This window comes from Peribacillus sp. FSL P2-0133 (genome assembly GCF_037975445.1).
GTDB lineage: Bacteria > Bacillota > Bacilli > Bacillales > DSM-1321 > Peribacillus > Peribacillus simplex_E.
Genome location: NZ_CP150254.1, coordinates 3,339,428 through 3,570,113, shown reverse-complemented (window position 1 = coordinate 3,570,113; position 230,686 = coordinate 3,339,428). Strand labels below are relative to the sequence as shown.

Annotated in this window: 221 protein-coding genes, 8 pseudogenes and 4 riboswitches (2 of these 233 cut by a window edge); of the genes and pseudogenes, 187 read left to right on the top strand and 42 right to left on the bottom strand. The window is 37.5% G+C overall.

Annotation, left to right across the window (positions count from 1 at the left end):
* From MKY17_RS17095 to MKY17_RS17070, 6 genes are all read left to right on the top strand, one after another.
* On the top strand, window positions 1-263 hold the end of the coding sequence (locus MKY17_RS17095) for a 6-phospho-beta-glucosidase (protein ID WP_098370659.1). Its footprint begins 1,084 nt before the window's first position; 263 of the gene's 1,347 nt are visible here — the last part of the coding sequence; the start codon falls outside the window, past its left edge; its stop codon occupies window positions 261-263.
* An 80-nt stretch (window positions 264-343) separates the two neighbouring features.
* Window positions 344-673 (top strand): PTS lactose/cellobiose transporter subunit IIA, encoded by a 330-nt coding sequence (locus tag MKY17_RS17090; protein WP_098370658.1) that lies wholly within the window; start codon window positions 344-346, stop codon window positions 671-673.
* A 15-nt stretch (window positions 674-688) separates the two neighbouring features.
* The gene (locus tag MKY17_RS17085) at window positions 689-1,774 is read left to right on the top strand and encodes a MupG family TIM beta-alpha barrel fold protein (RefSeq protein WP_098370657.1); all 1,086 of its coding nucleotides are present in this window, start codon (window positions 689-691) and stop codon (window positions 1,772-1,774) included.
* 59 nt (window positions 1,775-1,833) lie between these two features.
* Entirely contained in the window at window positions 1,834-2,730 is an 897-nt protein-coding gene (locus MKY17_RS17080; RefSeq protein WP_098370656.1) for a BadF/BadG/BcrA/BcrD ATPase family protein, read from the top strand.
* A 25-nt stretch (window positions 2,731-2,755) separates the two neighbouring features.
* Complete coding sequence (locus tag MKY17_RS17075; protein WP_098370655.1) at window positions 2,756-3,622, top strand: MurR/RpiR family transcriptional regulator; 867 nt, start codon at window positions 2,756-2,758, stop codon at window positions 3,620-3,622.
* Between the two features lie 128 nt (window positions 3,623-3,750).
* Entirely contained in the window at window positions 3,751-4,539 is a 789-nt protein-coding gene (locus tag MKY17_RS17070; protein WP_098370654.1) for a GntR family transcriptional regulator, read from the top strand.
* Between the two features lie 124 nt (window positions 4,540-4,663).
* Here the strand turns inward: MKY17_RS17070 and MKY17_RS17065 are convergent, their stop codons facing one another.
* Both MKY17_RS17065 and MKY17_RS17060 read right to left on the bottom strand, forming a co-directional pair.
* Window positions 4,664-5,869: an MFS transporter gene (locus MKY17_RS17065; protein WP_098370653.1), complete on the bottom strand. Its 1,206-nt coding sequence runs from the start codon at window positions 5,867-5,869 to the stop codon at window positions 4,664-4,666.
* Window positions 5,870-5,894: 25 nt separating this feature from the next.
* Window positions 5,895-6,476 (bottom strand): TetR/AcrR family transcriptional regulator, encoded by a 582-nt coding sequence (locus MKY17_RS17060; protein ID WP_098370652.1) that lies wholly within the window; start codon window positions 6,474-6,476, stop codon window positions 5,895-5,897.
* A 428-nt stretch (window positions 6,477-6,904) separates the two neighbouring features.
* Between MKY17_RS17060 and MKY17_RS17055 the strand changes: the two genes are divergently transcribed.
* Window positions 6,905-7,645, top strand: a complete 741-nt coding sequence (locus MKY17_RS17055) for a VCBS repeat-containing protein (RefSeq protein WP_286176978.1) — start codon at window positions 6,905-6,907, stop codon at window positions 7,643-7,645.
* Between the two features lie 186 nt (window positions 7,646-7,831).
* Here the strand turns inward: MKY17_RS17055 and MKY17_RS17050 are convergent, their stop codons facing one another.
* Window positions 7,832-8,452: an SDR family oxidoreductase gene (locus MKY17_RS17050; protein ID WP_098370651.1), complete on the bottom strand. Its 621-nt coding sequence runs from the start codon at window positions 8,450-8,452 to the stop codon at window positions 7,832-7,834.
* Window positions 8,453-8,695: 243 nt separating this feature from the next.
* Window positions 8,696-9,001 (bottom strand): hypothetical protein, encoded by a 306-nt coding sequence (locus MKY17_RS17045; protein WP_098370650.1) that lies wholly within the window; start codon window positions 8,999-9,001, stop codon window positions 8,696-8,698.
* Between the two features lie 148 nt (window positions 9,002-9,149).
* Here MKY17_RS17045 and MKY17_RS17040 point away from each other — a divergent pair, with 148 nt between their 5' ends.
* The gene (locus MKY17_RS17040) at window positions 9,150-10,139 is read left to right on the top strand and encodes an MBL fold metallo-hydrolase (protein ID WP_098370649.1); all 990 of its coding nucleotides are present in this window, start codon (window positions 9,150-9,152) and stop codon (window positions 10,137-10,139) included.
* 430 nt (window positions 10,140-10,569) lie between these two features.
* Here the strand turns inward: MKY17_RS17040 and MKY17_RS17035 are convergent, their stop codons facing one another.
* The gene (locus MKY17_RS17035) at window positions 10,570-11,376 is read right to left on the bottom strand and encodes a histidinol-phosphatase (RefSeq protein ID WP_098370831.1); all 807 of its coding nucleotides are present in this window, start codon (window positions 11,374-11,376) and stop codon (window positions 10,570-10,572) included.
* 251 nt (window positions 11,377-11,627) lie between these two features.
* On the opposite strand from MKY17_RS17035, the gene MKY17_RS17030 reads away from it, so the two are divergent.
* From MKY17_RS17030 to MKY17_RS17000, 7 genes are all read left to right on the top strand, one after another.
* Entirely contained in the window at window positions 11,628-12,263 is a 636-nt protein-coding gene (locus MKY17_RS17030) for an FMN-dependent NADH-azoreductase (RefSeq protein ID WP_098370648.1), read from the top strand.
* Between the two features lie 704 nt (window positions 12,264-12,967).
* Window positions 12,968-14,197 (top strand): NAD(P)/FAD-dependent oxidoreductase, encoded by a 1,230-nt coding sequence (locus MKY17_RS17025; protein ID WP_098371673.1) that lies wholly within the window; start codon window positions 12,968-12,970, stop codon window positions 14,195-14,197.
* An 859-nt stretch (window positions 14,198-15,056) separates the two neighbouring features.
* Window positions 15,057-15,686: a fumarylacetoacetate hydrolase family protein gene (locus tag MKY17_RS17020; RefSeq protein ID WP_098371727.1), complete on the top strand. Its 630-nt coding sequence runs from the start codon at window positions 15,057-15,059 to the stop codon at window positions 15,684-15,686.
* A 195-nt stretch (window positions 15,687-15,881) separates the two neighbouring features.
* On the top strand, window positions 15,882-16,310 hold the full coding sequence (locus MKY17_RS17015) for a MarR family transcriptional regulator (protein ID WP_098371674.1): 429 nt from the start codon (window positions 15,882-15,884) through the stop codon (window positions 16,308-16,310).
* 658 nt (window positions 16,311-16,968) lie between these two features.
* Window positions 16,969-17,913 carry a sporulation protein gene (locus MKY17_RS17010; RefSeq protein ID WP_098371675.1) on the top strand — a complete coding sequence of 315 codons (945 nt, stop codon included), beginning with the start codon at window positions 16,969-16,971 and terminating at the stop codon, window positions 17,911-17,913.
* A 414-nt stretch (window positions 17,914-18,327) separates the two neighbouring features.
* Complete coding sequence (locus tag MKY17_RS17005; RefSeq protein WP_098371676.1) at window positions 18,328-18,555, top strand: hypothetical protein; 228 nt, start codon at window positions 18,328-18,330, stop codon at window positions 18,553-18,555.
* 143 nt (window positions 18,556-18,698) lie between these two features.
* Entirely contained in the window at window positions 18,699-18,818 is a 120-nt protein-coding gene (locus MKY17_RS17000; RefSeq protein ID WP_142323965.1) for a GNAT family N-acetyltransferase, read from the top strand.
* Window positions 18,819-18,930: 112 nt separating this feature from the next.
* Here the strand turns inward: MKY17_RS17000 and fabF are convergent, their stop codons facing one another.
* Entirely contained in the window at window positions 18,931-20,166 is a 1,236-nt protein-coding gene (gene fabF / locus MKY17_RS16995) for a beta-ketoacyl-ACP synthase II (RefSeq protein WP_098371677.1), read from the bottom strand.
* A gap of 121 nt (window positions 20,167-20,287) precedes the next feature.
* On the opposite strand from fabF, the gene MKY17_RS16990 reads away from it, so the two are divergent.
* Both MKY17_RS16990 and MKY17_RS16985 read left to right on the top strand, forming a co-directional pair.
* On the top strand, window positions 20,288-21,142 hold the full coding sequence (locus tag MKY17_RS16990) for a helix-turn-helix transcriptional regulator (protein WP_098371678.1): 855 nt from the start codon (window positions 20,288-20,290) through the stop codon (window positions 21,140-21,142).
* 146 nt (window positions 21,143-21,288) lie between these two features.
* Window positions 21,289-21,877 (top strand): annotated as a pseudogene (locus tag MKY17_RS16985) (transposase); the annotation flags it as partial.
* Window positions 21,878-22,084: 207 nt separating this feature from the next.
* Here the strand turns inward: MKY17_RS16985 and MKY17_RS16980 are convergent.
* Entirely contained in the window at window positions 22,085-23,476 is a 1,392-nt protein-coding gene (locus MKY17_RS16980) for a cytochrome P450 (RefSeq protein ID WP_098371679.1), read from the bottom strand.
* Between the two features lie 368 nt (window positions 23,477-23,844).
* Between MKY17_RS16980 and dfr the strand changes: the two are divergent.
* Window positions 23,845-24,340: pseudogene (gene dfr / locus MKY17_RS16975) on the top strand (DfrD/DfrG/DfrK family trimethoprim-resistant dihydrofolate reductase).
* Between the two features lie 66 nt (window positions 24,341-24,406).
* Here the strand turns inward: dfr and MKY17_RS16970 are convergent.
* Entirely contained in the window at window positions 24,407-24,895 is a 489-nt protein-coding gene (locus MKY17_RS16970) for a GNAT family N-acetyltransferase (protein ID WP_142323966.1), read from the bottom strand.
* A 286-nt stretch (window positions 24,896-25,181) separates the two neighbouring features.
* Here MKY17_RS16970 and MKY17_RS16965 point away from each other — a divergent pair, with 286 nt between their 5' ends.
* The 3 genes from MKY17_RS16965 (at window position 25,182) to MKY17_RS16955 (ending at window position 30,626) form a co-directional block, all read left to right on the top strand.
* Window positions 25,182-25,928 carry a polysaccharide deacetylase family protein gene (locus tag MKY17_RS16965; protein WP_098371681.1) on the top strand — a complete coding sequence of 249 codons (747 nt, stop codon included), beginning with the start codon at window positions 25,182-25,184 and terminating at the stop codon, window positions 25,926-25,928.
* Window positions 25,929-27,334: 1,406 nt separating this feature from the next.
* Window positions 27,335-29,689: an ABC transporter permease gene (locus MKY17_RS16960; RefSeq protein WP_098371682.1), complete on the top strand. Its 2,355-nt coding sequence runs from the start codon at window positions 27,335-27,337 to the stop codon at window positions 29,687-29,689.
* Window positions 29,690-29,858: 169 nt separating this feature from the next.
* Complete coding sequence (locus MKY17_RS16955) at window positions 29,859-30,626, top strand: ABC transporter ATP-binding protein (protein ID WP_098371683.1); 768 nt, start codon at window positions 29,859-29,861, stop codon at window positions 30,624-30,626.
* A gap of 276 nt (window positions 30,627-30,902) precedes the next feature.
* Here MKY17_RS16955 and MKY17_RS16950 read toward each other — a convergent pair whose 3' ends face one another.
* Together MKY17_RS16950 and MKY17_RS16945 are read right to left on the bottom strand one after the other, a co-directional pair.
* Window positions 30,903-31,520, bottom strand: a complete 618-nt coding sequence (locus MKY17_RS16950) for a cell wall hydrolase (protein ID WP_098371684.1) — start codon at window positions 31,518-31,520, stop codon at window positions 30,903-30,905.
* 573 nt (window positions 31,521-32,093) lie between these two features.
* Window positions 32,094-32,252 (bottom strand): hypothetical protein, encoded by a 159-nt coding sequence (locus MKY17_RS16945; RefSeq protein ID WP_179891074.1) that lies wholly within the window; start codon window positions 32,250-32,252, stop codon window positions 32,094-32,096.
* Between the two features lie 478 nt (window positions 32,253-32,730).
* Between MKY17_RS16945 and MKY17_RS16940 the strand changes: the two genes are divergently transcribed.
* The 10 genes from MKY17_RS16940 to MKY17_RS16895 all read left to right on the top strand — a co-directional run bounded on the left by MKY17_RS16940 (window position 32,731) and on the right by MKY17_RS16895 (window position 43,342).
* Entirely contained in the window at window positions 32,731-33,732 is a 1,002-nt protein-coding gene (locus MKY17_RS16940) for an iron-siderophore ABC transporter substrate-binding protein (RefSeq protein ID WP_339200200.1), read from the top strand.
* Between the two features lie 354 nt (window positions 33,733-34,086).
* Window positions 34,087-35,295 carry an MFS transporter gene (locus tag MKY17_RS16935; RefSeq protein ID WP_098371687.1) on the top strand — a complete coding sequence of 403 codons (1,209 nt, stop codon included), beginning with the start codon at window positions 34,087-34,089 and terminating at the stop codon, window positions 35,293-35,295.
* A 90-nt stretch (window positions 35,296-35,385) separates the two neighbouring features.
* A complete protein-coding gene (locus MKY17_RS16930; RefSeq protein WP_098371688.1) occupies window positions 35,386-35,667 on the top strand; it encodes a hypothetical protein in 282 nt (93 codons plus the stop codon).
* Between the two features lie 753 nt (window positions 35,668-36,420).
* Complete coding sequence (nikA, locus tag MKY17_RS16925; RefSeq protein ID WP_098371689.1) at window positions 36,421-38,043, top strand: nickel ABC transporter substrate-binding protein; 1,623 nt, start codon at window positions 36,421-36,423, stop codon at window positions 38,041-38,043.
* Window positions 38,044-38,063: 20 nt separating this feature from the next.
* A complete protein-coding gene (gene nikB, locus MKY17_RS16920; RefSeq protein ID WP_098371690.1) occupies window positions 38,064-39,008 on the top strand; it encodes a nickel ABC transporter permease subunit NikB in 945 nt (314 codons plus the stop codon).
* Entirely contained in the window at window positions 39,005-39,835 is an 831-nt protein-coding gene (nikC, locus tag MKY17_RS16915; protein WP_098371691.1) for a nickel ABC transporter permease subunit NikC, read from the top strand. The genes nikB and nikC overlap by 4 nt, the downstream gene beginning before the upstream one ends.
* A 19-nt stretch (window positions 39,836-39,854) precedes the next feature.
* On the top strand, window positions 39,855-40,682 hold the full coding sequence (gene nikD / locus MKY17_RS16910) for a nickel import ATP-binding protein NikD (protein WP_098371692.1): 828 nt from the start codon (window positions 39,855-39,857) through the stop codon (window positions 40,680-40,682).
* A 33-nt stretch (window positions 40,683-40,715) separates the two neighbouring features.
* Window positions 40,716-41,537: a nickel import ATP-binding protein NikE gene (gene nikE, locus MKY17_RS16905; protein WP_098371693.1), complete on the top strand. Its 822-nt coding sequence runs from the start codon at window positions 40,716-40,718 to the stop codon at window positions 41,535-41,537.
* A gap of 102 nt (window positions 41,538-41,639) precedes the next feature.
* Window positions 41,640-42,029 (top strand): tRNA-dihydrouridine synthase, encoded by a 390-nt coding sequence (locus tag MKY17_RS16900; protein ID WP_142323967.1) that lies wholly within the window; start codon window positions 41,640-41,642, stop codon window positions 42,027-42,029.
* A 284-nt stretch (window positions 42,030-42,313) separates the two neighbouring features.
* Complete coding sequence (locus tag MKY17_RS16895) at window positions 42,314-43,342, top strand: D-alanine--D-alanine ligase (RefSeq protein ID WP_098371695.1); 1,029 nt, start codon at window positions 42,314-42,316, stop codon at window positions 43,340-43,342.
* A 524-nt stretch (window positions 43,343-43,866) separates the two neighbouring features.
* On the opposite strand, the gene MKY17_RS16890 is transcribed toward MKY17_RS16895, so the two are convergent.
* From MKY17_RS16890 to MKY17_RS16875, 4 genes are all read right to left on the bottom strand, one after another.
* Entirely contained in the window at window positions 43,867-44,064 is a 198-nt protein-coding gene (locus tag MKY17_RS16890) for an IDEAL domain-containing protein (protein WP_098371696.1), read from the bottom strand.
* Between the two features lie 498 nt (window positions 44,065-44,562).
* Window positions 44,563-45,189 (bottom strand): FMN-dependent NADH-azoreductase, encoded by a 627-nt coding sequence (locus MKY17_RS16885; RefSeq protein ID WP_098371697.1) that lies wholly within the window; start codon window positions 45,187-45,189, stop codon window positions 44,563-44,565.
* 71 nt (window positions 45,190-45,260) lie between these two features.
* Window positions 45,261-45,845, bottom strand: a complete 585-nt coding sequence (locus MKY17_RS16880) for a DUF3238 domain-containing protein (protein WP_098371698.1) — start codon at window positions 45,843-45,845, stop codon at window positions 45,261-45,263.
* 145 nt (window positions 45,846-45,990) lie between these two features.
* Complete coding sequence (locus tag MKY17_RS16875) at window positions 45,991-46,575, bottom strand: DUF3238 domain-containing protein (protein ID WP_098371699.1); 585 nt, start codon at window positions 46,573-46,575, stop codon at window positions 45,991-45,993.
* A gap of 151 nt (window positions 46,576-46,726) precedes the next feature.
* Here MKY17_RS16875 and MKY17_RS16870 point away from each other — a divergent pair, with 151 nt between their 5' ends.
* From MKY17_RS16870 to MKY17_RS16850, 5 genes are all read left to right on the top strand, one after another.
* Entirely contained in the window at window positions 46,727-47,200 is a 474-nt protein-coding gene (locus MKY17_RS16870; protein WP_098371700.1) for a MarR family transcriptional regulator, read from the top strand.
* Between the two features lie 170 nt (window positions 47,201-47,370).
* Window positions 47,371-48,867 carry a helix-turn-helix domain-containing protein gene (locus MKY17_RS16865; protein WP_098371701.1) on the top strand — a complete coding sequence of 499 codons (1,497 nt, stop codon included), beginning with the start codon at window positions 47,371-47,373 and terminating at the stop codon, window positions 48,865-48,867.
* Window positions 48,868-49,040: 173 nt separating this feature from the next.
* Window positions 49,041-50,411: an MFS transporter gene (locus MKY17_RS16860; RefSeq protein WP_098371702.1), complete on the top strand. Its 1,371-nt coding sequence runs from the start codon at window positions 49,041-49,043 to the stop codon at window positions 50,409-50,411.
* 130 nt (window positions 50,412-50,541) lie between these two features.
* Complete coding sequence (gene hutH / locus MKY17_RS16855; RefSeq protein ID WP_098371703.1) at window positions 50,542-52,077, top strand: histidine ammonia-lyase; 1,536 nt, start codon at window positions 50,542-50,544, stop codon at window positions 52,075-52,077.
* A 308-nt stretch (window positions 52,078-52,385) separates the two neighbouring features.
* Entirely contained in the window at window positions 52,386-52,673 is a 288-nt protein-coding gene (locus MKY17_RS16850) for a hypothetical protein (RefSeq protein ID WP_098371704.1), read from the top strand.
* On the opposite strand, the gene MKY17_RS16845 is transcribed toward MKY17_RS16850, so the two are convergent.
* A complete protein-coding gene (locus MKY17_RS16845; protein ID WP_034304517.1) occupies window positions 52,670-52,873 on the bottom strand; it encodes an alpha/beta-type small acid-soluble spore protein in 204 nt (67 codons plus the stop codon). The genes MKY17_RS16850 and MKY17_RS16845 overlap by 4 nt on opposite strands.
* A 431-nt stretch (window positions 52,874-53,304) precedes the next feature.
* Here MKY17_RS16845 and MKY17_RS16840 point away from each other — a divergent pair, with 431 nt between their 5' ends.
* A complete protein-coding gene (locus MKY17_RS16840) occupies window positions 53,305-53,625 on the top strand; it encodes an NUDIX domain-containing protein (protein WP_311610396.1) in 321 nt (106 codons plus the stop codon).
* Window positions 53,626-53,952: 327 nt separating this feature from the next.
* Here MKY17_RS16840 and MKY17_RS16835 read toward each other — a convergent pair whose 3' ends face one another.
* Entirely contained in the window at window positions 53,953-54,909 is a 957-nt protein-coding gene (locus tag MKY17_RS16835; RefSeq protein WP_098371729.1) for a patatin-like phospholipase family protein, read from the bottom strand.
* 148 nt (window positions 54,910-55,057) lie between these two features.
* Here MKY17_RS16835 and MKY17_RS16830 point away from each other — a divergent pair, with 148 nt between their 5' ends.
* Window positions 55,058-55,243, top strand: coding sequence for a hypothetical protein (locus MKY17_RS16830; RefSeq protein ID WP_098371705.1), 186 nt, complete (start codon window positions 55,058-55,060; stop codon window positions 55,241-55,243).
* 700 nt (window positions 55,244-55,943) lie between these two features.
* On the top strand, window positions 55,944-56,291 hold the full coding sequence (locus tag MKY17_RS16825; protein WP_142323968.1) for a short-chain dehydrogenase: 348 nt from the start codon (window positions 55,944-55,946) through the stop codon (window positions 56,289-56,291).
* A gap of 257 nt (window positions 56,292-56,548) precedes the next feature.
* Here MKY17_RS16825 and MKY17_RS16820 read toward each other — a convergent pair whose 3' ends face one another.
* Together MKY17_RS16820 and MKY17_RS16815 are read right to left on the bottom strand one after the other, a co-directional pair.
* Window positions 56,549-56,767, bottom strand: a complete 219-nt coding sequence (locus MKY17_RS16820; protein ID WP_098371708.1) for a helix-turn-helix transcriptional regulator — start codon at window positions 56,765-56,767, stop codon at window positions 56,549-56,551.
* A 10-nt stretch (window positions 56,768-56,777) separates the two neighbouring features.
* Window positions 56,778-57,266, bottom strand: coding sequence for a DUF2975 domain-containing protein (locus tag MKY17_RS16815; protein ID WP_286177048.1), 489 nt, complete (start codon window positions 57,264-57,266; stop codon window positions 56,778-56,780).
* A 556-nt stretch (window positions 57,267-57,822) separates the two neighbouring features.
* Between MKY17_RS16815 and MKY17_RS16810 the strand changes: the two genes are divergently transcribed.
* From MKY17_RS16810 to MKY17_RS16710, 21 genes are all read left to right on the top strand, one after another.
* The gene (locus MKY17_RS16810; RefSeq protein ID WP_098371710.1) at window positions 57,823-58,005 is read left to right on the top strand and encodes a hypothetical protein; all 183 of its coding nucleotides are present in this window, start codon (window positions 57,823-57,825) and stop codon (window positions 58,003-58,005) included.
* A 210-nt stretch (window positions 58,006-58,215) separates the two neighbouring features.
* Window positions 58,216-59,124 carry a PhzF family isomerase gene (locus tag MKY17_RS16805; RefSeq protein ID WP_098371711.1) on the top strand — a complete coding sequence of 303 codons (909 nt, stop codon included), beginning with the start codon at window positions 58,216-58,218 and terminating at the stop codon, window positions 59,122-59,124.
* A gap of 435 nt (window positions 59,125-59,559) precedes the next feature.
* A complete protein-coding gene (locus MKY17_RS16800) occupies window positions 59,560-59,928 on the top strand; it encodes a MerR family transcriptional regulator (RefSeq protein ID WP_098371712.1) in 369 nt (122 codons plus the stop codon).
* A 229-nt stretch (window positions 59,929-60,157) separates the two neighbouring features.
* Window positions 60,158-61,291, top strand: coding sequence for an NADH-dependent flavin oxidoreductase (locus MKY17_RS16795; protein ID WP_098371713.1), 1,134 nt, complete (start codon window positions 60,158-60,160; stop codon window positions 61,289-61,291).
* Between the two features lie 278 nt (window positions 61,292-61,569).
* Window positions 61,570-61,950, top strand: a complete 381-nt coding sequence (locus MKY17_RS16790) for a hypothetical protein (RefSeq protein WP_098371714.1) — start codon at window positions 61,570-61,572, stop codon at window positions 61,948-61,950.
* Window positions 61,951-62,280: 330 nt separating this feature from the next.
* Window positions 62,281-62,904 carry a class I SAM-dependent methyltransferase gene (locus MKY17_RS16785; RefSeq protein WP_098371715.1) on the top strand — a complete coding sequence of 208 codons (624 nt, stop codon included), beginning with the start codon at window positions 62,281-62,283 and terminating at the stop codon, window positions 62,902-62,904.
* Window positions 62,905-63,665: 761 nt separating this feature from the next.
* The gene (locus MKY17_RS16780) at window positions 63,666-64,643 is read left to right on the top strand and encodes a zinc-binding dehydrogenase (protein WP_098371716.1); all 978 of its coding nucleotides are present in this window, start codon (window positions 63,666-63,668) and stop codon (window positions 64,641-64,643) included.
* A gap of 1,121 nt (window positions 64,644-65,764) precedes the next feature.
* Window positions 65,765-66,181 (top strand): GNAT family N-acetyltransferase, encoded by a 417-nt coding sequence (locus tag MKY17_RS16775; protein WP_098371718.1) that lies wholly within the window; start codon window positions 65,765-65,767, stop codon window positions 66,179-66,181.
* 160 nt (window positions 66,182-66,341) lie between these two features.
* Complete coding sequence (locus tag MKY17_RS16770) at window positions 66,342-66,728, top strand: VOC family protein (protein WP_098371719.1); 387 nt, start codon at window positions 66,342-66,344, stop codon at window positions 66,726-66,728.
* A gap of 191 nt (window positions 66,729-66,919) precedes the next feature.
* On the top strand, window positions 66,920-67,807 hold the full coding sequence (locus tag MKY17_RS16765) for a Virginiamycin B lyase (protein ID WP_098371720.1): 888 nt from the start codon (window positions 66,920-66,922) through the stop codon (window positions 67,805-67,807).
* A 25-nt stretch (window positions 67,808-67,832) separates the two neighbouring features.
* On the top strand, window positions 67,833-68,486 hold the full coding sequence (locus tag MKY17_RS16760; protein ID WP_098371721.1) for a Vat family streptogramin A O-acetyltransferase: 654 nt from the start codon (window positions 67,833-67,835) through the stop codon (window positions 68,484-68,486).
* A 94-nt stretch (window positions 68,487-68,580) separates the two neighbouring features.
* Window positions 68,581-69,126 carry a DUF1697 domain-containing protein gene (locus MKY17_RS16755; RefSeq protein WP_098371722.1) on the top strand — a complete coding sequence of 182 codons (546 nt, stop codon included), beginning with the start codon at window positions 68,581-68,583 and terminating at the stop codon, window positions 69,124-69,126.
* Between the two features lie 447 nt (window positions 69,127-69,573).
* Window positions 69,574-70,098, top strand: coding sequence for a sigma-70 family RNA polymerase sigma factor (locus MKY17_RS16750; protein ID WP_098371730.1), 525 nt, complete (start codon window positions 69,574-69,576; stop codon window positions 70,096-70,098).
* Complete coding sequence (locus MKY17_RS16745; RefSeq protein WP_339200189.1) at window positions 70,095-70,448, top strand: hypothetical protein; 354 nt, start codon at window positions 70,095-70,097, stop codon at window positions 70,446-70,448. The genes MKY17_RS16750 and MKY17_RS16745 overlap by 4 nt, the downstream gene beginning before the upstream one ends.
* A 1,056-nt stretch (window positions 70,449-71,504) precedes the next feature.
* Window positions 71,505-72,014 carry a MepB family protein gene (locus tag MKY17_RS16740; RefSeq protein WP_098371724.1) on the top strand — a complete coding sequence of 170 codons (510 nt, stop codon included), beginning with the start codon at window positions 71,505-71,507 and terminating at the stop codon, window positions 72,012-72,014.
* 1,048 nt (window positions 72,015-73,062) lie between these two features.
* Window positions 73,063-73,141: riboswitch (ZMP/ZTP riboswitch) on the top strand.
* A 52-nt stretch (window positions 73,142-73,193) separates the two neighbouring features.
* Window positions 73,194-74,786, top strand: coding sequence for an APC family permease (locus MKY17_RS16735; protein ID WP_098371725.1), 1,593 nt, complete (start codon window positions 73,194-73,196; stop codon window positions 74,784-74,786).
* Between the two features lie 900 nt (window positions 74,787-75,686).
* Window positions 75,687-75,845, top strand: coding sequence for a hypothetical protein (locus tag MKY17_RS16730; protein WP_157443972.1), 159 nt, complete (start codon window positions 75,687-75,689; stop codon window positions 75,843-75,845).
* A gap of 348 nt (window positions 75,846-76,193) precedes the next feature.
* Window positions 76,194-77,735, top strand: a complete 1,542-nt coding sequence (locus MKY17_RS16725) for a multicopper oxidase domain-containing protein (RefSeq protein ID WP_098371726.1) — start codon at window positions 76,194-76,196, stop codon at window positions 77,733-77,735.
* Window positions 77,736-78,212: 477 nt separating this feature from the next.
* Window positions 78,213-78,386 carry a hypothetical protein gene (locus MKY17_RS16720; protein WP_169803995.1) on the top strand — a complete coding sequence of 58 codons (174 nt, stop codon included), beginning with the start codon at window positions 78,213-78,215 and terminating at the stop codon, window positions 78,384-78,386.
* Window positions 78,387-78,748: 362 nt separating this feature from the next.
* The gene (locus MKY17_RS16715) at window positions 78,749-79,951 is read left to right on the top strand and encodes an IS110 family transposase (protein WP_339200185.1); all 1,203 of its coding nucleotides are present in this window, start codon (window positions 78,749-78,751) and stop codon (window positions 79,949-79,951) included.
* 575 nt (window positions 79,952-80,526) lie between these two features.
* Window positions 80,527-82,062 (top strand): amino acid permease, encoded by a 1,536-nt coding sequence (locus MKY17_RS16710; RefSeq protein WP_057277229.1) that lies wholly within the window; start codon window positions 80,527-80,529, stop codon window positions 82,060-82,062.
* Window positions 82,063-82,313: 251 nt separating this feature from the next.
* On the opposite strand, the gene MKY17_RS16705 is transcribed toward MKY17_RS16710, so the two are convergent.
* Complete coding sequence (locus MKY17_RS16705) at window positions 82,314-82,463, bottom strand: hypothetical protein (protein ID WP_179891139.1); 150 nt, start codon at window positions 82,461-82,463, stop codon at window positions 82,314-82,316.
* A complete protein-coding gene (locus tag MKY17_RS16700) occupies window positions 82,460-82,900 on the bottom strand; it encodes a helix-turn-helix domain-containing protein (RefSeq protein WP_098372695.1) in 441 nt (146 codons plus the stop codon). The genes MKY17_RS16705 and MKY17_RS16700 overlap by 4 nt, the downstream gene beginning before the upstream one ends.
* Before the next feature lie 206 nt (window positions 82,901-83,106).
* Here MKY17_RS16700 and MKY17_RS16695 point away from each other — a divergent pair, with 206 nt between their 5' ends.
* The 19 genes and pseudogenes from MKY17_RS16695 to MKY17_RS16605 all read left to right on the top strand — a co-directional run bounded on the left by MKY17_RS16695 (window position 83,107) and on the right by MKY17_RS16605 (window position 98,235).
* Complete coding sequence (locus MKY17_RS16695; RefSeq protein WP_098372694.1) at window positions 83,107-83,316, top strand: hypothetical protein; 210 nt, start codon at window positions 83,107-83,109, stop codon at window positions 83,314-83,316.
* Window positions 83,317-83,547: 231 nt separating this feature from the next.
* Window positions 83,548-84,009, top strand: coding sequence for a GNAT family N-acetyltransferase (locus MKY17_RS16690; protein ID WP_179891138.1), 462 nt, complete (start codon window positions 83,548-83,550; stop codon window positions 84,007-84,009).
* Between the two features lie 150 nt (window positions 84,010-84,159).
* Complete coding sequence (locus tag MKY17_RS16685; RefSeq protein WP_063591536.1) at window positions 84,160-84,570, top strand: hypothetical protein; 411 nt, start codon at window positions 84,160-84,162, stop codon at window positions 84,568-84,570.
* A gap of 573 nt (window positions 84,571-85,143) precedes the next feature.
* The gene (gene mphM / locus MKY17_RS16680; RefSeq protein WP_098372697.1) at window positions 85,144-86,049 is read left to right on the top strand and encodes a macrolide 2'-phosphotransferase MphM; all 906 of its coding nucleotides are present in this window, start codon (window positions 85,144-85,146) and stop codon (window positions 86,047-86,049) included.
* Window positions 86,050-86,799: 750 nt separating this feature from the next.
* A pseudogene (locus tag MKY17_RS16675) lies at window positions 86,800-87,591 on the top strand (tyrosine-type recombinase/integrase).
* Window positions 87,592-87,687: 96 nt separating this feature from the next.
* Complete coding sequence (locus MKY17_RS16670; RefSeq protein ID WP_286177173.1) at window positions 87,688-88,221, top strand: GNAT family N-acetyltransferase; 534 nt, start codon at window positions 87,688-87,690, stop codon at window positions 88,219-88,221.
* A gap of 285 nt (window positions 88,222-88,506) precedes the next feature.
* Entirely contained in the window at window positions 88,507-88,869 is a 363-nt protein-coding gene (locus MKY17_RS16665) for a YrdB family protein (RefSeq protein WP_002144369.1), read from the top strand.
* A gap of 183 nt (window positions 88,870-89,052) precedes the next feature.
* On the top strand, window positions 89,053-89,844 hold the full coding sequence (locus MKY17_RS16660; protein WP_098372689.1) for a putative protein N(5)-glutamine methyltransferase: 792 nt from the start codon (window positions 89,053-89,055) through the stop codon (window positions 89,842-89,844).
* 281 nt (window positions 89,845-90,125) lie between these two features.
* The gene (locus MKY17_RS16655; RefSeq protein WP_179891137.1) at window positions 90,126-90,293 is read left to right on the top strand and encodes a hypothetical protein; all 168 of its coding nucleotides are present in this window, start codon (window positions 90,126-90,128) and stop codon (window positions 90,291-90,293) included.
* A gap of 294 nt (window positions 90,294-90,587) precedes the next feature.
* Entirely contained in the window at window positions 90,588-91,157 is a 570-nt protein-coding gene (locus MKY17_RS16650) for a class I SAM-dependent methyltransferase (RefSeq protein ID WP_286177172.1), read from the top strand.
* Window positions 91,158-91,621: 464 nt separating this feature from the next.
* A complete protein-coding gene (locus MKY17_RS16645; protein WP_098372687.1) occupies window positions 91,622-91,849 on the top strand; it encodes a hypothetical protein in 228 nt (75 codons plus the stop codon).
* A 47-nt stretch (window positions 91,850-91,896) separates the two neighbouring features.
* Window positions 91,897-92,292: a hypothetical protein gene (locus MKY17_RS16640; RefSeq protein WP_339200178.1), complete on the top strand. Its 396-nt coding sequence runs from the start codon at window positions 91,897-91,899 to the stop codon at window positions 92,290-92,292.
* A 172-nt stretch (window positions 92,293-92,464) separates the two neighbouring features.
* The gene (locus MKY17_RS16635) at window positions 92,465-92,842 is read left to right on the top strand and encodes a hypothetical protein (protein WP_098372685.1); all 378 of its coding nucleotides are present in this window, start codon (window positions 92,465-92,467) and stop codon (window positions 92,840-92,842) included.
* Window positions 92,843-92,957: 115 nt separating this feature from the next.
* Window positions 92,958-93,218 carry a CPCC family cysteine-rich protein gene (locus tag MKY17_RS16630; protein WP_339200175.1) on the top strand — a complete coding sequence of 87 codons (261 nt, stop codon included), beginning with the start codon at window positions 92,958-92,960 and terminating at the stop codon, window positions 93,216-93,218.
* A gap of 1,210 nt (window positions 93,219-94,428) precedes the next feature.
* Window positions 94,429-95,031: pseudogene (locus MKY17_RS16625) on the top strand (toprim domain-containing protein); the annotation flags it as partial.
* Between the two features lie 652 nt (window positions 95,032-95,683).
* Entirely contained in the window at window positions 95,684-96,790 is a 1,107-nt protein-coding gene (locus MKY17_RS16620; RefSeq protein WP_098373708.1) for a YibE/F family protein, read from the top strand.
* Window positions 96,790-97,566: a YibE/F family protein gene (locus tag MKY17_RS16615; protein WP_098373679.1), complete on the top strand. Its 777-nt coding sequence runs from the start codon at window positions 96,790-96,792 to the stop codon at window positions 97,564-97,566. Before MKY17_RS16620 ends, MKY17_RS16615 begins: the two co-directional genes overlap by 1 nt.
* Before the next feature lie 320 nt (window positions 97,567-97,886).
* Window positions 97,887-98,048: pseudogene (locus MKY17_RS16610) on the top strand (IS110 family transposase); the annotation flags it as partial.
* A 22-nt stretch (window positions 98,049-98,070) separates the two neighbouring features.
* Window positions 98,071-98,235, top strand: coding sequence for a hypothetical protein (locus MKY17_RS16605; protein ID WP_179891217.1), 165 nt, complete (start codon window positions 98,071-98,073; stop codon window positions 98,233-98,235).
* A gap of 145 nt (window positions 98,236-98,380) precedes the next feature.
* Here MKY17_RS16605 and MKY17_RS16600 read toward each other — a convergent pair whose 3' ends face one another.
* Entirely contained in the window at window positions 98,381-99,160 is a 780-nt protein-coding gene (locus MKY17_RS16600; protein WP_098373680.1) for a M15 family metallopeptidase, read from the bottom strand.
* 842 nt (window positions 99,161-100,002) lie between these two features.
* Here MKY17_RS16600 and MKY17_RS16595 point away from each other — a divergent pair.
* From MKY17_RS16595 to MKY17_RS16525, 15 genes are all read left to right on the top strand, one after another.
* Window positions 100,003-100,836, top strand: coding sequence for a diaminopimelate epimerase (locus MKY17_RS16595; protein WP_098373681.1), 834 nt, complete (start codon window positions 100,003-100,005; stop codon window positions 100,834-100,836).
* Between the two features lie 27 nt (window positions 100,837-100,863).
* Entirely contained in the window at window positions 100,864-101,658 is a 795-nt protein-coding gene (locus MKY17_RS16590; RefSeq protein WP_098373682.1) for a class I SAM-dependent methyltransferase, read from the top strand.
* 30 nt (window positions 101,659-101,688) lie between these two features.
* Window positions 101,689-102,999, top strand: coding sequence for an opine metallophore biosynthesis dehydrogenase (locus MKY17_RS16585; RefSeq protein WP_098373683.1), 1,311 nt, complete (start codon window positions 101,689-101,691; stop codon window positions 102,997-102,999).
* Between the two features lie 152 nt (window positions 103,000-103,151).
* A complete protein-coding gene (nikA, locus tag MKY17_RS16580; RefSeq protein WP_179891218.1) occupies window positions 103,152-104,774 on the top strand; it encodes a nickel ABC transporter substrate-binding protein in 1,623 nt (540 codons plus the stop codon).
* A gap of 93 nt (window positions 104,775-104,867) precedes the next feature.
* Window positions 104,868-105,800: a nickel/cobalt ABC transporter permease gene (gene opp1B, locus MKY17_RS16575; protein WP_098373684.1), complete on the top strand. Its 933-nt coding sequence runs from the start codon at window positions 104,868-104,870 to the stop codon at window positions 105,798-105,800.
* The gene (gene opp1C / locus MKY17_RS16570) at window positions 105,801-106,700 is read left to right on the top strand and encodes a nickel/cobalt ABC transporter permease (protein WP_098373685.1); all 900 of its coding nucleotides are present in this window, start codon (window positions 105,801-105,803) and stop codon (window positions 106,698-106,700) included.
* Complete coding sequence (locus MKY17_RS16565) at window positions 106,697-107,503, top strand: ABC transporter ATP-binding protein (protein WP_098373686.1); 807 nt, start codon at window positions 106,697-106,699, stop codon at window positions 107,501-107,503. Before opp1C ends, MKY17_RS16565 begins: the two co-directional genes overlap by 4 nt.
* Window positions 107,504-107,505: 2 nt before the next feature.
* Entirely contained in the window at window positions 107,506-108,252 is a 747-nt protein-coding gene (locus MKY17_RS16560) for an ABC transporter ATP-binding protein (RefSeq protein WP_098373687.1), read from the top strand.
* A gap of 30 nt (window positions 108,253-108,282) precedes the next feature.
* Window positions 108,283-109,461 (top strand): MFS transporter, encoded by a 1,179-nt coding sequence (locus MKY17_RS16555; RefSeq protein ID WP_098373688.1) that lies wholly within the window; start codon window positions 108,283-108,285, stop codon window positions 109,459-109,461.
* Window positions 109,462-109,774: 313 nt separating this feature from the next.
* The gene (locus MKY17_RS16550) at window positions 109,775-110,734 is read left to right on the top strand and encodes a metal ABC transporter substrate-binding protein (protein ID WP_286177253.1); all 960 of its coding nucleotides are present in this window, start codon (window positions 109,775-109,777) and stop codon (window positions 110,732-110,734) included.
* 76 nt (window positions 110,735-110,810) lie between these two features.
* Window positions 110,811-111,518, top strand: coding sequence for a metal ABC transporter ATP-binding protein (locus MKY17_RS16545; protein WP_098373689.1), 708 nt, complete (start codon window positions 110,811-110,813; stop codon window positions 111,516-111,518).
* Entirely contained in the window at window positions 111,464-112,285 is an 822-nt protein-coding gene (locus tag MKY17_RS16540) for a metal ABC transporter permease (protein ID WP_098373690.1), read from the top strand. The genes MKY17_RS16545 and MKY17_RS16540 overlap by 55 nt, the downstream gene beginning before the upstream one ends.
* Before the next feature lie 325 nt (window positions 112,286-112,610).
* Window positions 112,611-113,036: a Fur family transcriptional regulator gene (locus tag MKY17_RS16535; protein ID WP_098373691.1), complete on the top strand. Its 426-nt coding sequence runs from the start codon at window positions 112,611-112,613 to the stop codon at window positions 113,034-113,036.
* Between the two features lie 274 nt (window positions 113,037-113,310).
* Window positions 113,311-114,411: an NAD(P)/FAD-dependent oxidoreductase gene (locus MKY17_RS16530; protein WP_098373692.1), complete on the top strand. Its 1,101-nt coding sequence runs from the start codon at window positions 113,311-113,313 to the stop codon at window positions 114,409-114,411.
* Between the two features lie 9 nt (window positions 114,412-114,420).
* The gene (locus tag MKY17_RS16525; protein WP_339200169.1) at window positions 114,421-116,040 is read left to right on the top strand and encodes a nucleoside recognition domain-containing protein; all 1,620 of its coding nucleotides are present in this window, start codon (window positions 114,421-114,423) and stop codon (window positions 116,038-116,040) included.
* Window positions 116,041-116,236: 196 nt separating this feature from the next.
* Here MKY17_RS16525 and MKY17_RS16520 read toward each other — a convergent pair whose 3' ends face one another.
* Window positions 116,237-117,004: a TIGR03943 family protein gene (locus tag MKY17_RS16520; RefSeq protein ID WP_098373694.1), complete on the bottom strand. Its 768-nt coding sequence runs from the start codon at window positions 117,002-117,004 to the stop codon at window positions 116,237-116,239.
* Window positions 117,004-118,023 carry a permease gene (locus MKY17_RS16515; protein ID WP_098373695.1) on the bottom strand — a complete coding sequence of 340 codons (1,020 nt, stop codon included), beginning with the start codon at window positions 118,021-118,023 and terminating at the stop codon, window positions 117,004-117,006. Before MKY17_RS16515 ends, MKY17_RS16520 begins: the two co-directional genes overlap by 1 nt.
* Before the next feature lie 483 nt (window positions 118,024-118,506).
* On the opposite strand from MKY17_RS16515, the gene folE2 reads away from it, so the two are divergent.
* From folE2 to MKY17_RS16450, 13 genes are all read left to right on the top strand, one after another.
* Window positions 118,507-119,418 (top strand): GTP cyclohydrolase FolE2, encoded by a 912-nt coding sequence (gene folE2, locus MKY17_RS16510; protein WP_098373696.1) that lies wholly within the window; start codon window positions 118,507-118,509, stop codon window positions 119,416-119,418.
* Between the two features lie 566 nt (window positions 119,419-119,984).
* Window positions 119,985-121,163: a GTP-binding protein gene (locus tag MKY17_RS16505; RefSeq protein ID WP_098373697.1), complete on the top strand. Its 1,179-nt coding sequence runs from the start codon at window positions 119,985-119,987 to the stop codon at window positions 121,161-121,163.
* 40 nt (window positions 121,164-121,203) lie between these two features.
* Window positions 121,204-121,353: a 50S ribosomal protein L33 gene (rpmG, locus tag MKY17_RS16500; protein WP_098373698.1), complete on the top strand. Its 150-nt coding sequence runs from the start codon at window positions 121,204-121,206 to the stop codon at window positions 121,351-121,353.
* Window positions 121,354-121,433: 80 nt separating this feature from the next.
* The gene (gene rpsN, locus MKY17_RS16495) at window positions 121,434-121,703 is read left to right on the top strand and encodes a 30S ribosomal protein S14 (RefSeq protein ID WP_098373699.1); all 270 of its coding nucleotides are present in this window, start codon (window positions 121,434-121,436) and stop codon (window positions 121,701-121,703) included.
* A gap of 76 nt (window positions 121,704-121,779) precedes the next feature.
* Window positions 121,780-122,136, top strand: coding sequence for a hypothetical protein (locus MKY17_RS16490; RefSeq protein WP_098373700.1), 357 nt, complete (start codon window positions 121,780-121,782; stop codon window positions 122,134-122,136).
* A 288-nt stretch (window positions 122,137-122,424) separates the two neighbouring features.
* Window positions 122,425-123,603, top strand: coding sequence for an FAD/NAD(P)-binding protein (locus MKY17_RS16485; RefSeq protein ID WP_098373701.1), 1,179 nt, complete (start codon window positions 122,425-122,427; stop codon window positions 123,601-123,603).
* Window positions 123,604-123,658: 55 nt separating this feature from the next.
* A complete protein-coding gene (locus MKY17_RS16480) occupies window positions 123,659-124,846 on the top strand; it encodes a GTP-binding protein (RefSeq protein WP_098373702.1) in 1,188 nt (395 codons plus the stop codon).
* Between the two features lie 177 nt (window positions 124,847-125,023).
* A complete protein-coding gene (locus tag MKY17_RS16475) occupies window positions 125,024-125,947 on the top strand; it encodes a GTP-binding protein (protein ID WP_098373703.1) in 924 nt (307 codons plus the stop codon).
* A 319-nt stretch (window positions 125,948-126,266) separates the two neighbouring features.
* On the top strand, window positions 126,267-126,917 hold the full coding sequence (locus MKY17_RS16470) for a zinc ABC transporter substrate-binding protein (RefSeq protein WP_098373704.1): 651 nt from the start codon (window positions 126,267-126,269) through the stop codon (window positions 126,915-126,917).
* Between the two features lie 222 nt (window positions 126,918-127,139).
* Complete coding sequence (locus MKY17_RS16465; RefSeq protein WP_098373705.1) at window positions 127,140-128,132, top strand: permease; 993 nt, start codon at window positions 127,140-127,142, stop codon at window positions 128,130-128,132.
* Window positions 128,133-128,145: 13 nt separating this feature from the next.
* The gene (locus MKY17_RS16460) at window positions 128,146-129,108 is read left to right on the top strand and encodes a TIGR03943 family protein (protein ID WP_098373706.1); all 963 of its coding nucleotides are present in this window, start codon (window positions 128,146-128,148) and stop codon (window positions 129,106-129,108) included.
* A 782-nt stretch (window positions 129,109-129,890) separates the two neighbouring features.
* Window positions 129,891-130,193, top strand: a complete 303-nt coding sequence (locus MKY17_RS16455) for a hypothetical protein (protein ID WP_286177256.1) — start codon at window positions 129,891-129,893, stop codon at window positions 130,191-130,193.
* Window positions 130,194-130,242: 49 nt separating this feature from the next.
* A complete protein-coding gene (locus MKY17_RS16450; protein WP_286177257.1) occupies window positions 130,243-130,464 on the top strand; it encodes a restriction endonuclease in 222 nt (73 codons plus the stop codon).
* Between the two features lie 464 nt (window positions 130,465-130,928).
* Here the strand turns inward: MKY17_RS16450 and MKY17_RS16445 are convergent, their stop codons facing one another.
* On the bottom strand, window positions 130,929-131,189 hold the full coding sequence (locus MKY17_RS16445; protein WP_142324019.1) for a hypothetical protein: 261 nt from the start codon (window positions 131,187-131,189) through the stop codon (window positions 130,929-130,931).
* 598 nt (window positions 131,190-131,787) lie between these two features.
* Here MKY17_RS16445 and MKY17_RS16440 point away from each other — a divergent pair.
* The 4 genes from MKY17_RS16440 to MKY17_RS16425 all read left to right on the top strand — a co-directional run bounded on the left by MKY17_RS16440 (window position 131,788) and on the right by MKY17_RS16425 (window position 136,065).
* Entirely contained in the window at window positions 131,788-133,962 is a 2,175-nt protein-coding gene (locus MKY17_RS16440; RefSeq protein ID WP_339200162.1) for a DNA topoisomerase III, read from the top strand.
* Between the two features lie 102 nt (window positions 133,963-134,064).
* Complete coding sequence (gene mntR / locus MKY17_RS16435; RefSeq protein WP_063234342.1) at window positions 134,065-134,493, top strand: transcriptional regulator MntR; 429 nt, start codon at window positions 134,065-134,067, stop codon at window positions 134,491-134,493.
* A 181-nt stretch (window positions 134,494-134,674) separates the two neighbouring features.
* Window positions 134,675-135,370, top strand: a complete 696-nt coding sequence (locus tag MKY17_RS16430) for a class I SAM-dependent methyltransferase (RefSeq protein WP_098369305.1) — start codon at window positions 134,675-134,677, stop codon at window positions 135,368-135,370.
* A complete protein-coding gene (locus tag MKY17_RS16425) occupies window positions 135,370-136,065 on the top strand; it encodes an AIM24 family protein (protein WP_098369306.1) in 696 nt (231 codons plus the stop codon). Before MKY17_RS16430 ends, MKY17_RS16425 begins: the two co-directional genes overlap by 1 nt.
* Window positions 136,066-136,171: 106 nt before the next feature.
* On the opposite strand, the gene metA is transcribed toward MKY17_RS16425, so the two are convergent.
* Entirely contained in the window at window positions 136,172-137,080 is a 909-nt protein-coding gene (metA, locus tag MKY17_RS16420) for a homoserine O-succinyltransferase (RefSeq protein WP_098369307.1), read from the bottom strand.
* A gap of 168 nt (window positions 137,081-137,248) precedes the next feature.
* On the opposite strand from metA, the gene MKY17_RS16415 reads away from it, so the two are divergent.
* From MKY17_RS16415 to MKY17_RS16375, 9 genes are all read left to right on the top strand, one after another.
* Window positions 137,249-137,782, top strand: a complete 534-nt coding sequence (locus MKY17_RS16415) for a hypothetical protein (protein ID WP_098369308.1) — start codon at window positions 137,249-137,251, stop codon at window positions 137,780-137,782.
* A gap of 77 nt (window positions 137,783-137,859) precedes the next feature.
* Window positions 137,860-138,336 (top strand): glutathione peroxidase, encoded by a 477-nt coding sequence (locus MKY17_RS16410; RefSeq protein WP_098369309.1) that lies wholly within the window; start codon window positions 137,860-137,862, stop codon window positions 138,334-138,336.
* Window positions 138,337-138,473: 137 nt separating this feature from the next.
* Window positions 138,474-139,319: a DegV family protein gene (locus MKY17_RS16405; protein WP_098369310.1), complete on the top strand. Its 846-nt coding sequence runs from the start codon at window positions 138,474-138,476 to the stop codon at window positions 139,317-139,319.
* Between the two features lie 53 nt (window positions 139,320-139,372).
* On the top strand, window positions 139,373-140,017 hold the full coding sequence (locus MKY17_RS16400) for an HD domain-containing protein (protein ID WP_098369311.1): 645 nt from the start codon (window positions 139,373-139,375) through the stop codon (window positions 140,015-140,017).
* A complete protein-coding gene (locus MKY17_RS16395) occupies window positions 140,014-141,891 on the top strand; it encodes an ABC-F family ATP-binding cassette domain-containing protein (RefSeq protein ID WP_098369312.1) in 1,878 nt (625 codons plus the stop codon). Before MKY17_RS16400 ends, MKY17_RS16395 begins: the two co-directional genes overlap by 4 nt.
* Before the next feature lie 130 nt (window positions 141,892-142,021).
* Window positions 142,022-143,158 (top strand): conserved virulence factor C family protein, encoded by a 1,137-nt coding sequence (locus MKY17_RS16390; protein ID WP_098369313.1) that lies wholly within the window; start codon window positions 142,022-142,024, stop codon window positions 143,156-143,158.
* 341 nt (window positions 143,159-143,499) lie between these two features.
* Window positions 143,500-145,185: a dihydroxy-acid dehydratase gene (gene ilvD / locus MKY17_RS16385; protein ID WP_185150912.1), complete on the top strand. Its 1,686-nt coding sequence runs from the start codon at window positions 143,500-143,502 to the stop codon at window positions 145,183-145,185.
* 170 nt (window positions 145,186-145,355) lie between these two features.
* Window positions 145,356-145,793: a BrxA/BrxB family bacilliredoxin gene (locus MKY17_RS16380; RefSeq protein WP_098369314.1), complete on the top strand. Its 438-nt coding sequence runs from the start codon at window positions 145,356-145,358 to the stop codon at window positions 145,791-145,793.
* 67 nt (window positions 145,794-145,860) lie between these two features.
* The gene (locus MKY17_RS16375; protein ID WP_098369315.1) at window positions 145,861-146,652 is read left to right on the top strand and encodes a class I SAM-dependent methyltransferase; all 792 of its coding nucleotides are present in this window, start codon (window positions 145,861-145,863) and stop codon (window positions 146,650-146,652) included.
* Here the strand turns inward: MKY17_RS16375 and ggt are convergent.
* Complete coding sequence (gene ggt, locus MKY17_RS16370; RefSeq protein WP_286176841.1) at window positions 146,640-148,328, bottom strand: gamma-glutamyltransferase; 1,689 nt, start codon at window positions 148,326-148,328, stop codon at window positions 146,640-146,642. The genes MKY17_RS16375 and ggt overlap by 13 nt on opposite strands.
* 436 nt (window positions 148,329-148,764) lie before the next feature.
* On the opposite strand from ggt, the gene MKY17_RS16365 reads away from it, so the two are divergent.
* Entirely contained in the window at window positions 148,765-149,382 is a 618-nt protein-coding gene (locus MKY17_RS16365) for a YpjP family protein (protein ID WP_098369316.1), read from the top strand.
* Window positions 149,383-149,583: 201 nt separating this feature from the next.
* Window positions 149,584-150,354, top strand: coding sequence for a TerC family protein (locus MKY17_RS16360; protein ID WP_098369317.1), 771 nt, complete (start codon window positions 149,584-149,586; stop codon window positions 150,352-150,354).
* A 34-nt stretch (window positions 150,355-150,388) separates the two neighbouring features.
* On the opposite strand, the gene MKY17_RS16355 is transcribed toward MKY17_RS16360, so the two are convergent.
* The gene (locus tag MKY17_RS16355) at window positions 150,389-150,631 is read right to left on the bottom strand and encodes a hypothetical protein (protein ID WP_098369318.1); all 243 of its coding nucleotides are present in this window, start codon (window positions 150,629-150,631) and stop codon (window positions 150,389-150,391) included.
* 223 nt (window positions 150,632-150,854) lie between these two features.
* Between MKY17_RS16355 and MKY17_RS16350 the strand changes: the two genes are divergently transcribed.
* The 12 genes and pseudogenes from MKY17_RS16350 to MKY17_RS16295 all read left to right on the top strand — a co-directional run bounded on the left by MKY17_RS16350 (window position 150,855) and on the right by MKY17_RS16295 (window position 160,807).
* A complete protein-coding gene (locus tag MKY17_RS16350; RefSeq protein ID WP_098369319.1) occupies window positions 150,855-151,565 on the top strand; it encodes a toxin in 711 nt (236 codons plus the stop codon).
* Between the two features lie 57 nt (window positions 151,566-151,622).
* Window positions 151,623-152,417 carry a thymidylate synthase gene (locus MKY17_RS16345; RefSeq protein WP_098369320.1) on the top strand — a complete coding sequence of 265 codons (795 nt, stop codon included), beginning with the start codon at window positions 151,623-151,625 and terminating at the stop codon, window positions 152,415-152,417.
* Window positions 152,414-152,899 carry a dihydrofolate reductase gene (locus MKY17_RS16340; protein ID WP_098369321.1) on the top strand — a complete coding sequence of 162 codons (486 nt, stop codon included), beginning with the start codon at window positions 152,414-152,416 and terminating at the stop codon, window positions 152,897-152,899. Before MKY17_RS16345 ends, MKY17_RS16340 begins: the two co-directional genes overlap by 4 nt.
* 152 nt (window positions 152,900-153,051) lie before the next feature.
* On the top strand, window positions 153,052-154,320 hold the full coding sequence (ilvA, locus tag MKY17_RS16335; RefSeq protein ID WP_098369322.1) for a threonine ammonia-lyase IlvA: 1,269 nt from the start codon (window positions 153,052-153,054) through the stop codon (window positions 154,318-154,320).
* 193 nt (window positions 154,321-154,513) lie between these two features.
* The gene (tatA, locus tag MKY17_RS16330) at window positions 154,514-154,705 is read left to right on the top strand and encodes a twin-arginine translocase TatA/TatE family subunit (protein WP_034307557.1); all 192 of its coding nucleotides are present in this window, start codon (window positions 154,514-154,516) and stop codon (window positions 154,703-154,705) included.
* Between the two features lie 85 nt (window positions 154,706-154,790).
* Window positions 154,791-155,537: a twin-arginine translocase subunit TatC gene (gene tatC, locus MKY17_RS16325; RefSeq protein ID WP_098369323.1), complete on the top strand. Its 747-nt coding sequence runs from the start codon at window positions 154,791-154,793 to the stop codon at window positions 155,535-155,537.
* A gap of 136 nt (window positions 155,538-155,673) precedes the next feature.
* Window positions 155,674-155,937, top strand: a complete 264-nt coding sequence (locus MKY17_RS16320) for a DUF2535 family protein (RefSeq protein WP_306804680.1) — start codon at window positions 155,674-155,676, stop codon at window positions 155,935-155,937.
* 226 nt (window positions 155,938-156,163) lie between these two features.
* The gene (locus tag MKY17_RS16315) at window positions 156,164-157,006 is read left to right on the top strand and encodes a DegV family protein (RefSeq protein ID WP_098369324.1); all 843 of its coding nucleotides are present in this window, start codon (window positions 156,164-156,166) and stop codon (window positions 157,004-157,006) included.
* A gap of 153 nt (window positions 157,007-157,159) precedes the next feature.
* Complete coding sequence (locus tag MKY17_RS16310) at window positions 157,160-157,750, top strand: SCO family protein (protein ID WP_098369325.1); 591 nt, start codon at window positions 157,160-157,162, stop codon at window positions 157,748-157,750.
* 294 nt (window positions 157,751-158,044) lie between these two features.
* Window positions 158,045-158,887, top strand: a complete 843-nt coding sequence (locus MKY17_RS16305; protein WP_179890957.1) for an SGNH/GDSL hydrolase family protein — start codon at window positions 158,045-158,047, stop codon at window positions 158,885-158,887.
* Window positions 158,884-159,468, top strand: a complete 585-nt coding sequence (locus MKY17_RS16300) for a YpmS family protein (protein WP_339200161.1) — start codon at window positions 158,884-158,886, stop codon at window positions 159,466-159,468. The genes MKY17_RS16305 and MKY17_RS16300 overlap by 4 nt, the downstream gene beginning before the upstream one ends.
* 230 nt (window positions 159,469-159,698) lie before the next feature.
* Window positions 159,699-160,807, top strand: a pseudogene (locus tag MKY17_RS16295) (AraC family transcriptional regulator).
* A gap of 192 nt (window positions 160,808-160,999) precedes the next feature.
* Here MKY17_RS16295 and MKY17_RS16290 read toward each other — a convergent pair.
* Entirely contained in the window at window positions 161,000-161,749 is a 750-nt protein-coding gene (locus MKY17_RS16290) for a DUF4397 domain-containing protein (protein ID WP_098369328.1), read from the bottom strand.
* 187 nt (window positions 161,750-161,936) lie between these two features.
* On the opposite strand from MKY17_RS16290, the gene msrA reads away from it, so the two are divergent.
* Together msrA and msrB are read left to right on the top strand one after the other, a co-directional pair.
* Window positions 161,937-162,479: a peptide-methionine (S)-S-oxide reductase MsrA gene (msrA, locus tag MKY17_RS16285; RefSeq protein WP_098369329.1), complete on the top strand. Its 543-nt coding sequence runs from the start codon at window positions 161,937-161,939 to the stop codon at window positions 162,477-162,479.
* Complete coding sequence (msrB, locus tag MKY17_RS16280) at window positions 162,469-162,897, top strand: peptide-methionine (R)-S-oxide reductase MsrB (RefSeq protein ID WP_098369330.1); 429 nt, start codon at window positions 162,469-162,471, stop codon at window positions 162,895-162,897. The genes msrA and msrB overlap by 11 nt, the downstream gene beginning before the upstream one ends.
* A 55-nt stretch (window positions 162,898-162,952) precedes the next feature.
* Here the strand turns inward: msrB and MKY17_RS16275 are convergent, their stop codons facing one another.
* On the bottom strand, window positions 162,953-164,041 hold the full coding sequence (locus MKY17_RS16275) for an SGNH/GDSL hydrolase family protein (protein ID WP_098369331.1): 1,089 nt from the start codon (window positions 164,039-164,041) through the stop codon (window positions 162,953-162,955).
* Between the two features lie 306 nt (window positions 164,042-164,347).
* On the opposite strand from MKY17_RS16275, the gene MKY17_RS16270 reads away from it, so the two are divergent.
* From MKY17_RS16270 to MKY17_RS16220, 11 genes are all read left to right on the top strand, one after another.
* A complete protein-coding gene (locus MKY17_RS16270; RefSeq protein ID WP_098369332.1) occupies window positions 164,348-164,506 on the top strand; it encodes a YjcZ family sporulation protein in 159 nt (52 codons plus the stop codon).
* A 322-nt stretch (window positions 164,507-164,828) separates the two neighbouring features.
* A complete protein-coding gene (locus tag MKY17_RS16265) occupies window positions 164,829-165,803 on the top strand; it encodes a S66 peptidase family protein (RefSeq protein WP_098369333.1) in 975 nt (324 codons plus the stop codon).
* Window positions 165,804-166,024: 221 nt separating this feature from the next.
* Complete coding sequence (locus MKY17_RS16260; RefSeq protein WP_076366028.1) at window positions 166,025-166,354, top strand: hypothetical protein; 330 nt, start codon at window positions 166,025-166,027, stop codon at window positions 166,352-166,354.
* A 181-nt stretch (window positions 166,355-166,535) separates the two neighbouring features.
* On the top strand, window positions 166,536-167,900 hold the full coding sequence (locus MKY17_RS16255) for an aspartate aminotransferase family protein (protein ID WP_098369334.1): 1,365 nt from the start codon (window positions 166,536-166,538) through the stop codon (window positions 167,898-167,900).
* A gap of 23 nt (window positions 167,901-167,923) precedes the next feature.
* Window positions 167,924-168,613 (top strand): CoA transferase subunit A, encoded by a 690-nt coding sequence (locus MKY17_RS16250; RefSeq protein WP_286176866.1) that lies wholly within the window; start codon window positions 167,924-167,926, stop codon window positions 168,611-168,613.
* On the top strand, window positions 168,580-169,245 hold the full coding sequence (locus MKY17_RS16245; protein ID WP_098369617.1) for a 3-oxoacid CoA-transferase subunit B: 666 nt from the start codon (window positions 168,580-168,582) through the stop codon (window positions 169,243-169,245). The genes MKY17_RS16250 and MKY17_RS16245 overlap by 34 nt, the downstream gene beginning before the upstream one ends.
* A 9-nt stretch (window positions 169,246-169,254) precedes the next feature.
* Window positions 169,255-170,523: a peptidase gene (locus MKY17_RS16240; RefSeq protein WP_098369335.1), complete on the top strand. Its 1,269-nt coding sequence runs from the start codon at window positions 169,255-169,257 to the stop codon at window positions 170,521-170,523.
* Window positions 170,524-170,605: 82 nt separating this feature from the next.
* Window positions 170,606-171,454 carry a putative beta-lysine N-acetyltransferase gene (ablB, locus tag MKY17_RS16235; protein ID WP_098369336.1) on the top strand — a complete coding sequence of 283 codons (849 nt, stop codon included), beginning with the start codon at window positions 170,606-170,608 and terminating at the stop codon, window positions 171,452-171,454.
* A gap of 82 nt (window positions 171,455-171,536) precedes the next feature.
* Window positions 171,537-172,916 carry a sigma 54-interacting transcriptional regulator gene (locus tag MKY17_RS16230; RefSeq protein ID WP_098369337.1) on the top strand — a complete coding sequence of 460 codons (1,380 nt, stop codon included), beginning with the start codon at window positions 171,537-171,539 and terminating at the stop codon, window positions 172,914-172,916.
* Window positions 172,917-173,034: 118 nt separating this feature from the next.
* A complete protein-coding gene (gene ablA / locus MKY17_RS16225) occupies window positions 173,035-174,438 on the top strand; it encodes a lysine 2,3-aminomutase (RefSeq protein ID WP_098369338.1) in 1,404 nt (467 codons plus the stop codon).
* Window position 174,439: 1 nt separating this feature from the next.
* Window positions 174,440-174,721, top strand: coding sequence for a YokU family protein (locus MKY17_RS16220; protein ID WP_098369339.1), 282 nt, complete (start codon window positions 174,440-174,442; stop codon window positions 174,719-174,721).
* A 257-nt stretch (window positions 174,722-174,978) separates the two neighbouring features.
* Here MKY17_RS16220 and MKY17_RS16215 read toward each other — a convergent pair.
* Window positions 174,979-175,793: pseudogene (locus MKY17_RS16215) on the bottom strand (amino acid permease); the annotation flags it as partial.
* A gap of 77 nt (window positions 175,794-175,870) precedes the next feature.
* Between MKY17_RS16215 and MKY17_RS16210 the strand changes: the two are divergent.
* From MKY17_RS16210 to MKY17_RS16155, 12 genes and pseudogenes are all read left to right on the top strand, one after another.
* Window positions 175,871-176,120 (top strand): annotated as a pseudogene (locus MKY17_RS16210) (amino acid permease); the annotation flags it as partial.
* A gap of 139 nt (window positions 176,121-176,259) precedes the next feature.
* A complete protein-coding gene (qoxA, locus tag MKY17_RS16205; RefSeq protein ID WP_098369340.1) occupies window positions 176,260-177,198 on the top strand; it encodes a cytochrome aa3 quinol oxidase subunit II in 939 nt (312 codons plus the stop codon).
* Window positions 177,199-177,248: 50 nt separating this feature from the next.
* Complete coding sequence (qoxB, locus tag MKY17_RS16200) at window positions 177,249-179,207, top strand: cytochrome aa3 quinol oxidase subunit I (RefSeq protein WP_098369341.1); 1,959 nt, start codon at window positions 177,249-177,251, stop codon at window positions 179,205-179,207.
* A complete protein-coding gene (gene qoxC / locus MKY17_RS16195; protein ID WP_098369342.1) occupies window positions 179,198-179,794 on the top strand; it encodes a cytochrome aa3 quinol oxidase subunit III in 597 nt (198 codons plus the stop codon). Before qoxB ends, qoxC begins: the two co-directional genes overlap by 10 nt.
* A 2-nt stretch (window positions 179,795-179,796) precedes the next feature.
* On the top strand, window positions 179,797-180,084 hold the full coding sequence (gene qoxD, locus MKY17_RS16190; protein ID WP_098369343.1) for a cytochrome aa3 quinol oxidase subunit IV: 288 nt from the start codon (window positions 179,797-179,799) through the stop codon (window positions 180,082-180,084).
* 579 nt (window positions 180,085-180,663) lie between these two features.
* Window positions 180,664-180,906: a YozE family protein gene (locus MKY17_RS16185; protein WP_098369618.1), complete on the top strand. Its 243-nt coding sequence runs from the start codon at window positions 180,664-180,666 to the stop codon at window positions 180,904-180,906.
* Between the two features lie 14 nt (window positions 180,907-180,920).
* Window positions 180,921-182,687 carry an ATP-binding protein gene (locus tag MKY17_RS16180; RefSeq protein ID WP_098369344.1) on the top strand — a complete coding sequence of 589 codons (1,767 nt, stop codon included), beginning with the start codon at window positions 180,921-180,923 and terminating at the stop codon, window positions 182,685-182,687.
* Window positions 182,688-182,841: 154 nt separating this feature from the next.
* Window positions 182,842-183,549, top strand: coding sequence for a hypothetical protein (locus tag MKY17_RS16175; RefSeq protein WP_098369345.1), 708 nt, complete (start codon window positions 182,842-182,844; stop codon window positions 183,547-183,549).
* A gap of 179 nt (window positions 183,550-183,728) precedes the next feature.
* Window positions 183,729-183,899, top strand: coding sequence for a YozD family protein (locus tag MKY17_RS16170; RefSeq protein ID WP_064505166.1), 171 nt, complete (start codon window positions 183,729-183,731; stop codon window positions 183,897-183,899).
* Between the two features lie 234 nt (window positions 183,900-184,133).
* Window positions 184,134-184,838, top strand: coding sequence for a purine-nucleoside phosphorylase (gene deoD / locus MKY17_RS16165; RefSeq protein WP_098369346.1), 705 nt, complete (start codon window positions 184,134-184,136; stop codon window positions 184,836-184,838).
* A gap of 287 nt (window positions 184,839-185,125) precedes the next feature.
* Entirely contained in the window at window positions 185,126-186,586 is a 1,461-nt protein-coding gene (locus MKY17_RS16160) for a S41 family peptidase (protein WP_339200160.1), read from the top strand.
* A 117-nt stretch (window positions 186,587-186,703) separates the two neighbouring features.
* The gene (locus MKY17_RS16155; protein ID WP_098369348.1) at window positions 186,704-187,591 is read left to right on the top strand and encodes an LCP family protein; all 888 of its coding nucleotides are present in this window, start codon (window positions 186,704-186,706) and stop codon (window positions 187,589-187,591) included.
* 160 nt (window positions 187,592-187,751) lie between these two features.
* On the opposite strand, the gene mtnA is transcribed toward MKY17_RS16155, so the two are convergent.
* From mtnA to MKY17_RS16140, 3 genes are all read right to left on the bottom strand, one after another.
* Window positions 187,752-188,798 (bottom strand): S-methyl-5-thioribose-1-phosphate isomerase, encoded by a 1,047-nt coding sequence (gene mtnA / locus MKY17_RS16150; protein WP_098369349.1) that lies wholly within the window; start codon window positions 188,796-188,798, stop codon window positions 187,752-187,754.
* A gap of 14 nt (window positions 188,799-188,812) precedes the next feature.
* The gene (mtnK, locus tag MKY17_RS16145) at window positions 188,813-190,015 is read right to left on the bottom strand and encodes an S-methyl-5-thioribose kinase (RefSeq protein ID WP_098369350.1); all 1,203 of its coding nucleotides are present in this window, start codon (window positions 190,013-190,015) and stop codon (window positions 188,813-188,815) included.
* 78 nt (window positions 190,016-190,093) lie between these two features.
* Window positions 190,094-190,247: riboswitch (SAM riboswitch) on the bottom strand.
* A gap of 71 nt (window positions 190,248-190,318) precedes the next feature.
* The gene (locus tag MKY17_RS16140; RefSeq protein ID WP_098369351.1) at window positions 190,319-191,101 is read right to left on the bottom strand and encodes a carbon-nitrogen family hydrolase; all 783 of its coding nucleotides are present in this window, start codon (window positions 191,099-191,101) and stop codon (window positions 190,319-190,321) included.
* Window positions 191,102-191,200: 99 nt separating this feature from the next.
* On the opposite strand from MKY17_RS16140, the gene MKY17_RS16135 reads away from it, so the two are divergent.
* The 7 genes from MKY17_RS16135 (at window position 191,201) to MKY17_RS16105 (ending at window position 197,132) form a co-directional block, all read left to right on the top strand.
* Complete coding sequence (locus MKY17_RS16135; protein ID WP_098369352.1) at window positions 191,201-192,373, top strand: pyridoxal phosphate-dependent aminotransferase; 1,173 nt, start codon at window positions 191,201-191,203, stop codon at window positions 192,371-192,373.
* A 132-nt stretch (window positions 192,374-192,505) separates the two neighbouring features.
* A riboswitch (SAM riboswitch) is annotated at window positions 192,506-192,658 on the top strand.
* Window positions 192,659-192,764: 106 nt separating this feature from the next.
* Entirely contained in the window at window positions 192,765-193,997 is a 1,233-nt protein-coding gene (gene mtnW, locus MKY17_RS16130) for a 2,3-diketo-5-methylthiopentyl-1-phosphate enolase (protein WP_076366072.1), read from the top strand.
* A gap of 6 nt (window positions 193,998-194,003) precedes the next feature.
* Entirely contained in the window at window positions 194,004-194,663 is a 660-nt protein-coding gene (locus tag MKY17_RS16125; protein ID WP_098369353.1) for a 2-hydroxy-3-keto-5-methylthiopentenyl-1-phosphate phosphatase, read from the top strand.
* The gene (locus MKY17_RS16120; RefSeq protein WP_098369354.1) at window positions 194,660-195,289 is read left to right on the top strand and encodes a methylthioribulose 1-phosphate dehydratase; all 630 of its coding nucleotides are present in this window, start codon (window positions 194,660-194,662) and stop codon (window positions 195,287-195,289) included. The genes MKY17_RS16125 and MKY17_RS16120 overlap by 4 nt, the downstream gene beginning before the upstream one ends.
* Window positions 195,290-195,313: 24 nt before the next feature.
* A complete protein-coding gene (locus MKY17_RS16115) occupies window positions 195,314-195,847 on the top strand; it encodes a cupin domain-containing protein (protein WP_098369355.1) in 534 nt (177 codons plus the stop codon).
* Between the two features lie 124 nt (window positions 195,848-195,971).
* A complete protein-coding gene (locus MKY17_RS16110; protein WP_098369356.1) occupies window positions 195,972-196,898 on the top strand; it encodes a CobW family GTP-binding protein in 927 nt (308 codons plus the stop codon).
* A gap of 66 nt (window positions 196,899-196,964) precedes the next feature.
* Window positions 196,965-197,132 carry a hypothetical protein gene (locus MKY17_RS16105; RefSeq protein ID WP_157831134.1) on the top strand — a complete coding sequence of 56 codons (168 nt, stop codon included), beginning with the start codon at window positions 196,965-196,967 and terminating at the stop codon, window positions 197,130-197,132.
* A gap of 36 nt (window positions 197,133-197,168) precedes the next feature.
* Here the strand turns inward: MKY17_RS16105 and MKY17_RS16100 are convergent, their stop codons facing one another.
* Window positions 197,169-197,411 (bottom strand): DNA alkylation repair protein, encoded by a 243-nt coding sequence (locus MKY17_RS16100; RefSeq protein WP_076366082.1) that lies wholly within the window; start codon window positions 197,409-197,411, stop codon window positions 197,169-197,171.
* A gap of 109 nt (window positions 197,412-197,520) precedes the next feature.
* Between MKY17_RS16100 and MKY17_RS16095 the strand changes: the two genes are divergently transcribed.
* The 6 genes from MKY17_RS16095 (at window position 197,521) to MKY17_RS16070 (ending at window position 202,659) form a co-directional block, all read left to right on the top strand.
* On the top strand, window positions 197,521-197,787 hold the full coding sequence (locus MKY17_RS16095; protein ID WP_098369357.1) for a hypothetical protein: 267 nt from the start codon (window positions 197,521-197,523) through the stop codon (window positions 197,785-197,787).
* 117 nt (window positions 197,788-197,904) lie between these two features.
* On the top strand, window positions 197,905-198,867 hold the full coding sequence (locus MKY17_RS16090) for a hypothetical protein (protein WP_098369358.1): 963 nt from the start codon (window positions 197,905-197,907) through the stop codon (window positions 198,865-198,867).
* A 5-nt stretch (window positions 198,868-198,872) separates the two neighbouring features.
* On the top strand, window positions 198,873-199,559 hold the full coding sequence (locus MKY17_RS16085) for a response regulator transcription factor (RefSeq protein WP_098369359.1): 687 nt from the start codon (window positions 198,873-198,875) through the stop codon (window positions 199,557-199,559).
* Entirely contained in the window at window positions 199,556-200,971 is a 1,416-nt protein-coding gene (locus MKY17_RS16080; protein WP_098369360.1) for a HAMP domain-containing sensor histidine kinase, read from the top strand. Before MKY17_RS16085 ends, MKY17_RS16080 begins: the two co-directional genes overlap by 4 nt.
* A gap of 19 nt (window positions 200,972-200,990) precedes the next feature.
* Window positions 200,991-201,428, top strand: coding sequence for a FixH family protein (locus tag MKY17_RS16075; protein WP_098369361.1), 438 nt, complete (start codon window positions 200,991-200,993; stop codon window positions 201,426-201,428).
* Window positions 201,429-201,876: 448 nt separating this feature from the next.
* A complete protein-coding gene (locus MKY17_RS16070) occupies window positions 201,877-202,659 on the top strand; it encodes a CAP domain-containing protein (RefSeq protein WP_098369362.1) in 783 nt (260 codons plus the stop codon).
* 166 nt (window positions 202,660-202,825) lie between these two features.
* On the opposite strand, the gene MKY17_RS16065 is transcribed toward MKY17_RS16070, so the two are convergent.
* Window positions 202,826-203,236 (bottom strand): Hsp20/alpha crystallin family protein, encoded by a 411-nt coding sequence (locus MKY17_RS16065; protein ID WP_260398121.1) that lies wholly within the window; start codon window positions 203,234-203,236, stop codon window positions 202,826-202,828.
* A gap of 216 nt (window positions 203,237-203,452) precedes the next feature.
* On the opposite strand from MKY17_RS16065, the gene MKY17_RS16060 reads away from it, so the two are divergent.
* Entirely contained in the window at window positions 203,453-204,226 is a 774-nt protein-coding gene (locus MKY17_RS16060; RefSeq protein WP_098369364.1) for an SDR family oxidoreductase, read from the top strand.
* A 65-nt stretch (window positions 204,227-204,291) separates the two neighbouring features.
* On the opposite strand, the gene MKY17_RS16055 is transcribed toward MKY17_RS16060, so the two are convergent.
* Window positions 204,292-205,647, bottom strand: coding sequence for an MATE family efflux transporter (locus MKY17_RS16055; protein ID WP_098369365.1), 1,356 nt, complete (start codon window positions 205,645-205,647; stop codon window positions 204,292-204,294).
* A 129-nt stretch (window positions 205,648-205,776) separates the two neighbouring features.
* Window positions 205,777-206,889 (bottom strand): mechanosensitive ion channel family protein, encoded by a 1,113-nt coding sequence (locus MKY17_RS16050; RefSeq protein WP_286176844.1) that lies wholly within the window; start codon window positions 206,887-206,889, stop codon window positions 205,777-205,779.
* A gap of 202 nt (window positions 206,890-207,091) precedes the next feature.
* Here MKY17_RS16050 and MKY17_RS16045 point away from each other — a divergent pair, with 202 nt between their 5' ends.
* Together MKY17_RS16045 and MKY17_RS16040 are read left to right on the top strand one after the other, a co-directional pair.
* Complete coding sequence (locus MKY17_RS16045; protein ID WP_098369366.1) at window positions 207,092-208,171, top strand: undecaprenyldiphospho-muramoylpentapeptide beta-N-acetylglucosaminyltransferase; 1,080 nt, start codon at window positions 207,092-207,094, stop codon at window positions 208,169-208,171.
* 52 nt (window positions 208,172-208,223) lie between these two features.
* Window positions 208,224-208,370, top strand: coding sequence for a DUF2639 domain-containing protein (locus MKY17_RS16040; protein ID WP_098369367.1), 147 nt, complete (start codon window positions 208,224-208,226; stop codon window positions 208,368-208,370).
* A gap of 36 nt (window positions 208,371-208,406) precedes the next feature.
* Here MKY17_RS16040 and MKY17_RS16035 read toward each other — a convergent pair whose 3' ends face one another.
* From MKY17_RS16035 to MKY17_RS16020, 4 genes are all read right to left on the bottom strand, one after another.
* Window positions 208,407-209,090, bottom strand: coding sequence for an LrgB family protein (locus tag MKY17_RS16035; protein ID WP_069981733.1), 684 nt, complete (start codon window positions 209,088-209,090; stop codon window positions 208,407-208,409).
* Window positions 209,065-209,457, bottom strand: a complete 393-nt coding sequence (locus MKY17_RS16030) for a CidA/LrgA family protein (RefSeq protein WP_098369368.1) — start codon at window positions 209,455-209,457, stop codon at window positions 209,065-209,067. The genes MKY17_RS16035 and MKY17_RS16030 overlap by 26 nt, the downstream gene beginning before the upstream one ends.
* 205 nt (window positions 209,458-209,662) lie before the next feature.
* Complete coding sequence (locus MKY17_RS16025) at window positions 209,663-210,217, bottom strand: GNAT family N-acetyltransferase (RefSeq protein WP_098369369.1); 555 nt, start codon at window positions 210,215-210,217, stop codon at window positions 209,663-209,665.
* Window positions 210,218-210,537: 320 nt separating this feature from the next.
* Window positions 210,538-211,359 (bottom strand): undecaprenyl-diphosphate phosphatase, encoded by an 822-nt coding sequence (locus MKY17_RS16020; protein WP_098369370.1) that lies wholly within the window; start codon window positions 211,357-211,359, stop codon window positions 210,538-210,540.
* Between the two features lie 183 nt (window positions 211,360-211,542).
* On the opposite strand from MKY17_RS16020, the gene MKY17_RS16015 reads away from it, so the two are divergent.
* From MKY17_RS16015 to dapF, 5 genes are all read left to right on the top strand, one after another.
* Window positions 211,543-211,863, top strand: a complete 321-nt coding sequence (locus tag MKY17_RS16015) for a DUF4870 domain-containing protein (protein ID WP_034311189.1) — start codon at window positions 211,543-211,545, stop codon at window positions 211,861-211,863.
* A gap of 228 nt (window positions 211,864-212,091) precedes the next feature.
* Window positions 212,092-212,886 carry a hypothetical protein gene (locus MKY17_RS16010; protein WP_141994673.1) on the top strand — a complete coding sequence of 265 codons (795 nt, stop codon included), beginning with the start codon at window positions 212,092-212,094 and terminating at the stop codon, window positions 212,884-212,886.
* An 89-nt stretch (window positions 212,887-212,975) separates the two neighbouring features.
* Window positions 212,976-213,548: a carbonic anhydrase gene (locus MKY17_RS16005; protein ID WP_098369372.1), complete on the top strand. Its 573-nt coding sequence runs from the start codon at window positions 212,976-212,978 to the stop codon at window positions 213,546-213,548.
* A 156-nt stretch (window positions 213,549-213,704) separates the two neighbouring features.
* Window positions 213,705-215,006 carry an NCS2 family permease gene (locus tag MKY17_RS16000; protein WP_098369373.1) on the top strand — a complete coding sequence of 434 codons (1,302 nt, stop codon included), beginning with the start codon at window positions 213,705-213,707 and terminating at the stop codon, window positions 215,004-215,006.
* A 178-nt stretch (window positions 215,007-215,184) separates the two neighbouring features.
* The gene (gene dapF / locus MKY17_RS15995; RefSeq protein ID WP_098369374.1) at window positions 215,185-216,171 is read left to right on the top strand and encodes a diaminopimelate epimerase; all 987 of its coding nucleotides are present in this window, start codon (window positions 215,185-215,187) and stop codon (window positions 216,169-216,171) included.
* Window positions 216,172-216,636: 465 nt separating this feature from the next.
* Here dapF and MKY17_RS15990 read toward each other — a convergent pair whose 3' ends face one another.
* Complete coding sequence (locus MKY17_RS15990; RefSeq protein WP_098369375.1) at window positions 216,637-218,481, bottom strand: DNA ligase D; 1,845 nt, start codon at window positions 218,479-218,481, stop codon at window positions 216,637-216,639.
* Between the two features lie 151 nt (window positions 218,482-218,632).
* Here MKY17_RS15990 and MKY17_RS15985 point away from each other — a divergent pair, with 151 nt between their 5' ends.
* The 7 genes from MKY17_RS15985 to MKY17_RS15955 form a co-directional block, all read left to right on the top strand.
* Window positions 218,633-219,475 (top strand): Ku protein, encoded by an 843-nt coding sequence (locus tag MKY17_RS15985; RefSeq protein WP_098369620.1) that lies wholly within the window; start codon window positions 218,633-218,635, stop codon window positions 219,473-219,475.
* A 507-nt stretch (window positions 219,476-219,982) separates the two neighbouring features.
* Complete coding sequence (locus MKY17_RS15980) at window positions 219,983-220,633, top strand: MOSC domain-containing protein (RefSeq protein WP_179890958.1); 651 nt, start codon at window positions 219,983-219,985, stop codon at window positions 220,631-220,633.
* Between the two features lie 110 nt (window positions 220,634-220,743).
* A riboswitch (SAM riboswitch) is annotated at window positions 220,744-220,842 on the top strand.
* Between the two features lie 103 nt (window positions 220,843-220,945).
* Complete coding sequence (locus MKY17_RS15975; RefSeq protein ID WP_098369377.1) at window positions 220,946-222,793, top strand: bifunctional homocysteine S-methyltransferase/methylenetetrahydrofolate reductase; 1,848 nt, start codon at window positions 220,946-220,948, stop codon at window positions 222,791-222,793.
* A complete protein-coding gene (metH, locus tag MKY17_RS15970) occupies window positions 222,786-226,235 on the top strand; it encodes a methionine synthase (protein ID WP_098369378.1) in 3,450 nt (1,149 codons plus the stop codon). The genes MKY17_RS15975 and metH overlap by 8 nt, the downstream gene beginning before the upstream one ends.
* 103 nt (window positions 226,236-226,338) lie before the next feature.
* A complete protein-coding gene (locus MKY17_RS15965; protein ID WP_098369379.1) occupies window positions 226,339-227,106 on the top strand; it encodes a polysaccharide deacetylase family protein in 768 nt (255 codons plus the stop codon).
* A 75-nt stretch (window positions 227,107-227,181) separates the two neighbouring features.
* The gene (locus tag MKY17_RS15960) at window positions 227,182-227,952 is read left to right on the top strand and encodes a class III extradiol ring-cleavage dioxygenase (RefSeq protein ID WP_098369380.1); all 771 of its coding nucleotides are present in this window, start codon (window positions 227,182-227,184) and stop codon (window positions 227,950-227,952) included.
* Window positions 227,953-228,328: 376 nt separating this feature from the next.
* Window positions 228,329-230,686, top strand: the 5' portion of a protein-coding gene (locus tag MKY17_RS15955; protein ID WP_098369381.1) for a 2-oxoglutarate dehydrogenase E1 component. 495 nt of this gene lie beyond the right edge of the window; only the first 2,358 of its 2,853 coding nucleotides appear in the window; the start codon lies at window positions 228,329-228,331; its stop codon lies off the right edge, out of view.

The following is a 230,686-nucleotide window of genomic DNA, read 5'->3' as shown; positions in this document are numbered from 1 at the left end:
CCAAAAATGGACCAATTCCTTTGTCTATGGGTAAATTACCCATACAAGTGCTTGGCTTAATTCAACAAATCAAATCATTTGAAAGAATTGGTGCTGAGGCAGCCGTTACAGGTTCTTATGATAAAGCGTTATTAGCTTTAACGATTAACCCGCTTATTCCAAGTGATGACTTGGCGGAAATTGTTTTACAAAAACTTTTAAAAGCGCATCAAGAATACTTACCACGATTCTTCAGTGAAAATGCTGTACCAAACATCAAGTGAATCGTGTTTTAAACAGTAAATATGGATTACAGGAATCCAATGAACCTTCAAAATCTAACATAAAATAGGAGTGTAATGATATGTCAACTGAAATGAACAATAACGAAATGGAGATTTTTGAAATAATATCACATAGTGGAAATGCGAGAAGTTTAGCATTCGACGCACTGAAAGAAGCGGAAGAATTCAATTTTGAAAAGGCAGAGGATCTAATTAAACAAGGTCAGGAAGAATTGAACTTGGCCCATAAAACACAAACCAAACTGATTCAAGCAGAATTGAATGGAGTTCCAAGTGAGAAAACTCTATTAATGATTCATGCTCAGGATCACTTGATGACGGCAATGAGTGAACAAAAGCTAATTGAACATATGATTCGCATTGTAAAAAAGCTAGCTCCACAACAGTAAAGAGGTGATTAAATAATGGGTAAACTCGGTATTTCTATCTATCCAGAGCATTCAACCGTTGAAAAAGACATGGAATACATTGCACTTGCACACAAATATGGATTCAAAAAGATCTTTACTTGCTTGCTATCAGTCGAAGGTGACAAAGAGAAGATTTTAAAAGAATTTAAAGAAACAATTCGTTATGCCAATCAATTGAATATGGAAGTGATGGTCGATATTGCTCCCCGAGTATTCGGTTCGCTAGGCATTTCTTATAATGACTTATCGTTTTTTGCAGAATTAGGTGCGTATGGGATCAGGCTGGACATGGGCTTTACAGGTAACGAAGAGTCGATTATGACACATAATCCATATGGTCTCAAAATTGAAATAAATATGAGCAATGCAACAAAATATTTAGAAAATATTATCGATTACAAACCAATTAAAGAGAATTTAGTCGGATCGCATAACTTCTATCCTCATCGCTATGCAGGATTGAGCTATCCTCATTTTATAAAATGCTGTGAGTCATTCAAAAAGCATAATATCCGCACGGCAGCTTTCATAAGCTCGCATGCAGCAACGTACGGACCTTGGCCAATAATGGAAGGTTTATGTACATTAGAAATGCACCGGGAATTGCCCATTACAACACAAGCAAAACACTTGTATGCGACAGGGTTGATTGATGATGTAATTATTGCAAATGCCTACGCATCCGAAGATGAATTGAAGCAGCTTAGCCTGTTAAATAGCGCTCTGTTAACATTTAATGTTAACCTTCACGAAACCATAACAGCTTTAGAGAAAAAAATAGTATTGGAAGAATTCCATTTTTACCGTGGAGATGTTTCCGATTATCTTATTCGCTCGACTCAATCACGCGTGAAATATAAGGGCAAAGAATTTAAACCAACATATACGCCTGACATTAGACGCGGTGATATTTTAATTGAAAATGAGCTCTATGGACAATATAAAGGGGAATTGCAGATTGCATTGAAGGAAATGAATAATTCGGGGAAAACAAATGTAGTTGGCCGAATAGCGGAAGAGGAAATTTTTCTCCTCGATTATTTGGAACCATGGGGTAAATTCCAATTCAATGTTAATTGAGAATCTACAGGGAAGGAAAGGTGATATTCCTTCCCTTTTTTACTGAATAGGAGAATGATATGAATTATATTATCGGTGTTGACGGCGGTGGCACCAAAACTGAAGCAGTGGCCTATGATTTAGAGGGAAATAAAATAAGTGAAGGCAAAGCGGGGTATGGTAACCTGCTAATAAATGAAAAACAAGCCATCGCTAACATTATACAGGCAATTGAACAATGCATAACGCCTATTGATAAGGGAAGCTGCGGTTACATTTGCTTAGGTTTAGCCGGGTATGGAGGAGTTGAAAATCCGCAGGGTATAAAAAGTGCATTAAGCAGGGCATTTAATGCCCCGTTCACGATCGTAAATGATGGAATTATCGCTCATGCTGCTTTACTAAAAGGAAATGATGGCATTTTGACCATATCCGGAACTGGATCTGTAAGTATCGGCATTCATAAAGGTATCGAGAAATCGGCTGGTGGCTGGGGACACATTCTTGGGGATGAAGGAAGTGGCTATTGGATTGCCATGCAGGCTTTTATAAAAATGACGAAAGAAGAGGATGAGGGATATGAATATAGCCATTTAACCGAGACAATACTTAAAAAACTTGGGCTTCATAGTGTAATGGAACTGAAGAAATTCATTTATTCCGCCACGAAATCCGAGATTGCCGCGTTTGTTCCCCTAATTGTCCAACATGCGGAGAAGGGCGATGGTTTCTCGCAAAAAGTGCTGAATCAGGCCGGGTACCACCTTTCAAAACAAACGCTTGAGGTTATCAAGAAGTTAAAGTTAAGTAAGAATGTTACAATTGCAATAAAAGGTAGCATATTGACAAATATACGATTGGTGCAAAGCTCTTTCATCAATCATATTAAACTTGAAAAACCAAATGTGAAATTTGTTTTGGATGACGTATCAGCTACCTTGGGTTGTTACTACATAGCAATGAAGCAGTTAAAGTAAGTAAAGATCAAGGAGAGTAAACCATATGCACGTTGAAAATATTTTATTGAGAATTGAAAGCTTATTGAACCAGTTGCCTAATTCAGAAAGGAAAATTGCCCAATATATCTTAGAAAATCCACAAGATATTATTAGAATGACGATACATGAATTAGCTGAACATGCCAATGCCAGCAGTTCTGCAGTAACGAGATTCTGTCATTCTATAAAAGTTAACAGTTTTTCAGAACTGAAGGTATCCCTATCATCACTGATTTCCCAACCGGAGAAAAAAGGTTTCCATGACATAGAGCCTAATGAAACAATAGCGTCCATTAAAAATAAAATAGTGTCCAACTCTGTCCAAGCTATACAAGAAACGGCACATTATTTGGATGAGACCGTACTTGACAAAATCATTGAAACCATGAGGAGTGCAGATGTGATTTATGTCTATGGATTAGGGGCGTCATGGCTTGTTGCTGAAGATATTACACAGAAGTGGTTACGGTTAGGAAAGATTGTAAGTGCTAATCAAGACCCGCATATTACGGCCACTGCACTCGCTGCATCATCAAAGAATACCGTTTTTTTCTGTATTTCCAATAGTGGCGAAACTGAAGAAGTTCTGGAACTCGTTGATATTGCTAAAGCATATGGAATTAAAACAATTGGTTTATCACGATTGGGGAACAATGGGCTAACTAAAAAAGTTGATATGTCCCTAAATCATGTACGTGCACCGGAGGCAAAATTCCGAAGTGCTGCAACAAGTTCGCTTTTTGCACAATTTCTAACGGTCAGCATTATTTTCTATGCGTACGTTTCAAAATTCTATGATGAAAATAAAAATGAAATTGAACGTTCAAGGGAATCGGTATTGAAATTCACAAAAAGGAATTTGGATACTTAAATGTGAGTCTTATACTTATCGTGTTTATTAGCATGGATAGGGTCAACGAACGGAATTTTAGCTTGAGATGTTTCCGAACAGGATGCCTTGTGAAATTTACATCACGATGAAAGGAAGATGTACGCTAAATGATCCAAAAGAATTCTCCGAGTCCCATTTATCATCAACTTGAAGAGGAGATTAAAGGAGCGATTCAAAGTCTTGAATTGGTGCCAGGAGAGATGATTCCTTCAGAAAAAGAATACACTGAAAAATATGGAATAAGCAGGATGACGGTGAGACAGGCCATTTCTAACCTCGTAAATGGCGGTTATTTATACAGGAAGCGGGGAAAAGGAACATTCGTTGCTCAACAAAAATTAGAGCAACCCTTGCAAGGATTAACAAACTTTTCAGAGGATATGATTTCAAGAGGACTTAAACCAAGTACAGGAGTCATCAGTTTTACAGAGGTCAATGCTGATCATGAACTTGCTGCAAAGCTTGAGGTTGAAGAAGGAACTTCTATTTTCGAACTGGAACGTGTGAGGCTTGCTGATCAGTTGCCGATGGCATATGAAAGGCTATACATCTCAAAAGATCTTGCCCCGGATCTAACGGAAGAAATAGCCGTGAGTTCCATTCATGACTATGTTGATAAAAACTTTGGCTTACAAATCGAGCATGGCAGACAGGTAATTGAAGCCGCCATTGCTCAAAAAAAAGAGGCGGAAATGCTCGAGGTAGCCGAAGGTTCCCCTTTATTGCTGATAGAACGAAGATTTATCCTAGATACCAATCGACCCCTTGGGGTTGTCAGATCTGTCTACCGTGCAGATCGATATAAATGCAGGATTAATTTGGAGCGTATATCATCAGCAATGAAAAACAGAATCCCACTCTTAAATAATAATAGCGAAAATAACTTATCTGGATAAGTTAAAACCCCTTGCCAATATGGACAAGGGGTTTTTTAGTAGAATATCACTTTTCAAGTTTGAGAGTTTTCTAGCTCGAAAAGGAAGGGTACTTTGAAAAATTAAGGAATTACAATCCGGGACATTAATATTTTGCTAAGCTTTCTGTCAATCGGTTTTCTTTCCAAATGACTGTAATGCCCAGGCCAATGACGATAATGACAGCAGCAAAAAGATAAGGGTAGTGGATGTTTACGTCAAACAGCAATCCCCCAATAGATGGCCCGGCGATATTCCCTAAGCTCGTATAGGTGGAGTTCATTCCAGCAACGAATCCTTGTTCTTTCCCGGCAGCTTTTGATAAAAATGTCGTCAATGCCGGACGAAGCAGGTCAAATGCAAGGAAGATGAAGCAAGTTACCACTAGAACTGCCAAAAAGCTAGAAATCATAGTGGACGCTACCGCAAAAATGGCACCGACGATTAAACATAATTGGATAAGCTTCTTTTCGCCGAGAATATCCACCAGTTTTCCAAACATAAATACTTGCACAACAACTCCGAAAATAGAGCTTATTGTAATGATAATTGCAATATCCTTCGGTGTGAAGCCGAATTTATGATCAGAAAATAGGCTAAACACAGTTTCATAGGCTGATAAACCAAAAGCGAGTACAAATACGATGATGAACGCAATAAAGTAAAGCGGATTAAGTGATCTTTTTAAATCGCCTATAAAGTTTGTTTGCTTTGTACTGGCAGAAACTTTTGCAAGCTGTTCCTTTGTAAGCGGCTCTTTTAAAATGAATATTGATGAAAGGCAAGCTACAAAAGCAATGGCCGCCGCAAGGAAGAAGGGCAATCGTATACCATATTCTGCAATAAAGCCACCGATACCGGGACCTATTATAAAACCTAAGCTAATGGCAGCTGAAATATAGCCCATTGCTTTTGGTCTTTCCTGGACGGATGTAATATCTGCAACATATGCAGTAACACCTGGCATGATAAAGGCGGCACTGATTCCCCCTAGGATCCTTGATAAATAAAACACCGATACGTTTGTCCCTACACCGAAGATAAGTTCAGAAACACCAAAAAGGAATAAGCCGATGATGATGATTTTCTTTCTGCCGTAACGGTCAACCCAACGACCTGCGAATGGTGACATAACAAGCTGTGATACCGCAAATACGGCAACCAGATAGCCCATCGTACTTCCTGATAAATGCATGATATTCATAAATGACGGCATAACGGGGATGATGAGTCCAATTCCCAGAAAAGCAATGAATATATTGCTTAGAAGAATAATCAATACCGCCTTTTGTTCTTTAATTGGTTTATTCATGTTTTAACACCACTTTCTTTGTGAATCATTCTTGTGAAATACCTCTCCAAAACACTTTCCAAGAGGCTGCCAATTTATCCTTCAGCCGTTTCTCATCATTGCCGTACACAAGCTCAAGCAAAATGGAATCCACTACTCCTAAGAAAGCATAGGTCGGAGTTATGGCTGCATCTTCGACAATTAATTTGGCATTGATCCAATCCTGGAATTTACATTCCAGAATTGCCTGCACCTTTTCCTCGATATCTATGACCTCCTGCCCGATCTCTTTTTCAAGATGCGCTGGCGGAAAAAAGGACATACGCAGCCAAAACTTTATATGCTCATTTTTTTGGAAAAGATCGATGACCAATTGCAGGAATCCATATAAATCTTTTTCAGGATTTTTTGAATCGACTTTACTGAAATATTGGAGTTTCGAAGATAGCTCCGTCTCTTTCGCATCACGTAAAACTTGCAGAAAAAGATCATCCTTGCCTTTAAAATGGGCGTAAATGGATTGCTTTTTCATGCCCACTTCTTCAGCTATTAGAGAAAGGGACGCTCCTTCATAACCATGAATCGTGAAAAATTTTAGAGCGGCTTCCTTAATTTCATTACTTTTCAATAATATCACCTCATAATTTAACGAACGTTCGTCAGTTATAATAGCAAATTAAATAAATATATGCAAGCAAAAAAAGTTCATAAAGAGGTATTAGGCAACAGAAATCATTCATAATAAGGGCGCTATATTTGAAAAGGACATTATTGTTGTTTCCAGCAATAGATATGTACTCAAGATTATTCACTAAATTCCCGCATATAATTCATATGGATAATAAAGAGACAGGGGGGATTAAGGTGGATACGTATGACATCAGAAAAGTGATCCATTACTATTACACAAAAATACAAGAAACGAATGACCCCTATTATTGGTACTGTTTGGCTGAGACTCAAAGTAGGGCCGGTTTAACAAGTGAAGCGATGCAAACGATTGATAACGCTTTGTCGCTTCCAAATCCTTATCCTTCAAAGCAGGAACTGCTAGATATGCAATTGAGCTTTCAATCTGCTCTTTCAAGGGAAATGAACTTGTACAGAACAGTCACAGTGACCTCAAAGCAAGGCGATATTGATGGGGACGGGACAAAGGACAATGTTTTTCTTACCGCAAACAAAACCCCTGATAGCCCCTTTTGGAGGAATGTAACTTTGGTTATCCAAAATGGGAGGACTAATCAATATGAACAAGTTCCCATGAAAAATAACGCAGGATATAATCCGACCCTTTTTCTGGGTGATTTTACAGGTAACAAAGGGGATGACATTTTAGTGGTCATTGATACAGGAGGAAGCGGTGGTTCCATTTATGCGTATGTTTTTTCATATCTTAACGGTCAACTGATGCCCATTTTTAATTCAGACGCATTCAATGAAACCTATAAATACGATGTTAATTATGAAAACCAATACAAAGCAAAGGTGAATAGTTATTACCTAAAAGAAAGGTACATTCTTGACCTTACTTATAAGGATAAGGAATATTTATCTGAAATTTATGACAAGGATGGTGTATTGAAGGCGCCGATAGAAGGATGGGTCAATCCTTTATCTGGTTTATATCCGGTTGATTACAATAGGGATGGCATATATGAGCTCGAAGCGTATCAGAGGATCGCAGGGAGATATAATGCCGACTCACTGGGATTTGTACAGACTGTATTGAAATGGAACGGGCTAGCGTTTGCTTCTGACAGGCAGAATGTGGCTATTTTTGGAGGGGAAATATAGCACATTGGAATAGAAAGTTCATGAACAAGGTAAGGGCGAAATCTTCGCCCAAAAGAAACCGGTAAATATTCTTGGCAATTGTTCAGCGATTGTGTACTTATCGAAGATAATTGAACCGGCTAAGCGGACGTGATGGTTTCCTCACCTCATCTACGATTTCAAGGGGAGTAATGCTAGTAGGAATGGTTAGTAGGCAATACCTACTCGTGATTTTAAATAATCGCTACTTTTTATTTGGCTAAATGCAAATTCTGCTGTATCCGGCACGGATATTTCAGCCCCATTCTCCGGTAAAAAGTCACCTTCTACACGATATGTACCAATACTTTCTCCATCCGGCAAATACGTAGGACAGACAATAGTCCATTGAAGTGTTGATTGTTTAAGCATTTCGTAAACTTTATGATGTTCTTTCGCTGCACGGGTAGACCTACGCTTTGAATCACTGGACTGATAACGCAGAGTATTTGGGGTTGTTCTACTTTGCAGGATTCCTGCTGTTCCAATGGTAATAATTCGTTGGATACCTTCGTTTTCCATTGCTTCGATAATTAGTGGCATACTTGCTGATAAAGTGGTAGTCCCATCGGTATTCAGTGCACTAATAACTACATCAACCCCATGCATGGCACGTCCGATATCATCTTTAATTAGTACATTACCTTGAATAATGGTTAAATTGGCATCGTTCATTCCAATCTTTTCAGGAGTGCGAGCCAAAACTGTAACATGATGTCTGTCTTGAAGACCATAAGTAACTAAGTGCCCCCCAACTCGACCAGTTGCACCCAATATTAAAATGTTCATAGAAACGAACCTCCTTTTGCTAATACAATCATTCCACTAACATTATATCGTCATTTTCAATTAATGGGAGCTTTAGTGCACTAGGACATCATAATTCAGCACTTACTGGCCGGTATCTCAAGAAGAAAAATGTTCGTAGATAAAGATACAAAATGGGCCGCTCAAAAGCTTCTTGAGGGCCCATTGAAATGGAAAAATATAAAAACGTTTTAAAAAAGGACAATGGTGACCACAATTCCTACTCTAATATCCCTGTCCTTCTTTCGATTTTAGAAAAGAATCAACTGATTCATCTAATAATTTTTCCCGATTAGGATCTTCATTGACATCAGTATCCACTTCCATTCCGTTGTAATTTAATTTACTAACCTGACTTTTATGTTGAGCTGGATAATGGTTATTATTTTTTTTGTTTGTCATATAAACTCCTTTTTTAACAGATATTTTCTCTTTAGTATGAACAATCGATCCAATATGAAATCCAATATTCTGTAAGATTATTTCAGCTTGAGTCTTGTTGTCTTGATGGAAGGTTGAATTAGTATACATGATTTTACTCTGGATATTATTGACTGAATATTATAAATATTGTAACATTCAGTTTGTGGACCTATTTACGAAACTGTGTTTTACATTCAAAACAGGAATTTGTTCTTCTTTGAGTAAAGAAAAAATAATCTGACAGGAGGTTTTTGTTATGAAGAAAAGAATAAGGAATACTTCTTTTGTTTTTTTGTTGGGAGTTTCAATAATTCTATCATTATCATTATTTCTTCCTTCTTTTGGCCAAACAGCTGAACAGCAAACGGACTTTAAAGTAACTCTACTAGGAACAGGTTCTCCTCTTTTAAGTACCACCCGCTCCGGTCCATCTACACTTGTAGAAGTTGGTGATGAAAAACTCCTCTTTGATGCTGGACGTGGTACTGCTTTACAATTATATAAAGCGAATATGTTACCGGGCAGTATTGACAAGTTATTTCTTACTCATTTGCATTCGGATCATACAATCGGCATACCAGACGTATGGCTTACAGGTTCTTTACCAACAGGAGGGAAAAGAGAGCAAGCATTTAAGATTTGGGGACCTAAGGGAACCGAGAAAATGATGTTACATATGAATAAAGCATTTAAAGCCGATTTGGATGCAAGAGATGATTCTGGAAATGGAAACGTTGAAGGAGCAAGTATCGTCGCAAATGATATCAAGGAGGGGGTTGTCTATAAAAAAAAGGGAATTGAAGTAATAGCCTTCAAGGTTGACCATAAATCAATTGAGCCTGCTTTCGGTTATCGGGTTAATTACAAAGGACATTCTGTAGTCATCTCAGGTGACACCCGCTATAATGAAAATCTAATTAAATTTGCTAAAGGCGCTGACGTAGTTATTCATGAGGTTGCAGCTGCAAGACCTGATAATGAATCAGAATCAATAGCCAATATACTTGATCTTCACACTACACCGGAGGAAGCAGGTAAAGTCTTTAGCCAAATACAACCAAAACTTGCTGTGTACTCACATATTGTATTATTGGGTGGATTAACAGAAGAAAAAGCTAATTTGCTCGAAAGAACAAAAAAAACATATGATGGAACAGTTATAGTAGGTGAGGATTTGTTGTCCATTGAAATAGGGGACAAGGTACAAGTAGAACAGCCGGGAAACGAGGCGAACTCGGGGAACTAAAACAGACCAGCTTCAGCTATATAATGAAAGCGAGGAACTCTTCCTAAAAGAAATAAACGTTTCTATTCTACCTCGGCTAGGGGGATAAATCATAGCTCCTTTCTAGCTATTTAACAAAAGGACAGATTGCTTGAAGAAGCCGACCATTAAAAGGTCGGCTTTTTCATATACTATTTTTAGCAGAAACCGCAATAGCCTTTAATGGGGGGAGGAACGCCACCGTAAACTCCAAAATCACAAAAAATATGACCTTGAGCAGTCGGTGCGAATGGAAAAATCTCGTACAGACCTGATCAACTTTTTAGCTAGGTAAGTAGGTATAGAAATTTATGGTAAATAGGGAAACAGGATTATGTTTGTGATGACACACGAGACCTGGTTAGAATGGAAGATGGCTACCGGACCAGTTCTAATCCTATTGACTGGAAGGTCAAAGTGGAGTGAGAATCCTTTGCTTGTTAACAAAGTAAGCCCACTCAGAAAAGCCGATTTCCTTTAGTCTTTTTTTAACTTGTTCAAATTCATCGCCAATACGTTCAGGTGTATGCGAATCTGATCCAAATGTTACCTTCACATTATAGAAAAGAGCTCGTTCTAAAATGCCATCTGCTGGATACCACCCACCACACTCTTTTGTTTTACCAGAGGTATTAATCTCAATGGCGATATCTTCTTGACTAATGATTTTTAAAGTTTTTTCAATACTGTCTGTTTCAATGGATGAAAAGGCAGGATAAAACCCTTTCATTGCATCAATATGGCCTAAGATTTGAAACACTCCGCTTTTTGCAGATTTCTGTATTAATTCATAGTATTCATCTTTTAATCTTGCCTGTTCATTAGAAGTCAAACCATTCCAACGCCCTTTTTTAAAAATGCTAATGTCTTGAACATAATGAACAGATCCAATTATGTAGTCAAAAGGGTGTAAAAGATATTGATCACGGTAGACTTCAATGTGGTCAGGGAAGAAATCACTTTCCATTCCTAATAACACGTGAATTTTACCTTTATATTCCTCTTTTAAGCGAAGTACTTCCTCAATATAAGGGACAAGTTCACTTTTTGCCATTGCAATAGTTGGGTAGAGATGGTCGTCCTCACTATAAAAATATGGAGAATGATCAGAAATCCCAATATACTGCAAGCCGTATTCAATGGCTTGCTTTACATAATCCTCAATTGTGCCGATAGCATGTCCACATCGTTCATGGTGAGTGTGCAGATCAAATTTTATTGAATTCGTCAATTCCTTAAGCCTCCTAAAATAACCGGGTTGTCTTGTTATATCATATCCAAAATTCACACTCTTTCTCACAACTTGAAAGAAGATTTATACCTGCATTAAATCTGCCGTTTTATGGGCGGGTAACGGATAATTTTATACATATCAATTAAAGATATTTTAGTTCGAGCAATTGTATAAATGTTGAATTTCCAAGACAAAATAGAATGTTCAAATATGTAAAAAGAAAGGAAAGATACAGAATGACTAAAGTATTGTACATTACAGCTCATCCTCATGATGATAAACAATCTTACAGTATGGCCGTTGGAAAAGCATTTATTGACACTTATAAAGAAGTAAATCCTAGCCATGAAATTGTGAATATTGACCTTTATAAAGAAAATATTCCTGAAATTGATGTAGATGTTTTCAGTGGTTGGGGGAAACTTCAATCTGGAAAGGGCTTTGAAGAACTTTCGGCAGAAGAGAAAGCAAAAGTTAGTCGACTCTCAGAGTTATGTGAGCAATTTATAGCTGCCGATAAATATATATTTGTAACACCTTTATGGAATTTTTCATTCCCGCCAGTAATGAAAGCTTATATAGATTCCGTAGCTGTTGCAGGTAAATCATTTAAATACACCGAACAAGGCCCAGTTGGTCTTTTAACTGATAAAAAAGCCATGCATATACAAGCTCGTGGTGGTATTTATTCAGAAGGACCAGCAGCAGAAATGGAAATGGGTCACCGGTATCTAAATATCATTATGCAATTCTTCGGAGTGCCTTCCTTTGAAGGTGTATTCGTTGAAGGACATGCAGCAATGCCTGATAAAGCACAAGAAATAAAAGAAAATGCTATAGCACGTTCAAAAGATTTAGCTTCTACTTTTTAAGCTAAGAGTCAAAACTGTAGACAAAACTCGAGGAAAAGTAAGTTTGCCTACAGTTTTAATTTAAAAAAGTTGTTGATTTCAGAAATCCGCTCCCTTTCCGCCGACTGTCTGCCAAGCCTCATCAAAGCAAGCGTCTGTGGGGGCTTGGCTAGCCAGTTAATCGGCAGGAGTGTCACAAATTTCTTCAACACAGGAAGTTCATTACAATTAGGTAAAAATTCATGAATGATAACCAAGTTTTCTAATATAAAATCATGGTTCGGGGTGAGACCACTCCGAACCTCTTTTTGTTTGTCAAAATAAAAAATAATATGTGGAATTTTTCTTGCCTCACCAATCAAGGGCATCTCTAATAAAGGATTATGGTTTTTTATTTTGTGCGGCTATTCATTATTGTTGCTTTTGTATTCTGGATTGGTTTAAAGATGCAAACGATATTCCAATGCTTTTCTGTATATGCTAGTGGGGTAGAGGGGGGCCTTTGTAATTACTCTATCCAGTGGGATGAAATCCTTAATTAATTGAGGGAGCTCCTATAAGTAGAAGTAAAAAAATCGATTCCTTAACATAGCGGAGATCGACTTTGGAATTCTCTGTACTTTTTTTGTTTTAACTTCCATACTTTTATGTATGTAGTATATTTTTATCAAACTCTGCTAATGGATAAGCAAGTCAATAATTGTACTTGAAAACGGAGTGATACGATGAATAAGATGTATGACGTCATCATTACCGGTGCTGGATGTGCCGGCTCTGCACTGGCAATTTATCTTGCTAAGGCAGGTTTCCATGTGTTGTTAGTGGACCGATCGACTTTTCCAAGGGACACATTATCAACCCATACCTTTTTCAATAATACTGTCGCTCTTCTTCGAGAAATAGGTGTCCTGGACAAGCTGCTGGAAACAAAAGCACCACCGGTACGGGATATTAAATTTCAATTTGAGGATACCGTGATAGATGGTCTCATCCCTGTGGTTTACGGAGAGGACAGCTGTTATTGTATTAGGAGGACTTATCTCGATCATATCCTACTTGAACAGGCCAAATCTCAAATGAATGTAACCGTTTTAGAAGGTTTTCGTGTGACGGATGTCATCCGTGATGACGAAACAGTAATAGGCGTGAAAGGCTTAGACGGCAACTACGAGAAACAAGAATTTTTAGCTCGCCTGGTAGTGGGGGCAGACGGCCGATCCTCTATTATTCGCAAGCTGGTAAAAAGTGAACTCAAAATAAGTATTCCGGCAACAGTCGGTATTTATTTTGGGTATTTTTCTGGATTTCGCCACGATGATGTCCCTAAATTTGAAGTATACAAGATAAAAGATAACACAGCCATTCTCTTTCCAACGAATGATGATTTATATGTTATTGTCGGCATTTTCCCATTAGAAAATAAGGAATTGATAGAACGGTTGAAATTAAATCCGGAAAACGGTCTACGCAATCTCTTGACAGATAACTTTCCTAATACAACAATTGGTGCTCGCTTGAAAAATGCTGAAATCGCAGGACCGGTCAAAGGCATACTAGGATATGATAATTACTGGTATAAAGGAATGGGAAAAGGATGGGCGTTGGTTGGTGATGCGGTTTGTTTTAAAGATCCTGGCATGGCGCAGGGGATCCATGATGCTATATGTGGAGCACGTATTTTATCCAATATTCTATTAAAATATAAGGGACAATCCGATCAATCGAATCAAATGTCTGAAGAATATCAAAAGGCAATAGAAGATGAGTTTATGGTCCGGTTTCACATGGGATGCCAAATTTCGAAGAATGAACGCATATCTGAACAGCAGGATGCTGTCAATAAGCTAATCAGTTCCCATCCAGAGGCTATAGAGAAGTTTTTAGGGATTTACAATTACGCAAACGAGCCCGCTGTTTTAGAAAATGAACTCGCACGAATTATGCAGTCTATCTAGCAATGATTTAATGATCCAAGTACAAAAATAATTCACTATAAACATAGAGCAACAATATGCTGTTAATTTTAAGGTAGGACAACTAATTCAAAAAAATATAAATCAGTTCAATCTCATTTTGGATAGCGTTTCCTCTTTGGTGAAGTTGCCCGGGTTACACAATACAGCTTACTCTTGAGCTTAGACTTAGTATAGGGGTAGCGCGTCAGTGGAGCTGCCCTTAATATGGGGTTTACGAGGAACATTTAATCAATCTTTGCTTCAAAGCTGTAGTGGGTACTTTTTTTAACAGATCTATAACCCAATAAGTGAATAAAAAAATCATTTCCTAACGGCAGGAAACCGCTTTTTCGCTGGGATTTGCTAGCGGACAAAATACAAAAGTTTGGCGGTCCCCCTTCTATATCGATGGAAAAAAGCGACAAAACAAATGAATGGGACGATGTTATTTGTGTAAATAAAGAACTGATTTTGAAGGTTGTTTATACACTTTATTAAGGCAAAAGAAGAGAAAGCAATAAATCTGGTTTATGTTCCACCAAAGAATGTGAAAAATTTCATTATAGTTATTCTTCTAATCCGTTATAATTATTTTTGCAAATTGTACGAACATGAAATTATGTTATCTAAATGGATTTTCTTTTAACAGGTATAACGGTTGTATAAAAAGTCAGAAAAATATAAAATATACTTAAATCGGAGGATTTTTTCTTATTTACTGTAACAATTTGTGATTACTAATCTGGCTGACTATTAAACCACGATTGTCATGACTAGAGAAAGTTGCAATCATTTCTTAATATTTACCTTTTGCTATTCATTAATTTTTATTTCTAAAAAGAAAAGAGTGAGTTTTATGATGAAAGACATTAAAAATATCTATTGTGTAGGTCGAAACTATGCTTTGCATGCAAAAGAGTTGAATAATGAAATACCAACTTCCCCTTTTTTATTTTCAAAACCAACTCATTCGCTTGTGGAAGCAAAAGGTCAGTCAATTACTTTGCCGAGTAATCAGGGTTCCGTTCATTTTGAAACTGAACTTGTCATACATATCGCAAAGCAGTACGAATCAGGAATGAAAGTAGATGAAATGGTTGATGCGATGGCCATTGGGTTGGATTTAACACTTAGAGATGTTCAATCACAGTTAAAACAAAAACAGCACCCTTGGCTTTTGGCTAAAGGATTCAAAAATTCAGCTGTTGTTAGTGATTTTATTCCGTTTCCAGGTGTCGAAGCATGTGAACAATTAGATTTTTCCCTGTTAAAGAATGGAGAGCGTGTACAAGTCGGAAATATTAAAGACTTACTATTTGATTTGCAAACCATTATAGAATTTACAGAAGAGCATTTTGGGCTTGGGAAAGGAGATATTATTTTTACCGGTACTCCAAGCGGCGTAGGACCACTATCAGATCAAGACAAGCTTTCACTAAACTGGGGTGGAAATGAAATAGGATCCTGTTCAGTTACACTGAATTCATGAAAAAAGAGCAGTCATTTTGACTGTTTTTTTTATGGAATAATTCAATCTTAGACAAAAGGTAGAAACTCGTCTAAAATGAAGAGAACAATATATCATCTTTAGAACAAAGTCCCGAGCACTAAAATTAAATCCATGACGATGATCATTTAAAGTGCCATATATTAATTATAAAGGATAGAACAGGGTGGAATGGGCATGACAAACAACCAAGAAAAGAAGTATTTAGATAATTGGCTATCTCTTACTAATATTCAAATGAGCATTACCAATGAGCTGGAAAGTGCTTTGCAAAAAAATCATAACCTGTCGTTAAAAGAATTTTACGTTCTATACTTTTTATCCAAAACAGGCGATAAACAATTGAGGCTACAACAATTACAGGAGATGGTTGGATTAAGTCAAAGTGCTATTTCAAGGCTGGTAGGCAGGCTGGAAGCAAAAAGCTGCGGAGCATTACAAAGGCATATATGTGAAGATGATCGAAGAGGTATCTACACACGATTAACTACATTAGGTGAAGAAAAACTACAAATTTCCTTAAATACTTTTCATGAAATTCTGCACGCTGCTTTTTCAAAAGGAAATCTTCAGGATGAATTACAATCTTTAATCCAGAAATTGTAATATGGTTCTTACATCTATTAAGCTGTAATTGAAGTCTGTTATTTCTATATATATTAGCTAGGAATATTCATTTGCACAGAGAACTGATATTATTTAAAGCTGAGTGTTGCCTTTCGCTTTTGTTGACAAAAGGGGAAGTGTAAATGCGGAATTGAATGTAAGCGCATGCATATAAAGAAGATGGAATGGCCAATAAAGTTATGGGAAATGGAGAATTTGACCATTATAAATAGCTTAATAAAGATGAGCTTCTTGTTATTAAAGTACTTTCAAAAAAATGCCAGGGGCAGAAGTGTTAGCCCCTGGCATTCTCTTTTTCATTTATTGTGTTTTAACTCTCTTTAGAAGGTGAGACGTGCGATTCAAATTGCTGCTGCCTTTGATCCGCCACTTTATATCCTTGCTTCCTCAAATAAGCATCTTCGCCAATAGTCCATCACCAGCATCGGAAAAAAGATGACGTACCCCATTATCTTATAAAGATCACCTACTGCAGTAAAATCATTTGAAACTATTTTCATTTTTCGACGTATTACTATCAAGGGTAATTTAGAAATTTCCTGAAATACGAATAGATTTCTTGTCATTTCTTATTACGCCCAATTTTACTTACATATTCTTAAGGCGGATTGAGATAATTTCGAAAGGAAGAGGAAGCATGTTCAAAAAAATTTTAGCAAGTTTAGGAAAAGGAGCCGCAACTGTAGATTTACAATGTGGTAATCGTAATTATAAAGCTGGAGAAAGCATTCAAGGGGAGGTTGTCATTCAAGGTGGTGAGGTGGAACAGAAAATTAATCAATTGACTGTCCGCTTTATGATGAATGTGGTATTAAAACAAGGAAGCGTTTCAAGGGAAGTTGCCCATATACCATTAATTAATCGAGATCGTATTCACCCTAAAGAAAGTAAGGTCATTCCTTTTCATTACGTCCTACCTACGAATATACCTATTTCTAGTGGAACTGTTTCATACTATTTGGATACACATCTTGATATTGAGGGTGGGGTTGACCGCAAAGATGTAGACCGGCTAGGCATCCAATCCCAAAAATCTATCCAATCCATTTTTAATGCAATGGCTCAATTAGGTTTTCGCGAGGCAGCCGACTCGGGTAAACTTGACCAATATGGACAGGAATTTGCTTTTTTTCCCACTCAACAATTCATGGGACAAGTAAATGAAGTTGAAATGCGGTTTGCCAATGAAGAATCAGGTATCCGGGTCTGGATGGAAGTTGACTGTAAAAGCGGCTACAAGGAAATTGAAGCAAAACGTGAGTTTCATTTAAATCAAAATGTTCTTGAGCATGAAGCCGGACTTGAAAAACTATTAGGAAAATTTATATCGGAAGCTATTGATCAGCCTTATGCTTTTAATCAGCCTTTCTCTTATTCCGCAAACCAGCATCATGGTCGCGCTTCCCAAATGGGAAACGCTATACCTGGAATGGTTGGTGGATTAGCAGTGGGTGTTTTAGGGACGATGTTATTTACTGAGATGATGGAAGGTTTTGATATTGAGGAAATGTTTGAAGAGGCAACAGAGGATTTTGATGGGGGATTTGATTCTTTTTTTGATAATGGAGATGGGGAATCCTAATAAAGCCATTAGAGAGTCCTGTGTCAACCAATATTATTAGTTTGTTTTTTTGTAGAAAAGAAAAAGTACCCACTAATCATTGCTTAGGTAAGGATTGGTAGACAAGCGTTACTTACTTTGATCAGTAAGTAACGCTTGTTTTAATGTTGTTTTGCCAGGAGGGCACATTTAATAGTGCAACTTGCTTCTTTTGCATATGCTCCGATTTTCCCCTGATCCGTAGCTTTTTTGCCTATTAATACTCCTATATTAAGACAGGTTTTATCAACAGCCTGAAATCTCCATTCTTCACCGTAGTAAAGCGTTCATCTCCTGGATATAACCCTTCAGTTTTTGATTTAGGGTGAAAAAAATGAATAAACAATCATATAAAGCCAATTCTATATACAAGAATGATAAAAAGGAGATTACATCGTGAAGCCATATGAAATAAAAAATATGATTATTGATGACGAGTTTGATGGTGAAGAATCGGTTACAGCTGATTTTACTCACAATGATAAAGAATATAGCATTACTTTTAAAAAAGAAGATCTTGAAATAATTAATACATGGGTTTTTGAGGATGGTTCATCTCTTCCAGCAAATTTATCAGGTACTATCATTGAATCGATAAGGGAAGATATTAAAAAGAAAATCTAGTCATTTGCACTAGATTTTTTTTGTGGTCATTTTCTTAATCGAAGAAAAATTTAGCCTTGTTTATATTGATGAAAAAAGATAATGAAGAATTATTGCTTGTGGTGCAATGCCAATAAGAGTGGAATAAGCATTAAATAACTAAAATGTTTACTTCAGAAAACTATCGTGGACAAGGAATCTTAACTATTTTGTTAACTAAATTAGTCGATGTAGCTAAAGGTATAAGAAAAATATGGCTTTATGAACAAGAGACAAGCCCTTAATTGATGAAAAAAGGGCTTTTTCGTAGTTAATTACCTAAAAGATCCATTAAGGTAACTAACTAAAGTTTCTCTTGAGTATCTTTAATTTTAAAAATACGATGCGAGAGTTAATTTACTCGTATTTTTTAAAAACGATTGCTGCATTATGTCCTCCAAAACCAAATGAATTGGATAGACCAGTACTTATTTCCACCTTACGGGCAATACCCGGTACATAATCTAAATCACATAATGAATCAGGCTTTTCTAAGTTGATGGTTGGAGGGATAATTCCTTCCTGTAAACTTTTTGCCAAAGCAATTGCTTCCACGCCTCCAGCTGCTCCTAACATGTGACCAAGCATAGATTTATTAGCTGTTATTGGGATTTGATAAGCTTTTGATTCAAATAGTTTTTTAATTGCCAGTGTCTCAGAACGATCTCCAACTTCTGTACTTGTTGCATGAGCGCTAATGACATCAATCTCTTCAGGGGGAATTTTTGCGTTTTTCAAAGCCATTTTCATTGCAAGATAGGCTCCTTTACCTTCTGGGTGTGTAGCTACCATATGATAGGCATCAGAACTTGCACCATACCCAATGACTTCTGCATAAATTTTTGCATCTCTACGTAAAGCGTGGGACAAAGATTCCAAGATTAAAATTCCTGCTCCTTCTGACATGACAAATCCATCTCGATTTACATCAAAAGGGCGGCTAGCTTTAGTTGGATTATCGTTTCTCGTTGATAATGCTGTAGCATTGCCAAAACTAGCTAAAGATAAATCTGTTATAGCTGCCTCTGCTCCTCCTGCAAAAACGGCATCAGCTTCTCCAAAGCGAATAAGTCTGAATGCTTCACCGATAGCTGTATTACCGATCGCACAAGCAGAAACAGGTGACATAGTAGGCCCCATTGCGTTCCACTTGATACTAATTTGAGCTGCGGCAGCATTTGAAATCATGGCTGGTACCAGTGTTGGACTAACTCTTCTTGGACCTTTCTCTCGAAGAGTATCCACATTATCAATCAATGTTTCAATTCCTCCTATCCCCGAACCAACATATACGCCAAGTCTTTCCAGATTGATATCATCAATATCTAAATTAGAATCAGTCCAAGCTTGTTCAGCAGCAGCCAAAGCAAATTGAGTAAAGCGATCTAGACGTCGTGCTTCATTTTTTCCTAAGATATCATCTGCATTAAAATCACGAATAATTCCTGCAATTTTTGCTTTATGATTGCTTACATCAAATGTATCAATAGAGGAAATGCCCGACTTCCCATCAGTCAGATTTCTCCAAAATTTTTCTACGCTGTTTCCAATAGGAGAGACTACTCCCATTCCTGTAATAACGACTCTTTCCATTTTTCATCACTCCAAATGAATAGTATACTTGTATTATACTTCGGAGTTATCCTATTACAAGTGAGTGTTTATCCTGGTATAATAACTACTAGGTTAAATTGTTATGAAGGGGGTTTTAGAAATGAATGATAAAACCAGACTTGAAGCATTGTCTTCATTTTTGAAAACGAAGCGATCCCAAATAAAGCCTGAATCTATAGGTATACCTGCTGGTACACGGAGAAGAACACCTGGCTTACGAAGAGAAGAAGTTGCACATTTGGCGGGAGTCAGTACTACTTGGTATACGTGGCTAGAGCAAGGTCGGGATATAAAGGTCTCTACAAGCGTATTGGATTGCATATCTACAGCCCTACAGTTAAAAAATGATGAACGGGAGTATCTATATGATTTAGCTTTAGAAGTGAAATCATCCATTATTCATCGAAAGAAGGATCAGCCAAAACTTAGTCCTTCTTTGGAAAGAATTTTAGCTGAGTTAACGTATTGCCCTACTATCATTACAGATCGACATTGTCATATTGTAGGGTGGAATAATGCTGCTGCTCATGTATTTTTAGATTTTGAACAACTCCCGGATGACCAAAGAAATTTGATCCATCTAATATTTACAAGAAAAGAATTAAAAGCATTAGCTGTGAATTGGGAACATTTTGTTAAAGGATTTCTTGCCATTTTTCGTGCCTATTATGGTCACTACTTAGGGGATGAATGGTATAGCTTATTTATTAATGAAATGAGTAGTTCTCACCCGGAATTTCAATCTTTATGGCAAGAAAGTCAAGTGAGCAAAGCTCCAGAAATGATGATTGAATTTAGACATGCTAAAGCCGGAAAGATGCTGTTTAATTTAACTTCTCTCCAAGTCCAGGGGGACATGGACTTAAGGTGCAGCATCTATACACCAGTAGAGGGAACAGCTACAGAAGATAAATTAAAACGATTAATGAAGAAAATCTCCATTGAAAGTTCATAAACCAGCATATTCACTGTCTTTTATAGATTGATTATCATGTTCAAACCTTACTTAAACTGATCAACAATTAGTAAAGCTCTTTTTGCCTATTAATCTTTAGGACAAGTTTTATAATCGGCCTGATATTCCGCGAGAGTGTTATGTAGTTCTGTCCTAGCCGATCGGTTCAAGGGGCATGGGAAAAGGCAAAAAAAATAATGGACTCCGCATCTCGAAATCCATTCCAAAAAAACGTGTATGAAAGTCACGTAAGCAATCTTCGTATGTATATTGAGTTGCTTTTTCATTACCAGGGACACCTCTCTGATTTGGAAGGTCGTATAGTGGCCCTGGCAAATGAACTGGAAGAATATAAGATCATCCAATCGCTTCCCGGTATAGGAGAAAAAATCGCAGCCACGATTATCTCTGAAATTGGTGAAATCGATCGGTTTAATCATCCGAAAAAACTGGTTGCCTTCGCTGGAGTAGATCTAAGTGTTCACGCATCGGGGAAGTTTATGGAAACCATTAATCGTACAACTAAAAGAGGTTTGAGCAGGCTAAGTCATTCTCTGTATCTTGCCGTACTATCGGCATAAGAAGTTCATGGAACAAAAAGCTTAAAGCAACCTATGATAAGAAAAAATCAGAAGGAAAACCTGCCAAAGTACAATCGTTGTCTGTATTAATAATTTGTTTCATTGGATTTACGCTCTATTAAAGAGCAAAGAAACGTTCCTAGATTTAGCCTAATTAACGGTTTTGTGAAACAGAGAAAAATCCTTCCAAAAATAGTATATCATAAGGGGAATGAAATTTTTAGAGAAAGATATTGACATCCTATTAGCTGGTTTACTTCAAAAAATTGGGGTGATGCTGCAGTCTTTTTTATGGAACTAAGGGGGGATCTTCCCTAGGTGTAGAGTGACAATTTTGTTCATTAATACAACTTATATTCCTTTAAATTTCAGAAGCTTCTGGTTGGATACCTTCTATATTTCTTTCTTCGACTACCATGCGCAATCCACGTTTCGGTCTGAGTGTAATAGACGGAAGTGGTTTTACTTCATGATGGTCCGGCGCAAGCCTTATCCGATATCGTTGAGCAATGCACGCTAGGACAAGCACAGCTTCCATCATTGCGAAATGATTACCGATACAAACTCTCGCACCTCCGCCAAACGGAAAGTAAGCGAACTGAGGTAGAGTTTTCACAAAGTTGTTTTCAAATCGCTCAGGATTAAAAGAATCTGGAATATCAAAATACTCAGGCTTGTGGTGCATAACATACTGACTTATCAAGATCATATCGCCTTTTTTAAAATGATATCCTCCTATTACTACATCCTCCTCCGCTTTCCGTGATACGATATAGCCAGGCGGGTATATACGCATTGATTCCATGATAATATTTTGTGTGTACGTTAATTTCATATAATCGCCAGGTGTAGGGTTACGATTACCGATTACGCTATCTATTTCATTGAAAAGTTTAGTTTCCACATCAGGGTGTTGTGAAAGCAAGTATAAGGTCCAGGAAAGTACGTTTGCAGTTGTTTCGTGACCGGCAAGGAAAATGGTCATTAGCTCATCACGTACCTGCTGGTTTGTCATAGCTAAACCATCCTCATCATCTCGAGCATCCATTAGAATCCCAAGCATATCCTCATGTCTCTCTGCATCTGCCCTACGTTTTTCAATAAAGCTATAAATCACTGTATCAAGTCTTTGTATCGAATTTTTAAATTCACGGTTATTTTTAGTTGGAACCCATAGTGGCAATTGAAGAAGTGTTCTCATCCTTTTAACAGCAATTCTCATAGATGATTCTATAGGTTCCCCGAGCTCGTCATATCCTTCTTTGAGGTTCATACTGAACATGGTCTTGCTGATAATACCGAGAGCAAGGCTCATCATATCCTCCGTCATAATCCGTTCTTCCCTGTTTTTCCAAGTGGAAATATAGTTCATTGTTATATCAATCATATCCTGTGCATAATTGCTAATATGAGACTTTTTGAAAGCAGGTTGAATAAGCCTTCTTTGGCGCATGTGAATTTCTTTTTCACTTGTAAGAAGGCCTTCTCCAAGTAATGGTTTTAAAGCATGGAAGTCCTTAGATTTCAAGAAGGATTTTTGTTTTGTTACAAGTACCTGCTTAATTAAATCTGGATTTGAAATGAAGTAAACATTTTGGAAAGGTCCAAAACGAATTTTAGCAACATCTCCATATTCTTTTGCTAAGTGGGTAAGAAAGCCAAGTGTATCTGAAATAAACTCCTTTGAATGGCCAGTAATTAGTCTTCCTTTTGGGCCCTTGGGAGAATCATGTGAAAAATCTGTGTCACTCAATGGTTTGTTTCCTCCATTTCGATATAAGTACTTTTAATCATTCTATGAGGAAAGTATTAATTGGTTTGGACAGGTTGTTAAAAAGAAGACCAATAAATACAATATTTTTTAAAGATAGTTAATCAATTTGAATTCAAAGTGTTTATGAAATTGTAAAGACACCCATCCCTTGGTTGTCACTTTTTTTTGATGAAAGCAGGTATGTATGGAACTAACTTACAAAAGTTAATCTTGTTGAACTAACAAATATGGGGTTGGAAACAGCTCCATTTTCCTATGCAACTTCCGGGGCAGGATAGTGGAACAAGGAATTTCAATAGATATCAGAAATTACATGGTAAAATAGTTAAAAAAAGGCTGTGTTATATATGAAAGTATCTTTAATTGCTGCGATGATAAGGATAGAGTCATTGGCAAGGAGAATGACATCCCTTGGAGAATCCCGAAGAATTGGGGTATGTTAAAAATACTACAAAGGGACATCCAATCGTATTAGGCAGAAAGAACCTTGAGTCAATCGGAAGGGCTTTACCTGACCGAAGGAATATTATTTTGACGAGAGATAAGAGTTTTACCTTTACCGGTTGTGATATTGTCCATTCAATTGAAGATGTTTTTGAGTTATGTAAAAATCAAGAAGAGATTTTTATTTTCGGGGGAGAAAAGATTTATAATTTGTTTTTGCCTTATGTTGAGAAAATGTACATTACAAAGATTCATCATGAATTTGTAGGAGATACTTTTTTTCCAGAAGTTAATTTCGATGAATGGAAAGAAATATCAGTTGAAAAAGGGATTATGAATGACAAAAACCCTTATAACTATTATTTTTATGTCTGCGAAAAAGAAACTTTTTTCAGCTAGATGCAGAAGAATATAAAAGTTTAATGGCACTCATATACATTAAATTCAATATACTTTTCATTAGTGCTATTGATAACCAGTCAATTGATATTCGATCCATAAATTAGGGTCATAATAAATACCAAAATCGTTTTCTCTATCAATTTGAATAGGCTGTAAAGCACCTTGAATAACATATCTGCCACTCTCACGAAAATGCATACTTGTCCATTCTTCGCAATCCTTTATGGTCCCAGTAACAGTAAAAGCTTTATAAATTGGTCTTACAATCTTTGCCCCCAGCTTCCAATGAGTTCGAATCCAAGGGTCAAATGGTGTATTATCCTCTCGTTTCCAATGGACGTAGTTATCAAAAGGTGTAAGTGGATAATCCACTTTAAAACTAGGCCGAACGGGTACAATTTTTTCTACCCCTTTTTTATTTGCTAACTTTTTAAATTCCGATAAGAGTCTTTGGCTTAATCCAGATTTCTGATAGTCGGCATGGATAGCGATATTCATGGCAAACAAAGTATTTACTGAATCTGGCTCTTTGTTCTCAACTCCTTGAATCAATGTATCTGTCCATTTAACAGGAGAATGAGATTTTATTCTTAATGAACTTACGGGTGCTTTACTTCATTAAGGGAGTTGCTTTGGCAGCTCTTTTTCTTATAGAGCTAATGTGGCAGTTAGTCTGATTCCTTAGTGTTTTAAGAAATTAGTTTTTCATTTGGGATTATCAAAGTCACCATTGATCAATGGGAGATAGAATCAAATATGGGAGAAATCATAATAGAACTATGCTTTTGAGGCACAATAAATTGAAAAGATATAAAAAGGATGCAAAGCGAGGGATTTTATGAAAAAGGTTGTAATGTTTTTCCTATGTCTTCTTATCTTAATTCTTCCATCACAAGTTTTTGCTCAACGAAAAGTACCTATTTTAATTTATCATTCGATTGACGAGTTTACTGGGCAGGGCTCTAAGGAGCTATATGTAACTCCTGATAATTTCCAGAAACAAATGATTTATTTAAAAGATCATGGTTACACATTATTAAATTTTGATCGTTGGCAAGACATTTATAAAGTAAATAAACCCATTTTCATTACCTTTGACGACGGATACAAAAACAATCTGAATGCATTTGCTATCTTTCAAAAACTTAAAAACGAACGTTTTAAACCAAGTGGTACCATTTTTGTTATTTCTGACTTTATCGGTCGTTCAAACCGATTATCTAAATCGGATTTAAAAATGATGGCTGATTCGGGTATAATCTCAATCCAGTCTCATACTGCTACACATCCTGATTTGACGGAAATAAAAAATTATGAATATGAACTGAAAGAGTCCAAAGAAAAAATTCAAAAAATAACAGGCAAACCAGTTATTGCTCTTGCGTATCCATACGGAAATTTCAATGACAAAGTCGTAGAAGAAACGAAGAAATATTATTTATTTGGAATTACGACAACTCCTGAACTATTTTCTGAGAAGGGCATAAAAGACGAACTTTATCTTTTACCACGAATTTATATCAAGTATTCAACTACTATTGATGACTTTGCAAAGATAGTTGAAGGCGGTTCCTATAACAGGTAATCGCTTTTTCTTTTGGAACCAAGGGAAAAGTACTTAATATTTTTTATAAGCAAATGGGTACGGAAAATAGGAAAACATCAAATATAATTCAAAAGTTTAAGGAGATAGATATTGAACTAATTGGGTGATTTATGATTGAAGTTCTTTAAAAACAATGGAGTTGATAATTTGATGTCGAGAGTCGCCAAACTCATTTAATATCTTTACTGTATTAGTAATTAGCGATAAGTTTTGCTTTTCATATAATGTTTTGACCAATTTGAAAGTTGCAGAACTAGGATTTCTATCCGTGAATTATTTGGGTGTAATTACAATTCCGTTGATACATATAACTTGTACGAAATTCACCTGTTTTCTATTGGGTGAATATAATAGTATATTATGATATTTGGAAGTTTTTGGTCGTAAGGGTCCTCATATTTTAATTTATTAGTGACAAGTGTTCAATTGTCTCTTTTGCTGCTTGATAACTATTTGATTCCTGAAGAATTTTCTGGTGTTATAAAGATAATACTTAAGAGTTTCCTCAGCACAAGCAGAAAGGTACTCGCCTTGAGGAGTAAAACGGACACCGCTTGAAACACGCTCTTTTTCTGTTATTTTTTTTTTAGAGAGTTAATATCGATTTTGATCAAAGCTATCATACTGAGGAAGTTCAAAAGGTTCAATGGTCATAATTAAGTATGTAGTCTTACTCAAAGATTGGCTACTCGGATATTCACTAAAAGGCATAAAATAAAAAGAAACATAGGCGATGGTTAATAGGCCTATTGGGTGAGCAGTTAGGAATAAAGAATTAAATAGATCTCGACTGGGGAATAGTTAAACCTTGGGTAGATATGAGAAGTGGTCAGTCGGAGATTCATATTTCCTTTTAATAAAATGCTAGGTGAATATTTTTTTGAGCCTTGTTCAACTAAAAGGTGCAAGAGTTGAAGATCCAGCTGCCAAAGATTCTTGGTGGCTTTTTCTTATTAAGCTAACGTGGCAGGTTAGCTTAATAAGAAAATAATAAATGTCGAAATCTACATCTAAAGTTGTATGGAAAATTCAGCCTTAAGATGTATCAAATATTTCCATTAAATTGTTATATTTAAATAAGTGGAAAGCGTTTTCTTTAATGAGTTTGTATCGATCGTCAGTTCTTTTTTATTATGCTAACGGTGCAGTTTAGTTGAAGTAGGAATGTAAATGAATATCTAATTTTTGTAAACCATAAAGGATTTTAGTATCCCCAATTGAAGTAGTAAAAGATACTGGGTTTAGCAGAGGAAAGAGTGAGTATTAATAAATATCTTTTTATATGTTTAACGTTGATTTTGTCATTCTTGCTTAGTACTTGTTTTGGAAATGAAAAGGTTATAGAAATAGAAAAAATATTATCTATGTAGGAAGGAGGAAAAATTTTGTTTTTAAAAATTGTAAAGAATGATTTCATCAGGAATAAAATTGTAAATATATCAGTATTTGTATTTATAACTATGGCAGTTATTTTGGCAGCTAGTGCAACAAATATCATTGCCAATCTGATTCAGTCGATGTCGGAACTTCAGGAAAGTGCAGTCCCAGCTGATATTACGCAGATGCATTCCGGGGAATATGACCAGGAAGAAATCGATCAATTTACGGAAGAACACCGTGAGAATATAGCGATGCAGGAGACGATGGTTCTTTTGACTTTTGATGGAAGTAATATTCATTTTGACCAAAATCAAACGATGGCTGGAACTATACAGGATATTTCATTTGTCGTACAGAATAAAAATTTTGATTTTATATTGGATATGGATAATGAAAAGCTGGATGTAACAGAAGGGGAAGTGGCGGTTCCCATCTATTTCATGCAGCAATATGACTTAAAAATAGGTGATACGATTACGGTGAAAAGCGGAGAGTATGAGAAAGAGTTTGTCATTTCAGATTATGCAAGAGATTTTGAGATGAACTCTTCCCTTACTTCTTCGAAACGGTTTGTGATTAATCAGGCAGACTATAATGAAATGCTTTTAAGGCAGGCAGGGGAACTGGAATATCTGATCGAATTCAAACTGCATGAAAACGGGGATTCTCAAGGACTTCAGACGGCATATATCGAAGAAGGCCTTCCAGCAAACGGTCCTACAGTCGGAGGAAAGGTATTTCTGTTGTTTAATGCCATGTCAGATGCGGCAGTTGCAATGATTATTATACTTATCAGTATTCTGCTGATTATTATCGCTTCGCTCTGTATCAGACTTACGTTTCTGGCAACGATTGATGAAGATTTAAGAGAAATCGGTGTGATGAAAGCAATCGGAATATCCAAAAAGGCTATAAAGAAGGTTTATCTTAATAAATACAGAGTCATGTCAGTAGCAACAGGTATCATAGGCTATCTGCTTTCCTTTGCAGCAGTAAATCTGTTTAACGGTAATATGAGACTTTACCTTTCTTCGGATTTATCAGGAAACTTTAAATATGTACTATCTTTTATCGCTCCATTATTTGTATATTTCATGATTGTGATGTACTGCAAGAATGTACTGAAAAGAATCGATAAGATTTCTGCGGTGGAAGCATTGCGTTCAGGTATCATGGACCGTGGAAAGAACCGAAAATACAGTTTTCCACTGCTTAAGAACAAATTCTTCAGCACCAATATTTACATGGGACTAAGGGATGTATGGAAACGATTCAAATTATACAGGTTACTGTTCTTTATTTTTATCGTATGTACGTTTATTGTCATACTTCCCATAAATATTTATAACACCATGAATTCACCTGAATTTTCCACATACATGGGAATAGGAAAATCCGACATGAGAATCGATCTTCGAAGGACAGATACGATTACAGAAGATTTTAAAAAGCTGCAGGAAGAGCTGAAAAATGATTATGATATTGAAAAGTATGCGGCCTACATCACATGTTCCTACCAGGTCAAAAATGCAGCAGGTTCCTGGGACTATATTAATATTGAAACCGGAGATTTTTCAGTATTTCCATTAAAATATCTGGAAGGAAGAGCACCGCAGGGTGAAGGGGAAATCTCACTTTCCTATGCCAATTCGTCAAAAGATGGATTAATCAAGAAAGTGGGAGATGAGGTAGTCGTAAAGGTTGCCGGGACAGAAAAGACTTTGAAAGTAACGGGAATTTATCAAGATATTACAAATGGCGGGAAAACAGCAAAGGCGCATACCAGTCTTGGTTTAAATGAAGAGACCGTTCTTTGGTATATTGTGAGCATGGATGTGGCTCCAGGCGTTGATGTTCGTGAGAAAATGGACTACTACCAGAATACCTATGATTCTGCGCAGGTAAATGATATCAAGGAATATACCCAACAGACTCTGGGAAATCTTATTGATCAGATGAGCACAATTGTTATAGGCGGAATCGCAATTGCAGTAATCATTGCAGTATTGATAACTGCATTATTCCTTAAGATGATATTGTCAAAGGATATGTCTCAGATTGCAATCATGCGAAGTGTGGGATTAACTTCTAAAAATGTTAGTCATCAATATATGTCAGGTACTTTGATGGTACTGATATTGGGAATCATATTTGGAGTGTTGGCTTCTAATTATTTAGGGGAGTTTCTTGTAAGTATGGCCATGTCCTCTATGGGAGCTGCAAAAATTGAATTGGTTCATGTTGCATGGCAGACTTGGCTGCTATGTCCGTTAGCGCTGATTGTAGTAGTTGGATTTACTATATCTGTGTGCTGTAAGGTAACAGTAGAAGATGATTTATCAGCAGTTTTAAGAAGTTAGAACGGCTGAAAAAGGTCCGGGCAGGAGGCGTAACTGCGAAGGTAGAAGAAGTCTCCTGCGTGAAGGCACCGATGCAGAAAAGAATGCAGATTCCTGAAAAATAAGGCGATTCCGGGGTGCCTCTGTGGATATAGACTGTGATTAAATGTTTGACATTGGAGGAATATTTATGAGCACTATATTAGAAGCAAGAAGTATGAACAAAAAAGTAGAATTAGGAAAAGATAATGAGCTTGATATCTTAAAAGATGTAAGCTTGGAGATAGAAGAAGGTGAATTCGTATCGGTCATGGGGCCATCCGGAAGCGGGAAATCAACACTGCTATATAATGTAAGCGGTATGGATAGAATGACTTCTGGTAGTGTGAAATTTAAAGGCCGTGAAATCGGCAGACTAAAAGAAGAAGAACTGGCAAAGATTCGAATGAATAACATGGGATTTATCTTTCAGGATATTAATCTTTTAAAAAATCTGTCAGTGATCGACAATGTTATGTTTCCTGCTCTTGTATCAAAAGATGCGGATAAAAATGCGATACATCAAAAAGCAAAAAAACTGTTAGAAATGACAGGAATTGAAAAGCTTGCAGATAATACGATCACTCAAGGCTCTGGTGGACAGCTGCAGAGAGTCGGCATCTGCAGAGCATTGATAAATGATCCGGATATCATATTTGGAGACGAACCGACCGGATCATTAGATTCCAAATCGACAGAAGAGATTATGTCAATTCTTGCAGAGATTAATAAAAAAGGGACAACCATAATGCTCGTTACGCATGATGGAAAGGTGGCAGCAAAAACCGAAAGAGTATTGTTTATGGTAGATGGAAATATTGTGGCACAGAAGAAAATGCGTAAATACGATGCGCAGCATGACGATATTAAGGGAAGAGAAGAAAGTATTATGAAATGGTTAGTGGAAAATGGATTCTAATTTTTCATTTTTTATCAATATCCCAGGCTTTTTTCAAGATGAAGGTCGTCTTTTTTATTCCACAAGATAGTTTGTGAAATATTGTCCTTAAACTATCGGGTGCGTTAGCTGAAGATAGGGGCTGTCTTTAAGGCAGTTTTTTCTTATGGGGGTGTCACCAAAAAGGTCGGGCAAATACTGCCCGACCTTTCAACTATACCACACGACATAGTTAATGGGATATTTATAATACGAAACTATAAAAATATCATTCCTCAATATGTATGTAGATTAGTTTTACTTTGCAAATAAGTGGTTGCCTATTCTAATGACTGTTTTCCTTGTGAAAATCCATTCATCTGTTGCCGAGGACGGATTATAATAATAAACAGAACCATGAGTAGGATCCCAACCTTGTAATGCATCAATAACAGCTCGATAAGAATAGCTATTTGGGGTCAAATAATATTGCCCATCATGTACAGCTGTAAAAGCATTTGTCTGGAAAATAACATCGTAAGTATTTTTAGGAAAACCTGGCGTTGACATTCGGTTCAAAATTACTGCAGCGACAGCTACTTTTCCTTCATAAGTTTCTCCTCGAGCTTCTCCATAAACAACCCTGGCCATCATTTCAATACTATTTAATTTTTGTTGTGTTTGGAATCCAAAAACTCCATCTGGTAATATTCCAGAATCTAGTTGAAGTTGTTTCACTGCATGATCAGTAATTGAACCATAATACCCTGTTGGTTGACTGTTAAAGTAACCCATTTTCTTTAAATTTTCTTGTAAGTCATAAACTGCTTGTCCTTGACTTCCATTGTGTAAAATTTCTTGAGCATAGATTGAATTTGGTATAAAAAACATGAAACAAATAAAAACAACAAACGACATTTTTTTTACATTTAACATAAAATAATACCACATCCTTCGATTCATTTTCCTACTATTCTACTTTATCATACAAATAAAATAGATTTATCTTACATTATTCCTATTTTAAACCAAAAACCGAAGAAATTTTCAGACGAATTTGTCTGTTTAGTGGGGTACCGCCTATCGCCATCAAGCTAAGAAAAAGGATTATATCCATAACGAAAAAATAAGCTATTCTTTCTGTAAATGTTGCTGAAGATAGCTTTTTTTGTTTTAGGGTATAAAGAAATTTTAACTTGATGGGCATGCGGCAAGATCCCTTATGCAACTAACGGGGCAGCATTCCTGTAATTAAAGAAATGTGAAAAAGGACAAGTTTGTGAAGAAGTGTACTTAAACTAAAGGGTGCGTTAGCTGAAGATCAGAGCTGTCTTTAAGGCAGCTTTTTCTTTATGGAACTATCAGGGCAAGATAGTTGGAGAAGGTCTTTATTGTTCAGATAGAGAATAGTATTAGGTAAAGGTTGATTAAAGAAATTTAATATTAGGAGGATAAAATGGTTGATAATAGTTATGAGAAACAACAACTGAAAAAAGTCAGAACTTATATTTACATCACGATAGCATTACTTTTTTCAATGATATTTATATTTGTTAGCATTTTATTTTTGTATTTTCCTATGATAGGCATTTTAGACATTGTGTATTTTCCATCAAAACTCGCAATTTTCTCATTCTTATTTTCAATTGTATTTTCTGTTTTAGCCATAAAAAATCTCTTTGGTAAGATATTGTTAGTATTAAACATATTTCTAATGCTATTTATGATTTTTTATGGGCCATAAATAGATACAAGAAGACTATCTTAGGGTGTAATAGTCAGGCTGTAGTTTAGACAGTCTTTTCTTGTGTAACAACGAAAGCAGTGTAAATAGTTCATTATTGTGAAGTAATTCACTTAAACTAAAGGGTGCGTTTGCTGAAGATCGGAGCTGTCTTTAAGGCAGCTTTTTCTTTAAACAATTAAAGGACTAAGAAAACTAGTGCAATTTATTAGACGGTAAAACCGTCTTTTTTTATGTCACAGTATGTATCAACTCAAAAATATTAAGTTATATACACTCATAATTGTCTTAGAGTACAAGAAACGTCATTATATCAATATTTAATTGACAAAATGTATGTTTGTACATTAACATAAATGATTATGATAATCATTATCGATTAATTGAACATGGAGGTTTACAATGAGGTTTACCATTAGTACATATTCAAAAACTATTTTTCTATTGTTATCAGTCTTTTGCTTAGTTTGTTTAGCAGGTTGTGGTAACAATGAAGCTGGAACAAAGAGCACAAAGTCTTCTGAAAAAGATGAACAATCGTATACTGTTAAACATGTTATGGGAGAAACAACTATTCCTGAAAATCCAAAGCGTGTTGTCGTTTTAACAAATGAAGGAACAGAAGCACTTTTAGCAATGGGCGTAAAACCTGTAGGTGCTGTGAAATCTTGGCTTGGTAATCCATGGTACGATCATATTAAAGATGACATGGATGGTGTGGAAATTGTAGGGACTGAGCTTGAGGTTAATTTGGAAAAAATAGCTGCTTTAAAACCAGACTTAATTATCGGAAATAAGGTACGTCAAGAAGCCGTTTACGATAAATTAAGTGCAATTGCTCCAACTGTTTTTTCTGAAACTCTTACAGGGAATTGGAAAGAAAATTTTAGTCTATATGCAAAAGCAATCAATAATGAGGACAAAGGCAATGAAGTATTACAGCAATTCGATCAACACATTGCAGATGTAAAAGAAAAGCTAGGTGATAAGGTAAACCAAGAAGTATCTGTTGTGCGTTTCCTAGCAGGCACGTCATATATTTATTACACAGATTCATTTTCAGGCGTGATTTTTGACCAATTAGGATTTAAACGTGCTGAGCAACAAAAAGACTTATTTAACGCTGACAATAAGCTGGGTAATTTTTCCTTGCAAGTCGGAAAAGAGGCTATTCCTAAAATGGATGGAGATATTCTATTCTACTTCACATATGCCCCAAATGGAGATAAAGAAGCAACAGATACTGCAAAAGAATGGACAAGTGAAGCTCTTTGGAATAATTTAAATGCAGTAAAAAAAGGAAATGCATATGAGGTGAGTGACGCCGTTTGGAATACTGCTGGCGGTGTAATTGCAGCTAACAAAATGTTAGATGAACTTGAAGAGATCATGACTAGTAAGTAAAATTTCAAAGGTTCTATCACTTTAGGGGAAAACCGGAAAGTATATTCATACTTTCTGGTTTTTTCTCTTTTTTCGCAAACTATTAGTTAACAGAAGTGTTGTTTCAATGTGGGTGACATAGATATCCTTAGATTGATGCTAGACCTTATTTAAGCATTCAATTACAGTATTTCAAATGAATTGTGAAGTCACAGTGGATTCACCATCTGGAACATCACTATGTATTCCCCATGGAAGAAGATGAAAGGTAATTCAAATGACAGGAAAAGTTTATAAGTCTGCTATTTCGTTTGACAACTAAATTTAAGATTCTGTATGGTAAATGAGATAGTAAGGATAAGGGAGGAAATACATGTGAAATATACACCGTTATCATTTCAGATGATTCAAGTGTATATACTTTCTATGCTTTTTTTTACAGCTAGTTCTGTTTTAACAGTCATCTTCCCTTTACAGGCCTCCACTAGTGGTATGTTAGAAGGCGAAATCGGCATCATAATGGGTGTATATATGCTTGTATGTATGATTTTAAGACCATGGGCAGGGCAAATGGTCGCTAAGTATAGTGTATTTACAATTATGAAATGGCTTTTAATAGGGCACGTAGCTACATTGTTCATTTATATTAGTTTTGGTATTGATAGCTTATATGTTGTTCGCGTGCTACAAGGCGTAGTAACGGCCTTTTTCTCAATGGCTATTCAAATGGGAATTTCAGAAACACTTCGAGAGGAAGAACGTGGACAAGGAATGTCGATGTATTCTTTATCATCGGTTATGCCGAGTTTATATGGACCGGCTCTTGCATTACTGTTATGGTCGCAGGCAGATAAAATATATTTACAACTATTTATCGTAGCTTTAGCAATTTTTCCACTATTCATTTTTATTCGTTCACCTTTGCCAAAAACAAAACAACCGAATGCGTCATTTACGTTATTTGAAATCATGAGTGCTCTCAAGGAAGCAAGACATCACAAGGGATTGATTATTTCTTCAATTACCATGCTGGTAGGTGCTTGTATATTTGGAGCGATTTCAACATTTTTACCCTTGTACATGGTTAATGAAAATGTAGGGAATGCAGTACTTTATTTATTCTTACAATCAATTGTTGTGGTTGGAAGTCGTTTTATCCTACGAAAACGTATTCCATCAGATGGTAAGTGGCATCCGAAATTTATTGTGCTTGTCTTACTTTCTTCTTTTGTGGGAACAACAATTCTTGCTGGTGGTTTCATGATTGGACCTTTCATATATGTTGCAGCTTTATTTAATGGATTGTCATCTGCAATGCTATATCCCTCTTTAACCACTTATATTTCATTTGTAGTACCAACAAAGTCTAAACATATTCTACTCGGTGTCTTTCTCGCTTCATATGACTTAGGCTTTTCTTTAGGGAGTCTTGTGATGGGATTCATCGTTCAATTTGGATCATTCTCAATCATGTATGCGACATGTTCTGTACTCGCTTTGTTTGTAATGGGAATAATAGCTTTTCAACGAACCCAAAAGAATAACCCTAAAAGTTTCGAGCAACAGTTATTTTATAAACAATAGGAAATACCTAATTTTGAAAAAAATTCTTTTGATATTAATAACCTTTTGCCTGCTGACAAATTTTGTATTTAATGAGGAGGAGATCCTTATATGAATCTAGTCTTAGGTCTGGATGCTTCAAAAGAGAAAAGTCAGGATCAAGCATTTCTAAATAAGGGAGAGCCATATTGTAAGAGTTTTAGTGTTCAGTATACTCTAGATGGTTTTTTAAAAAGTAGGAAGGCAAATTCAAATGATTCTTTAACTTTTTATTGGGCTTTAATTGGCAGGCAAATCAAAATACGAGGAACTTCATTTTGCATGGGGAAAGATCAAAGTTCAAAAGATTTTTTAGAAAGAGGGGAAGTTGCCCGTGCAATTGCTCTTCAATAAGAACAGAGTGATGTTTTGTCTGACAGAAAAGTTCTAGAGGAAGCATTACTAAAGCAATTTGAGCACATAAAAAATGAACCGAGCAGAGTTGACCCCCATTGTTGTTTATATAAAGTTACAGCATAGGAGGTAGAATTTTGGCAAGGTGATAGAGAAAGGAATCATATTCGTTTATTATATCGAATTGAAAATAGTAAGTGGATCATAGAACTTCTATGGCCATAGTTTATAACTATCTTTTGAGACCTAAATTGAAATAGCTTTGTTGTTCAATTAAAAGGCGCGATTCTTTAATAAGAATCGATTTTCTAAATGCACTAACGGGTGCGTTCGTTGAACAAGAACCCCAGAAAAAGGACCTCCCAAGGGTCCTATATTTTTTTACTGATTGTCAACATTTCCGTTTAACAGAGCCTTTCAAAAACCCGAATAAACGAAGTGCTGATTTCTATTAAAGAGAAATTGGTACTATTTTCAAAGAATACAGTCGTCCTCCATGTAAAGTGTCTAACTTTTTGCTATATCTGGTTTCACACGTAATTGTATATCCGAATCTCGCTTTGTAAGACTACCTGGTACAGCTGTATTCCCAATTTTCTTTAAGGAAATAGAAGGAACCTGATCCTGGTGCAAATAAGATTTGTTATAAACATATTTATATTTTTTGTGAGTTTCGACATTATATTGACAATAATATAGTTACTCATTAGAATTGAAAAAGATTCTCAATATGGTACAGGAGGCACCAATGTTATGTCAAAACGAAGAAACAGCAAACAAGTGTTATTTATATCTACCATCGTTTTAATTTTATCAACGTTTTTACTTGGATGTACAAATGAATCAAAAGAAAATTCAACTTCAAATAAGGACAGCAAAGACATGCTTACTTTTGCTTGGCCTAGGGATATAGGTGAAATGAATCCGCATGTCTATAATCCTTCTCAATTATTCGCTCAATCGATGATATATGAACCTTTGGTTAGCTACCAAGAGGGAGGCGAACTGAAACCACAATTAGCTGAATCTTGGGAAATTTCTAAGGATGGGAAGGAATATACGTTCAACCTGCGTCAAGATGTGAAATTTTCTGACGGTACAAGCTTTAATGCTGAAAATGTGAAAAAGAACTTTGATGCTATATTGAAAAATGTTGATTTACATAGTTGGTTGGGCTTTATTCCGAAAGTGGATCAAACGGAAGTAATTGACCAAAACACGTTTAAACTAACATTAAAGGAGCCTTATTATCCTACTATTCAAGAGTTAGCCGTCGTTCGTCCAGTCCGTTTCTTAGGTGATGCTGGATTTCCTAAAGATGGTGACACTTCAAAAGGTGTTACAAAACCAGTCGGTACCGGTCCATGGGTTTTGGAAGAATATAAAGCAGATGAATATGCTATTTTCAAACGCAATGAAGATTATTGGGGTGAACTTCCTAAAGTAAAGAAAATCAAAATCAAGATCATTCCTGATGCTGAAACCCGAGTTCTTGCTTTTGAAAAAGGTGACCTAGACCTTATTTATGGTGAAGGTGTTATCAGTTTAGATGCGTTCAAACAATTAGAAACAACAGGTAACTATGAGACTAGTATTTCTGAACCGGTTGCAACAAGACAACTAGTTATGAATACGAAGAAAGAACAGCTTTCAGATTTACGTGTTCGTCAAGCGTTACAATATGGATTTAATAAAAAAGCAATGGTTGACGGAGTTACTTCTGGGCTGGAAGAGAAGGCAGATTTTATTTTACCGACAAACTTCCCTTATACTTCAGACCTTGATATAAAGCCGATTAATTATAATGTTGAAAAAGCAAAAGCTTTATTAGATGAAGCAGGATGGAAGCTGCCAAAAGGAAAAAACGTTCGTGAAAAAGACGGAAAACCACTTGAAATCGAGTTAATGTACGACTCTGCAGAATCGATTCAAAAAGCAATGGCTGAAACATTACAATCTGAGTGGGCGGCACTAGGTGTTAAATTAAATATCGTTGGTGTTGAGCTTACGGTACAAATTCAAAGATTTAAAGCTAATGATTTTGAATTGAATTTCTTTAGTAACTATGGCGCACCCTATGATCCTCATACTTTCGTAAACATCGTTGGTTCAGAAGGGTTTGGATTTAGCGAAGCCATTTCATCTTATCCGAACAGAGATAAGTTGTTAAAACAAATTGCAGATGTTCCTCGAACAACAGATGAAAAAGAACGTCAAGAACTTTACTCAACTATTTTGGAATCACTACAAGAACAAGGAGCGATTGCACCTATTTCTTATATTAAGAAAATAGCTGTTTATCAAAAAGATGTATCTAATTTTACATTCCCTGCTAACCGGGATGAACATCCATTCACAGGAATTAGCATCGAGTAGTAAGTTACAGGAGGGTTTTCATGGGCACTTATATCTTGAAACGAATTATGGCCATTATTCCCATCTTTCTTTTGGCCAACCTTCTAACGTTTGGAATGATTCACCTTTCACCCGTGGACCCAGCTGAGGCATATTTATCGGCAGCACATATCCAACCCACAGATGAGATGTTGGCTCAGAAAAGACATGAGTTTGGCTTAGATCAACCTCTCCATGTTCAATATGTAAACTCTATCATTAAGATATGCCAATTTGATTTTGGCATATCTTATGTTTCGAATAAACCTGTTTGGGACGAGGTTACATATCGAATGCCAGCGACCATTCAGTTAGCTTTAGGTAGCATCATATTAGCGATCCTGGTCAGTGTCCCTCTTGGTTTTTGGGCAGGCATTAAGAAAAACAGTGGAATTGACCATTTTAGTCGACTTCTCTCTTTTTTCGGGGCATCGATCCCCTCTTTTTGGCTTGGTTATTTATTGATTTTTTTCTTTTCTGTTAAACTCGACCTATTCCCTGTTGAAGGAATCGGGACTTGGCAACATCTGGTTCTCCCTTCCATTACTTTGGCTTTGCCATTAATAGCTTTGTATACTCGACTATTACGTGCTAGCGTTCTTGAAAATTTACAGGAACCTTATATCCTTTTTGCTCGCACAAGAGGGATTCATGAAAAAGTGATTATGGGAAAACATGTATTGAGAATAGCCATATCTCCTATGATTACTGGACTAGGGATGAATTTAGGAAAGCTACTGACTGGAACCATTATCGTCGAAGCGGTCTTTTCCTGGCCAGGATTTGGTCGTTATTTTATTGAAGCTATTTTTAATCGGGATGTTCCTGTCATTCAATGCTATGTGCTTTTAGCAGCGGGCCTATTCATTATTAGCAACTTGATTGTTGACCTTATTCAAATGTGTATCGATCCACGCATCTCCAGAAAAGGAGGGCAACGTCAATGATAACAAGTCTTCGCATTATGATGAGAGGTCAGAAAGTGATTGTCCTTTGTTCGATAATATTGAGCTTCCTATTTATAATCACCATCTTGGCTCCTTGGATTGCACCTAATGATCCTATTGCTGTCAATTTAGCTAATAAACTACAGCCCTCTTCCTTTGAGTATCCATTGGGAACTGATCATTTAGGAAGATGCACGTTATCACGCCTCTTATATGGAGCTCGCATTTCGTTAGGATTTGCCACATTAATCTTTATTTCATCTTTAGGCATCGGTTTGATTGTTGGAACCATTGCTGGTTATAAAGGCGGATGGGTGGACCAAGTGCTAATGAGACTTTGTGATGGTGTTATGGCATTTCCGAATCTTTTGCTCATTCTTGGACTTGTTGGTATATTGGGACCTGGCCTTAAACAAGTCATCTTGGCATTGATGCTTGTGCAATGGGTGTATTATGCGAGAATATTCCGAGGAATGGTACTTAGTCTGAAAGAACAAAACTATATAGCGGCAGCTAAAATAAGCGGTTCTTCTCAATGGAAGATAATAAAGAAACATATTGTTCCAAATGTTCTCCCTCCGCTCGCTGTTATGGGTACATTAGAAATGGGCTGGGCCATCATGGATATATCCGCCATGTCGTTTCTAGGTTTAGGTGTGCAACCCCCTACACCAGAATGGGGAGCAATGATTCATGAAGGGAAATCGTATATTCGGACGAATCCAGAATTAATGCTATATCCAGGTTTGATGATTATGCTCGTTGTAGTCACCTTCAATTTATTAGGCGAAGCGCTATCAGAACGTTTTGGAGTCAAACGTCGTTAATAAAAAAGGAATGAGAAGATTGAGAACAGAACAATCGAATGTATTAAAAGTGAGCGATCTACATGTACAAGTACAAACAAAAGATGGTGCTTCCACCCTAGTTCAATATATTAATTTTGAACTAAAAAAAGGGAAGGTACTAGGTCTTGTAGGGGAAAGTGGGAGTGGTAAAACTGTTACGAGTATGTCCATTCTACAGCTTCTTGATCGGAATACAACGACGATTGAAGGTAGCATTACCCTCCAAGGACGAGAATTGAATGGTTTAGACGATAAAGAAATACGTGAAATTCGTGGCAAGGATATTGCCTTTATTATGCAAAATCCGATGAATTCATTTACGCCTGTTTTTACAATTGGAAATCAATTTATCGAAACGATTAGGTCTCATACCTCATTGAATAAAAAGCAAGCAAAAGAGCTTGCCGTCGATGCGATGCAAAATGTAAACCTGCCAGATCCCGCGAAACTATTAAAAAGCTATCCATTTCAATTGAGTGGAGGTATGCTTCAACGCGTGATGATTGCGATGGCCGCATGTTTAAATCCTTCTGTTATTATTGCTGATGAGCCGACAACTGCACTCGACGTTCATAACCAATTACAAGTACTTCGCCACTTGGATAAAATTCGTTCTGAATATGGAACATCCATTTTACTCATTACTCATGATCTGGGTGTCATTTCTGAAATGGCAGATGATGTAGTCGTTATGCAACATGGCAGAATTGTAGAATCTGCAAATGTATTTGAATTATTTGATAATCCGCAGCATGAGTATACAAAGAAACTGCTAAATGCCCGCCTTATCTTAGATCATGAGGAACCTATCACCCATATGTTGTGATATATAGATTGCATTCTTTTGAGGGGTGAATAAATGAGTTTATTACAAGTAAAAGCAGTAACTCATAGCTATAATTCTCATACGTTTTTTAAATGGAAAGACCATTCAAAAAAAGTACTCACTGACATTTCCCTCTCTATTGACGAAGGAACATGTTTAGGACTACTTGGGACGAGTGGAGCTGGAAAAAGCACATTAGGAAAAGTGATTCTTGGCTTAGAACGTCCACAGCAAGGACAAGTTCTGTTTCAAGGGCATGATATCTATACTGCTGATAAGCTTATTCGGCAAAAGATACGCCGAGATCTACAAGTCGTCTTTCAAGATTCGTATTCATCTGTCAATCCACGAATGACAGCCGAGCATATTATAGGCGAGCCATTAGAAAACTATGAAAAACTAACCGTAGCCGAACAAAAAAGAACCGTTATTGAGTTATTGGAAAGAGTAGGCCTAAGTGAGAAGGATTTAAAAAAATACCCACACCAATTTAGCGGTGGACAATTGCAAAGAATTAATATTGCTAGAGCAATCTCTCTTAAGCCGATGCTAATCGTCTTAGACGAATCCGTAAGTAGTCTGGATATGGTTAATCAAACACTAATTTTAGAATTATTAAGCGAGTTAAAAAAAGACTTCGGCTTATCTTATCTTTTTATTACACATGATATTAAAGCGGCCTATTCAATCGCTGATACTCTGGGTGTACTAGAAAAAGGAGAATTAATCGAGCTTTACGATTCTAAAAATCAGTTTTTTTCATCAGAACATCCTGTCGTCAAACAGATGAGAGGTTCTATCCTTGCTGAGCATCCACGTTTTCGTTCTCTTCCAACGAGGATTAACAAGACCTAATCTAGAATTTATATTTATTGATTGGAAGGCCTCGATTTCAACTTGAAAATCGAGGCTCTTGTTTATATTTTTTCTGAAGAACATATTGGAGGGAAAAGATGAATCGGTGGCACTACAGAAAATAGGGTTAGGTTATTAGTAGAAATAATTCAGGAAGTTAGGAAAGCGGTAGGAGAGGACTTTACTACTGGTATTAGAATTCCACAATCAAAAGTGAATGATTACCCCTATAAGTGGTCAGGAATAGATTCACTTGTAGCACTTGCAAAAGTGAATAGTCTATTACCTATTATCGCAAACGGACAGTTAGCGAAGCCAGAAAGAGCTTCTGAAATTATTAATAATGGTCATGCTGATATTGTAACTTTAGGTAAAGGAGCATTGGCTAATCACGACTGGGTAAAGAAAGTTCAAAATGAAGAACCTTTAGAAGAGTTCGATTCGGAAAAGGTATTACGACCAACTGCTGTTATTAAAGATTTCGAATTGTAGGATGAAAAAAATGGACAAGCTAATTCTTTTTATCGAATTAGCTTGTTTATAAATGTGTTCTAATTGAGCTAACGGGTGCGTTAGCTGAAGATCAGAGCTGTCTTTAAGGCAGCTTTTTCTTTATGGAACTATCGGGGCAGTTTAGTACAAGAAGGACTGGTGCAAAGTTTATCCGAAATAAGACATAATTGTTTATGAAACTTTTTCCATTTCCATTCTTAATATATAATGAATGAGGTGAAACTATTTAATTAATAGAAAATAATCGTCATAGGAGGTAAAAAATGAGAATAGTTGTATTAGCTGGCGGATTAAGTGATGAAAGGGATGTTTCTCTTGCTTCTGGTGCTCAAATTTCTAATGCTTTAGTTTCAAAAAATCATGATGTATTATTACTAGATATTTATAAAGGTTTACAAGATGTTTCTGATTTTGAATCAGCTTATAAAAAATATAGAAAAGAAACATATACTTATAATGTGCCTAAAGAAAAACCTAATTTGGAAGTATTACGAAAACAGCAAAATAATCAAAAGTCTTTAATTGGTTCTAATGTGTTAGAAATTTGTCAAGATGCCGATATTTGCTTCCTTGCTCTTCATGGTGGAATTGGTGAAAATGGACAATTACAGGCCTTATTCGATATATACGGTATTCAATATACTGGTAGTTCCTATGAGGGCAGTCTATTAGCGATGAATAAAGTAATTTCAAAAGAATTAATGGCTTTTAATGGGATAAAAACGCCAAAATGGGATATTTATGATTTCGATAAAGAATTACCAGAAATTAATTATCCAGTAGTTTTCAAGCCAAATGACAACGGTTCTAGTATAGGAGTGATAATTCTTAATAATTCTGATGAACTTCATAAAGCATTAGAAGAAATAAAGGACATTTCAAATACTATTCTAATTGAAGAAAAAATAGATGGTAGAGAGTTTTCTGTTGGCATAATTGGAAATGCTGCTTTACCTGTTATAGAAATTATTCCTAAGAAAGGTTTCTTCGATTACCAAAGTAAGTATCAAGTAGGTGCAAGTGAAGAAATATCTCCTGCAAATATTCCAAATAGTCTAGCTGAAGAATTGCAAAACACGGCGTTAAAAGTACATAATTTATTAGGATTAAAAGTCTATTCTAGAATTGACTTTATTGTTGATCAGGATAATGTAATTTATTGTATTGAAGCGAATTCTCTTCCTGGTATGACGCAAACTAGTTTATTACCTAAAGAAGCCCATGCTAATCAAATAAGTTATGAAGATTTATGCGAATTACTAATAATAGAATCTTTCAAGAAATACTCATAAGAACAAGAGATATCATACGTAAACAAAAGCAGTGTGTAGTCAGTGCTTTTGTTTTTAGAGTCTTACAGTTTAATATCGTATTATTAGTAGGTACGAATCTGTAGTAAGAATTAAGTGATTTTATAAGTGAGGTCAGATTTTAGTTATTCAATTAAAGGGCGCGATTCTTGAATAAGGTTCGCTTTTCTTATCGAACTAAAGGGTGCGTTAGTTGATTAAGGCACACAAAAATAATCAATTATACTCAAATCACTCTTTCTTATTTTTATAAAAAGAGATAGGTTATTAAACATAGAATAATGAACAGAGTTTTGTTAAGAGAAAGGCAATAAAAAACGTCCTTTTCAAAACGAACAGTGGTGTGTTCAGAAAAGGACGAGTTTTGGAACAAATAATAACATATTTATAATATCGTGCTTAATCGATAAAAATCAAATAAACGCCAATCCCTTATAGATATGGGATTGGCGTTTTGGCGTACTTCTTAAAGTTACAAATATGTTAAGTTCATTTTAAACAACATTTTAAGAAATGTTTTTCAATTCCTCTGTTAATCGTAGGAATTCTTCTTTGTTTTGATCCTGTAATGACTGGTCAATCTCTTTTCGGATTTGCTCTTTTCGGAAATTAAGAAGGGATTTGTTTAACACCATTTCAGCAAATTCAGAATCCATGACGTTTATTTCAGGTTGTGGTGTTGTATTAGCCAAATTCTTTTCCATAGGAAACCAACTCCTTTACCTTTTTTCTATTATACCAATAGTTTTCAGACTATTCAAATATTTCGCTCAGTAGTTCCAATGAAATAATTATCGTGTAAATACATTTAATTATCACCAAACAGAAAAATACTAGTTTTAGAAAAAATAATAACTTATTTATGAAATGTTTGCTTTTTTACTTTTGTTCAGCAATCGGGCCAGATTGTGGAAGATCATTTTAAAAGAAAATTCGATATTTGTTGGTGAGATTTTGAAGGATTGTACTTAAGCTAAAGGACAGAATAGTTTAAGAAGGAAATCAATTTTATATATATTTTGTCCATCAAGTTTTCATTGTAATGTAATCCTTCTTTCTATCGTTTTATAAGATTAAAATGGAATTATTACATCAATTGGGTTCTAACTCCTCCAAAAGTAGCAAGATAAGCGAATAAAAAAGCAGTACCACCGCTATAAAAGTGTTGGTACTGCTATATTGAGTGACAAGTTTTGTATTAATTAGAACGTACTTGCTACTTTAACAGCTTTTTCAAGCCCTGCAGCAATAATTTCTTCTGCTTTATCTGAGAATTGATTGTGACCTTCAATCACTACTTTCTCTATATTTTTTACACCGAAGAAGCTCATCATACTTGCTACATATTTAACAGCCATTTCTACTTCAGCTTTTGGTCCTTCAGAATATACACCGCCACTTGCGTTTAATAATACAATTTTCTTATCTCCAATCAGACCTACTGGACCTTCTGGCGTATATTTAAATGTTTTGCCTGCGCGGTTTAAATAATCAATATATGTGTGTAGTACAGCCGGAATTGTTAAGTTCCATAATGGGAATCCAAACACAACTTTATCAGCTGCAAGGAATTGTTCTAAATATTTATCAGCAACAGTTACTGCTTTTGCTTCTTCTGCTGTTAAATCAAGTCCTCTACTAGCCTTAAATGTACCGTTAATCATATCTGCTCCTACATATGGCAACTCTTCCTTGTATAAATCAAGTTCTACCACTGTATCATTTGGATGTGATTCTTTATAGCTTGCTAAAAAAGCCTCATATAATTTCACACTCACCGCTTGGTTTGCGGGGCGATTGTTTGCTTTTACAAATAAAACTGTTGTCATTCTCTTTTCCTCCTGTTACTCGCTCTTATGTTGTTATATATTTATTCACTAAAAAGGGAATCCTATTGTCTTTACAATATCTTTTTAAAACTATATTCCATGTCTCCACCTAGAGCTTCAGCTGTATCACCAGTTTCTCTGAAGTCATGTGTATGAATCTTTTCAAACAGACCAAAGTTTACTTGCTTATAAAATTCATAACAAGGGAATCCGTCATGTGCACCTTGAATATCGATAGTACCATCTTTTTTGACATGTATAGTTAATAGATAATCAACGGGAGGTGCATATACATTTAATGGGTTGCTAGCACTAGCACTCATTTGAAATTTGACGTCATCTGACCTCCATACAACATCAGTGCACAAAATACCTTCTGTACTAGCTTTTCCTGTTTTTTTATTAACGGAACCAGCAGGAGTTGTGATTCTTTCTGTTGTTATGCCAGTATTCGCATATGTGAAGATTTCTTTTTTATAAAAATCTACAACTACTTCTTGTTCAATTCTGGAACGCATAGCGTTTACAGCATATGGTGTAAATTCACGTGAGTCACCTTCGAATTGAATCACGTTTCCTGTTTGAGTATCCTTCTTAGGTTCAGTCCAAGACATTGGAATAAATACACTTGCTCTAACTTTAACAATGTTAGTCATAAGAACCACCTCTGTAATTCAAATTTTATTTTGGGTAATTCATAACTTTGAGCCATTCAGCAAAACAGGCCGCAATTTCTTTCGTATAAATTATTGCTTTTCCTTTAATATTTGCTGCTTGTAAACTTCTACTTAGTATTTATATCTAGATTGTCGTTTTAAAACTGTATTCCATTTCCCCAGCTAGCGCTGCTGGAGTGTCACCAGTTTTTCTGAAATCATGTGCATATATTAATTCAAATGGACCAAAATCTATTTGTTTATAAAATTCATAGCAGGGGAACCCATCATGTGCACCTTCAATTTGTGCAACACCACTCTTGTTAACATGTATAGTTAATAAATAATCAGCCGCAGGTGCTGCTGCATTTAAAGGATTGCTTGCACTTGCCCTCATTTCAAAAGAAACTTCATCAGTGCCCCACACAACATTAGTACATACAATATTTTCTGTACTTGTTTTTCCTTTTTTATAATCAATAGAACCATCTGGATTTGTAACTTTTACAGTTACGATACAAGCATTTGTATATGTGAAAATTTCTTTTTTATAAAAATCAATAATCACTTCTTGCTCTAATCTTGACCGCATAGTGTTTACAGCGTTTGGTGTAAATTCACGTGCATCACCAGTGTATTCGAATATCTTTTCTTTTGCAGGATCTTTAATAGGTTCCAACCAAGCATACGGTGCAAATACACTTGCTCTAATTTTAACGATTTTAGCCATGAGAACCCTCCATAATGTATTAATATTGTTTCGGTGAATCCTATTTCTTTTATAATTAAACTATAGTCAACTTGATTGACTACATTGCGTATAGTACAATGAATTTTAAATAAAGTCAACCTGATTGACTTTATTTAAGGAGGTTTTATGTATGAAGCATGAAGTATTTAGTGAATTGGATCTTACATCACTTTTATCATTATCCTTTAGTACATCAATTAATGAATTACATGACAGATTGAGTGAATTTGGATTTGGAGATATTAGACCTGCACATGGTTTTATGTTTAAATGCATCACTCCCAATGGAGCAACAGGTATAGAACTAGCCGAATATCTAGGAATTACAAAGCAAGCTGTGAGTAAAATGGTGGATTATCTTGAGAAAAGTGGCTATGTAATGCGCAAAGCTCATCCCACTGATAAGAGAGGAAAAATTATTGTTTTGACCGAACGAGGTTGGTTAGTAGTGAAAGCAAAAGAGAAGATACTAACTGAGATTGAGCAACGTTGGATTGAAATCATAGGTGCTGAACGCCTGCAAATGCTCAAAGAAGATTTAACAAAATTAGTTTATGAAGAAAATGAAGATAAACTATCATCGAGGTTAAGACCTGTCTGGTAATTATAGAGTATGAAGGGAACTTTTAATCGTGCTTAAATTCGTACTAACAGTACAGCATTCCTGTAATGATAGCACCAGAACCCTTAATCTGTTAGACACTGTAGTGATGAAAATAAGCTTGGTTTGGCGATAATTAATAAGAAGAAATCTATCATTAAGGGAGTACCTGTATGGTTAAATTGTTAATTGCTGATCGCGATCAAAATGAACGAACAGGGATTGGCTGGCTAGTTTCTTCGTTTTCGATTCCATTTGATCACATTCTATTAGCAGGCTCAGTATCTGAGGTATTTCATCTAATAGAGGCCGAAGTACCAGATGTTGTTTGCATTGAACTCGATATGATTCCAAAGGATACGTGGGACAGCTTTAAGGAGCTGACCAAACGGTACATACAAAAGGTCATCGTCATGACGGCTGAAGCCACATTTGAACGTGCGCTTCAAGGCATCGAGCTTCATGCCTATGATCTATGGGTAAAACCTCAGTCGCCTGACCATATCAAACGAGTATTAACCCAGTGCTGCAAGGCCGTTTCAAAAACTGAGGAGAAACGAGAGCCATCGGCTCAAATTGAGGTTCCTTCCGTATCTTACAGTTCTCTATTCGTGCATCAAGAAACGTTAGGCGCCAATTTCCGATTAATGCTGATGCAGTTGGAAAATTCGAAGAAACAACCTATACTGCTATCTTTTTTACAAGAATATCCATTTAAGAACCGACCGGTTGTATTGCCGCTAAGCGACATGATCGTTTCTGTTTTTTCATTCGATAACCAGCAGCCACAGCCACTCAAACAATTAAAGCACATAGGCAATCGGATTCTAACCGAATGGGAAGAGCAGTTTTCGGAGCCCATGTCACTAGTTTTATATGATACTAATGACCCGTTGCTTTCGTTAAATGAAAAATATCTTCATGCGAAGCAAGCGCTAGAAATTCGTTTTTTCAAAGGATATCGGCAGCTTTCGGTCATTGAGGATAAGGTGAACTGGGTTATGATCGATCCGTTTTTAACCCCGTCTGAACAGCGCGAATGGATTGACATGCTGAACGAAGGTGACAGGGACAAAATTAAGCAGTGGATGTATAAAGAATTTTTGAATAAGGAAGATCCCTATCCCGAGCCAGGTTTATTGCGAACCCGGTTAACAAGCTTATTAGCCCAAGTCCGACGCTTCATGAAGTCATTTTACCTTGACGAAGGGATGCTTGAGAGACGTTATCATCAAGTATTTGAATCCATCCTATACAATCCGATTCTATATCGGATCGTCCAGGAGTTATTGCTGTTCTTATATGAAGTTCTTGATCGGGCAAATAACAATCAAGAAAACGCTCGTACAAATGTGATTGAGCAGGCTATCCGGTACATTGAGGAGAATTTTACTAACCCTGAGCTAAGGCTTGAGGACGTTGCGAACCAAGTAAACAGAAGCGCAGCGTATTTTAGCTCGCTCTTAACAAAAAAACAAGGAAGCTCGTTCCGACAGCTATTAACAAAGACACGGATAAACGAAGCGCAGCGTCTATTGATAGATACAAAACTCTCGATTCAAGATGTAGCAGATAAAACAGGATTTATAAATGCAAATTACTTTAGCAAAATTTTTAAGGAAAAAACCGGTACAACCCCCCGTTCATTTAGAGATCGTAAAAAAGTATAGAAATCTAAAATAATTATAGTTTTCAAATGTAAGCGTTTTACATTACATTTTAAATTCGAAAAAAATTAGAAAAATTCAAAAAATAGACGTCTGTTTTCAATCGCTTTCCTTCTCTAAACTAGAGAAGTAGGAAGTGTCCCAAAAATCAAATATTGAAAAGGGGAAAGACGCTTATGACCGAACAAAAATTTAAGATGGATGACGCTCCACTTAACAAGTTCCATATGAAAATTACAGCGCTTACTTTTGGCTCGAATTTCTCTGATGGGTATGCTCTTGGGATTATAGGAGTGGCTCTTACTCTCCTTAGCCCACAAATGGAACTCAATTCGATGTGGGTAGGACTAATTGGAAGTTCTGCTTTGATCGGACTCTTTTTCGGTAGTCTAGTACTTGGAGGGTTATCTGACCGCATAGGCAGACAGAAAATATTCCTGCTTAACTTTTTATTGGTCACTATAGCTTCGTTGCTGCAACTATTTGTGGATGGTCCCGTAGAGTTGTTAATTTTGCGGTTACTGATAGGTTTTGCTCTCGGAGGCGATTATGCAGTCGGATCGACTTTACTTGCCGAGTTCGCGCCTAGAAAGTATAGGGGGTTCTTACTGGCTTCTCTAAATGTGCTCTGGACGGTTGGTTACGTCTCTGCAACCATTGTCGGATATTATTTAGGACAAGCTGGTCCGGAATCATGGCGTTGGATGCTTGCTAGTGCTGCAATCCCTGCATTCATTGTGCTGCTACTGCGAATCGGAACGCCTGAATCACCACAATGGCTCATCAGCATGGGACGTATTGATGAAGCACGCCATATCGTAAAGAAGTATATCGGGCCTAATGCGGAAATCGACGAAACTATTATTGAGACTCAAAATAAAAATGGCTTTCGTGCTCTTTTTAACAAAAAATTTCGGAAGCGAACAGCTTTTGGAAGTCTATTTTATGTCTGTATTGTCATTCCGTACTTTGCCATCTACACATTCCTACCGTCTATCTTAAAAAGTATGGGTTTAGCAGAAAACTTCACTGTAGACTTGTGGTTAAACATATTCCTAATCTTGGGTTCGGTTGCTGGTCTTTGGCTTATGGAGAAATTTTCTCGAAGAGGTTTCACGATTAGTACGTTTGCAATCCTGACTGTCTGCTTGCTTATGCTTAGCATTTTTCACGAACCTAAACTTTTAGTAATTCCGATTTTTCTGGCTTTTACTTTTATATTATCAGCAAATTCAAATCTTACGCTAACATATCCGGCCGAACTTTTCCCAACCGAAATTCGCGCATCTGGGGTTGGTTTTGTGACAGCGTTCAGCCGAATTGGTTCTGCTATCGGGACATTCCTCCTGCCCCTTAGTATGAACACTATAGGGTTGGATGCCTCGATGATTGGAATGACAGCTATTCTGTTAATTGGTACTATCATTTCGATTGCCTGGGCACCGGAGACAAAGTCACTCTCTTTAAGCGAGGCAAGTAATCCTTTTAATGAAGCAAGTAATTCAAATTCAAACTTAAACCCCTTGAACCATAAGAAGATTAATTGACATGAAAAAAGGAGTACCTCTCCAATTCTCGAAAGAGAGGTCTCGTTGCGAAATTTTACTAATCCAAAGGCTTAAACATTATAAAAGTTAATGTTTTGTCAAGCTGCACAATATAGGAGATGAGTTTATTATGAAAACACAAGAAAAAGTAATGATAACTGAAGATGATTTTAGTATCGGGGATTTGATTTCAGTAGCAAGGCATCATGCCCCTTTGGAGCTGTCTATGAGTGTAAAGAAAAGAATTAGCCAAGGAAGGGATATAGTCGAGCGTTTTGTCGAGGAAGAGCGAGTCATATACGGAATTACGACCGGAGTAGGAGAGAATTCAAAAATAAAAATTTCAGCCTCTGATTCGAGAGAATTGCAAAAAAATATAATTATGAGTCATGCTTGCGGTATGGGCGATCCGTTGGAGAAGGAAATAGTAAGGGCAATTATGGTGATGATGATCAAAAATTTATCCCTTGGTTATTCTGGTGTAAGACTTGAAACGGTAGAGAGATTAGCAGAGATGGTGAATAAAGATGTCATACCATTCGTCCCTCGAGAAGGTTCCCTAGGTTACTTAAATCATCAGGCACATATCAGTTTGGTCCTTTTGGGTATGGGTGAGGCCTATAATCAGGGCGTACTAACAGATGGCGAGACGGCTTTGAAGAAGGCCGGAATCAAGCCAATCGAACTGCATGAAAAGGAAGGGCTTTCTTTGATTAATGGCACGGTAGATATGACTGCAATTGGCGCTCTGGCCGTTTATGATGCCATTAATGTTCTTAAGGCGGCAGACATTGTTTCGATAATCAGTTTTGAGGCGCTGAAAGGTACATACTATGCCTTTGATCCCAAAATTAGTAAAGTAAAACGTCATCCTGGACAAAAAAAGACAACTGATAATATTCATAAGCTGATAGAAAACAGTGAGATCACGGAAAAATTTAAAGATTACCGCACACAAGATGCTCTTAGTATTAGATCCATTCCACAAGTGCATGGAGCTTGTAAAGACGCTGTTGATTACGTTCGGACGATTGTGGAGAGAGAAATGAATTCAGCCTCAGATAATCCGTTGGTGTTTGATGATCAAGAGGGTGCAAGAGCGATATCCTCTTCCAATTGTCATGGAGAAGCGATAGCCTTAGCCATGGACTTTCTGGCAATCTCTCTATCTGAATTGGCCAATATTTCTGAACGAAGGATTTTTAGACTCGTCTCGCCTCAGCATAGCGAGCTGCCCCCGTATTTGATCGAGCAAAGTGGGCTTAACTCGGGCTATATGATTCCTCAATATGTCGCGGCGTCATTGGTTTCTAACAATAAGGTTTATTCACATCCGTCGTCTGTGGATTCCATTCCGACAACCGGGGGTCAGGAAGATCATGTAAGCATGGGGACATCTGCAGCTTTAAAGGCACTGAAAGTAATCGCCAATACTGAAAAAGTGATTGGGATCGAATGGATGTGCAGCTGCCAAGGGATTGAATTCCATCAGCCGTTACAGCCTGGAACAGGAACGACTGCAGCCTGCGATTTGTTTAGAAAATATGTGCCTCGCCTTGAGCAGGACAGAATTTTATACAAAGACATGCGTACAGCTGCGGAACTGGTTCATTCAGCAGAAATTGTAAAGCATGTAGAAGCAAAAATCGGTCCTTTGCAATTTTAAAGATATGATTCATAGCTGAAGTTGCAGTTTGAATCAATAAAAGAATATGAAGGACAAGATATTCGTTTAGAAATAAAAAAATTTAACAATATATGATGACCACGAGACTCGTAAAGTAAAAACAATATGGCCATTCGGTTTCATGCTTGATCAAACGGCAATCCTAGAAAGAGTAACAGTAAAAATAAATAAGGAATTCAATTTCGGAAAATAAAACATACAAGATTAAAAGGGTAGAGTTTTCACCATTAGAAACAAGAATTGTCGTTACTAAATCTGACACGAAACTCCTAACAGATGCGAGTGGGTTGAAATACAAAGTATTAAGCAAACTGGAACATAAACTCCTTAATGCAAGGAAACATGATAAAGAACACGGTTATAGTGTTGAGTATAAAAAATCTGGTGTATTTTTAAAATCAGCTGGTGAAAAAGTTGAACCCATTTTTAGTAAGTCTGAAGTAGCAGGTGAAGATGACGAATATGTAATGATTTTTGCTCCGGTTAAAGTTTCTATTTCTTTTTTTGAAATTTGTAAAATTATAAATAGGGATAGTCCAATCACTATCCCTAACATTACATATGATTTCGATTAACGAGTTCTTCCGCCTAATTGTTGTTCAGCCATTTGCACTAAACGTTTTGTAATTTCTCCACCAACAGATCCGTTTGCACGAGATGTTGTATCAGCGCCAAGTGTAACACCGAATTCACTAGCGATTTCGTATTTCATTTGTTCTAGAGCTTGCTCTGCACCATTAACTACTAATTGATTACTGTTGTTATTTCTAGCCATGTTGTCAGCTCCTATGAATGTAATGTGTTGCTAGTCATAGGTTTTGATATTGTTAAGAGTTATATACATAGAATTTAAAATAAATTAAGGCAGTGATTAAGTGAAATCAAAACTCACCTATAGCTCTAGAAGGGAAGAGCACAGGAAAACATTGAAGCCACCGGGTCGCAAGGCAAGGGTTTCAGAAGCTCCGAAAAGCAAATAATCTGAGGCAGGTGAATATCCGTAGGGAAGCGTGTTCATCCATAGCCTATGCTTACCGAATCCCGTCAGAGGCTTTCTCCTCCTATTGCACAGTTTGTGTCAACTATACACTAAGCCTTATATAACTAACGGTTGCGTTAGCTGAAGATCGGAGCTGTCTTTAAGGCAGTTTTTTTTTTTGGGGCAGGTTAATTCAATAAAGTGCATGCAATAAGGGAGGGTAATGTGTGAGAGATAGAGGTTCGGTTGTGCTTGTAGAAAATAACATGGTTGGACTGATTAAAAGAATTAGGAACGGTTCTGTTTACTATGTTTTTCCTGGTGGTGGAATTGAAGAAGGTGAAAATCCTGAAACAGGGGCAAAAAGAGAAGCCTTTGAGGAATTAGGTGTAAAAGTCAACGTTAATGAGTGCTTTGCAAAGGTTGAGTTTAACGGCACACATTACTTTTTCTTAGCTGAAATTATCGAAGGAACTTTTGGTACTGGACAAGGTAAGAATACACCAATGAAAATAGAGATAGAGGTACATATTTGCCAATATGGGTAGATATAGAAAAACTATCACTCCTTGACGTTAAACCGAAAGAAGTTGCTTTAAAAGTACAATCCATTTTCACCTAACAGGTTCTCAATAAGGAAGGTTGCGTTTGCAGCCTTTTTCTTATAGAACTAACGGGTGCTTTAGTTGAAGATCAATCGGAGTTGTCTTTAAGGCAGCTTTTTCTTTATGCAACTATCGGGGCAGTATAGTTGAAGAAGAACTGAATAAATAAATAAATAAATAAAAACAGCCAGGTTCTGGCTGTTTTTTTATAAAAAATCCAAATGCTTGCAATAAAAACAAAAATTCAATCAGATTTATGGGATAATTTTATTAATTCCAGTTTTTCTCTATAAATTGAACTGCAGGTTGTAAATTTGTTTTGTTAGCAATTGAAATGACAGTGGGAACTACAGAAGGGTCCGTTTTGGATAAATTAGGGATCCGTGGATTTAACCGAAAAAAACGATTTCCTAGAAGCTGAGAACTGACCATGGATTCATAGTAACCGGATCCACTAGCGACTATCTGAAGAAATGGCAGTAAGGGTTCATTGGGCGATCGGTCCCAAAGAACTCCCCAATTTGGGGGAAGGTTCTTCATATTTTCGGGGCGTATGTTATCTGCACTCACCATCCCCCACCCCTTCGTATCTCTTCTTAATTGAGTCGGCTCTTCACCTGTTCCAATGGATAATACCGCAATTTGATCCAACGGCTGTTTGGCTTTCCCCACTGCAAACGCGATACTGGCTGTACTGGGGTTAGTTGCTACTGTATACCCATCCACGTAGTTTTGATAGGCTCGTTGCGTCGCGGGAGCACCACTGCTCCGTAGTATTACATCACTCGCTTTCTCATTTAAATAGGGAGAGCCAGGAAAGTTGTGGAATAACACAGGAGTCCAACGATTCAGCTCAGGTGAGAATAAATGAAATGCAGGGACAACAATTCGTCTTTTTAAGTCTTTGAGGAGAAGATCTGGTGGAAAAAATGTTTGTACCGCTTTAATGAAACCGGAATATGGTAATTGTTGGTTAAAAACAGGTCCGCCTGGTCGGGAAACGCTGAATGCCGGCAGGATTTTATCCTTAAAAAACTGGAGTGTCTCCTTCGGCGATCTTCCACTTGCTAACGCAAGGGCAGTGAATGAACCGATTGAATTTCCCGAAAAAACATTGGTTCGACTAATTAATTTTGGGTTTTGCTGAACCAGTCTGTTCAAAAGTTGTAAACTTAAAGCACCTAAGGTGCCGCCTCCATCAAAGGACATGATTCGATATTTTGTCAAAGCTGATTTCTCCTTTCTAATCTGGTCAAAAGTATCATTCAGTATATGTTTATTTTTCAGGAGCCGGATTATGTAGCTAAACATCCAAGGAAAGACTCCATCGAGTATATAAAAAATACTACGACGAGGATAAGGAGACTACGTTTGAGTGGCAGTACGGGCAAGCCAAACGGGAATTTATTATGCACGTACTTTGTTTGTAATGGGTGATGAGAAAGGCAGAAAGTACAGCCAAAAAAACTTGAAAGAAAAAAAAGCCATAGCGGTGGGCTACGGCTGCCTGTTCCGTCCTCAAACAGGTTATTTTGCAACCCTGTGCACAAAAGGTTATTGATTATTATTAAATATCTTGCAATCCTTCAAGATGGAGATCGCTTTTTCCAACAACAATATTGTGAAGAATTACACTTAAACTAAAGGGTGCATTAGTTCTAGAAATCGACTTTTAATATTGGAATTTTTCTTAGCATATATTCCGTAATGGGCGGTATAGCATTCTTGCTACCATACGTAAAAGAACACTTTCTCGAAGGTGGAGTTTCTTCTCAAAACAACCATTATTCGCATTCGTTAAATCGTAACACCAAGATAAGGAGGGTTTGTATGTCTTCTGCACAACAATTTTTTTTAATAATCATGATAATATTAACCATATTTTTCTTAAATGCTAAAAGTGCTCCAAAGAGGTCTAAGTATAGTATTGCAATATTCTTATTAGTAACTTTTATATTAGTATCTAGTATAACTTTTATCATACTTTGAGAGATTAATTTAAAATGAAAAATCAATACAACCCCAGTCGACATAACACCTAATTAACGGAAGTTACCAAACGAACAAAACCCTAAATTTGGCCAAGATCGGTCATATTCAGGTTTTTTTTGTTGGAAAATATGGGTTAAAGAGTTCCTGTAATCTAAAATTACGATTCTTAACAAAATCATACATACAAATTAAAGTAAAAAAGTACCCTTTATTAACTAACGGGGCAGTTTAGTGCAATAAGCATTATACTATGTATCAGGAGGTCGATAATAATGCCTGTTCATGATTTTGGAATAATTGATAATATCGAAAATCTGAAAAGAAATATTGCTTATGAACCACAAAAATATAAATGTATTTCTGTTGATGATGAAATTATTAATCACTTAAATGAGCATTTATCTATTATGAGAACCTACTTTCATTCGCTTGAACGCACAGAGTTTGGGTTAGCTTACTGGGGAATTACAATTATTCCACCTGATTCTTTATCAATGTTTTATGATGTGATTACATCTTCAACGATGTATAAAAAATCTGCTGAACTTAATGAGTTAGCTTCTAAAATATTTCAGGCTAAAGAGGAAAATAAATACATGATACACTTTGGAATATAAGCCTTTTTGTTTTTATCTTATCTAAATTAACGGGTGCTTATATTAAAGAAGGGATGGCTGCGGCTAACGGCTTCCCTTTTGAGGTGCAAACAATGCAAATCACATCACATTTTTTGTCACTAATATCAATGCAATTCTCAATGGAATTCTCTAATTAAATATCAATAATAAACGCAGAGAAGGGATAGCTTAATAGCTATCCCTTCATCTTAATTTCACTATCTAATCCCGTTGGTTGAAGAAAGTTGTTGTCTGTTTTATTGAGTGTCTTCGTTGCCCTTGTACTCCAAAATATCACCTGGCTGACAATCCAAAGTCTTACATATCGCTTCTAATGTAGAAAAACGAACCGCTTTTGCTTTTCCATTTTTCAGAATGGAGAGATTCGCCATAGTAATTCCAACCCTCTCCGAAAGTACTGTTACGCTCATTTTCCTTTTTGCCAACATCACATCAATATTGATGATAATCGCCATGATATTCACCTCAGATCGTTAAATCATTTTCTGATTTTATATTAATAGCTTCTTGTAAAAGTCTTTGGAGAACAGCAGCAAAAACGGCGATCACCATTGAGGCGAAAATAATGACCAATCCGATTGGTATGAAACTTGGAGGGTCAACTCTTTTCGCCATGAGATAGTAGAGTGGCATACCTAACAGGTACAAGGTACTGATCGTGATGGCACAGTGCTTTATATTCTTTAAAGACTTTACCGATAATTCCGAGAACGCTTGGTTCTTATCAATATAGCTTAAAAGTTTAAAAGCTTGATAAAGAGCGAAATAAAAAGGAATCGCTGCCACGTACATATCGATTAAAACGAGAGATTTCATATAAGCAATATCTGGATACAATTCCCCAGCAAAATTCCCGATCTTAGGCACCAAAAATATGCACAATGCAAGAACTGCAATTCCAACCAGAAAAATAATTACCTTTAAGAAAGTGGTTGAACCTTGTTTAACATTCATTTTAAATACCTCACTTATTAAATGACAAAATGATTTTATCATATGTTTTATCGTTTTACAATAAATTTATATTGTTTTTTATTGTATTATTATTGTTACATGAAGTCCTTCGATATACTTGTTTCTTTGATCAAATTCATGAAGGGCATTCAAATATTCCGAGTAAGACTCCGTATCATTCTTTGTTGGTGGTTGAGGAGAGAAAGAGAAGCGATGTCTTGCATTCTTTTGAGTGAAATCATCAAGATATATATAAGCTGGAGCAAGAGAATAAACAGAATTTGTGGAAGAGTCATCTCTTGCTCTCATATAGACGGGCAGCATTCATGTAATAAATGAAGTGATAATTGAGTAGGTTTGTGAAACATTGTACTTAAACTAACGGGTGCGTTAGCGCCATGAGAAGGCCGCCAATTGACGGCCTTCTTAATGTATGATAATTCCCATTATCGTACATTCGAAAAATGAAGTTAAACCCCCTTAATTAACTATAGGCACAGGTTAGTTCAACAATTTATTTGCTTTTTTTGTAATATCATAAAGGTGGTGAGTAATTATGAAAAAGAATTATACGATTTTCTTTTTACTTTTGTTTATTGTAGCTATTTCTAGTGGTATGGCACTTGAAAATTATTTCGACTATTCTATGATTATTGGAGTTGGTTTAGCGACAGTATCTTTATTATCTGCTGGGTTTTCGCTTGGAAAAAGGTACAAGGTAAATAATTCACATCATTAAATTGTTTGTTAAGCTAAGGCGTGCTTTACATCAATAAGGGAGGTTGCTGAAGCAACCTTTTCATTAGGGAACTAACAGGTGCAATAGTTCTTTAAAGAGCTGTGACGATCACTCTTTTTTTTTGGAGCTAATGGGGTAATTATTAATATAATAAGAATTATAGATAGTATAAAGGACCAGAAATTCACTATATTAAAGGTGGGAAATGGCATGGCAAGAAAGTACCGATTATATCAAATTGATTCATTTACGAAAGAAAAATTATCAGGTAATCCTGCTGGTGTAATTACAAATGCAGATGGTTTATCTTCAGGTGAGATGCAGAGGATTGCTAGAGAGCTTAACAATTCGGAAACGGCATTTATATTTAAATCAGACAATAGCGAATCTGATGTACATATTCGTTTTTTTACGCCTACTCATGAGGTTCCCATCTGTGGACATGCGACGATTGCTGCTCACTATGCTCGTGCAGTTGAAAATAGTTTAAATACAGGTAAAGTTTTTCATAAAACTGGTGCCGGCATTTTACCAGTCGATGTGATTAATGAAGATAATGATTACAAAATTATAATGACGCAGGGTAGTATAAGTTTTGATGCGGTGATTGATGGTCTAGCTTTAGAAAACATATTTACAGCTTTCAATATTAGTGAAAATGATTTATTAGAAGATTGTCCCGTACAAATCGTTTCTACCGGGCATTCCAAGGTGATGATTGGAATTAAAAATTCGGAACTTCTTCACCGATTAAACCCTAATATGGATTTACTAACAAAAGTCAGTGGATTAATTAATTGCAATGGTTTTTATGTGTTTACGATGAATGCTCCCAACTCTGAAATCTTAATTCATGGAAGAATGTTTGCTCCAGCAATTGGTATTAACGAAGACCCTGTTACAGGTAATGCGAACGGCCCTTTAGGCGCATACTTAATACACCATGGACTTGTCAAACATGATAATACTTTATTTAGTTTTAAAGCAGTGCAGGGCGAAGCTATAAACCGGGCGGGTGTCATTGATGTTCAAGTGAAAATTTGTAATCAGGAACCAGAGGAAGTAAGGATTGCGGGAAATGCTGTAATCGTATTTAAGTCCGAGTTATTACTTGAATAGCCATTCAACGTGCGTTAGCTTAAGATCGAAGCTGTCTTGTCTTAAGGCAGCTTTATCTTATGGAACTAAAGGGGCAGTTTAGTTCCATAAAGAACCGGATAGCTATAAAAAAGCAAACTCACCAAAACTGCGGTGAGTTTGCTTTTTTAAAATGCCAATAACGAAGTCAAAACATCTGTCATTTTTGTTTATAAATTCGAAAAACCACTTCAAAACGGAACCCTTAATAAATAAGTGGCTTTTTTTTATTCTACTCTTTATGCCTCCTTTTTAAAATTTTTTAACGAAGTAAATCTAAAAGATCGTTAATCGTCATATGCAGAAGAATTACAATTTTTTGACTTAGAGTAAGCTCTAAGTATTATTCTTTCTTTATGTCACAAATTAAAAAAGAAAGAAGAAATAGACATATCAGATTTAATGGAGGCGGTTATATTGACATATTCTATTGGGGAATTTTCTAAAATAGTTGGGTTAAGCGAACATACATTGAGGTTTTATGAAAAAGAAGGGTTAATAAAAGTAAATAGAGACGATAACAATGTCAGAATCTACTCGGATGAAAATAAATTATGGATTGAATCCTTGCTCCACCTAAAAAATACAGGGATGTCACTAAAAGACATGAAACGATTTGCCATGTGGGGGCATATGGGGGATAAAACAATGGAGGAAAGGTTAGCTCTGCTTAAAAAGCATCGCAAAAAAGTAGTGGAAGAATTGGAGAAGATTCGTCAAAGTTTAGAGCATTTGGATAATAAAATAAATTTTTATGAAAATGAAGTAGGAGACTGTTTCTCTTAGAAATTAAGGAGCCAGGTGTTTTTTCATTTGCATCTTTTGGATAAACCTCGTACAGACAACTTTCTACATCGTGTTTTTATCGAAAGTAAAAATAAAAAAAAACTTGCGTTAGAGTGCTCTCTAGGGATTAACCTATTCTTGCACCATTTAAAATACATGAAGGGTTAATCACCCTTTACAAAATACGACAAACTAACAATGTTTGATCAATTCAGAAAGAGGTTAAAAAATGAACGAAAAATATAGCAACTTATTTAAATCTTTTACATTTAAAAACGGGATTACCCTTAATAATAGAGTGGTTATGGCACCAATGACAACTTGGTCCAGTAATGATGATTACACGGTTTCAAATGAGGAATTAACCTATTACAAAAAAAGAGTAAACGGAGTAGGACTTGTGATTACAGGTTGTACACATGTGACTCCAAACGGGATCGGTTTTAAAAATGAATTCGCAGCTTATGACGATAAATTTATGCCGGGCTTACGTAAATTAGCTGAGGCCGCGAAAAGTGGCGGAGCTCCTGCGGTCCTTCAAATTTTCCATGCAGGTAACAAAGCCCTACCAGATCTTGTTCCAAATGGTGAGGTTGTTAGTTCCAGCGCTTTAGAGACTGAAGCTACTGGATTTGCTCCTTCAGTTTTGCCTAGAGAACTTTCACACGAGGAAATTTTAGATATCATCCATGCATTTGGAGAAACAACAAGAAGAGCAATTGAAGCAGGTTTTGATGGCGTTGAACTTCATGGTGCTCATGGGTTTTTAATGCAAAACTTCTTCTCACCTTACTTCAACAGACGAGAAGACCAATGGGGAGGATCATTAGAAAATCGCATGCGTTTCCCACTGGCAATCGTTCAAGAAGTGAAAAAGGTGATTGAAAAGCGTGCAACAAAACCGTTTATTTTAGGATACAGAATATCTCCTGACGAACACCAAGAAGGCGGTTTGAAAATGAAGGATACCTATGAATTAATTAATCGTCTTATTGAAGCAGATGTTGATTATGTACATGCTTCGTTGGCTAATGCCTTATCCTCAAAGCCCGTAAATAGTAAAGATGAAAAAACATATCTTGAATTAATTGTTGAACATGTAAACGGCAGAGTTCCTGTAATGGCTGCTGGTTCTATGGTAACTCCGGAAGTCGTTTCAACAGCATTAGATAAGGGTCTATCCCTAGCAGCGATTGGTCATACGTTAATCATGAATCCAGACTGGGTAGAAAAGGTTCAGACTGGAAAAGTAGCTGAAATTGAGACAGCCATTAAGACGTCAAAAGTAAGCGAGCTTGAGCTTCCTGAAAAACTTTGGAATATAATTCAAGCTTCAGGTCCTTGGTTTAAGATTGAGGAATAACATCGTAATAGAAAAGTTTACTGTTTTTTATCACGTTTCTATTTAGAGAGGATGTTTTTTATTTGTTCGTTTAATGTGTTAGTGGGCAATTAAGACATTAATATAATTTAGATAGAGATTAAATTTTTTAATATGTGAAGTATCATACTTAAACTAACAGGTGCGTTAGCGCCATAAAAAGGCCGCCAATTGGCGGCCTTTTTAATGTACGATCATTACAATAATCATACTTTCAAACTAGAAAAAATATAAATATAATTGAAAGGAGTGAGATAATAATGGAAGTAAGTTCCTTTTTAGGGCTGTTTTGGGGATGGATGACGGTTGTCGTATCGGGAATACTTTTCGTACGTCCCTCAGTACTACGTGAACTGAAAAAATTAGTGGTCGAGGACAGAGGATTTGGGATTATGTATGGCTTTCTATCGATTTTCCTAGGATTAGGCACTATTATCCTGCATAATGTATGGGCATTAAACTGGCAGGGATTCACCACAGTCATTGCATGGCTCGCACTATTAAAGGGAATTTACGTAATTGCATATCCTGAACCATCCAAGAAAACCGACTTTGAAGTACGGATACTATCTACGCGTATAGCACTTGCTATCGTTGGTGCTTTGGCTTTATGGATGCTTGTAGTAATCTATATGAAATAATCAGTATTTCGAATGAATGAATAATTGGCAACGGGTGCGTAGCGTCATAAGAAGGCCGCCAATTGGCGGCAATCTGAATGTCCGATATATATATAATCATACATTCAAATTCAAGTGAAAAACTACCCTTAATTAACAAACAGGTGCGTTAGCTGAAGATCGGAGCTGTCTTTAAGGCAGCTTTTTCTGTATGCAACTATCGGGGCAGGTTAGTTCAACAAGAATTCACCCAAGATTACAAATCGGATGGTGAAATATGGAAAAAATATTAAATTGGTATAATAATAGATGATGCGAAATAATTTATAGTATCAGGAAGTGAATTGGCTTATGAAGAAAGAGCAATTAATCCAAAAGTTTAATAACCAAGCTGCCAAATATTCAAAAGAGCTTAAAAAACAAGAGCAAAATAAATGGAGAAAGCAAATTTTCCAATCGGTTAAAGGAAAGACTTTAGAAGTGGCTGTTGGGGCTGGAATGAATTTTTCCTTCTATCCAAAAGGTATAGAATATTTAGGAGTAGATTTCAGCCCCAAAATGATTGAACATGCTAAAGAATCTGCAAAAAAATATGGGGTAAAAGCCAAATTTATTTTATCTGATGTTGAATGCCTTGATTTTCCTGATAATTCCTTTGATACAATTGTTTCATCCGGTTCTTTTTGCGGTTATGAAAATCCAGTACATGTTTTAAACCTTTTTAATAAATGGTGTAAAGAAGATGGACAGATATTACTTTTGGAACATGGGCTCTTTTCCGTCCCAACCCTGGCTTGGATTCAAAAGAAACTTGATAAGGCTGCAGTTAATGCTATTGGATGCCATCAAAATCGAGATATCTTAGAAATAGTTAAGCAATCCAATTTGATAATTAAGAAGCATGAACGTGGGATTTTAGGATATCTTTATTTAATCTGGGCAAAACCACAAAAGTTAGAACAATTTAATAATTAGACACTAATAAAAATACGAATAGACTAAGTTTATCTTTTATTCTTTTTGAAATAAAAGGAGGCGATGCCTTAAATAAAGCATTGCTTTTTCCTAGTTCGACTATCGAAGAAGATTGTGAAGAATTGTACTTAAAGTAACAGGTGCGTTAGCTGAAGATCGGAGCTGTCTTTAAGGCAGCTTTTTCTTATGGAATTAACGGGGCAGGATAGTTCCATAAGGGATATGTTTTTTAACAGAATTAGCGTAAAATGGTAAATGTAAATTTATTGAATTAAGGGTTGGGGAATATGAGGCATCTTAAAATAACACTTAAAATAAGCGCAAATTACCTCTTAAAGTGACAATAAAGGCATGATAGTACGTAAAAAAATTCGAACTAACATAGGTGTAAGAATGTTAGTCCGTTGCAGAATCATTAAAAACATTTTAGGTGTAGGCAGCCAACAATCATATTTAGGGCCAGTTAGGAGAAATTCAGCTCTGGTTTATAATGCTTCTATTTAAAAAATTCGTTTTCTCATTCCAGTCGAAACATGTAGCCCATCAGGAGAAATCTTTGCTCGTCGTGACTTTAAAAACTCCCCAAGCACTTTTATATTTCTGTTTTCCATCCAGATTTCTCTCCTTAAGGTGTTACTGAAATACTAGTATAACGAAAAACTCGTAATAATATTGGTAGCTATTAGAATAAAATCATAGATAAGAAAATAAACAAAAAATGCCTAGTAATTATCAGGCAAGCGAAAGGGGAAAGAGAAAAAATGAAGGCTATTATCATTCCACAATTTGGAGAAGCATCCGTACTTACACAGAAAGAAGTAGCAACTCCACAACCTGGGATTGGAGAAGTAACAATTGATGTTGCTTATGCAGGTGTTAACTATGCGGAGGTATTATTTCGCAAAGGTGTTGTAGAGGATTTAGCGCTTCCATTTGTTCCGGGAATTGAGGTATCTGGAACTATTCGAGAAATCGGTGAAGGAGTAACGGGAGTAAGAGTAGGTCAACCTGTTGCAGCACTAACAATTGTAAATGGAGGTGGATATGCAGAGGTAGTGAAAGTGAGTGAGGATTTGGTTATCCCGTTGGATCAAGAAACAAAAACTGTAGATATGCGAGTAGCAGCAACATATCCATCCAATGTAACGACCGCGATGATGATTTTATCCAGTGTGGCACATTTACAAAAAGGCGAAACGGTACTGGTACATGCTGCCGCTGGTGGAGTAGGAAGTGCGATCGGGCAAATGGCCCGTGCCCTTGGAGCAGGTAGGGTGATTGGAGTAGTAGGAAGCAAACAAAAAGTAGCATATGCCAAAAGTTTAGGCTATGACGAAGTTTATTTACGAGATGAATACGCACAAACTATTGCAGGTAGTGGTATAGATATTGTCATTGATCAAGTAGGAGGAGAAGCCAGAACAACAGGATTATCTCTCTTGTCCCCATTAGGACGATTGGTTGTCATGGGCAATGCAAGTGAAGCAGCAGACGTTACCCCATCTGCGAATGAACTTTGGTTTGGTAGCAAAGCAGTCCTTGGATTTAATCTACAGTTACTAAGTGTGTACCATCCAAAAATCGTTGCACAAGCAGCACGAAAAGCCCTTTCTTATGTGGCAAGTGGCGAAGTGAAGGTCGATGTAACAGAAGTACTGGATTTATCTGAAGTAGCAAAAGCTCATGAGAGTATCGAAAATCGGACATCCAAGGGAAAAATAGTGCTTCGGGTGAAATAAACAATACCTGTTTTGAATAGGTGAACTACCCACCGCCTAAGAGGCGGAAGTTTCCTGCTTCATCGACCAACTGTCAACCATTTAGTAGGTCTTACATGATCCCCACAAACGTAACTTTGACGTGAACCATACTTAGAATACGATAGCAATTTCAATGCAAGAGATTTCCTAAAAATATGTCAGACATTCGAGGTGGTTAATGACCACAGAAACCCGCATGCCACCGTTTTTTCAAACAACTATATTTCCTAAATGAGCATCATGCAGTCTTGTTGACAGTGCAAAATGAAACAACTTTATGGTAATAATCGAGACCATTACTTACGTAAGAATATGCCTTGAACAGCTTATTTTTAAACGACTTTATTGTCACTGCTCAACGTTGTTAAATCAATCAAGTAGCCTTTCCATATACTAAAGGGTGCTTTACTTCATTACCAGGAGCTGATCAGCAGCTCCTTTTCTTATGCAACTATAGGGGCAGGATAGTTCAACAAGGAGTTATAATATATTAGATTCAGAAGCTTTTAAAAGTGGTGGTAACGAGATCCATCTAAAATAGGAGAGGAAAATTAAATTGAACATAGATATAGGGTTTCTCTTCCTTGTTCTTTTATCTCTAACAGGATTAATATTGTCCATTCTATATACTAAAGAGCAAGATAAAGAGCAGAGTGAAGTAGTAAGTGGAGCAGGAATCTTCGGTATTTTTGTTTATCTTTTGATAACTTCACTACCATTTAGGGTTAGAAAGGCGATATATATTATAGTGTGCTTTCTTATGGTCCTTTTGTTTTCTATTGGCTTATGGGAAGTATCAAAGGTTTAGTTATTGAACTTACAGGTACTTTACTTCAATTAGGGAGGTTGCTGCGGCAACCTTTTTCTTACGGAACTAAAGGGTCAGGATAGTTGAAGAGTGCTGTTTGATCTTTATTCAACAAATGGGCCATTTAATTGAGTAAGAGGATGCATTAACCCCCACTTTTTTATGCAGCATCAAGCACAATTGAGAGAGCGTAATAGTTATTTAGTAAAACATCGCAAAAAAAGGACTTGTACACCTTAAAATTGAATTATATAAATAAATATATATATGTTTTGAAGGGAATGAAGCATACATGAATTACAAAATCATCTCAACACTAGATGAACAACAAATCATAGAACTCTACGAATTATACCAACAAGAATGGTGGACAGATAACCGAAAGTTTGAAGACGTGTTGGTAATGCTCGAAAACACAGACATCCTCATTGGAATATGTGAAAATAAAACTAATAGACTCATTGGTTTTATACGTGTTCTTTCAGATTTTGTCTATAAAGCCTTAATATTCGATGTTATTATCCATGAAGAGTATCAAGGAAAAGGTTTGGGACGAATATTGTTAGATCAAGTAACGACACACCCTAAACTTCAATCTGTGCAACACTTTGAATTGTATTGTAAATCTGACAAAATATCTTTTTATGAAAAATGGGGATTCACTAAAGAAATTGATGATATTAACTTCATGAGAAAAACCGTCAAATAGCATGGGGCTGTCATTATGGCAGCTTTTTCTTATGCAACTAAAGGGGCAGGATAGTTGAAGAGTGCTGTTTGATCTTTATTCAACAATTGGACCATTTTCTTGAATAAGAGAAGGGTTTTTTTGTAAATGAAGAGAATTATATTATTAGGAGGAGATTGAATTGAAGTTATTTCAAATCAGACTGTTGGTTAATGATTTTAAAAAAATCTCCAATTTTTACAAAGATCTATTAGGACTTTCAATAAGTTGGTACGAGGAAGAAATGGAATATGCACTTTTCAATAACGGAGAAACGAAAATCGAGCTTTTATCCCGAAAAGCCATGGCAGAAGTGGTCGGAGAGGAAAATGAATTTTTAGAAGGGGAATCTCAATCAAAATTTTTACTTCAATTTGAAGTAGAAGACGTTGATAAGACTTATAACCGTTTAAGAGAAAATGGGATTGAATTTATTACTAAACCACACGATCGTAAAGAATGGAGATCACGTATTGCACATTTTCTAGACCCAGATAGGAACCTTATTGAAATATATATAATGCTGTAATTGATTAGAAATTTTTCAACACAAATAACTTCGTTCGAATAAATTGAAGCGGAGTTATTTGTGTTGCTACCGATAACAACGAATTATGTTAACTGAAAATGCCCCGTATACAAAACTTTTTTTCGTAAGAATTAAATTATTTTATAACGAATTACTAGAATAATTTTATACAAGAAAAAGGAGGAATTAACGTGAGAATAAAAATTGAAGAATTTGAGCTTCCTCATATAGATTCAGGTCCTTATGGAATTACTAGGGGGAAAGATGGTGCCCTATGGTTTACACAACATAAAGCGAATCAAATAGGTCGAATGACTGTTGATGGTAAAGTGACTTATATTGATCTTCCTACTGTCAATGCAGGTGTGCTATCTATCACTTCTACAGATCAGGGTGATATATGGTTTACTGAAAATAGGACAAATAAAATTGGAAAACTAACAGTAACAGGTGAAATTACTGAATATACGCTACCGAACAGCGATTCGGGACCTTTTGGTATCACGCAAGGACATAATGGAGACATTTGGTTTACAGAAATGAACGGAAATAGAATAGGGAGAATCTTATCATCAGGTGAAATTATTGAGTATAGTTTGCCAGTTCCTGATTCTTATCCCTCTTTTATTGTGGCTGGATCTGATCATGCTCTATGGTTTACTCAGAATCAGAGTAATCAAATAGGTCGGATTACGATAGGCGGGGAAGTGACTACATATAAGTTACCCACAAAACAGGCTGGTCCTGTGGGTATTACAAATGGACCGGATGGTGCACTTTGGTTTGTAGAAATTAACGGAAATAAAATTGGCAGAATTACTACTTCTGGAATAATAAGTGAGTTTACCATTCCTACTCCGAATGCTCGTCCACACGCAATTGTAACCGGCCCTGATTGTGCTTTATGGTTCACTGAATGGGGAAGTAATCAAATAGGTCGAATTACAATAAACGGTGAAATTACGGAATATCCTATTCCTACGAAAAATGCGGAGCCACATGGTATGGTAGTAGGACCTGACAAGGCCTTGTGGTTCGCTGAGGAATGCAATAAGTTAGGCCGGTTAAGCTTTGAATAAAAACCTTGAAAGGTAGTGAATATCTATGGAATCAAATAAGCAGCATGGACCGAATCCTACAGATAAATATCCGATTAAAGGAAATAATATTTTACAATTTATTAAAAATACAATTACTAGACCAAATATTATTGCAGGTGAATATTCTTATTACGATGCAAAAAATGGAGAATCCTTTGAAGATCAAGTCTTGTATCATTACGAATTTTTTGGTGATCGACTTGTTATAGGGAAATTTTGTGCCATAGCACCCGGTGTGACGTTTATTATGAATGGAGCTAATCATAGGATGGATGGCTTCTCCACTTATCCGTTCAATATTTTTGGACAAGGTTGGGAGAAATACACACCAACGCTAGATCAATTGCCGTTTAAAGGGGATACGATAATTGGAAATGACGTCTGGATTGGGATGGATACGGTCATTATGCCTGGAATCAACATAGGTGATGGTGCTATTATAGCAGCCAAATCAGTTATTACTAAAGATGTGGAACCATTTACAATTGTCGGAGGAAATCCTGCAAAGAAAATTAAAACCCGTTTCTCAGAAGAAATCATTAGCAAATTGCTAGAAATAAAATGGTGGGATTTAGATATTGAAGTTATTTCAGATCATATTGGTTTGATAGTAAATGGAGATATAGACAATCTAGAAAACCTGAAAAATAAAATATGACAAAATAAAAACTGTCTATAAGGCCCAGTGACAGGGTTCTTGCTCTAATCCGTCAAATGTTTAATATAAAATGCAAACTAATAGGAGGATTATCATGGTCTATGTCGCACTGCTTAGGGGAATCAATGTTGGTGGGAAAAATAAAATTAACATGAAGTTGCTTAAACAAGCTTTTGAACGAGTGGGTATGAGCTCTGTAGCTACATATATCAATTCAGGTAATATTATTTTCACAGTGAATGGCCAATCAAAAACAACAATATCCCATATTTTAGAAGAGGCTATACATACAAACTTCGGATTACAAATCAAAGTTTTAGTCCGTAGTTTTGATGATTTTAAAAAAGTCATACACTCCCTTCCAGAGTCATGGACGAACGACCAACAGATGAGAAGCGATGTGCTGTTTTTATGGGACGAAATTGATGATGAGTCAGTGCTCAATAAGCTGGTCATCAAACCAGAAATTGATACGGTGAAATACGTTCCTGGAGCCATTCTATGGTCGGTTGAAAAAAAAAATATTACCAAATCCGGTATGACTAAACTCGTTGGTTCAAAGCCATACCAACAAATAACAATCAGAAATGTAAATACAACTCGCAAAATATACGAACTTATGCAAGCTGCACAGGTGTGAATTACATGATACTAGCAAGAATTATTTTCTAGTAATTGGAAACTATCTGACGGATAACTATCAGAACCCTGTCAATGGGCCTATAACACTCGTTATGGTAACAAAAAAGGTTAGGTACTTTTTTAGATATCCAACCTTTTTTTGCTGATAAGAGACTTTATGAAAGTTCATGAAAGTTCTGCAATAAACACCAGTTGAATTAAATTAATCGATCTTCAACTATAGGGCGCGATTCTTTAATAAGGTTCGCTTTTCTTAATGAACTAACGGGTGCGTTAGCTGAATAAGAAGGCCGCCAATTGGCGGCCTTTTTCACGTATGAATCTTAGCATTATCATACATTCGAATTAAAGTGAAAAAATGGAAAATGTTTAAATGAAATAAAAAAAGTAAAGCCAAATACTCTAGGTTTTCGTCTAATATTTGTAATAAGAGAAAAAGAAGGTGATGAAAATTGAAAGGTTAGTTAGAAAAGCACAAAAGGGTGACAAAAACGCTTTTGAAATATTATTTCAAAACTATAAAGAGGAAATATATCGAACTGCTTTTATTTATATGAGAACTCAAGAAGATTCATTAGATATTGTACAAGAAGTAGCTTATAAAGCTTTTAAATCGATTAAATTCTTAAAAGAACCAAAGTACTTTAAAACATGGTTAATAAAGATTGTTATAACTTGCTCTATTGATATGTTAAGACAGCATAATAAAGTTTTTTCCATTAAACCCGAACACATGGAACTAATAACTATTGGTGAAGAAGAAGATAACGCATTATCTTTGTATTTACAAACTTTGATTGAAGAGATTAGTGAAACTGAAAAAAGTGTTATTCTTTTGAAATATTTCCATGATTACACTTTAAATGATATCGCAATAACATTGGATATGCCTTTAGGTACAATAAAAACCACCTTGTATAGAGCATTAGAAAAGTTAAGAAAAAGATTAAGTAAGGAGGATATCCTATGAAAAATAAAATAAAACAAGAACTTGAAAATATTGAAATACCCAAAGAGTTCGAACTGATGAGTCAAAAAGGAATTAACAAAGCCTATAGTGAAATGAATAACAATAGAAAAAGATCAAAATGGTTAATTGGGTTTATTGCAAGTGCTGCAATTCTATTGCTTAGTATTGGATCATTGTCAACACCCGTTGTAAAGGCATCCATTCAAAACGCTCTAAATGAAATACTGGCTGATAAATTTCAAAAAATGGAAAATGGAAGCGAAATACTACCCGAAGAAGTACTAGTAAGTGTTGAAGAAAACAGCAATGGAGAATTAATCACAACATATATTTCTGGTAGTCAAGAATGAACTGAAAATGAAAACGGGGATTTTTCAGTATCGGATGGTAAAACTATCGCTACTTACACAAAAAAAGATAATAAATTTTTAATTGAAGCAAATGATAATCCTGGACCACCTATTGAATCAAAGATATTTTCTGAATTTGAAAAAGAAAAAATTCAGTCGTTAGGGACGAAAAAAATATTAGGTAGAGATGCAGAAGTCTACAAAATAACAATATCAAATGAAGAAACACTTGAGCTTTGGTTTGATAAAACTATTGATGTTTTAGTAAGAGAGGTACAGATTATTAAGGGTAAAACTTATGAAGAAGGTAAACTAATTTCACTTAAAACAATAGATAAGAAAACTAATTTGGACCTGTTTAAAATCAAAGCGCCTAAAGAGGCAAATATAATTGATCATACAAAAAAGTAAGCTAGGATTTTTCCTAGCTTACCTTTTAATTTAATATGCTGCAAACGATAGATAATGATAAGTCTTTTTACCAACTTGTCCATCAACCGTTAATCCTCTTCTCTTTTGAAAAGCTTTAACGGCTCCTTTAGATCCATCACCATATTATACCATCAGCTGTACCTGTAATGAGGAGGTACATGATCTCACCGAGGTCCATAGCCATATTAAAAAGGCCCCAAATTGTTGGCCTTTTTAATATGCGATTCTTTATATTATCATACATTCGTTCTCGAGTGAAAAACTGTCCTTAATTAACTAACGGGGCAGGATAGTTGCATAAGAACTGGTATAATTTAGAGAAAAGTAGAGTGTAGAGGTGAATTATGGCTTTCCTTATATTAGCAATCTTATTAATATTTTTATTTGATTTCACAAAAATGAGAAATCAAAATCAAACAATAATTAAACAGAATGAAAAGGTTATCTCTCTGTTGGAAGAGATTAAAAATAAAAAAGCGTAGTTCTTAACCTAACAGGAGCAATAAAGAAGTTGCTTTGGCACATCTTTGTCTTATGGAACTAACGGGGCAGGATAGTTGAAGAGTACTGTTTGATCTTTATTCAACAATTGGGCCATTTTGTTTGAAATTTAGGAGTGAAGAAATGAATAATTTTTTTACAGCATTAACTTATGTAAATAAAATGATTTATGAGTCGAATCACTTAACTGTAAAGTCAGTTCAAGAAGAGAAGCAAAATTCTAAGTATGGTGCTGGTACATTTCAATTATCTTCTAAGACAGTTCGATTCAGAATTGCGAATATAACCCCTACCAAAGTAGGGCAGTTTGTTGCATTTTGGGAAAAAGACGAAAATAATAAAAATCAACCCTACTTATATGAGGAAGCCCCTGATTTATTAGTTATAACTACCTTTAAAAATGAAAATGAGTTTGGTCAATTTATTTTCCCAAAAGAAATTCTTTTAAAACAGAACATTCTTAGGTCTACTTCAACAAAGGGCAAAATGGCAATAAGAGTTTATCCTAGCTGGGATAGTCCGAGTAGTAATCAAGCGATGAAAACTCAAAAATGGCAGTTACCCTATTTTGTTGACATGTGTAATCCGAATAAATTACCCTTAGAAAAAATATTAGAACTCTATTCTTTTTAATCCTCTGCAATCGGGCGCGATTCTTGAAGAATTTTCGCTTTTCTTAATGAACTAACGGGTGCGTTAGCTGAAGATCAGAGCTGTCTTTAAGGCAGCTTTTTCTTTACGGAACTAAAGGGGCAGGGTAGTTTAAGAAGCATGGTGTACTCGTACACTATCTGGAGTTAGCATAGTTTTTCATGGACACATTTTAGTTAAGTCCTTACAATGATTTTTGAGAGGATGTGTCCGTCTTGGAAGGTAAGAATACAGGTAAAATATAATAATGAATTCAAGAAGACTATTGTAGATCTTCATTCGGGTTCGGGGTCGTTTCCTAGCCTTGGTCGCAGCAAGTTATTACATGCTGAAAATGATAAACGAACACCATTGGATGTTAAATCCGAGGATGATATTTCCAGTTAAGAAGCCTCGTGCCATTTCAATAAAAAGATGAGTGATACGATTTATTTTATTATAAGGATTTAGGGACATCATCTAGTTTAAGGAAATTTAATCTACGTTCATCACTCTAGCTATGCCGAGTGTGTTTCACATTAGTTAAATATAATAGACACTAATTAAAGTTGTGCATAAATTTTGGACAAACCAAAGTGAGATAAAGAGAGATCTTCATCCCTCAGATATTTTCCCCAACTTGTGCATGGCTTTTTTTGAGGAAGAAAAGAACAGTTATTGTAGAAAAATGCTCAATAAAGGTATGGATTATTCCAGGTATTTCCTCTGTTGGAGATTTTAACTATCTGGTTCATTACTCCTATGTAAATGTTGTTGGGATATAATTTGTAAAATATGAACGGTTTATTTTGTGCATATAAGCTCTTAAAGATTTTTAAGTATAATTTTAAAGAGAAAAAGATTATATTGATGTAGCATGTGTTCTGGAAATCGAATGTTTGTTTTTGAACTTTAATTCACCTAATTTTTTCAAATTAAAAAGAATATTGATAGGGAATTACGAAAAATCAATGGGAATATTAATAAAATATAAATATTTTTAAAGTATTGTGAAATTTAAAATAATCCTATATACTAAAAAAAAAACTATTTTCCTATATGTAACTGGCGCAACATGGAGTACCATGGGGGAGCATATAGAGTATAAGCCGCGCGCCTGGGCAAACACTTGATTTATAGATCAAGTGTTTTTTATTTTCCTAGGAAGAGGTGTAGGTAGAGATGAGTAATATGCATAGAAAAATGGGGACTTTTGCTTTAATTATGACAGGTATTGGTTCTATTATTGGCTCTGGTTGGTTGTTCGGAGCGTGGAAAGCTGCACAGATTGCAGGACCAGCAGCTATTTTTTCTTGGATTATCGGTATGGTTGTAATTTTATTTATTGCATTATCTTACGCAGAGCTTGGGGCAATGTTTCCTGAAGCTGGAGGAATGGTTAAGTATCCTCAATATTCGCATGGCTCTTTTATTGGATTTATAGCTGCGTGGGCGAACTGGATATCTATCGCTTCGACTATTACCGTTGAGGCCATTGCTTCGGTACAATATATGAGTACGTGGCCTTGGGAATGGGCCAGATGGTCTCATTCTTTAGTTGATAACAATATCTTAACGACTAAAGGATTATTCATAGCTTCTTTACTATTATTGTTCTATTTCTTCGTCAACTATTGGACAGTTAACCTTTTTGCTAAGGCAAATTCATTTATTACTATTTTTAAATTAATTGTTCCAGGTGTAATGGCAGGATCCTTATTTTTTGCTGGATTTCATGGTGAAAACTTTACAAGTTCTCAAGGTATCGCACCATATGGTTGGGCAAGCGTTTTAACAGCAGTAGCTACTTCTGGTATCGTGTTTGCGTTTAATGGATTTCAAAGTCCCGTAAATATGGCAGGAGAAGCGAAGTCGCCGAATAAGTCTATACCTATTGCTGTTATTGGGTCTATTCTAATTGCAGGTTTTATATACGTTATTTTACAAGTTGTGTTTATCGGTGCAGTTGATCCGTCTATGATCGTGAACGGATGGAGTCATCTGAATTTCAATTCACCTTTTGCTGATTTGGCAATTGCTCTTAGTCTAAACTGGTTAGCGATTGTATTGTATGTAGATGCGTTTGTATCACCGTCTGGTACAGGAGCTACTTACACAGCTACAACTTCGCGTATGCTTTATGGAATGCAGAAAAATGGGTACTTACCGAATATCTTTGGTACATTACATCCACTTTATGGTGTTCCTCGTCCAGCGATGTTATTAAACTTAGGCGTATGTTTTATCTTTTTATTTTTATTCCGCGGATGGGGCGTACTTGCTGAAGTGATTTCAGTTGCTACACTTATCTCGTACATCATGGGGCCAGTTGCATTGACAACATTAAGACGTACAGCTTCTCATTTTAATCGTCCATTTCACTTAAAAGGCGCTTCTATTATTGCACCTTGTGGATTTGTTTTCGCATCGCTTACTTTATACTGGGCGCGTTGGCCATTAACAGGAGAAGTCGTTTTCATCATTGCCATTGGACTACCTATTTACTTTTATTATCAAGCTAAAAATAAGTGGAATGGATTCAAAAAACAATTTTTATCAGGTGTTTGGATGCTTCTTTACTTAGGTTGTATGATTTTCATTTCTTATATTGGAAGTGAGAAGTTCGGCGGAAAAAATATTCTTACATTTGGTTGGGATATGGTGGTCATCGCATTTTTAGCACTTGGTTTCTATTGGTGGGGAGTCAAGAGCGGGATTAAAACAGAATACATGGCTGAGGCTGAAAAAATTAACAAAGAATTTATCAATAAATAACTTTTATAGTAGACACCGCAATATGAGTAAAAAGAAAACATGGTTACTTTATTACCATGTTTTCTTTAGTTTATAAAAAATTTTTTATAGGTGGATTCATCATGGAATATTATAAAATTATTTAAAATAGTGGTAAAGAATCGAAAATAGTGCTTTTACTGGGTTGTTAGTTTAATAAGAATACTCTGCTTCAGCAGGTTATAATACCCCTTAATATGATAAGTACTTAATAAGGATATTGTAAGAAGAAAAAGGAATATAGGAAGAAGAAAGTTAAACAACTATTTTTTGAACACCGTTCCATTTAAGAACGGTGTTATGTGTGTTTAGAGTATTAAGATTAAACAACTTTATTGTATGTGAACAACAGGCTCTTTTTGTGAAATATTGCACTTAAACTAACGGGTGCGTTCGTATTATAAGGTTAGCCAGTTTTTACTTGTTGACCTTTTTTAATAGAAACTATTATATCAGTAGCCAGGGTAGGACGTACGGGTGCGTGGGACTTGATCCCGTGAACTAAACTGTTCGCCCCCTACTTGTAGAAACATGTTTGAGGCTGGTTGGGACGCAGATCTCGTATAACAAGCGAAGCTATGACACTACATGGAGGACTAGGGGTACTGGTTAATAAGTAGAGGAGGACAGGGTAGCTGTTCTAGTCCACAGGATTACTACCAATGAAAGTAAATTGATTCTATAAATTTGTGAAGTATTGGTGATAACTCCCTAAAATTCAAAAGGTGTTCTAAAAATACCAATCAACGAAGTTTATTGGGAACTTTTTCAGTTCCTTTGTAATATTCTTCGAATAATGACCTGCTCTGAGGGTAATCTAACTATTGGTGATATTTCATTTTGTTGAAATTTCATTATCACATTAATAGGAGGAAAATATTAATGACACAACATCAACACTCTCACAAAACAGGTGAATCAGTTATGGAAACAGGTCACTATATTGACGCGGATGGTGATCATGTTGAATTAACAGCAGGACAAAAATTTCCTAGTTGCCCTTCTTCAGGACAATCTACAAGTTGGAAACATGAACAATAAAAAATCGTTTTAAATAAAAAGACAGCTTACGATAAAGTAAGTCTGTCTTTTTATGTAGATAGAAATACATAGAAGTATAAATAAACAAAGATTAGTCCTAATGACATTTTTCTCATTTCATCTCTTACTCTTAACTCACTCTCTCCTACTTCCCCTCACACTCACTTATACTCGGGGTTTGTGTAGTAACGGAATGTATTTGATTAGGGATATTTTCAGAATACTTTTTGAATTCTACGGATTTTTCATCAACAATTCTCCAAATTTATAATTTATTTTATTAATTCCATAATTTTTGCATATTTTTTTGTTACAGTTTTTTTGTAATAAACAGAGGGAGGAAGTAAGATGAAATCGAAATTATGGACTTTTACATTATTAATAAGTGCAGCCATCATTGGCGGCTGTAGTGCAAGTGGTTCAGATTCTGATGGAAATGCAATGGACAATTCCAACATGACCGAAGAAGAAATGGCCGATATGGAAGGCATGGATCATTCCAACATGACTGAAGAAGATATGGCTAATATGGAAGGTATGGATATGGAAAATGGCGATGCAAGCCATACAAATCAATTAGCATTAAATAACTCTACTGGAGAAAATGAACTTGCACTTCCGCCATTAGTTGAACCAAAGGATGGAATTGTTGATATTACTGCTCAACAAGGAACAACTGAAATATTTAAAGGAGTTCAAACAGAAACATTAGGATATAATGGTTCATTCTTAGGACCGGTTATTCGTATAAATAAAGGTGAAAAAGTAACATTTAGAACAGGGAATGAGATGTCGGAACCAACAACGTTTCACTGGCATGGAGTCGAGATACCTGGAGAAGGCGATGGTGGACCACATCAAGTAATACAACCTGGTAAAGCTAAAGATGTTGAATTTACAGTAAATCAAGGTGCTGCGACATTATGGTTCCATCCACATCCAGTAGGTGCCACTGCAGAACAAGTATATAAAGGTTTAGCAGGTTTCATTTATATAGAAGATGAAAATTCTAAAAAACTTAGGTTACCCGATGAATATGGGGTAAACGATTTTCCAGTAGTATTCCAAGATAGACAATTTACTGAGGAAAAACAATTAGATTACCAAGCTGTTCTTAATAAAGATGGTACAATTGGAGATACATTATTAATTAATGGTACGTTGAATCCAAAACTTACCGTTGGGAAAGAAAAAGTTCGTTTACGTTTATTGAACGGCTCAAATGCGCTTAACTATACTTTTAAATTAAATACAGGAGATTCATTCCAACAAATTGCAACGGATGGTGGTTTGGTGAATGAACCAAATGAGATGAATGAAATTACATTAACTCCAGGTGAAAGAGCAGAAATTATTGTAGATTTTTCAAAATATAATGCAGAAAGTGACATTGCTCTTGTAAATGAAGAGGATACAATTTTATTACCATTCAAAATTGAAGGACAAAAAACAAACTCAATTGAGATTCCGGAAACATTAAATGATTATGTTGTTACAGAAGAGGAAAAAAATCTACCTGTTACGAAAAAACTGGAGCTATTCGGTATGGGAAAAATGGTATATATTAATGGAAAACAATTTGATATGAGCCGTATTGATTTCACGCAAAAACAAGGTGAAACAGAAATTTGGGAAATATATAACAAGCCTGATAAGATGGGTGGTATGACTCATCCATTCCATATTCATGGTACACAATTCAAAATTGTTTCAATCGATGGAAAAGAACCACCAATAAGTCAACAAGGATGGAAGGATTCCATTGGAGTTGAAGCTGGACAAACAGTAAAATTGGTAGTGAAATTCAATAATAAAGGTGTCTATATGTTCCACTGTCATATTCTTGAACATGAAGAAAATGGTATGATGGGTCAAGTTGAAGTTATTTAATTAAGCAAACCCCTCTAATTAAATATAGATTAATCTCCAAGTTGAATTGAGTTGATCATTCGAGTTGGAGATTTTTTATAAATGATATGCTTATCTTTAACTGATATGAACGAAACTGTCAACCCACCACACCCAAATGGTTTTAAATGGGGTTTCATTCAGAAATGGATACAATCCTAAAAGTTGAAAAGGAAAACCTTAAAGACTTGGCACGAAGGCAAAAATGCTGACGGTGGTATACAAACTGATATGCGTGGGTTGGCTACCACATTTCATTCCATCCGTCACGGAGCTGCTGATCAGATCCTTTTATTATGGAACTAAAGGGGCAGGTTAGTTCAACAAGCGTAGTGTATACGAACTGTGCATATTTAGATTTATTAACTTATCGATTTCCTCTCTTTCAAAAGTTGAATAAAAAGCACTTTCTATTCAACTTTTCTAGAAATATAATTAAACGGAAAGGAGGCAATAAGAATGAAACATAATTCTATGCACCAATGGCATAAAGAGCATAATAAACGGGTAGCAGAATTTCACAAAAAACACGCTGCTCAAGTAGCTAATGGAGAAAACGGAAACGGTTGGTTAGCCAAGCTCGAAACGTCTTTTTTTAATAAAGTACTTGTTCCTCTTAAAGTTGTGAAATAACACCTTTTTTTCTGCTCCTGTTCTTTGAGGAGCAGTTATTTTTTGATTTTATGTAAATACTTTGTGACACAGTATGTGTCAACTCTGCAATAAGTTTTATAGAACTAACGGGTGCGTTCGTATTATAAGGTCGACCAGTAAAAATTACTGGTTGACCTTTTTTTAATAGAATCTATTATATCAGTAGCCAGGGTAGGACGTACGGGTGCGTGGGACTTGATTCCGTGAACTAAACTGTCCGCCCCCTACTTGTAGAAACATGTTTGAGGCTGGTTGGGACGCAGATCTCGTATAACAAGCGAAGCTATGACACTACTTGGAGGACTAGGGGTACTGGTTAGTAAGTAGAGGAGGAAAAAACAATGAATCCAGTTGTTGGTCTGGATGTGGCAAAAGGAGAGAGCCAAGTTCAGGCATTTTTAGATCAATCTAAACCGTATGGGAAGAGCTTTTCAATGAAGCATATCAAAGAGGAGTTAGATCATTTTTTAGAATTTCTAAAAGAAATTGAAGAGGTGACAGGGCAAATGCCTATGGTCATTTTAGAATCTACAGGGCATTACCATTCTCCTGTTATTCAATACCTGGAGGAACAAGGGATTCCATATATCTTACTAAATCCGATTATTTCTTATCAGGCAAAGAAGTCCAGCTTACGGAAGGTGAAAACGGACGCTATCGATGCGTACCAGTTGTGTGTGCTGTATTACAAAGAGGATTTAGAACCTCATAAAATTAGAGGAATTCAGCTATTAGACCTTCGGAATTTGTCCAGACAACAGGAAATCGTAACGAATATGTATGTGGAAGCTAAACTTCAGTTTCACACCATTTTAGATCAACTGTTTCCTGAATACCGGAAGGTTTTTGGGGATCTATATTCAAGGGTTTCTTTATTGATGTTAAAGGAATATCCTACTTCAGAGGCGGTATTAGCAGCCGGGGAAAGTAAACTAGCAGAGAGTGTTATAGAGTTCTGTCCTAGCCGATCGGGTCAATGGGCATGGGAAAAAGCAAAAAAAATAATGGACTCCGCGTCTCGAAATCCATTTCAAATAAACGTGTATCAAAGTCACGTAATCAATCTTCGTATGTATATTGAGTTGCTTTTTCATTACCAGGGACACCTCTCTGAGTTGGAAGATCGTATAGTGGCCCTGGCAAATGAACTGGAAGAATATAAGATCATCCAATCGATTCCCGGTATAGGAGAAAAAATCGCAGCCACGATTATCTCTGAAATTGGTGAAATCGATCGGTTTAATCACCCGAAAAAACTAGTTGCCTTCGCTGGAGTAGATCCAAGTGTTCATTCATCAGGTAAGTTTACGGCAACCATTAATCGTATTACTAAAAGAGGTTCGAGCAGACTACGTCATTCTCTGTATCTTGCCGTACTATGTGGCATAAGAAGTTCAAGGAACAAAAAGCTTAAAGCCTTCTATGATAAGAAAAAATCAGAAGGAAAACCGGCCAAAGTGTCAATCGTTGCCTGTATGAATAAGTTGCTTCATTGGATTTACGCTTTATTAAAGAGAAAAGAAGCATTCCTAGATTTAGCCTGATTAACGATTTTGTGAAACAGAGAAAAATCCTTCCAAAAGGGTTTTGGAGGGTTATTTGTCATGAACAAAAATAGTATATCATAAGGGAAATGAAAATTTTAGAGAAAGATATTGACATCCTATTAGCTGGTTTAGTTGAACAAGAATTACACATTAAAGACCAAAAACACTTGGGTACTCAAGTGTTTTTTATGCTAATTATATTGTTATTTAATCTGCTATTTAACTTGCCAATTCGTATGTTATTTACTTTGTTATTTGGATTTTTCTCCACGTTATCTGAACTACTTACTAAAAAGATAGGGTTCTGCCCAACAATTCCACGTTCCTATGAAGTTATGAATAAATTATGCATTAATGATTAAAAAGTAATAACAGATGGAAGTTATTTGGCATAAAATCCCTATCCCCCATCTTAAAATTATTTCAGAGTTGAATACAAAATATCAAAATTGAAATTTAATTGTAAAATTTACCTCTATCAAAGTGTAATTAACTGAATATTTATATTATTTTTTATATTGGCGCAGCAATTGCATATAAGAATATATCTACCATTTTAAGGAGGCTCAAATATGCAAGAAAATCTGAATAAAAAAATTGGAGGTTCTGCGTCAGAACATTATGATAGTGATGCTGCACAACTGGCATCGCTTGGATATGAATCTGAATTTCGCCGCGACATGAGTCCGTGGGCAAACTTTTCGCTAGGGTTCACTTATCTTTCACCTGTAGTAGGTGTGTACTCACTATTTGCATACGCACTTGCGCAAGGTGGCCCACCTATGATTTGGAGTTTTTTCATCGTTGGACTCGGACAATTACTAGTCGCACTTGTCTTCAGTGAGATTGTTGCGCAATACCCTGTTGCAGGAGGAGTTTATCCTTGGGCACGAAGACTATGGGGGCGCAAGTGGGCGTGGATGACTGGCTGGGTTTACTTAATGGCCTTGCTTGTGACGATTGCCAGTGTCGCGTACGGAGCTGGACCTTATCTAGCACAAGTTTTGGGTTTTGAAGTATCGGTGGACTCCGCGATTCTTTGTGCAGTAGTCCTTCTTGCACTATCGACTATCATCAATTTTCTTGGCACAAAGGTTCTCGCAGCTGCAGCAGTTATTGGTTTTGCTGCTGAACTTATCGGTGCGCTTGTAGTTGGATTTTGGTTGCTTATCACACAAAGGGTGCACGGTCTTGATGTGCTCTTTGATTCTTTTGGTGCTCAAGGTAGTCATAGCTACATGTATGCATTTGCAGCAGCTGGATTAATTGGAATTTTTCAATATTATGGGTTCGAAGCTTGTGGTGATGTTGCTGAAGAAGTACCGAATCCAGGTGTTCTTATCCCAAAGGCAATGCGTCGGACCATTTACATTGGCGGTGCTGCAGCAACTTTTGTTTGCCTTGCTTTAGTACTATCAGTTGCTGATATCCCAGCAGTTATCGCTGGTAAGGACGTAACGCCTGTTGATACCTTACTAAACGATGCATTTGGTGCTGTTGGCGCGAAGATTGTACTGGGTATTGTGTTGATTTCTTTCCTTTCATGTGTAATGAGTTTACAAGCGGCAGCAAGCAGACTTGCCTATTCGTATGGCCGTGATGACATGATTGTAGGAAGCCGATTGTTAAAGAAATTTTCGGCTGCTCGTCACATTCCACCTTATGCGCTGCTTCTTGCCGCAATTGTCCCAGCCCTCATTGTGCTTGGATCAAAAGTGTCTACAGATGCGCTCACAAAGGTAATCAGTTTTGCGGCATTTGGCATTTATCTTGGATTCCAAATGGTTGTCTTTGCTGCACTTCGAGCTAGACTAAAAGGATGGAAGCCAAGTGGTAAGTATCAATTGGGCAAGTGGGGACTGCCCGTCAATATTGGTGCGCTTGTCTACGGAATCATCGCAATGATCAACATGTGTTGGCCAAGAACGCCAGATGCACCTTGGTATGATAACTATATCGTGCTCGTTTCAGGAGTCATAGTTGTAGGTATTGGTTTACTGTATATGATGATTCATCGTAGCTACGGACATAGCAATGTGCCGTATAATGTTGCGATACCGAAAAAATATATCTCTCATAAAAACAAGCGCAATGACATGTCAATGTAGGTTTGTTGCTAACTCATATTAGCCACTCTAAAGGGTTTTCCTTCTTCACTTTTTTTATTCGTAAAAATCTCTTAAACTTTGATTACCAGAAATTATATTTTCACTCGTTTTTTTTTCACGCATCCCGTAAACTAGACTGGACACTCACATATTAAAACAGAAGGGTTCGAGATCTTTTAAAGATTCTCGAACCCTTCTGCTTATGTTCAATTATTCTATCAACGCAGACTTACATTTTACTAATTTTTTATTCATCCCCATCCGTCCTTCCGTTGGCGAAAGTTAATGGACGTAATCGTTTTTTCTTTTCCAGTCATTTCACTATACATATAATCGATTCCTTTGATCATTGCGTAGAAAGTTACAACAGGGATTATCAATGCAGTCGTAAAGGGTATCATTCCTTATCCCTCCATTTATCCAATTCTTCATCATTCACGTTAATGGCATAACTTCTGCCTTCCTTCTTCAAATACCCTTCATTTACTAATTCCACCATCATGGCATGAACCTTATTATTCCCTAAACCTATCAATCTTGCTAACTCATTTACTCGGAGCTCACCAGTGTTTGCGATCCAGCGTTTCAGCTGGTCAATTGGTTCTTCTTCTTTGACCTCTTGAATTTCACCCTCCACAACAACCCCGTCAAACAGATGAATAAGCTTATCAAAGATATCCTCCTCCTCTTCCTTATTCAGTGTTAATACTGGGGCTTGGAATCGTTCAAACTCATTCTTACTGCCCTCAATCTTAGCGATACGGTCACAAAGTAACGGGTGCGTTAGCTGAAGATCGGAGCTGTCTTTAAGGCGGCTTTTCCTTATGGAACTTTCCATAAGGAGTGCTATTATAAGACCTATCGTAAAATGCCAAAAACGATGTGCATTGGTGGACGGAATTATATCCTCTGACGTATTTATATTACCGCTTACTAAAATGCCTTACACAGCCATTTAAGTAGTAAAACATTTCCACTTTTTAGTTTTTTCTTTCCGGAAATAATGCTATTATTTGTAAAATACATATAATAAGGCGGAACTTTATGGATAAAAAAACTCAACTAGCTTTGATTTTTCTCTTAATACCTCTGGCAATATCAATTTATTTTTGGTTTTCGGATTCAGCCTTATTACGAGGCGGATATGACTCAGCTATAGATGGTTTTGTAGTAGCCAGAGCCTTAATGATTATTTACACATTACATTTATTGGGTAAATTAGGAGAATTTATCATTAAGAACAAAAAAGATTAGCTATGAGCTAATCTTTTTTGTTTTATAGATTGATGGATTAAATACTTCAATAAGGGAGGTTGCTGAAGCAGCCATTTTCTTATGGCACTAACGGGACAGGTTAGTTGAATAAGAATATATTAAAAAACTGAAAAACATTCTAATGAAAAGAATGGTTTTTGTATTTATCCCTTATGGTATATGTTATTATTTGGAATATTAAATCATTTATCAATAGGGATGTGCATATTGGTGGAAGTCAGTATTAAAAAGACTAAATTGAATGAAGTCGAAGATTTATTAGCTATACAAAAAGAAGTTTTTGCAGAAGATTATGCCTTATATGAAGACCACGATTCAACCCCTGTAAATGAAACGGAAGCAAAATTAATCGAAAACATTGAGCGTTTTTTTCATTACACTATATTGTCGGGCAATGCTATTATTGGAGCAATAGATATTCGGCCTTTGGATGAAAACCGATTAAGATTAAGTAAATTATTCTTAAGAAATGAATTTCAAAATAAAGGACTTGGAAGTAAGATAATCAAGTTAATGGAGTCCGAATTTCCATTGATAAAAGATTGGAGCTTATATACTCCTTATTTAAACAAAAGAAATCACCATTTTTATGAAAAGCTAGGTTATATAAAAATAGGTGAAGTACAAGTTACTGAAAAACTCCAGTTATTTAAATATGAAAAAAAATTATAAGATTATTTATTTTTTTCTTCTCTTCTATAAGATTTGTCTTTAAGTTGGAGTGGCAACTTATTCCCGATTTCTCAAAAAAAGATTGTGAAGGATTGTACTTAAACTAACAGGTGCTTTAGTTAAAGAAGGAATAACAAGGAGTGAGTGGAAATGAGTTTGGCTTCCTATATTGGGTGTAATATAGAAATACCGATTAATGATGATGAATATTCAGATGAATTTCTTTATATTGGCGGTTGTTTTGCCGGTGAGTTTGAATTGCTAAATGTAAAGGAATATCAGTTTACTACTCCTTACGTTTATGAAGTATCAAGTCATTGGGGAATTGAGATTTCAAAATATATGAACCCAAGAACGTGTGCCGAATCGAAGAAGAAGCTAATAGAACTATGTGAAATTATGGACAGTTACCTTGAAAAAGGTGATTTTTTTGAACTGTATAGTTGTTGGGTAGGAGAAGAAGATGAAAAGCGAGATGGTGAGATAACCCTCCAAATCAATAACTTTGATATTGACCAGATTGAGATTCCCGAAAAAACGTTAGTTAGATTTGAAAAATGAATTTTCTTAATCAACTAACGGGTGCGTTAGTTCTATAAGGATCACTAAAAATAATCAAACTATTTTATAAAAACTGTATACTAAATCACTAAAAAAGAATCCATTTTGATCATCTTTTTTCAAAATGGATTCTTTTTATTTACGCTAATAAGGGGGTTCAGGAGGACCTTTTGATCAATCCCTACAGTTGATTCTTTTACGTGCAAAATAGCACTTAAAAATAAGTGCAAATTATCACCTAAAGTAACGATCCACTTAAAATAGCATTTTTAATTGTCTACTATGAGTGTACTCAAAATTTATAAATGTTCACTTGAAATAAGGATAAGGATAAGGTTAAGAACATAAACCGAAATCAATACTTATAATCTTTTGGAGACTGTAAGTGTACCCGACTAGGATGAATAGATCTAAAAATATTTTTCATCGTATTTAATTCTGGAGAAGATAGATTAGATGATATATTATAAAAATGTATTAATTGAGATTTTTTGGAAATGTTTTCTTGAAAAGAAAAACAGGTTATTCCAATAAACTCTCTTTTTTTTACAAAAAGAATAGGAGAAGGAAGTGATCGCTTTGAAGAAACAGCAAGCAGCAGAAATAGCAAGAAAGTATGGTTTGAAAGTGAAAGAGGAGTCTCTTGTATTCAACCAATCAGGTTTGGACTTTCTAGTTGTCTATGCAGAAGATGATAAATGCGAGGAATGGGTGCTAAGGTTTCCGAGACGAGAAGATGTGATGCCTAGGACCTCAATTGAGAAGAAAGCATTGGATCTTGTCAACAAATATGTCACTTTTCAGACTCCAGTCTGGTCGGTTTATGAAGATGATCTGATAGCGTATAAAAAGTTAACTGGAGTACCAGCCGGCACGATTGATCCAGAGATTCAAAACTATGTGTGGGAGATGGATTATGAAAATGTTCCTGAACAGTTTCATCAGACATTAGCCAAAGCTCTGGCTTCGCTGCATACAGTGCCGAAAGCAGAAGCTCTTAAAGTAGGACTGATTGTCCATACAGCAGAGGAGGCAAGAAAATCAATGATCGAGCGTATGGAAAAGGTAAAAGCGGAATTTGGCGTAGGTGAATCCCTATGGAAACGTTGGCAGACCTGGGTGAAAAATGAGGAATTGTGGCCTCAGGAGACAGGTCTGATTCACGGAGATGTTCATGCTGGGCATACGATGATTGATAAGGATGCCAACGTAACCGGTTTAATCGACTGGACTGAAGCAAAAGTAACAGATGTATCAAATGATTTTGTTTTCCATTACCGCGTATTCGGGGAAACAGGCCTGGAGAAACTGATCGACTACTACAGGAAAGCAGGAGGAATTTACTGGCCTCCCATGAAGGAGCACATTATCGAACTTACTGCGGCATATTCTGTTGCAATTGCTGAGTTTGCAATCATCTCAGGCTTGGAAGAGTATAAGCAGATGGCAAGAGAAACATTGGAATTGGATGACCGTTAGCATTAAGCGAAAAATAAAGTAATTATGGGAAAATACAGTTCTTCTCAATGAATAATAACTGCTAAGTTTTTCTCTTGGATTACTTCAGTGGTGTGAATAAAGAATTCACAAGCCAAAACGCATGCGTTTTCACAGAGAAAATCTTAAAGCTTTACACAGTACGACTAACTCACGACAAAAAAGGTCACGATGAAAGGCATAAAGGTTTTTTTGTAACTTCACACCCAAAATTATAAATATGTAACGATACATATTAGTTTAACGGGTGCTTAATTAGGGAGTTGCTTTAGCAACTCTTTTTTGTATGAAAACACATTTGTGAAAGACCATACTAAAATAAGCCCACCATAATTCTAATTTTTTGAAGGACTAAGTGTACTATGTCGTTATTTTGATTGGTAATGCAGTTTGTTGTTCAGACATGGGATAAAGTAGAAACTCTTCAAAACGAGGTAGAGTTGGTGAGTGTTACGCCTACTCATTTTTATGTACTATCATTTTGGGGGTTATCTGTAATATGTGGAGTTTTAATTTTATCGTATGAAAGGTTAATGAACTAACGGGTGCGTTAGCTGAAGATCAGAGCTGTCTTAAGGCAGCTTTTTCTTCTTTAACTAATAGATGAAAACTCTACTAATCTAGTATAATAGTTCTTCTTTTGCCTAAACTGTCTATTAATATGGTATAGATTGGAGAGAAACAGGTATGATCTTAACTGATGTATGGGGTTTATATAAGGCAGATAAATAAATCCAAGGTTATTCTCAACAAACATTAAAGGCCTATTACGTCCAATTTAACTTGTTGGTGAATAGTTTTGGAAATATATCTATTCAAGAACTTTCAACTAATTCTCTTAAAGTTTATCTGGGAAAAGCAGCTGAAAAGCTTAAGCCATCCAGTCTGGGTCACAGAATTCGATTTATTAAATCTTTATTTAGATGGGCTCAGGATGAAAATTTAATTAATGGAAATCCTGCTTCCAAAATCAAGGAACCAAAATTAGAATTAAGGGTTCCAAAATACTTGTCTGAAGAGGAAATTGAACATTTGCGGGAAGCTTGTCATACAACATTCGAAAATGCTTTATTTGAGTTTGTATTCAACAGGATGCAGAATTGGTGAAGCAATAACGCTAGATAGGGCCTCAATCAATTTCTCTAATCAATCAGCAATCGTTTTAGGTAAAGGGCGTAAAGAGCGAGAAGTATATTTCAATACCCGTTGTGAAATATGGTTGAAGCGATATTTAAGTGAGCGAAAAGATCATGAGGAAGCACTATTTGTGACAACACGTGCACCCATCGAATGAGTATTTCTCAAGCGAGAAACATTATAAAGCTGGTAGCAAAGAGAACGGACATTAAAAAGAGCATTCATCCCCACCAGCTTAGACATAGTTACGCCACAAATTTATTGAATAATGGAGCGCCTCTAGAAGTGATTCAAAATTTAATGGGTCATGAAAAAAGTGAAACCACAAAAATTTATGCATATCTAAGTGGTGCAATGCGGAGAGACTTGTATAGAAAGTATTTTTAAGGACCAAGGGTCCTTTTTATTTTGTTCTTAATAAACTATCGGGGCAGGTTAGTTCAATAAGAATGTTATAATAATTTTCATTGTGGACTATTAGGGGTGATTAGTTTGAAGATTAGAAAAGCAAGTGAAGAAGATAAAAAAGCCGTAGCAAGAGTTTATGTTGAAGGTTGGAGGACTACTTATCGTGGTCTAGTACCTGACGATTATCTGGACGAATTATTGTACGAAGATGTAGAAAAAAAATTGATTGATTTTTTAAATAGTGAAAATGAATCTTTTATTTATGTTGCAATTAATGATACAGGGAAAATTATAGGTTTTGCATCAGGTAAAAGTATTGATGAGACGAATTTTGATGGAGAACTATATTCGCTTTATCTCTTACAGGAATGTAGAGGATTAGGTGTTGGTAGGCAGCTTGTGTCAGCTATTTCTAAGCATTTTAAAGAAAAAGGTATTTATTCTATGATGGTTTGGGTAATGAAACAAAATAAATCTGGACTTGGTTTTTATGAACGTATGGGAGGAAAAGAATATATTCATAGGAAGAGTGAGTTTGGAGGAACGGTAGTAGATGATGTTGCTTATGGCTGGAAAGATGTCTCAGTATTATGTGTTGAAGAAAAATAGAACTTATATCTTGTTGAACTAACGGGTGCGTTAGCTGTAGATCGGAGCTGTCTTAAAGGCAGCTTTTTCTTATGGAACTAACGGGGCAGGATAGTTGAAGAGTGTTGTTTAATCTTTGTGCAACAATTGGGCCATTTTCTGGAATAAAGCGATTGCTCAAATTACGGAATTTTGAAATAATTGTTATTAAGTTAAAGGGCAGATTTTAGAATATGGCCGAAACATATTGTATATAAAAAAATTAACATTAGTTTCTTAATTCTTTTTATTGGGAGGAAGAGTCGGATGGAAATAAAATGGATAGGTGTTAGCGTCCTCACTGGATTCTTTCTACTGGAGCTTGGTGCAATGGCTGCGTTCAGTTACTGGGGTTATCATATCAAGACAGGGGCAGCGGTCAAAATTATACTCGCGGTTGCCACGCCACTAGTCATAGCCACTCTATGGGGTATGTTTCTCTCCCCGAAGGCGTCGCTCCCCATCTTCTCCTTCCCCATACGAACTACGCTTAAGCTGGTTGTGTTCATTGTTGCTTCCGCAGCTTTGTACGCAAGTGGGCAAAGCGCGTTCGCAGTTACTTTTCTGACGGTGTCCCTTCTTATCGTGGCAGCAGTCTTCATCTTGAAGCTTCATAAAGTAAATATGTGAAGTGGATTAGTCTAAAACCGAACTTCAATAATCGGGCGCTATCCTGGAACAAGGATAAGCGCTCATTTTCCTTTTTAGGGCCATTTTGTAGAAGAAGGGATATTTCCTATTTTTAACGAATACAGAATTAAAATAAACTTATCAAAAGTGGTGAGGTAGATAGAAAAAAAAGTTAATTTCTTTTTGGACTGTAAAACGGAAAAACATATTATTAACAGACTTCGAAGCGCCGGTTGTGTTTTCGCAGAAGATGAGACCCGGTTAATTATCTCAGAGGCAAGGACTCTAGAGGACCTCGATAAAATGGTAGAAATGCGAGCCAACGGTTTACCTCTTGAATACGTTGTTGGATGCACAGATTTCTGTGGTCTGCGGATAGAAGTGGATCAGGGCGTTTTCGTTCCACGCAAACGTACCGAGTTTCTTGTTCGCCAGGCAGAAGCCCTGTCATGTTCTGGTGATATCGTCGTTGACCTATGTTGTGGGTCAGGTGCTGTGGGTGTAGCACTGGCTACAGCTTTGGGACGGGTAGTGTTGTACTCTGTTGACATTGACCCTGTCGCAGTACGATGTGCTGAACGCAACGTAACGATTTTCGATGGTCACGTTTTTGAAGGTGACCTGTATAAGGCCTTACCCGACTCACTTAAGGGCCATGTGAACATCCTAGTTGCAAATGTACCTTACGTTCCCACCAAGGCAATCAAGCTACTTCCCCAGGAGGCTCGCCTATATGAACCGAAGGTGGCACTTGACGGAGGAGAGGATGGACTTGACATTCAGCGAAGAGTAGCTGAAGAAGCATTACTTTGGCTAGCACCGGGAGGACATCTTTTGATAGAAACGAGCGAAATGCAGACACCCCAAACCTTTGAAATCTTTGATAGTGTTGGGCTGACTACGAAAGTGATCAGAGACGAGGAATTGGATGCTACTATAGTTGTCGGATCAAATTTTAGCTTTCATGGTAAATAAACAATTAGTTCTAATCACAAATAAAATGATAATTTCTTGGCACTGTACTAATAACCAAAATTTCCTTATTCCAGAATAGGGCGCGATTCTTTAAAAAGAATCGCTTTTCTTAATGAACTAACGGGTGCGTTAGCTGAAGATCGGAGCTGTCTTTAAGGCAGCTTTTTCTTATGCAACTAACGGGGCAGGTTACTTGAAGAAGAGCTATGTTAAAAGTTCAACTAATTTTACTAATTTATGGTAACGTTAAATTAATGAATTTTATTAGGGGAGCTAAAATTATGGGTATTATAGTTTCAATCTTTTACGGCTTTGTTGGTTTAGTTATTCTATTTTTTATTGTTCAATATGCCATTAGTAGTGGGATTGACAATTCTAAAGAAGTTAAGGCTTTTCGGTCCGAACTTAAAGAAATAAAAAAACAACTCAATGATTTAGGGGGAAAATAAACACATAAGCAATTTTTCTTATTCAAGAAATGGGTGCGTTAGCTGAAGATCGGAGCTGTCTTTAGGGCAGCTTTTTCTTATGGAACTAAAGGGGAAGGATTGTTCCATAAGGAATATTGTTAAGTAACATTAAAGTTGTTTATGTTATTCCATTAAAGGTCCATATTGCGGAAGAAGAAATTGTAATCCAATCGAAGTAATTAAGTGAAAATAATTTGTGGTACAGGTACTGGTAAAAGTACTTTGACAAATATAAAGGTGAAAATAAGTATGATTTAGAAAGTAGGTAAATAAATGATTCCATTAGTATATGATCAAATTAATAGCTGGGGTAAAGACGATGAATTCTTCTTAGCACTGTTAAAGAAGGTAAATGTTAAAAAAATAGCTGATTTGGGTTGTGGAACTGGAAGATTGACAACGCATTTTGCGAAAGTAGGCTATCATATTACAGCTATTGACCCGAATGAAGAAGCAATCGAATATGCGGAAAACAAAGCGTATCCAGACGAAGTGACTTGGATTGTTGGTGATAGCTCAAAATTACAAACAAATGCGTTTGATGCCGTTATAATGACAGCGAATGTTGCGCAAGTATTTCTTACAGATGAAAGTTGGCAACACGTCATTTCAGATGCATATCGAGCATTAAAGCCTGGAGGACATTTTATCTTTGATACACGTAACCCATTAGCAAAGGCGTGGGAACAGTGGAAAAAGGATATGACTCCTGATATTGCAACGAATCAGATGACTGGTGATACACTTGAAATATGGACAGAATACGAGGGATTTATAGAAGATGTTTTTACATTTTATGAAACTGTGAAAAATGCACGTACAGAAGAAGTAGTAATTCATTAAAAGATGCAATTAAAATTCCGAACACAAGATGAAATCCATGAATCATTACTACAAGTAGGCTTTTCACAATTCCAAGTTTATGGAGATTGGGAGTTTAAACAAGCAACTTCGGAAACCAAATCTTTTATTTTTCACAGTGTAAAATAAATAAGGGATTTCTTTGACGATTTGCTTATCTACTTTGACAATTTCATTATTAGAAACGAAAGAATGAAAGAGAGACAATTATTATATTCAGCAATCGGGCGCGATTCTTTAATAAGAATCGCTTTTCTTAATGAACTAACGGGTGCGTTAGCTGAAGATTGGAGCTGTCTTTAAGGCAGCTTTTTCTTATGGAACTAAAGGGGCAGGTTAGTTCCATAACGAAATAAGGACTAGTGTGTAAATTTATACCATAAAATTGAAACTATAGTGGTCTTATAACGTCAATAATATTAAACCTAAATCTGAAAGGAGAAATAATGAAAATACACTATTTTGTTGTTATAGTTTTTTCCTCAGTTTTATTGTTTGGTTGTTCTTCCAATCAAAAGAATGACAATGTTGCAAAAGCAAAAGTACAAGATGGCCTAAAGGAACAAGGTATTAAATCAAATTCAAGTTCTAACATTATTTCACCTAACCAAAACTTAATACAAACACCAACATTCACAGTAAGAAAAAGTAAACGATGTAATAATGGTATATGAAATAAGGGGTGAAAATCGGAAATTTGGTTATTTCGATAAACCTGATAATGGATAAAGAAATTAATTTGGAATGGCTTTTTTGGACAATGGATGAACAGCTTCCGTTAGGTGAGTTAAAGGTAAAAGCCGTTCAAGATGAGAGTGGTAAGAGTCTAATAGCTAAAGGAGAGATAGTTAAAAAAGAGGCACCTTTAAAAGAATTACCTAAAGATTATGCCCCAAAGCCAGTTAGTATTAATAAAAATAATGAAGAAGATATAGAAAAAGATATAGAAATTAATTTTAATTTTCCTGTATCTATATCATCCACTTCAATTAAATTCAACGAGTCAGGTATTTGGGAATTGCAACTATTTTTAAATGATAAACCTTTAGGAAATATGAACGTTTATGTAACTAATAGAATGAAGCTAATATATATTACCTTGATAATTGAGGTTTAAATCTTTGATCCAATTAAAGGGTACGGGTACATTACTTCTATATGGGGCTGGAAACAGCTCTTTGTCTTATGGAACTAAAGGGGCAGGTTAGTTCTAACAAGGGAACTTTTACCTTGTTTGTTCGTATTAAAAGTAGCAGGAAATAAAGTTGTCCTTTGGTGTAGGTGTATAAATGAAAAAAATGTTAATGATCTCAACGATGGCTGCATTAGTATTAGCTGCGTGTGGTGAAGAAAAAGCACCATCTTGGAAAGGTACATGGAAAAAGGTTGATGAAGAAAATAGTGTTTGTCGAGACTCCTTTATCTTTAAAGGGGAAAACAATTTTGAAATTCAAAATTCAAGAGTCCAGGGCGGAGAACAATCTTCTGGAACATATAAACATATAGAGAATAATGATTACGAATTTGATTATGGTGGTGGTTCTGACAATTTTACTATTATAGTCGAAAAAAATACGATGAAAGTTCAATTATCAGGCAAAGATACCATTTGCGAATATAATAAAGTCGATAAAATTAGAAAAAAGTACGAAAATCCATGGGAGTAGATACCTCCAACCATACATAAAATAGGAAATTATAGATTGGATTATGTAACTAACGGGGCGATTTAGTTGAACAAGAAATCATGGTAAAATTCATAAAAATTGTCGAGGTGATTGTATGAAATATACTTGTCCTTGTTGTGGATATAAAACTTTAGATGAAGAACCTCCAGGAACGTATGATATTTGTGAAATCTGTTTTTGGGAAGATGATGGTTACCAATATGAACATCCAGATGAGGATGGAGCAAATTATGTTTCCTTTAGAGAAGCACAACTAAATTTTAAAAAATTTGGGGCTAAAGGTGAAAGAAGTTTACAATTTGTAAGAAAGCCAAATAAATCCGATATAAAGGATCCTAATTGGAAACCGTTATGAGTTTACATAGGGAATTATTAAACTAACAAGTGCGTTAGTTCTATAATGATCACTAAAAAAATAATCAAATATTTTATAAAAATTGTATAACAAATCACTAGAAAAGAACCCTTTTGATCAATCTCTTTTCAAAATGGATTGTATTTAATTACGAATATGAGGGTTCAGGAGGACCTTTTGATCAATCTTTATTTCAAAGCTACAGTTGATTCTTTTTTTAACAGATGCTTTAACACAATACATACATGAACTGAGCTGGAAAGTTCCCTCCAAAGAATAAGGAATAAGAATGGCCGAAAATCAATTTGATTTTTCGGCCATTTTAATATTTGAAAATAGGGGATTCAAGAATTATTTTTCTACAGATGCAATGATGTCTTCAGCTAAGAGTTAGAACCACTAGCACCTTTTAGATATTTCAATGTTCCTTCACTAGACCAATCAAATATCTTTATACTACTCATTCCTTTATTTACTTCTTTAATGTTTAACTGGTTAGAAACAAAATTATAATTTGAAGGAATAATTTTATTGCCGGCTATAGCAAATGCATTTAAACAGACTATATGAGTTAGTCTATATTGCTTATAATCACTCCATTCAACAGGTAACAACTCTTTTATACAATTAAAATAAGTAAGAGTTATATTAAGTATTTTTTCCTTAGGTAATTCGGCTATCTTTGTATTTTTAATTAATAACAAAAGTAAGTTATATACATTTTGTAAAGTAATATGCTTTTCTGTAGTTCTTTTGCCAATTAACGTTCCTTTATTATACAAGGGGCTGTGAGGGTCAATAATTAGCTGTGTTGCAATCCAACTAAGATTATCACTTTCTCTTTTTAAAAATCTACATAACGAAGTACCTATACCTTTAGCTTTTGTATGAATAATATCAATAAATAACTAAACAGTGAAAAGCTTTGGGCGAAGTTTAACATCGCGCTTGTTTCTTTTGTATATACTCCGATTCCCCCTAATCTATACTGACCATCCAATAGTGAAGCTTTTTTTTTACCTATTAATCCTCCTATATTAAGACAGGTTTATCATCTGCCTGAAAACCTCACTATTCACCGAAGTTAAGCAATCATTTAATGTTTCCTATAGAACAGTTCAGTAAAAACGAAGTCATATCTAGCCGATTGTGATAATTAAGGTATAATGATAGGGGAAGATATTTTTTAACGGATTAGGTGAAGATGAACATGAAGCTAATCATTGCGGAGAAACCAGATCAAGGTTCAACGCTAGCGGCTCAATTTAAAACGAAGAAACAGCAAGGCTATATAGAAATTATGCCGAATGAACTTTTTCCCGATGGAGCTTATGTAACTTGGGCCGTCGGTCATTTATGTCAACTCGTTTCGCCGGAAACCTATCATTCAAAATGGAAAAAATGGTCGATGGAAACGTTGCCGATGATTCCTGAGAAATTTCAATATGAAGTGACCCGACAAAAGGCAAAGCAATTCAATGTTGTGAAGACTTTGCTTAGGAAACCGGAAGTCGATGAAATCATTCATGCAGGTGATGCCGGGCGTGAAGGAGAATTGATTGTACGCAACATCGTTAATCTATGCAATGTCAATAAACCGATGAAACGGTTATGGATTTCCTCTTTGACCCCAAAAGCGATTTATGAGGGATTCCAAAATCTAAAGAGCGAGGAAAAAACCAGGCCGCTCTATTATGAAGCGTATACGAGAGCTTGCGCGGACTGGGTTGTGGGAATGAATGCGTCGAGAGCGTATAGTATTTTATTGAAACAAAGGGGCGTTTCGGATGTGTTTTCAGCTGGAAGGGTTCAGTTGTATCCGTAAATTTTTTGGGCGTATTTACTATTACCTTGATAAATGTGACTTGTACGAAATTCGCCCGGATTTTATTGGGTGAATTTAATTTTTAGAAAAGAGATTTAGACTTTTTATCGAAAACTTCATGAAAATATTCGATATTATAAATACCTTAGAACCATCAAAAATTCATAGTCGGTAAATCATATTTGAAGGAGAAAAAATATGATTATCTCCTGGATTATCAACACTAAACTAGATAGCCTTTGATGAATTAAATTTAAGAGGAGACATTATTTCCTCATATTTGTTTCTTATAATTTTAGGGTTAAGCATATTTAATTTGTTTATTTACTTTAACAATAAAAACAGTATTATTACTGCCTAATAAATAAATTTTGTTCTTAAAGGAGTTGTTAAGGCAACTCCTTTCTTAATGTACGATTCTTACAAAAATCATACTTTCAAAACCTAATAGAAAAATCCCCTTGGTTACCAATTGGATTTTTTTTATTTCGCAAATAAAATTTATTCATGATAAGATAAAAAAATCAAATACTAGTAAGGCAGGGCGGAGGTCAGTCAATTCTGGCTCCATCCTGCCTTTTTTGCCCACCCGATATTTGGAGGTTTTATTTTGAATGTTATCGTAAATAAATTTATAAAAATGGGTTACAAGCATGTTTCTTTGTACGCCATCATAGCACTTTGTTTTGTCGCCTCTGTTTTCCTTGTTAATCACAATTATTCATTCTATGAACTTCCAATAGCCAAAGTCATCAAAACAAATCTGGAAAATACAACTGAATTGAATGATATGTATCAAAATGAAGATCGTCTATTTACCCAGAGTATAATAGCCGAATTACAAAATGGAGAAGAAAAAGGAAAACTTATTCATTTAAAGAATGAATATTCCTTATCCGGAGCTTATGATCAAGAATATCGAGTTGGAAATGATTTATTTGTTTCGATTGATACGAAGACAGAAGAAAATTCAGAGTTAACTGGAACCATAAAAGACGTAAAGCGTGATAAATTTGTGTTGATTGTAGCATGGATTTTTATCTTGACATTACTAATCGTTGGAAAAAAGCAAGGACTGTTTTCAATTATAAGTTTGGCAGTCAATGCCATATTGTTGTCATATGCATTAGATTTTTATTTGAATACATCAGACATTAGTTTGGTATTGATATGCAGTATAAGTATCATTCTATTTACGGTCCTTTCCCTTTTACTCGTTAACGGTTTTAATGAAAAAACATATGCAGCTATTATTGCGACACTGTTAGGGACTTTTTTATCGCTGTTCATTATTTATCTTGTTATGTGGTTAACTTCCGGAAATGGCCTTCGATATGAAGAAATGCAATTTCTCACTCGTCCTTATAAAATGGTGTTTATGGCAGGATTATTTATCGGATCTTTAGGAGCCGTAATGGATATAGCCATTACCATGTCTTCTTCGATTTTTGGGTTGTATGAAAAGAATAACCACATATCAGTAAAAGCACTTAAAACTTCAGGATTAGAGATTGGAAAAGACATCATGGGAACCATGACAAATATTTTGTTTTTTGTCTATATAAGTGGCTCCATACCTACGATTATTTTGTATTTAAAAAATTCTTCTGCATTAGGATTTACCCTTTCCATGAACCTTACATTGGAATTGGCCCGTGCCATAGCTGGTGGTATTGGAATCGTGTTAACTATTCCGATAGGTCTATATATTTCTATTTTTTTCATTAATCGAAAGAGGGAAAGATAATGAATGTATTAGTGTTGCTAGCGATCATATTATTAATATTGATGATCTTGATTGGTGGAAAAAATGGAGCACGTTCATTTTTTGCTTTTTTCCTAAACTTTGGTGTGTTTCTTTTTACCATCATTTTTATGACAAATCCAAATAATGATCCGTATATCGTAACATTGATTGCATGTACGGTGATTAGTTATATTAATTTATTTTTTATTAACGAAGTGAATAGTACAACAAAAACAGCATTCATTTCTACTATTATCACGATTGTTATTGTACTCTTTTTTATTGTCATTGTGACGGAAAATGCGATGATACAAGGTTTTGGTGAAGAAGAAATAGAAGAGCTTAGCATCTTTTCCCTTTATATTGGAGTAGATTTTGTTAAAATTGGAGCATCAGTAATTATTATGAGTACTATTGGCGCCATTATCGATACAGCCATGGCCATTTCATCTCCCATGCGAGAAATGTTTCATCACCATCCATCCATTAGCAAGAAAGATTTATTCACATTTGGAATAAGTATTGGGAGAGATATCTTAGGAACAACTACGAATACATTATTTTTTGCCTTCTTTGGAGGCTATTTGGCATTGCTTATATGGTTTAAAGATTTATCCTATTCTGTTGGAGAAATCGTAAACTCAAAAATATTTAGTGCTGAAATGATCACTATATTTTGTGCTGGAACAGGAGTAGCCCTGATTATTCCTATTACTGCCTTTATTACTGCTTATTTTTTGGTGAAAAAAAGAAAAAATAAAGAGAAAGTTATATAGGTTTTATGGCAAAAAGGCTTATGAGCACTCATTTGTATAATAGGAATAAGTTTTTGAGGGAGGTAAGTTTAGTTTTGCATAGCCTTCAATAAGTACCATTATATGAATAAAGATAGAGAATGAGGCTGCCATTTGGCGGCCTTTTTTCTTAATGAACTAACGGGTGCGTGGGACTTGATCCCGTGAACTAAACTGTCCGCCCCTACTTGTAGAAACATGTTTAAGGCTGGTTGGGACTTAGATCTCGTATAACAAGCGAAGCTATGACACCGCATGGATGACTAAGGGGTACTGGTTAGTAAGTAGAGGAGAGAAAAATAATGAATCCAGTTGTTGGTCTGGATGTGGCAAAAGGAGAGAGCCAAGTTCAGGCATTTTTAGATCAATCTAAACCGTATGGGTAGAGCTTTTCAATAAAGCATATCAAAGAGGAATTAGATCATTTTTTAGACTTTCTAAAAGAAGTTGAAGAGGTGACAGGGCAGATGAATTAATAAAGGAGTTATGTACATTTTTTATTCAGTAATGGATGAAATTGTAGATGAGTATTCCCAAGCATTTATAAAAAGTGAAGATGAATTGAATGAAATAGAAACGAAAAAAACAAATCAAGATTTAATTGAAAATTATGTTAAACATCCTTATGCAAAAAAACTATTGGTTCTGTGATGCCTTTAAGTATCTCATAATAACAGTTTGCTCGAAGGCATAGCAGAAGGGATTATCCTTGGTAATCAGTATATAAAAGTAAGCCAACGACATCTAAAATATGATACATCGCATTTTAGATGTCGTTGGCTTAGTTGGCTTAATATTACTTAGAAACGGGCTGAACATTATAGTATTCTTCGAGTGTCACCCCTTGAGCTTGAATGTCTTTTGCTATCTCTATACCTACATAACGAATATGCCAAGCCTCATATTTATAGCCTGTAATTTCTTGCTTACCTTCTGGGTAACGAATGATAAATCCAAACTCACTTGCATGTTTAGCTAACCAATCAGCCTCTTTAGTTTGACCAAAACATTCCTCAGCAGCACAAGTGCCATTAATGCCACTTACATCAATAGCCAAGCCTGTTTGGTGTTCACTGGTTCCTGGATATGCACTATAAGTTTTAGCCTTTTCAAGCCCATCCCTTTCTACATAATTATTAAAAATAGCTTCTTGCGTTTCCTGTGAACGAAATGCCGATACGCCGGCTAATTTAATATCGTCTTCTTCGGCCTTAAGAAATAGTTTTTCCAAGGCTTCCCCGGCCTCTTTGCGCATCATTCGTTTTTCGATTTTTTCCTTGAAAATAAACGGTACATTTGGATAATAAAGGTCATCAGGTCTGTATTTATCAGGAAGTGGATTTAACTTATTTACTAATACGGGAATGCTTTGAGGATTTGCAGAGACTTTAATAGCCTCTTGTTGAACCGTGTTAATATTAGGTTCATTTTCCTTTGGGTTAGAAGCTGAATTTATTGTACCAACACTTTGATCGTGTATATTATCTTCTTCTTTAGAGTTATCCTTAACTGTACAGCCTAAAGTACATAAAAAAATAAATGTTAGTAAAGCTATGGTGTAAATGGATCTTAACATAGTGCGGCCCCCAAGTTCAATTTGTTACTAATCCTACTTAATATTTTTATACAAAAATTTAACAATCGATATGTTAGGGAGGGAGAAAGCAAAAATGAAGTGGCCTATCATTTATTCTCTTATATCCATCACATTTCGATTAATCATTGAATATGAAAATAAATCTTATTAAAAAAGAAAATAGTCGATAGATTCCCATAACTTAAACATAAAATCGTATATCCTGTATTTGTTTTTTAAATCGTAATTATTACTATTTATAATTTGATAAAACTCACAATATCAAATAATAAGATAAAAATCAATATCTTTAAAGTACATTCCTACTAATTTCTGTAATGCCCACTCATCTTTTCCTTCTGTGCTTTAAAGAATCCCCCATATATTGACGACCATAAGGTACTGTGTAATGAAATCCCAGTTTTGTTCAACGGAAAGGCCATCCTTTTGCTGTTGAACCCTTATGATAAATTCCTAGATTGGTTTATTTTGTTACTTTTGTTCAGATTTGCAAATAAGATTTTATATTACCAACAGTATCTAAGAATACCCCGACTAACTCCTTATCTGTGAACTGGCTTCCCATTTCTATTAAATCGTCGTGCTGCACCGATATGTAATAGTGAATAAAATCAAAGCGATAAACATAGAAAGAGATAAAATTGAAAATTATGACATTGTCAATCGGCACTAGTGTAAAAAAACGGACCAAATATTGACACTTTCCAACATTATGCTATAATTCATTTTGCGATTATAAATCGTAATCATTACTATTTATGGTGAATAATACTTTATGAAGAAAGGACAACCAATAAATCTAAGTGTAGAGGGTAGTTGAGATGATCCAGGAAATAGATTTTATAAAATTTAATCCAACACAAAATATGACGATTCTCGTTAAAACAAATGATCTAGTTGAAGAGTATAAGCACATTGCTTCGAAAATCATGTCATACGACAGCGTGCATGCAGAACAAGTTGGATTTATAGAAAAGCCGATAAATAATAAAGCTGCTGCAAAGTTACAAATGGCTGGAGGTGAGTTTTGTGGTAATGCTTGTATGGCACTGGCAGCTTTTATAGCATCTGAAAAAGGACTAAAGCATAATGATTTGGCGGAGATAATATTAGAAGCTTCAGGTACAGATAAATTAATAACATGTCAAATGAGAAGAAATTTAGATGAATATCACTGTCTGGTTACTATGCCTATTCCTAAAAAGATAGAACAGAGAACAATAAAGTATGATGGCAACGATTTGAATATAATCATAGTGAGATATCATGAATTTATACACATTGTGATAGAAGTAGATGAATTTAGAGAAATAGTAAGGGAAAAAGCGCAATCATTAGCAAAGTTACTTGGAGTAACTTTAGGTGCTAACTTGATTGGCGTTTTATTGTATAAATCGAAATCTGAGGAAATGGCGCCCCTCATTTATGTCCCACATTTAGATAGTATGATATGGGAAAGGGGGTGTGGTTCCGGTACAGCTTCCTTAGGAGCATATCTAGCTTGGAAGAAAAAAGGGGAGATTGTTACAAATATAAGGCAACCCGGTGGCGATATTAAAGTATTTGCTACTTGTCATGGAGATGAATTAACAAGTCTTATGATTGAAGGGGCGGTCCAAATAGTAGCACAAGGCAAAGCTTTTATAGATGGTTAGTTATAAAATTGTACTGGGGGAAAAATAATGAATGCATTAATAACTTTTCAAGAATATTTAAGTGAGTTTTCAGAAAAATTTGATGGTTTAGCAGGAAGTTATGATCATACAATCAATAATTGTTCAGAGTTAGAGAGTTTAATAGATGACTATTCAAAATTCATAACAAACGAGACGAATAAGGAAGCTTGGAAACAACTAGAACTACAAGAATCTAGTGATTTGAATCAACTTGTGGTGAACCTAAGAAGAAAATCGGCACTTTGTGTAGCTATTATGGAGAAATATCGTGCAATCAAGCTTCTGGATGGAAATAGTGAAAAGGCGGACTATTTTAAGAATATAGAATCATGTATTGAAAAAGAATTTGGCAGTTTTCAAATTACTTCGGAGTCAAAAGTATTATTAGTAGGATCAGGTTCATTTCCAATGACTCCATTATTAATCGCTAAGAGAACAGGAGCAGAGATTGTTGGAATAGATATTGATGATGAGGCTATTCAACTTGGACGAAACGTAGTTGAGAAATTAGGAAATGGATTAAATATTAGATTAGAAAAAATATTAGTGGAAAATCTTGATTTTACGAAAAACGTGACTCATATCATTTTTAGTTCAACTGTTGAAAGTAAATATGACATATTGGATCAATTACATACATTAACGAATGAAAATGTAGTTGTTGCTATGAGGTATGGTAATCAGTTGAAGTCCTTATTTAATTTTCCATCAAGAGAGGTTGATGGGCAGAAGTGGAAGATGGTTGAAGAAATATTACTACCAGATCATGTGTTTGATATCGAATTGTATAAAAAAGCATAGCTTACTAATTTGTAAGAAAAGGAGGCCTTTATGAATGATTTTAAGCGAGTCCTACTATTAGGCACTGGCCCAACATCTATCCAACTAGCTATGAATCTAAAAAATCAATTGAATTGCTACGTAGGAATTGTTGGGAGGGAATCTGTTCGGTCAGAAAATTTTTTTGAGGCACTTAAGGAAAGTAATCATTTAGTTCGTGTAAGCGTTCAAAATGAAAAGCATCGAACTATGCAAGGTGAATGCTTCATTGATCAAGTTTTTAGGGGTTATGGAACAATTAAGGGTGAATGGGATACTATTATTCTTGCTGTAACAACGGATGCTTATATAGAAGTATTAAAACAAATTAATAATGAGAAATTAAAACAAGTAAGGTGTATTGTTTTAATTTCACCGACTTTCGGTTCCAATAGCTTAATCAATAATTATATGAACCAGCTTAATTCAGATGCGGAAATTATCAGTTTTTCTACATATTACGGTGATACACGATGGATGCACGATAAACCTTCTAATCATGTTTTAACAACAGCAGTCAAGAAAAAAATTCATATAGGCTCTACACATTATCCATCTAAAAATGTCGAGGGACTATGTAAGTTATATGAACAATTAGGTATTACTCTTGAAAATATGAAATCTCCAATAGAAGCAGAAACGAGAAATATTTCTTTATATGTTCACCCACCGTTGTTTATGAATGATTTCACACTACGTGCAATATTTGGAGACTTAGAAAGTAAGAAATATGTTTATAAACTTTATCCTGAGGGGCCCATTACACAATATTTAATTAGGGATATGCTGGCTCAATGGAAAGAAATCATGAATATCTTAGGGAAATTAAATATAGAAAATTTAAATCTACTTAAATTTATGACAGATGATAATTATCCCGTGAGATTGGAAAGTTTATCACGTCATGATATAGAGAATTTTAATCATTTAGAAGCAATCCATCAAGAATATTTATTATATATACGTTATACCGCACTGTTGATCGATCCTTTTTCAGAACCAGATAAGGATGGGAAATATTATGATTTTTCTGCTGTTCCAATTAGAAAAATGTTCGTCAATAGGGAAGGATATTTGGATATCCCTAGGATGCCTAAAGAAGACTATTATCGTATAAAAATAATTCAAGGAATTGCAAAATATTTAAATTTAAATTGTCCAACAATAGATAAATTCATTAAAACATACGAGAATAAAATTGAAAAAGTGGCTCAATCCCATGAAGATGAATTGCTATCTAATGCATTTGTTGTTCAAAGCTTTGATGAAGATTTGAATATGATATGCAGTGAAGTAGGAAAAAGTATAAGCGCAAAGAAGTAGGAATAGTACTTGTCTTAAGTTAATAGAGTAATATACTGTGTAAATAGTAATCATTTCGATTTATAAAAGGGGGATTTTTTCAATTTAGATCATATTTGACCAGTAAAAGGTGAATTAATTCAAATTAGTAAGGCTAAAGGGAGAGAAATATATTGTTAGTTAAAAAATTTAAGTTAGCATCTCTAATATTTTTGGTTTTATCTATTCTAGTTGCCTGCTCTGCAGAAAAATCTAATAGTAAGAAAAAGGAAGGTGCGGATTCAACGAATAGCTCAAAAGAGTTAGTTTATGCATCCTCCAAAGATATTAATGATATGAACCCGCATCTGTATACAGGTTCAATGCCAGCTCAAGGGATGGTCTATGAATCATTGGTTGAAAATACAGAAGATGGGATTAAACCTTTGCTTGCTGAATCCTGGAAAATTTCAGAAGATGGAAAAGTATACACTTTTCATTTAAGAAAAGATGTGAAATTCCATGATGGAGAACCATTTAACGCAGAGGCAGTAAAGAAAAATATTGAGGCTGTGCAAAACAATGCAGAAAAGCATGCTTGGATTAAATTATCTACAAAAATAGAAAGTGTAAATATAGTAGATGCTTATACAGTTGAACTTGTGCTATCAGAAGCATACTACCCAACTTTGGTTGAATTATCTATGACCAGACCTTACGTATTTTTATCACCCAAAGATTTTAAAAACGGGGGAACTAAAGATGGCGTAAATGGATTTAATGGTACAGGACCATATATTCTCACTAAACATAAAACTGATGAGTACGCCACTTTTAAAGCGAATGAAAACTACTGGGGTAGCTCACCTGAAATTAAGAAGATTACTTCTAAAGTTCTTCCAGCAGGGGAAACGACATTTTTAGCTTTACAAAAAGGAGAAGTAAACTTTGTTTTTACTGATGACCGTGGTGCAGACAGTCTTGATGTAGAAGCAATGAATCAATTAGTTGATTCAGGTGATTATCAGTTGGTTAGAAGTGAACCAATGAATACGAAAATGATTGTAGCTAATAGCAGTAAATCTGATAATCCAGTAAGTGAAACAGCTGTTCGTGAAGCCATTTGGCACTCGATTGATAGAGAAACCATTAGTAAGGATATTTTAAATGGTACGGAAACAGTAGCCAATACACTATTCTCACCTAACGTCAATTATGCAGATGTTGATTTGAAGAAAAGAGGCTATGATTTAGAAGAAGCGAAAGAGATTTTAGAAGAATCAGGATGGGCAGCAAAAGATGGTTCTGATGTTAGAACAAAAGACGGCAAAAAATTAGCAATGAAACTTTATTATGATAGCAATTCTTCCTCCCAAAAAACCCAGGCTGAGTTTATCCAAGCTTCAGTAAAAGAGATCGGTATTCAGCTAGAAATTATCGGTGAAGAGTCAACTTCAATTGCTAATAGAAGATCGACGGGTGACTATGATCTATTATTCAATCAAACATGGGGACTTGCGTATGATCCACAAAGTACAATCTCTGCTTTTACTTCTGAGGCATCTTATTTACATACTACAAGCGGTATTGCAAACTCAGATGAACTCTACAAGAAGATTGATGAAGTAATGGTGTCACCTGATGAGAAAACACGAAAATCGTTATATGCGGATATTTTGACGATTGTACATGATAAAGCAGTCTTTATTCCCATTTCAAATGGCAGTGTCACTGTAGTTGCTCCAAAAAATTTAAAAGGCATATCATTTAAGCAAACTCAATTTGAGTTACCATTTGAACTGATGAACTTTGAATAGAAATATAAATAAAAAGGGGAAGATTCCCCTTTTTATTTATGTGAAGAGTAACCTTTTAAGGTTTTTAAAATTTCTATTAAAAGGAGATTTTCTATGGGAAGTTACATCATTAAGAGACTATTCATATCAATCCTTTTACTTTTGGTCATTTCATTTTTAACGTTTATTTTAATTAATCTTTCTCCCTTAGATCCAGTTGAAGTGGTATTGCAAGCGCAAGGTGTTCCAACAATAACAGATGAATTAATTGCTCAAACGAAAGATGAGTTGGGGATGGATAAACCATTTATTATACGATACTTCGATTGGGTTATTGCTTGCTTACAGTTGGACTTTGGGGTTTCCTACGTGACAGGAAAACCGGTTTGGTCGTTAATTGGTCCTGCTTTTCTAAATACGTTAAAACTAACGTTGGTTTCATCTGTTGTCATTATTGTTCTATCGATACTTTTAGGTGTGATCTGTGCGATGAAAGAGGGGAAAATTATGGATAAGTCAGTAAGGGGATTTTCATTTTTCCTAACGGCAATGCCGTCATACTGGATGGCGACTCTTATGATTTGGTATTTTTCCGTAAAAGTGGATTTATTGCCAACAAGCGGAATGGAGTCGTATAAAAGTTATATTCTACCGGTTATTGTCATTGCGATAAGCTATGCAGGCATTTATTTTAGGGTCGTTAGAAGTTCGATGTTGAGTAATTTAAATGAAGACTATGTACTGTATGGAAGGGCATGTGGCTTAACAGAGAGGAAAGTCACCATGCACATCTTAAGAAATTCATTGCAAGTGGCAATTTCGTTATTTTGTATGGCTATACCTATTATATTGGGAAGTACAGTCGTTATAGAAAATGTATTTGCTTGGCCAGGATTAGGAAGTTTAAGTGTTCGAGCTATTCTAGGCCGGGATTTCCCGATTATTCAAGCGTATGTACTTATTTTAGCAGTGGCCTTTGTATTATTTAATACCATTTCCGACATTATAAACGCTGTGATGAATCCTAAATTAAGGAATGATATCTAAATGAGACTATTTGAAAATTTAATAAAAGATAGGTTAGGTACAATTTCTCTCATAGTTATCGTTGTAACAATCGTTGTTGGCATTTTCGCCCCTATATTTGCTCCACATGACCCTGAAGAAGTAAATATGAGCCTTCGTTATGCTTCTTCATCATGGGATTACCTATTAGGTAATGATCACTTAGGACGATGTATTTTATCCAGAATCATTTATGGCATTCGTCCCAGTGTTTTATGGGTTTTAGTTGCATTATTCATATCTGTCTTGATTGGAGCGGTTTTAGGATTTCTAGCAGGCTACTTTAGAGGGAAAGTAGATGCCACTGTTATGAGAATTTGTGACACGATGCTATCTTTTCCAGGATACGTTATGGCATTAGCTGTTGTTGGTATTTTAGGTGTGGGGCTTGAAAATATATTGATTGCGTTTACCTTGATTAAATGGGCATGGTTTGCTCGAATAATCAGAACGTCTGTTATGCAGTTTGCTGAAAAAGAATATGTGAAATTTGCCAAAGCATCAGGTATTAGTGACGTGAAAATTATTTATAAGCACATGGTTCCTGTTACATTTTCTGATATCGCAGTGATTTCGAGCAGCTCAATTGGTTCGATGATTTTGCAAGTATCAGGCTTTTCATTCCTAGGGTTAGGAATTCAAGCCCCAAATGCTGAATGGGGAATGATGTTAAATGAGGCAAGGGAAGTAATGTTTACAAGACCAGAATTAATGTTAGCTCCTGGACTAGCCATTATTATGGTAGTATCTGCATTTAACTTTTTCTCTGATGCACTTCAAGTTGCCTTAGACCCTAAATTAATTACCTCAAAAAATAAGCTTCAAGAAGAGTTAACAATCTCTAAAATTAAGCTTCAAAAGAGGTGGCAAAATAATCTATGAATATATTAGAAGTTAGAAATCTGAGAATATGGGATAGTAGCTCCGGTAAAGTGATTATCTATAATAGTTCATTCCATTTAAAGCAAGGAAGCTGTCTGGCAATTGTAGGAGAAAGCGGAAGCGGTAAGTCTCTGACTTGTAGGTCAATAATGCGATTAAATAAATCCTGGCTTCACCAATCAGGAGACATTTTATTTAAAGGCGAAAACTTAAACGAACTTTCAGAAAAGGAGATGAGAAAGAGAAGGGGAAGAAAACTTTGCATGATTCTACAAAATGGGATGAGTGCATTTGACCCTTCCTGTGTAATTGGGGTTCATTTAAAGGAAACGCTTGTTGAACATTTCGGTTGGAATAATAAAGTAATCGAAGAAAAAATGAAAAATGCTATGGAAAGTGTCATGCTGAAAAATCCGAAAGAGATTATGAATAAATATCCACACCAGCTATCGGGTGGAATGTTGCAGCGAATAATGATTGCGTTAGCATTAGTATTAGAACCAGACATTATTATTGCTGATGAACCAACAACAGCTTTAGATACTATTTCACAATTTGAAGTCGTTGAGCAATTTATAAAAATACGGGAAAGAATGGGCTGCTCTATGATCTTTGTTTCTCATGACTTGGGAGTTGTAAGGGCAATTGCTGATGAAGTTATGGTCATGAAGGATGGAGAAATTATTGAAAGAGAAAAATCAAAAACTATATTTTCAGAACCGGAACATGACTATACCAAATATTTAGTATCTACTAGACTAGCGTTGAGTAATCATTTTAAGAAAATAATGGGGAGAGCTTAAAATTGCTAAAGGTTGATAGTGTGGAGAAGTCTTATAAAAGTGGTGGACTCATTTCAAACAAAAGACAAAAGATTTTGAACAATATTAGTTTTGAATGTGGAAGTGGCGAATGTCTCGGTATTATCGGAGAAAGTGGGAGCGGGAAATCCACCTTAGGTCGTTTGCTAATAGGAGTGGAAAAGCCAGATCGGGGAACCGTTTTATTTCAGGGTGAAAATGTAGGGGATAGAAGAGTGAGATCGGGTAACATTAGCGCTGTTTTTCAAGACTATAAATCTTCCATTAACCCATTTTTTACAGTTGAGGAAGCCATTATGGAGCCGTTAAAAATTAAGAGCAAGCTCAAAATAGAAATTCAAAACAGGATTGATAATCTATTGAATCAAGTTGGGTTAAATCCGTCCTATAGAAAAAGATATCCTCATGAATTATCAGGGGGAGAGGTTCAAAGGGTATGTATTGCAAGGGCCATTTCCACAGAACCAAAATGTATTTTATTAGATGAAGCAATCAGTTCTTTAGATGTATCAGTTCAAATACAAGTGCTTGAATTACTTAAGGAATTAAAAAACATCTACAATATGAGCTATGTATTTATTACTCATGATATTCAGGCTGCCGCCTATATTTGCGACAGGGTCATTATTTTTAGAAATGGTCAAATTGAAGAAGTAATTAAAATCGAACAATTAAAAAACGTTCAGTCAGAATATGCTAGAAAATTATTGGACAAATTAATAACTTTTTAGATTATTTTCGAACTAGGAGGAGAAAAAATTGTGAGTGGAGCTATGTCTTGGCCGTTTCTGCGTTTATATCTGTTGGTTCTTCTTTATTTTAGTGCCAATGCCATTCTAAATGTTATTATCCCCTTACAAGGGGAATCATTAGGAGCCAGCAATACTACTATCGGATTGATTATAGGGGCGTATTTATTTACAACCATGTTCTTTCGTCCGTGGGCAGGTCAAATCATTCAAAAGCATGGACCGATAAAAGTGTTGCGCATTATTCTTATAGTCAATGGTTTTGCTTTAATATTATATACGATTACTGGGTTAGGCGGCTATCTAGTTGCCCGTATGTTACAAGGGGTGTCGACAGCTTTTTTTTCCATGGCATTGCAGATAGGCATTATTGATGCACTACCAGAGAAGGATCGCTCTCAGGGCATCTCACTTTATTCTTTATTCTCCTATATACCAGGTATTATTGGACCTATACTGGCATTAGGAATTTGGCAAGGAGGTATGGATTATTTTACAGTAGTGATGATAGCAATTGCCATCACTACAGGGGTGTTTGGATATAGTGCCAAAATGGAAAAAGGAAAGGATCAACCTGTTTCAGTTAAAAATGAGCAAGGAGTAAGTATGTTTAAGGCATTTAGTCAGTTGGTAAAAAATCCGTTTCTGTTTAAATGCAGCGTATTGATGTTAGTTACCTCCATTGTATTTGGAGCGATTACAACCTTCCTACCACTGTACGCTATGCAATTAAAAAACGGCAATGCTGGAATTTATCTCATGCTTCAGGCTGGTACCGTTGTCTTTGCTCGTTTTACTTTAAGGAAAAGGATTCCTTCAGACGGTAAGTGGCATTCATCTTTTATCATGGGGGCTATGCTTCTTTTAGCAATAGCGGCGCAATCTGTAAGCGTTTCTATAACGGGTGGGGCTTTCTTTTTCTATGCAGGTGCGATTTTAATGGGGATAGCTCAGGCAATTATCTATCCAACGTTAACAACGTATTTAACCTTTGTATTGCCTAAGGTAAATCGAAATGTGTTACTTGGTTTATTTATTGCTATGGCTGATTTAGGTGTTTCGCTAGGTGGTGTCATTATGGGGCCGATAGCTGATTTTTCCTCATACTCATTTATGTATATGATTTGTGCTATCTTAGGTGTGACGATGACCATTTTTGCATATGATCGAAGAAAAATATTTGTTGGGTAAATATAAAGGAGTCTTTCAAAAGTTTCATATATGACTTTTGGAAGGGTTTGTTGCATTTAATATTTTAATCTTATAGAGGATAATTTTTTTATAGTATACCTTTTCTTTTTAATGGCTAATTAATTATGTATGAGATACGCCTAAATTAAGAAAGAATGTAAGTTGGCATAATTAAAAAGATAGTAAAAGAATTAAATTACCAGTACTGGCGGAATGTATATCCAAATCGTAATTATTCCAATTTACAAATCGTAATAATTACGATATACTACAAATGCTAAAAAAGAGTGAATATATATCGGAGGGTAATTTCATGAAAAAGTTTAACAGAATGGTAGCTCCTGTATTTGCAATCCCGCTTATGCTTGTCGGATGTCAACAAGGGGATGGTAATGAGGGGGCGGAAAATCAAATAAAGAAGGATACTGATAAGATTCAAATAGTCACTACTTTTTATCCAATGTATGAGTTTACAAAAAATATTGTTGGCGATCTCGCTGAGGTAGAATTATTAATTCCTTCTTCCATAGAGCCTCATGATTGGGAACCTTCACCAAAGGATGTAGGTAATATACAAAATGCAGACTTATTCGTCTATGACAGTGAGTATATGGAGACATGGGTGCCTGATATCGAAGAGAGTTTAGATTCTAAAAAGTCTACTTTTGTTAAAGCGAGCGAAGGAATCACTCTAATGGAAGGTGAAGAGCATGAACATGAAGAGGAGGAAGAGCAAGCACATAGTCATGAAAAGGATCCACACATTTGGTTAAGCCCTGCACTTGCACAAAAAGAAGTTGAGAATATTAAGGATGCATTAATAAAGGTTGATCCAAATCATAAGGAAGAGTATGAAAAAAATAGTGTGGCTTATATAGAAGAACTAAAGGACCTAGATAAAGAATTTAGATCTACACTTGCAGATGTTCCTAATAAAGAAATTATTACTCAACATGCAGCTTTTGGATACTTAGCGAATGAATATGGTCTTAAACAAGTAGCAATTGCCGGCTTGTCTACTGAAAACGAACCAAGTCCTGCTAAGCTTGCAGAATTAAAGAAATTTGCATTAGACCATAATATAAAAACTATTTTCTTTGAAGAAGTAGCATCCCCAAAAGTAGCAAAAACTCTAGCAGATGAAATAGGGGCGGAAACTCAAGTACTTAATACCTTGGAAGGATTAAGTGAAGAAAATCAAAAAAAAGGCGCTGATTATATTCAAGTAATGCAAGATAATTTAGATAAACTAAAGGGTGCATTAAGTAAATAGTTAATGAAATAAAAGCGTGATACATGACATAGTCACGCTTTTTATTTTTTTGTAAAACTGGAAAGGAGTGACATGATTGAAACTTGTAGAAGTAAAAGCAATTAAATTTGGGTATGGCCATACTCCAGCACTAGACGATATTTCCTTTCAAATAAATAGTAGTGAATTCATTGGGGTTACAGGACCTAACGGTGCCTCTAAATCAACTCTGTTGCGATTGTTGCTAGGCTTATTAAAGCCTTGGAGCGGAGAGATAAAAATAAGTAAAAGTAATGAAAAAGGACTACCGTTAAAAATTGGATATGTACCTCAACAAATAGCTTCATTTAATGTTGGTTTTCCAAGTACTGTTATAGAGTTGGTCCGTTCCGGGAGATTTCGTAAAGGAAAATGGTTTGCTAGATTGACTGCTCTTGACGAGAAGGTTGTTCAAAATGCTTTGGAAATGGTTGGGATGTGGGAATTTAGGAACCATAAAATCGGAGCGTTATCTGGTGGTCAAAAACAAAAAATCTGTATAGCACGTGCTTTAGCAGCTGAACCAGACTTTCTTGTACTTGATGAACCAACAACCGGGATGGATTTTGAAAGTAGAAAAAATTTTTATGAATTTATGAACCATCGAGTTAAGGAGCACAACTGTACGGTCTTGATGGTAACCCATGATCAAGAAGATGTAAAACCTTTTCTTGATAAAATCATTCATCTTGAGAAGGGAGAACGAGATACATGGAAATGTTTGACCTTGAATTCATGCGAAGGGCATTTTGGGCAGGAGGATTAATTGCCATCATTGCCCCAATATTGGGAGTCTTTCTCGTATTAAGGAGACAAGCGTTAATGGCTGATACCCTCTCACACATATCCCTAGCTGGAGTAGCTGTCGGTTATTTCATTCATACTGATTTAACTCTTTCAAGCTTTCTTGTTGTTATCATTGGTGCCGTTGCAGTAGAGTATATGCGCAGAGCTTACCATTCTTATTCTGAGGTTTCCATTGCCATATTAATGGCTGCTGGTTTATCTCTTGCCCTCTTTTTAATGAGTATTAGTGCTGGTGGCATGACAACTAATGTGGAACAATATTTATTTGGTTCCATTGTAACTATTAGTAATCGGCAAGTATATATCATGCTGATTATAACCTTAATAGTTCTCCTGTATTTTTGGATATTAAAAAGACCGCTATTTTTGTTAACATTTGATGAAGATACTGCATTTGCTAGTGGAATTAATACACATATTCTGTCACTCTCATTCAGTATTTTAACTGGACTAGTAATAGCGGTCATTATCCCTACAATTGGTGTACTGTTAGTATCAGCCCTGCTTGTCTTACCAGCTGCCTTTTCAATAAGGATAGCAAAAGGTTTCAAATGGGTAATTATTACGGCGATAATTACTGCTTTTTTCGGCATCATCACCGGTTTAAGTACTTCCTATTATTTAGGAACTCCTCCAGGGGCAACTATTACGTTGCTTCTTGTTGTCATCTTATTACTGGGATTTGCTTTTCAAAAGATTTACTTTTTAAAAAGAAAAGGTCATTGATATGTACTAAAAAGTTTTTTTGTTAACTTAGGGAAACCGTAAATCTTTCTGAGAGAAGAAGTGCCAATAATCATCTTACAGTGATAAAATGCGCACATTCTCTCTAGAAATATGAACAATTTTATTTATTTACATTCATTTTTTACGCACTAATTAAAGAGTTTATGAAAAAAATAAAGAAATATACTTCTTTGATTTTCTAATGAAAATATGATTTAATTTTAATGTAAATCGAAATGATTACGATTTTAAGACATATGTTTGGGTAGGATTATTTAACTTTAATTTCTTAAAAGAGATTATTCAATAAGGAAAGGAGTTAATAATGATGAACTTACAATATGAAATAAATTCTGTTTTAACTAGAACGGGTTATAAGATGACGAATAAAAGAAGACTATTAATTAAATTGATAAGTAACAGAAACAGTGAATTTATTTCCGCCAGAATTCTTCATAAAGAGGCTAAATTAAAAATCCCCGGTATCAGTTTAGATACGGTTTACAGAACATTGTTTTTGTTGGAGAAAAAAGGATTTATAGAGAAGAAAGGTATGTGGGAAAGAGAATGTAAATATCAATTAGTGTCTGAAAATACGAGGAGTATGATAAAATGCTTGAATTGTGGGAAAAGTGAATCTCTGGATAAAGATAACTGTCCTATTGATATCTCAAAGTTTTCCTTTAATAATCAATTTAAATTACAAAGGTTTGAGTTTTATGGGTACTGTTACGATTGTTTAGAGAAATAGGTAGTAAATCACGTTACATCAAGGGTATTGAATTATGGATATACAATAGTTAATTAAAAATAGTGCCCTAATCACTTACATAACATAAACAAGTTCAACTTCGAACTGTAATAGTAGATTATGTCTATAGATTGTCTCTAAACTTTATAACTTAAATCGTAATTGTTTCGATTTAAGTTGTGGAAAAGAGCAAGGGAAAATGGAAAATAGGATTCATAATAAACGAGATTCATTTAGCAGTAGTAATAAGCTTTTAATAAAAGGAGGAATATACATGATTACGATTATAGGAGGAGGCCCAGCAGGGATTGGTATGGGTGTTCTATTAAAGCAGAATGGAATAGATGATTTTATTATTTTAGAGAGGGATCAAGTTGGTTCAACATTCTTTCAATGGCCTGAAGAAACAAGGTTTATCACACCATCTTTTACTGCTCATGGTTTTAGTTCTTTAGACTTAAACGCGATTTTACCTGATACGTCACCTGCATATACTTTTGGAAAAGAACACTTATCAGGGGAGGAATATGGCGAATATTTATGTATGATTGCTGAACACTACAAGTTGCCAGTCAGTGAAAATACACAAGTACATATAGTAGAAAAAAGGGAAGAAAAGTATTGGGTACAAACAAGCGAGAAGGGTGATGGTTTTTTCTCAGAATCAGTTATTATTGCTTGTGGCGAATTCCAATTTCCAAAACGTCCTTTTAAATATGGTATACATTACGGCGATGTTACCTCATGGAAAGAAATTGAAGGGGATAGAATCATTATTGGTGGTGGTGAGAGCGCAGCGGATGCGGCCTATCACTTAAATAAAGATGGGAGAAGAGTGGATGTATATTACTCTGCGAAACAGTGGTTTGATATTGATGTAGATCCTAGTAGGACCTTATCACCATTTACAAGAGAAAGGCTTGAATCAACAAAAGCGCTTAATGGAATCTTCGAACATCCAATGAGTAGAGCAATCTCCGTCGAAAAGGACGATGAAAAAGACATGTTTCTCATTCAATTAGAGAATGGTGATGTTGTAGAAACTAAATGGGAACCAATTATCTGTACTGGTTTTGGGAGCGGTGCGAAGCAATTCAAGGAGTTATTTGAATGGAACGAAGAAGGACTACCAATCTTAACTGAAAAGGATGAGTCCACGCTAGCCCCTTCAGTATATTTGATTGGACCGAATGTAAGGCAAAGTAATACAATTTTTTGTTTTATTTATAAATTCCGCCAAAGGTTTGCCATTATTGCTGAGGATATCTTTTTCCATCATAATCTTCCTCGCAATCAAGAGGTTTTTGAAATGTATAAGAAGTCTGCCATGTACCTTGATGACTTATCTTGTTGTGAGAAAGGGTGCGCCTGTTAGGAGATTAATATGAAAATTGTATTATTAGGTTTAGAATCATCAGGAAAAACTACGCTACTTAAAGGATTATTACAAAAAAATTTCCCTACTCAGGGATCTAATGTTAAAGGATCTACCTCTACAATACTAGAAGTGAATGAAAATCAGACCCGGTATATGGATACACCTGGAATCCGTATAGGAAGTGAATTAGTCTCAAGTCAATATACAAGAAAAAAGATAAAATCTGCAGATCAATATTGGTTTATAGTTAGAGGCACCCACTTTAAAGAGGAGATTGAAGTCTTAACAGAAGTTTTCCCTTTTGAAGGTAAGCCGATTGCTGTCATAGTTAGCTTTGAAGATAAAATGGATCAAGAATCACTAAATGAATTAAATGATTTTAAAGAAAAAAACAAATTCCCTTTATTTATAATGGACACAAGAAGAGTTGATTCAAGAGTTGGGGATAAAATACGTGAGTTAGCAAGATCAGTTACTTTTGCAGAAAGTGTGGAAATTAATAATTTACGTATAAAAAAAATAAAGGAATTAAAATCACTGTTCCAAGTGCGAATCTTAGGGCCATATGTGGCTCTTATTACTTTACTAGTTATCTATTCCCTCCCAATCTTTTTAGCCTACCAGTTTTCAAAAAGAGTAGAGGGCATTGTAGAATCAACCATTGTTAATTCTCTTATTAGATGGAGTGGAAGGGCTCCTGAAACCTTAAAAACTGTGCTCTTTGGAGATTTTGGACTACTATCATTGGGAATCTACTCCTTCATTTGGGCTTTTCCGGTTGTGATTTTATTCGGCTTAGCTATTGCGATTACAGAAGAAAGTGGATTAAAGGATCAAATTACAGATGCACTTGATCCACTTATGAGAAAAGTTGGTTTAACCGGACAAGATCTTGTTCCTATCATTAACGGTTTTGGATGCAATGTTGTTGCAATACAATCTAGTCGAAGTTGCAACATTTGTACTAGGAAGAACTGCATTTCAGTTATTTCCTTTGGCTCTGCCTGTAGCTATCAGCTAGGAGCGTCTCTATCTGTCTTTGGTGCTTCAGGACATATCTTTCTTATTATCCCGTATATATTCATCTTGATATTAATATCACTTATTCACGGGGGAATTTGGAATAAAAAAACATTGGTACCAATGTTTAAAAAAAGAGAGACTTTCTTGCAATGGCCTTCCGGACAAACTTTATCCTATAGACTAAAGCCTGTTTTAAGTCAATTTCTTGTCCAAGCTATGCCAATTTTTTTAATTATTTGCCTGGTTGCTTCATTATTTGATTTTCTGGGATGGATGGAAATTTTAAAGGAGTTTATCGCACCCTTATTGGTTGTTATTGGCTTATCTACTGATATAGCCCCTGCATTTGTTGCAAGTTTATTTCGTAAGGACGGAATATTATTATTGAATGAAGGTTCCGGAATTATGGCAGAACAAATAGCAGTAGGAGAACTATTTATTGCGGTTTTCCTCTGTAGTACATTTACTGCCTGTTTAGTAACCTTAGTAAAAATAATGAAAGAACTTTCTTTTAAAGAGGCATTCTTATTAGCTGGAAAACAAATGATAACAAGTATTTTAAGCGTTATTTTGTTTTCCATTCTTTTATCGTTGTATAATTAAGTTTGTCACTTACTATCATAAATAATAAACCCAAATGATGAAGTTAGAGGAAAGAATCATATGGAATGAATTGCATTATTTATTCCCCAGTACTTTTTACTATTAAAAAGTACTATATAAAGTAAGAGCAGATTTGATAGTGACTTTATCAAAAGCTGCTCTTACTTTTGTTTATATTAGTAATAGCCTGTCTATACTATTCGGTTATATCTACATATTCATATAGATAGACATCCTTTGGAGCTTGGATTTTCTTAGAAGTGATTAATTGGATCACTGGAACGGTCTCACCATTATAGCTTCCCTTAGTTAATTTCCCTTGAATAGTGTACCAACTATTCGTTTTCATTTTTTTTACATGACCATTAACCTGGTAACCATATAAGTTAGCATCAACGATACAACAGGTCATGGAAAGGCGGGCAATAGCAATTTGATTTTTCGGAAACTGATTCTCTCGATATACAAAACCTGAAATTTCTATTTTTCTTCCTTCGATATCTTCAATATTTGTCATTAAATAGTCCAAGACTTGAAAATAATTTTTATCGTCAACTTTTATTACATCATGTTGATGGAATGTTTCGTTCTTGGCAGAATCGTCAGACTGAATCTGTTTTTGAACAATTCCTCTCTTTGCCAATACATCTTCGCTTAATGTGAAATTAGTCAATGTAAACCCAAGTAAAATTGGTATCAAAAATAGACCATATTTGGAAATGGAGGTAAGAGACGACTTTGATTTCTCTTGATCTGTTTCACATTCACAGCAATGAACATTCTTTTTTTCTTTTTTCATTCGTAAACATCCCACAATCAAAAATGCTGCTAAGGAAATTAATGAGTATGACAGCATTTTCGGAGCAATTAATTGAGTTAAATTTCCAGATACATATAGCTTGAAAATCATTAGACCTAATCCAAGCAACAATAACGCTTCAAATTTATAAGTAATATTTTTCACTACAAACCTCCTCTACTGATCCAGACCCCTGCTAACAGGCATAAACTAAGGACGACTAAGAAGACTAGCAATATATATATAAATACAAAACGCCATTTAAAGCAAGACATCATGATAAGAGTGTTTTTCAGGTCGAGCATAGGCCCAAATACTAGGAATCCCAAAATTGAACCCGGTAAAAAACTATGGGAAAAGGAGGCAGCTACAAAAGCATCTGCTGATGAACAAAGGGAGAGTATATATGCTATTCCCATCATCAGTACTGTTCCTTGGATCTGTGAATTTCCAAGTTCGGCTAGTATTGTCCTATCAACACAAACTTGAAACACACTGGCAAATACTGCACCTATGATAAAATATTTCCCCACCATAAAAAACTCATCAGTAATATGATTAATTAAATGAGTTAATTTATGTGATAAAGAGGAAAAGTGGTCGTGTTGAGTATGATTGTGCTCATTTGCATTTTCTTTAATAATGTCTTTTCTACAAAAAATATAAACGAATGCACCTACTATAATGGCGGTAAGTATACAAATGATGACCCGTCCATATATAATTTCTGGGTTCTTTTGAAAAGCATAATAGGTAGATCCAAATACTATGATATTTAAAATGGGTGCAGTGACTAATAGAACGACACCTGCATGTATAGGGACACCCTTAATAATCAGCCTACGAACGACTGGTATAATTGCACATTCGCATACAGGTACGATCAGTGCGGCAACGATAGAGCAAAAGAGTGCAGCAATTGGTTTTTTTGGTATCATTCGCTGAATTAATTCTTCACTAATAAATAAGTGTATGAACGAGGAAGCGATTGCTCCAAGAAAGAGAAAGGGAATGGATTCTAAGAATAGTCCTAAAAATACAACGAACATTGAATTCAGCATTGGCATGGTTGATAGATTAATTTGAGTCGGAATAAAGCGTTCCCCCAAAAAGAAGAATCCTAGAAAAAGAAGTGATAGGATAAAAAATAATAGATTTGCCGAATAGCGTTTAAAACGCATCATATTAAGAACCACCTTCCTTACAAATCTTAATAATTACGATTTATGTTGAATAAAGCATATGCTTGTCTTTATTCAACATGCTCACTTTTTTTTCAAGTAGACATAGTTGTTAAAAGAAAAAGACTCAAAGTTTAGTAAATTCTTGATAGACTACCTGATAGAAAATAAGTAGTTTTTTTTGTCTTTAACCACTTATAAATAATTGATTTATGAAAGTAAATATTATATGGTTAAAGAATAAAGCGTAATGATTACGATTTATTATATTTTCGTACTCTTCAAAGTATTCCAGCGTAAAGTGAATTTTTCTAGAGACTTGTTTAGGGACCAATCATGTGATCACTAAATGGTTTCTAAATTGTACAGAACTTTTGTACTTAACTAAATTAAGAGGAATTCCATGTAGTTTTAGAAAAAGGTATTACTCGTGATCAATATTTTTATAAATGGTAAAGAATTATTATTGAAGGGAAGTATTAAAAGATGCCAATTCTGGAATTACCTAATAAACTAGACCGACTTCAATATTTTGGTTCAACCTGTCCGATTAATGGAGTTAAACCAACAGACAAACAATATATGCCAGACTTGCAAAACATAGAAAGAAATTATTTCTTTAAAATCGACAATGTAGGAATTAAAAAAATTAAGTATCCAGTCATTGTTAAAGCAGAATCTGAACCGGTAATTCAACAAACCATTGGTGAGTTTACACTCACTACTGAGTTGTGCAGTAATAAGAAAGGGATAAATATGAGCAGGCTCCCAGAAATTCTTCAAGAAGCCTATTCAAAGGGGATAGAAATGAATCCTCAGTCATTACGTCATTTAGCAAAAAGGATGGCAGAAAGGATGGAACAGAAATCTTCAGCTGTCCAAGTGTCTTTTCCATGGTTTTTTGAAAGAACAAGTCCTGTACTGGGTATGTCAGGTCTGATGAGTGCAGATGTAAATATAGAAGTATGCTACCAGGAGCCAGCTAAATGGAAGGAAAAGATAGGGATGATAGCAACAGTTACAACACTTTGTCCTTGTTCTAAAGAAATCAGTGAATATAGCGCCCATAATCAGAGAGGAATTGTTTCTATTGAAATTGAAACTTATTCAGATAGGAGCTTCCCTCGTAATTTTAAGGAAATCATGTTAGAAGTAATTGAATCGAATGCAAGTGCTAAGCTTTATTCCATCTTAAAAAGGCCTGATGAAAAGAAGGTGACGGAACAAGCATTTGAAAATCCAAGATTTGTTGAAGACCTGATTAGACTGGTTGCTGCGGACCTATATGAATTAAGGTGGGTTCAAACATTTCATATTGAATGCCGAAATGAGGAATCCATTCATTTACATGATGCTTATGCTTCATTATCTTATGATAAAGAAAAGGTGATACCATGATACTTTCAGCAAAATACCGCGAAATTGTTGTTGAGGATGGGCAGTCCATTAATATACGACCACACTCATTCCTTTTAGCTACTACAAAAGAATGGATTAAACTTCCGGGTAATATTACCGCGTTCCTAGAAGGGAGAAGTTCAGTAGGCAGCTTGGGACTATTTATTCAAAATGCAGGGTGGGTTGACCCAGGTTTTGAAGGGAATATAACCCCTTGAGAACTATAGATCGTTGAATTTGTCAACTTGTCTTTTCAGAAGTGAATCAACAAGCAAAATTATAAAATGGTAAATACTTTGGTCAAAAAAATGCGATATCAAGTAGAATTTATAAGGATTTAGAACTCTAAAGAAAGAGATGAAAGATTTTATTTATAAAAAAAACTTGTAAATAGTAATTGTTACGATTTATAATGGTATAGCTATTAACGATAGCGGGAGAGAAAAAGCAAACCTTTATAATAAAGAACAGCTATGTATTATTAGATATTAAATCGTAATGGTTTCGGTTTGTATGCGTAGATTATATTAATGATATAAGGGTGCTTTTTGGAAAGGAGTGAAAATGTGGGTTCGAAAAGAATTCCAGTTACAGTACTAAGTGGTTATCTTGGTTCAGGAAAGACAACACTGCTAAATCACATTTTAACTAATCGAGATAATCTTAAAGTAGCTGTTATTGTCAATGATATGAGTGAAGTAAATATTGATGCTACCTTGGTGAAAAAAGGGGGATTTTCTAAAACTAACGAGAAACTGGTAGAAATGCAAAATGGCTGTATATGCTGTACGCTTAGAGAAGATTTACTGATTGAAGTGGAAAAGCTTGTACAGCTAGGAGATATTGATTATATCGTTATAGAATCAAGTGGAATAAGTGAACCAATACCCGTAGCTCAGACCTTCACCTATGTTGATGAAAGTTTGGGAATAGATTTGTCTAGATTATGTAAGCTGGATACTATGGTTACCGTTTTAGATGCTAATCGTTTTTGGCATGATTACGCATCAGGAGAAACTCTATTGGATCGTAAGCAGGCAGTTGATGAAACTGATGAGAGGGAAATAGCCGATTTATTAATTGATCAAATTGAATTTGCTAATGTGATTGTACTGAACAAAGTCGATTTAGTATCGTCAACAAATGTTCAAGAACTAAAATCAGTTTTACAAAAATTCAATCCAGAGGCCCGTATTATTGAGAGTGAATATTCACGTGTACCACTTACTCAAGTTCTAAACACAGGACTTTTTGATTTTGAGACCTCCAGTCAGGGGGCAGGGTGGCTTAAAGAATTAAATGAAGAGCATGTCCCAGAAACAGAAGAGTATGGTATAGCATCATTTGTATATCGCCGCAATAAGCCATTCCACCCAGAAAGGCTAATGAATTGGATACATAATTGGCCAGTAGAGGTGGTACGTTCTAAAGGATTTCTTTGGTTAGCTACACGGAACGACATTTCCGGACTTCTCTCGCAAGCTGGACCTTCTCTAACTATTCAGGCAGCAGGAAATTGGATAGTGAGTTATCCCGAAGAAGAGCGAATGCAAATTTTAAAAGATGAACCAGAACTCTTGGATAGTTGGGACGAAACATTTGGAGACCGTTTAACCGAATTGGTTATGATTGGAATTAATATGAGTCAAAAAGAAATTGAAAAAACCTTGGACGAATGCTTACTTACGGAAGCAGAAATGAATCAAGATTGGTCGGAATTTAAAGACCCACTACCTTCATTTTAAGAAATATGAGTAAATTTAAAACAATGTAGGAGGAAAAAAGATGAGAATTAATATTACGTTAGCATGTACGGAAACTGGAGATCGCAATTATATTACTACAAAGAATAAACGAAATAACCCGGATAGAATTGAACTAATGAAATATTGTCCACGATTAAAAAGACGTACGTTACACAGAGAAACCAAATAAAGCATTAAGAGAATAAATTAAAAAAGCAAAAGAAATTATAATAAAACGTAATCGTTTCGATTTGAAAAAGGAGAATTATTATGGCGAAAAAATCAAAAGTTGTTAAAGAACAAAAAAAGCAGGAGATGGTGATGAAATATGCAGCCATTCGTGCAGAGTTAAAAGAAAAAGGTGATTTTGAAGCACTAAGAAAACTTCCTAGAGATTCTTCACCTACACGGCTTAAGAACAGATGTGAAGTAACTGGAAGGCCAAGGGGATATCTAAGAAAGTTCAAAATGTCTAGGATTGCTTTTAGAGAGTATGCTCACAAAGGTCAAATACCGGGTGTGAAAAAAGCTAGTTGGTAAAATATTTAATCTTTCAACTACCGGATGTTAAAATCTGGTGGTTGATGTTTTTATGTAAATATTAAGGGGTGAAAATATGGAGCGGATTAATCCTATCTTAATGGAATTTTTACTTCGAAGTGTTATCAAAAAATTACCTGATATACACAGAGAAGTTTACCAGTATATTGAGAGTATGGAATATCAATTAGAGGAAGTTTCTGTGGATGAAAAACAATTTCTTCAGTTAATGATTGAGAAATCTCCATTTAGAGCGGCAGCAGACCACTTCTCACTCCATATCTCTACAATAAAGGAAATAATGGATGGGGCACAAATGGAAATAGATAAATCTATAGATGAACGGTGTAATCGAATTAAATGGATTGATTATACCGATAAATTTAAGCAATCCGATAAAACTACCCAGCGAGCATTTATCTTCTTATCTTAACCTTAAAACCATCTGCGCAAAAGATAACTGAACCATTCTAATTTAAGTATTGAGTTATTTTCCAATGATACTTCATTAATTTCCTTTCGAGATAAGGGAGAAAGACTAATCTGGTGACTAGTTCAATAGATTTATGTATGGCCCCATTTACCCTCACAATTAAGATTGGATGCATGCTATAAACTAGGTATATTGATGAGAAACAACAAATGGAGAGAATTTGCATACAAGGATTGCGTCTTCTTACAGTAAGTTATTATGATATTGATTATACATAAGGAGGTAGTTATGTTTAAGTGGATTATTGTTGGAGGCGGCATACAGGGAACCACATTAGCCACATTTTTATTAAAGACTGGCAAGGTAACCATTAATGAGTTAGCTATTATTGATAAAAATGCTAGGCCTTTGGAAAAGTGGAAAAAACGAGCTGATATCATATCTATGCCGTACCTTCGGTCACCGGTTGTACACCACATCGATGTTAAACCAGATAGTTTAAAAAGCTACGTGAAAAGAAACAAAAATGATTGGCCTACAGCTCTGTACGGATATTATAAACGTCCTTCACTTGATGCTTTCAATGAACACTGTAATCAGCTTATGGAAGAAGTAGCAATTAAAAAAGCCTGGATACAAGGAGAAGCATTAACCCTTGAAAAGACAAATGATCGTTGGTCTGTTTCCTTAACTAATGGGCAGAAGGTATATGGAAAAAATCTTGTCTTAGCTTTGGGGATAGGTGAACAACTTATGTGGCCTGAATGGGCAAGGGATTTGAAGAAAAAAAACCCAGATAAGGTATTACATATTTTCGATGATAAAGTACTGGATTTCACTTCAATTATGGCACCTATTGCTATCATAGGTGGTGGGATTACAGCTGCACATCTAGCTGTAAAAATGTCAAACCATTTTCCTGCTGAAGTTACATTAATAAAAAGGCACCCCTTTCGAATCCATACCTTTGATAGTGACCCAGCGTGGCTTGGACCAAAGAGTCAGACGGGTTATCGAAAAATAACGGACTACCGAATGCGAAGAGAACAAATCAAAAACGCCAGACATAGAGGGTCACTTCCGCAAGATTTATATGCAACCTTAAAAAATAGAATAAGAAAAGGAACAATCCATGTTGCCGATCATGAAGTGATGGCGATAAAAGCAGAAGATAAACGGGTGCACTTATTCGACGATAAAAATAATAAAATCGGAACCTTTGGAATGGTAATATTAGCTACTGGTTTTGAATCATCTTTACCCGGTAAATCTCTAATACAACCTATTATAGAAAAATATCATTTAAGGTGTGCAGAATGCGGTTATCCTATTGTTTCAAAAAATTTACAATGGGGAGAAAACTTATATGTGACAGGTGCATTAGCAGAACTTGAAATGGGTCCTATAGCACGTAATATTTCTGGTGCACGTCAAGCTGCAAGTTTAATCGTAAATTCTTTATGCTAAAACATAGCGTGTAAATCGAAATGATTACTATTTATTAGATGGTGAGGGAAATAAAATGAAAAAAATTCCGGTGACCGTATTAAGTGGTTATCTAGGGGCAGGAAAGACAACTTTACTGAATCATATTTTAAAAAATAGCCTAGGATTAAAAGTAGCAGTGATAGTAAATGACATGAGTGAAATAAATATTGATAGCGAACTGGTCAAAAAAGGTGGCCATGTTTCTCGGGTAGAAGAGAGGCTTGTTGAATTGTCCAACGGCTGCATTTGCTGTACTTTACGTGAAGACTTACTTCAAGAGGTAGAAAAGTTGGCTAAAGCAGGAAATATTGACTATATTCTCATAGAATCAACTGGGATTAGCGAGCCTATTCCCGTAGCACAAACATTTTCATATATAGATGAGAATATGGGTATCGATTTAACTAAATATTGCCGATTGGATACTATGGTTACGGTTGTAGATGCGAATCGATTCTGGCATGATTTTCAATCAGGGGATTCCTTACTGGATAGAAAGGAAGCAGTAGGCGGGAGTGATGATAGAAATATTGCTGATTTATTGATAGATCAAATTGAATTTTGCGATGTACTCATTCTTAATAAATGTGACTTGGTAGAGGATGAAAACTTAAATCAATTAGAGAATGTATTACGTAAATTACAACCTGATGCTAAGCTGATCCGTACAGAAAATAGCCAGATAGATCCAACGCACATTTTGGATACTAGACTGTTTGATTTTGATAAAGCAAGCACCTCAGCAGGTTGGCTTCAAGAATTAAATGAAGGGCATGCTGCACATACACCCGAGACCGAAGAATATGGAATATCATCGTTTGTTTATGCAAGAAGATTGCCTTTTAATTCAGAGAAATTTTCAAATTGGATACATTCAATGCCTAAAGAAATCGTACGAGCTAAAGGGATTGCATGGTGTGCGACCAGAAATAATGTCTCTTTGCTATTTTCACAAGCAGGGCCATCAGTGACACTTGAGCCATTGTCTTATTGGGTTGCCTCTCTATCGGAACTACAACAAGAGGAGATATTTAAAAATGAACCACAAATCCTTAAGGAATGGGATATTGAGTATGGAGATCGTCATACTAAGCTAGTCTTCATTGGGATGGATATCAACACAAGAAAACTCAGAAAAGAATTGGATGCGTGCTTGTTAACGGTAAGTGAGCTAGAAAGCAACTGGGCAGGGCTTCCAGACCCATTTACTTGGAATGTTTAAGATAAATCTTTTTATGAATAGGTAAGATTATATGATAAGTATTCAATTTTGCGGAAATAAGTTTATTTAAAATGAGCAACATGAAAACCTGGTAAAAAGGAAAACAAAAGTTTGCATCAAATAAAGACATATTATTACTAAATTTTAAAGTAACATGTTTATTAAGGAGTAGTTAAAATGGCACAAGTAGAGGTAGTTATCATAAGTGGATTTCTCGGAAGTGGAAAAACTACTTTGTTGCAGAATCTATTAATGGATGAAAAAGGTAGCGGAAGAAAAGTGGCAGTTTTAATGAATGAATTGGGCGAGAAATCCGTTGATTCAGACATAATAGGTGACAAGGTTCCTCTACAGGAATTGTTGAATGGATGTATCTGTTGCACGGCTAAAGATGAATTGGAAATCTCTTTATTAACATTATTCCATATGCATCAACCTGATGTAATATACATAGAGGCATCTGGTGTGGCCCATCCTATTGAAATCCTGGATGCTTGTCTGTCTCCTGTCATTGCTGACCGTATATCCATACGCTCAATCATAACAACGGTTGATGCAGACAGATGGTTACAAAGGAGCAGAAATAGTCCTCAACTGAATCGCTTATATGAAGAGCAAGTAAAACATGGAGATACCTTGATCATCAATAAAACTATTCGGTTAAGTAAAAAAGAATTACAGCAAATTAAAGCTGATTTAAAATCAATAAATCCAGGTGCAACTCTTCATATAACTAATTTTTCGAACGTATCATTATCAGGTATTCCTTATTCCAATCGTAATTCCATTTGTGAATTTGAGAAGTTGAATGTTCATCAACGTTTGCATATCCAATCATTAACGTATACCTTTACGAATGAAATTAAAAAAACAGATTTTGAAAATTGGTTAATGAAACTTCCTGAGACAATTCACCGAATAAAAGGCTTTGTTCGATTCGAGGAAGAAAAAGGGAAAGTTAATCTATTCCAATATACATATGGGGTACCTTCTTATTATCCACAAGATATTGCTTTTAAAAATCATTTCGTTGTTATTGGAGAAAATCTAGACAGTAGGGAAGTTTACTCTCAATTAAAAGATCTCGAAAATAAATATTAATAAGACGTGAACTTAAAAAACTTCTATATTAAGATATGAGCTGCCATAAAGTAGAATCACCAACTATGCGAAAAATCTGCTCATTAACAATATTGGAAGCCTGTTATACGGTTTAATGTGGATCTTTTTAGGCGTGCACTATCTTTCATCAGTACTGATCCGTCCGGGTTGTTTCTCTTGTTTTTTGACGTAATGAAATTACGGTCTCCTGTTTTAGTATATGTTAATTTTTACCATCCTCTAATATTCCTTTACATTACTCTAAAATAGTTTTAAGATTTAAAACGTAATAATTACGATTTAAAAATGGTAACCTTCTATGGGCGAAGAAACACACTCTGACGAACTTGAACACGAAAGCGAGGAAACACATTCTGATGATCAAGAAGGAGAGGAAGGGGCAACTGAAGATCATGTGCATGAAGACGATGGCCATGACCACGTAGATTTGGATCCCCATGTATGGTTAGATCCTGTTCTTGCCATTGACCTTGCTAACAATATTAAAAATTCGTTAAGTGATATAATGCCAGAACATGCTTCAGAGTTTGAATCTAATTTTCTTCAATTAAAAAGCGATTTAGAAAAACTAATTCAAGATTTTAAATCAACCGTCGACAACTCCAAAACGAAGTATTTATTAGTATCTCATGCTGCATATGGATATTGGGAAAGTCGATATGGAATTGAAGAGATTGCTATTTCAAGTTTATCTCCTTCACAGGTGCCTTCTCAGAAAGAATTACAAGAAATCGTTCAGGAATCAACAGAACATGGCGTCCATTATGTGATTTTCGAGCAGAATTTAACTCCAAAAGTTGCAGAGATGACTCAAAAAGAAATAGGTACGAAGTCTCTTACTCTTCATAATCTAGAAGCGATAACAGAGGAGAATATAAAACAAGGTGATGATTATTTTAGCATCATGAGAAAAAATCTAGAAACCATTCAGACAGCATTAAATGAATAAAATCAAACATAGTATAAGAGAAAAAATATTTTACATAGCTAGAATCTAAAACTTTCATAACCCTTCCATCTTTTTGTGGCAGGGCTTTCTTTACTATTAGTCATGTGAATTTAATCGTTAAAGTTTGCTATATATTTTTAAGTAAATCTTTCATTCATACTCTACAACTTTCTAATATATTTTATGGAAGAAGCACTACATTATATTTTAAAGGAGGTACCTATGATTCGGATTATTCGAGGTCATATGATAGATATAACCGGTATTATCATAATAGCGCTAGCTCTTTTCCTGTTTTCTTTCAGTTCTAGTATAAAAGATACCTTTGTTATTCCACCGTCATTGTTAAATTTAAATACTATTTTTCTAAGTATTTTAATAGAAGCCCTGCCCTTTGTTTTAATTGGGGTCCTCATCGCTGGAGTGATCCAAATCTTTGTTACTGAGGAACATATTCAAAGGTGGATACCAAAGAATAAAGTTATGGCTGTAATCATGAGCTGTATTGTAGGAGCGCTGTTTCCTGCCTGTGAATGTGGAATCGTCCCCATTGTTCGACGTTTAGTTGTAAAAGGAGTACCTATTCATGCTGCGATGGGTTTTATGTTAACAGGCCCTCTTATCAACCCGATTGTTATTGCTTCTACATATATGGCATTTGGAAACGATTTTAAAATTGCAGGATTGCGTATGGGGTTAGGTTTTCTGGTGGCTATAATGGTTGCCTTTGCTGTCAGTTGGATTTTTAAAGGCAATCAATTTAAGGCTTCCATCATTTCAACCCATAATCACAGTAAAAATCAATCACTATCCAAGCGTTTTTGGTCGATGCTCACACATTCAATTGATGAGTTTTTTGATATGGGGAAATACCTGGTTATGGGAGCTTTTTTAGCTGCTTTTGTACAAACCTATATGCCAGCAAAATCCTTGTTGGAGGCTGGAAACGGTCCGGCTTCTTCTTTATTTGTTATGATGGGATTGGCTTACGTTTTATCTCTATGTTCTGAAGCAGACGCGTTTATAGGAGCTTCCTTTAGCAGCATTTTTCCAGTTTCATCAATCCTTGGCTTCTTAATTTTCGGACCCATGATGGATTTAAAGAACACACTTATGATGCTGAGCGTTTTTCGATTTAAATTTGTTATGGTTTTGCTAGCATTGGTTGTTTCAATGGTGTTTATCACTTTAATGCTGCTGCAAAGCTTTTTATAAGGAGGGGAAAATCATGCAACTCCAATTTCAGCAAGCTGCTAGAGCTTTAATTTTACTAGCTTTTTCGGCCCTCATATTTAAGCTTCATTTCACCGGTGAAATTACAAAGTTCATTAACCCAAAATATGAAAGTTTAAGCCAAGTAGCTTCTGTAATATTTTTGATTTTGTTTTTTATTCAAATTACAAGGACATGGAAAGTAAAGAAAAGCAGCTATCATCATTGTGATCAGCACGACCATGACTGCGACCATAACCATGATCATGGAGATTCTTCTTTTAACACAAAAAAACTAATTTCGTATTTTATTATTGTGTTTCCATTACTAACTGGGTTTCTGCTTCCAGCCAAAGTACTCGATGCTTCTATTGCCAATAAGAAAGGGGCAATGCTGGCACTGTCAAACCAAAAACAAGCACCTAAAGAAGACAAAAATAAAGAAAACAGTAACCCTCCAGAAGAAATGGAAGAGAGTAACTTAAATGGTCAGGCTAATCCCTCTATAGATGACAACCCTGTAGACCCAGCTCTTCTAGAAAACCAGCAGGAAGAAATCTCAGAGGAAGAATATAATCAACTGATACAACAGTTAGAACAAAACCAAAATATTGAGATGAATGACTATGTATATGCAGCCTATTATGAAGAAATGAGTAAAGATATTAATAAGTTTAAGGGAAGAAAAATCGAATTAAAGGGCTTTGTTTATAAAGAAGATGGATTTGCTCAAAATCAGCTGGTGATTTCAAGATTTTTAATTACTCACTGTGTCGCAGACGCAAGTATTATTGGATTTCTTTCAGAGTTCCCAGAGGCTTCTTCCCTAGACAAGGATACATGGATCAAAGCAAATGGTGTAATAGAAATTACGACGTATAACGGGAAGGAGCTTCCTGTAATCAAAATTACTGATTGGGAAAAAATCAGTGAACCTTATGAGCCTTATCTCTATCCGATTAGTGTAAAAATATTATAGAACATTTGCAAAAAGAAGCTGATTTCATCAGCTTCTTTTAATTTTATTTAACTTTTATAGTTTATGCAACTTGTTCGTCAATTGAAAGAAAACGACAATGTTCATTTAGGCTCTTAACTATACTACCATGATGGGAAAACATTTAAGAATCATGAAGGTGAACTTTAACCTTATTGCACCTCAGAGCAACTTTACTGTCACTCAAGGGCGATTCACTATGTCTGTAATTATTATTCTTCCTAGAGGAGCTCAATTACATGGTGAACCATTAGCAATTAGTCCTGAGGTATTCCTTCTCCAGTATTGGAATACAGCGCTAAAACTCCAAATGTAGATCGACATATACTTCTTCAGTATTCAATGCAATATGACCCAATTTTCACAATTCGTTATAAATATTAAACTAATAACAGGGTAAACTCTTTACTGGGTTTGCTCCTTTTAATGATTGATATAATATTTCATCAATTTCTTTTACCGTCATCCTTTGAGAATGCTACAAAATTTCTGGATTTAGAAGCCTTAGATTTTTTGACCCTTAACTTTGCAGTTGCAGCCATCTCCCTCCTTATATTCATTATTTTGATAGGGGTCTTTAGTGCTCCCTTATCTAAAGATTCTAAGTCTTCCTGAATCCAGCATTCTTGTTTTTTTGTATATTATAGTTATAAGGCCCTTTCCAAAAAGGGCTTTTGTCGTTTAAAATCCTTATTAATTGTCGATACCTTTAATAAAAGGAGGCGGTAAAAATTTTTATCATAGAGCTAATTGTAGCCATTGTTTTGGCTGGGGCATTTATTCAGTTTCGTCTGACAAAAAGTAAGGAACATTACAAAGCTGCATTGCTAGCACGCCATATAGACACAAGTGATGAAATGAAAAGGACTTTAGCAATGGGTCTGTATCTTAGATTTAGAAAAGAAAATCCAGAAGATAAAAAATTAATAAAAGATAATTCCATTTTTATTAAACAAGATCCAATTGCTTTCGAGTCTTTTGTTGCTGAGGTATTTGGTAGATCAAGGGGTGGAAAAACGTGGGTAACTCCTCCATCTGGTGATTATGGGGTAGATTTTTTAGCATGAAACTAAAGAAGGAAAGTATCTTGGTCAAGTTAAATGTTATAAAGATGACTTGGATTTTGAGGCAATAGCTATACTTCATTCCAATATTATTAAACAAGGATTACAGAGTGGCTATGTAATAACAACAGGAGACTTCACAAAAAATGCTCGGGAATATGCTGAAGGGTTAAATATTGAATTAATCAATGGGGTCCAATTAGTTGATCTATGGTTAGAAGGATTAGAGAATGGTGAACAGGAGATTAAGCAGGTAATTCCTGAATATGTGTAACAAACTATTTTTAGGCTGACCCATAATGTGAAATTTTGAAAAGGTACCTTACGCTCCCTATCCTAAAGTAAAGTGGGGTTGACCGTAGTAAATAATACTTTCAATTTTACAAAGAACAGATGAAAAGTTTACATAATACAGAATAACGGCAATCAATAAACACAGAAGAGATATTATATCAAGGCGATTGGTTTATTTGCAGTTGCTCACTCTATGGAACTGATTATCGAAACAAAAAAGTTAAGTTACGTGAGTTAACAATTAAAAACGTAGTTTCAATGTTAGAGTCTAATAAATTTAATTTCAAATAAAAACTGGGGGTAAACCTTTTAAAGGGTTTCCTCTCCTTTTAGTGAGCTGATTAACCTTACGGGTAACCCCCATAACGGGCATTTGTACGGACTGACTTCAGGCTGGCATATAGTTCATTCATGGTAATTCCATATAAACCAACCTTTTATCAGTTAATTTTTAAATGAGGTAACTAAATCTGCTGCTAAGAGATTTGAGCCACTTACTCCTTTCAAATATTTTACACTTCCCTCACTTGACCAATCAATGTTTTGAATATGGGTTAAACTCTTAGAAATTTTAGTATTGTTCAATTGATTAGATGAAAAATTATAGTTCTCTAAAATAATGTGATTTCCAGCGATGGATAGAGCATTTAAACAAACTATATGAGTTAATCTATATTTTTTGTAATCGCTCCATTGGTTAGGCATATATTTTTTATTTCATTAAAGTAATAGAGTGAAATATATAAAATTTTTTCTTTGGGTAATTCAGCTAAATCTGACTCTCTCGTCAATAATTTTAAAAAATTATGGATGTTTTGTAGTGTGATATGCTTTTCTTTATTTCTCTTACCAATAAGAGTCCCGATGCTGTAAAAAGGGCTATCAGGATTTATAATAAGTTGGGTCGCAATCCAACTAAGATTATCACTTTCTCTTTTTAAAAATCTACTTAACGAAGTACCTATACCTTTAGCTTTTGTATGAATAATATCAATAAATAACTAAACAGTGAAAAGCTATGGGCGAAGTTTAACATCGCGCTTGTTTCTTTTGTATATACTCCGATTCCCCCTAATCTATACTGACCATCCAATAGTGAAGCTTTTTTTTTACCTATTAATCCTCCTATATTAAGACAGGTTTATCATCTGCCTGAAAACCTCACTATTCACCGAAGTTAAGCAATCATTTAATGTTTCCTATAGAACAGTTCAGTAAAAACGAAGTCATATCTAGCCGATTGTGATAATTAAGGTATAATGATAGGGGAAGATATTTTTTAACGGATTAGGTGAAGATGAACATGAAGCTAATCATTGCGGAGAAACCAGATCAAGGTTCAACGCTAGCGGCTCAATTTAAAACGAAGAAACAGCAAGGCTATATAGAAATTATGCCGAATGAACTTTTTCCCGATGGAGCTTATGTAACTTGGGCCGTCGGTCATTTATGTCAACTCGTTTCGCCGGAAACCTATCATTCAAAATGGAAAAAATGGTCGATGGAAACGTTGCCGATGATTCCTGAGAAATTTCAATATGAAGTGACCCGACAAAAGGCAAAGCAATTCAATGTTGTGAAGACTTTGCTTAGGAAACCGGAAGTCGATGAAATCATTCATGCAGGTGATGCCGGGCGTGAAGGAGAATTGATTGTACGCAACATCGTTAATCTATGCAATGTCAATAAACCGATGAAACGGTTATGGATTTCCTCTTTGACCCCAAAAGCGATTTATGAGGGATTCCAAAATCTAAAGAGCGAGGAAAAAACCAGGCCGCTCTATTATGAAGCGTATACGAGAGCTTGCGCGGACTGGGTTGTGGGAATGAATGCGTCGAGAGCGTATAGTATTTTATTGAAACAAAGGGGCGTTTCGGATGTGTTTTCAGCTGGAAGGGTTCAGACACCGACTCTCGCCTTGATTGTGAAGCGGGAAATGGAAATTGAGCAATTCAAGTCTGAACCGTTCTGGGAAGTATTCGCTGACTTCAAGATGGATGGAAAGAAATATCAGGGAAAATGGCAGCAGAACAATGATCCGAGAATCAAGACAAAAGAAATGGCTGATAAAATTGCCGCTTTTTGCAAGGGTAAGGAAGCTGAAATAGCTGAAATGGATACAGAAAGGAAAGAATTTCAGCCGCCTTTGTTATTTAATCTCTCGTCATTGCAAGCGACAGTGAACAAGATTTATAAATATTCGCCGAAACAGACGCTTGATATAGTACAAAGTTTATATCAAAAAGGGATCGTTTCTTATCCTCGTTCAGATTCCAATTATGTGACGGAGGGGGAAGCTGAAACATTTCCCGATATTTTGCAAAAACTAAGCGGATTTTCGGAATATGAATCCCTGTTTCCCTTGCCACAACCGAACATCATGAATAATAAACGGTTTGTAAATGAAAAGAAAGTGACTGATCACTATGCCATCATCCCGACGGAGCAGGTAACCGATCCAAAGCGGCTTTCCGCTGAAGAACGGAATATTTATGACTTGGTGGTACGCCGCTTGATTGCGGCCCATTATGAGAAAGCCATTTTCGATTACACCACCATTAAAACGCTTGTCGATAAGCGTGCCGAATTCATTTCTAAAGGAAAGCAGCAGATTCAAGAGGGATGGCGCAAAGTGATTTTCCAAAATGACAAGGAAGACGATGATATCATTTTGCCGTCCGTCTCAAAAGGGGATTCTGGCAAGGTCGCCAATATAAAGGTGAAAGAAGGAAAAACCCAGCCTCCTAAGCGCTATACAGAAGGTCAGCTGATCACTTTGATGAAGACTGCCGGAAAGCATCTGGATAATGAAGAGTTAGAAAAGGTGCTGATGAAAACCGAGGGTCTTGGAACCGAAGCAACCCGGGCTGGCATCATTACCATGCTCAAAGACCGTAAATACATCAATGTAAAAAAAAATCAGGTATTTGCGACAGATAAAGGGAAAGTGCTGATTACCGCGATTGGGGAGAAAATCCTGGCTTCACCCGAGATGACTGCCAAATGGGAACAGCGTTTAAGAGAAATCGGGGAAGGGAAGGCATCCGCTGGCGGATTTATGGAAGCTGTTAAAAAGATGTCAGCAAAAATTATCAGTGATGCCGTGGAATCATCGGAAAGCTGGGATTTTCAAGGGCTGGACACCGAGTCGATTCAACGGAGCGGCCCTAATAAGAGAAGTTCAGCATCTGTGGGCAGCTGTAAACTATGCGGTTCTAAGATTGTCGATAAAGGGGAATTCTATGGATGTGTTAGTTATCAAAAAACAAAGTGTAACTTCACTATCTCCAAAAAAATCCTTAATAAGAAAATCAGTCAAGCAAATATAAAAAAGCTGTTGGCGAGCGGTGAAACGGATTTGATAAGCGGTTTTAAAAAAGGGGAAAAGACCTTTGATGCCATATTATCTTGGTCCGACTCTGAAAAGAAGATCAGTTTTACATTCCCAACAGAACAAAACGTCAAGCAAACTTGAGAAGAAACATCATTAAAGGCGCCCTGAGACTTATATCATCTTGTTTCGGGGTGGTTTATATAGTAAAATTTTTAGATATGCGTTTGAATGGGAGGATTCCGAATGCCTACACCGAGCATGGAGGATTACATAGAACAAATTTATTTACTTATTGAAGAAAAAGGATATGCAAGAGTTTCCGATATTGCCGAAAATCTTTCCGTCCACCCTTCTTCAGTTACAAAAATGGTTCAAAAACTTGATCAAGAAAAATATTTGATATATGAAAAGTACCGAGGTCTCGTTTTAACTGCAAATGGGAAAAAAGTTGGTAAAAGGCTCGTATACCGGCATGAACTTTTAGAACAGATGCTAAGGTTGATTGGGGTCAAGGAAGAAAATATTTATCATGATGTAGAGGGGATCGAACACCACCTTAGCTGGAATGCCATCGATAGGATTGGAGACCTGGTTGAATTCTTTGAAGAATCTCCTGACCGTGTCGAGGATTTACGAAAGATACAAAAAAGAAATGAAGAAAATTCAAAATAAGCTGCCGCTGGCAGTTTTTTTTTATGTATTTGAAAATCATCTGTATTCCTGAACGAAGTTATAAAAGAGGATTTTTTAAATTTGAGCAGAATAGCTATAAAGAAGCCCCGTTATTTTGATTCTGGAAACTGAGTGTTTTTAATATAGTAGGAACTTGCTTAATTAGGAGGGGGAATTTCTGATGAATTTACATACATGGCATAAAGAATCGAAAAAGGAATGGGATGTTTTTGCACCTATGTGGGTGAAGAATTCGCAAGAAATGTGGGAAACGGGGAGCCGGAAAAACATTATTCCTTTCTTTTCTGAATATGTACCTTCGAAAGTGAAGGTGGCTGACATTGGCTGTGGAGATGGAGTTGGTTCCTTGAAATTGGCCGAAGCGGGATTTGAAGTAACCGGAGTTGATTTATCCAATGTGATGATTGAATTTGCAAAGGGGAAAACCGCTCAACAACCAGAACTTTCTTTCCTGCAAGGGGATTTTTATAATCTTCCATTCAAAGATGAAGAACTGGATGCGGCAATGGTCATTAATTCTTTGGAATATACGGGTGAACCATTAACGGTGATGAAGGAAATTCAACGGGTAATAAAGCCTGGCGGTTATGCCTGTTTTGGTATACTTGGTCCAACAGCTGAACCACGAAAAAAATTCAGTTTTCAACGGTTATTAGGAGATAAAGTCATCATGAATACAATGCAGCCTTGGGAATTTGAAAAAATGGCTTTAGAAACCGGATGGAAGGCAGTGGCTGATACCGGCGTTGCAAAGAGAGGGGTGGACTATACAAAACTGGGGCATTTTTCAAAGGAGTTAAAGCAAGCTGTATCGTTCATGTGGCTTTTCCTCCTTCAAAAAGAGGTGGGGCAGTGATGGAGAAGTATCAAATCGATCAATTTGTTGAAAAGACGAAACAGCAGGATAAAGGGCAAGGTTTATTCGAACTTGAAACGGAACGAATCCTGGAGATTAATTTGGAACAGCAGATCTGGGCAAAAATGGGGACGATGGTTTCTTATCGTGGCCAAATTAAATTCGAGCGGGAAGGTATCTTGGAGCATGGTCTTGGTAAACTCTTCAAAAAGGCTTTGACTGGTGAGGGTGCATCTTTGATGAAAGCGACTGGAAGCGGAAAGCTATACGTCGCGGATCAAGGAAAGAAGATTTCCATTTTACAGTTAAATGGGGAATCGATCTGTGTTAACGGAAATGATTTACTTGCATTTGAGCCGGGGATTCAATGGGATATAAAAATGATGCGGCGCATTGCCGGATTATTGGCAGGGGGATTGTTCAACGTAAGGCTCGAGGGGAGAGGCATGGTCGCATTCACTTCCCATTATGAGCCGCTTACTTTAATGGTGGAACATGGGAATCCAGTCTATACTGACCCGAATGCCACAGTGGCTTGGTCTGGGGAATTGCAGCCTGAATTCGTAACGGATGTTTCACTGAAGTCGTTTTTTGGTAGGGGAAGCGGAGAATCCGTTCAAATGAAATTCGAAGGTCAAGGATTTGTGGTCGTCCAACCTTTTGAAGAGGTTTATTTCGGCAATAAGGAATCATGAAACAAACAACCTGAGTCAGAAACTCAGGTTGTTTCCCATGATAATCGGAAGTGGCTGACCAAAAAACGATTCACCTAAACGTGAAAGCTTCTTTTTTCTTACCCTTTCAATCCCACTCATAAGGGGTTGATTGGTAGACATAATAGTTCAGCCAATTCGAGAACATCAGGCTGCAATGGCTCTTCCAGCGGTGAAGAGGTACCTTGGTCGGATCGTTATCAGGAAAGTAATTTTCAGGGAGTTGCGTATTGATTCCACGCTCCCTATCGCGCTTGTATTCTTCACCAAGGGTATCGGCATCATACTCAAAATGGCCGGTAACCATAATTCTTTTTCCATCAACTGAAGCAGCAATCAATACACCAGCTTGATCGGACTGTGCGAGAACCTTCAGTTCTGGATGGTTAACTAATTTTTGATAGTCAATATCCGTATGGCGAGAATGAGGGGCCATAAAATAATCATCGAATCCGCGGACTAGATTTTCATTCGGTTCAAGGACCTCATGGGTGTATATCCCGAAGCATTTCTCTGGAAGTTCGTATTTGCCTATTCCATAATGATGGTACAGGGCAGCTTGTGCCCCCCAACAAATATGTAGGGTGGATGTGACATTTTCACTTGACCAGTTCATGATACTCTGCAGTTCTTCCCAATAATTAACATCTGAAAATTCCAGCTTTTCTACTGGAGCACCTGTAATTATCAAGCCGTCATACTTCTTCGTGCGGATATCATTAAATGATTTATAAAATTGATCTAAATGAAATTTACTTGTGTTTTTTGATTCATGTGTGCTCAAGCGCAGGAATGATATATTTACTTGAATCGGAGTATTGCCAAGAAAGCGCAGTAACTGGGCCTCCGTTTTTTCTTTCTCTGGCATCAGGTTTAATATTAATATATTCAATGGACGGATTTCCTGATTGGTAGCTCTTTCCTCATCCATTACGAAGATATTTTCCTGTTCTAAAATTTCCCTTGCTGGCAGTTGTTCCGGAATTCTGATTGGCATGATTAGCCTCCTTCTTCAAAAATCATAATATTTTAATTATATAGAAAATTATTGAATAGAAAAGCTATTTTAATAATTTCTTGTAAATCCCGAAGGAAATGGCCTGGGAATGGTAAAATGGGAAGTTCATGAATACATAAACTATGAAGTTGGAGAGGTGTTTGGAGATTGTTTGATCCTACAGCATTTGAGAACATGAAAGTGGTTTTGGAAGGAGCGGTTTACGATCGTGACTTCATTGGAGATATATTGGTCATAAAACGTGATGATATAGTTAATCTCTCGACTATGTCCAGATCATATAAGATTGAGATGGAATTGAAAAAACCCATCGCGCCTATTTCGATTAGCGGTGCGATTGAGTTACAGGCTTCACTCAAGAACCTAAGTTCGGAGTTACTCGATGCAGCTATTGATGAAACTCATTCGGGCTGCACAGTCGATATTTTCATTACTTTTCCCAAAAAGCTGGATGAAGTGAATGCTGAACAATTGTTGAATGAACTGGAAAAAATTTGGGGAGATCAGAGGATCATTACAGTGACGACCAGCGATACGGTGAGTAAAAAAATGCAACACGTTACTTCTTCTATATATAAAGTTTCATTTGGAAGGCTTGTAAAAGAAGAACAAATGGATGATTTGGAAGACATGGTAGAGTATTTGATTCAATCCATACAAGCAGTGAAGATTCAGGGATGAAAGTAAAGGATAAAAGTTGGTAAACCTACCTTTAAATACGGTAAAATGAATCATCATACTAAAGGGAGAGATCATACATGTCCATTTACGAATTTGAAGTCAATAAAATCAATGGCGAAACCATCTCGCTTGAGGAATATAGAGGGAAAGTGATGATTATAGTGAATACCGCAAGCAAATGCGGTTTTTCGCCACAGTATGATGATTTGCAAAGCCTGTATGTGCGATATAAAGAGGATGGGGTAGTCGTGCTTGGTTTTCCTTGTAATCAGTTTTTGAATCAGGAGCCTGGTGATGATCTGGAAATCGACTCATACTGCAAATTGAATCATGGTATAACATTCCCGATGTTTGCAAAAGTGAATGTCAATGGCAAGGAAGCCCATCCCTTATTCAGCTACCTGACTGAAAATGCTCCTGGAGTGATGGGGTCCAAATCGATAAAATGGAATTTTACAAAGTTCTTGATTGATCGTAATGGAAATATAGTGAGCCGGTATGCACCTAAAACAAAACCTCTGGAAATGGAAGAGGATATAAAAAAATTATTATGAAGAATGATATCGAGTCCAACGTAAGCTCCAGTTGGGCTCTTTTTTTGAGGTAAGATATTTATATGCATCCGTATTTAAAAGGGGACAGATGGTTGGGATGTTGAATATAATGGAAGACACAAATGAGGGGGGAAACCATGGAACGAATTGCATGGGTAATAGATAGTACGGGAACTTTGGACGAAGAATTATCATTGAATGAACACGTATACGTCGTTCCGATGGTCGTCATCATTGATGGGAAGGAATATGAAGATGGTGTCGACCTATTACCTGAGGAATTATACCGGCGGATGAGTGAGGAAAAAATCACCGCCACTACTTCACAGCCCTCGGTCGGCAGATTCCAAGAGTTATATAAGGAGCTTGAAAAACGCTATGATCGAATCATAGCCGTACATCTTTCAAGTGAATTGAGCGGGACAGTTTCCGCAAGCAGGCAAGCTGCACAAATGGTTTCGATCCCTGTTGACGTTTTTGATACTTTACTTATTTCCTTTCCAATGCTATTAATCTTGAAAAGGCTCATGCATTATATTGATAATGGCGATTCCATCAATGAGGCTTTCGTCAAAACGAGAATGTATGCGGATAACCATGAAACCTATGTATTAATTGGTTCTTTAGATCAGCTTCATCGCAGCGGCAGGTTAACGAACGCACAGTATATTCTAGGAAGCCTATTGAGCTTTAAACCCATTATTTCAATCGAAAATGGTGTGCTTCATACTAAATCTAAACCTCGGAACCTTAAAAAAGCGGAAAAACAGATCTTCGCTGATTTTCGCAGATCAGTCGAGGCGGGAAAAGTAAAAGAATGCACCATATTATATGGTGCAGTGTCGGAGCAGGCACAAAGATGGAAAAAGATGATTACCGAAGAATTTCCTCATGTGTTGATCCATGTATCCCCACTGGGCAGTGCCATCGGGGTGCATACCGGTGAACAGACGATTGGGATCAGTTGGTTCAATGAAGATTAAAGCACACCATTTTTGAGAACCATGGTAAAATAGAAGGGACTTGGAGTGGTGATATGAAACAAACGATGATTGAATTGATGGAGAAGTATGTATATGACCAATTGAATTCTGATGCCAGCGGCCATGATTGGTTCCATATCGATCGTGTTCGTAAGCTGGCTTTACATATTGCAAAAGAAGAACGAAAAGGAAATGAGTTTATCATTGAATTGGCGGCTCTGCTTCATGATATCCCAGATGATAAACTAAACCAGGAAGCCGATGAAGGCTGGAAAAAGCTTGACGTTTGGTTTGATGAAATAAAGTTGGATATTGATAGTGTTGATGCCATCAAACAGATCATCAATACAATTTCATATAGTGCAGGGCAGTTGAAGCTTCCTTCGATCGAGGCTGAAATTGTTCAGGATGCGGACCGCTTGGATGCAATTGGTGCCATTGGCATAGCCAGGACATTTGCATTTGGCGGAAAAAAGGGACAACTTATGTATGATCCTTCATTGCCCATAAGGGAAAACATGACCAAGAAGGAATACAGGAGTGGCAAAAGCTCATCCATTCATCACTTTCATGAAAAATTATTGCGTTTGCAAGATATGCTCAATACTTGTACAGCCAAGAAGATTGCAAGTGATAGGCATGAATATATGGTTGGATTTTTAGAGGAATTTAATAAGGAATGGGATGTACGATTATGAAAGTTTTTAGCATGGAACATGTAATGAAAACCCAAGGGGAAAAGCTGCTTTTTAAAGATGTCTCTTTTTCCATTACCGAAGGGGAAAAAATCGGGATCGTTGGTATAAACGGCACCGGCAAATCGACATTATTGAATATCATCGCAGGCTTGGAAGACAGTGATTTAGGAACGAAGGATCATCCGAATGATTACACGATTTCCTATCTATCCCAAGATCCGCATTTTGATGAGGATTTGACGATCATGGAATATATGTATGAAAGTTCAACTCCTGTATTTTCATTGATTAAGGAGTATGAAAAGACGCTCGTTCAACTCCAGGTAGATCCACAGAATAGTGTAATTCAGGACCGTTTGTTAAAGCAGCAACAGGATATGGACACGCTTGGTGCCTGGGATACAAGTGCCAATGCCAGAACGATACTGACCAAGCTTGGTCTTCCTGATCACTCAAGAAAATTGGGGGAACTGTCAGGTGGCCAAAAAAAGCGTGCGGCCCTGGCAAAAACCTTGATTGAGACCCCTGATTTACTGATTTTGGATGAGCCGACGAACCATCTCGATTTTGAAAGTATCACTTGGCTTGAAGAATATTTGGGGAAATATCAAAAGTCCGTTTTATTTGTGACCCATGATCGATATTTCCTTGATCGCGTGTCCAATAAGATTTGGGAAATTGCCCAAACGCAGCTTTTCGAATACAAAGGAAACTATGCGGATTATTTAGAGTCAAAGGCCATTCGTGAAGAGAATGAAACGGCTGAAAGATCGAAAAAGGAAAGTCTATTCAAAAAAGAACTGGCTTGGATCCGGAAAGGCGCAAAGGCCCGTACAACGAAACAAAAGGCCAGGATCCAACGCTTCGAAACATTGGAATCAGGTGTAAAGGATAAGCAGAAAACAGAGAACCTGGAAATGGAATTAAGCGGTGCCCGCCTTGGGAAAAAGGTACTCGAGATGCAGGATGTTTCTAAATCCTTCGGGGATCGAACCATCATCAACCATTTTTCCTTCCTCTTCAAACCGGGTGATCGAATTGGGATCGTCGGTAATAATGGCAGTGGAAAATCAACCTTGTTAAATATCCTGGCCGGACGGGAATCTATAGATGAAGGAAACCTGGAAAAAGGGCAAACCGTGAAAATAGGGTACTATACGCAAGAAAGCGTCGATATGGATGAGAATTTGCGCATGATCGAGTATATTCGGGAAACGGCGGATTCAATCGCCCTTAAAGATGGTAGTTTCATATCGGCTGCGCAGATGCTTGAAAGGTTCTTGTTTCCAATGGGCTCTCATGGGACGCCTATTCGCAAGCTTTCCGGAGGGGAGAAAAGGCGTTTATATCTTCTTAATATTTTGATGTCGGCACCTAATGTCTTGCTTTTGGATGAACCGACAAATGATTTGGACACGCAAACCTTGACCGTTCTGGAGGATTATTTAGAAACGTTTTCAGGTGTAGTCATTACTGTATCACATGATAGGTATTTCCTGGATAAGACGTGCCATCAGCTTCTTGTTTTCAAGAATAAAGCTGAAATTGATTTCTATTACGGCAGTTATTCAGAGTTCTTGGAAGAAAAGACTGAAGAGGCCGTGCCAGTAAAAGCACCAGAACCTCAGATGAACCGGACCGAAAAGAAAAAGAAAAAACTAACTTATGCGGAAAGTAAGGAATGGGAAGAGATAGAAGGGAACATGGAACGGGTCGAGTTGCGCCTGAAAGACATAACATCAGAAATGTCAGCAGCGGGAAGCGATTTTGAAAAAGTCCGCCTGCTGCTTGAAGAAGAAAAGGAACTAACGGATAAATTAGACCATTTGATGGAAAGATGGACGTATTTAGCGGAAAAATTGGAAGAGGAATGAGCGGGATGACCGGTCCAAGGGAGCAAACTTGGACCGGTCTTTTTTTAGCCAATCTCAATTGCATGAGAATCTGTTGCCGATGTGATAATATCTAGTACATGGAAACGTCTTGTTAAAGGAGAGAAATGCATTGAAAATTAAGTCGATAGAACCTACACCAAGTCCGAATACAATGAAAATCAATTTAACTGAAGAGCTATTAGCTGGTAAAAGCAATAATTATAAGAAAGATCAAGCTGACCAAGCACCCCAGCTGATTAGAGATTTATTTACGATCGAGGGAGTGAAAGGGGTATATCATGTTGCGGACTTCTTAGCCGTTGAGCGAAATGCAAAATATGATTGGAAAGATATCTTGGTCCAAATCCGTCAAGTTTTCGGGGAAAAAACCGAAGAACAAAATCAACAAACGGCATTAAATGAACATTACGGTGAAGTAACTGTTGCCATTCAACAATTCAAGGGCATTCCGATGCAAATTAAAGCAAGTGATAGCCAACACGAAAAACGTTTTGCCTTACCGGATTATTTCATAAAGGGCATTTCCGCTGCTCAAAAAGAAGATGACAATGTAGTACTGCTTCGAAAATGGAAGGATTATGGCGTAAGATATGGTGATATGGAAGATATCGTGAAGGAAGTATCCGATGAGTTGATTGCAGCTTACCCGGAAGAACGAATTAATCGGCTGGTAGCCGCTGCAAAAGAAATGGTGGATACGAAGGAAGCAATTTTGAAACGACCAAAAATTAAACTGACTGCAGAAATGCTGAATGACGAAAGCTGGGAAAAGCGTTATCAGGCTTTAGAACAAATGGAAGATCCAACGGTTGATGATATACCCGTATTGGACATGGCACTCTCCGATAGTAAGGTCTCCATTCGAAGGCTCGCGGTAGTATACTTGGGTATGATCGAAGATAGAAAAGTGCTTCCGAGCTTGTATAAAGCATTGAATGATAAAAGTGCGGCCGTAAGACGTACGGCTGGGGATTGTTTATCCGATCTTGGCTTTGAAGAAGCGATGGGAGAAATGTCTCAATCACTTTCGGATAAAAATAAATTGGTTAGATGGAGGGCGGCGATGTTTTTATATGAAGTGGGAAATGAGACGACCCTCCCTTATCTTAAGCAAGCGGAACAGGACCCTGAATTCGAAGTGGCCCTGCAGGTCAAGATGGCCATTGACCGTATAGAAAATGGGGAAGAAGCAAAAGGTTCGGTTTGGAAGCAGATGACAGAATCAAGACAAGCGAATGACAAGTGAGATTTGATGGGAATAACTTAATGGAATCTAAATGGTTACAGGCAAAAGGCATGCGGATGATTTAATCCGAATGCCTTTTTATTATTGAAGCGGATCTTCAAGTCATTTGACATTCGTTCCCCTAGGTCGGAATCCAAAACATTCAAAATGGCTAATTTTTCGATATACAGAAGTTTTTATGATATAAATTTGATCTCTATTATTTTAGTAAAATGATTTTTGTAGATATTTTGTGTTGAATGGTTGCATTTGTATGTAAATATGTTAGAATTTTTAGAGTATACTAAAAATTATATTATATTGAATCATTAAACATTTAGTGGAAATTGGGGGTACAACAAATGTCTACATCAAATATGAGAAGTGACATGATTACAAAAGGGGTCGATCGAGCTCCACATAGAAGTCTGTTGCGGGCAGCAGGGGTTAAAGAAGAAGATTTCGGTAAACCGTTCATCGCGGTTTGTAATTCTTACATCGATATCGTTCCAGGTCATGTCCACCTTCAGGAATTCGGAAAAATAGTGAAGGAAGCGATTCGCGAAGCTGGCGGTGTTCCTTTCGAATTTAATACGATTGGGGTAGACGATGGAATTGCAATGGGTCATATTGGTATGCGCTATTCTTTGCCAAGTCGTGAAATCATCGCGGATTCCGTGGAAACTGTTGTATCAGCACATTGGTTTGACGGTATGGTTTGCATTCCAAACTGTGACAAGATAACGCCGGGAATGATGATGGCAGCACTTCGTGTCAATATTCCAACAATATTCGTAAGTGGCGGACCCATGAAAGCAGGTAAAGACAAAAACGGTAAGTCCCTTTCATTAACATCCGTTTTTGAAGGTGTGGGCGCTTATCAAGCAGGTAATATCAATGAAGAAGATTTGCAGGAAATCGAGCAAGTTGCCTGCCCTACTTGCGGTTCTTGTTCAGGAATGTTCACGGCAAACTCCATGAACTGCCTGGCAGAAGGCTTAGGACTTGCGCTTCCGGGAAATGGAACGATTTTGGCGGTAGCCGAAGAACGTAAGGAATTCGTTAAGAAATCCGCTAAACAGTTGATGGAGATAATCAAACAGGATATCAAGCCTCGTGATATCGTAACGATTGATGCAATTGATAATGCATTTGCATTGGATATGGCGATGGGCGGTTCGACCAACACCGTTCTTCATACACTTGCATTGGCACATGAAGCAGGTTTTGAATATCCAATGGAACGCATAAATGAAATAGCTAACCGAGTACCGCATCTAGCGAAAATCGCACCGGCATCCGATTATCATATTGAAGATGTACATAATGCCGGTGGTGTAAGTGCCGTCATTAATGAGTTACTTAAAAAACCAGGTGCCTTTAATGGGGACTGCCTTTCTGTCTCAGGTAAAACGCTCCGCGAAAATGTTGCCGGTTGTGAAATATTGGACAAGGATGTTATCCATCCGTTAGATAATCCGCATTCTGAGCGTGGTGGGCTTGCGGTATTATTTGGTAACCTTGCTCCTCAAGGCTCCATCGTAAAAGTAGGGGCGGTTGACGAGTCAGTTGGTGGCTACCACAGGGGTCCTGCCATTTGTTTCGATTCCCAGGAAGATGCACTTTCAGGAATCATTACTGGAAAAGTAAAAGAGGGGAATGTAGTGGTCATTCGTTACGAAGGACCTAAAGGAGGGCCGGGTATGCCGGAAATGTTGGCACCCACTTCCCAAATCGTCGGGAGGGGACTTGGAGCTAAAGTCGGTTTGATCACTGATGGCCGCTTTTCAGGCGCATCTCGAGGTATCAGCATTGGTCATATATCCCCTGAAGCAGCTGAGGGAGGCCCGATTGCCTTTGTTGAAGATGGAGATATCATCGAATTGGATTTGAATAATCGTAAAATCGAATTGGAAATTTCCGATGAAGAATTCGAAAAACGCAAAGCCAATTGGAAAGGCTTCGAGTCAAAAGTCAGGACAGGCTATTTAGCACGTTATTCCAAACTTGTGACGAATGCCAGCTCAGGCGGCGTGATGAAAGTTTAGTTAAAAGGAAGATTAAAACATGGGGGCAGAATGAAAGTGGATTCTGTCACCATGTTTTTTTGTGAAGAACAATGAAATTTTACAAAGCTTTAAGCGTCATTTTTGCATATGCGCTCAAGAATATAGTATGATTATACTAATTGAAGAATTGTAACCAAGGAGGTTTTTTTATGTCGATGGCATATGATGAATATATGAAACAAATGGTGAAACCAATGCGCGCGGAACTGGTGCAAGCAGGTTTTGATGAGTTGGAATCCCCTGAAGCGGTTGAAAGCTTTATGGAATCGGTAGAAGGTACGACACTTGTGGTCGTGAATTCAGTTTGTGGCTGTGCTGCCGGGTTAGCCCGTCCAGCTGCTACTCAAGCCGTACTTCAATCAGACAATAAGCCAGATCATTTGGTAACTGTATTTGCCGGCCAAGATAAGGACGCGACAGCTAAAATGCGGGAATATTTCGATGGAATAGAACCTTCTTCACCATCCATGGCTCTTTTAAAGGGAAAAGATGTTGTACATTTCATTCCACGCCATGATATAGAAGGACAGCCAATGGAAGCTATCATGGAAAATTTATTGGCAGCGTTCAGTCAAGTAAATAAGTGATGAAGCGGAATGCCCTGGAAACAGGGCATTCTTTTCGAATTTTAGAGAGTATGAAGGGGTAGGGTACATGTTTGTCACAACAGTAGGAAGAGCCGGTAAAGAAACGATGATATTAGCTAAAAGTTTAGCTGAAGAATTACAAATACCCTTTATAGCCAGAAGAAAAAGATCGGTCAGAGATATCCAAGCTGAACAGAATGAAGATGATTGCCTTGTTTTTGGTAAAAAGCGGATGGAGTTATATCGATACCAGGAAAAAGAACCATTCTTTTTTCACCCGAACCTAGCGATGATCCGTATAAAAAGAATAATTCGCGGAGAGAGTGACCCATTTCTCATTGCCGGAGATATAAATGAAGGGACCGCTGTGCTTGATTGTACCATGGGTTTGGGCTCGGATGCGATAGTCGCAAGTTTCGCAGTGGGCGAATATGGACAGGTTGTCGCATTGGAAGGAAATCAATATTTGGCATTGCTTGTGGACCATGGGATGAAGACATGGGAGGATGCAGAAGAAAAGATGATTTCTGCGATGCGAAGAGTTGAGGTCATGTACGGTGATCATTACGAAATTTTGAAAGCATTGCCGGATAATCATTTTGATGTCGTATATTTCGATCCCATGTTTGAAGAAACGATTCAGGAATCGAATGGAATCAGGGGACTGACTCATTTTGCGGTAGGTAAGGATTTATCTGTGGAAATAATGAATGAAGCCAAGCGGGTTGCACGCAAGAGAGTCGTGTTGAAAGACCATTTTCGCAGCTCCCGCTTTGAGGAATTTGGATTTGAGATAATAAAGAGAAAAACATCCAAATTCCATTTTGGCTTCATTCAATCCAGTGATCACGATTTATAATCTGTTTCGTCCAGACCCATGGCACAGCCTTCTCGGCTTGAATCGGCAGCACCATAGTTCGAGCCATCAGGGTTGATTTGAATCGCTTGGACATTCCCTATAGAGTGGGGAACTTCATTAAAGGCGAAGCCCATCGCTTCCAAGTGGCCTTTGCTAGTCATATCCATTCCAGGCTCCCATTCAATATGAGGGCCCATTGGAGTGAAAATTCTAGGTTCCTCGATGGCTGCTTTCAAATCCATTTTTAAATCGAGTACATTAATGATCGTTTGTACGACTGAACTGATGATGGTCGGTCCTCCAGGTGAACCTAACGTCAAGATCGGCTCGCCGTCTTTAAAGATGATGGTCGGGCTTTTACAGCTGACGGGGCGTTTATTGGGCTGTACTTCATTCATACCGCCTGGAATGGAATCGAAATCAGTCAGTTCGTTATTCAGCATGAAACCATAATCGGAAACCATGATCCCTGATCCGAATGGATGTTCCACTGTAGAAGTGCATGCTGCGATATTACCCCATCTGTCACGGACAGTGAAGTGTGTCGTTTCACTGATATCTTCTTCATTAGGCTGCGGAATGAAATCCCTTTGTTTCACGGAATCATAAATCCAAGGGTTTCCGAAGTCAATGGCATTATTTCTTGTTTTGAAATTAATGAATGAGCGGCGTTTAGCTATATACTCATCATGCATGAGACCCGCCAATGGCAATTCGGCAAATTCAGGATCAGCGAGAAATGCCTTTTTATCTGTAAATGCCAGTCGCATCGCTTCTGCTATTAAATAATATTTTTCCCAAGAACGGACATCATATTGTTCTATATGGAAGCTCTCTAATATTTTCAGGATTTGGATGACCGTGAATCCACCAGCGCTTGGTGCATTTGATGATGCAATTAGATAATCCTTATAAGTCCCATACATGGGTACATCGATTGTAGCTTTATATTCCTTTAAATCAGAAAGCTCCATGAACCCTCCAAGTTCCTGTATGCAGGAAATGATGCCCTCTCCGATTTCACCTTCATAAAAAGCGGAAATTCCTTCACGTTGTAATATCCGATAGGTATTCGCCAGTTTTTCTTTTATGAGCAGATCGCCATCTTGATACGCTTTTCCATTTGGCATGAAGAACTTACGCGCTTCATCACCCAATCGATATTCAAAATTTTTAAGAGCATCGCAAAGAACCCAATTGACGGGAACTCCTTTTTCTGCAAATTCAATGGATGGCCCGATGAGGTCCGCTAATGGCTTGCTTCCATGTTCGTTGAGTGCTTCATCCATAGCTTTCAGTATTCCGGGGATGCCAACCGCTGTAGCTTTGATTGATCTTTCTTTAAATGGGATGACCTCCCCTTTATCATCAAGAAACATGTCTCGATGAGCGGCTTTAGGTGCCCTTACATGGCCATCGTATATTTTCGTTTCCTTATCTTTTGCGTTATATACCATAAGGAAACCACTTCCTCCAATACCAGTCATCATGGGTTCCACAATATTTAGGGCAAATTGGATGGCAACCGCCGCATCGACAGCATTTCCACCTTCACGTAATATTTTTTCCCCAATGGAAGTGGCTACGGGATGAGCTGTAACGACCATTCCGGCGTTCCCTTTATCTGTTTCCCTTTTGTAATCCTTATCTTTAATGATTTCATTGTTGTTTTCCAAAATGATTCCCCCATTATTCAGTCCTTTTATCTGCCAAAAGGTTAGGCTTATGTTTGAGTGAAAAGAAAACCTTGTCATTGTAGAAAAATGACAAGGAGATTTTTCGTAGGTATTCATTTATTCTTAATCAGCAAATGATAAATATACGAAAAATGCTAATGTTACAAGACATAAAGCCACCATGGCAGTCGAAGCCATATAAGACCCCTCCTTAAAAAGACTTGAATCTAATTAATTTCTCCAATAATCGTCAAAATCCTTCATTAAAATGTAAAATTGTTGATATTTAATAAAAAAGTTCTGGTTTATAAAGTTTATATAGGTATATATCCTTTTTTTTGATTTTCAAAACATGGGTAACTATATATTCGTAATTACCAAAAAATAAAAGTATACTAAATATAAAGACAATACAAAAAAGGAGGGGGAGTGTGAGTTGAAAGCAGCGGTTTGGTTCAGGAAAAGTCTCGTCATTTTAGTATCCGTTTTGACGTTTGGTCTTGTCACTCCTTCAGATCTGGCGTGGCTAGCGGAAGCCGATTCGTTAAAGGATACTAAAAAGGGATTAGTGGAAGAAGAGGGATTAGCCTATCTTACTTCGCAGAATTCAACTGAACGTGAGGAAGAATTCAACAGGGAAGAATTTTTATCGGACATTCTGAATAAGGCAGAGGAAAACGCATTTATGAAATTTGGCGAAAAGATCAATCCTAAAATTGGCGATGAGTTCAAAATGGCCATATTACCGAAAATGGAAGAAGCCATTACAGAAATGGCTGCACAATTTCCAGATGAAAAATTACAGCAATTAACCATCACTGAGCAGCCGAGTGCAGGCAGGGCCGAGAAGATATTTCATATTTATGATTCAATTAGCGGGAAGGATATCATCAGATTCCATGTCAGGCAGGAAAATCCTCCACTGGAAGGCTATTGGTTCGATTTTCACTATCATACCCATCATGATTCATTTGCCACCCATTATAATATCGGGAAAATATATTGGGATAAAAATACGCCGCCAGAGTGGACGAGTAAACAAAGGCTCTCATAGTGGTTGGTTTCGTTGATTTTATTTAAATGTAAGAGTAAGATGAAATGTAAATGATTTTCTAATAAGCATCAAATGATACGTTGTCATGCAACGTATTTATTTTGTGTTTAAATAAAAGTAGAGTTTTTATCATAACGGGGAACAATGTTATTTTAAAAGGTTTTCTAATTTTGCGGTTAAAGTAGCAGAGGAGTCTTTATCATGTCAGAGTTGTTAAATAATATCATGCAAACGTATGCCCAATTTTTTGACTGGCATATGTGGGTGGAGGTTTTATCCGACCCGGTGAGCTGGGGATTGATTGGAACGCTCGTATTAATGGAAGGATTACTATCAGCGGATAACGCTCTGGTATTAGCTGTAATGGTCAGGCACCTTCCTGAAAAACAACGGAAAAAAGCCCTTTTTTATGGTTTATTAGGTGCTTACGCTTTTAGATTCATTGCGATAGGAATCGGTGTTTTCCTCATTAAGCTTTGGTGGGTGAAGGTGATTGGAGCCGCTTACCTTGGCTGGCTCTCATTTAAATACTTTAGGAATAAAAGAAAGAAACAAGATGGGATCGATGAAGATATCCAGGGAATGAGTAAAAACAGCATACTGATCCGTATGTTTGGTACATTATGGGGAACGGTTGCGGCAGTGGAATTGATGGATATAGCATTTTCCGTCGATAGTGTCTTGGCCGCATTCGGGGTAAGTGAAAAAGTCTGGGTCCTTTTGACAGGCGGTATGATTGGTGTCTTGATGATGCGGGGAGTGGCGGGGTTATTTCTAAAATTGATAGATAAGGTTCCTGAATTGGAAACTGCCGCATATGTCCTTATCGGATTCATCGCTATAAAAATGCTAATGGCCGTTGCAGGTATCGAAATCCCGTCTGCGATCTTTTTTGCCTTTATTTTGCTGATTTTCGGTACCACGATTGTATTTCATTTGAAGAAAAGTAAAAAGCTCAAGGAACATGGTTGAGCACAATTAAAAAAAGCTGACATCAAAAATGATGTCAGCTTTTTTTTAGGAAAATATCAAGTAATTGAAGAAGGCCGGTAAATGAAGTGAAGAAAAGCAAAGGCAATAAAAAGTTAAGCCAAAGAGAAGACATTAGCGGATGCAGCAGTATGCCAAAGAAAATGGAGAACAGAAAAAGGTCGAGAATGATGAACACTTTTAAACTGTAGATATCAAGGACTTCTTCAGCAAGTTCACGGTGCTCATCCAAAATGGCTTTTTTATTGTTGGTTTCCATGCGATCACCTTAAACCTTTTACGATTATATATTGTTGATATATGAAAAGACTGGATCAATTGTTCTTCTCCGAATGAATGTGCAACCGAAAATACCAAAAAAACATAGATTTTTAACACTAAGTCAATATGTTATACTAATATAATAGTATGTAAGGTTTAGAGATTTTAAATTACTTATATTTTCTTAACGATAATGAGAAATGAAGAAAGGGGAGAAGAGTGTGAAAAGGAAGAAATGGATATCCATAATTGCATTATTTGTCTTTTTACTCTCCTTGCTCTCCTATACGTTAGCGAAGGATGAATCGGTAAAATGGCGCAATTTAAACAAAGATAATCTTTTAAGACAAGCTGAACTTTTTAAGCGGAATAAAGAATTACAAAGGATATTTTTATTTCCGGAAGAGGAGTTCGATCAAAGGGAAGCACTCAAAATTGCTGGAACCATTAATAAACTGCCTCATTCCCTTTTGGTGAAAACTGCTGAAAGTGGTGTGAGAATCAAACTATTTGATGGTGATATAACAGAAAATCAATCCGCGGCCAAATTAAAGGGGAAAACTCCGCGTGGTTATTTGAATAAAGAAACAACTTGGGATGATGTGCCTGGTATGGGCGGATCACATACGGTATTGGTTAAAATCGGAGCAAGTGACAAGGGCAACGGACATGGCTCCGTTAATTTGGAGCTGCATGAGCTGGGGCATTCAATTGATAATATAGTGTTTGATGGAATCCGTGAAGACATGGATTATTTGAAGATTTGGGGTAAGGAAGTGGATGGGCTGTTTCCGGGGATTACGTATTTTTCCAATTACCCTGAGGAATACTTTGCAGAAACGTTTGCCATGTTTTATGTGAACAATGAACAAAATCAATTGCTTAGACAAAAAGCGCCCGAGACTTATAATTTTATTAAACAATTAGATTAAACATTGGGCAATAATACGTTAAAATAAGGAGAATGAAAGTAGAAAAGGTGGTTTATCATGAAGCAATATTTAGATTTATGTAAGCATGTACTCGAAAATGGAACGCAAAAAGGTGATCGTACGGGAACGGGAACGATCAGCACCTTTGGATATCAAATGAGATTCAATTTAAAAGATGGATTCCCTGTACTTACAACGAAAAAAGTTAGTTTAAAAGCGATTATCCATGAATTATTATGGTTTTTGAAGGGTGATACAAACGTTGGCTACCTTCAGGAAAATAGCGTGCGGATTTGGAATGAATGGGCTGATGAAAATGGAGAATTAGGTCCGATTTATGGTCATCAATGGCGTTCATGGGGAACGGCCGATGGAAGGCAAATCGACCAAATCAGTGAATTGATCGAACAAATAAAAACGAATCCAAATTCAAGAAGATTGATAGTCAGTGCTTGGAATGTTGGGGAACTGGACGAAATGGCCTTGCCGCCTTGCCATGCTTTCTTTCAATTCTATGTCGCTGATGGAAAGCTTTCATGCCAGCTATACCAACGTTCAGCGGACGTCTTTTTAGGTGTTCCTTTTAATATAGCTTCGTATGCGCTCTTAACGATGATGATCGCCCAGGTGTGTGATTTGGAAGTTGGCGAATTTGTACATACTTTCGGGGATGTCCACATCTACTCTAACCACCTTGAACAAGTGGAGCTGCAGTTGACCCGTGATCCCAAACCATTGCCAATCATGAAAATCAATCCAGATGTAAAAAATATCTTTGATTTTAGCTTCGAGGACTTCGTTTTGGAAAATTACGAAGCCCATCCCCATATAAAAGGTGAGGTTAGCATATGATATCGTTGATAGTGGCTATGGATCAAAATCGTGTGATAGGTAAAAACAATGAACTGCCATGGCATTTACCGGCAGATTTGCAGTATTTTAAAAAAGTGACGATGGGCCATCCGATCATCATGGGCCGAAAAACATTTGAATCGATCGGCAGGGTCCTGCCTGGCCGGGAAAATGTCATCGTTACCCGCAATCAGGATTTTAAAGCGGAAGGCTGCGTAGTTTTACATGATATCGAACAAATCAAAACGTTTGCAGATAGCCGTGATGAGGAGGTTTTCGTGATTGGCGGAGCCGAAATCTTCAAGGAAATCCTTCCTGTTACCGATCGCCTGTATATAACGGAAATTCATGAAACCTTTGAAGGTGATACTTTCTTTCCCGTGATTGATGAAAATCAATGGGATAAAATCTCCTCAAACTCAGGCAGCATCGATGAAAAAAATCGATATGCACATGATTTTATTATTCTACAAAAAAAATAAAGTGCTAATCCGATTATGGGAAAATGACCATAATCGGATTTTTTTGGTATGGAACGAACAAAAGCAAGAATTTTTAGAAAAATCAATTACATTAATAACAGTAAAGTGCTATAATGATTGAATTCATTAAGGGAAGGAAATGAGGGATTGTTATGAATCAGACTGCATCTAAGAATAGGGGGATTCAATTGGAAGATATTCTAATTGCCTATAGAGAATTGAAAGAAATCGTTTTGCATACTCCTTTACAAAAAAATCAGAGGCTCTCTGAAAAATATGATTGTAATGTTTATTTAAAACGCGAGGACCTACAACACGTACGTTCCTTTAAATTAAGAGGGGCTTACTATAAAATGAAAAGCCTGACCGAGGAAGAGACGAAGAATGGAGTCGTTTGTGCCAGTGCAGGAAACCATGCACAAGGAGTAGCTTTTTCCTGCAGCCAATTAGGTATCCATGGGAAAATTTATATGCCTGCTACAACTCCAAGGCAAAAAGTCGATCAAGTGCAGTTATTCGGAAGGGATAATGTGGAAATCATCCTTGTCGGGGATACTTTCGATGATGCATTTGCCATGGCGATGGAATGCTGTGAAAAAGAAGAGCGTTCCTTTATCCATCCATTTGACGATGAAAAGGTAATCGCCGGGCAGGGTACAACGGCTGTAGAAATCCTGAATGATTGTGAAGATGGAATCGACTATGTATTTGCCGCTATTGGCGGTGGCGGTTTAATGGCCGGAGTATCGAGTTATTTCAAATCGGTTTCCCCAAATACGAAATGCATTGGAGTTGAGCCGCAAGGTGCTGCTTCGATGGAATACTCCTTCAAGGAAGGAAAAGTTTCTGAACTTGAAAACATAGATACATTCGTTGACGGGGCAGCTGTCAAGTGTGTGGGACAGTTGACATATCAGCTTTGTAAGGAAAACCTGGAAGATATCGTTGTCGTACCTTCGGGCCAAATCTGCACGACGATTCTTGATTTATATAATCAGCATGCGATTGTCGCTGAACCGGCAGGGGCTATATCTGTAGCCGCGTTGGATTTATACAAAGAACAAATCAAAGGCAAAACGGTTGTATGCATGGTCAGCGGAGGGAATAACGACATTGGGCGTATGCAGGAAATTAAGGAGAAATCCTTATTATATGAAGGGCTGCTTTATTATTTTATCGTGAATTTTCCACAACGTGCTGGAGCTTTAAGGGAATTCCTTGATGAGGTGTTAGGACCGAATGACGATATAAGCCGTTTTGAATATACGAAGAAAAATAATAAAGAAAGCGGACCGGCCCTGGTTGGTGTAGAATTAAAAGATAAAAATGATTATGAAGGGCTCATTCAGAGGATGAACAAGAAAGGATTCTCTTTCGTAGAGGTCAATAAAGACAGTAATTTATTTCACTTATTGATTTAATCATGGATTAAATGTTAAATTAGGATAGAATAATACCTATGTTTTTACATTTAATTCTGCCGGCCAGTCGTATATGGGTGTACTGTCGATAATTGTTACCATTCTATGACGAATTGCCAGTTCCCTTTCTATTGGTTGGAAATGGTATTATAATCGGAGTAGGTCTAATTACAACACCAAAGGGGATGTATCCATGTCGAACATTGGAGTACCTGGTCTAATTCTCATCTTAATATTGGCTTTAATTATCTTTGGTCCGAAGAAACTTCCAGAAATTGGACGTGCTTTTGGACAAACACTTCGTGAGTTTAAAAAGTCCACGAGTGATTTAACAAAAGGTGATTATGAAGAAGATAAGAAGCTACAACAAAAAAATCATGAATGATTGAATGCTGGGCGTAAGATGCAATCGTCTTGCGCCTTTATGCTGGAACAAAGATACGGATTTTCAGATGAAGGCGTGATCAACTTTGGAAGATAAAGAATTAAATATCATCGATCATCTCGATGAATTGAGAAAACGGCTCATCATTACTGCTGTTGCTTTTGTGATCTTTTTTATCGCCAGTTTTATTTATGTTGAGGAGATTTATAATTGGTTCGTGAAAGATCTCGATTTTGACCTGATGGTATTGGGACCGAGTGATATTATCTGGATTTACTTTATGCTTTCAGGTGTGGTAGCCATTGCGGCAACCATACCTGTAATTGCTCTGCAAATCTGGTTATTCGTCAAACCCGCTTTGATGCCAAATGAAGTAAGGGCCACCCTTGCCTATATTCCATCACTTTTCCTGCTTTTTATCGGAGGGCTTGCTTTCGGTTATTTTGTCATCTTCCCGACCATTCTTCAATTTTTGATTGAACTGGGCGATGGGATGTTCATAACCAGTTTTACAGCGGATAAGTACTTTTCATTCGTATTTAATATGACGATACCTTTTGCTGTTTTATTCGAGCTTCCTGTCGTTACCATGTTTTTGACTTCCCTTGGCATAATAAATCCTTATGTGCTTCAAAAGTTAAGGAAGTATGCATACTTTGTATTGGTTGTCATAGCGATATCGATTACGCCGCCTGACTTTATGTCAGACTTTATGGTGATGGTTCCATTGCTGTTATTATACGAAATCAGTATTTCGTTATCAAAAGTCGTCTATAAACGAAGGGTGAAACGTGAAAGCTTGCGGGAAGACACCTATGAGGAAGGTTTATAAGAAGAAGCCCATAATGGCATTTTGCCCTTATGGGTCTTTTTTTTTATGAATGTCAATCTGATTTCTCTGTTTTTTTACACATTTGAATATTTATACTTTTGGATTTATTGTGTATAATATAAGCAATCGGTTAAAAATGAGGATTGATATTTTGATGTTCAAATGCTTGGAATTCAAAGATTGTTTTGGACATAAGGTCACAATTTCAGAAATACCTGTCTTACTGCCTAGTGATCCGAATTTTTTTATGTTGACCGTGCGTTTGGAAGTTTTTGTTAAGAAGGTTTTTGCCAATAAAGATCATAAAGAAAATTACTCATTTAAGCATTATTTAGCATCCGTACTCAAATGGCCCGTTTATAACAAGCTTTTTTTTGGAAGTTTACTCAATAATGCTTAATGCGGACTATTCCATAGCTAACTTCTCCGTTCAAAGAGATGACACAATGCCATGCAATATCGAATGAATCGGCGTGTGTTCAGGTTAGCTCATGGAACGGTCTTTTTTTTGTGTATTCATTTCAATAGAAAAGTATCACTTCACTTGAAAAAGAATACCTTTGGTTTGAATGCGTACCTTGAATAGGTATAATACAATAGATATGTTAATTTAGGGATGTGTAATGATGAATAAAGTAAAGATAGTAACAGACTCGACAGTAGATATGACACCAGAGGAACTGAACTTTTATGATATAACAATGGTCCCTTTATCAATCTTTATAGATGGGGAGACTTTTTTGGATAAGGTTGAAATCGAACAAGAAGAATTCCTGAAAAGGATGAACCAGTCAAAAGAACTGCCAAAAAGCTCACAACCAGCCGTAGGTACCTTTGTGGAGGTATATGATGAGCTCGGAAAAGACGGCAGCGAGATTATTTCCATACATATGACTGGTGGCATGAGCGGCACAGTTCGCTCAGCGGAAAGCGCAGCAAGCATGTCTGAAGCGAAGGTTACCGTTCTTGACTCGAAGTTCATTTCTAAAGCGATGTCATTTCAGGTGATCGAGGCAGCGAAGATGGCGAAGGAAGGGAAATCCGTTGCTGAGATAATTGAACGATTGGAACATATTAAAAAGCAGTCAAGTTTAATCATTGTCATAGAAACACTTGATAACCTCGTTAAGGGTGGAAGGATTGGCAAAGTTTCTGCTTTTATCGGTTCATTGCTGCACATAAAGCCGATTGCACTTCTGGATGATGGTGTACTGAATCCTGTATCCAAAGCCAGGAGCCAGTCACAGGTCGTGAAGTTCATCATCAAGAAATTCAAAGAAGATACACAAGGAAAAAAAATTAGAGGCATTGGTTTTGTACATGCGAATGGTCTTGAAATAGCGGATAAGGTCCGCCAGGCCATTGCAGACTTAACAGGAAATCAAGACATAAAGATAGAAGCAACAACGGCCGTTGTCAGTACCCATACAGGTGAAGGCGCCATGGCAATCATGTATTATTGGGACTGATATGGATGAACCATATGAAACTGCATATTGCGGAGGTTTTGTCACTTTTACAATTGTCTTTAATTCGTAGAAATAGTTGCTGTTCTCATTACGATTGGTCTGTTAGAATAAATGAAGTAACAGAATATTTTATACATAAAGGACGGGGTAGGGATGAGAAAGCTGCATTTGCTTATGGCAGCTATGGGAGCATCAATTGTTTTGCTGTTGACAGCATGCGGTTCCAATGGTGTACCTGATGCTAAAAATTGGGATCTTGAAGATTTCAGTTACATTGATCAGGAGGGTAAACCTTTCTCAAAAAGCGATCTTAAAGGAAAGGTTTGGGTAGCGGATTTTATATTCACAAGCTGCGAGACTGTCTGTCTCCCCATGACTTCGAATATGACGAAGCTGCAGCAGCAATTGAAGGATGAAGGTATTACGGATGTTGAGTTCGTTTCATTTTCCGTGGACCCGGAAATTGACAAACCTGATGTTTTAAAAAGGTTTGGCGACCAATTTAATGTGGATTACGGCAATTGGCACTTTCTGACCGGTTATGGTCAGGAAGAAATCGAGCAGTTTGCATTGGATAACTTTAAAACGATCGTCAAAAAACCTGAAGCAGAAGATCAGGTGATTCATGGGACCAGCTTTTTTCTAATTGATCAAGAAGGAAAAATCATCATGGATTATACAGGTCTGCAAGATATTCCCTTTGATGAAATCATTAAGCATATTAAAATTTTACAGAATTATTGAACAGGTTAAATGACCTGTTCTTTCTGTTTTCATCCATCATTTAATAATGATTTCATTAGGGCTTTAGCGATGGTGAAAATAAGGCAATTTGTTTTTGAAGAAACAGCGGAAGTGAAGAATGATTTTGCATGCTCAGTACATGCTAATTTTTATAGGACTAGCTTTAATTCACTGCATTTTTCATATTGTATAGTAAGGAAGGCTCTAGCTAAAAGTACAATCAAAATGAAGGTATATTGTTTGCAATCATTCGTTTTCTGCATGATATAATATATGGGTAGGAAGGTGAGGGTCATGAGGTACAGAATCACCTGTCTTTTCATATGCCTAGTTTGGATCTCAGGCTGCGGCCAAAGTGAACCAGCCTCAAATCAGCCATCTGTTCAGCAGAAAAGCATAGTTGAGCTGAGTAAAAAGGAAACCATTCCTGCCAGCTTTTTTCCGGACCCTGTGAAAATCGTATCGATTGGCGATTCCTTGACTCAAGGTGTCGGTGATAGTAAAGATAATGGCGGGTATCTGCCTTATTTACAAAATAAGCTGGAAAAAGAACCATCGATTACTTCCGTTGAGATGATTAATCATGGCATACGTGGAAATAGGACCGACCAACTATTGAAAAGACTGGATAAAGCTAGGATTAAAGAAGACATAAAGCAAGCTGATTCGATTGTCGTCACAATCGGTGGAAATGATATCATGAAGGTCTTTAAGCAGAATTTCTCGGACTTGGAACTGAATCAGTTTGATTCGGCAAAAATAGGGTATGAAAAAAGATTAAGGCAGATACTTGATAAGGTTCGTTCCGAAAATGATCATGCGCAAATTTATCTTGTGGGCGTCTATAATCCATTTTCCAAATGGTTCGCAGATTTTTATGAACTTGATATGATCATGAATGATTGGAATGAAAGCGGGAAAGAGATTATCGAAGAATATGATTCAGCATATTTTATTGATATAGCAGACATTTTCGAGAATTCCGAAGAAGATTTGCTGTATGCCGAGGATTATTTTCACCCAAATGACCGCGGATATGAATTAATCGCGACAAGAATCTATAATGATATGGATATTACCACTATCGGAAAGGACACATTGGAAGCGAGTGCCAAAGGAGATGATGACCAAGAATGACAAATGTCAAATGGAAGACTTTGTTTATTTCCCTATTAGCCCTAAACATCCTGGTCATCCTGTTTGTAACGATTTTAGTTAATCTGCCGACTAAAAATAAAGAGCTGATACCCAAAGTAAGCCATGAAGAAGATATCCAATTTCAAGTTCACACGAATCGGGAAGATTTGACGAGATTAATCAACCAATATCTGGATAAAGAGGGGTTGACGGGATCCATTCACTACGAAGTGTATTTGACGGATGAGGTAGAGTTATATGGAACGATGCCATTTTTCAACCGTGAAGTGGAAATGAAATTGACTTTTGAACCAATTGCCCAAAAAAATGGGGATTTGATCTTAAAGCAAAAATCAATTGCAGTCGGAAAAATGAACCTTCCTGTTTCATATGTAATGAATTTAATAAATGAGCGTTATAATATGCCGGATTGGGTTAGCATCAGTCCCAATGACGAAAGTATTTATGTGTCATTACAGGATATGGAACTGAAAAGTGATATCAGGGTGAAGGCGAAAGAATTCGACCTTGAAAATGATGACATTTCATTTTTATTGACCATCCCATCATCTTTACAGTGATAGCGAATAAATGGATATAAGACCAGGTTAGATGTGTTAAATATTTGTTGATAAAAGGACCACACATTTTAGATATGTCTAAGATGCGCGGTTCTTTTTTTACGCCCCCTATGGTTGATAAAAACCTAAAACCTTGATTATTAGATAGATTTCTTATCAATTTCTGAGATAAAGTAAGGGATAAGCACAGACTTTTATAATTTATTTAAATCACAAGAAATATCAAAAAAATGAAATGGATCCCACTTATAATTTCCATTAGAGGTGAATTATATGATTATACAAATTATGATTGGATTGAAAACCATATAAAATATAAATTTTCTTTAGATGAACTTGCCAATGATCTGGGATACTCGCCTTATTATTGTTTGTTTAAATTCCACCAAATGACAGGTATAAATATTAGGCGCTATATTCTTCTTAGAAGGCTTTACTTATCTACAAATGATTAGAAAGTGGTAAGAGAATAATTGATATTGCTTTTGATTATGATTATTCTTCGCAAGAAGCATATAGTCGGGCGTTTAAAACTGTCTTTGGTATTAGTCCTAGAGAATTTCAACTTAACAGGATGCCGGTTCAATCATTCAATAAGCTCACTATTCATAAAAAAAAAGGGTGGTGCAGAATGGATTTTTCGAGAAAAATCGAGGTTGATCAGATACAAAACCAACAAAGAGAGTTGTTTGACGAATATGTACTCAATATATTGAATGGCCAAGCTATGTATGATGAGTTTAAAGATAAAAAACTAATGAGGAATACAGACTATGCTCCATTTAACGAAGCTATGTGTGTAAATACAACTACCAAGAATATTTTTAATGAGGAATTCATAAAAACAAGAGCAATAGGACACCATGAATTAGTTGTAAATTATATCGACAAGGTAATTAATCCATTAAATAATCTATTTAACAAAGATTATGAATGCATCGTTTTGTGGTTTGGTGAAGATATGTTTTGCCAAATGAACCTTCTTACAATCCTTGCTTACCTTGAACAGGCCGATTATAGAGGTAGAGTGTTCTTGAACAGTTTTAGAGAGGATGAATTTAAAGTAAGACAAATTGAACTTAGATTAGGCAACTATTTAACTGTATATGAAGATGTATTATTAAATCATAAAAAAACATCAATTGAAGTATTGCCAGTAATGTATCAGGCAATAGACATATATTTAGAAATGTTAAAAGAAGATAATCCAGTAACAAATTATATTTCTAAAAATATAAGCTTGCCTGAATCACAATTGATTAACAGGCTATTTATCCACTTCCCAACAATAGGATATGGTGATTTACAGTATAAAAAACTTATTAGTAAAATTAAATAACAGCCCAAAATAGATGTTGGATCTGAACAAATGGTAAGTTACCTTACTATTTCCATACTAATGCTTTTTATCCATATTTTTAACGTTATGCATTTGGTGAAATATGAAAAAAGGATGTTTAGCCCCATTATAGACTAACTATCCTATGTTTTGTTATCTAAATATATCGATTCGTCCTGGTTTTTTATCCATTTATGGAGAGAGCGTTAGGGTTTCTAGTGAGGATGATTCCCGATTCGATCCGATTATATAAATGGTTGAGGGAGTATTATCTTGGAAAGCCTTGTTTGGCAAAGGGAGTGCGATTTCTTTTGTTCCCGCTATCCTCACTTCGAAGTCTACTATCATTGGATGAATATTAAGATATTCGCTTGCTTTCCTGAAATGGAGTTGATCAAAAACGACATCTCCATCTTTGACGGCAATATCCACCGAGAGTAAATCATGTGAAAGCTGGATGAATCGAATCTTTGCTTCATTCGGAGGAACAAATGGATTATCTTCGAAAGGTAACATTTTCAACGATTCATTAGCCTGGGTAGGTGCTAGAGCAATGGTATAGGAACTTCCGCTTTCGAGAGCCAATTTACGGCTTAAAAGAGGTAAGGTGCTTTGCCCGCTGCGGTATATGTCCAATTGGCACTTGCCAGGAAGCAGTGGTAAATAACCATTGTTCTCTTTATATGAGAATCTTTTGAGGATACGCATTTCATTTACATAAACATCAAATGAGGAGGCTGCCGGGTCAGCATGTAAAAAGCGAACTTGTGCAGGCAGTATGACATTCATTTGTTCATATCCCAAATGTTGTGTTGCTTTTTCGAGACTTTTCAGATGCTTATGGTAATAATAATCATGCAATTGCGGATCGCTGTTTTTATTATAAGACGATAGTAAATCATATGTTACCGATTTTTGTGAATATGATTGTTTATCGCTCATTTCCAACACCTCTCATTTTTCCATTATGTTTTTACCATATGTAATTATGCTTGGGCATGTGTCTCCTTTTTAAAAAGGGAATGGACCATTTGCGTAAATAGGTTCGATCGGCATATTATTTTACAGGGTAAAATAAAAGCGTTAAAATGCATTCAATGGATTGTTTGCAAAAAAGGAGGATATTCATTTGACAAAGCAATTAGAGAAAGCAACATTCGCAGGTGGATGTTTCTGGTGCATGGTGAAACCGTTCGATGAACAGCCTGGCATCGAATCCGTTATCTCTGGCTATACAGGCGGGACTACGGAAAATCCCACATACAAAGAGGTTTGTTCTGAAACCACGGGACATTATGAAGCTGTTCAGATCACCTTTGATCCAAACGTATATCCATATGAGAAGATAATCGAGTTATTTTGGCAGCAAATTGACCCGACGGATGCTGGCGGGCAATTTCATGACCGGGGAAGTTCTTATCAAACGGCTATTTTCTATCATGACGAAAACCAACGGGAAATTGCAGAAGCATCCAAAGCCAAGCTGCAGGCGAGCGGGAAATTTTCTGGACCGATCGTAACTCCGATAATACCAGCCAAAACGTTTTATCCAGCTGAGACATACCACCAGCATTATTATAAAAAACAACCTGAACATTATGAAAGATATTCGATCGGCTCAGGACGCAAAGCATTCATACAACATCACTGGGGGGGAAAAAATGAAAAGTAAAGAAGAATTAAAAAAGAAACTCAATCCGATTCAATATGAAGTCACACAAAATAATGGAACGGAACCAGCGTTTAACAATGAATATTGGAACTTGAAGGAGGAAGGATTATATGTGGATATCGTTTCAGGTAATCCTCTTTTCACTTCAAAGGAAAAGTTCGATTCAGGCTGCGGTTGGCCAAGCTTCACTAAACCGCTTAAAGAAGAGGAAGTGGTGGAAAACCTCGATACGAGTTATGGTATGAGAAGGATCGAAGTTCGCTCAAAAACGGCCGATTCCCATCTGGGTCATGTTTTCAATGATGGGCCGGGACCGTCGGGATTACGTTATTGCATCAATTCTGCTTCATTAAGATTCATCCCGCTCCAAGATCTTGAAAAAGAAGGATACGGAGAATACAAAAAGCTTTTTGATTGATTGGAAAACCCCCTATCAGAAATTGATAGGGGGTTATTTTAATATTAGGTGGGATTCAATCCGTGATGATTGATGCGATCCGGACAAATGGAATGGTGGTAAGTTCCATTGCTTTAGTCCTGCCAGTCACCTCAAAACGGACAGTATGTGAACCTGGACGGAGCCCATTCGTGACAAATAAATATCTTTCACGGGCAAATGGCCACCACGTATTCAAAGTTGTGATTTCATTTCCATCGATCCATACATTCACTTCCCCGCCATCAGGACTTCTAAGCAGTTTCACACCAAGCATACTCCCTTTGAAGTTATATTCAATCACACTGCCCTTTTCACTACTAGTGAAATAGCCGCCCCTTGGACGGAAACCGCTCATTTTTTCATAGTGGTCAATTTCCGATAATTCAAATCCAGAACGAACATGCAGCTTAGATGGAAGGCCTGCTACAGCCTTTTCCCGTTTGATGTTATCAAGGAACCGTTCATAAATTGCATCAGCATATAATTTATATCCAAGTCCATTTGGATGAATCAAATCTCTGGTCAGCTGTTTTTCCGTATATCCTGAATTTTTGAATATTGGTCGCATATCCACATTCGTTGCACCGTAGTGTTTGGATAAAAGTCCGATGGCTGAAGCAAATTCCTTATATTTCAAGGAACTCTCTGTTATTGTGAATAATTCAGCATTAGGGTGGAGACGTTTAGCCTTCCTCATTAACGCTTCATATGTCATGGTAAAATCATCGACATTCATATATTTGCGGTCATTTTCACCAAAAACGAAGAAAATCAGATCTTTATGATCATGCTCCCTTTTTTGGGAGAGCTTGAATAGACCTTCAAAAGCAGTGGATCCGCTTTGGACCACGTAGTCACCGTGTAAAGGAATATCATTGGCATCATTCATCTTATTTTCTAACTGTTTGAACCATGTTAGATTAGGATTTTCAGCTCCGGACCCTCTTCCGATACTGTCACCAATGACGAGATACTGAATGGGCTGGCCTGATTGGAATTTTTGATAAACATTTATCGAATCATCTGATCCATATGTTTTAGGGACTTTTTGAAGGATATAGCTGATTAGAAGGATCGTGGCAATTGCAGCGAAAGGGATGAAGGATTTTGCGTTCGTTTTCAATTATGTTCCCCCGTATTGCCTTTTATGTATCCATGTAGGTATAAGATAGCTTAAAAAGGCTAAGAATTGTTTTTTTCCTTATTATATCCCAATTTTGAAGTAACACAATAAATATAAAACGTTTTTTTGACATTTTTCATGGTTAATCGTGGTATTTCAGACACTGAATGATTAGCGGTGAAGATGGTGTTGATTGAAGTTTTTTCTTAAATTCAGAAAAATAGGCAAATGCACAGACCGAGGCGGGCGTATTGACATATGGTAAGGTGTAAAGAGAAATCAGAATTCTAAAAGGAGTGAAACTTTATGTACGGATATGGTGGAAATGTTGCAGGACCAGGGTACGGTTATGGTGGAGGTGGATACGGATACGGCGGCGGTTGCTGCGGATTTGGATCAGGTTTCGCATTAATCGTTGTCTTGTTCATTCTATTGATTATCATCGGTGCTTCATTCTGCTGCTAAGACAATAACCCAAAGACCAGCTGAAAGCTGGTCTTTTCTTTATGTAAGGAAATTGGTGGGGTGACGGTAGACCTTTTAGATTCCAGGTGTCTGACTGAAAAAACATGTAATCCAAATGGGACAGTAGATGCATAACCATTCCTTTTTCCAATCCTGATTATGGCACAATGGGAATGACGAGAGATTGCCATTGAGGAGGGGAATTAGGCCAATCAGGAAGGAAAATGAGTTGTGTGAATGACATTAAGGGTCTTGGTTTTTCTTTGTTCACCATTTCTGCTAAAATAACGACAGAATGTAATTAATTTAGGGGGATAAAGATATGAAACCTTCCCGTTTAAAAGCAGGGGATGAAATTCGCGTAATCGCTCCTTCAAGAAGCTTGGCGATTGTCAAAGGGGAACAACGCAGATTGGCAGAAGAAAGATTGACTGAGCTTGGTTTTAAAGTGACATATGGTGAAACGGTTTTGTACCATGATGACTTTTTCTCGAATTCGATCGAAGACCGGATCGAGGATTTGCATGATGCGTTCAGGGATCCGAATGTGAAGGGGATTTTTACAGCCATCGGGGGATATAACGCTAACCAATTGTTACGGTATATCGACTATGATTTGATTAAGGAAAATCCAAAAGTGTTGATGGGGTATAGTGATATAACCGCAATTTTATTGGCCATATATAATAAAACAGGCTTAACTACATATTCAGGTCCTCATTTCTCGACGTTCGGGATGAAGGCTGGTCTGGAATATACGATGGAATATTTTAAAAAGGCTGTAATTGAAAGTGAAGGCTTTTATCTTGATCCAAGTGAAACGTGGAGTGATGATTCTTGGCATTTAGAACAGGATGACCGCACTTTCCACCCGAATGCTGGATACATGGTCATTCAGGAAGGTGAAGCTGCTGGGACTATCATTGGGGGAAATCTTTGTACACTCAATCTATTACAAGGCACAGAGTACATGCCATCTTTAAAGGACAGTATCCTTTTCATAGAAGATGACGAAGAAAGCCATCCATTCAGTTTTGACCGGGATTTACAATCCCTGCTCCATCAGCCAGGTGCAAGTGGGATTAAAGGAATCGTCATCGGCCGTTTCCAAAAGGATTCAGGAATGACTGAATATGCGTTACAGGAAATCATCGCCGCCAAAAAGGAGATAAATGGCATACCCGTGATCGCTAATGCCAACTTTGGTCATGTTCATCCATTTGTAACGGTGCCGGTTGGTTCAAAAGCAGTAATGAAGGTGAAGAACGGAAAAGCGATGATCCAGATCCATCCATGACACTGTTTAAAGACGCCGTTCAAAAGTGGACGGTGTTTTAATCTGTTCGGGATATGTATGAATATATTTTGCATTAGGGTGTATTTTAGGAGTCTTTCCTCTTGTCAGCCCTGGAAATAGTCCTATTTTACAAGCATTATTAGGGAATATGAGTCTAATAGTTCAAATTCTATATTTTTCTGATATAATACTAAGAGATTTAAAATAGAAAAGGTGATTATGTGTTATTAACAATTCCAGCATCCATTCGTTTAGAAGGGGCATTGGCCGAGTATAATAAAAAAGGCCGTGTGAGCCATACATGTTTCGTTTGTAACGAAGATACTTCTAATGGGGATGCAAGTAACTTGAACTACTATAAGTTAGGAACTAAAAAAGTTTGTCATTCCTGCATGAAAAATGTTTTGCGTCATCCGTCTTTAAAAGAGTATGAATATGTGCATACTTCAGTTATCGATAAAACTGCTTTTTATAAAAATGTGCTGGCTGTTTTAAAGGATGAAAGTTTTTTGGAGTCAATTCGTGAAGAAAAACTAAATAGCGCATTGTAAGAAAAAAGTGTATCTCTTGCGGATACACTTTTTTTGTCGCCATTTTTGGACGATCACCCATGAAAGCAAGAAATTTATCCGTTAACATGCTTAGGCCAATTTCTTTAGCAAGATTGCTTTCATCTGGACATACACTTTACTATATTGCATTTGTTTTTAAAGAGAAGGAGTGTGTGGGCTTATGGAGCAGTCTTCATTGATCAAACCGGTCCTGGGAGGAGCCTACCCGACTATCAGTCATGGTCAGGGAGTTTTTTTATACGACAAAGATGGAAAGGAATACCTTGATGCTTCTTCAGGTGCTGTTACAGCCAATATTGGCCATGGAGTCCAGGAAATCATTGAAGCGATGGTAAAACAGGCTAAACAGGTTTCATTTGTGTATCGTTCCCAATTTACCAGCGATGCTGCAGAGAAACTTGCCGGAAAAATTGCAGAATTGACCAAAGGGGAACTGACATACAGCTTTTTTGTAAACAGCGGCTCCGAAGCGACTGAAACGGCATTGAAAATTGCCATTCAGCATTGGCAGGAAAAAGGGAAGCCGAAGAAACAGAAAATCATATCGAGATGGATGAGCTACCATGGCATCACGATGGGAGCTCTTTCAATGTCTGGACATCCGATTCGCCGGGAAAGATTTACTCCTATGCTTGAATCATATCCTTCTGTATCTCCTCCATATTGTTACCGATGTCCACTTCAACTTGATCCACATACATGCGGAATGTCCTGTGCTTCGGAATTGGAAGCATCAATCCGGCGTATTGGCAGTGAAAATATAGCGGCTTTCATTGCAGAACCTGTTATCGGCGCAGCCGGAGGGGCCATTGTTCCTCCTGATGGTTATTTTCGAAAACTCAAGAAAATCTGCGAAGAGAATGATATTTTATTCATTGCGGATGAAGTAATGACCGGATTTGGACGCACAGGTAAGATGCTTGCTTCCGAATATTGGGATGTGGATCCTGATATTGTAACATTCGGTAAAGGTATGAGCGGGGGGTATACACCGATAGCGGCCGCAGTAATGACCAAAAACGTGATGGAGCCCATAATGAAAGGCTCGAAGTCAATTATAGGAGGCCATACTCTAAGTGCAAATCCGTTATCGTGTGCGGTATCTTTGGCCGTTTTAGAATATGTCGAAAGGAATGAACTTGTCGAAAAATCAGCCGACAGAGGGAATTACCTGATTAGGGGCCTGAAAAAGTTGGCAGGGAAGTATTCCTTTATCGGAGATATACGCGGGAGAGGTTTATTGATTGGCATCGAATTTGTCCAGGATAAAGCAACGAAGGCTCCATTTCCGAAGGAGGCAGACGTGACTAATGAGATCATTGAATTGGGAATGAGGAATGGAATACTTCTTTATCCCGCAGCTGCAGGCCTTGACGGTGTAACAGGGGCAGCGATCATCATCTCCCCGCCGTTAACGATATCGGAAGTGGAGTGTGCTGAATTGTTAATGAGGGTCGATATAACTTTTTGGCAATTTAATGAATTGATAGGTAAACGGGCATCACAACAAGGAAGTGAGTCATAGTGGTGGAAAATACATTCCAGAAGATTTGTTGTTTGGAGGATGTCCGCCATCACTTTAAAGATAAACAGTCCATCCTGTTTGGGGGATTCGGTGGCATAGGGACGCCTCCGGGATTGATCAATCTGATTTTGGAATCAGGTATTAAGGATTTAACCTTGATTGGGAATGATACAGGTTTCCCCGATATCGGAATCGGAAAACTGGTCACCCAACGCCGTGCGAAAAAAGTCATCGTTTCCCATATCGGTTCCAATCCAAATGCAGGACTATTAATGAACAATGGAGAACTCGAAGTGGAGTTCTCTCCCCAAGGGACACTTGTCGAACGCATCCGGGCCGGAGGGATGGGACTCGGCGGGATATTGACTGATATTGGAATTGAAGCTGATATCGTCCGGGACGGCAAGCAAACCGTAAAGCTAGGTAAGAAAAATTATCTGGTGGAACCGGCATTAACTGCGGATATCGCCATTGTTTACGCAGAAATGGCAGATCCTTATGGAAATCTTATATTTGATAAAAGTGCCAGGAACACGAATCCAATCGTTGCTGCGGCCGGTCAAATCACTATAGTCGAAGCCATGCAAATCGTTCCGCTTGGCACTTTGGATCCAGAGGACATCATTGTACCCGGTGCCTTTGTGGATTATATCATTCCATCAAAAGGAGTCGATTGGAAATGGGTTTGGGAACCGGAGATAGAAACAGAATAGCGAAACGGGCAGCAGCAGAAATAAGCGATGGGATGCTGGTCAATTTGGGAATTGGCATTCCATCACTTGTACCGAATCATCTTTTGAATGATCATAAAGTTATGTTTCATGCAGAAAATGGCCTCGTGGGAATTGGCAGTACTCCTGAAATGGGGAAGGAAGATGCGCATCTTTGCAATGCTGGGGGACTGCCGATCACCATTAGAGCCGGGGCTTCTTACTGCGACAGTACTGTTGCATTTGGGATGATACGGCGAGGCAGAGTGGATATCACGATTCTAGGAGCCCTTCAAGTAAGTCAAGTGGGGGATCTCGCTAATTGGATTGTCCCGGGAAAGCGGGTGCCAGGCATGGGCGGTGCAATGGAACTGGCTGCGAAGGCAAAAAAGGTCATTGTCTTGATGGAACATAACGATAAAGCGGGCATGTCTAAATTAGTCAAAAAATGTACGTTGCCGTTAACTGCCAAAAAATGCGTACATATGATCATCACCGAATTAGGCGTGTTTTCCGTAACTTCGGAGGGCCTCCTATTAACTGATGTATTTGATACGTCCAGCATTCAGGAAATCAGGAATCGGACCGAAGCCTCGTTTACCGTCTCTGAAAACATCCATAATTTAAAAGAATGAGAGAGGAGAATGGATATGTATGAGGAAAAAATAAGTACATGGTTGAATGAACATCGGATGAATGGGGTTCAGCTTTTGCAGAAACTGGTTCAGGAACCGAGCAAAAGGGGGCAAGAAGGAAGTGCACAAGCCATAGTGGTCGAGAAGTGCAGACAACTTGGACTAGAAATAGATCTTTGGGAGATCGGGGATGAACAATTAAGAAAACATCCCCATTTTTATTGCGACCGAAGGGATTTTAAAGGTAATCCGAACCTTGTGGCTATTAAAAGAGGAACAGGCAAGGGGAAATCCCTTATTTTAAACGGACATATTGATGTAGTTCCTGAAGGAGATCATGCAGCATGGCACGATGATCCGTATAGCGGCAAGTTGATAGACGGGAAAGTCTTCGGGCGGGGAACGACGGATATGAAAGGCGGCAATGTATCCTTATTACTGGCCATCGAAGCGATCGTCGAATCTGGAATCAAATTGAAGGGAGATGTGATATTCCAGAGTGTGATTGAAGAAGAAAGCGGTGGTGCCGGCACACTTGCGGCAGTCTTACGGGGGTACAAAGCTGATGGTGCAATCATTCCGGAGCCTACAAATATGAAACTATTCCCTTTACAGCAAGGTTCGATGTGGTTTCGACTGAGAATAAAAGGCAAGTCTGCACATGGAGGCACGAGGTATGAAGGAGTCAGTGCAATAGATAAAGCGGTTGGTGTAATGAAAGAAATCAAGTTGCTTGAAAAAGAACGGAATGAGTCACTCCGTCATTCACTCTATAAAAATGTCCCTATCCCGATTCCAATCAACATAGGTAGCATTCAAAGCGGGAATTGGCCTTCCTCTGTGCCGGATACAGCCGTTCTAGAAGGTAGATTCGGCATCGCCCCGACAGAAACCATGGAAGAGGCACAAAAATCGCTGAAGGAGCGAATAGATGCTTTAAACCGGAGTGATGCATGGTTCGAAGAAAAACCTATTGAATTAGAATGGTTTGGGGCCAGGTGGCTGCCTGGCAATCTCGAAATAAATCACCCGCTAATGAAGACAATTGGCACATACTATGAAAAAGTGGTAGGGGAAGAACCGCTTGTCGAAGCGTCCCCTTGGGCGACGGATGGAGGGTATCTATCATCGGTTGGCTCTACCCCCGTAGTTGTGTTTGGACCAGGGGAAACGAAGATGGCCCATGATTCGAACGAATATATAGAGGTCGATAAAATGATGGAGGTTGCGAAAATCATCGCATTGACCATTATTGAATGGTGTGGGGTGGACCAGTAATAATCATTTTTACCAAGGTCTGATTCCAGGTAGGGTCAGGCCTTTCGCAACACATTTTCGAAGAAGTGAAAGGAGCGGACAAATGGAGGCTGGAATCATTGAAAAAAGAATTCAAAAGCCAAGATGCACCATACATATTACGATCGATCATTTTAATAAGCGAATCAGGGTTGATGATTATCTAGGTCATTTTCAAGATTGCGTGGAGGAATCTTTGAAGGTGGCTAAAGGCATATCAGCAGAAAAAATCATCTTCAAGTCACGCAGGGAAAACGTTATGGCATTGCTTTCTCAAGGCTTTCTATATGAAGGAAGCATCGATAAATTCTTCTTGGGAAGCGATTGTTTCTTCCTTGTTAAATATAACCGGAATGAAAGGCGCAACAGTGCAGAATGGGAGAAGGAAGATCAAATCCTTAACGATGTTCAGAGACTGCCGACAAAATCCGGACTAGATGATCCGCCGTCAGCCTATCAAGGCCGTAAAGCAGAAGTTACCGATGCACTTCAGCTGGCCCAATTGTATGGTAAGGTTTTCGAAGTGTATCCCACACCGATGAATGATCCGGTATATGTGAAAAAGTGCATGGAAATGGGAACGGTTTTTTATATTTATGTCCATGAAGAGAGGATCGTCAGTGCTGCTTCCGCAGAAATTAATTCCTTTTACCATAATGCAGAAATAACCGATTGTGCGACAATGCCAGAACATCGGCAGTACGGCTTGATGAAACACTTGATTTCCTCGCTTGAAGACTATCTTATTTCACAGGGCATTTATTGTATCTATTCGATTGCCCGGTCGCTCTCATTCGGCATGAATGCTGCATTGCATCAGCATGGTTACTCGTACCGCGGACGTTTGGCCAATAATTGTTATATCTTTGATAAACTGGAAGATATGAATCTTTGGGTGAAAAATTTAACTTGAATGCTCATTTTTAGGCGGTTGATGACAAGTTTTTGGCATTTCCTCATATACATTTAGCAAGAAGGTCTTGAGGAGGGATATCTTGCCAAGTGAATTTTTTAATACAAGTGAAGTGTTGGAAGCGATATTAGAAACCATTGATGAAGGCATTCATGTGATAGATCCAAAAGGACAGACCATCTTTTACAACGGAGTGGCGGCCAATCATGATGGGATGAAAAGAAGTGAGGTGCTTGGGAAACCGTTGCTTGAAGCCTTTCCATCTTTGAATCATAAATCATCAACCTTACTCCGGGTCATTAAATCTGAAAAACCAATCTACAACTATAGTCAATCGTATGTAAATGCACATGGGCGAATCATTGAGACGCTAAATACGACACTTCCCATATATGTTGATGGGTTTATGATAGGTGCAATAGAAATTGCCAAGGATTATTCAAGCTTGAAGCAATTATCTGAAAGGTTAGCTGATCTGGAAAGCTCGCTCAAGACGATCAAAAGTCCTGAAAGGAAAAAGCCTGAGAACGGCGGATTATATTCTTTCACGGAAATCCTGACAAATGATAGTGAGTTTAAAGGTTTGATATCACAAGGGAAAAAGGCTGCCCGCTCCTCCTCATCGGTATTGGTTTATGGGGAAAGCGGTGTAGGAAAAGAGCTTTTTGTTCAAAGCATCCACCAGGATTCGAGCCGAGGTAAAGAACCTTTCATCGCGCAAAATTGTGCTGCCCTACCAGAAAGTTTATTGGAATCGCTTCTATTCGGTACGGCAAAAGGAAGCTACACTGGTGCTGTGGAACGTCAGGGATTGTTTGAATTAGCCAACGGCGGAACCTTGTTTTTGGATGAATTGCAATCGATGCCGATTGACTTGCAGGCAAAGCTTCTGCGTGTACTTGAAGATGGGTTCATCAGGAGGATAGGCGGCACAAAGAGTGTACAGGTGGATGTCAGGATCATGGCAGCGATGAATATAGATCCGAAAAAGGCGGTATCGGAAAACAGGCTAAGGCCGGATTTATTTTACCGATTGAACGTATTGAGCTACGAGCTGCCTCCGTTAAGGGAGCGGATTGATGATATAGAGCTTCTTTCTGAACATTTCATATCAATATTTAACAGTAAATTAGGACTGTCGATAAAAGGCATGGATGAGAAGACTAAGGTTTTTTTTCGGAAATATCATTGGCCTGGAAACGTCAGGGAGCTTAAACATACGATAGAATTCATGATGAACCATACGGAGAATGATGTTTTGAATCTTGAAGATTTGCCCCAATTTTTAAAAAAGCCCACCCCATCAGAAAAAATACTTCCGCTTCGTGAGGCCATGATTGAGATGGAAACAAAATTGATTACCGAGGCCCTTCTACAAACGAAGGGTAACGTTTTCCAGGCATCGAAGCTATTGCAAATTCCAAGACAGACCTTGCAATATAAAATAAAAAAACATATTTGAATGAAAAAATCCGGATGCAGCCAGCAGTCCGGTTTTTTTTATGGGCACTCGAATTTTTAGGTCATTTTGGCACCCTTCTTGCATTTAATACTACTATCATAACTCAGGAGGTATAACCATGTTATTTGACTTATATAAGCCAGATCGCAACTGGAAAGATATAGAGCTATGGAAAGATGTAACCGAAGAACAATGGAACAACTGGCTTTGGCAGCTTACGAATACGATCCGAACTGTTGATGATTTGAAAAAAGTGATAAACCTGACTCCCGATGAAGAGGAAGGTGTGAGGATTTCCACAAAAACCATTCCATTGAATATCACCCCTTACTATGCTTCTTTAATGAATAAAGATGACCCAAGGTGTCCAATCAGAATGCAATCGGTCCCAATCTCGGAAGAAATGCATAAAACCAAATATGACATGGAAGACCCCCTTCATGAGGATGAGGACTCCCCTGTACCGGGACTGACCCATAGATATCCGGATCGCGTTCTTTTTTTGGTGACGAATCAATGCTCCATGTACTGCCGTTATTGTACGCGAAGACGCTTTTCAGGCCAAATTGGCATGGGCGTGCCAAAAAAACAATTGGACGCAGCAATCGGTTATATACGTGACACGCCGGCAGTTCGGGATGTCCTTATTTCCGGCGGGGACGGATTATTGATCAATGACACGATCCTTGAATATATCCTCAAAAACTTAAGGGAAATTCCTCATGTTGAAATAATCAGGATAGGTACGCGGGCTCCGGTTGTTTTTCCTCAAAGAATCACTGAAAATTTATGTGCCATTTTAAAAAAATATCATCCAGTTTGGCTGAATACTCATTTCAATACCTCGATAGAAATTACCGAGGAGTCAAAGAAAGCATGTGAGATGCTTACCGATGCAGGTGTACCTGTGGGCAACCAGGCAGTTATTTTAGCGGGGATAAATGACAGTGTCGCAATCATGAAAAAGCTGATGCATGATCTCGTTAAGATCCGTGTCCGCCCTTACTATATTTATCAGTGCGATCTCTCGGAAGGCATCGGTCATTTCAGGGCTCCCATTTCAAAAGGGATTGAAATCATCGAGGGGCTGCGAGGCCATACATCCGGGTATGCTGTACCGACATTTGTTGTAGATGCACCAGGGGGTGGCGGGAAAATCACACTGCAACCGAATTATATTCTTTCACAATCACCGACAAAAACAGTACTTCGTAATTTTGAAGGAGTGATTACAACATATCCCGAACCTGAGAATTACGCACCAGGACTTGCTGATGATTATTTCAAAGGGATATATCCTGATATGGAAGAAAAACGGTCAGATATAGGAATAGCTGGTTTGATGAACGACAAGCAATTCAATTTAGTGCCTGAAGGGCTGAAGCGAATGAATCGCCGTGAAAATTACGTTACCAACCCGGAGCATGCTTCTTTAAAAAATCAACGTGAAAAGCGAGATCAATTAAAAGAAAAGAAATTCCAGGCACAACAAAAGAAGAGTACTCCAAAAGGGGATGAATAGCATGGAAACTTGTCCATGGTGTGAGATAGGAAAACTTTCATCGGTAACTGGTACGGTCTATTGGGAATTACCAGATGGGACGCGAGCCGTTGAAATTACTGAAACTCCATCTTCCCATTGCGAGAATTGTAAAGCTCTTTTTCAGAGTGATGAAATTGTAAAAGAAATTGAAGATCAGCTATTTTTAATTGATTCGAAACAGTTAGGGAAACAGACGACGTATGACGAGTTATTGAAGATGAAGCGGGTGTTAAAGTGGAATTATTTTGATTTTGGGAAATAACAAAATAATTAGAAGTTGCCTCATCTACTTTTTTTGGTGAGGTTTTTCTGTGTGCCCGGCGGTGCGGTCTATAGGGTGTACAACTCGAACGGTGAAGGCATTAGTAGCGGTTGCTTTCCGTGGTGACGCGGAATTCCGAAGGAAGCAAGCGGTAAATTTAGATATATTATTTTGGAAGCCTCTTTTGGAGAGGTCTTTTGAAATTTCTTCAATGGGTATTAGGGTAGATGAAAAGCACTGTTAAAACAACTAATTTTTATTTTCAAAATACGAAGAGCAGAAATAATAATGAAAGACCAATTGAACAAAATTAAGATACTTGCGGCTGTCGTAATGTACTCGTAAATTTAATGAAGGAAGAGGGAGTTCCTTAAACTTTTTTAGCTTTTTCGAGAACAAAGCTTGAGCATCACCGCCATCTGCGATGGTCACAAGGAGTGTTGTTACCTGAAATAATGAAACGGTCATCGTTGAAAAACCAGCTAAGATAATAGTTGCATTAAATACATGTGGAAAAAAGAAAAATGATATTTATCTAGTGCCGTTACAAAAGGACTTTCCTTTTCATTAAACTCCCCATGTGCAGTCATATAAACTGCAAGTCCGAGTGAAATGATATAAATCACCACTAGTACTATTAACATTATGATTCCCGCTTTGGGAGCATTTTCTTTCTTTTTTAAGTCTCATGGCCATAAGTCCAATTACTTCTATTCCTCCATAAGCGTAAAGGCATAGATTAAGGAAGACCAAAAACCTTTCCAACCTTCGGGAAATAGTTCATTGACTGAATTAGGAAAACCAGCATGTTTTACATCCCCGTGAATCCATCCGAACACGGCAGCCGCTGCAAGAATAATAAATATAACAATAGCCGCCGTTTTGATAACGGCCAGTAAATTCTCTACTTTATCAAAACCCTCATTGCCGGTTAAAACGACAATAATCGTGAGAATGGCGTATCCAGCTGCAAAGAGCCAAAGAGGAACATTTGGAAACCAAAATCTTGATAAAATCGATGAGCCGTTAATTGGCCACCCATAATCAGGATGTTTAAACTCCAATAGTTCCAGCGAATGTTCAGAGAAACAGGTAATCTAAATACCTATTTGCTTTGAAAAGGAATTTGAATATGTGAGGAGATACTGCATGGATATTTTTATTCATAGTGGTCAAAGTAAAGGGAGTGAGTGAAGATGAAAATTTAAAATGGTGGCAATTGTCCTTAATAGGTGTTGGCTGCACGATTGGTACTGGATTTTTTCTTGGATCGGCCATTGGTATATAAATAACAGGCCCTTCAATTGTCCTTTCCTTTATTTTAGCAGCTATTGGAACCTATATTGTATACAGCCTATTAGCTAAAATGACGGCTGAAGATCCTCAAGATGGATCTTTCTGCAAAATGAATTCATACATATTCATCCCGCCTATGAATGTGATTGTGAGAAATTACCATTCTCAATAAACATTTTTTGGGATAACTTCATTTTTTGTGGATAACTTAGAAATAAAATCTTAAAAGAAAGGATACTTATATGAAAATAAAATGGGTTTTATTAGCTATTCTTTCTACCATAGTCAATGTGCTTTCTGGCTGTGAATCATTAGCGGTCTTAGATCCTAAAGGACCTCAAGCCCAAACGCAAGCCAATGTGATTTGGCTATCAATTGCGATCATGGCGGTTATTGTTATTGTTGTTTGTGCCATTTTAGTCTTTGTGTTAACGAAATACCGTGACTCTAAACTACCTAAAGATTATGAACCACCCTACATTGAAGGGAATCATGTTGTTGAATCGATTATTGTTGGGGTGCCAATTTTAATCGTCATTTTCTTCTCTGTTGTTTCTGTAATTTCCAACAATAAAGTGGAAGCCACTCCGGAAGGGTACAAAGGTCAAGATCCATTAGTTATTTACGCTTCGTCATCTGACTGGAAGTGGCATTTTAGTTATCCAGAAAACGATATCGAGACAGTAAACTACTTGTATATTCCAACAAATAGACCACTTGAATTTAAACTTTATTCATTCGGGCCTATCACGAGTTTCTGGATTCCACAGCTTGGCGGTCAAAAATATGCCATGTCTAACATGGTGACCACATTACACTTAGCAGCGGACGAGTCAGGGGAAATGATGGGACGAAATGCAAACTTTAGTGGGAAAGGGTTCGCTGAAAATACGTTCCACGTCGAAGCGATGTCTCAAGATAAGTTTGATGAATGGGTAAAGGAAGTTAAAGAAACTGCGAAACCTATTACTGAAGTAAGATTCAATGAATTATTAAAACCAGGTCATGAGGGACAGTTAACGTTTACTGGAACTCATTTAGACTTCTCACCAGCTCCAGAAGGTGAAAATGCTGGACATCATGGCTCAAGTGGATCTAACGCGAATTCAAAAGGTGAACATATGGAGCATGATCATAATTCAAGTAATAGTAAGGAAAAATCAGCACACAATCATGAATAATTTCTTAGTCTATCTCAAGTAAAATATGTTCAGAAAGGAAACACAAAAGTATGGGTTTTTTCTCTAGATTTCTTATACCTAATCCTAGTCCCGTCATTTACTCATCAATGGTGGCCATTGGTGTTACTGTTCTCTTGATCATTGTTGGTATAACCCACTTTAAAAAATGGTTTTATTTATGGAGTGGCTGGCTAACAACAGTCGATCATAAAAGAATAGGTATTATGTATTTAATATCTGCTTTGTTGATGCTGTTTCGTGGTGGGGTAGATGCTGTGATGATGCGTGCGCAACTTGCCGTACCGGATAATAAGTTATTAGATTCACAGCACTATAATGAAATTTTTTCAACACACGGGGTTGTGATGATTCTCTTTATGGCGATGCCGTACATTATGGCCTTAATGAATTTCGTAGTGCCATTACAAATTGGAGCCCGAGATGTAGCATTCCCACGTCTAAATGCCATAAGTTTCTGGTTATTTTTTATGGGTGCGATGCTATTCAACATCTCTTTCGTAATTGGTGGTTCGCCTGATGCAGGGTGGTCATCTTATTTCCCGCTTGCAGGTAATGAATTTAGTCCGCATGTTGGAACGAATTATTATATGATTGGTATTCAGATAGCCGGAATAGGTACATTAATGACGGGGATTAACTTTTTGACGACTATTCTTAAAATGAGAGCACCCGGTATGACATTAATGAAAATGCCAATGTTTACATGGTCTGCTTTAGTCACAAGCATTATTATCATTTTCGCATTCCCTGTATTAACAGTGGCGCTGATCATGGGAACAATGGATCGACTATTCGCAACCAAGTTTTTCACAATGACTGATGGCGGTATGGATATGCTTTGGGCTAACCTGTTCTGGGTTTGGGGACATCCTGAAGTATATATCTTAATCTTGCCTGCATTTGGTCTTTTTAGTGAGATTATCCCAACCTTTTCACGACGTAACCTATATGGCTATCGATCAATGGTTGCTTCAATGGTATTTATCTCTATATATTCATTCTTCGTTTGGACGCACCATTTCTTTACAATGGGGCAAGCAGCATATGTTAATAGTATTTTCTCGATTACAACGATGGTAATTGCTATTCCGACTGGAATCAAGATCTTTAACTGGTTGTTCACGATGTGGAAAGGTAGAATCCGATTTACCGTACCTATGCTTTATTCAATAGGTTTCATACCTCTCTTCACAATCGGTGGAGTTACCGGGGTTATGCTAGCGATGTCAGCGGCGGATTATCAATACCATAATACAATGTTTTTAGTAGCTCATTTCCACAATGTCATTATTCCGGGTGTAGTATTTGCTGTGCTTGGTGCCGGAACTTACTACTGGCCGAAAATGTTTGGTTTCATGTTGAATGAAAGGATTGGGAAATGGGCGTTCTGGTTTCTAACCATTGGTTTTTGCTTAGCATTCTTCCCTATGTATATCACTGGTTTAGATGGTCAAGCACGTCGTATATACACATACTCTGAATCGACTGGATTTGGACCATTGAATATGATTTCGTTTATCGGGGCAGCTTTTATGGCAATCAGCTTTGTATTAATCGTATATACGATTTACTATAGCATTCGCCATGCTCCAAGAGATGTTGTTGGTGATGATCCGTGGGATGCACGTTCCCTTGAATGGGCTACTCATAATCCAGTACCAGAATATAACTTTGCTATTATTCCACAAGTGAACTCAAGGGAAACGTTTTGGGATGCTAAATATAAAGGTCATGAATTATTCAAGGGTGACTATGAAAAAATTCATATGCCCAATAACAGCGGCGTACCGTTTATCATGTCCTGTATCTTCTTTGTCTTTGGATTTGCTTTAGTATTCAGCATATGGTTTCTTGCGATTATTGGGTTAATCGGTATATTTGTTTGCATGGCTCATCGTTCATTCGAAATAGATCATGGGCATTACATTTCTGTAGAAGAAATTAAAGAGACAGAAGCAAAATTCGGGGGTGTTAATAAATGGAAATAGATCACTCGCAACCTCTTGAATATAGTACGGAACAAAATCGTCTAAATATTTTAGGCTTCTGGATTTTCCTTGGAGCCGAAATTATGCTTTTTGCAACACTCTTTGCATCATATTTTACATTAGTTGATCGTACGGGTAACGGTCCAACTGGAGCAGAAATTTTTGAAATCACTCCAGTACTTGCTGAAACGTTCTTGCTCTTAACAAGCAGTTTTGTCATCGGGCTTGGAATTCATGCCATGCGACTTGGCAACAAAAAAGCCATGTTGACATTCTTCGTAATCACTCTCCTTCTTGGATTAGGATTCTTAGGATTTGAAATTACTGAGTTCATTACCTATTATCGCGAAGGAGCTACACTGCAAACTAGTGCATTTACATCGATGCTCTTTACAACATTAGGGACACATGGAGCACATGTTACATTAGGACTTTTCTGGGGGTTATTCATTATCCTTCAAGTGAAAAAACGTGGGTTGACACCTGAAACAGCCAATAAATCCTTCATTTTCTCTCTTTACTGGCATTTCTTAGATATCGTTTGGATCTTCATCTTCACCTTTATCTACATGAAAGGAATGACATGAACATGAAGGAATTATTCCCGGCTAAACAAGTATGGGGTTTTGTATTTTCATTGATTTTGACGTTTGTAGCTCTTTTGGTTTACTTCTTCAGTATGTCGAAAGCAACAGGCATGACGATTTTTATATTGACAGCATTCATACAAGCAGCTGTTCAACTAGTTGTGTTTATGCATGCTCGTGAAACTGATGATAGCAAATCAATTTTTATGACTCTATATTGCGCTATATTCTTAGCTCTAATTACTGTCTTCGGTACAATACTATGTATGGTCTGGGGTTGGAGTTATTGATTCGAAACAGCTTGAAAACAAACGAAGTACAGTGAGTTAATAAACATGAAAAGACTGTTGAAACGTAATTACTTTGACTTTTAGTGGCAGGGTGTATTACTTTTCCATAAATGAATAAATCCCCTCATTTTAGACTGAACAGTGTAAACCACTATTTCTATCTTAGATGAAGGGGATTTTCCCTTTTGCAAAATGAAAGCCTGCTGGTAAATTGGATAATGAGGTTTTGAAGAAATTCCCCCATCCTTCAAGCGGCATGACAGAACATGCTTAGCGTATTTATTATGGGACCTGAGTATTTGGTTAAACAAGATTGAAGCACTTCGTTTCCTTTATCGAATCATGAAGAACTAAGTCGTTAAAAGTAAAATATTCTTTAAAAAGATGTAATAAATATGGAATGAGTACGATATTTTAGTGTAATTCCGTAATATAACGAATGCATTTTGTGTTGAAAAATCGTGGATTTCTTAAAATGAGGAAGAAAAAACCAAATTGATTTTAAAAAAAGTGGACGGAAGCGAAAGTTTCCGATATATTAGAGCAGAAATCATAGTTATTTTAGGGGGGCTCGACATCATGAGACCATTTTATTTATATTTAATGAAATTTCGACAACCGAAGGAAATTGATGCAATCACTAAATTTGCCAATCATGCCTATGAGGACCATGGCTTCCCAAAACAATCGACTGATTATAATGAACTGAGCAGTTATTTAGAATTGAATGCAGACTATCTCGAAAGTATGTCAGTATTCGATCAAGCGTGGGAACAGTATGTCCAAATAGAAGAAGGGCTCATATTGGGAGATCAGGAATAGGGAGGATCGGAAGGATGCTTAAAAGCCTTCAAACCCGAATTTTGCTTTACTCTTTACTTATTGCAAGTGTTCCTCTTCTGATATTGGGAATCATATCCTATGGATCACAACGATCCCTTCTGGAGAAGGAAGCAAAAAATGCCCTGAATGCAGGTTCACTGAATATTGTAAATGAAACATACAACTATTTGAACGAACGAATCAGTGATGTGAAGTTTATGAGTGCAAATTCGTTAATCATCAATCCTGGCTATTCAAAAGAAGAGAAATCAGATGAACTAAAAAAGTTTATCGATGCAAAAGGTAATTATTACGGTGTCTTGCATTTGGATGTGGAAGGAAATGTAATTGCAGATACATCAAATAAAATGATCGGGGACAACCTCTCGAAGAGAATATGGTTCAAAGAGGCCATAGAAGGTCATGAATTCCTTTCTGACGTTTATAAAACCCGGACTTTTTCAAAACCCATAATGGTTCTAAGTGCGCCGGTATATGATGATGCAGGGAAAATGATCGGTGTCGTATCCCCAGCTTTCCGGTTGGAAGGGCTTTGGGAGATGATGGAGAAGAAGGCTAATGAAATTAGCGATAAATACCCAGTGAACTTTTTCATGATCAATCAAGAAGGCATCATGATTTCGAAAAAGGACCCGCATGGCGTCATGCAGGATTCTGCCTTGAAAGAAATGGGATTAACTAAAGGTAAGCTGATGGAAGCTTCATTATCGGATGATTTGTACAGTGCAGAGAATGGGGAAAAAATATATTCCATCCAGCCTGTCCATACGATTGCAGAAACGGAGAATAAATGGTTTGTTGTTGTGGGGGCTGATAAGAAACAGGTGTTTCAACCTTTGAATGACCTATTAACACGGTACCTGACAATCTACAGCATCGTTTTTGTTTCTATCATTCTGGCTGTCTATTTACTAACAAAGACCCTCGTACGGCCAGTTCAAGAACTTGTCGAAGCGACAGAGGATTTCATAGGGGGAAAGGAATTCATCATATCCGACAAAAGAAGCTTCGAGGAAATGGAAAAATTGAACCTTGCCTTTCTAAGAATGATGGAAACGATAGAAGAACGTGAGAAGGAAATCGTCCGTACGGAAAAATTGAAATATGTTGGCCAGCTTGCTGCCGGTGTCGCCCATGAAATCAGGAACCCGTTGACGACAATAAAGGGCTTTTTCCAATTAATGAAGAGCCAGGATCATGATAAAACATTAATAGAAAAATATAGTGATGTCATGCTTCATGAAGTAGATCGGGTCAATGCATTCGTGACACAACTTCTTGATTTGGCAAAACCGCATCAACTGGAATGGGAGAAATTCGATTTAAAGGATTTCCTTGAAGAAATTATAGATACCTATACCCCTTCAAATCCGAGTTATCATGTAAGAATAATTAATGAGGTGACACACTCCGTCTTTGTTTATTCAGACAGAAATCGGTTAAGGCAGGTTCTCTTGAATGTCTTGAATAATTCTTGTGAAGCCATTGAAGCAATGGGGCAGATTGAACTGCAACATACTTCCATGTCCCAATATGTAAAATTAGTGATCAGTGATGATGGAAAAGGCATCAGTCCCGAGGATTTAAAAAATATCGGTATGCCCTTTTATACCACCAAACCGGATGGTAACGGATTAGGTGTGGCGACGTGCATTCAGATAATGGAGGAATTAAAAGGTAAATTCCAAATGGAGAGCGTCCGCGACGAAGGAACGAAAGTGACTCTCATCATTCCCACTACGAACCGTCTCATTAAATGAGGCGGTTTTTGTTTGGTTGCAGTGCCCTTTAATAAATGGGCCGGTTACTTAGTTAAATGAGCAAAATGCCCTCTCATTTCCATTAACCTCCATGTTTGTTTGTGCATATAATTTACTAATCAAACGATAAGGACCATATTGGGGGATGTCTCTTATGGGCAAAAAAAAACAGCCGAAATTTAAATTAGGCGATACAGTCGTAATAACAATGTATGGGACAGTCGGGAATATAACCGATGTAAAATTTCTCGATGGTGCTTATGTGTATGAAGTGAACTATAGTGAAGGTCTTTATATCGAAAAAACATTGCAATCGATAAATGAATATGAAGGAGAAATCCTTTATCCAAAAGAACAAATCGATATTGAATATAAATATTTATTAGGTGACTTGGTCCAAGTGGATGGATATGAACAGGATTATTTCAAGATTATTGGCTATCGAACGGAAATTTGGCGCTATAAGGAAAATGCCTGGGAGGATGTAATCTATGAGTTATCAAGAATCTCGGATGGTGAATGGCTTGAAGCGCATGAAGAAGAACTGACTTTGATAGCCGATGCTAAACGTGCAGATGGAATTATAAAAAAGTTGGGTCTGCTGCTTCCTAAAAAGAAAAATGAGCTTGCTATCATTTCTAAACAAAACAACCCTGGTAAAGGTGAGCGAGATATGACAATGACAAAAAATGAAAAAAAGGAAATGATTGATGGACTGTTGGATTTATATAATGATTATTGTAAGCTCTACGAACATTTTGGAGATGATGAATACCGCCATATCATGAAGATTGCCCTTGCGAAAATTGAAAAAGCGGCAGAGGAAATTTATCCAGATCATAAAAAGAAGCAAACGAAGTGAAAGGTATCCCAAACTTTTTAAAGGGCAATTTCCAAATTCCCTATAGAAGCTTCCATTCAAATTGAACAGAAATGGATCATGATGACTATAGGCCCTTCATATGATTTTCCATTATGGGATGCCTTACTGGTATATTTGTCTCTACACATTCATAGACCTTTAAATAAGGGGGCGATGATTTGCGAGAAATTGAGGTTTTTATTGATACAGAAGAGATAGCGGAATTCTTTTTTCAAGAATTGATAAGACGGGGCTATCTTCCAACAGAAGCTGAAGTTGAAGATCTTGCTGACATCACATTCGAATATCTTCTTGAAAAATGCATAATTGATGAAGAAGTCGATGAGTAACCTGTCATAAGACGGTTAGCAGCTTCCTTTCCCTTAATTTTATTAACGATTTAAAAAAAGACGGCGGACCACCGCCGTTTTGTTTGCGGTTTAGAGTAAGGGTGCCAAAAGTCTTTTCGTGATTTCCAGTTTTTCAAGTTCTAGGATAAGGTTCAATTTTCCTAACTTGTGGTTGATATGGTATAGTAGTTTTTGAATATCATTTCAACCACAAGTTAAGGAGGACATAGTCGTATGAGCGTACATATTGGTGCAAAAGAAAATGAAATTGCGGAAACGGTCTTACTACCAGGGGACCCGTTGCGTGCAAAATATATTGCTGAAACATTTTTAGAGGATGCTAAACTTTATAATGAAGTTCGTAACATGTTTGGATATACAGGGACATATAAAGGGAAACGAATTTCTGTACAAGGTACAGGCATGGGGGTTCCATCCATTTCCATTTACGTGAATGAATTGATGAATAGCTATAATGTCCAGAAGCTGATTCGTGTGGGAACTGCAGGAGCGATTCAAAAAGATGTAAAAGTCAGGGATGTGATCCTTGCCATGAGTGCTTCCACCGATTCCCAAATGAACCGCATGACTTTCGGTGGGGTGGACTTTGCCCCAACCGCTGATTTCGAATTACTAAGAAAAGCGTATGACGCCGGCACGGCTAAAGGCTTGCAATTGAAGGTCGGTAATGTATTTACGGCCGATCAGTTTTATAACGATAATAGTGAATTGGAAAAATGGGCAAAATACCAAATACTTGCAATAGAAATGGAATCAGCTGCCCTATACACGCTTGCCGCTAAATTTGGCCGCCAAGCTTTATCTGTATTAACCATTTCCGATCACATTTTAACCGGTGAAGAAACGTCGTCGGATGAGCGCCAGTCAACTTTTAACGAAATGGTTGAGGTGGCATTGGAAGCAGCTATCAAGGATTGATAATCGGATGTAAATGTCAGGCGGGTTACCAGGAATAAGTGATGCTGTAGAATGACAGTCGGGATACAGGCTCAGTTATTCCTTGGTATCCTTATTGTTGTAATGTCAGGAGATGGCTGTTGCCCTTGGAGCTTTCTCTATATTAACGTTTGCGAAGCGGTAAAAAAATACATATGGTCATAAGTTGTTATTTTTGATAACTATTATTTTTCGATTGGCATGAAAGCTGATAAAATAGGAATGAAATCGTTTATATCGTCATGAAGAATGAAAGTGGTGAGGCTTCAGTGGAAGAAGAAAATCAAAAACAGCCAAAAGAGGCAGGGAAATTCATTAAAATAAAGAAGTTTACGTTCATTATGGGGATTTTCTTAGTCATATTTCTAACTGCAGGGATTACTACAATAGCCTTGACCTTTGGAGATGAAAAAGTAGAGTCATTAGCACCGGATAAACATTCGGAATTTGAAAAGCTGTATTCTACATACGATACGATAAAAGATAACTATTATGAAGAGGTTGATGAAGAAAAGCTGGTTGACGGGGCAATTAATGGAATGATCAAATCATTGGATGATCCCTACTCTGCTTATATGGATAAAAAGGAAGCATCGAGTTTCCGTGAGAGCATCTCTTCATCCTTTGAAGGAATCGGTGCCGAAATTCAGGAGCAGGATGGAAAAATCATGGTCGTCTCACCGATAAAAGGGTCCCCAGCAGAAAAATCAGGGGTAAAACCGAATGATATCATTTTAAGTGTGGACGGTAAAAGCGTTGAAGGACTAAGCTCTTCTGAAGCTGTCCTGAAAATAAGGGGCGAAAAGGGAACGAAAGTGGATTTATCCATCTCAAGAGCTGGTGAGTCGGAACCGATTGAGCTCACAATTAAACGGGATACAATTCCAATTGAAACGGTTTATGCGGAAATGCTTGATGATGGAGTTGCAAAAATTCAAGTGACCAGTTTTTCCGAACATACAGTCCAAGAGCTGAAAACGGCGCTTGAAGAAATGTCGAAGAAGGATATGAAGGGTCTCGTATTGGATTTGCGCGGAAACCCAGGGGGACTTCTTGACCAAGCAATAGAAATGGCAAGCCTGTTCATACCTAATGGGAAAGTGGTCCTTCAAGTAGAGGATCGCAGCGGGAAAAAAGAAGTCTATAAATCGGAGAATGATGGAGAACTGAAAATCCCGGTAGTCGTATTGATTGATGACGGAAGTGCCAGTGCTTCTGAAATCGTTGCAGCGGCTGTCAGTGAGTCTGCGGACATTCCATTGATCGGTGTCAAGTCATTTGGGAAAGGGACAGTTCAGACTGCCACCAAACCCTTTAAAGATGGATCTAACTTCAAATATACGGCAGCTAAATGGTTGACTCCTGAAGGCAATTGGATTCATAAAAAAGGGATCAAGCCGGATATTAATGTAAAGCTTCCTGATTATGCCAGCCTTCCGTACATTTCACCTGATAAGGAATTGAAAGCATCCGATTCTTCGAGTGAAGTGAAAGCAGCTGAAGAGATGCTGAAGGAAGCAGGACATGATCCAGGAAAGATAGATGGATTCTTTGATGAAGCAACCACGAATGCGGTCATAGCATTCCAGAAGGAACAAAAAATTAAAGAAACTGGGACTATTAAAGATGATACTACCGTGAAATTGATGCAGGTCATCCGCGAGAAGATCCTTAAAAACGACACACAAGTGAAAAAGGCAGTAGAAGTATTAAAGAAAGAAATCAAATAAATGATTATGCCCGAAAAGCCTGTCAGCGATTATCGTTGGCAGGCTTTTTTGTCGTTAAATGCATAAAATTCCAATATTAGACAGAAAATAGGGGTAATTTTCCGATGAGGTGAGGTAATGAAAGTAAAGGGATTTTTCATATATCTATTGATCTTGATTCTGGCAGGCTGCACCTATGCCCCTTTACCCAAACAAAATGGAAATGCAGGTACGGAAAAAAAACTAACCAAAGAAGAGGACCAGGAAAGCGTGAAAACATTTCTGTTAATTGGTGTTGATACAAGGGGAGAGCAAAAATCTCGATCAGATGCGATTATCCTGGCAAAATACTTTCCTGAGCAGGAGAAACTGAAGCTGGCTTCCATCATGCGTGATAGTTATGTGAAAATGCCCGGGAATAAATCAGGATATAACAAAATAAATGCAGCTTATTATTATGGTGGAAGGGAACTGCTCAAGAAAACCATACAGGAGAACTTCGATATCAAGGTCGATCATGTAGCGGTAATCGACTTCCAGGGATTTGTGAAGATGGTCGATTTACTTGCCCCTGAGGGGGTAGCGGTGAATGTGGATCAGGAAATCATTGATGATATGAGCATTCAAGCAAGTGTTGGTAAAAATGTTTTACATGGTGAGGAAATATTGAAATATGTCCGTTTTAGGCATGACGATGAAAGTGATTTTGGAAGGGTAGAGCGTCAACAAGAAGTAATGGTCCAAATAAAAACAGCGTTCATAAATCAAATCTCATCCTTCGAAGGGATGGCAGCCCTTCCTAGTATCATCGAACAAGGACTCTCGTACCTGGATACAGATATTGGACTGAAAACAATAATGGAAATGGGTCCAAAAGCCGTCTTCCATACACCGGACACCGTCGAAACCTTAAGGGTTCCAGTGGAAGGAAGCTTTAAAGATGAAATATATCCCCAGTCCGGAGCCGTTTTGGAAATGGACTACACTAAAAATAAAAAGGCACTTCAGGAGTTCTTTTCAAAATAATAAGATCTATTATTGAAAACAACCTTATATTAAGTGAATATGTTCGAATTCACTTGAATTATTGTATTATAGACCTCGTAAGAATAATCATGATCATCTTTAAAAAACGAGAGGGATACGAAATCCTTCTCGTTTTTTTATCATCAATAAGGAACCTGCATCAATTAACAAAATGTGGAATGTTTTTAATGAAATCCGGTATTATGATGCCGTTTTCGGTAATGATGCTCGTAATAAGATGATTTGGTGTAACGTCAAAGGCTGGGTTGAAAGTCTTCACGTTTTCCGGAGCGATCCTTACACCTTGAATGAAGGTGATTTCCGCTTCATTCCGTTCTTCGATCGGGATGGATGTGCCGGATTCGATAGAAAGGTCGAATGTGCTTGATGGTGCGGCCACATAAAAGGGGATGCCAAAGTGCTTGGCTAATATGGCCAATCCCAATGTCCCGATTTTATTGGCTGTATCTCCATTGGCCGCAATCCTGTCGGCCCCGACGATAATTCCATTTATTTGTTTCTGGTGAATCGTATGTGCAGCCATATTATCTGAAATTAAGGTGACATCAACCCCCGCTTGCATCAATTCCCAAGCCGTCAAACGCGCACCTTGCAGGACAGGCCTCGTTTCACATGCGAACACTTTTAGCGGAAAGTCCCTTTCTTTAGCCAGGTGGAAGGGAGCTAGGGCTGTGCCATACCGAGCTGTGGCAATTCCCCCAGCGTTGCAATGAGTGAGAATGGAATCTCCTCTAGTGAATAAGGATAAACCATGTTCCCCGATTTTCCTGCACATTTCTTCATCTTCAGCAAAGATGGCTTTAGCCTCCGATACAAGTGCTTCCTTTGCAGCTGAAATGCTTTGCGCAGCATGCAAGGTGTTCTCCATCCTCCTTAACGCCCAAAAAAGGTTGACTGCAGTTGGCCGTGAAGAGGCGAGTTTTTCAATATGCCTCGTTACATTTCTCTTGAAATCCCCTAATTCAGCGGTTGTTTCCTGTTTGGCACCAAGAGCAACACCAAATGCTGCCGTCAGTCCAATTGCTGGGGCACCGCGAACTTTTAATGTCAAAATGCTGTCAAATACATCATCAACAGAATGAAGTTCAATAAATTCAGTTATGGAAGGAAGGGCTTGTTGATTTAATAATGTAATATGGGTATCATCCCATTGTACCGAATATGGTAAGGGTGCTAGTGTAGTCATGTGCAGGTCTCCTTTTAAATGGTTGAATAAGATGGCAGTGTACGTTGCTTCAATGCTTCAATGACTGCTGGAACATCCAATTCTTCCCGGTTTTTAATTAAAAATGCACCAATTTCCAATGTTGCCGTTTTGGCAGCAATCCTTGTTTCTTTATTTTCAATGACGTTTATATCGGCAACATGGGAAAGGCCTATGGTTCGCCGAATCAGTTCACAGCCGGCAAAACCGAAAGCATCTTTTTTGAATTTTGTCAGTAAGTAAGGCAGATAACCTTTCACATGGCGGAATGGGCTTTTATTTTGACCTTCCCATAATTCGGTATAAGTTTCTTCAAAGGCATTCCAAAATTCATGAAGGTGTGTGAAAATCTCTTCCTTTCCAGCGCCATTGCGTGTGACTGCCTGGAAGAGAAGGTTCGCGGTGTATTGACCAAGGTCAAAACCAACGGGCCCATAAAAAGCGAATTCCGGATCAATAACCTTTGTTTCAGTTTCACTTGCAAATATACTTCCAGTATGTAAATCTCCATGAAGTAATGCCTCCTGCTCGGTTTCAAAGCCTTGTTTCAGCTTAGCGACCTCAAGTATTACTTCTTGATCATTCCAGATATTTTTGGCGGCATCAGTCAATTCCACCTCGAAGTCTCCGGGGAGTTCCTCAAAAAATGGATCCGTGAAAATAAAGACCTCAGTGATTTTGCAGAGTTCCGGATTCGTGAAATGTCGGGCCACTTCCTTTTTCGCAGATGGTTCTAAATGATAATCGGATGTATAAAATGCCGTCTTCGCAACATACTCACCAATATGCTGTGAAAGCAATGGATATGAATCGCCATCGATCAATCCTGTCCTAACGATTTTCAAGTGAGATAAATCCTCCATGACCGTGATGGCAAGCTGTTCATCCGAATAATAGACTTGCGGTACGAATTCGGGGCAATAACTTCTGAAATGAATCAGCGCATTCGCTTCAATGGCAGCCCTTTTCAATGTCAGCGGCCAGCTTTCACCAAGTACCTTGGCATAAGGGACCGCTTGTTTGATGATTATTCCTTTATTTGTGTGCGTGTCTGTAATATGAAAAACATAATTTAAGTTACCATCGCCGATTTCTTTACATTTTAAACTTGCATCCGCATTGACCAACCCAAGTTTTTTTGCAAGGGTTATAGCTGTTTCGTTTGTCAATCTCTTAAAATTTGAATGGTTTTGCGTCATTCTTTTCCCCTCCAGATTCAAAATAAGAATAAAAAAGCCTCTTTCATATAGAAAGAGGCAGAAGTTTTGGCTTCGGACCTCTTATCTTCCAGAATATGAATTCTGGTGGAATTAGCACCGTGCTCTGTGGATTTTATAATCCGGCGGTGAATCCGCCCCATTTCACAATGGTATTACAGTCGGTTGCTGGGCTTCATAGGGCCTTTATCCCTCAGCCTGCTCTTGATAAGAGTAAATGTTTTCTGAAATTTTAATCTTCGGGAAAATAATAACAACTTTTTAAATAGTTTGTCAATGGGTAAATTAATAAAAATCAGGGCGGCGATCTTCGAATACAGGTATTTTGTTACGGGCTTCCGTAACTTTTTTGAAGTCCAGGGTGCCTGTCAAGAGTTCGTTTTCTTCTCCGGCTTCACTTATGATATTCCCCCATGGATCAATAATCAAGGAATGACCCGCAAATATATTATTGACATCCGAACCTGAACGATTAACGGCTACAACATAGGCTTGGTTCTCGATGGCACGGCTAATCAACAAGGCTCTCCAATGATCGAGTCTCGGCTTTGGCCATTCAGCCGTTACGAATAGAACTTCGGCGCCTTGAACGGTATGGGCTCGCTGCCATTCAGGAAAACGGATGTCATAACAAACGAATCCAGCACATATTTTTTCATCAAGAGTAAATAAACCATCTTTTTCTCCTGGCTGCAGGAAATGATGTTCATCCATTAACTGAAATAAGTGAAGCTTATCATATTCTTTAATGAGATTTCCATGTTTATCGATGATGATCATGGTGTTATAGATTCCCTTGCTTGTTTTTTTCGCAATGGAACCGCCTATGATGTGAATCTGGTGTTTCTGTGCCTGTGTTTTAAAAAATTCAATCGTTTTTTCTGCCTCATGATCAGCAATCTCATTTAACCTGGTCAAGTCGTATCCTGTTGTCCAAAGTTCCGGTAAAATGACGATATCGGGTTCTGAGCGTGCCGCTTTTTCCATCCATTGTTCTGCAACCTGAAAATTGATATCCGGTTGCCCGAAGGCTATATCCATTTGAATACAAGCTATTTTCCACTTCATCGTTTAAAACCCCCACATGTAAAAAATACTTTACAAGACTATGATAAACATATATCATTTGTGACTAGAATTTCAAGAAATTTCAGAGAAGGTGTATAAATGGTGCAATTCGAAAAATCCGGCCAGCTTCAGGACCTGCCCAAGCAGTTTTTTGCTTCACTAGTCGCAAAAGTCAATGCGATCACGGAGCAAGGACATGATGTCATTAATTTAGGCCAGGGAAACCCTGATCAGCCGACGCCAGAACATATCGTGAAAAGTTTGCAGTCTGCCGCTGAAAAAACGATAAATCATAAATATTCGCCATTCCGGGGGCATCAATATTTAAAAGATGCTGCCGCCGTCTTTTATGAACGAGAATACGGTGTCAAGCTAGATCCGAATAGTGAAGTGGCGATTCTCTTCGGGGGGAAGGCAGGTCTTGTAGAACTGCCGCAGTGTTTATTGAATCCAGGTGATACGATCCTTGTTCCAGATCCAGGCTATCCGGATTATCTTTCCGGAGTTGTTTTAGCCCAGGCAAAGACCGAACTCATGCCCTTGACAGAAGAAAATGATTTTCTTCCGAAATACGATGACATACATAAAGAAGTACTTGATAAAGCCAAAATGATGTTCTTGAACTATCCGAATAATCCCACAGGTGCTTCTGCAACTGAAAGTTTCTTTGATGAAACCGTCACCTTCGCAAAAGAGCATTCCATTTGTGTGGTCCACGATTTCGCTTATGGTGCGATCGGATTCGACGGAAAAAAACCGATAAGCTTTCTCCAGGCAAAGGGAGCGAAGGATGTAGGAATAGAAATATACACACTATCGAAAACATACAATATGGCAGGGTGGAGAGTCGGCTTCGCAGTGGGGAATAAGAGTGTAATAGAAGCTCTTGAACTATTACAAGACCATCTTTATGTGAGTCTTTTCCCGGCGATACAAGAAGCTGCGGCAAGCGCTTTGCTTGACTCGCAGAGCTGTGTAGAGCAGTTAGTGCAGATGTACGAAGGACGAAGAAATGTTTTCATTGAGGGATTGAGGGCAATCGGCTGGGATGTCAAAGCGCCTGCGGCATCGTTTTTTGCCTGGCTCAAGGTACCTAAAGGTTTTACGTCAGAGAGTTTTGCAGACTATTTATTAACGCATGCCCACGTAGCTGTTGCCGCAGGGAATGGATTCGGTGAATTTGGCGAAGGTTACGTCAGGGTAGGGCTATTGACTTCCGAAGAACGGCTTGAAGAGGCTGTGGAACGAATACGTACATTAAACTTATTTTAACGATGGAATGAGGTATCCGATTTATTCACCGTTAAATAGTTAAAACTTATTGACAAAGTAGGGATTACCTGTCAGAATACAAAATAAATTCTTAATCTTTCGATACTTGAATGCAATTTATATATCAGCGTTTTCTTATTTTGAGCAGGTGGAGGGACTAGCCCTATGAAGCCCAGCAACCGACCGTAATTCCATTGTAAAATGGGGCGGAATTCTTCGCCGGATTTTCTTTAAATCCACAAGGCACGGTGCTAATTCTTGCAGCCAATGGCTGGGAGATAAGAAGATGGCTTTTTAAAGCCTCTTCTTTATGAAGGGGCTTTTGCCATTTTGAGAACATTTCAGGTTAATGACATCGAGAGTTTACTAACGTGTTATAGGAGTGATTCAGATGAGCGAGATAGTCGCTACTTATTTAATTCATGACTTCAATGGAAATCATGAGAAAAAAGCAGAGAGCATCGCCTTAGGTTTGACTGTCGGGACATGGACGGACCTGCCACATTTGGTCCAGAAACAACTGGAAAAACATAAGGGGCGCGTCGTATCGGTGACACCACTATCTGAAGAAGAGAGGGCAAACAGCTACTTTAATCGTAAAGTATACCGTTCGCTTATTAAAATTGCCTATCCGGCAGGGAATTTCTCCATTGATTTACCTGCAATCCTCACGACGGTCTTCGGCAAACTTTCATTGGACGGAGAAATAAAACTTATCGACCTGGATTTTGTCGGTGATATTCAAAAAGCTTTTCCCGGGCCGCAATTTGGTATTGGAGGCATAAGGGAAAAGATTGGCGTATTTAACCGGCCCCTGGTGATGAGCATCTTTAAAGGTGTATTAGGAAGGGACCTGACATTCCATAATGAGCAACTGAGGCAACAAGCATTAGGGGGTGTCGACCTAGTTAAAGATGATGAGATCCTCTTCGACCAGGAACTGACTCCATTTTTCGATAGAATAAAAACGGGAAAAAGAATATTGAATGAAGTCCATGAAACCACTGGCCACCGAACTTTATATGCTGTCAATCTATCAGGGAAAACATTTGAATTACTGGATAAGGCAGAGCAGGCGGCTGAAGCAGGGGCAGATGCTTTATTGTTCAACGTTCATACATATGGTTTGGATGTATTGCAGGCCTTGAGTGAACATGATCGTATCAAGCTGCCGATCATGGCGCATCCCGCATATAGCGGGGCATTGGCATCTTCATCATTTTATGGGATCGGCTATCCGTTATTGCTTGGTAAATTAGTAAGGTTATCAGGTGCGGATTTATCCTTGTTCCCATCCCCTTATGGAAATGTCGCACTAGAAAAAAAGGAGACCTTGGCGATTGCTGAAGCTCTGACAAAAGATGAACTTTCATGGAAAAAAGCCTTCCCTGTTCCTTCTGCAGGCATTCATCCAGGCATGGTTCCGGACTTAATCAAGGATTTTGGGCTCGATAGCGTGATTAATGCAGGGGGCGGAATTCACGGGCACCCTGACGGAGCAGAGGGCGGGGCCAAGGCTTTCCGTTCTGCTGTGGAAGCCGTTCTAGCAGGAAAGGACCTATCAGAAGCGGCGGCTGAGGAAGAAACACTAAAAAAAGCTCTTGTGTTATGGGGAGGCTTATAAGAAATAATGAAACCGATCATCTTTTGTGATTTTGACGGAACGATCACCAACACGGACAATATCATTTCCATCATGAAAAAATTTGCGCCTCCGGAATGGGAAGCGTTGAAAGACGGTGTCCTTCAGCAAAAAATCAGTATATCTTCAGGAGTTGGGGATATGTTTTCACTGCTTGATAGTGGCATGAAGGATGACATCATCCAATATGTAAGAAAAACGGCCGGCATTCGTCCAGGGTTTTATGAATTCGTTGAGTATACGAAACAAGCCAACATCCCTTTATATATAGTAAGCGGGGGCATGGATTTTTTCATTGCACCGCTTTTAAATGATATCTTGCCAACAGAGTCCGTTTATTGCAACCATGCATTTTTTGATAAGGAAAAGATTTATATAGAGTGGCCACATGCTTGTGATGATCAATGTAATAATGATTGCGGTTGCTGCAAGCCATCCATTATGAGGGAAATAGCGGGTGCGGAAGATTTTAAATTCGTTATTGGAGATTCAGTAACGGATTTTGAAGCGGCTAAACAGGCCGATTTTGTCATAGCCCGTGACATACTGCTTGAAAAATGCGATAGGGAAGGAATTCCACATCAAGGATTTGAAACATTTTTTGATGTAATTGACATTTTAAAGCGGCAGGAGGCGGTTAAAGCGTGAACAATCATTCTAAAGAATGGCGGGAGTTGGCAGATATTAAAGCTGAACTGGCCGAAAGGGATTGGTTTATGGGAACAAGCGGGAACTTGTCCATCCGCGAGCCCAAAAGCCCTTTCTTTTATATTACGGCAAGCGGTAAGGATAAAAGGAAGCAAACGGATTCGGATTTTTTACTGGTGGATTTAAAAGGAAAACCAGTTGAAGAAACGAACCTAAGACCATCGGCCGAAACTTTACTTCATACAGTCATTTACCGGAAAACAAATGCGAACTGTGTACTCCATGTCCATACAGTTGAAAATAATGTGATATCAGAATTGTACGGAGATGAAGGCCAGGTTTCCTTTTGTAATCATGAAATCATTAAAGCGACCGGTCGGTGGGAGGAAGATTCGGAGCTTCGGATTCCAATCATATATAATCACGCTGACATTCCGCTGTTATCCGATAAGTTCAAGCCACATGTCGAAGAAGACTCTGGCGCCGTGCTGATCCGCAATCATGGCATTACGGTTTGGGGTAAAAGCGGACTCGAAGCAAAAAGAATACTTGAAGCTTGCGAATTTTTATTTCAATACCAACTGTTGCTTAATCAACAAAAGGCGTTTGCAGGTTCTTTAAGATAAACACTCATAGAGGAGGTATGAATGATGGCGACGATCAAATTCCATGAAACAAACGAGGTTATTGAAAACGGTGAACAGGTAAAAGGGTTTTTAGAAACACAAGGGGTTATTTATGAGCAATGGGACATTTCTAAATTACCGGCCCATCTTGTGGAAAAATACGATCTAACAGATGCTGACAAGAAGGAAATCCTTGTAACATTCCAATCAGAGATAGCGGAAATTTCTGAAAGAAGAGGCTATAAAGCGCATGATATCATCACATTATCAGATGCAAATCCGAACTTGGATCAAATGCTTGAAAACTTTAAGCAGGAACACCACCATGAAGATGATGAAGTGCGTTTCATAGCGGGAGGTACGAGTATCTTTGCCATTGAAGGCAATGATAAACAGTGGTTTGATGTACGTCTTAATCCCGGAGATCTTATTAGTGTACCAGAATCAACAAGACATTATTTCACGCTCGCAGAAGATAGGAAAACTGTTGCTGTCCGTATTTTCGTAACAGCGGCAGGATGGGTGCCGATTTACGAAAAAGATGAAGTTCAAGCATGAATCATTGTTGAAAAACCAGCTTAAGGGCTGGTTTTTTTATGTGGATCCGGCAAGTGCTTTAGTAAGATAAGTATGATAAAATTTAACGGAATCGAATTTAACCGGATCATAGGAGCAGATAAGAATGAAAACAACCGAAGTATACATATTGGGCGGCTTTCTCGGCAGCGGGAAAACGACGCTTCTTCGAAATATTTTAAAACAGGAAAGTGAAGCGGGTAGAAAAGTGGCCGTGCTTTTAAATGAGCTTGGCAGTGTATCGGTTGACAGCGGACTCCTTGGTGATGGAGTGCCACTTAAGGAGTTGTTTGACGGATGCATTTGCTGCACAATTCAAGATAAACTGGAGGTTCAGCTTCATGAATTGCTAACGGAAAATGAACTGGATGCGGTTTATATTGAAACGACGGGCGCAGCTCATCCAGTTGAAGTATTGGATGGCATCATGTCGCCGATTTTCGCCAAAAGGCTGGAGTATAAAGGGATTATCACTGTCGTCGATTTATTAAGGTGGCGCGATCGGGAGGAACTGTCTCCGCAGCTTCGACAGTTGCTTGTCGAGCAAATCCACCATGCCGATTTCATATTATTGAATAAAGCGGATTTAGTAAGTGAGATGGAGGCCGCACAGCTGATTTATACGATACAGGCGCTGAATCCGGATGCCGTATGTTTATTGACGGAGTATGCAGCCGTATCCTTGGCATCATTGCAGCAGATGCAAAGAAAACGGCATAATGGCCATCAAAAGCTTGATGTACATGACCATTTGCATTTAACTGCAGTCGTTCATACATTTGAAGGTGCCGTGGCACAAACCGACTTTGAAGAGTGGCTTAGGGCTCTCCCGGAAACGGTCTATCGAATGAAAGGATACATTTCCTTTACACATTCACAATACCCCCATTTATTCCAATACTCCTACGGAATGCCGATGTATATGAATGAAATGATGAAAATGCCATTGAATATCGTCATGATCGGGGAAAAGTTGGATAAGGAAATGTTGATCGCTCAGTTGAAAGCTTTGGAATTGAAAGCGGCCCGATAAAAGTTTACCGCCCTTTAAAGAAGGGAAACATAAAAAGGAGACTTTCTTATCAAGGAGGCGGTATTAGTGCCATGGAATAAGAACGATTACCCAAACTCGATGAAGAATCTAGATAAAGATGTAAGGGAAAAGGCTATAGAAATCGCCAATGCATTATTAGATGAAGGATATGAGGATGGAAAAGCCATTCCAATCGCCATAGACCGGGCTAAGATGTCAGTAGGAAAAGATTGAAAAAATGGTCAGACCCATTTATGGGTCTGACCATTTTTATTGTTGCATTCCAAAGGCGGCAAATGTCTTTTCGTCTTCTATTAATCCGCAAGCAGCACATTGAACCCGAACTTCAGGACCATTATATGCTAGGTGGAATGGCTGAAGGGAATCATTCGAATATTGTTCAATAATCTCACCTGACTGCGGATCCTTTTTAATGGGGGTTGCTACTTGCTGAATGAGATTGAAGCGAGATTTATTTGTCCGGCAATTCGGACAGCGGTATACTTGAGACATTGTACTCACTCCCTTTTTGAATTTTAAAAAGCGTGATCGTATTATTAAGATAGTCTTTACAAACTCGAACATTAATATGTATAAATTAGTAATGGATGGAAGGGATACTATGAAAGAAAATGTCAGGCAAGAAGAATTACTGGTGGCTTATTTAAGCATATGGAATAATCGTAAGATGACCGATGGAAGTGGAGGGGAAGTGTTGTCGGAACTCATCCGCCGTGAGCTTTTGGATGAAAATGCCCATCCCCGTGCCCGAAAACCGGTATTGGAGAAATTTTACCTCTGCATTAAACGCGTGATGGAATCTTCGCTTTCTGAAGAAATGAAAAATGCGATCGTCATGGCCTATATCACTGAATTGGAAAGAATATGATTTCCGAGGTGTAACAGATGCTTGTTAGCAAATATTCTTTTCTGCTTCATACTTTTTTCACAAATCATTGTTAAAATCTTTAAAAAATAGATATTTAATGAATAAGGAGCTTAAAATATGAAGTGGGGCATTGGGCTTTTTCTTGCCATCGTACTGCTTACTGGGTGTAATAGCAGTAATGCATTAACTAAAATCAATAAAAGTGAATCTTTCCTGGCGACTGTCAATATCAAGGATACCTCACTGACTTTCATAGATGAAAACTATCATCCATTTGCAAAATGGGATATTTCAGAACCATTTACCGGAGCACTGCTCCTGGCAGACAAAGATACTATCCTGCTTTATGGAAAAGAGATGGAGAAAGTCCAAGTGTACTCTTTATCAGCAGGAAAACTGATAAACAGTTGGGAAATTGGCAAAGGGATCGTTAATATGCAGTTGTTACATGATGGAAAAAGCATCGTGGCGGTCAACCAATCGAATCACTCCATCTATTTTTTAAATACAGATGGGGAGAAACAGGATATTGTCAAGGTTGGTAAAAGCCCCCTGACCGTTCTTCAAGGAGAGCAATCGAATCGTTTGTATGTTATTAATTTTGGTGATACCAAATGTTCTGTAATAAATCTTGAAACGAAAAAGGTCGATTTTGAATTTCCCGTACATAGTTCCAGCACAGGCACATTATTAAGGGAAGAAAAGGATGAAATATGGATCGGAGGACACGGTGATGGGGACAAAGTGGAAGAAGATCTATATATTTATTCGGCACAAACGGGAGAGTTGAAGAATAAGCTGAAGGCCCCAACCATGCCGATAAAGTTCCTTGAGAATGCAGAAGGCATATTTGTCCTTAGTCATGGTACAAGCTCCTTATATAAATTGAATGATCAATATGAGGAAGTGAAAAGCAAAGTGGTCGGCGTCAACCCTTTTGAAATGGCTAGCTTTAACGAAGATGTGATCGTGGCGGGATATGATAGTGATGAAGTGTATGTAATGGATGCTGAAACAGTCGATGTTAAAAAAACGATCAAAGTCGGCGAAGGTCCGTTCCAATTGATGTTGAGGGAGTAGATGACATGCATGTTTACACCATTTTAGTCGTGGATGATGAAGAAGATATGCGAAATCTAGTTGAAATGTATTTACTGAACTCAGGTTATCGATGCCTTCAAGCTGCGAATGGAAAAGAAGCTATTAGTATGGTTGAAACAGAGGAAGTTGATTTAATTCTATTGGATATCATGATGCCAGGTATGGATGGTTTCTCCGTTTGTGAAGAAATTCGTGAAAATTGGGAGATTCCTGTGATATTTGTCAGTGCGAAAGGTGAAGAATGGGATAAGGTGAAAGGGCTGAAGCTTGGCGGCGACGATTATATCGTCAAACCGTTCAATCCAGGAGAATTGGTTGCAAGGGTCGAAGCGGTATTGCGGAGGACAGGGAAATTATCATTGAATGAAGAGAGTCAAAACCATGTCCGGTTCGGTAAAATTAGCTTGAACTTACAATCCAGAACGGTTTTGGTGGAAGGGAAGCCAATCAATTTAACCTTGAAGGAATTCGAATTGCTTTTATTCCTCATGCGTCATAAAAGCCAGGCACTAAGCCGTGAACAACTGCTTGAAAATGTATGGAGCGGGGAGTATGGAGGATCTTTACGGACCGTGGATACCCATATCAAAACGTTACGAATGAAATTAAGAGCGGCCGATTACATTCAAACCGTCTGGGGAATCGGTTATAAGATAGAGGAAAAGAAATGATCAATAAATGGCGAACCCTCACTTTTAAATTATGGCTCACCATCATCACCGCCATCATCCTATCCGTGCTGTTCGCTTATTCACTTTCTCAATATTATTATAAAAATCTATATGTGGAGAAGCTTAAAACAGATTTAGTCAATGAAGCGTCATTGCTAGGGGCGGATTACTCCGGCGGTGAAATCAGCGAAGATTTCAAGGAAAAAGTTGAATGGTTTAACAGTAAGAATGACAGCGAGATCTTTGTCGTCAACAATCCGAGGGAATTGAGTGCCTGTCTGCCTTTTGAAATCAATTATGACACCCTTATTTCTGAAGAAGAACGGCAAATGCTTTTAGATGGGAAAGCCGTTGAAAAAGAGGGATATGAGAAAAGATTTGAAAAGAACATCGTAGCGGCGATCATACCCCTGATTGACGAAAATCGGCTCGAAGGTATCATCTATACATATATTCCTGTAGATTCCATTACGGTATTACTCAAGGAATTTGCCGCAAAATGGATGGCGGCCGTTCTATTATTTTTGATTGTCGCGATTTTGTTTACTACGAAATGGTTGAAAAAGCTAGTCAGTCCGATTAAGGAAATCGAGACTGCAGCCCATCGTGTCTCAGAGGGGAATTATGACATACAGGTCGAGGTAAGGAGTCATGATGAAATAGGGAAACTGGCAATGGCCTTTAATGATATGGCCAATTCCATCCATATGGAAGAAGAAAGAAAAAAAGAATTTTTAGAAAATGTTGCACATGAGCTCAGAACCCCGCTTAGTTACGTAAAGGGCTATACGCAGGCCATATTGGATGGTGTCGTGAAAAATGATGAAGAGCAACGGAAATACCTTCAACTCATTTCAAGGGAGGCTCTTAGGCTGCAGCGGCTTGTGGGAGATCTGATGGACTTATCAAAAATGGATAGTGATCCATTCATGTTAAATAAAACCCCGATTGCCTATGCGCAATTCATTGAAGACGTACTTGTGAAATATGAACCGATAATAAAAGAAAAGCAATTGGGCTTGCAGCTAGATCTGGATCCAGACCCGATTATTTTGGGGGATGAAGGAAGGATGGAACAGATCCTACATAACATTATTGATAATGCCATTCAGTACACGGATCCCGGAGGGGCGATCCATATTACCTTAATTCAGCATAAAGATGATTGCGAACTGCTGGTTACTGATACGGGTAACGGGATTCCGGAAGCGGATCTGCCATATATCATGAATCGTTTTTACCGAGTGAACAAGGCACGCAGCCGTTTTGATGGCGGGTCAGGGCTTGGACTGTCGATTGTTAAAAAATTGGTGGAATTACAAAATGGTAAAATCGAAATAGAAAGCAAGGAAAAAAGGGGCACAAAAGTCAGGGTCATCCTACCGATTATAAAAGAAGAATGGAATTCATAAAAAGGGGATACGTTCAAAAATGAAAAAAATCCTGTTATTTTGCATGGCGTTATTTTTTTTGGCTGGATGCAGCAAGGAAGAGGAAATTCCGAAAATGTTAAATGTCGATTTAGCTGTCGATCCAATTCAGGGTAAAGTGAATGAGCCTGTGAAATTTCAGGCAAAAGTAACATATGGGGACGAAGCCGTGACAGATGCGGATGATGTCAGTTTTGAAATTTGGCTTGCGAATAGCGATGATCATGACAAGATCGCAGTGAAACATAAAGGGAACGGCATATATGAATTGGAAAAGAATTTTGATAAAGAAGGAACCTACTATGTATATGCCCATGTAACTGCAAGGGATATGCACAACATGCCAAAGAAAGAATTCGTAATAGGCAAACCAAGCACTCCTGAACAAAGTGGCGAAAAAAAGGAAATGGACGAGATGAATGATGAAGAAATGAAATGATGAATATACCATCGAAATCAAAACAATTCGGGTTTAAAACCGGATTGTTTTTTTTTATTTGAAAAAATATTCAAGGTGATAGGGAGAATATGACGAAATGTCGAAGTTAAACCGAAAAATTTGTAACATAAAAGTAAAGAAAGTCATAAAAATCAGGTTGGAAATGATATGTCAATTAAAATTTATTAGTATTCAATGGAAATAGTTCTATGTAACTACCATTGACAAGAAATTACTGGGAAAATATGAGTATTTATACTACTGGCAGAAACATAGATAGTTAAAGCATTTTTGCAAGATTTCTCTGAAACTTGGATCATAAATTATTTTCATTCGCACCCTGTGAATTTGATGGAAATTGATGGAGCCTTTATTACAAAAAGTGCATGTTATGATAATTCCAGAAGCAAAGCACAACAAAAAATGAACATCACAGGAGGAAATACGAATGAAAAAGAAAATGTTTATGTCAGCAGCAGCGGCTGCAGCTATTATATTCACAGGAGTAGGAGCTAACCAAGCTGAAGCAGCCAACTGTGATACTGTGAAACAAGTAACTTTTAAATCTACTAATAAAGAGGATATGCAACAAGTCCTTAACCAATACCTAGCTAAATACAATATCACTTTACCGGCAGCGCAGGCACAACAAACGCCACAACAAACGCCACAACAAACGCCACAACAAACGCCAGTTCAAAAACCAGTTCAAAAACCAGTTCAAAAACCAGTTCAAAAACCAGTTCAAAAACCAGTTCAGCAAGAAGCTGGAACAACGAACCAAGCAAAACCTGAAGCAAAACCAGTTACACCTAATAAATCAACTGATGAAAAACAAGAGACAAGCTCTGAATTAAGTGCTTTTGAACAACAAGTTGTTAAATTAACAAATGCAGAACGTGAAAAACAAGGTTTGGCAGCTCTTAAAATCGACACTGAGTTGAGCAAAGTTGCACGTATTAAGTCTCAAGACATGAAAGATAAAAACTACTTTGATCACAATAGCCCAACTTACGGCTCACCATTCGATATGATGAAACAATTCGGAATCAGCTATACAACAGCTGGCGAAAACATCGCACAAGGTCAACAAACACCTGAAGAAGTGGTACAAGCTTGGATGAATAGCCAAGGACACCGTGAAAACATCATGAACCCTAGCTTTACTCATATCGGAGTAGGTTACGTAGAATCTGGTAACTACTGGACTCAACAATTCATCGGAAAATAATAGATTAATAGAAAAGAGCATCCCATTAACATGGGGTGCTCTTTTTTTGCGAGAATGGATCATTCCATTCCATGAAATAAAATACAGTGAAATCTAAAAAAGGTTGGCACCAAGAAAATAACAGGAACCGCACCTTATTATCAGCGAGGTCCCGGTGTGTAGCAGCTTATATCTCGGATACATCGATTTCTGAATACTGGGTATTGAAACTTTTCTGAAGACGTATTTCCAACGTTGATTCTTTATATTGGGCCGATGCCCCTTTTTTCTTAACAAGTGCGGGGAGTGTAATGACATGCCGATCTGACTCTTCAGGAATCCCCTCGATGATGGATTGGTTAGATGTATGGTAAAGTTTCATATTTTTTAGCCAAGATTCATCTTCTATAGGAATTCTTACAAAGACATATAAGTGGGTTTCAAATACTTCTGCATGTAAAGGATGTTCAGATCTGGCATTTACTGTTTGTGAGCCGCCATCATTTTGGTTCATCATACCTTGCATATTGTCAGGGATGACTTGTGAAAATACTTTTTCGATGAACGATTGTACATCACTTTGCTGCATATTTTTCATGAAGTCCTTCTGGTTCGGGTTATTCTTAAAAGAAAAAAGTGAATTCCAGGGAAACATATTGAATTCCTCTCTCCTGCTTTTGGTCTGACAGGTTTATTTGTTATATTTTATGCAGCTAAAGCCCATAGGTTCTTTTTTATAATTACTAAATTATAGAAAATGGAATAAACTTATGTATAATTAAGTAAAATCCATTAGATAAAGAGGGTAAAGCCTGTGGATGACAAAGTAGCTTTTATTACTGGTGGAGCAACGGGAATCGGCAAAAGGATGGCACTTTCACTCGCGGATAATGGAATGTCCATTATCATTACTTATCGAAAAAGTAAAAAGGCAGCTTTAGCATTAGTGGATGAATTACAGGATAAGTACCATGTTAAGGCAATTGCGATTCAAGGTGACTCGTCAAGTGAGGAGGATTGCCTGAATATTTTGCAAAAGATTTCGGAGTCATTTGGCCATGTTGATATTTTCATTCATAATGCAGGGCCATATATGCATGACCGTAAGCCTATGACTGAATATGGCAGTGATGAATGGAAGTACATCATGGATGGAAATTTAAATGGTTTTTTCTATTTTGCGAAAGAGCTTATTCCACATATGCGCAGTAGAAACTGGGGTAGAGTCATTACATTAGGGTTTGAACGGTGTGAAACTGCACCAGGTTGGATCTATCGTTCTGTTTTTGCTGCTGCAAAGAGCGGCTTGACCTCCTTGACAAGAACTTTAGCTGCCGAAGAAGCTACACATGGCATCACCGTGAATATGGTCTGTCCCGGTGATATCGTAGGTGACTGGAAAGAGGAGGAAATTAGGGTCGCGAGAGAAGAAAAGGATGATACGGTTCCAGTCGGCAGACCGGGTACAGGGGAAGATATAGCGAGGGTCATCACGTTCCTTTGTGATGAAAAATCAGATTTCATTACCGGCAGCATCATACCGGTAACAGGCGGTAAGGATGTTCTTGGGAAAATATATAAAGCCTAGTGGTTTAGGGGTTGAATTCAGAATGAAAAAGGGTGAGGCCGGTATAATCCAGCCCCACTCTTTTTTTACGCCATTTTTTTATATTTTACTTGTTGTATGAACCGTAAGCGAGCCGCCAAGCCTATAGCTCCGAGAGCCAAGCCGGAAATTAAGCCGATCCAGTACCCAAAGGCTCCCATATCCGTATACTTTGCAAAGAAATAGCCAATGGGAAGCCCGAGAATCCAGTAGGAGACAAGTGACATCGCAAATGTGACATTTACATCTTTATATCCACGCAAAATACCCTGAATAGGTGCCTGCAGGGCATCCGATATCTGAAAGAAGATGGCATATATCAAGAAATGTGATGTCAGCATCATAACCTCATGGTCTTTTGTGTATAAAGCGGCCACAGGTTCGCGGAAGAGGAATAGGATGGTCGACAAAACGAGCGACATCGTCAATGCCATCGAAATGCCAATCCAGCTATACTCTTTGGCGTCTTTATAACGGGCCGCTCCAATTTCGAATCCAATGACGATCGTCAATGCCATGGAAATACTTAGCGGGATCATATAAAGCAGTGACGCAAAATTCATGGCAATCTGATGCGATGCAATTGTCACGGTATCATACTTACTCATTAAAAGGGTGACGGCCGAGAAAATGCTTGTTTCAAAAAAGATAGCCAGTCCGATGGGTACCCCAATCAATAATAAGGCCTTCCATTCTTTCCAGGAAACCCGGAAAAATTCACTGAAAACCTCATATGTCGAAAATGGGTTGATTTTTATCACAACAAGGATGGCTACAAGGGCAATTAACCAATACGTAATGGCAGTGGCGTAACCGGAACCGACACCGCCAAGTTCAGGGAATCCAAACTTACCGTATATTAACAGGTAATTAAAAAGGACGTTTACCGGGAGTGCACATAAGGTGATGATCATGGAAATCCTAGTCTGTCCCAGAGCATCGATGAAAGCTCTCAACGCATTATAAACGAATAAAGGAATGATACCGAGTGAAAGGGCGATCAAGTAATCATGAGCCACCATGTGGACACTATCTTCAAGGTCCATGGCACTCAATACGGGGTTCAAAGAAAACGCCCCAATGATTAAAATGATCAAGGCTAAAGCAACAGCTAAATAAATGGCCTGCATCACGGAATAGGAAACGGATTTAGACTGCCTGGAACCTACCAGTTGTGAAACCACCGGCGTCAAGGCAATCAATATCCCGCTCAGCCCCGTGTACACTGGTGTCCATAGCGAACTGCCGATGGAGACGCCAGCAACGTCCTGAGTGCTGTATTGTCCCGACATCATCACATCAAAAAAAGTCATGGCATACATGCTGATTTGGGTGATCAGGATAGGTATCAATATATAAAATAACAAGCGGAGCTTTTGTGATTTAGTATAAGTCTGATTCATCAAAGTACCTCAATATCAATATTTGGAATTTTCAACACAATGAAAGAATTATATCACATAAGCATGTGATGTTTTAAGAGTTTTTATTTGAAGCTAAAAAAGACTTGCCGTATTGGGCAAGTCCTTTTGTCAGTCACGCATGGATTCAAAATCATTCATGGCTTCCAAATTTGAGTCTTTTTGAAGAATGAATGCCTGTGAAGGAATGGCAATTTGTACATCTTCCTGTTCCAATATCTCCATTATTTTAAAGTTCACATCTTCTTTGATTGATAAATATCCCCCAAAGTCCGTCGCTTTCGTGAAGAAATAAAGGTAAAGGTTGAAACCGGAATGACTGAACTCATCAAATTTAACCAAAATCGTTTCCGGATGTACTTCAGGATGATCAATGAGCATTTTTTCAATTTTCTTAATGACATTTTCCAATTTTTCTTTTGGTGTCGTGACATTCACTCCCAAATGAAAGGCAATCTGTCTTTTGCCCATCTTGGACCAGTTGATGATCGGTTCATTCGATAGGGTCGCATTTGGGACTGTAACTAAAGCTTGGGCAAAAGTCCGAACTTTTGTGCTTCGGAATGTGATGTCTTCAATAGTTCCCTCCACACTTGGAGTTTTGACCCAATCTCCTATGGTAAAAGGTTTTTCGGTAACGATGACGATACCTCCAAAGAAATTGCTGACGGTATCTTTAGCGGCAAGAGCGAAAGCCAATCCACCCAAACCAAGCCCTGCAACAAATCCATCGACATTAAATCCCCATTCTTCCGCAATGATGGAGGCACCAAAAGCAATGATGATTAATTTTATGATTTTCGTAAAGAATGGCATGACGATTTCATCGACTTCAAGTCCGAATTTACCTACCAATTTCGGAAATAATATAGTTAAGATCGAACTGATATTAAAAATCGTCCAAAAGAATAAGAAGACAAAAAACGATCTGTATATTTTCGATCTGAATTCAACCGAAGGTGAGTCGATCGGAAAATAGTGCATGGATATAATGACACCAATCAAAACGATAAGCAATCTTACCGGCTGTTCTATAGCGAGCATTAAGTTGGCGGCAAATTCTACTTTACGTTTTTCTGCAATTCGTAGAAAGAACTTGAATATATATGTAGTAAATACTTTCCGAAGCAAAAGGAAAATTAGAAAAATGCCAATGGAAATTCCTAATTTGGTCCAGGCTTCGATTCCATCAAATTGATCGAGTGATTCAGAAACTTCTTGCAATGTATTACTCCTCCAATGTATCTTGTAGTATTGTAGAATACTAAGATTATAATATATTCATGCTGAAAAAGGAAAAATAATCGATGATTACATTCATCATTGGGGTTTAGCGATTCACTGAATACTTTTTCAAGTTATTAATGGCAAGGATATATGGTAATATGGATGCAAAGTGATTTTTTAAGTTTGGAAGGTGGAAATATTGACTAAGAAAATAGTATTTACCGGAGGCGGTTCTGCCGGTCATGTATCTGTTAATGCAGCAATCATCCCGGAATTTTTAAAGCATGAGTGGGATGTTACTTATATTGGATCAAAAAAAGGCATTGAAAAAAATATCATCGAAACGGAATTTCCCGAGGTCCGTTATGAAACGATTTCAGTTGGGAAATTCCGGCGTTATCTATCTGTTGAAAATATGAAAGATCCTTTCCGGGTCATAAAAGGGATTTTTGATGCACGAAAAATATTAAAAAAGACCAAGCCGGATTTCATTTTTTCTAAAGGTGGATTCGTTTCGGTTCCAGTCGTTTTGGCAGGCAGGATGCTGAGGATACCGATCGCGATACATGAATCGGATTTTACGCCTGGTCTGGCTAATAAGATTGCCATGCCGCTTGCATCTAAAATCTTCACTACTTTCCAGGAAACGGAAAAAGATCTTCCTAAAGAGAAGGCTATGTATCTTGGCGCTGTATTGCGCGATGGGATTTTTACTGGAAACGCTTCTGCTGGAAAGGCATTTTGTGGATTCACGAATAACAAACCGGTGTTGCTCGTTATGGGAGGAAGCCTTGGGGCCGTTAAAATCAATAATTTAATTACAGATAACCTTGATGCCTTATTAAAGGATTATCAGATTATTCACATTTGCGGGAAGGGAAATGTGAAAACGGAATTGAAACAAAGGGGATATGCTCCTTTTGAATTCGTACATGAAGAATTGTTCGATCTATTGGCGGCTGCTGATGTCGTTGTGTCAAGGGCAGGTTCAAATTCAATTTTTGAATTCCTTGCTTTGCAAAAGCCGATGTTACTTATCCCTCTAAGTGCCAATGCATCCCGTGGAGATCAAATCCTGAATGCGTCAAGCTTTGAAAAACAGGGTTTTTGTAAAGTCATCGAAGAAGAAGAGCTAAATGACCGGATTTTTAATGCTACATTAGCGGATTTAGTGAAACAATCGGATGAATATCAGGAGAAAATGCGTCAAAAACGCCCATTCAAAACGGCAGCTGAAATGTATGAATTACTACTTAAAGTAATGGGTGCAAAAAAATAAGTATCATTCCCCTCTATGTAGCATATCTTTTTCGAACAGAGGAGGGGGTAGAATGGCTTATGAATATTCCAAAGGGTGGTTCATTCAGCAGCTGAAAGCCGCAGGGATTAGCTATCATCCAATTGAGAAAAAAAAACTGGAGCTGTATAAAACGTATATTCTAAGGCGTTTATACGACGATCTGCAAAAAAAATCATAAAAAGAACCGCAACGTCGTTGACGTTGCGGTTCTTTTTTATAGGAAATTACTTATAAAAGGAAAGAAACAGGAAATAAGGATACCTGCGATAGCCATTGCCGCACCTGCGACAGCCCCGGTAAACTCACTTTCCTGGGCAGCTTGAGCCGTACCGAGACCATGAGCGATCGTACCATAAGCGATACCGCGTGCGAAGGGCATCGTAATGTTCAGTTTATCCATCATTTTTGGAGCGATCATCGTACCAAGTACCCCTGTCAAAATGACGAAGGCTGCTGATATATTGGAATTTCCGCCATAAAGTTCGGTGATTTCAACAGCGATGGGCACTGTAATGGATTTAACCGCCAATCCTTGGAGTATGAATTGCGGAAGTGAAAATGCTTTTGCAATGGCAAAGGCAATGATCAATGTGACTAGAAGGCCAAAAATCATGCCGCTAATTGCGGGCATTGCATATTTAACGATTATTTTTCTATTTTTATAAAGTGGTACGGCCAAAGCAACGGTAGCCGGTCCTAGGAAATAGGTGATGATGTCTTTTCCTGGTGAATAGTCTTCGAAGTCCAAACCGCTGATCAGCAGTACTAGAATAATTGTAACCGTACTGAAAAATACGGGCGTCGTAAAAGGTGATGGATGTTTAGCATATATTTTCCTTCCAATGAAATAGGCAAGGATGGTTATCAAGATGCTATAAGTTGTGATGAACGCTGTCATGCTGCTTAACCTCTCCTCTATGGGATAGCTTCTGAACGGTCCAAGCTGAAACGATGAATCCAAAAATCAGGCTGACTCCCAACGTTAGTGCCAATGGCAAACCGAATTCAATGAAAAGCCATCCCATGGTCATTAAACTGATTGAAATGGGAATGAAGAAAAAGGCTAAGTGCTTTACCAAAAATCCTGAAGTAAGTTCAATCCATTCGACTTTTATAACCTTCGTCTGTAATAAACCGAATAATAAAATCATGCCGATGACGTTGCCTGGTATGGGTAAATGAAGTAAATTGGCTAAATAATAGCCGAGCTTGCAAATGATGAGCAGGAAGATAAGCTGCACGATAAAAGCAAATGTTTTTTTCATGATTAAGTCCTTTCAATGACGATTTGAATATATTATTGAATTGGTCAATTGTATTCATTATAAAAAAATATCCCTAAAAAGAATAGGGATTTGCAGCAATCTATCTTAAACATCCTGTAAAAATGGAAAAAAGAGCTTTCCAGGTTTGGAAGCTCCGGCCATTATATTAAAAGATAAACAAAGACATGCTGAAATGTTCTTCGCTCTATGCTTCAAGTAACTGCTGTTCGTCATCATCATGCTGTCTAAGGATATGAAAGGTGTATAAATCTTTAGGGATTTCATACAAATCGTAGATATCTCCTTCATGATTGATCTGATCATAAAGGGATTTTCTTGTTTCGTTGGCATTGACGGCATAGGGAAGCTTTTCTGCGGCTTTTATAGAGCGGATATTTTTTTTGCGAATACGCATGAAGACCGTTTCCAAACTGAGCTCGAAAAAAAGCTCTTTAAAGAAAGCGTCTTTTGCAATGGCATTATATCCTTTTCCATGATAAGGCTTGCCAAGCCATGTGCCTAAGAAACCTGCACCATTTTCAATATCGTATAAAGAAATACAACCGATGGGATTTTCCCATTCATCCAAGATTGTTCGTGAAATGAGTTGCCCAGCATCTTCGGCTTCGATCGTTTGCTTAGTAATGAAAACATATTCTTCATATGAATCTACCTTATGGCGCACGAAAGGGAAGACATCTGGATGCGTCATTTGTTCATAAAGAGAAAAACAATCTGTGAAATCTCTCTTTTTTAACATTTCCGTCCCTCCGTTTGAGGGCAGTTCTTATGCGTAGTCGCTGCCCACCCTCGAAATTTTTTAAGTCGCTCATCAAAAAATTTCGGGGTGGGAATCGAACCCACTAGAACCGGAAACCGGTGGCGCACCATTTGCCTTCCCTATTTTTATTGTCAGAAAATATGCAAATCAAAAGAACCTTACGAAGGTATAATACTAAAAAAAAAACGGTTTGGGAATAGGTTTTTTGCCTTTTTTTTTCGTCAAATTTCAACTTTTTCAACAAGGGTGAAATCGGAAGGCAAACGCGTGCATTTTTCCATGAAAAACTGCTTTTTTCTTTAAAATTCACCTGTGAATTGCATGAATAAAATGATTGCGCCGAGGGCCCATACATAAATGGAGAATATTTTCAGTGATCGCTTTTTTAAGAAATCGATCATCCATACTACGGCTATATAGCCAAAGATTGCTGCGGCAAGGGTTCCGACGAAAAGCGCAGTGAGTGGCAGCCGCTCAACTTCTCCTGTAAAAATCGGTTTCATCTGAAATACGATGCCCCCGGTAATGGCAGGAATTGATAGCAAAAAGGAAAAATAGGCTGCAGTGGCCCTATCAAGCCTGCAGAATAGACCAGCGGCTATCGTCAGGCCGGAACGCGAAAGGGCAGGCATGATGGCAGCAGCTTGGAAGGTACCGATGATCAAGGCATCTTTAATCGAAATTTCATTAAGGGATTTGCCGCCTTTTCTTACTCCGTCCGCTACCCATAAAATCAGTCCAGTTGCTAAAAATTCCCATCCTATGGTTACACCTGTTTTTGAAAGGTCATCAAACCAATCCCCGAGTAAAATACCGGCAATCACTGCAGGGATTGTCCCGGCAATGAGAAGCAGAGTCATTTTGGAGAAAGGGTTTTTCAAAATGGCAATAATGTCATTCTTATAGACGACCAATAACGCCAGCAAGGTTCCGATATGGAGCATGGTATCCAGAAAAATGCCGGCCTCGTCAAGATGGAAAATATGCCGTCCTAAATATAAATGTCCAGTGCTCGAAATAGGTAAAAACTCAGTCAAGCCTTGAATGATCCCAAGGATGAAGGCTTGAAATTCGTTAAGCAAAAAAACATCACTCCATTCTAGAAGGTATGGGACATCCATTATTTAAACTGTATGCACAAGACAGATGAACATATTCTGATTTTTTGTCATATGTATTGCCAATTGGGTTTTATGAAGAAAAGGTAGTCCAATTTTACCTTTTTCGAATATAATGAGAGGGAAAATGAAACTATTTTGCCCTTGATTCGTAATTATTCATATGAGAAAGGAGGAGAAGACACTATGCCTACTAAAGATGAAAGAGTGTTTGCTGCCCTTATTTATGTGATCAGCTTTTTTACAGCATTTATCGGTCCTTTAGTGATTTGGTTATTGAAGAAGGACTCGTCACAATTTGTAGATTATCACGGAAGGGAATACCTGAATTTTTTCATTTCCTACACCGTATATTCAATAGTTGCAGGGATACTCACTATAGTATTGGTTGGATTCTTGCTATTGCCGGTTATCGGGATAGCTTTAGTCGTATTCACCATCATTGCTGCCGTTAGGGCTTATGAAGGAACGGATTATAGGTTCCCGTTGATTTTCAGGATATTATAGTATTGATGTAAAAGGATTCCGTTCAATTCGGAGTCCTTTTTTATATGAACCAAGTTGGGAATTGCCCTACATTAAAAGGGAATAGATCACATTAAAGCGAATAAAGTATTATGATAACTACTTCAATGCACTTTTAGGAAGTGGATGCCGGGCGTCTTGTAGTATTGCTAATCAATGTTCGTTCAAGGCGGCAATCTTTCTTGTAAGGAGTGAGGAGCAGAGCAGGATATGAATATACGTGAATATTATCAGAAAACGAGCAATTCAAATTTTCATGCATCTTGGATATCACTTCTTTTGGCCATTGTATTTTTCATTTGCCATATTTTTGCGATGATACCGGGCAATATATTATTGATAACGTCTCCTTTTATTTTCTTTAGCATTGCCCAATTTGTCAGTCATCGTATATATGAAAATAGAATGAAGGAATTGCCTGATGAACACATCGGGACAAATGCTGGGTTATTTAAAAATGAACATGTTTTGTTGACTTTTATGCCAGCACCGACATTGCGCCTGCTTCTCTTTGCGCCGGACGGGTCTCTAATGGGCGAGGTACGGGATTCGAATATGAAGTGGTTCATGTGGATGATACCCAATTTCTTGTCGATGCTCCTGGCCAAGCGTTATGAACTGGTGGACCATGAGGGGCGTTTGCTGGCTAAGTACCATATCAAAAGGGGACTTTTCAATAAATTGACGATCATGGATGATCAGGGCGGCATTATTGGATCGTATCAAGAAAATCGGTCATTCGTGAAGATTAATGGTATGATATATAAGGAAGATGGTACGGAATGGATGCCCATTGAAACGCCGGGAAGTGTGAATTCATTCGAGATTGCCACAAAAGAAGGGGAAAAAATAGTTTCATACCAAGAGGGCTGGATGCCTTTGGAGTGGGGGAAACGATTCAAGACAAATACACCCATACTTTCATTTTCATCAAATGTTGATGAAATTCCTAAAATCATCGTCTTGGGCTTCTGTGCAGCCACTTTAAATCATCGTTCAAATTGACAAGAATAACCCTTTAGCAAATCTTTTAAATATTTGATATAATCATAGTGGAATACATAGATAAAATACTTAATTAAAAGGTGGTAAATATGAGTTTACTTAATGAGATTCTTGATTATAATGAACAGTTTGTAGAAAAAGGTGAATATGTTAAGTATAGAACGGATAAGTTTCCTGAGAAACGTATGGTCATCATAAGCTGTATGGACACTCGGCTCGTTGAACTATTGCCAAAATCCTTGAATGTCAAAAATGGCGATGTCAAAATCCTGAAAACTGCCGGGGCAATCGTCTCCCACCCATTCGGAAGTGTCATGCGGAGTATCCTTGTTGCTATTTATGAGCTAAAGGCAGATGAAGTATTGGTCATACCTCACCATGACTGCGGGATGGCATCAGTCGATGCCGATTCTGTAGTAGACAAGATGATCGAACGTGATATACCTAAGAGCACCATCGATACACTGGGAGCTGCAGGAATCGATATCCGCAGTTGGCTTCGCGGATTTGATGATGTTTATGAAAGTTGTAAGAACAGTGTGGAAGTGATTAAAGGACACCCTTTGATCCCTAAAAATATTCCTGTACATGGTCTAATCATTTCGCCTGATACAGGGAAGTTGGAATTGGTAGTCGACGGGTACGCAGAAGGACAAAAATAATAAATTCATCGAGGCTGTCGGGATTATTTCCGGCAGTTTTTTTCGAATTTTGATCTTTTCTATTTATTTTTATCCTTTTTTTTGTTAAAATCGCCAAGTGTAGTTTGTCACTAATACAAACGGGTGGGCGAGGGACAAAATTAATAAGGATACAACATGAAGAAATTAAACTTGGAAACGTTTTTTCATTTTTCCGACTACGGAACGAATGGAAAACGTGAAATCCTTGCTGGAGTGGTCGGCTATTTTACAATAGTCTATATTCTCATCGTGAATTCCCTGATTTTATCGGAAGCGGGCATTCCGATTAATGGTGCAGTGATTGCGACGATTCTTTTATCTGCTTTAAGCTGTGTCATGATAGGACTTTGGGCGAATGTCCCAATTCTCCTCGTTCCAGGAATGGGCGTAAATGCCCTATTTGCTTATACCATGGTTCAAGGAATGGGTCTATCTTGGCAATCTGCTCTTGGTGCTGTGTTTATCTCAGGGGTTATTTTTGTAGTCATCGCTTTTACAAAATTCTCTAAGGTAATCAGTGATTCGATTCCAAGTTCAATAAAAGAAGCCATATCTGTCGGTCTTGGCTTATTCTTGATGCTAATCGGGCTCGAGAAAGGCGGGATAATCACGAGAGGTTCATCATCTATCGTCGCACTGGGAGATTTAAGCGATCCAGCAGTGTGTGCAACGGTGTTGACCTTTTTACTGGCAATCACGCTGTTCATCAAGAATGTCCCCGGTAATTTCATGATTACCATCCTGGCAGGTAGCCTCATAGCCTATTGGTTCGGGACGGTTCAACTGTCAAATATCCATTTTTCAGGCATAGACACAGCTTCCTACGGTGATCTCTTCTTTTCATTATCGTTCTTGGAAGCGAACCGGATTGAATTCTGGATAAGTGTATTTGCGATGACGATGGTTCTTGTTTTTGAAAATATTGGTCTTGTACACGGGCATGTAGACAGTATAAACCGCCAGGATGCTTATAAAAAGTCGCTGCAGGCTACAAGTGTGTCCGTTCTGCTTTCAGGCATATTCGGTTCGAGCCCTACCGTTGCTACAGTTGAAACGGCAGCTGGAATCGCATCAGGAGGCAGAACTGGTTTTACTTCAGTGGTGACTGGTGTGCTATTCATTCTATCACTGCTATTTATACCAGTGATTAAAGTAATCCCTGATAGCGCCATTGCCCCCATCTTAATTATCATTGGCATTTTGATGCTCGGAAATATAAAAAAGCTGGATTTCAGCGATTTAACCGAGAGCATACCTGCAATCATGATTATCACGATCATTCCTTTCACTTACAGTATTGCCGATGGAATGGCATTCGGTTTCATCCTGTACCCGTTCTTGAAGCTTGTAACCGGAAAAGCGAGAGAAGTGTCAGCCCCGATGTATGTGAGTGCCGGAATGTTTATCGTCTATTTCATCATTGGTATGATCGGTTAATATTTTGGAAGAGCGGTTGGAATGAGTTAATTCTTATTCAACCGCTCTTCTGTTTTTTTCGTCGTAAAAAATGGATTTATTGTGATTTACGCGATGACACATCCATCTTGAAAATGCTATGATATAGAATATTAAAAAAATGATAAATGACAAGCAGCATATTAGAGGATGTGACAGGATGATTATTGAAGGTTTAAAAAGCCATGGTTCAGGAAATGATTTCTTAATCATTGATGAATTGACTACGACCCTGACGTTTACTGAAGAAGAGCGGGAAAATTTCGCGAAGGCCCTATGTGATAGGGAGAGGCTTGGAGCGGACGGTATTTTGTTCGTAATGAAAAGTGAACATGCTGATTGCCGAATGCGTGTCTTTAATGCGGATGGATCTGAAGCCTCGATGTGCGGCAATGGACTTCGCTGTGTTGCACGTTACGCGAACGACGTTCTAGGGCTCGATAAAATGATCGTGGAAACCATGAAGGCAAATCTACTCGTGGAAAAAACGGAAGATATTTATGAGGGAATTCCGACTTTCAAGGTGGAAATTTCCCCGGTAAGTTTTAATGTGAAGGATCTGCCACTTATCATTGAAAAAGAACAATTGCAAAACGAATTATTGCCGGAACTTCATGATACCTTATTATTTTCGGCATTGGCGGTTCCTAATCCACATTTGATCACGCTCGTCGATAGTGAGGTTTTACAAAGTGATTTGCAGGATGAACTTTCAACAAAGGTCAATCAACCGAATGATCTTTTCCCTGATGGTGTCAATGTCAGCTTTGTGAAAGAGCTGGAACCAGGGAGCATTTATGTGCGGACATTCGAACGGGGAGTAGGCTTTACGAATGCATGTGGAACGGCGATGTCGGCTTCAAGCCTAGTAACATGCTCTGTTGGATTGAACACGTTGGAAAGTGAAATTTCTGTCTACAATAACGGCGGAAAAGTTAAATGCGTGGTCCACCATGATGAAGAAAGCCAAAAGTATTCAATTGATTTAATCGGGAACGCAACCTATGAATTCAAGTTGTCGATTGACCTAGACTTAGACCACCCGGAAAAATTTGAAATCCTGGAAAAACAGGACTTTGAAGCGGAAACAAGCTTATATGCTAAGTTGCAGGATGAAGTTCAAAGTTATTTGAAAACTACATTATAAGGAAAGTACCGACTAGGTGTTAGTCTAAATTAAAAAGGGATTCGGAATGTTTTAATTCCGAACCCCTTTTTCAATTTGGTTAAAAGTTAGAGATTGTGCAAGTCATTCAATGAACCTTAACAAATCGAAAACTCACGAGATTGCGAACTCACGAGTAAAAGTGCGAAACTCACGAGTAAAGGTGCCAAACTCACTAGTAAACGCCTGAAATTCACGAGTAAACGCCTGAAACTCACGAGTAAAAGTCCAAATTCACGAGTAAATACCTGAAACTCACGAGTAAACGCACGAAAATCACAATCAATCGTAAGCGAGCGTGCCGATCTATTGTTTTTTGATTCATGTCAACAGAAAATTATAAGATATATTCACTACTTTGATCAACAACAAATCAAAGTGCATGCGCCCGGTAGTTCATACCCTAAAGGGCTGCTTTAATAAATGAAGTGTCTAACTTTATCTTCTTTAGTTGGTCTTTTTTTGTTTTAGGAACGACAATACTTCCAAAAAGGCTGGTCCATTATCGACGAGTCTGTAATCCATAAATGGACACCCTTCCCTTTTTATTCTATTTGGTATGGTTTCAATCGTAAAGTCCTCTAACTGGAGACTATCGTCCACTTCCTCCCAAAACAAAGGTGTAGCCACACCAGCGAAAGAATTTCCCCGCGGGGAATAAGGAAGGATGATGGTTTTTCCTTCACTATGCTGCACAAAGTCCAAGTATAGTCGATTATGCCGATTAATTTTCATTCTTTCCGTTGTAAAATTATTTGGGTTGGAACTTGTTAAGTAGTCACCGAGAAAGTCGGTGAAAATCCGTGTCTCCTGATAAGTAAATCTGTCTTCAGGCAGTGGGATGTGAATTTGCAGTCCTTTGTTACCTGAAGTTTTTACAAAGGCTTTTATCCTTAATGATTCCATCACCTTTTTTATTTCCTGTGCGGCCTTTTTCGCTAAGGAGAAAAATTCGATGGAAGGAGGATCCAAGTCCAGGACGATTTCGTCGGGTCGTGTTTTACCGGCTTTCTGAAATGGCGCATGGAATTCCAATGCAAGTTGATTGCCAAACCAAAGAAGCGTTTCAATATCGTTACATAGCATATACTCGATATCGTCATCAATGAACGTTTTAATAAAGGACGGCGCATAATCAGGTTTGTTTTTCTGGAAAAATCTTTCTTTATCCAAAGTGCCATGAGGATAGCGGATCGTCGTAAGCAGTTTATCCTTCAAGAAGGGTAAGAAGAAAGCTGAAACCTCCCGTAAATAGTGAAGGTATTCAACTTTTACCACCTGTTCATCTCCTGTTATCCAAAGCGGTTTATCCCTGGAAGTTATTTGTACAGTATCTGGAAATGTGTATTGACCTAGCACGAATTTCTCCCAGGTACATTCTTCGGGAGCCGTTTGTAAAAGCCATTGCGAAAACTGAGGTTCACGCAATTCATTTACCTCATACACGTGTAAGTATTGAACTTCGATGCAAATGGATGGCTGGATATAAAAAAATTGTGCGTCTTCGTCTGATGCATTTTGCTTGATCAGTTCATGCAATATCCTTTTATCTTGAGCGCTCAGTCCATTTTTAACACTTCCGATTTTCGTTACGGCACCTTCTTTGAAAACTGCTAGGGAAACGTAACCATTTTCTTTGTGCAATGCTGTAATGAAACAAGAAACGGTCTTCCAATTTTTCACCTTAATCCAAGAGGTAGTACGTTTTCCTTCTTGCCAAGTACCCCGAATTTCCTTGGCGACAACCCCTTCGCCATCTAATAGGGCGACCTTATTCAAGGCATTATCCAAAACGTCAAAACTCTCTATTAATTGTATCAAAGCCTTATCGTTGGGATCAGGAGGCATAGGAAAGCCAAGATTTGCCCCCATATTCAACATCAATTTCCTTCGTTCTTCCATAGGTTTAGCCGCTACTTTTTTTCCGCTGATGCTAAGCAGGTCAAACGCTATAAACCGGCATGGGGAAAAACGGGCTTTTTCTGAAATTAAGGATTGTTTTCCAAGGCGTCCTCGCCACTGTATTTGAAAAAAGTCGGCTTTCGCCTGATTGGTAAGCCAGACCAATTCTCCATCTAACTGAAGCGGGAGATATTCTTCCAGGTCCAGATCTTTGATGTAAGCAATGATTTCCGGGAATTGTGGTGATAATTCCTTTTCGTTCCGACTTGAAATGCTTATGGTATCGGAGTCTATCGTTAAAATAGCCCTAAAGCCGTCATATTTGACTTCATAACGCCAATCCTTGGAGTTGGGGGCTTCGGGGTAATAGGTTGGCAGCATCGGTTTCATTTTTGTATTTACCTCCGCAAATAATTGATTAACATTATTTTGCCAAAAAAACGAAGTGTTAGAGTTGGCAATTGTTTTTTCGGTTTTTTTTGAACAAAGGGGAATAATAAAATTGTTCTTCTCTTTAAAAATAAGTTATGAGGTGACGAATATGCATACGATGTGGAAGGGGAGCATATCATTCGGTTTGGTGAACATTCCGATCAAACTTCATGCCGCAACGGAGGATAAGGATATTTCTTTGAGGACGTTGCATAAGGAATGTCATTCGCCGATTAAATACGAAAAGGTTTGTCCGGTATGCCAGAAAGAAGTGGGGAAGGATGATATAGTCCGCGCTTTTGAGTATACAAAGGGAAAGTTTGTTGTGTTGGAAGACAATGAACTAGAACAACTGAAAAAACAAAACGAAGAAAAAGCCGTGGAAATCGTGGATTTCGTTAAAATTGAAGAAATAGATCCCATTTATTTTAACCGGAGTTATTATATGTCCCCTAATGACGGAGGGATAAAAGCTTATTCCCTTTTGAGGCAGGCCCTCAAGGAATCGAATAAGGTAGGGTTAGCGAAAATCATCATTCGCTCTAAAGAACAAATGGCGGTAATCCGAGTCGTTGATAATACCTTGGTGATGGAAACGATTCATTATCCGGATGAAGTCCGCTCTACAGCGGATGTTCCGAATATCCCTGCCAATGATACCATTGTAAAAAAAGAAATCGATACTGCCGTATTATTGATAGATCAATTAACGACTACTTTCGACCCTACAAAATACACCGATGACTATCGAACCGCGTTACTTGAATTGATTGAATCAAAGAAAGCTGGACAGACGACGATTACAGCCAAAACAAAAGAACCAGTTTCCAACAATGTAACCGATTTAATGGAGGCGTTACAGGCATCCATTGACCGAACGAAACATGATGAACCGCAAATGAAAAAGACGACCCGAAAGAAAGTGGCACCGAAAAAAAAGAAACAAGCTTAAACAGGAAGCTGAGCGGAAGACACATGATGTCGCTCGGCTTTCTGCTTGTTTTAGCAAGGGGATTTGCCTTCTAGTAAGGTAATGAAAGTGAATTAACAGGGGGAGATTTACATAGGTAAAGATAGTGAAATATGTAAGTGGATCACGATGTAAGAAGCAGAATGGAATTAAAAGAAAATGATAGGTGGAAATGAAGGCAAAAAAAATTCGCTCCCTAAAGAGCGACAATGAGGAATTCAATCGTGAAAATCAACATATAGGCGAACGGTTGTAGTTTTCGACTATATATTGTGTTCATATTCTACCATATTTAATTCTGAAATAGCAACAAAATTACTGAAACTAACCTATGAATTTTTCTGGAAATCAATGATATTTCGCCCACTTAACGGCTCATATGGCTTTTGCATTGTCATATTCTTATAAAAAACTACAGAATAAAATGGATTTTTAGTATAATTTATACATACAGGATGATTTACATTAAATATGAATGGAAGATGCAAAATGCAAAATGGAAAAATCAGAGCACTTCATGCCGGGAAGCCGAAGCATGAAATTTTTTCGAATATCGATATCTTTTCAGCAATGGATAAACAAGCAAAGGATAATGTGACAGTGACTAAATCAGGTATAATTGGTGATGGGGTAGGTAATGTAAAGTTCCATGGAGGTCCTGATCGCGCTTTGTGTTTTTACCCCTTTGAGCATTATTCATTATGGAATGAAAAATTCTCTAAAAAGCTGGAAATCCCTGCATTCGGTGAAAATTTAACCATAGCGGGGATGAGGGAAGAATCAACGTATATCGGCGATATTTATCAAATAGGAGAAGTGATTGTTCAAATTAACCAAGGGAGGATACCTTGTTCGACCATTTCCCACTTCAATCAAGAACCTAAGTTTTTGGAACTCGTGCTGAAAACGAGTTTCACTGGTTATTTTGCAAGAGTACTTCAAGAAGGAACGATAACTAAACAAAACGAGATTGTGCTGATAGATCGTTTGCAAGAAAAAATTTCAGTTCATTATGCAGCAGAGGTAATTCTTCATAAACGAGATGGGCTGGAAGGCGCAAAGGCTTTACTTACACTAGACTCGTTAGCGGAAGACTGGAAACAAAGGATCTTGAAGAGGGTTCAAGTTGTAAAAGATTGAATGATTTTTGCAAAAGTGAAAAAAATGTCGATCAGGTATTGAAATTGACAGATTATTAATGTAAATTAAATATAATCAAATTTTGAAATCTTGTGAAAATTATATAATGGATCTTATCGAGAGAGGTGGAGGGACTGGCCCGAAGAAACCTCAGCAACCAGCTTAGGCAAAGGTGCTAAATCCAGCAAGCAGAGCTTGATAGATGAGGAGAATGTTTCAAAAAACCTTCTTCTTTGAGAAGGTTTTTTTCCTTTTCTCTCATACTCATAGAATACGACAAAAACAGGATTGTTTTTGAGAGAGGGTGTAATGATGAATTTTCGTAAAGACGTGAAAGAAAGAATACTGGTTGGGGAAGGGGCAATGGGGACCTTATTGTATTCAAATGGCATCGATCAATGTTATGAGGAATTAAACTGCACGAACCCAGATCAAATAGAGTCCATCCACCGTGCCTATCTGGAAGCTGGTGCAGATATCCTTCAATCGAATACATATGGAGCCAATTTCAACAAATTGAAACGGTATGGACTTGAAGATGAAGTAAGCAGAATCAATCGCCAGGGAGTCATTCTTGCTAAAAAAGCGGCAAAAGGAAAGGCATACGTCTTCGGTACCATAGGGGCACAGCGGAGCATCAGGAAATCGGATTTAAGTATTGAAGAGATAAAACGGGGTTTTCGTGAACAGCTATACAGTCTTTTGATGGAAAACCCTGATGGGATTCTCTTGGAAACATTTTATGACCTGGAAGAACTGGAAACCGTCCTGCAAATCGTTAAAAATGAAACTGGACTGCCGATCATCGCAAATGTTTCGATGCATGAACTGGGAAATCTTCAAAATGGAATCCATTTAAATGAAGCCTTTCAAAAACTCGAGCAATTGGGTGCCGATGTTGTTGGCGTGAATTGCCGTCTCGGTCCACATCATATGATTCGGGCCTTGGAAGAAGTGAGTTTGCCAAAGCAAGCATCAATTGCCATATACCCAAATGCCAGCCTCCCGGATTATGTGGATGGAAGGCTCGTCTATAAAGCTGTGCCGGAATATTTCGGTTCAAGTGCCCTAGAACTTCGTGAGCAGGGTGCCGCGATCATAGGAGGGTGCTGTGGAACGACTCCGCTGCATATTCAAGCTGTAAAGAATGCGATTGGAAGTTTGGCTCCTGTGAAAGAGAAATTTACGAAATCCCGTGAAATAGAAATAATTGAAGTGAATGATAGAGAATTGGAACGTCCCCTGTTCGAAAAGGCCAAAACAGAAAGGACGATTCTAGTTGAACTTGATCCACCGAAAAAGTTAGGTATAGAGAGCTTCATGACTGGTGCCGAGGTTTTGAAAAAAGCAGGGGTCGATTCCATTACATTAGCGGATAATTCGCTTGCCTCACCAAGGATATCGAATGATGCACTGGCTAATTTACTGAAGAACCAATTGAATATAGAGCCGATGGTGCATATAACATGCCGTGATCGAAATTTGATTGGCCTGCAGTCACATTTAATGGGTCTGCAGACGGTGGGGCTGAACGAAATATTGATCATCACCGGAGACCCTTCAAAAATTGGGGATTTCCCGGGGGCCACTTCGGTTTATGATTTATCTTCCTTTGACCTAATAAGTATGGTCAAACAATTTAATGAAGGTCTTTCCTATTCCGGTCAAAGTTTGGGCCAAAGGGCAAATTTCAAAATTGCGGCAGCGTTTAATCCCAATGTGAAATATCTGGATAAAGCCGTACTGAGAATGGAAAAGAAGATTGCCTGCGGTGCCCAATCCTTCTTGACACAGCCAATCTATTCCGTGGAGCAAATCGAAGAAGTATATGAAGCCACAAAACATTTAGAAACCCCGATTTTCATCGGTATCATGCCCTTGACAAGCACCCGGAACGCCGAATTCATCCATAATGAGATCCCAGGCATCAAATTGCCTGATAATGTTAGAAGGGCCATGGCGTTAGCAGGGGATGACCCTGTAAAGTCAAGGATTGAAGGAGTGAATATTGCGCGAGAGCTAGTGGACGCGGCAAGGGAAAAATTCAAGGGCATATATTTAATCACTCCGTTCCTTCGCTATGAAATGACGGCGGAACTTACGAAATATATTAGAAAAGTCGATAGTAAACATACATCAGAGGTGGCAGTACATGAATAAAAAAGCGATTCAAGATCAGTTAAATTCTAAGATTCTCCTTCTTGACGGGGCGATGGGAACAATGCTTCAAGCGGAGAATTTGACAGTCGAGGATTTTGGCGGGGAACAATTCGAGGGCTGCAATGAATATTTATCACTGACGCAACCGGAAATCATTCAATCCATCCATGAAAAATATTTGGCAGCAGGTGCAGATATCATTGAAACAAATACCTTCGGAGCGACCAGTATCGTTCTTGAGGAATACGAAATAAGCACTATCGCTTACAAGCTAAATAAGATATCAGCTGAGCTTGCCGTTAAAGCTTGTGAAAAGTATTCCAATGATGAATGGCCAAGGTATGTAGCTGGCTCGATGGGACCCACTACAAAAACGCTTTCCGTAACAGGTGGAACGACTTTTGATATTTTAACCGATTCTTATGAAGAGCAGGCACTGGGTCTCTTGGATGGCGGGGTAGACTTGCTATTGGTGGAAACGTGTCAGGATATGCTTAATGTCAAGGCTGCCTTTTCCGGAATCAAAGCAGCATTCGCTAAAACAGGAAAGGATGTACCTGTCATTATATCAGGGACAATCGAACCGATGGGTACGACACTTGCCGGCCAGTCCATAGAAGCTTTTTATTTATCGGTTGAACATATGAAGCCCGTTGCGGTCGGCCTGAATTGTGCAACAGGACCGGAATTCATGATAGACCATATCAGGACACTTGCAGATATATCAAATAGTGCCATCAGCTGTTATCCGAATGCCGGGCTTCCTGATGAAGAAGGTCACTATCATGAGTCACCTACTTCCCTTGCAGAGAAAATGAAGCAATTTGCCGAAAAGGGATGGGTCAATATCATTGGCGGATGTTGTGGTACGACACCAGAACATATTAAAGAACTTTCCAGGGTCCTCAAAGGCATGAAGCCCCGTACAATTACGGAAGCAGCCCATGGTCATGCCGTATCGGGCATAGAGCCGCTAATTTATGATGATTCAATGCGTCCTTTATTCGTAGGTGAAAGAACGAATGTTATCGGTTCCCGAAAATTCAAGGAGCTGATACGTGGAAAGCATTACGAGCCAGCTGCCGAAATTGCACGTAACCAGGTAAAAAAAGGCGCCCATGTCATTGATATCTGTCTTGCTGATCCTGATGGGGATGAGCTAGGCGATATGAAGGAATTTGTGGAAGAGGTCGTCAAAAAAGTGAAAGTCCCATTGGTCATCGATACTACGGATGAAGTCGTACTTGAACAAGCATTAAAACATTCACAAGGAAAATCGATCATTAATTCCATAAACCTTGAAGATGGTGAAGAGCGCTTTGAAAAAATAGTACCCTTAGTCCATCAATATGGTGCTGCCGTTGTCGTAGGAACGATTGATGAAACTGGGATGGCCGTCGATGCTGAACGGAAATTGGAAGTGGCTACACGGTCTGTGAATTTGCTGGTTAATAAGTACGGTCTAAACAAAAGTGACATCATTTTTGATCCGCTTGTATTTCCTGTAGGCACAGGGGATGAACAATATATTGGATCTGCATTGGAAACGGTGAATGGAATAAAGGCGATTAAAGAAAAGTTTCCGGAATGCCTAACGATACTTGGCATTTCTAACGTTTCTTTCGGTCTGCCAGCGAGGGGAAGGGAAATATTAAATGCAGTTTTCCTTTACCATTGTACAAAAGCCGGTCTCGATTATGCTATCGTGAATACAGAAAAACTTGAACGTTTCGCTTTGATACCGGAAGAGGAAGTGAAATTGGCCGAGGCACTCCTGTTTGAGACTTCAACTGAAACGTTGGCGATTTTTACCGAGTTTTATCGTGGGAAAAAAGCGGAGAAAAAGGATAATGGTGTGATCCTGCCATTGGATGAACGTTTAGGTAACTATATTATCGAAGGAACGAAAGAAGGATTAGTTGATGATTTAAATGAAGCGATTGAGCGCGGTGACACCCCATTGGAAATCATCAATGGACCATTGATGGATGGCATGAGTGAGGTGGGGAGGTTATTTAATGACAACCAACTTATTGTCGCAGAGGTGCTTCAGAGTGCTGAAGCGATGAAGGCGGCTGTATCTCACCTTGAACCACTAATGGAAAACTCTGAAGATAGTGCTAAGAAAGGGAAAATCCTTTTGGCGACTGTCAAGGGAGATGTGCATGATATCGGGAAAAACCTAGTGGATATCATCCTATCCAATAATGGCTATGAAGTCATTGATTTGGGAATAAAGGTCGCACCCCAACAAATCATAGAAGAGGTTCGAAAACATGAGCCAACCATCATTGGCCTATCTGGGTTACTTGTCAAATCTGCACAGCAAATGGTTTTAACGGCACAGGATTTAAGGCAAGCGGGAATAGATACCCCAATTTTAGTGGGAGGGGCAGCATTATCCCGTAAATTCACCGATTTTAAAATATCACCTGAATATGAAGGACCGGTTTTATATTCCAAAGATGCGATGGATGGTTTGGCTGTAACGAATATTTTACATGACTCTGACAAAAAAGTGGTGTACTTGGAAGAGTTAGTCGAGAAACGAGAAAGAGCGAAAGCGAATGCCGCCATTGCTGCCACGATGGAAAAACCTGTTCGGAAGCAGTCCACAGCTGCGCCTTTAAGCGATGCTCCTGTTCAAAAACCGCGTGACATCAAGCGTCACGTCCTGAAAAACTATCCATTGGATGTCATCCAGCCGTATATTAATAGGCAAATGCTGATTGGACATCATTTGGGGTTAAAAGGTAAAGTTTCCGAATTGCTTAAGCAAGGGAATGAAAAAGCAGTGCAGCTCAATGATCTCGTTGATGAATTGATTGAATTCCTAAAGACGGAACCGGATTATGGCTTGAATGCAGTTTATCAATTTTTCCCTGCTCAAAGCGAAGGAGATAAGCTATTGGTTTACAACCCGGACAATCATAACGAGGTTTTGGAAACTTTCGACTTCCCCCGGCAAGATACGAATCCGCATCTTTGTTTAGCGGATTTCGCGAAACCGATTTCCTCCGGGCAAATGGATTATGTTGGTTTCTTCCTGGTCACTGCCGGAAAAGGGATCAGAAAATGGGCAGAAAAACTAAAGCTTGAAGGTGATTTCTTGAAAAATCACGCCCTTCAATCACTTGCTCTCGAAACAGCTGAAGGTTTCGCGGAAAGAATTCATCAATTAATGCGGGATGATTTAGGTATCAGCGATCCAATTGAAATGTCCATGAAAGAGCGGTTTGCTGCTAAGTACACCGGGCAAAGGTTTTCATTTGGTTATCCTGCTTGTCCTAATCTGGAAGACCAGGAGAAGCTATTCCGCCTGTTACAACCACAGGATATTGGCGTGGAATTGACTGAAGGATTCATGATGGAACCAGAGGCTTCCGTGTCAGCCATTGTTTTTGCACATCCTGAGGCCCGCTACTTTAATGTTGATCGATAACTCATTTAATAAAGGCAGCGGTATTTTTTACCGCTGCCTTATTACGCATGAAACCCCTTAATTGGTACATCTTAATGGTCAAAAGGAAGGGGATGCAACACCTATGAAGAATATCCTGAAATTATTTCTTTCCATGGCGGGTTCTTTCATTATTATTTTGTTGGTTGTGGATGTCCAGAACATTCAAGTACATGCAATGGTTCCTGAAGAGATGACACCGATTCTAAAAAGTAAGGAAAATCAGAAAATCGCTTATTTGACTTTCGATGACGGACCATCTTTGAATACCATGAAGATATTGGATATTTTGGACCGCTATAATGTTAAGGCCACATTTTTCGTTAAAGGGAATGAAGAACCATACGCAAAGGAAAGTTATCAGGAAATGGTTTCCCGCGGTCATGCGATTGCCCTTCATTCTTATACACATGATTATTCCATCGTTTATCGATCGACTGAGAGTTTCTTTCAAGATTTGAATAGGCTTGAAACCATGCTGCAAAAGGAGTATGGGATAAAAAGCCGTATTGTGCGCCTTCCTGGCGGCTCGAATAATCGTCTGAGGCATCAGGCTGCAACGAAACCCATCATCAATGGAATCCTTCAACAACTAAAGGAAAAAGGGTATATTTACTTTGATTGGTCCATTGACTCGACAGATGGCTTCAGTCCGTCAATAAGTGAACAACAAATCATTACTGCCGTACAAAAAGGGACGAAAAATCAAAAGCATGTTAATATCTTATTGCATGATATCAATAGTATGAAGAATACAGTGAAAGCATTGCCTGATATAATTGAATTTCTTAAAAAAGAAGGGTATACCTTTGATACTATTGATGAGACAACCCCGAAATTGCAATTTAATTGATGAACACAATGTTTATCTATAGTAAATTAAGGTATAGGGTATTGAGATTACAATGCGAAAGGATTTATCGTTTCTATGATGCCATCATTGTTTTTATCACATGGAACACCGCTATTAGCTTTGGAAAAGAATAACTACACTTCTTTTTTGAAGGATTATATGCAAACTATGAAGAAACCTGCTGCCATCGTTATTTTGTCAGCACATTGGGAAAGTGAAGATCAAATGATTTCAGCAGTAGGGAAGCATGAAGTCATTTATGATTTTGCAGGGTATCCTGAAGAAATATTTCAGATAACTTATCCAGCTAGGGGATGCCTGGAGCTGTCAGATCGAATTTTAACCTTATTGTCCAGGATAGGTGTATTGGGGGAACTTGATGAAAGGCGCCCCCTAGATCATGGATCATGGGGGCTTTTGCATATCATGTATCCCGAAGCTGATATCCCGACCGTATCTATGTCCATTAGTCCTGCGCTGCCATTGGACAAGCAGTATGAAATCGGGAAAACATTGAGGGAATTAAAGGAAAGTAATGTCCTGATCATCGGGAGCGGTGGAATTGTCCATAATTTCACCCAAATACAGGAGGATATGCATGTTGCAGAAGGATGGGCAATCGAGTTTGAGAACTGGGTCGAAGAGAAAATCATGAAATGGGATTTGCAATCCTTGTTTGAATATGAAAAAACCGCCCCTTATAGTACAGAGGCTGTGCCTTCCAAAGAGCATTTCATTCCATTGGTCATCGCAATGGGGTCAGGGGATGACAAAAAAAAGGCAGCTCTCCTGCACAGGAGCTTTCAATATGGCAATCTAAGTTTAACAGCTTGGAAGTTTGATTGAAGTGAAAGGGTTTTCAAACTAGTTAAATTTACCTGAAAAATAATCATTATACAAAAATACAAAAATCTTTTTTTAGCGAAAAAAAGACTTAAATGAGCAAAAAAGTCAATTAAAAGCGTATTTTGACGAATTAAACAGAAATATAGTTTCAAAAAGGTTGCATAAAGTTGTTTAACCTTTGGATATTTCGACAAAAACATGTTAATATAACATCTGAAAACGTTTTATCCTTTAAAATTTTATTATTCAATGACCAAAGTTATTTATTATATATCTTATATATATCATATATTTGGGGAAAATTTAGAAGAAAGAAATTTGGGGATGGATAAAACGTAATGAAAAAAATTATGAGAAAAATTTGGGGGTTTACAAAATGACCATCAATGATTCTAAGGTATTAGACCACTGGAAAGCTTTTTCAGGTCCAAACCTTGGGTATGTCATGGAGCAATACGATCTATTTCTAGCCAACCCGGAAGAAGTGGATCCGGAACTGAAAAACTTTTTTGAAGTAGCAGGTCCTCCTTCATTCGATGTATCGGTAGAAACAACGATTGGAAGTGCACCAACTGTACAAACTGGAGAAGTTCTTCCAATGAAGAAAATTATGTCTGCAGTAAAGTTAGCTGAAAATATCCGTGCATACGGACATCTTGCTGCAAATATTTATCCTTTAAAAGAAGAAGCTCTTGACACTGAACAAATTCACTTTGAAAAATATGGCTTGACTGCAGATGATTTAAGGAAAATACCGGCTGACTTTATTTGCCCGGAATCACCTGAAGACGTGAAAGACGGATACGAAGCCGTACAATACCTAAAACAACTCTATACAAAAACGATAGCCTTTGAATTTCACCATGTTAATGACTTGGATGAAAAGCAATGGCTTACTGATATGGTCGAATCCGGAAACATGTTCCCGGAAGTGACTAAAGAGAAAAGAGAACTATTACTTAAACGATTGAATGAAGTCGAAGGATTCGAGAAATTCCTTCACCGCACATATGTAGGGCAAAAACGTTTCTCTATTGAAGGACTGGATGCTTTGGTTCCGATTTTAGATGAAATGATTTCACAAACCGTTCAAAACGGAACGGGGAATGTGAATATTGCCATGGCTCACCGAGGACGTTTGAATGTGCTTGCACATGTATTAGGAAAGCCATATGAGGTCATTTTCTCTGAATTCCAACATTCACCGAATAAAGATTTGGTTCCTTCCGAAGGTTCAACAGGCATTAACAATGGATGGACTGGTGATGTTAAATACCATTTAGGTCTGGATAAACAGATAACTAAAGCAAATATACAAAAAGCAAGGATAACACTTGCCAATAACCCAAGTCACTTGGAAGTAGTCGGTCCAATCGTGGAAGGGTATTCTCGTGCGGCACAAGAAGACCGTTCTGAAAAAGGATTCCCGGTTCAAGACATTTCCAAATCTCTTGCAATCCTGATTCATGGTGATGCAGCATTCCCAGGTGAAGGAATTGTACCTGAAACGTTTAACTTAAGCCGTTTACGCGGTTATCAAGTTGGTGGCGCCATCCATATCATCGCGAATAACATGATCGGTTTTACAACGGAAAGTGAAGATTCACGTTCTACCTTATATGCTAGTGATTTGGCCAAAGGCTTTGAAGTGCCGATCGTGCATGTGAATGCAGATGATCCGGAAGCATGTATGGCTGCTGTGAACCTTGCTAACCTATATCGTGAAAAATACAACAAGGATTTCTTGATCGACCTGATCGGTTACAGACGTTTCGGCCATAACGAAATGGATGAGCCATTGGTGACTCAACCTGAAATGTATGCATTAATTCATAAGCACTCAACCGTTAAAGAGCTTTATGGAAAAAAACTGATTCAATCTGGCGAGTTCACTGAAGCTGAAGTTAAAGCGATTGCTGAGCAAGTAGATACAAGGCTTGCAGATGCATATGCGAAAATTTCCGGAAATAAACCGGAAGCTTCTAAAGAATGTAATCCTCCTGGGATTATTGAAAAAGGACTTCCAGCCATTGATACTTCAGTTCCGAAACAAGAACTTGTTACAATTAACGAAGAACTTGTTAAGTGGCCAGAAGGATTCACTCCTAATAAAAAATTAGGAAAGATCTTATCACGTCGCTTGGATTCCTTTGGTGCTGACGGAAAAGTTGATTGGGCTCATGCTGAGACATTGGCATTTGCATCCATATTGAGTGACGGCACTCCAATCCGTTTGACAGGACAAGATTCAGAGCGTGGAACATTCGCTCAACGTAATATCATGTTACATGATAGTGTTAACGGAAAAACATATTCACCACTTCACACACTAGAAACTGCCAAAGCATCATTCGCTGTTCATAACAGCCCGCTTACTGAAACGGCAGTTCTGGCTTATGAATATGGTTATAATGTATTTGCACCTGAGACACTTGTATTATGGGAAGGACAATTCGGTGACTTCGCTAATACAGCACAAGTGATCTTTGACCAATTCATCGCGGCAGGCCGTGCAAAATGGGGTCAAAAATCAGGTCTTGTCATGCTGCTTCCACACGGTTATGAAGGACAAGGACCAGAGCACTCAAGTGCACGCCTGGAGCGTTTCCTTCAATTAGCGGCAGAAAACAACTGGACAGTTGCCAACTTAAGCTCGGCAGCTCAATACTTCCATATCCTTAGAAGACAAGCTAAGATTTTGGATCAAGAGCAAGTACGCCCGCTTGTCATCATG

Bases quoted from the DNA above. Each gene is read 5' to 3' on its own strand.
- MKY17_RS17090 (WP_098370658.1), top strand. From the start codon at position 344: ATGTCAACTGAAATGAACAATAACGAAATGGAGATTTTTGAAATAATA.
- MKY17_RS17085 (WP_098370657.1), top strand. From the start codon at position 689: ATGGGTAAACTCGGTATTTCTATCTATCCAGAGCATTCAACCGTTGAA.
- MKY17_RS17080 (WP_098370656.1), top strand. From the start codon at position 1,834: ATGAATTATATTATCGGTGTTGACGGCGGTGGCACCAAAACTGAAGCA.
- MKY17_RS17075 (WP_098370655.1), top strand. From the start codon at position 2,756: ATGCACGTTGAAAATATTTTATTGAGAATTGAAAGCTTATTGAACCAG.
- MKY17_RS17070 (WP_098370654.1), top strand. From the start codon at position 3,751: ATGATCCAAAAGAATTCTCCGAGTCCCATTTATCATCAACTTGAAGAG.
- MKY17_RS17065 (WP_098370653.1), bottom strand. From the start codon at position 5,869: ATGAATAAACCAATTAAAGAACAAAAGGCGGTATTGATTATTCTTCTA.
- MKY17_RS17055 (WP_286176978.1), top strand. From the start codon at position 6,905: ATGCAATTGAGCTTTCAATCTGCTCTTTCAAGGGAAATGAACTTGTAC.
- MKY17_RS17050 (WP_098370651.1), bottom strand. From the start codon at position 8,452: ATGAACATTTTAATATTGGGTGCAACTGGTCGAGTTGGGGGGCACTTA.
- MKY17_RS17045 (WP_098370650.1), bottom strand. From the start codon at position 9,001: ATGTATACTAATTCAACCTTCCATCAAGACAACAAGACTCAAGCTGAA.
- MKY17_RS17040 (WP_098370649.1), top strand. From the start codon at position 9,150: ATGAAGAAAAGAATAAGGAATACTTCTTTTGTTTTTTTGTTGGGAGTT.
- MKY17_RS17030 (WP_098370648.1), top strand. From the start codon at position 11,628: ATGACTAAAGTATTGTACATTACAGCTCATCCTCATGATGATAAACAA.
- MKY17_RS17025 (WP_098371673.1), top strand. From the start codon at position 12,968: ATGAATAAGATGTATGACGTCATCATTACCGGTGCTGGATGTGCCGGC.
- MKY17_RS17020 (WP_098371727.1), top strand. From the start codon at position 15,057: ATGAAAGACATTAAAAATATCTATTGTGTAGGTCGAAACTATGCTTTG.
- MKY17_RS17015 (WP_098371674.1), top strand. From the start codon at position 15,882: ATGACAAACAACCAAGAAAAGAAGTATTTAGATAATTGGCTATCTCTT.
- MKY17_RS17010 (WP_098371675.1), top strand. From the start codon at position 16,969: ATGTTCAAAAAAATTTTAGCAAGTTTAGGAAAAGGAGCCGCAACTGTA.
- MKY17_RS17000 (WP_142323965.1), top strand. From the start codon at position 18,699: ATGTTTACTTCAGAAAACTATCGTGGACAAGGAATCTTAACTATTTTG.
- fabF (WP_098371677.1), bottom strand. From the start codon at position 20,166: ATGGAAAGAGTCGTTATTACAGGAATGGGAGTAGTCTCTCCTATTGGA.
- MKY17_RS16990 (WP_098371678.1), top strand. From the start codon at position 20,288: ATGAATGATAAAACCAGACTTGAAGCATTGTCTTCATTTTTGAAAACG.
- MKY17_RS16965 (WP_098371681.1), top strand. From the start codon at position 25,182: ATGAAAAAGGTTGTAATGTTTTTCCTATGTCTTCTTATCTTAATTCTT.
- MKY17_RS16955 (WP_098371683.1), top strand. From the start codon at position 29,859: ATGAGCACTATATTAGAAGCAAGAAGTATGAACAAAAAAGTAGAATTA.
- MKY17_RS16950 (WP_098371684.1), bottom strand. From the start codon at position 31,520: ATGTTAAATGTAAAAAAAATGTCGTTTGTTGTTTTTATTTGTTTCATG.
- MKY17_RS16945 (WP_179891074.1), bottom strand. From the start codon at position 32,252: ATGGCTAAAACAGAAAATACAATTGAAAATAAGAATGAGAAAATTGCG.
- MKY17_RS16940 (WP_339200200.1), top strand. From the start codon at position 32,731: ATGAGGTTTACCATTAGTACATATTCAAAAACTATTTTTCTATTGTTA.
- MKY17_RS16930 (WP_098371688.1), top strand. From the start codon at position 35,386: ATGAATCTAGTCTTAGGTCTGGATGCTTCAAAAGAGAAAAGTCAGGAT.
- nikA (WP_098371689.1), top strand. From the start codon at position 36,421: ATGTCAAAACGAAGAAACAGCAAACAAGTGTTATTTATATCTACCATC.
- nikB (WP_098371690.1), top strand. From the start codon at position 38,064: ATGGGCACTTATATCTTGAAACGAATTATGGCCATTATTCCCATCTTT.
- nikC (WP_098371691.1), top strand. From the start codon at position 39,005: ATGATAACAAGTCTTCGCATTATGATGAGAGGTCAGAAAGTGATTGTC.
- nikE (WP_098371693.1), top strand. From the start codon at position 40,716: ATGAGTTTATTACAAGTAAAAGCAGTAACTCATAGCTATAATTCTCAT.
- MKY17_RS16895 (WP_098371695.1), top strand. From the start codon at position 42,314: ATGAGAATAGTTGTATTAGCTGGCGGATTAAGTGATGAAAGGGATGTT.
- MKY17_RS16890 (WP_098371696.1), bottom strand. From the start codon at position 44,064: ATGGAAAAGAATTTGGCTAATACAACACCACAACCTGAAATAAACGTC.
- MKY17_RS16885 (WP_098371697.1), bottom strand. From the start codon at position 45,189: ATGACAACAGTTTTATTTGTAAAAGCAAACAATCGCCCCGCAAACCAA.
- MKY17_RS16880 (WP_098371698.1), bottom strand. From the start codon at position 45,845: ATGACTAACATTGTTAAAGTTAGAGCAAGTGTATTTATTCCAATGTCT.
- MKY17_RS16875 (WP_098371699.1), bottom strand. From the start codon at position 46,575: ATGGCTAAAATCGTTAAAATTAGAGCAAGTGTATTTGCACCGTATGCT.
- MKY17_RS16870 (WP_098371700.1), top strand. From the start codon at position 46,727: ATGAAGCATGAAGTATTTAGTGAATTGGATCTTACATCACTTTTATCA.
- MKY17_RS16865 (WP_098371701.1), top strand. From the start codon at position 47,371: ATGGTTAAATTGTTAATTGCTGATCGCGATCAAAATGAACGAACAGGG.
- MKY17_RS16860 (WP_098371702.1), top strand. From the start codon at position 49,041: ATGACCGAACAAAAATTTAAGATGGATGACGCTCCACTTAACAAGTTC.
- hutH (WP_098371703.1), top strand. From the start codon at position 50,542: ATGAAAACACAAGAAAAAGTAATGATAACTGAAGATGATTTTAGTATC.
- MKY17_RS16845 (WP_034304517.1), bottom strand. From the start codon at position 52,873: ATGGCTAGAAATAACAACAGTAATCAATTAGTAGTTAATGGTGCAGAG.
- MKY17_RS16820 (WP_098371708.1), bottom strand. From the start codon at position 56,767: ATGGCGATTATCATCAATATTGATGTGATGTTGGCAAAAAGGAAAATG.
- MKY17_RS16815 (WP_286177048.1), bottom strand. From the start codon at position 57,266: ATGAATGTTAAACAAGGTTCAACCACTTTCTTAAAGGTAATTATTTTT.
- MKY17_RS16810 (WP_098371710.1), top strand. From the start codon at position 57,823: ATGAAAAAGAATTATACGATTTTCTTTTTACTTTTGTTTATTGTAGCT.
- MKY17_RS16805 (WP_098371711.1), top strand. From the start codon at position 58,216: ATGGCAAGAAAGTACCGATTATATCAAATTGATTCATTTACGAAAGAA.
- MKY17_RS16795 (WP_098371713.1), top strand. From the start codon at position 60,158: ATGAACGAAAAATATAGCAACTTATTTAAATCTTTTACATTTAAAAAC.
- MKY17_RS16790 (WP_098371714.1), top strand. From the start codon at position 61,570: ATGGAAGTAAGTTCCTTTTTAGGGCTGTTTTGGGGATGGATGACGGTT.
- MKY17_RS16785 (WP_098371715.1), top strand. From the start codon at position 62,281: ATGAAGAAAGAGCAATTAATCCAAAAGTTTAATAACCAAGCTGCCAAA.
- MKY17_RS16780 (WP_098371716.1), top strand. From the start codon at position 63,666: ATGAAGGCTATTATCATTCCACAATTTGGAGAAGCATCCGTACTTACA.
- MKY17_RS16775 (WP_098371718.1), top strand. From the start codon at position 65,765: ATGAATTACAAAATCATCTCAACACTAGATGAACAACAAATCATAGAA.
- MKY17_RS16760 (WP_098371721.1), top strand. From the start codon at position 67,833: ATGGAATCAAATAAGCAGCATGGACCGAATCCTACAGATAAATATCCG.
- MKY17_RS16755 (WP_098371722.1), top strand. From the start codon at position 68,581: ATGGTCTATGTCGCACTGCTTAGGGGAATCAATGTTGGTGGGAAAAAT.
- MKY17_RS16750 (WP_098371730.1), top strand. From the start codon at position 69,574: ATGAAAATTGAAAGGTTAGTTAGAAAAGCACAAAAGGGTGACAAAAAC.
- MKY17_RS16745 (WP_339200189.1), top strand. From the start codon at position 70,095: ATGAAAAATAAAATAAAACAAGAACTTGAAAATATTGAAATACCCAAA.
- MKY17_RS16740 (WP_098371724.1), top strand. From the start codon at position 71,505: ATGAATAATTTTTTTACAGCATTAACTTATGTAAATAAAATGATTTAT.
- MKY17_RS16735 (WP_098371725.1), top strand. From the start codon at position 73,194: ATGAGTAATATGCATAGAAAAATGGGGACTTTTGCTTTAATTATGACA.
- MKY17_RS16730 (WP_157443972.1), top strand. From the start codon at position 75,687: ATGACACAACATCAACACTCTCACAAAACAGGTGAATCAGTTATGGAA.
- MKY17_RS16725 (WP_098371726.1), top strand. From the start codon at position 76,194: ATGAAATCGAAATTATGGACTTTTACATTATTAATAAGTGCAGCCATC.
- MKY17_RS16720 (WP_169803995.1), top strand. From the start codon at position 78,213: ATGAAACATAATTCTATGCACCAATGGCATAAAGAGCATAATAAACGG.
- MKY17_RS16715 (WP_339200185.1), top strand. From the start codon at position 78,749: ATGAATCCAGTTGTTGGTCTGGATGTGGCAAAAGGAGAGAGCCAAGTT.
- MKY17_RS16710 (WP_057277229.1), top strand. From the start codon at position 80,527: ATGCAAGAAAATCTGAATAAAAAAATTGGAGGTTCTGCGTCAGAACAT.
- MKY17_RS16705 (WP_179891139.1), bottom strand. From the start codon at position 82,463: ATGATACCCTTTACGACTGCATTGATAATCCCTGTTGTAACTTTCTAC.
- MKY17_RS16700 (WP_098372695.1), bottom strand. From the start codon at position 82,900: ATGGAAAGTTCCATAAGGAAAAGCCGCCTTAAAGACAGCTCCGATCTT.
- MKY17_RS16695 (WP_098372694.1), top strand. From the start codon at position 83,107: ATGGATAAAAAAACTCAACTAGCTTTGATTTTTCTCTTAATACCTCTG.
- MKY17_RS16685 (WP_063591536.1), top strand. From the start codon at position 84,160: ATGAGTTTGGCTTCCTATATTGGGTGTAATATAGAAATACCGATTAAT.
- MKY17_RS16665 (WP_002144369.1), top strand. From the start codon at position 88,507: ATGGAAATAAAATGGATAGGTGTTAGCGTCCTCACTGGATTCTTTCTA.
- MKY17_RS16655 (WP_179891137.1), top strand. From the start codon at position 90,126: ATGGGTATTATAGTTTCAATCTTTTACGGCTTTGTTGGTTTAGTTATT.
- MKY17_RS16650 (WP_286177172.1), top strand. From the start codon at position 90,588: ATGATTCCATTAGTATATGATCAAATTAATAGCTGGGGTAAAGACGAT.
- MKY17_RS16645 (WP_098372687.1), top strand. From the start codon at position 91,622: ATGAAAATACACTATTTTGTTGTTATAGTTTTTTCCTCAGTTTTATTG.
- MKY17_RS16640 (WP_339200178.1), top strand. From the start codon at position 91,897: ATGGATAAAGAAATTAATTTGGAATGGCTTTTTTGGACAATGGATGAA.
- MKY17_RS16635 (WP_098372685.1), top strand. From the start codon at position 92,465: ATGAAAAAAATGTTAATGATCTCAACGATGGCTGCATTAGTATTAGCT.
- MKY17_RS16630 (WP_339200175.1), top strand. From the start codon at position 92,958: ATGAAATATACTTGTCCTTGTTGTGGATATAAAACTTTAGATGAAGAA.
- MKY17_RS16620 (WP_098373708.1), top strand. From the start codon at position 95,684: ATGGGTTACAAGCATGTTTCTTTGTACGCCATCATAGCACTTTGTTTT.
- MKY17_RS16615 (WP_098373679.1), top strand. From the start codon at position 96,790: ATGAATGTATTAGTGTTGCTAGCGATCATATTATTAATATTGATGATC.
- MKY17_RS16605 (WP_179891217.1), top strand. From the start codon at position 98,071: ATGTACATTTTTTATTCAGTAATGGATGAAATTGTAGATGAGTATTCC.
- MKY17_RS16600 (WP_098373680.1), bottom strand. From the start codon at position 99,160: ATGTTAAGATCCATTTACACCATAGCTTTACTAACATTTATTTTTTTA.
- MKY17_RS16595 (WP_098373681.1), top strand. From the start codon at position 100,003: ATGATCCAGGAAATAGATTTTATAAAATTTAATCCAACACAAAATATG.
- MKY17_RS16590 (WP_098373682.1), top strand. From the start codon at position 100,864: ATGAATGCATTAATAACTTTTCAAGAATATTTAAGTGAGTTTTCAGAA.
- MKY17_RS16585 (WP_098373683.1), top strand. From the start codon at position 101,689: ATGAATGATTTTAAGCGAGTCCTACTATTAGGCACTGGCCCAACATCT.
- opp1B (WP_098373684.1), top strand. From the start codon at position 104,868: ATGGGAAGTTACATCATTAAGAGACTATTCATATCAATCCTTTTACTT.
- opp1C (WP_098373685.1), top strand. From the start codon at position 105,801: ATGAGACTATTTGAAAATTTAATAAAAGATAGGTTAGGTACAATTTCT.
- MKY17_RS16565 (WP_098373686.1), top strand. From the start codon at position 106,697: ATGAATATATTAGAAGTTAGAAATCTGAGAATATGGGATAGTAGCTCC.
- MKY17_RS16550 (WP_286177253.1), top strand. From the start codon at position 109,775: ATGAAAAAGTTTAACAGAATGGTAGCTCCTGTATTTGCAATCCCGCTT.
- MKY17_RS16540 (WP_098373690.1), top strand. From the start codon at position 111,464: ATGGAAATGTTTGACCTTGAATTCATGCGAAGGGCATTTTGGGCAGGA.
- MKY17_RS16535 (WP_098373691.1), top strand. From the start codon at position 112,611: ATGATGAACTTACAATATGAAATAAATTCTGTTTTAACTAGAACGGGT.
- MKY17_RS16530 (WP_098373692.1), top strand. From the start codon at position 113,311: ATGATTACGATTATAGGAGGAGGCCCAGCAGGGATTGGTATGGGTGTT.
- MKY17_RS16525 (WP_339200169.1), top strand. From the start codon at position 114,421: ATGAAAATTGTATTATTAGGTTTAGAATCATCAGGAAAAACTACGCTA.
- MKY17_RS16515 (WP_098373695.1), bottom strand. From the start codon at position 118,023: ATGATGCGTTTTAAACGCTATTCGGCAAATCTATTATTTTTTATCCTA.
- folE2 (WP_098373696.1), top strand. From the start codon at position 118,507: ATGCCAATTCTGGAATTACCTAATAAACTAGACCGACTTCAATATTTT.
- rpmG (WP_098373698.1), top strand. From the start codon at position 121,204: ATGAGAATTAATATTACGTTAGCATGTACGGAAACTGGAGATCGCAAT.
- rpsN (WP_098373699.1), top strand. From the start codon at position 121,434: ATGGCGAAAAAATCAAAAGTTGTTAAAGAACAAAAAAAGCAGGAGATG.
- MKY17_RS16490 (WP_098373700.1), top strand. From the start codon at position 121,780: ATGGAGCGGATTAATCCTATCTTAATGGAATTTTTACTTCGAAGTGTT.
- MKY17_RS16485 (WP_098373701.1), top strand. From the start codon at position 122,425: ATGTTTAAGTGGATTATTGTTGGAGGCGGCATACAGGGAACCACATTA.
- MKY17_RS16480 (WP_098373702.1), top strand. From the start codon at position 123,659: ATGAAAAAAATTCCGGTGACCGTATTAAGTGGTTATCTAGGGGCAGGA.
- MKY17_RS16475 (WP_098373703.1), top strand. From the start codon at position 125,024: ATGGCACAAGTAGAGGTAGTTATCATAAGTGGATTTCTCGGAAGTGGA.
- MKY17_RS16470 (WP_098373704.1), top strand. From the start codon at position 126,267: ATGGGCGAAGAAACACACTCTGACGAACTTGAACACGAAAGCGAGGAA.
- MKY17_RS16465 (WP_098373705.1), top strand. From the start codon at position 127,140: ATGATTCGGATTATTCGAGGTCATATGATAGATATAACCGGTATTATC.
- MKY17_RS16460 (WP_098373706.1), top strand. From the start codon at position 128,146: ATGCAACTCCAATTTCAGCAAGCTGCTAGAGCTTTAATTTTACTAGCT.
- MKY17_RS16445 (WP_142324019.1), bottom strand. From the start codon at position 131,189: ATGCCTAACCAATGGAGCGATTACAAAAAATATAGATTAACTCATATA.
- MKY17_RS16440 (WP_339200162.1), top strand. From the start codon at position 131,788: ATGAAGCTAATCATTGCGGAGAAACCAGATCAAGGTTCAACGCTAGCG.
- mntR (WP_063234342.1), top strand. From the start codon at position 134,065: ATGCCTACACCGAGCATGGAGGATTACATAGAACAAATTTATTTACTT.
- MKY17_RS16430 (WP_098369305.1), top strand. From the start codon at position 134,675: ATGAATTTACATACATGGCATAAAGAATCGAAAAAGGAATGGGATGTT.
- MKY17_RS16425 (WP_098369306.1), top strand. From the start codon at position 135,370: ATGGAGAAGTATCAAATCGATCAATTTGTTGAAAAGACGAAACAGCAG.
- metA (WP_098369307.1), bottom strand. From the start codon at position 137,080: ATGCCAATCAGAATTCCGGAACAACTGCCAGCAAGGGAAATTTTAGAA.
- MKY17_RS16410 (WP_098369309.1), top strand. From the start codon at position 137,860: ATGTCCATTTACGAATTTGAAGTCAATAAAATCAATGGCGAAACCATC.
- MKY17_RS16405 (WP_098369310.1), top strand. From the start codon at position 138,474: ATGGAACGAATTGCATGGGTAATAGATAGTACGGGAACTTTGGACGAA.
- MKY17_RS16400 (WP_098369311.1), top strand. From the start codon at position 139,373: ATGAAACAAACGATGATTGAATTGATGGAGAAGTATGTATATGACCAA.
- MKY17_RS16395 (WP_098369312.1), top strand. From the start codon at position 140,014: ATGAAAGTTTTTAGCATGGAACATGTAATGAAAACCCAAGGGGAAAAG.
- ilvD (WP_185150912.1), top strand. From the start codon at position 143,500: ATGTCTACATCAAATATGAGAAGTGACATGATTACAAAAGGGGTCGAT.
- MKY17_RS16380 (WP_098369314.1), top strand. From the start codon at position 145,356: ATGTCGATGGCATATGATGAATATATGAAACAAATGGTGAAACCAATG.
- MKY17_RS16375 (WP_098369315.1), top strand. From the start codon at position 145,861: ATGTTTGTCACAACAGTAGGAAGAGCCGGTAAAGAAACGATGATATTA.
- MKY17_RS16360 (WP_098369317.1), top strand. From the start codon at position 149,584: ATGTCAGAGTTGTTAAATAATATCATGCAAACGTATGCCCAATTTTTT.
- MKY17_RS16355 (WP_098369318.1), bottom strand. From the start codon at position 150,631: ATGGAAACCAACAATAAAAAAGCCATTTTGGATGAGCACCGTGAACTT.
- MKY17_RS16345 (WP_098369320.1), top strand. From the start codon at position 151,623: ATGAAGCAATATTTAGATTTATGTAAGCATGTACTCGAAAATGGAACG.
- MKY17_RS16340 (WP_098369321.1), top strand. From the start codon at position 152,414: ATGATATCGTTGATAGTGGCTATGGATCAAAATCGTGTGATAGGTAAA.
- ilvA (WP_098369322.1), top strand. From the start codon at position 153,052: ATGAATCAGACTGCATCTAAGAATAGGGGGATTCAATTGGAAGATATT.
- tatA (WP_034307557.1), top strand. From the start codon at position 154,514: ATGTCGAACATTGGAGTACCTGGTCTAATTCTCATCTTAATATTGGCT.
- MKY17_RS16320 (WP_306804680.1), top strand. From the start codon at position 155,674: ATGAGGATTGATATTTTGATGTTCAAATGCTTGGAATTCAAAGATTGT.
- MKY17_RS16315 (WP_098369324.1), top strand. From the start codon at position 156,164: ATGAATAAAGTAAAGATAGTAACAGACTCGACAGTAGATATGACACCA.
- MKY17_RS16310 (WP_098369325.1), top strand. From the start codon at position 157,160: ATGAGAAAGCTGCATTTGCTTATGGCAGCTATGGGAGCATCAATTGTT.
- MKY17_RS16305 (WP_179890957.1), top strand. From the start codon at position 158,045: ATGAGGTACAGAATCACCTGTCTTTTCATATGCCTAGTTTGGATCTCA.
- MKY17_RS16300 (WP_339200161.1), top strand. From the start codon at position 158,884: ATGACAAATGTCAAATGGAAGACTTTGTTTATTTCCCTATTAGCCCTA.
- MKY17_RS16290 (WP_098369328.1), bottom strand. From the start codon at position 161,749: ATGAGCGATAAACAATCATATTCACAAAAATCGGTAACATATGATTTA.
- msrB (WP_098369330.1), top strand. From the start codon at position 162,469: ATGAAAAGTAAAGAAGAATTAAAAAAGAAACTCAATCCGATTCAATAT.
- MKY17_RS16270 (WP_098369332.1), top strand. From the start codon at position 164,348: ATGTACGGATATGGTGGAAATGTTGCAGGACCAGGGTACGGTTATGGT.
- MKY17_RS16265 (WP_098369333.1), top strand. From the start codon at position 164,829: ATGAAACCTTCCCGTTTAAAAGCAGGGGATGAAATTCGCGTAATCGCT.
- MKY17_RS16255 (WP_098369334.1), top strand. From the start codon at position 166,536: ATGGAGCAGTCTTCATTGATCAAACCGGTCCTGGGAGGAGCCTACCCG.
- MKY17_RS16245 (WP_098369617.1), top strand. From the start codon at position 168,580: ATGGGTTTGGGAACCGGAGATAGAAACAGAATAGCGAAACGGGCAGCA.
- MKY17_RS16240 (WP_098369335.1), top strand. From the start codon at position 169,255: ATGGATATGTATGAGGAAAAAATAAGTACATGGTTGAATGAACATCGG.
- ablB (WP_098369336.1), top strand. From the start codon at position 170,606: ATGGAGGCTGGAATCATTGAAAAAAGAATTCAAAAGCCAAGATGCACC.
- ablA (WP_098369338.1), top strand. From the start codon at position 173,035: ATGTTATTTGACTTATATAAGCCAGATCGCAACTGGAAAGATATAGAG.
- MKY17_RS16220 (WP_098369339.1), top strand. From the start codon at position 174,440: ATGGAAACTTGTCCATGGTGTGAGATAGGAAAACTTTCATCGGTAACT.
- qoxA (WP_098369340.1), top strand. From the start codon at position 176,260: ATGAAAATAAAATGGGTTTTATTAGCTATTCTTTCTACCATAGTCAAT.
- qoxB (WP_098369341.1), top strand. From the start codon at position 177,249: ATGGGTTTTTTCTCTAGATTTCTTATACCTAATCCTAGTCCCGTCATT.
- qoxC (WP_098369342.1), top strand. From the start codon at position 179,198: ATGGAAATAGATCACTCGCAACCTCTTGAATATAGTACGGAACAAAAT.
- qoxD (WP_098369343.1), top strand. From the start codon at position 179,797: ATGAAGGAATTATTCCCGGCTAAACAAGTATGGGGTTTTGTATTTTCA.
- MKY17_RS16185 (WP_098369618.1), top strand. From the start codon at position 180,664: ATGAGACCATTTTATTTATATTTAATGAAATTTCGACAACCGAAGGAA.
- MKY17_RS16180 (WP_098369344.1), top strand. From the start codon at position 180,921: ATGCTTAAAAGCCTTCAAACCCGAATTTTGCTTTACTCTTTACTTATT.
- MKY17_RS16175 (WP_098369345.1), top strand. From the start codon at position 182,842: ATGGGCAAAAAAAAACAGCCGAAATTTAAATTAGGCGATACAGTCGTA.
- deoD (WP_098369346.1), top strand. From the start codon at position 184,134: ATGAGCGTACATATTGGTGCAAAAGAAAATGAAATTGCGGAAACGGTC.
- MKY17_RS16155 (WP_098369348.1), top strand. From the start codon at position 186,704: ATGAAAGTAAAGGGATTTTTCATATATCTATTGATCTTGATTCTGGCA.
- mtnA (WP_098369349.1), bottom strand. From the start codon at position 188,798: ATGACTACACTAGCACCCTTACCATATTCGGTACAATGGGATGATACC.
- mtnK (WP_098369350.1), bottom strand. From the start codon at position 190,015: ATGACGCAAAACCATTCAAATTTTAAGAGATTGACAAACGAAACAGCT.
- MKY17_RS16140 (WP_098369351.1), bottom strand. From the start codon at position 191,101: ATGAAGTGGAAAATAGCTTGTATTCAAATGGATATAGCCTTCGGGCAA.
- MKY17_RS16135 (WP_098369352.1), top strand. From the start codon at position 191,201: ATGGTGCAATTCGAAAAATCCGGCCAGCTTCAGGACCTGCCCAAGCAG.
- mtnW (WP_076366072.1), top strand. From the start codon at position 192,765: ATGAGCGAGATAGTCGCTACTTATTTAATTCATGACTTCAATGGAAAT.
- MKY17_RS16125 (WP_098369353.1), top strand. From the start codon at position 194,004: ATGAAACCGATCATCTTTTGTGATTTTGACGGAACGATCACCAACACG.
- MKY17_RS16115 (WP_098369355.1), top strand. From the start codon at position 195,314: ATGGCGACGATCAAATTCCATGAAACAAACGAGGTTATTGAAAACGGT.
- MKY17_RS16110 (WP_098369356.1), top strand. From the start codon at position 195,972: ATGAAAACAACCGAAGTATACATATTGGGCGGCTTTCTCGGCAGCGGG.
- MKY17_RS16100 (WP_076366082.1), bottom strand. From the start codon at position 197,411: ATGTCTCAAGTATACCGCTGTCCGAATTGCCGGACAAATAAATCTCGC.
- MKY17_RS16095 (WP_098369357.1), top strand. From the start codon at position 197,521: ATGAAAGAAAATGTCAGGCAAGAAGAATTACTGGTGGCTTATTTAAGC.
- MKY17_RS16090 (WP_098369358.1), top strand. From the start codon at position 197,905: ATGAAGTGGGGCATTGGGCTTTTTCTTGCCATCGTACTGCTTACTGGG.
- MKY17_RS16085 (WP_098369359.1), top strand. From the start codon at position 198,873: ATGCATGTTTACACCATTTTAGTCGTGGATGATGAAGAAGATATGCGA.
- MKY17_RS16080 (WP_098369360.1), top strand. From the start codon at position 199,556: ATGATCAATAAATGGCGAACCCTCACTTTTAAATTATGGCTCACCATC.
- MKY17_RS16075 (WP_098369361.1), top strand. From the start codon at position 200,991: ATGAAAAAAATCCTGTTATTTTGCATGGCGTTATTTTTTTTGGCTGGA.
- MKY17_RS16070 (WP_098369362.1), top strand. From the start codon at position 201,877: ATGAAAAAGAAAATGTTTATGTCAGCAGCAGCGGCTGCAGCTATTATA.
- MKY17_RS16065 (WP_260398121.1), bottom strand. From the start codon at position 203,236: ATGAAAAATATGCAGCAAAGTGATGTACAATCGTTCATCGAAAAAGTA.
- MKY17_RS16055 (WP_098369365.1), bottom strand. From the start codon at position 205,647: ATGAATCAGACTTATACTAAATCACAAAAGCTCCGCTTGTTATTTTAT.
- MKY17_RS16040 (WP_098369367.1), top strand. From the start codon at position 208,224: ATGGCTTATGAATATTCCAAAGGGTGGTTCATTCAGCAGCTGAAAGCC.
- MKY17_RS16035 (WP_069981733.1), bottom strand. From the start codon at position 209,090: ATGACAGCGTTCATCACAACTTATAGCATCTTGATAACCATCCTTGCC.
- MKY17_RS16030 (WP_098369368.1), bottom strand. From the start codon at position 209,457: ATGAAAAAAACATTTGCTTTTATCGTGCAGCTTATCTTCCTGCTCATC.
- MKY17_RS16025 (WP_098369369.1), bottom strand. From the start codon at position 210,217: ATGTTAAAAAAGAGAGATTTCACAGATTGTTTTTCTCTTTATGAACAA.
- MKY17_RS16020 (WP_098369370.1), bottom strand. From the start codon at position 211,359: ATGGATGTCCCATACCTTCTAGAATGGAGTGATGTTTTTTTGCTTAAC.
- MKY17_RS16015 (WP_034311189.1), top strand. From the start codon at position 211,543: ATGCCTACTAAAGATGAAAGAGTGTTTGCTGCCCTTATTTATGTGATC.
- MKY17_RS16010 (WP_141994673.1), top strand. From the start codon at position 212,092: ATGAATATACGTGAATATTATCAGAAAACGAGCAATTCAAATTTTCAT.
- MKY17_RS16005 (WP_098369372.1), top strand. From the start codon at position 212,976: ATGAGTTTACTTAATGAGATTCTTGATTATAATGAACAGTTTGTAGAA.
- MKY17_RS16000 (WP_098369373.1), top strand. From the start codon at position 213,705: ATGAAGAAATTAAACTTGGAAACGTTTTTTCATTTTTCCGACTACGGA.
- dapF (WP_098369374.1), top strand. From the start codon at position 215,185: ATGATTATTGAAGGTTTAAAAAGCCATGGTTCAGGAAATGATTTCTTA.
- MKY17_RS15990 (WP_098369375.1), bottom strand. From the start codon at position 218,481: ATGAAACCGATGCTGCCAACCTATTACCCCGAAGCCCCCAACTCCAAG.
- MKY17_RS15985 (WP_098369620.1), top strand. From the start codon at position 218,633: ATGCATACGATGTGGAAGGGGAGCATATCATTCGGTTTGGTGAACATT.
- MKY17_RS15980 (WP_179890958.1), top strand. From the start codon at position 219,983: ATGCAAAATGGAAAAATCAGAGCACTTCATGCCGGGAAGCCGAAGCAT.
- MKY17_RS15975 (WP_098369377.1), top strand. From the start codon at position 220,946: ATGAATTTTCGTAAAGACGTGAAAGAAAGAATACTGGTTGGGGAAGGG.
- metH (WP_098369378.1), top strand. From the start codon at position 222,786: ATGAATAAAAAAGCGATTCAAGATCAGTTAAATTCTAAGATTCTCCTT.
- MKY17_RS15965 (WP_098369379.1), top strand. From the start codon at position 226,339: ATGAAGAATATCCTGAAATTATTTCTTTCCATGGCGGGTTCTTTCATT.
- MKY17_RS15960 (WP_098369380.1), top strand. From the start codon at position 227,182: ATGATGCCATCATTGTTTTTATCACATGGAACACCGCTATTAGCTTTG.